The sequence below is a fragment of the Leifsonia sp. Root4 genome (assembly GCF_001425085.1).
In the GTDB taxonomy this organism is placed as follows: domain Bacteria; phylum Actinomycetota; class Actinomycetes; order Actinomycetales; family Microbacteriaceae; genus Microterricola.
The window spans coordinates 570,403-800,169 of the sequence record NZ_LMDN01000002.1; the positions used below are offsets into that span (position 1 = coordinate 570,403).

At 66.1% G+C, this 229,767-nt stretch carries 204 protein-coding genes, 1 rRNA gene and 1 pseudogene (2 of these 206 cut by a window edge); 74 read left to right on the forward strand and 132 right to left on the reverse strand.

Going from position 1 to position 229,767, the window contains the following annotated elements:
* On the forward strand, positions 1–518 hold the 3' portion of the coding sequence (locus tag ASC66_RS08690; protein WP_235496805.1) for a MarR family winged helix-turn-helix transcriptional regulator. Its footprint begins 16 nt before the window's first position; the window shows 518 of its 534 coding nt (coding positions 17–534); its start codon lies off the left edge, out of view; the stop codon is at positions 516–518.
* On the opposite strand, the gene mnhG is transcribed toward ASC66_RS08690, so the two are convergent.
* Genes mnhG through ASC66_RS08720 form a run of 6 tightly spaced genes read right to left on the reverse strand, consistent with a single transcriptional unit; the run spans position 515 to position 6,955 of the window.
* Positions 515–916 (reverse strand): monovalent cation/H(+) antiporter subunit G, encoded by a 402-nt coding sequence (mnhG, locus tag ASC66_RS08695; protein WP_055837715.1) that lies wholly within the window; start codon positions 914–916, stop codon positions 515–517. The two genes, ASC66_RS08690 and mnhG, sit on opposite strands and share 4 nt — an antisense overlap.
* Positions 913–1,185, reverse strand: coding sequence for an MrpF/PhaF family protein (locus ASC66_RS08700; protein WP_055837718.1), 273 nt, complete (start codon positions 1,183–1,185; stop codon positions 913–915). The genes mnhG and ASC66_RS08700 overlap by 4 nt, the downstream gene beginning before the upstream one ends.
* A gap of 1 nt (position 1,186) precedes the next feature.
* Positions 1,187–1,879 (reverse strand): Na+/H+ antiporter subunit E, encoded by a 693-nt coding sequence (locus ASC66_RS08705; RefSeq protein WP_157509713.1) that lies wholly within the window; start codon positions 1,877–1,879, stop codon positions 1,187–1,189.
* Entirely contained in the window at positions 1,876–3,444 is a 1,569-nt protein-coding gene (locus ASC66_RS08710) for a Na+/H+ antiporter subunit D (RefSeq protein ID WP_055837721.1), read from the reverse strand. The genes ASC66_RS08705 and ASC66_RS08710 overlap by 4 nt, the downstream gene beginning before the upstream one ends.
* The gene (locus ASC66_RS08715; RefSeq protein ID WP_502691589.1) at positions 3,444–4,025 is read right to left on the reverse strand and encodes a sodium:proton antiporter; all 582 of its coding nucleotides are present in this window, start codon (positions 4,023–4,025) and stop codon (positions 3,444–3,446) included. Before ASC66_RS08715 ends, ASC66_RS08710 begins: the two co-directional genes overlap by 1 nt.
* Positions 4,026–4,033: 8 nt before the next feature.
* A complete protein-coding gene (locus ASC66_RS08720; RefSeq protein WP_082492175.1) occupies positions 4,034–6,955 on the reverse strand; it encodes a Na+/H+ antiporter subunit A in 2,922 nt (973 codons plus the stop codon).
* A gap of 215 nt (positions 6,956–7,170) precedes the next feature.
* Here ASC66_RS08720 and ASC66_RS08725 point away from each other — a divergent pair, with 215 nt between their 5' ends.
* Positions 7,171–7,362 carry a hypothetical protein gene (locus ASC66_RS08725; RefSeq protein WP_055837727.1) on the forward strand — a complete coding sequence of 64 codons (192 nt, stop codon included), beginning with the start codon at positions 7,171–7,173 and terminating at the stop codon, positions 7,360–7,362.
* Between the two features lie 30 nt (positions 7,363–7,392).
* On the opposite strand, the gene ASC66_RS08730 is transcribed toward ASC66_RS08725, so the two are convergent.
* From ASC66_RS08730 to ASC66_RS08740, 3 genes are all read right to left on the reverse strand, one after another.
* The gene (locus ASC66_RS08730) at positions 7,393–7,908 is read right to left on the reverse strand and encodes a Dps family protein (RefSeq protein ID WP_055838468.1); all 516 of its coding nucleotides are present in this window, start codon (positions 7,906–7,908) and stop codon (positions 7,393–7,395) included.
* Between the two features lie 230 nt (positions 7,909–8,138).
* Complete coding sequence (gene argG / locus ASC66_RS08735; RefSeq protein ID WP_055837730.1) at positions 8,139–9,578, reverse strand: argininosuccinate synthase; 1,440 nt, start codon at positions 9,576–9,578, stop codon at positions 8,139–8,141.
* A gap of 48 nt (positions 9,579–9,626) precedes the next feature.
* Positions 9,627–10,142 carry a MarR family winged helix-turn-helix transcriptional regulator gene (locus tag ASC66_RS08740; RefSeq protein WP_055837732.1) on the reverse strand — a complete coding sequence of 172 codons (516 nt, stop codon included), beginning with the start codon at positions 10,140–10,142 and terminating at the stop codon, positions 9,627–9,629.
* Positions 10,143–10,181: 39 nt separating this feature from the next.
* Between ASC66_RS08740 and ASC66_RS08745 the strand changes: the two genes are divergently transcribed.
* The 3 genes from ASC66_RS08745 (at position 10,182) to ASC66_RS08755 (ending at position 15,518) form a co-directional block, all read left to right on the forward strand.
* Positions 10,182–11,099 (forward strand): DMT family transporter, encoded by a 918-nt coding sequence (locus tag ASC66_RS08745; protein ID WP_055837735.1) that lies wholly within the window; start codon positions 10,182–10,184, stop codon positions 11,097–11,099.
* Between the two features lie 90 nt (positions 11,100–11,189).
* A complete protein-coding gene (locus ASC66_RS08750; protein WP_082492176.1) occupies positions 11,190–13,583 on the forward strand; it encodes an arylsulfatase in 2,394 nt (797 codons plus the stop codon).
* 63 nt (positions 13,584–13,646) lie between these two features.
* The gene (locus tag ASC66_RS08755; protein WP_055837739.1) at positions 13,647–15,518 is read left to right on the forward strand and encodes an alkyl/aryl-sulfatase; all 1,872 of its coding nucleotides are present in this window, start codon (positions 13,647–13,649) and stop codon (positions 15,516–15,518) included.
* On the opposite strand, the gene ASC66_RS08760 is transcribed toward ASC66_RS08755, so the two are convergent.
* From ASC66_RS08760 to ASC66_RS08770, 3 genes are read right to left on the reverse strand one after another with little or no spacing between them, the layout of a single operon-like run.
* Positions 15,508–16,566: a DUF998 domain-containing protein gene (locus ASC66_RS08760; RefSeq protein ID WP_055837742.1), complete on the reverse strand. Its 1,059-nt coding sequence runs from the start codon at positions 16,564–16,566 to the stop codon at positions 15,508–15,510. The two genes, ASC66_RS08755 and ASC66_RS08760, sit on opposite strands and share 11 nt — an antisense overlap.
* Positions 16,567–16,602: 36 nt before the next feature.
* The gene (locus ASC66_RS08765) at positions 16,603–17,133 is read right to left on the reverse strand and encodes a hypothetical protein (RefSeq protein WP_055837744.1); all 531 of its coding nucleotides are present in this window, start codon (positions 17,131–17,133) and stop codon (positions 16,603–16,605) included.
* Positions 17,130–18,740 (reverse strand): MFS transporter, encoded by a 1,611-nt coding sequence (locus ASC66_RS08770; RefSeq protein ID WP_055837746.1) that lies wholly within the window; start codon positions 18,738–18,740, stop codon positions 17,130–17,132. The genes ASC66_RS08765 and ASC66_RS08770 overlap by 4 nt, the downstream gene beginning before the upstream one ends.
* Positions 18,741–18,917: 177 nt before the next feature.
* On the opposite strand from ASC66_RS08770, the gene ASC66_RS08775 reads away from it, so the two are divergent.
* Together ASC66_RS08775 and ASC66_RS08780 are read left to right on the forward strand one after the other, a co-directional pair.
* Positions 18,918–19,289 (forward strand): SHOCT domain-containing protein, encoded by a 372-nt coding sequence (locus ASC66_RS08775; RefSeq protein ID WP_157509714.1) that lies wholly within the window; start codon positions 18,918–18,920, stop codon positions 19,287–19,289.
* A 17-nt stretch (positions 19,290–19,306) separates the two neighbouring features.
* Positions 19,307–20,740: a DUF2252 domain-containing protein gene (locus tag ASC66_RS08780; protein ID WP_055837752.1), complete on the forward strand. Its 1,434-nt coding sequence runs from the start codon at positions 19,307–19,309 to the stop codon at positions 20,738–20,740.
* Positions 20,741–20,790: 50 nt separating this feature from the next.
* Here the strand turns inward: ASC66_RS08780 and ASC66_RS08785 are convergent, their stop codons facing one another.
* Both ASC66_RS08785 and ASC66_RS08790 read right to left on the reverse strand, forming a co-directional pair.
* A complete protein-coding gene (locus tag ASC66_RS08785) occupies positions 20,791–21,825 on the reverse strand; it encodes a sensor domain-containing diguanylate cyclase (protein WP_055837755.1) in 1,035 nt (344 codons plus the stop codon).
* Between the two features lie 46 nt (positions 21,826–21,871).
* A complete protein-coding gene (locus ASC66_RS08790) occupies positions 21,872–22,279 on the reverse strand; it encodes a pyridoxamine 5'-phosphate oxidase family protein (RefSeq protein ID WP_055837758.1) in 408 nt (135 codons plus the stop codon).
* Between the two features lie 135 nt (positions 22,280–22,414).
* Here ASC66_RS08790 and ASC66_RS08795 point away from each other — a divergent pair, with 135 nt between their 5' ends.
* Positions 22,415–22,996, forward strand: coding sequence for a M15 family metallopeptidase (locus ASC66_RS08795; RefSeq protein ID WP_055837759.1), 582 nt, complete (start codon positions 22,415–22,417; stop codon positions 22,994–22,996).
* Positions 22,997–23,056: 60 nt separating this feature from the next.
* On the opposite strand, the gene ASC66_RS08800 is transcribed toward ASC66_RS08795, so the two are convergent.
* Entirely contained in the window at positions 23,057–23,632 is a 576-nt protein-coding gene (locus tag ASC66_RS08800) for a TetR/AcrR family transcriptional regulator (protein ID WP_055837763.1), read from the reverse strand.
* Between the two features lie 130 nt (positions 23,633–23,762).
* On the opposite strand from ASC66_RS08800, the gene ASC66_RS08805 reads away from it, so the two are divergent.
* The 4 genes from ASC66_RS08805 (at position 23,763) to ASC66_RS08820 (ending at position 30,202) form a co-directional block, all read left to right on the forward strand.
* Entirely contained in the window at positions 23,763–24,593 is an 831-nt protein-coding gene (locus ASC66_RS08805; RefSeq protein WP_055837766.1) for an alpha/beta hydrolase, read from the forward strand.
* A 106-nt stretch (positions 24,594–24,699) separates the two neighbouring features.
* Positions 24,700–27,534: an MMPL family transporter gene (locus ASC66_RS08810; RefSeq protein ID WP_055837768.1), complete on the forward strand. Its 2,835-nt coding sequence runs from the start codon at positions 24,700–24,702 to the stop codon at positions 27,532–27,534.
* Between the two features lie 13 nt (positions 27,535–27,547).
* Positions 27,548–29,368 carry a YhgE/Pip family protein gene (locus ASC66_RS08815; RefSeq protein ID WP_055837771.1) on the forward strand — a complete coding sequence of 607 codons (1,821 nt, stop codon included), beginning with the start codon at positions 27,548–27,550 and terminating at the stop codon, positions 29,366–29,368.
* A gap of 87 nt (positions 29,369–29,455) precedes the next feature.
* The gene (locus tag ASC66_RS08820; protein WP_235496808.1) at positions 29,456–30,202 is read left to right on the forward strand and encodes an EI24 domain-containing protein; all 747 of its coding nucleotides are present in this window, start codon (positions 29,456–29,458) and stop codon (positions 30,200–30,202) included.
* Between the two features lies 1 nt (position 30,203).
* Here the strand turns inward: ASC66_RS08820 and ASC66_RS08825 are convergent, their stop codons facing one another.
* Positions 30,204–30,647 carry a VOC family protein gene (locus ASC66_RS08825; RefSeq protein WP_055837777.1) on the reverse strand — a complete coding sequence of 148 codons (444 nt, stop codon included), beginning with the start codon at positions 30,645–30,647 and terminating at the stop codon, positions 30,204–30,206.
* A gap of 120 nt (positions 30,648–30,767) precedes the next feature.
* Between ASC66_RS08825 and ASC66_RS08830 the strand changes: the two genes are divergently transcribed.
* A complete protein-coding gene (locus ASC66_RS08830; RefSeq protein ID WP_055837780.1) occupies positions 30,768–31,856 on the forward strand; it encodes a DNA glycosylase AlkZ-like family protein in 1,089 nt (362 codons plus the stop codon).
* Positions 31,857–31,948: 92 nt separating this feature from the next.
* Here ASC66_RS08830 and ASC66_RS08835 read toward each other — a convergent pair whose 3' ends face one another.
* Positions 31,949–34,537 (reverse strand): ATP-dependent Clp protease ATP-binding subunit, encoded by a 2,589-nt coding sequence (locus ASC66_RS08835; protein ID WP_055838474.1) that lies wholly within the window; start codon positions 34,535–34,537, stop codon positions 31,949–31,951.
* 222 nt (positions 34,538–34,759) lie between these two features.
* On the opposite strand from ASC66_RS08835, the gene ASC66_RS08840 reads away from it, so the two are divergent.
* Positions 34,760–35,359, forward strand: a complete 600-nt coding sequence (locus tag ASC66_RS08840; RefSeq protein ID WP_055837783.1) for a class I SAM-dependent methyltransferase — start codon at positions 34,760–34,762, stop codon at positions 35,357–35,359.
* Between the two features lie 20 nt (positions 35,360–35,379).
* Complete coding sequence (locus tag ASC66_RS08845; protein WP_055837787.1) at positions 35,380–35,952, forward strand: GNAT family N-acetyltransferase; 573 nt, start codon at positions 35,380–35,382, stop codon at positions 35,950–35,952.
* On the opposite strand, the gene ASC66_RS08850 is transcribed toward ASC66_RS08845, so the two are convergent.
* Positions 35,909–36,874: an oxygenase MpaB family protein gene (locus ASC66_RS08850; RefSeq protein ID WP_082492178.1), complete on the reverse strand. Its 966-nt coding sequence runs from the start codon at positions 36,872–36,874 to the stop codon at positions 35,909–35,911. The genes ASC66_RS08845 and ASC66_RS08850 overlap by 44 nt on opposite strands.
* A 104-nt stretch (positions 36,875–36,978) precedes the next feature.
* Positions 36,979–37,992, reverse strand: a complete 1,014-nt coding sequence (locus ASC66_RS08855; RefSeq protein WP_055837789.1) for an SDR family NAD(P)-dependent oxidoreductase — start codon at positions 37,990–37,992, stop codon at positions 36,979–36,981.
* 141 nt (positions 37,993–38,133) lie between these two features.
* On the opposite strand from ASC66_RS08855, the gene ASC66_RS08860 reads away from it, so the two are divergent.
* A complete protein-coding gene (locus ASC66_RS08860) occupies positions 38,134–38,691 on the forward strand; it encodes a TetR/AcrR family transcriptional regulator (RefSeq protein ID WP_055837793.1) in 558 nt (185 codons plus the stop codon).
* Positions 38,692–38,706: 15 nt separating this feature from the next.
* Here the strand turns inward: ASC66_RS08860 and ASC66_RS08865 are convergent, their stop codons facing one another.
* Entirely contained in the window at positions 38,707–38,985 is a 279-nt protein-coding gene (locus ASC66_RS08865; RefSeq protein ID WP_055837797.1) for a hypothetical protein, read from the reverse strand.
* 187 nt (positions 38,986–39,172) lie between these two features.
* On the opposite strand from ASC66_RS08865, the gene ectB reads away from it, so the two are divergent.
* On the forward strand, positions 39,173–40,438 hold the full coding sequence (gene ectB / locus ASC66_RS08870) for a diaminobutyrate--2-oxoglutarate transaminase (protein ID WP_055837800.1): 1,266 nt from the start codon (positions 39,173–39,175) through the stop codon (positions 40,436–40,438).
* Here ectB and ASC66_RS08875 read toward each other — a convergent pair.
* Positions 40,435–41,082 carry a TetR/AcrR family transcriptional regulator gene (locus ASC66_RS08875; protein WP_082492179.1) on the reverse strand — a complete coding sequence of 216 codons (648 nt, stop codon included), beginning with the start codon at positions 41,080–41,082 and terminating at the stop codon, positions 40,435–40,437. The genes ectB and ASC66_RS08875 overlap by 4 nt on opposite strands.
* Before the next feature lie 189 nt (positions 41,083–41,271).
* On the opposite strand from ASC66_RS08875, the gene ASC66_RS08880 reads away from it, so the two are divergent.
* Positions 41,272–41,448 carry a CsbD family protein gene (locus ASC66_RS08880; RefSeq protein ID WP_055837807.1) on the forward strand — a complete coding sequence of 59 codons (177 nt, stop codon included), beginning with the start codon at positions 41,272–41,274 and terminating at the stop codon, positions 41,446–41,448.
* 105 nt (positions 41,449–41,553) lie between these two features.
* Here ASC66_RS08880 and ASC66_RS08885 read toward each other — a convergent pair whose 3' ends face one another.
* The 5 genes from ASC66_RS08885 to ASC66_RS08900 form a co-directional block, all read right to left on the reverse strand.
* Positions 41,554–41,751, reverse strand: a complete 198-nt coding sequence (locus ASC66_RS08885) for a hypothetical protein (protein ID WP_055837810.1) — start codon at positions 41,749–41,751, stop codon at positions 41,554–41,556.
* A gap of 25 nt (positions 41,752–41,776) precedes the next feature.
* Complete coding sequence (locus ASC66_RS08890) at positions 41,777–42,673, reverse strand: SDR family oxidoreductase (protein ID WP_055837814.1); 897 nt, start codon at positions 42,671–42,673, stop codon at positions 41,777–41,779.
* Between the two features lie 83 nt (positions 42,674–42,756).
* Positions 42,757–43,278, reverse strand: a complete 522-nt coding sequence (locus ASC66_RS08895) for a DUF6328 family protein (RefSeq protein ID WP_055837817.1) — start codon at positions 43,276–43,278, stop codon at positions 42,757–42,759.
* Between the two features lie 47 nt (positions 43,279–43,325).
* Positions 43,326–43,490 carry a hypothetical protein gene (locus tag ASC66_RS18105; protein ID WP_157509715.1) on the reverse strand — a complete coding sequence of 55 codons (165 nt, stop codon included), beginning with the start codon at positions 43,488–43,490 and terminating at the stop codon, positions 43,326–43,328.
* Positions 43,487–44,032, reverse strand: a complete 546-nt coding sequence (locus tag ASC66_RS08900) for a DUF892 family protein (RefSeq protein ID WP_055837820.1) — start codon at positions 44,030–44,032, stop codon at positions 43,487–43,489. The genes ASC66_RS18105 and ASC66_RS08900 overlap by 4 nt, the downstream gene beginning before the upstream one ends.
* A gap of 318 nt (positions 44,033–44,350) precedes the next feature.
* On the opposite strand from ASC66_RS08900, the gene ASC66_RS08905 reads away from it, so the two are divergent.
* The 3 genes from ASC66_RS08905 (at position 44,351) to ASC66_RS08915 (ending at position 45,842) form a co-directional block, all read left to right on the forward strand.
* Complete coding sequence (locus ASC66_RS08905; protein WP_055837823.1) at positions 44,351–45,028, forward strand: DUF6766 family protein; 678 nt, start codon at positions 44,351–44,353, stop codon at positions 45,026–45,028.
* Between the two features lie 109 nt (positions 45,029–45,137).
* Positions 45,138–45,377 carry a hypothetical protein gene (locus ASC66_RS08910; RefSeq protein WP_157509716.1) on the forward strand — a complete coding sequence of 80 codons (240 nt, stop codon included), beginning with the start codon at positions 45,138–45,140 and terminating at the stop codon, positions 45,375–45,377.
* A 33-nt stretch (positions 45,378–45,410) separates the two neighbouring features.
* Positions 45,411–45,842 (forward strand): SRPBCC family protein, encoded by a 432-nt coding sequence (locus tag ASC66_RS08915; protein WP_055837829.1) that lies wholly within the window; start codon positions 45,411–45,413, stop codon positions 45,840–45,842.
* On the opposite strand, the gene ASC66_RS08920 is transcribed toward ASC66_RS08915, so the two are convergent.
* Entirely contained in the window at positions 45,839–46,174 is a 336-nt protein-coding gene (locus ASC66_RS08920) for a DUF7882 family protein (RefSeq protein ID WP_157509717.1), read from the reverse strand. The genes ASC66_RS08915 and ASC66_RS08920 overlap by 4 nt on opposite strands.
* A 4-nt stretch (positions 46,175–46,178) precedes the next feature.
* Entirely contained in the window at positions 46,179–46,796 is a 618-nt protein-coding gene (locus ASC66_RS08925) for a flavodoxin family protein (protein ID WP_055837835.1), read from the reverse strand.
* 125 nt (positions 46,797–46,921) lie between these two features.
* Between ASC66_RS08925 and ASC66_RS08930 the strand changes: the two genes are divergently transcribed.
* The gene (locus ASC66_RS08930) at positions 46,922–47,257 is read left to right on the forward strand and encodes a DUF7882 family protein (RefSeq protein ID WP_055837838.1); all 336 of its coding nucleotides are present in this window, start codon (positions 46,922–46,924) and stop codon (positions 47,255–47,257) included.
* 23 nt (positions 47,258–47,280) lie between these two features.
* Here ASC66_RS08930 and ASC66_RS08935 read toward each other — a convergent pair whose 3' ends face one another.
* The 4 genes from ASC66_RS08935 to ku form a co-directional block, all read right to left on the reverse strand.
* Positions 47,281–48,000 (reverse strand): GAF and ANTAR domain-containing protein, encoded by a 720-nt coding sequence (locus ASC66_RS08935; RefSeq protein ID WP_055837840.1) that lies wholly within the window; start codon positions 47,998–48,000, stop codon positions 47,281–47,283.
* Positions 47,997–48,698: a GAF and ANTAR domain-containing protein gene (locus ASC66_RS08940; protein ID WP_055837843.1), complete on the reverse strand. Its 702-nt coding sequence runs from the start codon at positions 48,696–48,698 to the stop codon at positions 47,997–47,999. The genes ASC66_RS08935 and ASC66_RS08940 overlap by 4 nt, the downstream gene beginning before the upstream one ends.
* An 89-nt stretch (positions 48,699–48,787) precedes the next feature.
* Positions 48,788–49,096: a DUF7882 family protein gene (locus tag ASC66_RS08945; RefSeq protein WP_055837853.1), complete on the reverse strand. Its 309-nt coding sequence runs from the start codon at positions 49,094–49,096 to the stop codon at positions 48,788–48,790.
* Between the two features lie 188 nt (positions 49,097–49,284).
* Positions 49,285–50,142, reverse strand: coding sequence for a non-homologous end joining protein Ku (ku, locus tag ASC66_RS08950; protein WP_055837856.1), 858 nt, complete (start codon positions 50,140–50,142; stop codon positions 49,285–49,287).
* A 99-nt stretch (positions 50,143–50,241) separates the two neighbouring features.
* Here ku and ASC66_RS08955 point away from each other — a divergent pair, with 99 nt between their 5' ends.
* The 3 genes from ASC66_RS08955 (at position 50,242) to ASC66_RS08965 (ending at position 54,016) form a co-directional block, all read left to right on the forward strand.
* Positions 50,242–52,680 (forward strand): ATP-dependent DNA ligase, encoded by a 2,439-nt coding sequence (locus ASC66_RS08955; protein ID WP_055837859.1) that lies wholly within the window; start codon positions 50,242–50,244, stop codon positions 52,678–52,680.
* Between the two features lie 103 nt (positions 52,681–52,783).
* The gene (locus ASC66_RS08960; protein WP_157509718.1) at positions 52,784–53,035 is read left to right on the forward strand and encodes a hypothetical protein; all 252 of its coding nucleotides are present in this window, start codon (positions 52,784–52,786) and stop codon (positions 53,033–53,035) included.
* 6 nt (positions 53,036–53,041) lie between these two features.
* Positions 53,042–54,016 (forward strand): DNA topoisomerase IB, encoded by a 975-nt coding sequence (locus tag ASC66_RS08965; RefSeq protein ID WP_055837864.1) that lies wholly within the window; start codon positions 53,042–53,044, stop codon positions 54,014–54,016.
* A 12-nt stretch (positions 54,017–54,028) separates the two neighbouring features.
* Here the strand turns inward: ASC66_RS08965 and ASC66_RS08970 are convergent, their stop codons facing one another.
* Genes ASC66_RS08970 through ASC66_RS08980 form a run of 3 tightly spaced genes read right to left on the reverse strand, consistent with a single transcriptional unit; the run spans position 54,029 to position 57,453 of the window.
* Entirely contained in the window at positions 54,029–55,360 is a 1,332-nt protein-coding gene (locus tag ASC66_RS08970; protein ID WP_082492180.1) for a class I SAM-dependent methyltransferase, read from the reverse strand.
* Entirely contained in the window at positions 55,357–56,751 is a 1,395-nt protein-coding gene (locus ASC66_RS08975) for an FAD-binding oxidoreductase (protein WP_055837867.1), read from the reverse strand. Before ASC66_RS08975 ends, ASC66_RS08970 begins: the two co-directional genes overlap by 4 nt.
* A gap of 60 nt (positions 56,752–56,811) precedes the next feature.
* Positions 56,812–57,453 carry a ScbR family autoregulator-binding transcription factor gene (locus ASC66_RS08980; RefSeq protein ID WP_055837871.1) on the reverse strand — a complete coding sequence of 214 codons (642 nt, stop codon included), beginning with the start codon at positions 57,451–57,453 and terminating at the stop codon, positions 56,812–56,814.
* A gap of 218 nt (positions 57,454–57,671) precedes the next feature.
* On the opposite strand from ASC66_RS08980, the gene ASC66_RS08985 reads away from it, so the two are divergent.
* A complete protein-coding gene (locus ASC66_RS08985; RefSeq protein ID WP_055837874.1) occupies positions 57,672–58,370 on the forward strand; it encodes a YdeI/OmpD-associated family protein in 699 nt (232 codons plus the stop codon).
* Here the strand turns inward: ASC66_RS08985 and ASC66_RS08990 are convergent.
* Positions 58,361–58,858, reverse strand: a complete 498-nt coding sequence (locus ASC66_RS08990) for a bifunctional nuclease family protein (protein ID WP_055837877.1) — start codon at positions 58,856–58,858, stop codon at positions 58,361–58,363. The two genes, ASC66_RS08985 and ASC66_RS08990, sit on opposite strands and share 10 nt — an antisense overlap.
* A gap of 99 nt (positions 58,859–58,957) precedes the next feature.
* Complete coding sequence (locus tag ASC66_RS08995; RefSeq protein ID WP_055838479.1) at positions 58,958–59,770, reverse strand: alpha/beta fold hydrolase; 813 nt, start codon at positions 59,768–59,770, stop codon at positions 58,958–58,960.
* Between the two features lie 182 nt (positions 59,771–59,952).
* Here ASC66_RS08995 and ASC66_RS09000 point away from each other — a divergent pair, with 182 nt between their 5' ends.
* Both ASC66_RS09000 and ASC66_RS09005 read left to right on the forward strand, forming a co-directional pair.
* The gene (locus ASC66_RS09000; RefSeq protein WP_055837879.1) at positions 59,953–60,156 is read left to right on the forward strand and encodes a hypothetical protein; all 204 of its coding nucleotides are present in this window, start codon (positions 59,953–59,955) and stop codon (positions 60,154–60,156) included.
* Positions 60,157–60,277: 121 nt separating this feature from the next.
* Entirely contained in the window at positions 60,278–60,742 is a 465-nt protein-coding gene (locus tag ASC66_RS09005; protein WP_055837882.1) for a DUF3237 domain-containing protein, read from the forward strand.
* An 8-nt stretch (positions 60,743–60,750) separates the two neighbouring features.
* Here the strand turns inward: ASC66_RS09005 and ASC66_RS09010 are convergent, their stop codons facing one another.
* Positions 60,751–61,248 (reverse strand): CinA family protein, encoded by a 498-nt coding sequence (locus tag ASC66_RS09010; protein ID WP_055837885.1) that lies wholly within the window; start codon positions 61,246–61,248, stop codon positions 60,751–60,753.
* A gap of 54 nt (positions 61,249–61,302) precedes the next feature.
* Positions 61,303–62,253, reverse strand: coding sequence for a CorA family divalent cation transporter (locus ASC66_RS09015; protein WP_055837888.1), 951 nt, complete (start codon positions 62,251–62,253; stop codon positions 61,303–61,305).
* 233 nt (positions 62,254–62,486) lie between these two features.
* Between ASC66_RS09015 and ASC66_RS09020 the strand changes: the two genes are divergently transcribed.
* On the forward strand, positions 62,487–63,371 hold the full coding sequence (locus ASC66_RS09020) for a formate/nitrite transporter family protein (protein ID WP_055837891.1): 885 nt from the start codon (positions 62,487–62,489) through the stop codon (positions 63,369–63,371).
* Between the two features lie 46 nt (positions 63,372–63,417).
* Here ASC66_RS09020 and ASC66_RS09025 read toward each other — a convergent pair whose 3' ends face one another.
* Entirely contained in the window at positions 63,418–64,188 is a 771-nt protein-coding gene (locus tag ASC66_RS09025) for a DeoR/GlpR family DNA-binding transcription regulator (protein WP_055837894.1), read from the reverse strand.
* Between the two features lie 48 nt (positions 64,189–64,236).
* On the opposite strand from ASC66_RS09025, the gene ASC66_RS09030 reads away from it, so the two are divergent.
* The gene (locus tag ASC66_RS09030; RefSeq protein WP_055837899.1) at positions 64,237–64,617 is read left to right on the forward strand and encodes a hypothetical protein; all 381 of its coding nucleotides are present in this window, start codon (positions 64,237–64,239) and stop codon (positions 64,615–64,617) included.
* A 64-nt stretch (positions 64,618–64,681) separates the two neighbouring features.
* Positions 64,682–65,206 carry a GNAT family N-acetyltransferase gene (locus ASC66_RS09035; protein ID WP_055837900.1) on the forward strand — a complete coding sequence of 175 codons (525 nt, stop codon included), beginning with the start codon at positions 64,682–64,684 and terminating at the stop codon, positions 65,204–65,206.
* Positions 65,207–65,225: 19 nt separating this feature from the next.
* Here ASC66_RS09035 and ASC66_RS09040 read toward each other — a convergent pair whose 3' ends face one another.
* Positions 65,226–65,561 carry a winged helix-turn-helix transcriptional regulator gene (locus ASC66_RS09040; RefSeq protein WP_235496810.1) on the reverse strand — a complete coding sequence of 112 codons (336 nt, stop codon included), beginning with the start codon at positions 65,559–65,561 and terminating at the stop codon, positions 65,226–65,228.
* Between the two features lie 66 nt (positions 65,562–65,627).
* On the opposite strand from ASC66_RS09040, the gene ASC66_RS09045 reads away from it, so the two are divergent.
* Positions 65,628–66,494 carry an SDR family oxidoreductase gene (locus ASC66_RS09045; RefSeq protein ID WP_055837909.1) on the forward strand — a complete coding sequence of 289 codons (867 nt, stop codon included), beginning with the start codon at positions 65,628–65,630 and terminating at the stop codon, positions 66,492–66,494.
* A gap of 64 nt (positions 66,495–66,558) precedes the next feature.
* Here ASC66_RS09045 and ASC66_RS09050 read toward each other — a convergent pair whose 3' ends face one another.
* Positions 66,559–66,783 carry a hypothetical protein gene (locus tag ASC66_RS09050; RefSeq protein ID WP_157509719.1) on the reverse strand — a complete coding sequence of 75 codons (225 nt, stop codon included), beginning with the start codon at positions 66,781–66,783 and terminating at the stop codon, positions 66,559–66,561.
* A 122-nt stretch (positions 66,784–66,905) separates the two neighbouring features.
* Between ASC66_RS09050 and ASC66_RS09055 the strand changes: the two genes are divergently transcribed.
* Positions 66,906–67,211 carry an NIPSNAP family protein gene (locus tag ASC66_RS09055; protein ID WP_055837914.1) on the forward strand — a complete coding sequence of 102 codons (306 nt, stop codon included), beginning with the start codon at positions 66,906–66,908 and terminating at the stop codon, positions 67,209–67,211.
* A gap of 93 nt (positions 67,212–67,304) precedes the next feature.
* Here the strand turns inward: ASC66_RS09055 and ASC66_RS09060 are convergent, their stop codons facing one another.
* The 4 genes from ASC66_RS09060 to ASC66_RS09075 are packed head-to-tail and all read right to left on the reverse strand — an operon-like array spanning position 67,305 to position 72,789.
* The gene (locus tag ASC66_RS09060) at positions 67,305–68,669 is read right to left on the reverse strand and encodes an ABC transporter substrate-binding protein (protein ID WP_055837917.1); all 1,365 of its coding nucleotides are present in this window, start codon (positions 68,667–68,669) and stop codon (positions 67,305–67,307) included.
* 41 nt (positions 68,670–68,710) lie between these two features.
* Positions 68,711–69,652 carry a carbohydrate ABC transporter permease gene (locus ASC66_RS09065; protein WP_055837919.1) on the reverse strand — a complete coding sequence of 314 codons (942 nt, stop codon included), beginning with the start codon at positions 69,650–69,652 and terminating at the stop codon, positions 68,711–68,713.
* A gap of 8 nt (positions 69,653–69,660) precedes the next feature.
* Positions 69,661–70,614 carry a carbohydrate ABC transporter permease gene (locus ASC66_RS09070; RefSeq protein ID WP_082492182.1) on the reverse strand — a complete coding sequence of 318 codons (954 nt, stop codon included), beginning with the start codon at positions 70,612–70,614 and terminating at the stop codon, positions 69,661–69,663.
* A gap of 3 nt (positions 70,615–70,617) precedes the next feature.
* Entirely contained in the window at positions 70,618–72,789 is a 2,172-nt protein-coding gene (locus ASC66_RS09075; RefSeq protein ID WP_157509720.1) for an alpha-galactosidase, read from the reverse strand.
* A gap of 239 nt (positions 72,790–73,028) precedes the next feature.
* On the opposite strand from ASC66_RS09075, the gene ASC66_RS09080 reads away from it, so the two are divergent.
* Positions 73,029–74,225, forward strand: coding sequence for an ROK family transcriptional regulator (locus tag ASC66_RS09080; protein WP_055837926.1), 1,197 nt, complete (start codon positions 73,029–73,031; stop codon positions 74,223–74,225).
* On the opposite strand, the gene ASC66_RS09085 is transcribed toward ASC66_RS09080, so the two are convergent.
* Positions 74,135–75,601 carry a four-carbon acid sugar kinase family protein gene (locus ASC66_RS09085; protein ID WP_055837929.1) on the reverse strand — a complete coding sequence of 489 codons (1,467 nt, stop codon included), beginning with the start codon at positions 75,599–75,601 and terminating at the stop codon, positions 74,135–74,137. The genes ASC66_RS09080 and ASC66_RS09085 overlap by 91 nt on opposite strands.
* Positions 75,598–76,425 carry a 4-hydroxythreonine-4-phosphate dehydrogenase PdxA gene (locus tag ASC66_RS09090; protein WP_235496812.1) on the reverse strand — a complete coding sequence of 276 codons (828 nt, stop codon included), beginning with the start codon at positions 76,423–76,425 and terminating at the stop codon, positions 75,598–75,600. Before ASC66_RS09090 ends, ASC66_RS09085 begins: the two co-directional genes overlap by 4 nt.
* A gap of 382 nt (positions 76,426–76,807) precedes the next feature.
* Between ASC66_RS09090 and ASC66_RS09095 the strand changes: the two genes are divergently transcribed.
* From ASC66_RS09095 to ASC66_RS09110, 4 genes are all read left to right on the forward strand, one after another.
* Positions 76,808–77,410, forward strand: a complete 603-nt coding sequence (locus ASC66_RS09095) for a TetR/AcrR family transcriptional regulator (protein WP_055837934.1) — start codon at positions 76,808–76,810, stop codon at positions 77,408–77,410.
* On the forward strand, positions 77,407–78,486 hold the full coding sequence (locus tag ASC66_RS09100; protein ID WP_055837937.1) for an SDR family oxidoreductase: 1,080 nt from the start codon (positions 77,407–77,409) through the stop codon (positions 78,484–78,486). Before ASC66_RS09095 ends, ASC66_RS09100 begins: the two co-directional genes overlap by 4 nt.
* Complete coding sequence (locus tag ASC66_RS09105; RefSeq protein ID WP_235496813.1) at positions 78,483–79,091, forward strand: GNAT family N-acetyltransferase; 609 nt, start codon at positions 78,483–78,485, stop codon at positions 79,089–79,091. Before ASC66_RS09100 ends, ASC66_RS09105 begins: the two co-directional genes overlap by 4 nt.
* A gap of 296 nt (positions 79,092–79,387) precedes the next feature.
* On the forward strand, positions 79,388–80,446 hold the full coding sequence (locus ASC66_RS09110; RefSeq protein WP_055837940.1) for a magnesium and cobalt transport protein CorA: 1,059 nt from the start codon (positions 79,388–79,390) through the stop codon (positions 80,444–80,446).
* A gap of 32 nt (positions 80,447–80,478) precedes the next feature.
* Here the strand turns inward: ASC66_RS09110 and ASC66_RS09115 are convergent, their stop codons facing one another.
* The 37 genes from ASC66_RS09115 to ASC66_RS09295 all read right to left on the reverse strand — a co-directional run bounded on the left by ASC66_RS09115 (position 80,479) and on the right by ASC66_RS09295 (position 123,645).
* Entirely contained in the window at positions 80,479–80,682 is a 204-nt protein-coding gene (locus tag ASC66_RS09115) for a helix-turn-helix domain-containing protein (RefSeq protein WP_235496814.1), read from the reverse strand.
* A 137-nt stretch (positions 80,683–80,819) separates the two neighbouring features.
* Complete coding sequence (locus tag ASC66_RS09120; RefSeq protein WP_055837946.1) at positions 80,820–81,416, reverse strand: GNAT family N-acetyltransferase; 597 nt, start codon at positions 81,414–81,416, stop codon at positions 80,820–80,822.
* Between the two features lie 148 nt (positions 81,417–81,564).
* The gene (locus ASC66_RS09125) at positions 81,565–82,014 is read right to left on the reverse strand and encodes a carboxymuconolactone decarboxylase family protein (RefSeq protein ID WP_055837948.1); all 450 of its coding nucleotides are present in this window, start codon (positions 82,012–82,014) and stop codon (positions 81,565–81,567) included.
* A 217-nt stretch (positions 82,015–82,231) separates the two neighbouring features.
* Positions 82,232–83,332: a hypothetical protein gene (locus ASC66_RS18110; protein WP_157509721.1), complete on the reverse strand. Its 1,101-nt coding sequence runs from the start codon at positions 83,330–83,332 to the stop codon at positions 82,232–82,234.
* Between the two features lie 9 nt (positions 83,333–83,341).
* The gene (locus tag ASC66_RS17830; protein WP_082492184.1) at positions 83,342–85,459 is read right to left on the reverse strand and encodes a zinc-ribbon domain-containing protein; all 2,118 of its coding nucleotides are present in this window, start codon (positions 85,457–85,459) and stop codon (positions 83,342–83,344) included.
* Positions 85,460–85,467: 8 nt separating this feature from the next.
* A complete protein-coding gene (locus ASC66_RS09135; RefSeq protein WP_082492185.1) occupies positions 85,468–86,505 on the reverse strand; it encodes a TniB family NTP-binding protein in 1,038 nt (345 codons plus the stop codon).
* Positions 86,505–88,559: a TnsB C-terminal domain-containing protein gene (locus ASC66_RS09140; RefSeq protein ID WP_082492186.1), complete on the reverse strand. Its 2,055-nt coding sequence runs from the start codon at positions 88,557–88,559 to the stop codon at positions 86,505–86,507. Before ASC66_RS09140 ends, ASC66_RS09135 begins: the two co-directional genes overlap by 1 nt.
* Positions 88,552–89,340 carry a TnsA-like heteromeric transposase endonuclease subunit gene (locus ASC66_RS09145; protein ID WP_162243495.1) on the reverse strand — a complete coding sequence of 263 codons (789 nt, stop codon included), beginning with the start codon at positions 89,338–89,340 and terminating at the stop codon, positions 88,552–88,554. Before ASC66_RS09145 ends, ASC66_RS09140 begins: the two co-directional genes overlap by 8 nt.
* A gap of 196 nt (positions 89,341–89,536) precedes the next feature.
* Positions 89,537–90,205, reverse strand: a complete 669-nt coding sequence (locus ASC66_RS09150; protein ID WP_055837962.1) for a helix-turn-helix domain-containing protein — start codon at positions 90,203–90,205, stop codon at positions 89,537–89,539.
* On the reverse strand, positions 90,192–90,593 hold the full coding sequence (locus ASC66_RS09155; RefSeq protein ID WP_055837965.1) for a hypothetical protein: 402 nt from the start codon (positions 90,591–90,593) through the stop codon (positions 90,192–90,194). Before ASC66_RS09155 ends, ASC66_RS09150 begins: the two co-directional genes overlap by 14 nt.
* Positions 90,594–91,009: 416 nt before the next feature.
* Positions 91,010–91,324: a thioredoxin domain-containing protein gene (locus ASC66_RS09165; RefSeq protein WP_055837971.1), complete on the reverse strand. Its 315-nt coding sequence runs from the start codon at positions 91,322–91,324 to the stop codon at positions 91,010–91,012.
* Positions 91,325–91,328: 4 nt separating this feature from the next.
* Entirely contained in the window at positions 91,329–91,880 is a 552-nt protein-coding gene (locus ASC66_RS09170) for a DUF308 domain-containing protein (protein WP_055837974.1), read from the reverse strand.
* Positions 91,881–91,994: 114 nt separating this feature from the next.
* Positions 91,995–92,993, reverse strand: coding sequence for an arsenic resistance protein (locus ASC66_RS09175; protein ID WP_055837978.1), 999 nt, complete (start codon positions 92,991–92,993; stop codon positions 91,995–91,997).
* A 132-nt stretch (positions 92,994–93,125) separates the two neighbouring features.
* Positions 93,126–93,764: a hypothetical protein gene (locus ASC66_RS09180; RefSeq protein ID WP_157509722.1), complete on the reverse strand. Its 639-nt coding sequence runs from the start codon at positions 93,762–93,764 to the stop codon at positions 93,126–93,128.
* Between the two features lie 123 nt (positions 93,765–93,887).
* The gene (locus ASC66_RS18115; protein WP_157509723.1) at positions 93,888–95,654 is read right to left on the reverse strand and encodes an SIR2 family protein; all 1,767 of its coding nucleotides are present in this window, start codon (positions 95,652–95,654) and stop codon (positions 93,888–93,890) included.
* A 43-nt stretch (positions 95,655–95,697) separates the two neighbouring features.
* Positions 95,698–96,492 carry a hypothetical protein gene (locus ASC66_RS09190; protein ID WP_055837988.1) on the reverse strand — a complete coding sequence of 265 codons (795 nt, stop codon included), beginning with the start codon at positions 96,490–96,492 and terminating at the stop codon, positions 95,698–95,700.
* Positions 96,493–96,988: 496 nt separating this feature from the next.
* Complete coding sequence (nrdF, locus tag ASC66_RS09195) at positions 96,989–98,008, reverse strand: class 1b ribonucleoside-diphosphate reductase subunit beta (protein ID WP_055837991.1); 1,020 nt, start codon at positions 98,006–98,008, stop codon at positions 96,989–96,991.
* A gap of 43 nt (positions 98,009–98,051) precedes the next feature.
* Entirely contained in the window at positions 98,052–100,178 is a 2,127-nt protein-coding gene (nrdE, locus tag ASC66_RS09200; RefSeq protein WP_055837993.1) for a class 1b ribonucleoside-diphosphate reductase subunit alpha, read from the reverse strand.
* Positions 100,178–100,597 carry a class Ib ribonucleoside-diphosphate reductase assembly flavoprotein NrdI gene (gene nrdI, locus ASC66_RS09205; protein ID WP_055837996.1) on the reverse strand — a complete coding sequence of 140 codons (420 nt, stop codon included), beginning with the start codon at positions 100,595–100,597 and terminating at the stop codon, positions 100,178–100,180. The genes nrdE and nrdI overlap by 1 nt, the downstream gene beginning before the upstream one ends.
* A 130-nt stretch (positions 100,598–100,727) precedes the next feature.
* Positions 100,728–100,961, reverse strand: coding sequence for a glutaredoxin-like protein NrdH (gene nrdH, locus ASC66_RS09210; RefSeq protein WP_055837997.1), 234 nt, complete (start codon positions 100,959–100,961; stop codon positions 100,728–100,730).
* 360 nt (positions 100,962–101,321) lie between these two features.
* A complete protein-coding gene (locus tag ASC66_RS09215) occupies positions 101,322–102,353 on the reverse strand; it encodes a LacI family DNA-binding transcriptional regulator (protein WP_055837999.1) in 1,032 nt (343 codons plus the stop codon).
* A gap of 100 nt (positions 102,354–102,453) precedes the next feature.
* The gene (gene yjfF / locus ASC66_RS09220; RefSeq protein WP_235496815.1) at positions 102,454–103,572 is read right to left on the reverse strand and encodes a galactofuranose ABC transporter, permease protein YjfF; all 1,119 of its coding nucleotides are present in this window, start codon (positions 103,570–103,572) and stop codon (positions 102,454–102,456) included.
* Complete coding sequence (locus ASC66_RS09225) at positions 103,569–104,615, reverse strand: ABC transporter permease (RefSeq protein WP_055838004.1); 1,047 nt, start codon at positions 104,613–104,615, stop codon at positions 103,569–103,571. Before ASC66_RS09225 ends, yjfF begins: the two co-directional genes overlap by 4 nt.
* Positions 104,612–106,234, reverse strand: coding sequence for a sugar ABC transporter ATP-binding protein (locus ASC66_RS09230; RefSeq protein ID WP_082492188.1), 1,623 nt, complete (start codon positions 106,232–106,234; stop codon positions 104,612–104,614). Before ASC66_RS09230 ends, ASC66_RS09225 begins: the two co-directional genes overlap by 4 nt.
* 209 nt (positions 106,235–106,443) lie before the next feature.
* A complete protein-coding gene (locus ASC66_RS09235; protein WP_055838007.1) occupies positions 106,444–107,439 on the reverse strand; it encodes an ABC transporter substrate-binding protein in 996 nt (331 codons plus the stop codon).
* Between the two features lie 319 nt (positions 107,440–107,758).
* Complete coding sequence (gene mmsB, locus ASC66_RS09240; protein WP_055838010.1) at positions 107,759–109,000, reverse strand: multiple monosaccharide ABC transporter permease; 1,242 nt, start codon at positions 108,998–109,000, stop codon at positions 107,759–107,761.
* Positions 109,001–109,034: 34 nt separating this feature from the next.
* Positions 109,035–110,564: a multiple monosaccharide ABC transporter ATP-binding protein gene (gene mmsA, locus ASC66_RS09245; RefSeq protein WP_055838013.1), complete on the reverse strand. Its 1,530-nt coding sequence runs from the start codon at positions 110,562–110,564 to the stop codon at positions 109,035–109,037.
* Positions 110,565–110,703: 139 nt separating this feature from the next.
* Complete coding sequence (chvE, locus tag ASC66_RS09250; RefSeq protein WP_502691597.1) at positions 110,704–111,801, reverse strand: multiple monosaccharide ABC transporter substrate-binding protein; 1,098 nt, start codon at positions 111,799–111,801, stop codon at positions 110,704–110,706.
* 158 nt (positions 111,802–111,959) lie between these two features.
* A complete protein-coding gene (locus ASC66_RS09255; RefSeq protein WP_082492189.1) occupies positions 111,960–112,757 on the reverse strand; it encodes an L-ribulose-5-phosphate 4-epimerase in 798 nt (265 codons plus the stop codon).
* Between the two features lie 371 nt (positions 112,758–113,128).
* Entirely contained in the window at positions 113,129–114,280 is a 1,152-nt protein-coding gene (locus tag ASC66_RS09260; RefSeq protein ID WP_082492190.1) for a LacI family DNA-binding transcriptional regulator, read from the reverse strand.
* Between the two features lie 392 nt (positions 114,281–114,672).
* Positions 114,673–115,983: an MFS transporter gene (locus ASC66_RS09265; protein ID WP_082492191.1), complete on the reverse strand. Its 1,311-nt coding sequence runs from the start codon at positions 115,981–115,983 to the stop codon at positions 114,673–114,675.
* Between the two features lie 480 nt (positions 115,984–116,463).
* Positions 116,464–117,771, reverse strand: a complete 1,308-nt coding sequence (locus ASC66_RS09270) for a heparan-alpha-glucosaminide N-acetyltransferase domain-containing protein (protein ID WP_055838019.1) — start codon at positions 117,769–117,771, stop codon at positions 116,464–116,466.
* A 95-nt stretch (positions 117,772–117,866) separates the two neighbouring features.
* Positions 117,867–118,859, reverse strand: a complete 993-nt coding sequence (locus ASC66_RS09275; RefSeq protein WP_055838022.1) for a cyclase family protein — start codon at positions 118,857–118,859, stop codon at positions 117,867–117,869.
* A complete protein-coding gene (locus ASC66_RS09280) occupies positions 118,856–120,331 on the reverse strand; it encodes an APC family permease (RefSeq protein WP_055838025.1) in 1,476 nt (491 codons plus the stop codon). The genes ASC66_RS09275 and ASC66_RS09280 overlap by 4 nt, the downstream gene beginning before the upstream one ends.
* 121 nt (positions 120,332–120,452) lie before the next feature.
* Positions 120,453–120,833, reverse strand: a complete 381-nt coding sequence (locus tag ASC66_RS09285) for a nuclear transport factor 2 family protein (RefSeq protein ID WP_055838027.1) — start codon at positions 120,831–120,833, stop codon at positions 120,453–120,455.
* Positions 120,834–121,024: 191 nt separating this feature from the next.
* Positions 121,025–122,194 carry a cystathionine gamma-synthase gene (locus ASC66_RS09290; protein WP_055838030.1) on the reverse strand — a complete coding sequence of 390 codons (1,170 nt, stop codon included), beginning with the start codon at positions 122,192–122,194 and terminating at the stop codon, positions 121,025–121,027.
* A gap of 86 nt (positions 122,195–122,280) precedes the next feature.
* The gene (locus ASC66_RS09295; RefSeq protein ID WP_055838493.1) at positions 122,281–123,645 is read right to left on the reverse strand and encodes a cystathionine beta-synthase; all 1,365 of its coding nucleotides are present in this window, start codon (positions 123,643–123,645) and stop codon (positions 122,281–122,283) included.
* 435 nt (positions 123,646–124,080) lie between these two features.
* Here ASC66_RS09295 and ASC66_RS09300 point away from each other — a divergent pair, with 435 nt between their 5' ends.
* Both ASC66_RS09300 and ASC66_RS09305 read left to right on the forward strand, forming a co-directional pair.
* Positions 124,081–124,779: a DUF3105 domain-containing protein gene (locus tag ASC66_RS09300; protein ID WP_055838033.1), complete on the forward strand. Its 699-nt coding sequence runs from the start codon at positions 124,081–124,083 to the stop codon at positions 124,777–124,779.
* Between the two features lie 11 nt (positions 124,780–124,790).
* Positions 124,791–125,522, forward strand: coding sequence for a DUF305 domain-containing protein (locus ASC66_RS09305; protein ID WP_055838036.1), 732 nt, complete (start codon positions 124,791–124,793; stop codon positions 125,520–125,522).
* A 190-nt stretch (positions 125,523–125,712) separates the two neighbouring features.
* On the opposite strand, the gene ASC66_RS09310 is transcribed toward ASC66_RS09305, so the two are convergent.
* From ASC66_RS09310 to ASC66_RS09335, 6 genes are all read right to left on the reverse strand, one after another.
* On the reverse strand, positions 125,713–127,692 hold the full coding sequence (locus tag ASC66_RS09310; RefSeq protein WP_055838038.1) for an ABC transporter ATP-binding protein: 1,980 nt from the start codon (positions 127,690–127,692) through the stop codon (positions 125,713–125,715).
* 483 nt (positions 127,693–128,175) lie between these two features.
* Positions 128,176–129,168, reverse strand: coding sequence for a carbohydrate ABC transporter permease (locus ASC66_RS09315; protein ID WP_055838041.1), 993 nt, complete (start codon positions 129,166–129,168; stop codon positions 128,176–128,178).
* On the reverse strand, positions 129,165–130,136 hold the full coding sequence (locus ASC66_RS09320; protein ID WP_055838044.1) for a carbohydrate ABC transporter permease: 972 nt from the start codon (positions 130,134–130,136) through the stop codon (positions 129,165–129,167). The genes ASC66_RS09315 and ASC66_RS09320 overlap by 4 nt, the downstream gene beginning before the upstream one ends.
* 91 nt (positions 130,137–130,227) lie before the next feature.
* The gene (locus tag ASC66_RS09325; RefSeq protein ID WP_055838047.1) at positions 130,228–131,571 is read right to left on the reverse strand and encodes an ABC transporter substrate-binding protein; all 1,344 of its coding nucleotides are present in this window, start codon (positions 131,569–131,571) and stop codon (positions 130,228–130,230) included.
* A gap of 246 nt (positions 131,572–131,817) precedes the next feature.
* Positions 131,818–133,077 carry an MFS transporter gene (locus ASC66_RS09330; protein ID WP_055838051.1) on the reverse strand — a complete coding sequence of 420 codons (1,260 nt, stop codon included), beginning with the start codon at positions 133,075–133,077 and terminating at the stop codon, positions 131,818–131,820.
* On the reverse strand, positions 133,074–133,586 hold the full coding sequence (locus ASC66_RS09335; protein ID WP_055838055.1) for a MarR family winged helix-turn-helix transcriptional regulator: 513 nt from the start codon (positions 133,584–133,586) through the stop codon (positions 133,074–133,076). Before ASC66_RS09335 ends, ASC66_RS09330 begins: the two co-directional genes overlap by 4 nt.
* 205 nt (positions 133,587–133,791) lie before the next feature.
* Between ASC66_RS09335 and ASC66_RS09340 the strand changes: the two genes are divergently transcribed.
* Positions 133,792–134,733, forward strand: coding sequence for a patatin-like phospholipase family protein (locus tag ASC66_RS09340; RefSeq protein WP_055838057.1), 942 nt, complete (start codon positions 133,792–133,794; stop codon positions 134,731–134,733).
* A 614-nt stretch (positions 134,734–135,347) separates the two neighbouring features.
* Here the strand turns inward: ASC66_RS09340 and rplL are convergent.
* A complete protein-coding gene (gene rplL, locus ASC66_RS09345) occupies positions 135,348–135,725 on the reverse strand; it encodes a 50S ribosomal protein L7/L12 (RefSeq protein WP_055838060.1) in 378 nt (125 codons plus the stop codon).
* 49 nt (positions 135,726–135,774) lie between these two features.
* Positions 135,775–136,260 carry a 50S ribosomal protein L10 gene (rplJ, locus tag ASC66_RS09350; protein WP_055838064.1) on the reverse strand — a complete coding sequence of 162 codons (486 nt, stop codon included), beginning with the start codon at positions 136,258–136,260 and terminating at the stop codon, positions 135,775–135,777.
* Between the two features lie 418 nt (positions 136,261–136,678).
* On the opposite strand from rplJ, the gene ASC66_RS18275 reads away from it, so the two are divergent.
* From ASC66_RS18275 to ASC66_RS09365, 3 genes are all read left to right on the forward strand, one after another.
* Entirely contained in the window at positions 136,679–137,308 is a 630-nt protein-coding gene (locus ASC66_RS18275) for a TetR/AcrR family transcriptional regulator (protein WP_162243496.1), read from the forward strand.
* Between the two features lie 152 nt (positions 137,309–137,460).
* Positions 137,461–139,173, forward strand: a complete 1,713-nt coding sequence (locus ASC66_RS09360) for an MDR family MFS transporter (RefSeq protein WP_055838495.1) — start codon at positions 137,461–137,463, stop codon at positions 139,171–139,173.
* Positions 139,174–139,197: 24 nt separating this feature from the next.
* Complete coding sequence (locus ASC66_RS09365; protein ID WP_162243498.1) at positions 139,198–139,641, forward strand: MarR family winged helix-turn-helix transcriptional regulator; 444 nt, start codon at positions 139,198–139,200, stop codon at positions 139,639–139,641.
* 263 nt (positions 139,642–139,904) lie between these two features.
* On the opposite strand, the gene ASC66_RS09370 is transcribed toward ASC66_RS09365, so the two are convergent.
* The 3 genes from ASC66_RS09370 to ASC66_RS09380 form a co-directional block, all read right to left on the reverse strand.
* Positions 139,905–140,942 carry a hypothetical protein gene (locus ASC66_RS09370; protein WP_157509724.1) on the reverse strand — a complete coding sequence of 346 codons (1,038 nt, stop codon included), beginning with the start codon at positions 140,940–140,942 and terminating at the stop codon, positions 139,905–139,907.
* Positions 140,943–141,343: 401 nt separating this feature from the next.
* Positions 141,344–142,918, reverse strand: a complete 1,575-nt coding sequence (locus ASC66_RS09375) for a sensor histidine kinase (protein ID WP_082492193.1) — start codon at positions 142,916–142,918, stop codon at positions 141,344–141,346.
* Positions 142,915–143,673, reverse strand: coding sequence for a response regulator transcription factor (locus ASC66_RS09380; RefSeq protein ID WP_055838078.1), 759 nt, complete (start codon positions 143,671–143,673; stop codon positions 142,915–142,917). The genes ASC66_RS09375 and ASC66_RS09380 overlap by 4 nt, the downstream gene beginning before the upstream one ends.
* Positions 143,674–143,853: 180 nt before the next feature.
* Here ASC66_RS09380 and ASC66_RS09385 point away from each other — a divergent pair, with 180 nt between their 5' ends.
* Positions 143,854–145,365 carry an ABC transporter permease gene (locus tag ASC66_RS09385; RefSeq protein WP_055838081.1) on the forward strand — a complete coding sequence of 504 codons (1,512 nt, stop codon included), beginning with the start codon at positions 143,854–143,856 and terminating at the stop codon, positions 145,363–145,365.
* Positions 145,366–145,565: 200 nt separating this feature from the next.
* Positions 145,566–146,234, forward strand: coding sequence for an ABC transporter ATP-binding protein (locus ASC66_RS09390; protein ID WP_055838084.1), 669 nt, complete (start codon positions 145,566–145,568; stop codon positions 146,232–146,234).
* 29 nt (positions 146,235–146,263) lie between these two features.
* On the opposite strand, the gene ASC66_RS18120 is transcribed toward ASC66_RS09390, so the two are convergent.
* Positions 146,264–147,133, reverse strand: a complete 870-nt coding sequence (locus ASC66_RS18120) for an excalibur calcium-binding domain-containing protein (RefSeq protein WP_055838087.1) — start codon at positions 147,131–147,133, stop codon at positions 146,264–146,266.
* Positions 147,134–147,389: 256 nt separating this feature from the next.
* Here ASC66_RS18120 and ASC66_RS09400 point away from each other — a divergent pair, with 256 nt between their 5' ends.
* The 4 genes from ASC66_RS09400 (at position 147,390) to ASC66_RS09415 (ending at position 153,045) form a co-directional block, all read left to right on the forward strand.
* Positions 147,390–149,264: a DUF4012 domain-containing protein gene (locus tag ASC66_RS09400; RefSeq protein WP_162243499.1), complete on the forward strand. Its 1,875-nt coding sequence runs from the start codon at positions 147,390–147,392 to the stop codon at positions 149,262–149,264.
* A gap of 142 nt (positions 149,265–149,406) precedes the next feature.
* On the forward strand, positions 149,407–150,873 hold the full coding sequence (locus ASC66_RS09405) for a sugar transferase (protein WP_157509725.1): 1,467 nt from the start codon (positions 149,407–149,409) through the stop codon (positions 150,871–150,873).
* Positions 150,874–151,045: 172 nt separating this feature from the next.
* On the forward strand, positions 151,046–152,071 hold the full coding sequence (locus ASC66_RS09410; protein ID WP_082492195.1) for a stealth family protein: 1,026 nt from the start codon (positions 151,046–151,048) through the stop codon (positions 152,069–152,071).
* A gap of 101 nt (positions 152,072–152,172) precedes the next feature.
* On the forward strand, positions 152,173–153,045 hold the full coding sequence (locus tag ASC66_RS09415) for a glycosyltransferase family 2 protein (protein WP_055838097.1): 873 nt from the start codon (positions 152,173–152,175) through the stop codon (positions 153,043–153,045).
* A 46-nt stretch (positions 153,046–153,091) separates the two neighbouring features.
* Here ASC66_RS09415 and ASC66_RS09420 read toward each other — a convergent pair whose 3' ends face one another.
* A complete protein-coding gene (locus ASC66_RS09420) occupies positions 153,092–154,171 on the reverse strand; it encodes a glycosyltransferase family 2 protein (protein ID WP_082492197.1) in 1,080 nt (359 codons plus the stop codon).
* Positions 154,172–154,363: 192 nt separating this feature from the next.
* Here ASC66_RS09420 and ASC66_RS09425 point away from each other — a divergent pair, with 192 nt between their 5' ends.
* Genes ASC66_RS09425 through ASC66_RS09440 form a run of 4 tightly spaced genes read left to right on the forward strand, consistent with a single transcriptional unit; the run spans position 154,364 to position 159,506 of the window.
* A complete protein-coding gene (locus tag ASC66_RS09425; protein WP_055838101.1) occupies positions 154,364–155,410 on the forward strand; it encodes a hypothetical protein in 1,047 nt (348 codons plus the stop codon).
* Positions 155,411–155,456: 46 nt separating this feature from the next.
* The gene (locus ASC66_RS09430; protein WP_055838104.1) at positions 155,457–156,704 is read left to right on the forward strand and encodes a glycosyltransferase; all 1,248 of its coding nucleotides are present in this window, start codon (positions 155,457–155,459) and stop codon (positions 156,702–156,704) included.
* Positions 156,701–157,690: a lysylphosphatidylglycerol synthase domain-containing protein gene (locus ASC66_RS09435; RefSeq protein WP_055838107.1), complete on the forward strand. Its 990-nt coding sequence runs from the start codon at positions 156,701–156,703 to the stop codon at positions 157,688–157,690. The genes ASC66_RS09430 and ASC66_RS09435 overlap by 4 nt, the downstream gene beginning before the upstream one ends.
* Positions 157,683–159,506, forward strand: coding sequence for a hypothetical protein (locus tag ASC66_RS09440; RefSeq protein ID WP_157509726.1), 1,824 nt, complete (start codon positions 157,683–157,685; stop codon positions 159,504–159,506). The genes ASC66_RS09435 and ASC66_RS09440 overlap by 8 nt, the downstream gene beginning before the upstream one ends.
* A 43-nt stretch (positions 159,507–159,549) precedes the next feature.
* On the opposite strand, the gene ASC66_RS17845 is transcribed toward ASC66_RS09440, so the two are convergent.
* Genes ASC66_RS17845 through ASC66_RS09465 form a run of 5 tightly spaced genes read right to left on the reverse strand, consistent with a single transcriptional unit; the run spans position 159,550 to position 165,186 of the window.
* Positions 159,550–160,857, reverse strand: coding sequence for an oligosaccharide flippase family protein (locus tag ASC66_RS17845; protein ID WP_082492199.1), 1,308 nt, complete (start codon positions 160,855–160,857; stop codon positions 159,550–159,552).
* The gene (locus tag ASC66_RS09450) at positions 160,854–161,996 is read right to left on the reverse strand and encodes a glycosyltransferase (protein WP_055838115.1); all 1,143 of its coding nucleotides are present in this window, start codon (positions 161,994–161,996) and stop codon (positions 160,854–160,856) included. Before ASC66_RS09450 ends, ASC66_RS17845 begins: the two co-directional genes overlap by 4 nt.
* Complete coding sequence (locus ASC66_RS09455) at positions 161,989–163,302, reverse strand: O-antigen ligase family protein (RefSeq protein WP_055838118.1); 1,314 nt, start codon at positions 163,300–163,302, stop codon at positions 161,989–161,991. Before ASC66_RS09455 ends, ASC66_RS09450 begins: the two co-directional genes overlap by 8 nt.
* A 43-nt stretch (positions 163,303–163,345) precedes the next feature.
* Positions 163,346–164,338 carry a glycosyltransferase gene (locus ASC66_RS09460; RefSeq protein ID WP_055838121.1) on the reverse strand — a complete coding sequence of 331 codons (993 nt, stop codon included), beginning with the start codon at positions 164,336–164,338 and terminating at the stop codon, positions 163,346–163,348.
* On the reverse strand, positions 164,338–165,186 hold the full coding sequence (locus tag ASC66_RS09465; RefSeq protein ID WP_157509727.1) for a glycosyltransferase: 849 nt from the start codon (positions 165,184–165,186) through the stop codon (positions 164,338–164,340). Before ASC66_RS09465 ends, ASC66_RS09460 begins: the two co-directional genes overlap by 1 nt.
* Before the next feature lie 604 nt (positions 165,187–165,790).
* Here ASC66_RS09465 and ASC66_RS09470 point away from each other — a divergent pair.
* The 4 genes from ASC66_RS09470 to ASC66_RS09485 all read left to right on the forward strand — a co-directional run bounded on the left by ASC66_RS09470 (position 165,791) and on the right by ASC66_RS09485 (position 174,059).
* Entirely contained in the window at positions 165,791–168,001 is a 2,211-nt protein-coding gene (locus ASC66_RS09470; protein ID WP_235496834.1) for a GH39 family glycosyl hydrolase, read from the forward strand.
* Positions 168,002–168,053: 52 nt separating this feature from the next.
* Entirely contained in the window at positions 168,054–170,153 is a 2,100-nt protein-coding gene (locus ASC66_RS09475) for an acyltransferase family protein (RefSeq protein ID WP_082492201.1), read from the forward strand.
* Between the two features lie 345 nt (positions 170,154–170,498).
* Entirely contained in the window at positions 170,499–172,544 is a 2,046-nt protein-coding gene (locus tag ASC66_RS09480) for an acyltransferase family protein (RefSeq protein WP_055838135.1), read from the forward strand.
* 381 nt (positions 172,545–172,925) lie between these two features.
* Complete coding sequence (locus tag ASC66_RS09485; protein ID WP_157509728.1) at positions 172,926–174,059, forward strand: acyltransferase family protein; 1,134 nt, start codon at positions 172,926–172,928, stop codon at positions 174,057–174,059.
* Between the two features lie 141 nt (positions 174,060–174,200).
* Here the strand turns inward: ASC66_RS09485 and ASC66_RS09490 are convergent.
* From ASC66_RS09490 to ASC66_RS09540, 11 genes and pseudogenes are all read right to left on the reverse strand, one after another.
* Positions 174,201–175,354: pseudogene (locus ASC66_RS09490) on the reverse strand (IS3 family transposase).
* Between the two features lie 115 nt (positions 175,355–175,469).
* Positions 175,470–177,626, reverse strand: coding sequence for an acyltransferase family protein (locus ASC66_RS09495; RefSeq protein WP_055838142.1), 2,157 nt, complete (start codon positions 177,624–177,626; stop codon positions 175,470–175,472).
* Between the two features lie 102 nt (positions 177,627–177,728).
* Positions 177,729–179,030, reverse strand: coding sequence for a UDP-glucose dehydrogenase family protein (locus ASC66_RS09500; RefSeq protein WP_055838145.1), 1,302 nt, complete (start codon positions 179,028–179,030; stop codon positions 177,729–177,731).
* Positions 179,031–179,155: 125 nt separating this feature from the next.
* Positions 179,156–179,665 (reverse strand): VanZ family protein, encoded by a 510-nt coding sequence (locus tag ASC66_RS09505; protein WP_082492203.1) that lies wholly within the window; start codon positions 179,663–179,665, stop codon positions 179,156–179,158.
* A gap of 209 nt (positions 179,666–179,874) precedes the next feature.
* A complete protein-coding gene (locus ASC66_RS09510; RefSeq protein WP_082492204.1) occupies positions 179,875–180,960 on the reverse strand; it encodes a sugar phosphate isomerase/epimerase family protein in 1,086 nt (361 codons plus the stop codon).
* Positions 180,957–181,826: a sugar phosphate isomerase/epimerase family protein gene (locus tag ASC66_RS09515; protein WP_055838149.1), complete on the reverse strand. Its 870-nt coding sequence runs from the start codon at positions 181,824–181,826 to the stop codon at positions 180,957–180,959. Before ASC66_RS09515 ends, ASC66_RS09510 begins: the two co-directional genes overlap by 4 nt.
* Positions 181,827–181,997: 171 nt before the next feature.
* Complete coding sequence (locus ASC66_RS09520; protein WP_055838152.1) at positions 181,998–183,209, reverse strand: substrate-binding domain-containing protein; 1,212 nt, start codon at positions 183,207–183,209, stop codon at positions 181,998–182,000.
* Entirely contained in the window at positions 183,209–184,306 is a 1,098-nt protein-coding gene (locus ASC66_RS09525) for an ABC transporter permease (protein ID WP_082492205.1), read from the reverse strand. The genes ASC66_RS09520 and ASC66_RS09525 overlap by 1 nt, the downstream gene beginning before the upstream one ends.
* On the reverse strand, positions 184,303–185,397 hold the full coding sequence (locus ASC66_RS09530; RefSeq protein WP_055838155.1) for an ABC transporter permease: 1,095 nt from the start codon (positions 185,395–185,397) through the stop codon (positions 184,303–184,305). The genes ASC66_RS09525 and ASC66_RS09530 overlap by 4 nt, the downstream gene beginning before the upstream one ends.
* Positions 185,394–186,962 (reverse strand): sugar ABC transporter ATP-binding protein, encoded by a 1,569-nt coding sequence (locus tag ASC66_RS09535; RefSeq protein ID WP_055838156.1) that lies wholly within the window; start codon positions 186,960–186,962, stop codon positions 185,394–185,396. Before ASC66_RS09535 ends, ASC66_RS09530 begins: the two co-directional genes overlap by 4 nt.
* Positions 186,959–188,107 carry a Gfo/Idh/MocA family protein gene (locus tag ASC66_RS09540; protein WP_082492206.1) on the reverse strand — a complete coding sequence of 383 codons (1,149 nt, stop codon included), beginning with the start codon at positions 188,105–188,107 and terminating at the stop codon, positions 186,959–186,961. The genes ASC66_RS09535 and ASC66_RS09540 overlap by 4 nt, the downstream gene beginning before the upstream one ends.
* Before the next feature lie 115 nt (positions 188,108–188,222).
* Here ASC66_RS09540 and ASC66_RS09545 point away from each other — a divergent pair, with 115 nt between their 5' ends.
* The 4 genes from ASC66_RS09545 (at position 188,223) to ASC66_RS09560 (ending at position 193,668) form a co-directional block, all read left to right on the forward strand.
* Positions 188,223–189,413, forward strand: coding sequence for an ROK family transcriptional regulator (locus tag ASC66_RS09545; protein WP_055838159.1), 1,191 nt, complete (start codon positions 188,223–188,225; stop codon positions 189,411–189,413).
* A gap of 402 nt (positions 189,414–189,815) precedes the next feature.
* Positions 189,816–190,487, forward strand: coding sequence for a YqaJ viral recombinase family protein (locus ASC66_RS09550; protein WP_082492234.1), 672 nt, complete (start codon positions 189,816–189,818; stop codon positions 190,485–190,487).
* A 183-nt stretch (positions 190,488–190,670) separates the two neighbouring features.
* Positions 190,671–192,800, forward strand: a complete 2,130-nt coding sequence (locus ASC66_RS09555) for an acyltransferase family protein (protein WP_082492207.1) — start codon at positions 190,671–190,673, stop codon at positions 192,798–192,800.
* A 64-nt stretch (positions 192,801–192,864) separates the two neighbouring features.
* A complete protein-coding gene (locus ASC66_RS09560; RefSeq protein WP_055838166.1) occupies positions 192,865–193,668 on the forward strand; it encodes an alpha/beta fold hydrolase in 804 nt (267 codons plus the stop codon).
* A gap of 122 nt (positions 193,669–193,790) precedes the next feature.
* Here the strand turns inward: ASC66_RS09560 and ASC66_RS09565 are convergent, their stop codons facing one another.
* Positions 193,791–195,368, reverse strand: a complete 1,578-nt coding sequence (locus ASC66_RS09565) for a M28 family metallopeptidase (RefSeq protein WP_055838169.1) — start codon at positions 195,366–195,368, stop codon at positions 193,791–193,793.
* Between the two features lie 175 nt (positions 195,369–195,543).
* On the opposite strand from ASC66_RS09565, the gene ASC66_RS09570 reads away from it, so the two are divergent.
* Both ASC66_RS09570 and ASC66_RS09575 read left to right on the forward strand, forming a co-directional pair.
* Complete coding sequence (locus ASC66_RS09570; RefSeq protein ID WP_235496816.1) at positions 195,544–196,560, forward strand: NADP-dependent oxidoreductase; 1,017 nt, start codon at positions 195,544–195,546, stop codon at positions 196,558–196,560.
* A complete protein-coding gene (locus ASC66_RS09575; protein ID WP_055838172.1) occupies positions 196,557–197,978 on the forward strand; it encodes a cryptochrome/photolyase family protein in 1,422 nt (473 codons plus the stop codon). The genes ASC66_RS09570 and ASC66_RS09575 overlap by 4 nt, the downstream gene beginning before the upstream one ends.
* 89 nt (positions 197,979–198,067) lie before the next feature.
* Here ASC66_RS09575 and ASC66_RS09580 read toward each other — a convergent pair whose 3' ends face one another.
* A complete protein-coding gene (locus ASC66_RS09580; protein WP_055838174.1) occupies positions 198,068–199,024 on the reverse strand; it encodes an ArsR/SmtB family transcription factor in 957 nt (318 codons plus the stop codon).
* Between the two features lie 56 nt (positions 199,025–199,080).
* Here ASC66_RS09580 and ASC66_RS09585 point away from each other — a divergent pair, with 56 nt between their 5' ends.
* On the forward strand, positions 199,081–200,499 hold the full coding sequence (locus ASC66_RS09585) for an MFS transporter (protein WP_082492209.1): 1,419 nt from the start codon (positions 199,081–199,083) through the stop codon (positions 200,497–200,499).
* A 67-nt stretch (positions 200,500–200,566) separates the two neighbouring features.
* On the opposite strand, the gene ASC66_RS09590 is transcribed toward ASC66_RS09585, so the two are convergent.
* From ASC66_RS09590 to aceA, 3 genes are all read right to left on the reverse strand, one after another.
* A complete protein-coding gene (locus ASC66_RS09590) occupies positions 200,567–201,112 on the reverse strand; it encodes a GNAT family N-acetyltransferase (protein ID WP_055838177.1) in 546 nt (181 codons plus the stop codon).
* A 205-nt stretch (positions 201,113–201,317) separates the two neighbouring features.
* Positions 201,318–203,021: a malate synthase A gene (gene aceB / locus ASC66_RS09595; RefSeq protein WP_055838180.1), complete on the reverse strand. Its 1,704-nt coding sequence runs from the start codon at positions 203,019–203,021 to the stop codon at positions 201,318–201,320.
* Between the two features lie 165 nt (positions 203,022–203,186).
* Complete coding sequence (gene aceA, locus ASC66_RS09600) at positions 203,187–204,518, reverse strand: isocitrate lyase (RefSeq protein WP_055838183.1); 1,332 nt, start codon at positions 204,516–204,518, stop codon at positions 203,187–203,189.
* Positions 204,519–204,795: 277 nt separating this feature from the next.
* On the opposite strand from aceA, the gene ASC66_RS09605 reads away from it, so the two are divergent.
* From ASC66_RS09605 to ASC66_RS09625, 5 genes are read left to right on the forward strand one after another with little or no spacing between them, the layout of a single operon-like run.
* Positions 204,796–206,070, forward strand: a complete 1,275-nt coding sequence (locus tag ASC66_RS09605; protein WP_235496818.1) for an ABC transporter ATP-binding protein — start codon at positions 204,796–204,798, stop codon at positions 206,068–206,070.
* 2 nt (positions 206,071–206,072) lie between these two features.
* Entirely contained in the window at positions 206,073–207,260 is a 1,188-nt protein-coding gene (locus ASC66_RS09610; protein ID WP_055838186.1) for a polyamine ABC transporter substrate-binding protein, read from the forward strand.
* Positions 207,260–208,177 (forward strand): ABC transporter permease, encoded by a 918-nt coding sequence (locus ASC66_RS09615; RefSeq protein WP_055838189.1) that lies wholly within the window; start codon positions 207,260–207,262, stop codon positions 208,175–208,177. The genes ASC66_RS09610 and ASC66_RS09615 overlap by 1 nt, the downstream gene beginning before the upstream one ends.
* The gene (locus ASC66_RS09620; protein WP_082492211.1) at positions 208,174–209,082 is read left to right on the forward strand and encodes an ABC transporter permease; all 909 of its coding nucleotides are present in this window, start codon (positions 208,174–208,176) and stop codon (positions 209,080–209,082) included. The genes ASC66_RS09615 and ASC66_RS09620 overlap by 4 nt, the downstream gene beginning before the upstream one ends.
* A gap of 24 nt (positions 209,083–209,106) precedes the next feature.
* Positions 209,107–210,753 carry an amidohydrolase gene (locus ASC66_RS09625; protein ID WP_055838192.1) on the forward strand — a complete coding sequence of 549 codons (1,647 nt, stop codon included), beginning with the start codon at positions 209,107–209,109 and terminating at the stop codon, positions 210,751–210,753.
* A gap of 26 nt (positions 210,754–210,779) precedes the next feature.
* Here ASC66_RS09625 and ASC66_RS09630 read toward each other — a convergent pair whose 3' ends face one another.
* On the reverse strand, positions 210,780–211,703 hold the full coding sequence (locus tag ASC66_RS09630; protein WP_235496819.1) for a glycoside hydrolase family 16 protein: 924 nt from the start codon (positions 211,701–211,703) through the stop codon (positions 210,780–210,782).
* A gap of 249 nt (positions 211,704–211,952) precedes the next feature.
* Here ASC66_RS09630 and ASC66_RS09635 point away from each other — a divergent pair, with 249 nt between their 5' ends.
* Positions 211,953–213,458: a helix-turn-helix transcriptional regulator gene (locus tag ASC66_RS09635; protein WP_082492212.1), complete on the forward strand. Its 1,506-nt coding sequence runs from the start codon at positions 211,953–211,955 to the stop codon at positions 213,456–213,458.
* A gap of 51 nt (positions 213,459–213,509) precedes the next feature.
* Here ASC66_RS09635 and ASC66_RS09640 read toward each other — a convergent pair whose 3' ends face one another.
* Positions 213,510–216,131 carry a DEAD/DEAH box helicase gene (locus ASC66_RS09640; protein ID WP_082492213.1) on the reverse strand — a complete coding sequence of 874 codons (2,622 nt, stop codon included), beginning with the start codon at positions 216,129–216,131 and terminating at the stop codon, positions 213,510–213,512.
* Between the two features lie 167 nt (positions 216,132–216,298).
* On the opposite strand from ASC66_RS09640, the gene ASC66_RS09645 reads away from it, so the two are divergent.
* Positions 216,299–217,030 carry an RNase H family protein gene (locus tag ASC66_RS09645; protein ID WP_055838195.1) on the forward strand — a complete coding sequence of 244 codons (732 nt, stop codon included), beginning with the start codon at positions 216,299–216,301 and terminating at the stop codon, positions 217,028–217,030.
* A 248-nt stretch (positions 217,031–217,278) separates the two neighbouring features.
* Here ASC66_RS09645 and pnuC read toward each other — a convergent pair whose 3' ends face one another.
* The 3 genes from pnuC to ASC66_RS09660 are packed head-to-tail and all read right to left on the reverse strand — an operon-like array spanning position 217,279 to position 219,758.
* Positions 217,279–217,962: a nicotinamide riboside transporter PnuC gene (pnuC, locus tag ASC66_RS09650; protein WP_055838198.1), complete on the reverse strand. Its 684-nt coding sequence runs from the start codon at positions 217,960–217,962 to the stop codon at positions 217,279–217,281.
* Positions 217,963–217,968: 6 nt separating this feature from the next.
* The gene (locus ASC66_RS09655; RefSeq protein WP_082492214.1) at positions 217,969–218,466 is read right to left on the reverse strand and encodes a DUF3054 domain-containing protein; all 498 of its coding nucleotides are present in this window, start codon (positions 218,464–218,466) and stop codon (positions 217,969–217,971) included.
* 35 nt (positions 218,467–218,501) lie between these two features.
* Positions 218,502–219,758, reverse strand: coding sequence for a trans-sulfuration enzyme family protein (locus tag ASC66_RS09660; protein WP_055838201.1), 1,257 nt, complete (start codon positions 219,756–219,758; stop codon positions 218,502–218,504).
* 237 nt (positions 219,759–219,995) lie between these two features.
* Between ASC66_RS09660 and ASC66_RS09665 the strand changes: the two genes are divergently transcribed.
* Complete coding sequence (locus tag ASC66_RS09665) at positions 219,996–220,382, forward strand: hypothetical protein (protein WP_055838204.1); 387 nt, start codon at positions 219,996–219,998, stop codon at positions 220,380–220,382.
* On the opposite strand, the gene ASC66_RS09670 is transcribed toward ASC66_RS09665, so the two are convergent.
* Entirely contained in the window at positions 220,379–222,433 is a 2,055-nt protein-coding gene (locus ASC66_RS09670) for a thioredoxin domain-containing protein (protein WP_055838207.1), read from the reverse strand. The two genes, ASC66_RS09665 and ASC66_RS09670, sit on opposite strands and share 4 nt — an antisense overlap.
* 157 nt (positions 222,434–222,590) lie before the next feature.
* The gene (locus tag ASC66_RS09675) at positions 222,591–224,012 is read right to left on the reverse strand and encodes an NtaA/DmoA family FMN-dependent monooxygenase (RefSeq protein WP_055838210.1); all 1,422 of its coding nucleotides are present in this window, start codon (positions 224,010–224,012) and stop codon (positions 222,591–222,593) included.
* A 120-nt stretch (positions 224,013–224,132) separates the two neighbouring features.
* On the opposite strand from ASC66_RS09675, the gene ASC66_RS09680 reads away from it, so the two are divergent.
* The gene (locus ASC66_RS09680) at positions 224,133–225,026 is read left to right on the forward strand and encodes a hypothetical protein (RefSeq protein ID WP_055838213.1); all 894 of its coding nucleotides are present in this window, start codon (positions 224,133–224,135) and stop codon (positions 225,024–225,026) included.
* Between the two features lie 7 nt (positions 225,027–225,033).
* Here the strand turns inward: ASC66_RS09680 and ASC66_RS09685 are convergent, their stop codons facing one another.
* The 6 genes from ASC66_RS09685 to ASC66_RS09710 all read right to left on the reverse strand — a co-directional run.
* Positions 225,034–226,368: an aminotransferase class V-fold PLP-dependent enzyme gene (locus ASC66_RS09685; RefSeq protein WP_055838216.1), complete on the reverse strand. Its 1,335-nt coding sequence runs from the start codon at positions 226,366–226,368 to the stop codon at positions 225,034–225,036.
* Positions 226,369–226,371: 3 nt separating this feature from the next.
* The gene (gene msuE / locus ASC66_RS09690) at positions 226,372–226,965 is read right to left on the reverse strand and encodes an FMN reductase (protein ID WP_055838220.1); all 594 of its coding nucleotides are present in this window, start codon (positions 226,963–226,965) and stop codon (positions 226,372–226,374) included.
* Between the two features lie 137 nt (positions 226,966–227,102).
* Positions 227,103–227,219: ribosomal RNA gene (gene rrf / locus ASC66_RS09695) — 5S ribosomal RNA — on the reverse strand.
* 67 nt (positions 227,220–227,286) lie between these two features.
* Positions 227,287–228,048, reverse strand: a complete 762-nt coding sequence (gene cuyB / locus ASC66_RS09700) for a cysteate racemase (protein WP_235496820.1) — start codon at positions 228,046–228,048, stop codon at positions 227,287–227,289.
* 5 nt (positions 228,049–228,053) lie between these two features.
* Entirely contained in the window at positions 228,054–228,818 is a 765-nt protein-coding gene (locus ASC66_RS09705; RefSeq protein ID WP_055838225.1) for an amino acid ABC transporter ATP-binding protein, read from the reverse strand.
* On the reverse strand, positions 228,815–229,767 hold the 3' portion of the coding sequence (locus tag ASC66_RS09710; RefSeq protein WP_055838228.1) for an amino acid ABC transporter permease. The gene runs 22 nt beyond the window's last position; 953 of the gene's 975 nt are visible here — the last part of the coding sequence; its start codon lies off the right edge, out of view; its stop codon occupies positions 228,815–228,817. The genes ASC66_RS09705 and ASC66_RS09710 overlap by 4 nt, the downstream gene beginning before the upstream one ends.

Sequence of the window (229,767 nt, forward strand, 5' to 3'; positions counted from 1 at the left end):
CGACGACCCCCGCGCTCGACGCGCGCCCGATGAGCCCCGACGAGATGGCCGCCTGGCAGCGTCTCGCCGCCGTCGTCGAGCTGCTCCCGCCGGCGCTGGACGCGCAGCTGCTGCGCGATGCCAAGCTCACCCACTTCGAGTACACGGTTCTCATGGTGCTGGCGGATGCCGCCGCGCACACGGCCCGCATGACCGCGATCGCATCGAGCACCAACGCGACGCTCCCCCGGCTCTCCCACGTGGTGCGCCGGCTCGAGGAGCGCGGCCTGGTCGAGCGCTTCCCCTGCCCGGAGGACCGTCGGGCCACGAACGCGCGCATCACGGATGCCGGGCTCGCACTGCTCGATGCGGCAGCCCCCGGCCACCACGACACGGTGCGCTCCGTCGTGCTCGACGCGCTGAACGCCGAGCAGCTGGATCAGCTCTACCTGATCGCGGGTTCCCTGCTGGAACGGCTCGACCCTGACGGCAAGCTCACCGCCACGGCCTGCCACCCGGCCAAGGCCGCCTCGGCCTAGGCCGCGCCGGGGGCGGGTGGGTCCGTCGACTCGGCGGCTTCCGCGGCCTCGGCTGCTTCGGCTGCGGAGGCCGCGTCGACGGCATCCGCGATCTCGTCGGCAATGAGCAGATCGGCGCGCACATACTCGGTGCGGTACGCCGCGCGGCCGATCATGTGGGCCGTCATCGGCTGCGTCATCATCTGGAATCCGAGCACGAGGATCAGCGTCGACGCGACGCCCCAGCTCGGGTTGAGCAGCCAGATCGCCACGCAGATCGCCGCGACGCCGAGGATCTGCGGCTTCGTCGACGCGTGCAGTCGCGAGAGCACGTCGGGGAAGCGCACGATGCCGATGCCCGCCGCCATCGAGAGGAAGGCGCTGAGCAGGATGAGGATGCCGGCGACGATCTCGTTCATGCCGCGTCCTGCTTCGACATGAATCGTGCGATGCTGATCGAGCCCACGATGGCGAACATCGCGAGCACGAGCAGCACGGGGAGTGTGTCGGTGTGCTGGTTGATCGCCATCTCGGCGCCGAGCGCACAGATGGCGATGGCCAGCATCACGTCGGCGGCCAGCGCCCGGTCGAGGATCGACGGCCCGCGGATGATGCGGTACACCGCGCAGAGCGCGCCGACACCGAACATCACACCGGCCACGACGGCGACAACCATGAGAAACGACATGTCAGTCTCCCTTCCTTCTGGCGCCGACAGTGCCGACCCCGCCGTCGCGCTGACGGCGGTCGGCCCGGATCCCGTCGGCCTCGTCCTTCGCGCCGATCGCCAACACGATCCGCTCCTCCGTGCCGAGCACATCGCGCCGGATCCGGTCGATGTCCTCATTCGTGCGGGTGCCGAGCGCGTGGATGTAGAGGATCGCGTGCTCCCGGTCTGCGTCGATCACGACGGTGCCGGGCACCAACGAGATCGAGACGGCGGTGAGGGTGATCACGAGGTCGCTGCGCGTGTGCAGCTTGATGGCCAGGATCGAGTTGATCGGCTGGTAGCGCGGGTTGATGGCGAGCCACGCCACGTACACGGAGGCGACCATGATGTCGTAGATCATCCGCCCGACGTAGATCAGCAGGCGCCACGGGTTGAGCCGCCCGCTCAGCGCGATCGGCGGCAGGTAGAACACGCGGGTCACGAGCAGCGCCAGCGCCGTTCCGGTGACGGCCGTCATCACGGTGATGTCGTCCCAGAGCAGCATCCAGAGCACGACCAGGATGACGAGCAGCGGGAACTGTCGCCAGAGATTCTGCCGGTGCGTCTGCTCGGTCTCTGGGAACGCGGGCCCGCTCGGCACCCGGTTGGTCGGGATGACGCCACCGCGCATCGTGGCCTGTGTCGGAGGCACATACCTCTTGCGCGCGGTCACTGCACACCCCCGGGGAACACGGTCTCGATGTACGTCGTCGGCGTCTCCAGGTTCTCGGCCGCCCGCTCGGCAAAGCCGAACAGTGGGCCGGCGAACACGGTCAGAGCCACGGTGAGCGCCACCATGCCGGTGGTCACGGCGAGCATCGACGCCGGAACGGTGCGCGTCTTGACCGCGACCGATGCGTGCGGTGCCTCTGGCGCCTCCTGCAGGGACTCGATCAGCACCGACTCGTACCCCTTGAGCTCGCTCTGGCCGCGCCAGAAGGCCATGTTCCAGAAGCGGGCAAGGGCGTACAGCGTGAGCAGCGACGTGACCGCACCGGCCGCGATTCCGACCCAGACCAGCGGGCTCGGCTCGTCGACGCCGGCGGCGAACAGCCCGACCTTTCCGATGAAGCCGGAGAATGGCGGGATACCGCCGAGGTTCAGCGCGGGGATGAAGAACAGGATCGCGACGAGCGGCGATGCCTTGAGCAGCCCGGCGAGGCGGTTGATCGAGGTGGCCCCGCCGATGCGCTCGATCAGACCGGTCGTGAGGAACAGGGTCGTCTGCACCGTGATGTGGTGCACGACGTAGTAGATCGTCGCGGCCAGGCCGAGCGTCGACGCCAGCCCGATTCCGAACAGCATGTAGCCGATGTGGCTCACCAGGGTGAACGAGAGCAGTCGCTTGATGTCGGCTTGGGCGAGGGCACCGAGGATGCCGACGACCATCGTCAGGCTGCCGACCACCAGGAACAGCGCGCTGAGGTCCTGCCCGGCGAACAGCACGGTCTCGGTGCGGATGAGCGCGTACACGCCCACCTTCGTGAGCAGGCCGGCGAACACCGCGGTCACCGGCGCCGGCGCCGTCGGGTACGAGTCAGGCAACCAGAACGAGAGCGGGAACACGGCCGCCTTGATGCCGAATCCGATCAGCAGCAGCAGGTGCAGCACGAGCTGCACGTCGGCGGGGAGCTCGGCGAGGCGCACGGAGAGCTGAGCCATGTTGACGGTGCCCGTCGCTCCGTAGATCAGCGCGATCGAGGCGAGGAAGAACAGCGAGCTGACGAGGCTCACGATGATGTATGTGACGCCGGCGCGGATACGTTCACCGGTGCCGCCGAGGGTGAGCAGCACGTAGCTCGATGCCAACAGCACCTCGAAGCCGACGTAGAGGTTGAACAGGTCACCGGCGATGAAGGTGGTGAACACACCGGCGGAGAGGATCAGGTAGCTGGGGTGGAAGATCGACACGGGTGTCTCGCGGTGCCGGTCGGCGACGCCCTGTCCGATGGAGTAGATGAGGACGCCGAGCAGCATGATCGAGGAGATCAGCAGCATGATCGCCGAGAGCCGGTCCACGACGAGGGCGATCCCCCACGGTGCGGCCCAGCCACCGACCGCGACGACCGCCGGGCCGTTGAGATCGATCAGCCAGAGCTGAACAGCGCTGATCACGACGGTCAGCGTCAGCGCGGTACTGCTGATGGCCACCTGCAGGCGCGGCTGGCGGCCGAGGATCACCGTGAGGGCGGCCGCGATCAGGGGGATCAGAACCATGAGCGGGATGAGCTGAGGCATCAGCGGTTGCCCTCCCGGTTCGTGTCGTCAGGGTCATGGCCACCGTGCGTCGGTTCGCTCGGTGCGTCGAGCGCGGTGAGCTCTGCGAGCAGCTCTGCTGCATCCGCATCGGCATCGTCGGCCGTGTCGTCCACATCGCCCGCCGCGTCAAGGTGCTCATCACTGGCGTCGAGGATCGCCTGGATGGCGGTGTCATCGGCCTCGGAGCGGCGCAGCTCAGCGACCGAGGCGAGCGCGTCTTCGAGATCCTGCTCCTCATCGTCGATGAGGTCGCCCTTGGCGCCGAGCTGGGCCAGCCACCAGGAGCGGTAGATCAAGGCGAGCATGAAGGCGGTGATGCCGAGGTTGATGACGATGGCGGTGAGGATCAGGGCCTGCGGCAGCGGGTCGGAGATCTCGGAGGGGTCGACGCCCTCCTCCATGATCGGGCCGAGTCCCGGCCGGCCACTCATCAGGAACAGCAGGATGTTGGTGGCATTGCCGACGAGCAGGAAGCCGATGAGCACGCGGGTGAGGCTGCGCTCGAGCAGCACGTAGACGCCGGAGGCGTACATGACGGCCATGAGGAGGATGAGTGTCATCGAGGCGTTCATGCGGATGCCCCCTCGACCGGATTCGGCTTGGCTGTGTCGGCCTCTGAACTGCTCGGCCGCTCGTACTCGGCCTCTTCGTCGCCGTCCTGGTCTTCCTGCTGGCGGTCGACCTCGCTGCCGAGGCTGCGCAGGATGTCGAGCACGAGACCGAACACGACGAGGTAGACGCCGATGTCGAAGATCGTCGATGTGCCGATGGAGATCTCGCCGAGCACGGGGATGCTCGCCTCGAACCAGGAGGATTCCAGCACCTCGAGCCCGAAGAACATTGAGCTGAGCGCGGTGCCGACGGCCAGCAGCAGTCCCGTTCCGAGCAGCTTGCCCGCATCGATCGGCACGGCCTCCGCCAACTCGTAGCGACCGCCGGCCAGGTACCTGGCGACGAGCGCGAGGCCCGCAAGCAGACCACCGGCGAAGCCGCCACCCGGCTGGTTGTGGCCGACGAAGAGCAGGTAGATCGAGACGATGATGGCGGGGTGGAACAACAGCCGGACGAGCACCTCGATGATGATCGAGCGGTTCTGCGGGGAGAGCGTTCGGCCGGCGAGCAGCCAGGTCTGGCGTGTGACGGCGCTCGCGTTCAGCACCGGCCGGTTGCGACGCTCTCCACCGCCCTCCATACGCTCAACGGGCGCTGCGCGGCCAGAGATGAACACGAGGCTGGCGACGCCCGTGGCGACGGCGACGAGCACTGCGACCTCACCCATGGTGTCCCAGGCGCGGATGTCGACGAGCATCACGTTGACGATGTTCTTGCCGTGCGCCTCGGCGGCGAGGGCCGGCAACTCGGCCGAGATGGACGCCGCCTCGCGGGCGCCGAGCGCGATCATCGCGATCACGGCCATCACGGTTCCGGCGAGGATGCCGAGCACGGCACGCAGCCCCTTGTGCACGGACTTGTTGCGCACGGCCATCTGCTGCGGCAGCCGGCGCAGCACGAGCACGAAGACGACGACGGTGAGCGTCTCGACGAGCGCCTGGGTGAGTGCCAGGTCGGGCGCGCCGCCCATGGCGAACAGCAGCACGAGGCCGTAGCCGGTCACGCCGACGAGCAGCACGGCCGTCATCCGGTGCCCGGCGATGGCCGCGCCGATCGCCGCCATGGCCATCACGAGCGCGATGAACGGCTGCACGGCGTAGTCCCAGGGCACGACGCCATCCGGCCAGCTGCGGTTGACCGCGGCGGAGAGGCCGAGTCCGAGAACGAAGACGCCGATGATCACGGCGAGGTATGCGGGCAGACCGCCGCGTTGGATGCGCGTGGTGAGCACGGCGGCGAAGCGGTCGAGCGCCCGCATGAACTGCACGTAGTCGCGCGCCGCGTCGAGGGTTTGCGGAACCTTCGCCTGCAGGCGGGCAACCTGGCGGCGGCGCAGCAGCAGCAGGAATCCGAGCAGCAGGACGACCGCCGAGATCGCCAGCGCCGGCTCGAAGCCGTGCCAGAGGGCGAGGTGTTGATCGTGCGGGCCGGGCAGCGTGTCGGCGTATGGCGCGACGAGCGTCTCGACGACGGATGCCGCCAGCCCCCCGCCGATCGTCGCGAGTGAGAGCACGATCGGCCCGAGCAGAATGCTGAAGCCGGTCTCGTGCAGCTCCATAGCCTTGACGTCCGGCTTGCGGGAGAAGGCGCCCCAGAAGAAGCGCAGGCTGTACGCGACGGTCAGCACCGAGCCGACGATGACACCGGAGAGGGCGACCCAGGCCCAGAGCGCGTCCGGCCCGGAGGTGGATTCCAGCAGCGAGCCGAAGACGCTCTCCTTCGCGACGAAGCCGAGCAGTGGGGGTAGCCCGGCCATCGAGGCGACGGCGATGCCCGCCGTTGTCGCGAGCAGGGGCATCCGTCGGCCGAGGCCCGAGAGCTTGCGCCAGTCCCTGGTACCCGTCGCGTGGTCGATGATGCCGACGACGAGGAAGAGCGTTGCCTTGTAGAGCGCGTGCGCGAGCAGCAGGGCGGCGCCGGCCAGTGCCGCATCTCGCGTGCCGAAGCCGAGCATGATGGTGAGGAAACCGAGCTGGCTGACCGTGCCGTAGGCGAGCAGCAGCTTGAGGTCGTACTGGCGCATGGCGCGCCAGCCGCCGACGAGCATGGTGAGCACGCCGACGGTCACGAGGATCGGCTGCCAGACTGGCAGCTCGGCGTAGCCGGGCGCGAAGCGGGCGATCACGTAGATGCCGGCCTTGACCATGGCTGCTGCGTGCAGATACGCGCTGACCGGGGTGGGCGCGGCCATCGCGGCCGGCAGCCAGAAGTGGAACGGCACGAGCGCGCTCTTGCTGAGCGCGCCGAGAAGCACGAGCACGATCGCGACCTGCCCGAACACCCCGCCGACCGGGTTCGCCACGATCTCGGTGAGCGAGGTCGAGCCGCTCGCGACGGAGAGCATGATGATGCCGACCAGCATCGCGAGCCCACCGAAGGTGGTCACGGTCAGGGCCTGCAGCGCGGCACCGCGGCTGGATCGGCGGCCGGTGTGGTGCCCGATCAGCAGGTAGGAGAGCACGCTCGTGGCCTCCCAGAACACGAACATGACGATCACGTCGTCGCTCGTGACGAGGCCGTACATCACGCCGGCGAAGGCGAGCAGCAGGGCGGCGAAGCGGCCGAGGCCCGGCTCGTCGTCGCTGAAGTAGCGGGCGCAATAGGCCAGCACGAGCGCGCCGACGCCGGTGACGATGAGCGCGAGCAGCAGCGACAGCGCATCGATGCGGAAGCTGAGCGAGATGCCGAGCTGCGGGATCCACGGGACGGATTCGGTGACCGGGGTGCCCGCGAGAATGCCGGGGGCCTGCGCGAGCGTCATCGCGAAGAGCGCTGCCGGTGCCAGGGCGATCACCCAGAAGACGCGGACCTTGAGCCACTTCGTCAGGAACGGGGTGAGAATCGCGAGAAGTCCGACCGCCACAAGGGAGAAGATCATCAATCTCCCCCGCCAGTCGTCGTGTGGCTACAGAATACCAATGCACAGCGCTGCGCGTCTTCGACTAAACTCAAATGTTGCCGCCGATCACGGTGAGCGCGCTTGAGCGTTCTCCCGCTCGCGCCGACCACTCAGGGTCATCTCAGGGTTATCCCCCATTCGCGGGGCAGCCCGCCAGCACGTAAGCTCTGCCTACGAGCTTGAGGGGGCACGCTATGAGTGATCTGACACTGATCGGCACGACGATCGATCCGGCCGGATGCAATTGCGACGATTGCCTGCGCGGATCGAGTATCCCCCTGCACCGCGCGACCGCCGCTCATCTGCACGGGCTGATGAACGGCGATCTCGCGAATGCGACAGGCCTCGACCTCAGCGACATCGAGGCCGTGCTCGACGGTCTCTGAGCGCGCCCCTGAGGCGGCGGCTCGGCTCTGCTACGGCGTGCGGTTCTCCGCACCGACCATCCAGGCGTACTGCTCGATCTTCTCGATGATCGCGTGCAGGATGTCGGCACTCGTCGGGTCCGCGTCGTCGACGGTGTCGTGCACCGAACGGGCGGTGTGGGCCACGGCCTGCAGACGGGCGGTGATCAGGTCGACGGTCTCCGCGGTGTCCGTCTCCCCTGCCGGGTAGGCGGGCAACGTCGTGGTGGCCGCGATCGTGTCGCTGCGGCCGTCCGGCACCGAGTGCAACGCACGCATGCGCTCGGCTATGACATCGGCGAACTCCCGTGCCGAGTCGATGATCTCGTCGAGCTGCAGGTGCAGGTCGCGGAAATTCTTGCCGACGACGTTCCAGTGCGCCTGCTTGCCCTGCAGCTGAAGCTCGAGCAGCTCGACGAGCACCTTCTGCAGTGCGTCGCTGAGCTTCTTGGGGGCCGTGAATGCGCTCGCCGTCGACTTCTTGCGCGAGGACTTCGCCGTGGTCGGGCGTTCCAGAGTGTCGGTCATGGTGCCTTCCTTCTGTCGTGCCACCCGGTCGTTGTCGACACCGCTCATGGGGGCGGTGTCCGACCGGGGATGCTCCTTCGAGGCTAACTCGCGACTCTGCTTCTGCACAGGGCTTGACGAGGAAACACAGGGTTTGACGAGGATGCACAGGCTTTGACGAGGAAGCACGGAGCTTAACGAGAAAGGGAGGCCAGATCCGACGAATCTGGCCTCCCTTCGCGGTGCCGGGGCTAGTCGGTGCCGGAGTCGAAGGCAGCGCCCTCTGACGCCACATCGGTTGCGCGCTCCAGGGCGTCGGTCGCGGCGTCCGGGTGACCGACCTCGAGGATCTCGCTGGCGGCACCGGGCTCGAGCTCACCGACGAGCTCGGCGGTCGCTCCGCCGATGATGCCTGCCGACGCGTACTGCTCGAGACGCGAACGCGAGTCGGCGATGTCGAGGTTGCGCATGGTGAGCTGGCCGATGCGGTCGTCCGGTCCGAAGGCCGAGTCGCCGACGCGCTCCATCGAGAGCTTGTCCGGGTGGTAGCTGAGGTGCGGGCCCGTGGTGTTGAGGATCGTGTAGTCGTCGCCGCGGCGGAGCTTGACGGTGACCTCCCCGGTGACGGCGGATCCGACCCACTTCTGGATGGACTCGCGCAGCATGAGTGACTGCGGGTCGAGCCAGCGGCCCTCGTACATGAGGCGGCCGAGGCGGCGACCCTGCTCGTGGTAGTTGGCGACGGTGTCTTCGTTGTGGATCGCGTTGAGCAGGCGCTCGTAGGTGATGTGCAGCAGCGCCATGCCGGGAGCCTCGTAGATGCCGCGGCTCTTGGCCTCGATGATGCGGTTCTCGATCTGGTCAGACATGCCGAGGCCGTGACGGCCACCGATCTTGTTCGCCTCGAGCACGAGCGCGACGGGGTCGGTGAACTCGACACCGTTGATGGCGACCGGGCGGCCGGCCTCGAAGCGCACGGACACGACCTCGGTGGCGATCTCGACGTCGTCTCGCCAACTGGCGACGCCCATGATCGGGGTGACGAGCTCGATGCCGCTGGAGAGCTCCTCGAGCAGCTTCGCCTCGTGCGTCGCGCCCCAGATGTTGGCGTCGGTCGAGTAGGCCTTCTCGGCCGAGTCGCGGTACGGGTAGCCGCGGGCGACGAGCCACTCGCTCATCTCGGTGCGGCCGCCGAGCTCCTGCACGAAGGTGCTGTCGAGCCAGGGCTTGTAGATGCGCAGGCGCGGGTTGGCGAGCAGGCCATAGCGGTAGAAGCGCTCGATGTCGTTGCCCTTGTAGGTGGAACCGTCGCCCCAGATGTCGACGCCGTCCTCCTTCATGGCGCGCACGAGCATGGTCCCGGTGACGGCACGGCCGAGCGGCGTGGTGTTGAAGTAGGTCTTGCCGCCGGAGCGGATGTGGAACGCACCACAGGCCAGGGCGACGAGGCCCTCCTCGACCAGGGCCGCCTTGGCGTCCACGAGGCGGGCGATCTCTGCGCCGTACTCGAGCGCGCGCCCGGGGACGGCGTCGATGTCCGGCTCGTCGGGCTGGCCGATGTCTGCGGTGTAGGTGCAGGGCACCGCACCCTTCTCTCGCATCCAGGCGACGGCGACGGAGGTATCGAGACCACCGGAGAAGGCGATGCCGACGCGTTCGCCGACAGGAAGAGAGCTGAGCACCTTAGACATAGCTAAAACCTTATTCCACGCGGGCGTTTCCACTGACATCGGCCGCCATCAGCCCTCATCGACGACCGCGAGCCAACGCGTCAGCACGCCCTCGATGCTCGCGACATCGGCGGCGTCCAGCACGCCGAGCAGCCGGTGCTCGTTCTCCATGTGCTCCGTGAACACCCGGTCGACGAGTTCGCGCCCGGCCGGGGTGAGTGCGACAACGCGGGCGCGGGCGTCCATTTCGCTCACCCGACGCGTGACGAGTCCGCGCTTCTCGAGCCGATCGACACGCTTCGTGAGGCCGCCAGAGGTGACCATGGTGTGATCGGCCAGCTCCCCCGCAGCACGCTCGAACGGTTCCCCCGCGCGGCGCAGCGTTGCGAGCACATCGAACTCCCCCTCGCCGAGTCCATGCCGCCGGTACACCTCGACGATGGATTCGCGCAGGTAGTCGCTGATGCGGTGCATCCGCCCGATGACGCCCTGCGGCGACGGGTCGACGTCCGGGCGCTCGCGCCGCCACTCCGCCTGGATGCGCGCGACGCGGTCGAGCGGGAGGTCATGGGAGTTTTGCGACATCCCGCCATGTTATCTTCCGCGGCAACTATAGTAGTTTCCATGGAAGATAAATGGCGATATGTGCTCCTCACGACGATCGCGCCGATCAGCTGGGGCACGACGTACTTCGTGACCCAGCAGTTCCTGCCCGCCGATACCCCGCTCTGGGGCGCGGCGATCCGGGCGCTGCCGGCCGGTTTGCTGCTGTTCGCGCTCCGCCCACGACTCCCACGGGGCTCGTGGTGGCTCAAGTCGCTCGTGCTCGGATCACTCAACATGGGCGCATTCCTCGCACTCGTCTACGTTGCAGCCCAGCTGCTGCCGACAAGTGTCGCCGCAACGATCATGGCGACCGGCCCGCTCGTGATGATGCTGCTGGCCTGGCCGCTCATCGGCGAGCGCCCGCGGTGGCTGTCGCTGCTGGGCGCCGGGCTCGGCATCGTCGGCGTCGCCGCGATGCTGTTCTCCGGCGCCGGCGCGGTCAACATCCTCGGCGTCCTGGCGTCGCTCGCGGCGATGGTGATGTCATCGATCGGCTATGTGCTCACCAAACGCTGGGGGCGCGGCGTCGATGTGCTCTCGATGGCCTCCTGGCAGCTGATCGCCGGGGCGCTCAGCCTCATTCCGCTCGCGGTGATCGTCGAGGGCGCCCCGCCGGCACTGGACACGACACAACTGCTTGCATTCGCCTACGTGTCGATCATCGCGACGGCGCTCGCCTACGTCGCGTGGTTCACCGGACTCAAGCATCTGGATGCCGGAACGGTCGGCCTGATCGGGCTTCTGAACCCGATCACCGGGGTGCTCCTCGGCCTCGCCATCGCGGGCGAGAGCTTCACGCCGCAGCAAGCCATCGGCGTCCTGCTCACCCTCGCCGGGATCATGCTCGGCCAGCGCGCGGGTCGGACGCCCTCGCGCCGACCGGCGACGAAACCGAACCTGTTGCTCCCGAGGGCGGCCCCCATAGACTGCGAGTGACGGTGGTTGAGGGGCACGTCCGCTCGCCACCGGCGTCTCCACCCGAAGGGGCCGCGCTGTGATCAGTTGACGAGCGAAGCGGGGAAATTGATGGTCGGAGTATCGGGAAACGGTCAGCGGGAGCCTGTTCAGGGCCCTGAACGGCAGCGGGGGGCGCTGCCGATCCCCGATCTGGCGTACACGGGAACCGTCACATACGACGCGACCGATCCGGATACGCACTACCCGCCGATCACCCGGCTCCTCCCCCCGGATGGCGCACCGAATGTGCTCGTGATCCTGATCGATGACACCGGCTTCGGCGCATCGAGCGCCTTCGGCGGACCGGTGCAGACGCCCAACTTCGAGCGCGTCGCCGCACGCGGCCTCAAGTACACCCGGTTCCACACGACCGCGCTCTGCTCCCCGACGCGGGCGGCCCTGCTCTCCGGGCGCAACCACCACACGGTGGGCATGGGCGGCATCACCGAGATCGCCACCAGTGCCCCCGGCTACAGCTCCGTGCGCCCGAACAACTGCGCGCCGCTGGCGGAGACGCTCAAACTGAACGGCTACAACACGAGCCAGTTCGGCAAGTGCCACGAGGTGCCCGTCTGGGAGGCAAGCCCGGTCGGCCCGTTCGACCACTGGCCGCACCCCGGCAACGGCTTCGAGTACTTCTACGGCTTCCTCGGCGGCGAGACGAACCAGTGGTACCCCGCGATCTACGAGAACACCTCCCCCGTGGAGCCGTGGGGCACGCCGGAACAGGGCTACCACTTCATGGCCGACATGACCGACAAGGCCATCGACTGGACCCGCCAGCAGAAGGCGCTGGCGCCGGACAAGCCCTTCTTCACCTACTTCGCCCCCGGGGCGACCCACGCACCGCACCACGTTCCGACGGAGTGGGCAGACAAGTACACGGGCCAGTTCGACCAGGGCTGGGACGAGGTGCGCAAAGAGACGTTCGCCCGCCAGCTCGAGCAGGGCGTCATCGCCGCCGATTCGGTGCTCACCGAGCGCAGCCCCGGCATCCCGTCGTGGGACGAGATGAGCGACATCATCAAGCCGGCCCTCGCGCGGCAGATGGAGGTGTACGCCGGCTTCCTCGCCTATACCGACCACTACGTCGGTGAGCTGCTCGACGCGTACGAGGAGCTCGGGATCCTCGACGACACCCTCGTCTACGTGATCATCGGTGACAACGGCGCGTCGGCTGAAGGCTCTATGCACGGCACGACCAACGAGGGCTTCACGATCAACCACATGAACGAGATCGAGAGCGAGGAATACGTCGCGGCGCACATCGACGACCTCGGCACCCCGAGCTCGTACAACCACTACGCGGTGGGCTGGGCGCACGCCATGGACACCCCGTACCAGTGGACGAAGCAGGTCGCCAGCCACTGGGGCGGCACCCGCAACGGCACGATCGTCAGCTGGCCGAACGGCGGCGTTGAGCAGGGCGGCATCCGCAACCAGTTCAGCCACGTCATCGACGTCGCGCCGACCGTGCTCGAAGCGGCAGGCATCCCGGAACCGAGCACCGTCCACGGTGTGACGCAGCGGCCATATGAGGGCACCGCGATGAACTACACCTTCGGTGATGCGGATGCCGAAGAGCGCCACACCACGCAGTACTTCGAGATGCTGGGCAACCGGGCGATCTTCCACAAGGGCTGGACCGCCGTCGCCAAGCACAAGGACCCGTGGCTCGGATCCAGCCACGGCCTTGACGAGGACGTGTGGGAGCTCTACAACGTCGACGAGGACTGGACGCAGTCGAACAACCTCGCCGAGCAGGAGCCGGAGCGACTCGCGCACCTGCAGCGCCTGTTCCTGATCCAGGCGGCCCGGTTCAACGTTCTGCCACTCGACATCCGCTCGGCCGAGCGCATGAACCCCGACATCGCCGGACGACCAGCGCTCATCACCGCCAGCAGTCAGAAGTTCTACCGCGGAATGCGGCGGCTCAGCGAGAATTCGGCAATCAACATCAAGAACAAGTCGTTCACGGTGTCGGCGAAGGTCCTCGTGCCCGAGGACGGTGCGAATGGGGTGGTCATCGCCCAGGGCGGAGCCTACGGCGGCTGGTCGTTCTACGGCGTCGACGGCAAACTCGCGTTCGCGTACAACCTACTGGGCATCACCATCGACCGGATCCACTCGGATTCGACCGTGCCGGCCGGCACCACCGAGTTGAAGGCCCACTTCGCCTACGACGGCGGCGGTGTCGCCAAGGGCGGGACCGTCACCCTCTTCGCCGACGGCGCGCAGATCGGCGAGGGCCGCATCGAGAAGACGATCCCGTACCAGTTCACCTTCGATGAGACGACGGATGTCGGCGTCGACTTGGCGTCACCGGTATCGACCGACTACAGCGCAACCGGCAACGAATTCAGCGGCGAGCTCGACTGGGTACTGATCGAGCTCGGTGACGACGACCACTCGCACCTCATCGACGACGAGCACAAGATGCGCGTCGCAATGCTCAAGCAATAACCTCACCGGCCGCCGCCCGCTCCGGGTGGCGGCCGTTTTTCAGCTCTGAACAAGGGACAGGACATGCAGAACAAGAACGTCATTCCCAGCATCGAAGCGGCACACCGCTCCGTGCTCGACTCGATGCCGTTCGACGACACGGCCGATTTCGACGACGCCGAGCGCGGTTTCATCGCCAAGCTCGAGCCCGGCATCGTGCTCGCATCCGACGGGCACACTGTGTGGGACAACGACCGCTACGACTTCCTCGACGGCGAGGCTCCGACCTCCGTCAACCCCAGCCTGTGGCGGCAATCCCAGCTCGTCGCCAAACAGGGCCTGTTCGAGGTCGTCGAGGGCATCTACCAGGTGCGCGGCCTCGACCTCTCCAACATCACCTTCGTCGAGGGCGAGACAGGGGTGATCGTGATCGACCCGCTGATCTCGAGCGAGACGGCCGCGGCCGCCCTCGGGCTCTACCGCGCGCACCGCGGCGAGCGCCCCGTCGTCGCCGTCATCTTCTCGCACAGCCACGTAGACCACTTCGGCGGCATCTTCGGCGTCACATCACAGGCAGATGTGGATGCCGGACGCGTGCAGGTGATCGCCCCGGTCGGCTTCGTGCACCACGCCGTGGAGGAGAACGTCTACGCCGGAACCGCGATGGCGCGTCGGGCAGGCTACATGTACGGCGCCGTGCTCGCCCGCGGCCCGAAGGGGGCCGTCGGCGCCGGACTCGGCCAGACGACGTCCTCCGGCGAGGTCGGCCTCATCGTGCCCACACTGGAGATCAGCACGACGGGGGAAACCCACACCATCGACGGGGTGGAGATCGAGTTCCAGATGGCGCCCGGAACCGAGGCGCCGTCCGAGATGCACTTCTACTTCCCCGCTCGCCGCGCGCTCTGCATGGCGGAGAACGCCACGCACACGCTGCACAACCTGCTCACCCTGCGCGGTGCACTGGTGCGCGACCCGCACGTGTGGTCGAGCTACCTGACCGAGGCGATCGACCGTTATGGCGACAAGACGGATGCCGTATTCGCCTCGCACCACTGGCCGACCTGGGGCAAGGAAAGGATCATTGGATTCCTCTCCACCCAGCGCGACCTCTACGCCTATCTGCACGATCAGACGCTGCGTCTGCTCAATCAGGGATACACGGGGGCCGAGATCGCCGAGATGATCGAGCTGCCGCCGGCCCTCACCTCCGCGTGGAACACCCACGGCTACTACGGATCGATCAGCCACAACGTCAAGGCGATCTACCAGCGCTACATGGGCTGGTTCGACGGCAACCCGGCCAGGCTCTGGCCGCACCCGCCGGCCGCACAGGCCGAACGCTACGTGAAGGCACTCGGCGGGATTGACCGCGTCGTCGAACTCGCCCAGACGGCGTTCGACGAGGGTGATCTGCGCTGGGCCGCGACGCTGCTCGACCACGCGGTGTTCGCCGATGCCGAGCACTCCGGCGCCCGCGCGCTGTACGCCGATACCCTCGAACAGCTCGGCTACGGCGCCGAGAACGGTACGTGGCGCAACTTCTTCCTCTCCGGCGCCACCGAGCTGCGCGAGGGCAACTTCGGCACGCCGACTGCCACGAGCGCACCGGCGATCGTCGCCCAGCTCACCGCCGAGCAGCTCTTCGACTCGTTGGCCATCTCGGTTGACGGCCCGAAGGCGTGGGACCTCGACCTCCGCATTAACGTCACCTTCACCGACCTCGATGCCAACTACCGCGTTGCGCTTCGGAACGGCGTGCTCATCAGCAGGAAGAAGGCGCTGGACCCGGATGCCGCGGTGACCGTGTCGCTCAGCAAGGCACGCCTGTTGGCTCTGCTCGCCGGTGATGCCGACTCCCCCGGGGTCGAGACCAGCGGCGACGCGGCCGTGCTGCCGCAGCTGCTCGGCGTGCTGCAGAGCGGGGACCCCGCCTTCAACATCGTCACTCCGTAGTCGGACTGGCCGTGCTCGTTCCCTGGTTGCGCATGAACACGATGAGCCAACTGAACACGAGCACGGCCAGAATCAGCTCGACCGCGGTGAGGTTGTAGTACCCGGTCACAAAGAACACCACGAGTATCCCGATCACGGCGACGAAGACGTACCCCAGCCAGATGAACACCGTCGGCGTGGTCGGGATCAGTGTGCGCAGCCGCACAACCAGGATCGTGTAGACGATGGCCATGCCCGTCGCCGAGAGATTGTGCAGCGCCAGCGACACGTCCAGCGAGAACAGCCCGACGCAGCCGAGCATGATCCCGATCAGGATCAGCGAGACGCGCACGAAACGGCGGTGACGCCGCTCCGTTTCTGTGCCGGCGGGCAACGAGACCGTCGCGTAGTTCGCAATCGTCGTCACGAGCACACCGGCGATGATCAGGGTGAGGTTGAATGCGTTCCCGGAGAGGTCATCCGTCATGCCGAGGGTGCTGAGATTCTTCTGCCACCAGTATGGATCGGACGCGCTGAGCATGCTCGTCACGGCTCCGACGAGCAGGAACACCGCGAGCACCAGCGACAGCAGGATCGGAGTGAGATTCATCGCCGAGAGGAACACGACGTAGGCGGTGACAGCCGTCGCCACCCCGGCGAGCAGCGCGGCCGAGAATGGGAAGACGAGCGCGTCGACGAAGCTCCGCGCCAAGACGTCGGCGATCGCGATCCAGGCGAGCAAAGCGATGACGGCGTGTGCGAGCGCGATCGCCGCGACATCGAACCAGTGCAGCCGCGGACCGGCGCCCTCCCCCACGCCGCGCGCGCGTCGGAGGCTTCTGGCCCAGACCACCACGATCGCCGCGGCGATGGCGGAGCTGATCGCCACGAACTGGCCGAGCGAGCCCGGGCCGGAGATCGGCGCCGAGCTGCCCCAGAATACGAGAAGCCCGGTGATCGTGCTCACCACGAAGACGGCGGCACCGAGTATCAACGCAACCGACTCCACCGATTCCCTGCTCTCGGCAGGATGCCGGAGCACACTCACGATCGAACTGGACTGACTCATTGCGGCCACCTCTCTGCTCCGACGGTTTGGGGTTGGCTAGTGGATGAGCGCCTTCAGTGCGATCATGGCGAAACCGAACGCCGCGGTGCCGAGCGCCCCGGCGATGCGGACCGGCCAGGAGCTGCCTCGCACCGCGAAGGCGCTGTAGCCGAGCACGGCGAGGATCACGACGCCCAGCCAGAGCGCCGTCCACATCGCCACCGAATCCGGAATCGCCTCGAGCGCGCCGAGCAGCAGGACGAAGCACGGCAGCAATGCGGAGAGCAGGAAGCCGATCGAGCGGCGCACGGAGCGGTGGAATGCGACCGCCAGGGTGGTGTCATCCCCCTCGATGACGCCGTGGCCCGCGACGGTCCCTGCGTAGACATGAGCGGCCCAGAACACCGCGACGGTGCCGACGACGCTCAGAAAGGTCTGCATCGAACTGGCGCCGTAGCTGCCGGCGACGACGATCATGCCGCTGACCAAGACGATGCCGTAGACCGACTCCTCGGTGACGAAGCCCGTGCGCACGCGCGTCACCAGGTCGGCGTCACTCTCCGGTGGCTCGGGCGTGTGCTCGTTCATGGTGCGTGTTCCTCCTTGGTGCGCCCGGCGATCTCGGCCGGGATGCCGCGGGAGAACACTAGCGCGAATGCCGCGATCGCGATGAGCGCGAAGAAGGCGGTGCGCAGCGAGCTGATCTGCGACTCGGCGTAGACCGTTGTGAGCGTCGCGGCATCCGCGGCGCTCAGCCCGGCGTCCTCGGCGATGCCGGCGACACTGCTGGCCGGAACGATGTCAACGCCGCCGGCGGTGAGCTCGGCGACCGAGCCCTTCACATCCTCAGGCAGTGTGCTGGCCGCAACGCCTCCGGCGAAGGAGGTGGCCAGCGCCCCGATCAGCACCGACCCGATCAGCGCGGTGCCGAGCGAGGAGCCGAGGTTCTGGAACACGCCCTGCAGGCCGCCGACCTCGCTTGACTCCTTGCCGCTGACGGAAGACATGTTCACGTTGCCGAGCTGTGATGCGAGGAGGCCGAGCGCGGCGCCTGCACAGAACATGCCGATGGCGAAGATCCAGCTCTTCAACTCGATGTCGACGGATGCCAGGAGCACCACCGCACTCGCGACGAGCACGAATTGCCCCCACTGCACGATGCGGCGCGGCGACCAGATGGCCGAGAGTCGAGTGCCGATGATCGAGAACAGGATGAGCGAGACCGAGAGCGGGAAGATCTTGATGCCCGTCTGGAGCGCGTCGAGCCCCAGCGTCATCTGCAGATAGACCGGCACCATGAAGAAGAGGCCGGCCGTGATGGCGTACTGCGCTCCGAGCACACTGAGCCCGCTCCGGAGCTGCGTGATCCGGAACATCTCCACGTGCACGAGCGGGGGGCGGCCGGCCGCCACGAGCGCCTTCTGCCTGCGCACGAAAACGTAGAGCAGCACGGCGCCGACGAGGATCAGCCACGCCGTGAGCGAGATGCCGAGCGGTGCGATCTCGACCCCGCCGATCTCCGGGGAGTGCAGGGGCGTGATCCAGCCCCAGGTCTTGCTCTGCAGCATCCCGAACACGACGAAGACGAGTCCGAACGCGGACAGCAGCACGCTCGGCACGTCGATGCGCACCTTCTGCGGTGGCGTGGAGTCGGTGACCATCCGCGCGCAGAGCACGACGACGGCCATGATCACGACCTCACCCACGAAGACGTAGCGCCAGTTCAAATAGGTGGTGATGAAGCCGCCGATCAGCGGCCCGGCGGCCACAGCGGCACCGGAGACGGCACCGATCACCGCATAGGCGGTTATCCGGTCGCGGCCGGTGTAGTTGTCGGCGATGAGCGCGGCGATGGCCGGGATCACCAGCACGGCGCCGAGCCCCTCGATGATCGACCAGCCGAGGAAGAGGGTCTGCACATTCGGGCTGAGCGCCGTGGTGAGCGAGCCGATCGCGTAGACGATCGATCCGATCACGAAGGCCCTGCGCCTGCCCCAGACGTCACCGAGCTTCGCCCCGAGCAGCATCATCGAGGCCATGGTCAGTGTGTAGAAGGTGATGGCTGCCTGCATGGCGGCCACGGTCGTGTCCAGATCGGCCACGACCGTCGAGATCGACACGTTCATGACCGTGCCGTCGAGCACCATGACGAACTGGGCAGAGCCGAGGATGATGACGACAAGCCATTTCTTCATGCAGCGGCCGACTCTCTCTGACGGCTCGGGCGGTTCCTGATGCCGCAGGCTCAGTATTGACCCGAATTCGCGTGCGGCGCAACGGACACGCGGGGTAGCGCTCGGCAAAAGCACAGGGGTACAGTCTGAGCCACTGGCGCAACCGTGGGGGTGTGCCCCGAAAGAATGGTCACAACTATGAATTTCTGGGACGTTGTCGGTTTCTTCTTCTGGACATGGGTGCTGGTGTCCTACCTGATGATCCTGTTCTGGATCCTCAGCGATCTGTTCCGAGACCACACTCTCAGCGGATGGTTCAAGGCCATCTGGATCATCTTCCTGATCTTCGTGCCATTCCTCACCGCGCTCGTCTACCTGATCGCGCGCGGTCGGTCGATGAACGAGCGGGCCGGCCGCGGCGCCGGCATCGTGCCGGAGGACTACTCCAAGCCGGCTCCATCGACGACACCGGCTGCCGATATCGCACAGGCCAAGACGCTATTGGATGCCGGCACCATCAACCAACGCGAGTACGACGCTCTCAAGGCGAAAGCCCTGGGCGAGTTCTAAGAGACGGGGCCGGGACGATGGCCGAGTCGGGCGCCGCAGCAAGCGGCATCAGCGAAGCATTTCGGTTGCGCGCGGCGGCCGGGCGTGACGCCCGCCGCCGCTCGCCGCGCTCCGGCGCGTCTGAGTGGGCTGCGGCATCCGACCGGCCGGACCCCGTCTCCCTCCTTGAGGAACAGGCGCTCAGCCGGGCGCCCGAGCTCGTGCCCATCCGCTATGGGCGGATGCTGGTGTCGCCGTTCACCTTCTACCGCGGCGCGGCGCTGCTCATGGCATCCGACCTTGCGGGAACACCGGACTCCGGGCTCACCGTGCAGCTCTGCGGCGATGCGCACCTGTCGAACTTCGGGGTGTTCGGCACTCCGGAGCGTTCTCTGCTGTTCGACATCAACGACTTCGATGAGACCCTGCCCGGACCGTGGGAGTGGGACCTCAAACGCCTGGCCGCGAGCTTCGAGGTGGCGGGGCAACACCGCGGCTTCACCGAAGCCGAGAGGCGCGAGAGTGTGCTGGCTCTGACCCGTTCCTATCGCGAACGGATGCGGCAGGCCGCAGACTCCCCCGTGCTCCGTTCCTGGTACGACCGGTTGAACGCCGACGATGCTCTGGCCTGGTTGCAGAACGAGCAGGCAGAAGGTCGGGCGGAGAAGAAGCAGGTCAAGCGCACGACGGAGGTCTTCGCGAAGGCGCGCACCCGCGACAGCGCGCGTGCCACCAAGAAGCTGGTCGGCGTCGTCGACGGCGAGCTGCGGATCCTCTCTTTTCCCCCGCTCATCGTGCCCGTCGGCGAGCTCGCGCCGGAGGGGCGCACTCGCGATCAGGAGGTGGAGCAGATGCGCGAGCTGATCTCCGCCTACATGGAGACGCTGAACAACCCGCACCACCCCGCCCACGAGTACGAGTACGTGCACATGGCGCGCAAGGTCGTCGGTGTCGGCAGCGTCGGCACGCGAGCGTGGATCCTGCTGCTGCGCGGCCGCAACGACGAGGACCTCCTGCTGCTTCAGGCAAAGGAGGCGCAACGATCTGTGCTTGAGCGCTTCCTGCCGGCCAGCGAGTACGACCATCAGGGCGAACGGGTCGTGCGCGGTCAGCGCATGATGCAGGCGGCGAGCGACATCTTCCTCGGCTGGCAGCGGGTGGAGGGCCTTGACGGCGAGAACCGGGACTTCTACGTGCGCCAGATGCACGACTGGAAGGGTTCGGCCGACATCGAGAGCATGAACCCGACCGGGCTCCTGCTCTACGCCCACCTCTGCGGCGAGACGTTGGCCAGGGCGCACGCCCGCGCGGGCGACCGCGTCGCGATCGCCGCCTACCTCGGCGGCACGGACGTGTTCGACCGGGCCATCGCCGACTTCGCGAGCGCCTACGCCGAACAGAACAACCGCGACTACGCGGCGTTCCAGGCGGCCGTCGAGTCCGGCAGGCTGAGCGCGATCTCCGGACTCTGACGACGCCAGACTGCTCAGAGAGTCCAGACGGCTCAGAGAATCCAGACTGCTCAGAGCATGGGGACCGCGGGGCGCAGAGCCCTGCGTGCGCGCTTGACCACGTACATCGCCTCATCGGCCTGCCGGAGAGCAGACTCTGCCGTCGTGCTCTGCGCGTCGACGACCACGACGCCGACGCTGGCACCCGCATAGTCGATGGCTCCGGCGCTGAGCTCGAAACGCCCCATCGTGCACTCGGCCAGCCGCGAGCGCAGCGCCTCGGCGGCATCCGCCGTGCCCCGTGCGCCGTCGCTCTCCGGCCCGTCACCGATCACGACGAACTCGTCACCGCCGAGTCTGGCCAGCACGTCGCCCTGCCGCACCGCTGATCCGAGGCGGCGAGCGATGGCGAAGAGGAATTCATCGCCGACATCGTGGCCGTAGGCGTCGTTGACGGCTTTGAAGCCGTCGAGGTCGATGAAGGCGACGATGACGCCGCGCTCGTCGCGGGCACCGCGGGCCAACGCACGGCGCAGTTCGCCCAGGAGCATCCGCCGATTCGGCAAACCGGTGAGTGCATCCGTCGAGGCGTGAGAGGCCAGCTCGCTGTTCGCTTGTTGCAGGCTCTGGAACAACAGCTCGCGCTCGACCTGCTGCGCGATCAGCTTCGCGAAGAGTTCGAGCACGGTCTGCGATTGCGGCTTCAGGGGCAGCGACGCCGAACTGGCCGCACAGAGCGTTCCGTACAGACCACCCGTCTCGGTCTCGATCGGCATGCTGACGTACGTGTGGATGTTCAATGCGGCAGCCGCCTCGGAGTCGGCCCATCGCACAGGCACGTCCGAGGTGTAGAAGTGGCTCTCATCGAGCGCTCGCTTGCACAGCGTGTCCGCCCACGGCACCGTGAGTCCCTCGGAGATCTGCAGCTCGCTGACGTTGCGCGAGAACAGGATGTTCTGCACTCCCCGGTCGAGGTCGACCGTCGTCAGATAGGTCGACTCGAGACCGGTGACCGCCTCAAGCATCTCGAGCATCGGGCGGGCCAGGTCCTCGAGCGTCTTCGCAGCGGTAACGGTGCGGGTGAGTTGGTCAAGCACGGCGTCCATCACCCCATTCTGGCGACGATTGCCCGGCATGGGCGACAGCGCGCCGTCACGCGGCGGAGCGGTCGGCAGCCACGACGAGGTCGGCGGAGCTCATGACCTTGTCGATGGCGATCTCGATGACGACACGGATCGGGTTCACTCGCGGCTGTCGGTAGCGGACCGCGTAGAGCGCGACCGCGTGCGCGACGGCATCCGCGTCTCGGTTGATCGTCGCCGGTCCGGCGAACGAGATCCATCGCCCCTCGTGCACCTGGGCGACCGTCGCCGTGCCGCCGCGCTCGACGTTGCGCACCTTCTGCGTCCCGTCAGAGGTGATGATGCGCAGGATGCCGTCTTCCACGGTGAACCCGACGGGGACGGAGTGGATGCCGCCGCGATGTCCGAGGGTCGACAGTATGCCCATGTGGCGTTCGCTCACGAACAGTGCGGCGGTGTCACTCAGCTGAATCGTCATGTCCCCATTGTTTCGCAGGCGAGGCTCACACGCGCACCGGCCGACCGGGTGATCACCATACGCTCACGCAACACGGCGGCTGCTGGGCTGGGTGCCTGCCATCGTTCATGGCGCCTCGCAACAGGAAGAGAAACAATGCCTCAGCCCCTCCCGCGCACACTGCGTGCTGCCGCATCCGCGCTCGCCGTCTCACTCATCGCGCTCACGCTCGGCGGCTGCGGCTTCGTACCCGATGGATCGACACCGGCCCCCGCTGCGGCGAGCGAAGCGGATCTCGGCGATGACGACGGCTACATCCCGGACGGGGAGAGCGTCTCACCGAACGCCGACGATCTGCCGACCATCGCCAATCTCGACCTCGATCTGAGGACTGCGCTGCAGCGGGCCGCCGCCGACGCTGCCGCCGACGGGGTCGAGATGTTCGTGACAGACGGCTGGCGCAGTGAGCGCTACCAGCAGTTGCTCCTCGACAACGCGATTCGCAACTATCTCAGCGAGGAGGAGGCGCGCAAGTGGGTGAAGACGCCGGAGGAGTCGACCCACGTGAAGGGGCTCGCCGTCGACATCGGGCCGACGGATGCCGACAGCTGGCTGAGTCAGCACGGCAACGACTATGGGCTGTGCCAGACATACGGCAACGAGATGTGGCACTTCGAGCTGGCCGTGCGCCCGGGCGAGACGTGCCCGGCGCCGCTCAGTGACGCCTCGGCCGGCTGAGTTGGTGAGGGCTGCGCGGTGAGGGCCGTGCGGTGAGGGCCGTGCGGTGAGGCTGTGCGGTTAGGGCTGTGCGGCGCGTGCGGCCGCCTCGAGGAAGGCGGGGCGCACGCGGTCCCAGCCGTCGAGGTAGCCACCGACCATGGCCGCGTCGCGCAGGAGCACGAGCTGTGCGGCGGCGCCCGCGGCATCCGCAAGGCCCGCGGCGTCCAGCACAGCCTCGAGCTCGGCGCGGAACCACGCCCGGTGCGCGCCGACCGCTTGCCGCACCGGGCTGTCGGCATCCGGGTATTCGGCCGCGGCGTTGATGAACGGGCAGCCACGGGTGTGATGGCGGGCCACATCCTCGGCCAGGCCGGCGATCACGAGGTCCACGAGCTGTCGCGGTTCCGCTCCGGATGCCTCGGCCGCGGCGAAGGTGGCTCGAATCTGGGCATCCTCGACGCCGAGATACGCCTCGACGAGGTCTTCCTTGCTCGGAAAGTGGCGATAGAAGGTTGCCCGGGTCACGCCGGCCTCCGCCAGGATCCGGTCGACTCCGACCGAGTGGATCCCCTCGCGGTAGAAGAGTTCTGACGCGGCGCGAAGCAGGCGCTCGCGGGCCTCGGAGGCGCCGCTGGGAGTAGTTCGAGTGGCCATACACAAAATGATAGAACGATCTTTCTCTTTTTGCTTGACATCTCGCTCGGCGGGGCGTAACTTTCACTTCAGAAGCAGAAAGAACGATCGTTCCACTTAACGGAGCGGCACCCAACAAGGAGAAGGAATCATGACCGCCACTGACAAAACCCCCATCGTCCTCATCCACGGCCTGTGGATGACGCCGCGCAGCTGGAACACCTGGGCCGAGTACTTCCGGGCCCGCGGCCACGAGGTGATCATCCCCGGCTGGCCCGGCATCGATGACCGCTCCGTCGCCGAGGTGCGCAACAACCCGGAGGCACTGAAGGGCATCGGCCTCAAGCAGATCGCGGACCACTACGAGCGCATCATTCGCGCACTCCCCCAGAAGCCGATCATCATGGGGCACTCCTTCGGCGGCCTGCTGACGCAGATGCTCGCAGATCGTGACCTCGGAGTCGCCTACGTCGGCGTCACCCCCGGCCAGCCTGCCGGCATCACGACCCTGCCGGCGTCAACGCTGTGGACGGGAACCCCCATCCTCGCCAACCCCTTCGGCAAGAACGGCGCGAAGCCGCTCTCCAAGTCACACTTCCACTTCACCTTCGGCAACGACCTCGGCCGCGCAGAGTCCGACGCGCTCTGGGAGGAGTTCGCCGTCAACTCGTACAACCGGGTGTTCTTCGAGGGGGTCGCTGCGGCGTTCAACGAGAAGGGCGGCGTCAGCCGCGTCAACTTCGCGAAGGCCGACCGCGCTCCGCTGCTCGTGATCACCGGTGAGATCGACCACGTCGTTCCGCCCGCCATCGGCCAGGCCATCGTGAAGAAGTACACCGCGAGCGGCAGTCCCGCCCTCGTCGAGTACAAGGAATACGCCGGCCGCACGCACCGGATCGTCAGCCAGGACGGCTGGGAAGAGGTGGCCGAGTACGCACTGAACTGGGCCGTCGCCCACTCCGCCGCCACCAGCGCCGCCTAGGCGTCGGGCGTGGTCACGGCGCTTGCCAGCCCCGTGACCCGGTTGTAGCCTGTGGGGCACCAGCCCGTCGGAACCTCCCCGAGACTGCAACCCGAAACGGTTCGGCATGTCTTCCGCCCTCTACGCACTCGGCAGATGGGCATTCCGCGCGCACCGGCGGATGCTCCTGCTCTGGGTCATCGTGCTCGCGGTGCTCTTCAGCGGGGCCGGGCTGCTCTCCGAGGGGACAGACAACACCTTCAGCATCCCCGGCACGGAATCGCAGGAGGCGCTGGATGCCCTCGCCCGCACCTTCCCCCAGGTGAGCGGGACGTCGGCGCAGCTGATCGCCGTCGCCCCGGACGGCACCGATGTGAGCGATGCCGAGTTCGAGGCGGCGGTCACGGATGCCGCGACGGCCATTGCGGCGATTCCGCAGGTGTCATCGGCCACCGTGCCGTACCCCTCGGATTCCGGCTCCGGCTCGAGCGCGAACATCAGCGCGGACGGCTCCGCCGTGATCGTGCCGATCCAGCTCTCGGTCGCCACCACCGCGGTGCTGCCCTCGACGGCCGATGCGTTGCAGGCCGCGGGCGTCGCGCTGGAGGCCGAGCTTCCGGTGGGCTCGCAGGTGTCCGTCGGCGGCCAGCTGTTCGCGCAGAGTGCCACCGGCATCAGCATCACGGAGCTGCTCGGAATCGCGGTCGCCTACGTGGTGTTGTTCATCACCTTCGGCTCGCTCGTGGCCGCAGGGCTGCCGCTCATCACCGCCCTGCTCGGCGTCGGCGCATCGCTCGCGATTGTCTTCATGGCGACGAGCGTGCTGACCATCACATCGACGACGCCATTGCTCGCGCTCATGCTCGGCCTCGCCGTCGGCATCGACTACGCGCTGTTCATCATCTCCCGACATCAGGATCAGCTGAAGCACGGCCTCGAACCGGAGGAGTCGGCGGCCCGTGCGGTCGCGACCTCGGGATCCGCCGTCGTCTTCGCGGCGCTCACCGTGATCATCGCGCTGCTCGGTCTGTCCGTCGCCGGCATCCCGTTCCTGACGATCATGGGCGTGGCCGCCGCTCTGGCCGTGGCGATCGCCGTGCTGATGTCGGTCACCCTCACCCCGGCGCTGCTCGGATTCGCCGGCTGGCACATCGTGGCGAAACGCTTCCGCCCCGGCGCGCCCCAACCTGCCGCGGTCCCCGAGCCCGACGACCCCGAGACGGCAGAGGCGGCAGAGGCGGCAGAAGTGGCCGAGCCTGTCGAGACCCCGACGGACGCTCCCCAGCGCGGCTTCTTCCCCGGCTGGGTGCACGCCGTCACCCGATGGCCACTCGTCACCGTCGTCGCCGTCGTCGTTGTGCTCGGCATCGCCGCCATCCCGGCGGCTGGGCTGCGTCTGGCGCTGCCGGATGCCGGCTCCCTCGACGAGGACACACCGGGCCGCGTCACCTACGACCTCGTGGCCGAACATTTCGGGCCGGGCTTCAACGGCCCTCTGATCGTCACCGGCTCCGTCATCCAGAGCACAGACCCGGTCACCCTGATGGACGATCTCGGCGCCGAGATCGCGGCCGTCTCCGGGGTGGCCTCCGTGCCGCTGGCGACCCCGAACGAGACCGGCGACACCGGCATCGTGCAGGTGATCCCGGAGGGGGCGCCGGACTCGGAACAGACGGAGGAGCTCGTCGCGACGCTGCGCTCCATGCAGCCCCACTTCGAGGAGGAGTACGGCGTGCGGCTCTCGGTCACCGGCTACACGGCGGCCGGCATCGACATCTCCGAGCGTCTCGCCGGCGCGCTGCTGCCGTTCGGTCTGCTCGTCGTCGGCCTCTCGCTCGTGCTGTTGGCCATGGTGTTCCGGTCGATCGTCGTGCCGGTCACGGCCGCACTCGGCTACGCGCTCTCGATCGGCGCGGCATTCGGGCTCACCAGCCTCGTCTTCATCGACGGCTTCCTCGCCGAACCGCTCAACGTGGCCGGCCTGGGCTCTGTGATCAGCTTCATGCCGATCATCCTGATGGGTGTGCTGTTCGGCCTCGCCATGGACTACGAGGTGTTCCTGGTGAGTCGGATGCGTGAGGAGTACCTGCACTCCGGCGATCCGACCGGCTCGGTGCACCGCGGCTTCACGGCATCGGCTCGCGTCGTCACCGCAGCGGCGCTCATCATGTTCGCGGTCTTCGCCGCGTTCGTGCCGGAGGGCGAGGCAAACATCCAGCCCATCGCATTCGGACTCGCGGTCGGGGTGTTGATCGACGCCTTCCTCGTGCGGATGACGCTCATTCCCGCCGTGCTGGTTGGCTTCGGCCGAGGCGCATGGTGGATCCCCGGATGGCTTGACCGCGTCCTCCCCCACTTCGACGTCGAGGGAGAGGGCCTGGCCGCCGAGTTCGCCCTCGCCGACTGGCCGGAACCCGGCGCGGAACTCGCGATCGCGGCGGCGGGCATGCGGGTTGCCGGGCAGCCCGCCGGCGAGCCCGCCTTCGACGCGTTGCTCGCCCCGGGCGAGGCACTCGTCCTGCTCGGAGGCTCCCTCGACGAACGGAGCGCGATTCTGCTCGCCCTCGGCGGCCGGATGGCGGTGAGCGCCGGCCGGGTGAAGGTTCAGGGCCTCGTGCTGCCGACACGGGCGGCCGCGGTGCGCGCCCGCACCGCTTCTCTGCTGCTGGACGCTTCGCTCCGCGGTGTGAGCGCTGTGCACGACGCCCTGCGCCGACGCCCCGACATCGTGCTCATTGATGCGGCGGACAGCTTCGTCGACCCCGAGCTGCGCGCCGGCATCCGCAGGGCGCTGGGCGAGAGCCTGAAGGGCAGCGGCCGGAGGGCGACCGCCCCGCTCACGATCGTGCTCGCGTGCCAGAGTGGCGACGTCGCCGACGCGCTGCTGCCGCTCGGCGTGGAGCTCCGCACCGTGCACCTGGCTGACGCGTCGAGCGCTCCGAGCGCACTGGCGGTGCGCTGATGGCGGGGCTCTGATGGCGCGAACCTTCTCGGCAACGGGCGGCTCTGAGCACCTCGGCCGCCTCGCCGTGCTCGGAGTGCTGGCCGTGCCGGTGCTGATCGGCGGCATCCTCGCCTGGGCGCTCGCCGCACCGACGCAGAACCTCGACAGAGTGACGGCCGCGATCGTCAACAACGACGACCCCGTCACCGTGAACGGCGACACGGTGCCGCTCGGGCGGCAGTTCGCAGCGGGGCTGATCGAGGGGCCGAGTGACCCGGCCGAGTCGACAAGCAACTTCACGTGGGTGCTCACCAACAGCGACGAGGCCTCCCTGGGACTCGGCGCCGGGCGATATGCGGCCGTCGTGACGATTCCGGAGTCGTTCTCGGCGGCGGCGACGTCGATGGGGGGCCAGGCAAGCGATGCCAGAGAGGCCGTATTCGAGGTCACGACGAGCCCCGCCTCTGCGGCCCTCGATCCGACGATCACCCAGCTCATCACCGAGGCGGCGGCCGCGGCCGTCAACCAGCAGCTGATCGAGCAGTATCTCGACAACGTCTACGCGGGATTCAACACGATCAACGAGCAGATCGGGCAGGCATCCGATGGCGCAGCCAGCCTCGTCACCGGCGCGGACTCGGTCTCCAGCGGCGCACAGTCCCTCGCCGACGCAGCCGCTCAGCTGGCCGCGGGGCTCGACTCGGTGGATGCCGGTGTCGATTCGCTCGCGAGCGGCCTCGCCCAGCTCGACGCCGGGTCGCAGGCGCTGCCGACGCAGACGGCGCAACTCGCGGCGGGTGCGGCCGGCGTCGCTGCGGCCGTCGGCAGCCTCGACGCGGCCGTCTCCGACGCCACCGCGCAGTTCTCTGCCGTGACGGCACAGCTCTGCGTGACGCCGGGCGCCGTCTGCGACCGGGCGACGGCGGCGCTCGCGCGCCTGCAGGCCGCCGATCAGCAGACCGCGGCGCTGGCGGCCGGAGCCGGACAGGTGGCATCCGGCAACGCCGCGTTGGCGGAGGCCATGCCGGCACTGGTCGCCGGCATCGACGCGTCGGCCGACGGCGCGACTCAGCTGGCGGCCGGCATCGGGCAAGCGGCATCCGGAGCGGAATCGCTGAGCGCCGGCGCGCAGAGCCTCGCCGCCGGAGCCGCGCAACTCGACGACGGCACCGCCCAGCTCGCCGACGGGCTTGCCGAGGCCGTCACTCAGATCCCGATGTACAGCGACAGCGACATCAGCACGCTCACGTCCGTGGTCTCACGCCCGGTGCTCGCCGAGCAGGACACGGTGCCACCCGGCATCCAGACGGTGCCGCTGTTCGCCGTCGTCGCCCTCTGGCTCGGCGGCCTCGTGATCGCGATCGCGCGCCGCGCCGTGCCGACGCGGCTGCTGTTGACCTCCGTGCCATCACGCACGATCACGCTGCGCTCGCTCGGCCCCACCGCCGCGCTCGGGGGCGGCCAAGGCGCCGTCGTCGCGGTCGTTGTGCTCACCGCCGTGAACACGACCCCCTTGGCATGGATGAGCTTCGCCGGTGCGAGCGTGCTGATCGGCGCCGTCTTCGCGATCGCGAACCAGGGACTCGCCGCGGCGCTCGGCTCGGTGGGACGCCTCGTCGCGGTGCTCGTCGCGGTGCTCGCCCTGGCGGCCGGGCTCAGTGGCGCCGTACCTCCGGCGGTCGCATCGACCGCCGGAGCGATCCCCACCGCACCGGCGCTGAGCTGGCTGTTGGCCTGCCTGACCGGCGACGGTCCCGCCGCTCTGTCCGCCGTGGTGCTGCTCGCGCTCGCCACCGCGCTCGGCATCGCGCTGCTCTACGCCGGCGTCGCCCGCCACCGCACCGTCCATTGAGAGCGGTCAAATGGCCGCTTGGAGGGCCCAAAAACGGCCATTTGACCGCTCTCAACGGAATCGATGGGCGGCGCATAGGCTGAACGCGTGGTCAGAGAGTTTTTCAGAGGCGTCGGGTTGCTGCTGCGCGGCTTCGCGTTCTGGACTCGCCGGCCCGGGGCCATGATGCTGGGGCTGGTGCCGGCAGCGATCGTCTTCGCCCTGCTGCTGGCGGGCCTCGTCGCGCTCGGCTTCAACGTCGCGCCGATCGTCGACTGGTTGACCCCCTTCGACGAGACGTGGCCGGAGCCGTGGCCGAGCATCGTGAACGCGGCAATGGGAACGGTGCTCTTCGCGAGCGCAATCGTGATCAGCGCCGTGACATTCACGGCGCTGACCCTCGCCGTCGGAGACCCGTTCTACGAACGGATCTGGTTGGCCGCGGAGCGAAACCTCGGCGGCGAGAGCCCGACAGAGGGTGCCGGATTCTGGCGCGGCGTGCGCAGCGCGCTCTGGCTGCTCGGAGCCGGCCTGCTCACCGCCGTGTGCGTCGCGATCAGCGGCTTCATCCCCCTGATCGGCGGCGTTCTCGCACCCGTGCTCGGCGTCGTCCTCTCCGGTCGGCTGTTGGCGGTCGAGCTGAGCTCGAGGGCGTTCGAGGCGCGTGCCATCCCCGGAGCGGAACAGCGCACCCTTCGCCGCGGCATCCGCTGGCAACTGCTCGGCTTCGGCGTGGCGACGCAGCTACTCTTCATGATCCCGTTCGGGGCGGTGTTCACGATGCCGGCTGCCGTGGCCGGGTCGACGTTCCTCGCCCGTTCAGCGCTCGACGCGCAGCGGGTGGCACGCGCCTGAGCTACGCGCTCTCGCCCATCCGCTCCATCACATTGGTGCCGTCGGAGAGCACCGGCGAGATGAGCCCGAAGACGTTGTTGTCTGGGTCGAGCAGGTAACCGACGCGGCCGATGCCCTCCATGTCGTCGAGCGGGAGCGCCTCGATGGCACCGAGCGCGAGGCCCTTCGCGAAGAGGCTGTCGATGTCCGCGACGCCGATCACGATGTTGACCCCGTTGACGGGCGCGCCCACCTCGGGTTTCGGCCCCATGCGTTGGGTGAGGCCGCCGTTGATGCCGCGGCCGAGTTCTGTGGTCATGTTGATCGCACCCTCACCCGTGTCGATCGACCAGTACGACATCTCGCCGTAGCGGGTGAACGTCCAACCGAACAACTCTGTATAGAAATCGATGAGCCGCTGCGGTTCGGATGCGTGGATCTCAAAGTGGACGACGAGGTTCGCCATGGTGCCTCCTTGCACTGGTGGCAGTCATGCTACGCCGCCCGTTCGGCGACGACCAGCCTCTCCGACTGTCGATGCCATGCGCCCTTGCCTCGGCTGGCCGGCAAGGCATAGCGTGCCCCTGTGGAGCCCCATCGACTTGATCGCACCGAAGCCCGACGCATCGCCGTGCGCGCGCAGGTGCTCGACGCGGAGCGCCCGAGCGACGTCGTCGAGCTCGTTCGCCGTCTGACCTTGCTGCAGATCGATCCGACCGCGGCGATCGCCCCGAATGCCGACCTCGTCGCCTGGAGTCGGATCGGCTCCGCCTATCGACCCTCCGAACTCGTCAACGCACTCGAACGGCGCAGACAACTCTTTGAGCTCGACGCGCTGATCAGACCCATGGATGACCTCGGCCTGTTCCGTGCAGGCATGGACGCGTGGCCGTCTGAATCGAAGGCAGGCGAGTGGCTCGCCCGCAATGATTCCTTCCGACGGGACATCCTGAGCCGGCTGCGGAGTTCACCAGAGCCGCTGCTCTCCAGAGAAATTCCCGACACGAGCGTCGTGCCGTGGCAGTCATCGGGCTGGACGCACAATAAGAATGTCGGCCGGATGCTCGAATTCCTGACACTGCGCGGCGAGATCGCCATCGCTGCCCGACGCGGCCGCGAGCGGCTGTGGACGCTGGCCGAGCGGGTCTATCCCGAACAGCTCTCTCCACCGACCACGGAGGTGGCCGCGGTTGTGCGGGCCGAGCGCAGGCTCGCTTCCCTCGGCATCGCGCGCGAGAAGAGCACGGTCATGCCGCTCGAACCGGTCGACGTCGGCCTCGCCGGCGAGCCGGCGGTCATCGACGGGATCCCGGGTGCCTGGCGCGTGGATCCGGCCGCGCTCGGCCGACCGTTCGTTGGGCGCACCGCCCTCCTCTCACCCTTCGATCGACTGATCTACGACCGGGTGCGCGCCAAAGCTCTCTTCGACTTCGACTACGTGCTTGAGATGTACAAGCCGAAAGCCAAGCGTCGCTGGGGCTATTTTGCACTGCCGATCCTGCACGGCGATCGCCTGGTCGGCAAGCTCGACGCGCTCGCCGACCGCAAGGAAGGTGCACTTGTGGTCAATGCGATCCACGAAGATGCGCCATTCACCTCGGCGGTGCGCGATGCCGTCGGAGCGGAGATCAGTGAGCTCGCCGCGTGGCTTGGACTCGACGTCCGCTATCAGTAGCGGATCGCCGACGCCGTGCCACGAGACAGCGAACAGGGCGGGTCCCCGGCCTCTGCCGGCCAGGAACCCGCCCTGTTCTTTCGCTACGGCGCTCAGGCCGCCAACGGCGCCTGCACCGCGGATGCGGCGTTCGCGACGAGCAGCGCACCGTCGACCGCGTCGACGAGGATCGCTCCGCCGTCGCCGACCCCGCCGTGCACCAGCAGCTCGGCGATGCGGTCATCGACCTCGCGCTGGATCAGCCTGCGCAGCGGCCGCGCACCGTACTCCGGCTGGTAGCCGTGCTCGGCGAGCCAGTCGACGGCGGCATCCGTCACCTCGATGCTCATCGAGCGGGCGGCGAGCCGGTCGGCGGTCGCCCCGAGCAGCAGCTCGACGATCTGCCGCAGCTGCGGCTTGTCCAGCTTGCCGAACAGCACGATCTCGTCGATGCGGTTGAGGAACTCCGGCCGCATCGCCTCGCGCAGCTTGCCCATCACGCGCTCGCGCAGCGCCTCGGCCGAGCCGAAGCCGCTCGGGTCATCGCCGCCGACGAAGCCCATCGCACCGGAGCGCGAGGTGAGGAACTCGCTGCCGATGTTGGACGTCATGATGACGACGGTGTTGCGGAAGTCGACCGTTCGGCCCTGGCCGTCGGTGAGGCGGCCGTCGTCGAGCACCTGCAGCAGCAGGTTGAAGACATCGGGGTGGGCCTTCTCGATCTCGTCGAACAGCACGATCGAGTACGGGTTGCGCCGCACCCGCTCGGTCAGCTGGCCGGCTTCGTCGTAGCCGACGTAGCCGGGAGGGGCACCGACCAGGCGCGACACCGTGTGGCGTTCGCCGAACTCGCTCATGTCGAAACGGATGACGGCAGACTCGGAGGCGAACAGCGAGCCGGCGAGCGCCTTGGCCAGCTCGGTCTTGCCCACGCCGGTCGGCCCGAGGAAGAGGAAGCTGCCGACGGGGCGGTTCGCATCCCCCATGCCGGTGCGGCTGCGGCGGACGGCCTTGGCGACGGCGGTCACGGCGTCGTCCTGCCCGATTACGCGCTCGTGCAGCTCACCCTCGAGCGCCGCGAGACGGTCGCGCTCGCCCTCGGTGAGACGGCTGAGCGGGATTCCCGTCGCACGGGCGATCACCGCGGCGATCTCCTTCTCGTCGACGATCGCAGACGCGATGGCGTCGGCCGCGTCGATCCCCGGCCCGCCGGGAGCGGTCGCGTCATCCAGCTGCCCCTGCACGGTCGCGATCTCGTCGCGCAAGCGGGAGGCCTGCTCGTAGTGTTCGGCCGAAACGGCCGCGTTCTTGTCGGCCTCGAGCACGGCGAGGCGCTCAATCAGGGCCGAGACGTCAGGCTGAACGCCCAGCCGCAGCCGAAGCCGGGCGCCGGCCTGGTCGATCAGGTCGATCGCTTTGTCTGGCAAGACGCGGTCGCTGAGGTAGCGGGCAGAGAGCTCGACGGAGGCGCGCAACGCGGCATCCGTGAAGCGCACACCGTGGTGTTCCTCATACGCGGGGCGGAGTCCGTGCATGATGAGCACGGCGTCCTCGATCGACGGCTCGCCGACGCGCACCGGCTGGAAGCGGCGCTCCAGCGCTGGATCCCTCTCGATCGTGCGGTACTCGGCGAGCGTCGTGGCGCCCACGAGGTGGAGCTCGCCCCGGGCCAGCCGTGGCTTCAGGATGTTTCCGGCATCCATGCCGCCCTCTCCGGCTCCCCCTGCACCGACGACCGTGTGCACCTCGTCGATGAACACGATGATCTCGGAGCTGTGGCCGGCGATCTCGTCGATGGTCTTGGTGAGGCGTTCCTCGAAGTCGCCGCGGTAGCGGGTGCCGGCGAGCATGCCGGGCAGGTCGAGCGCGATGACGCGCTTGCCCCGCAGCTGTGCGGGCACGGAGCCGTCGACGATCGCTCGGGCCAGGCCCTCGACGATCGCGGTCTTGCCGACACCGGCTTCGCCCACGAGCACCGGGTTGTTCTTGGTGCGGCGGCTGAGGATCTCGATGGTCTGCTCGATCTCGTCCGCACGACCGATCACGGGGTCGAGCCGCCCGCTGCGGGCCAGCTCGGTGAGGTCGGTGCCGAACTTGTCGAGCATCGGGGTGTCGGATGCCGGCTGCTCCTGCTCCGGCGCGTCCCCAGTCGTCGCTCCGGCCTCGACGGTCTCCCGCATGCCCTGGGTCAACGCCTCCGCGGTGACGCCGGCGTGCGCCAGCACCTGGCCGGCCGGGGAATCCTGATTCAGCACGAGCGCGAAGAAGAGGTGCTCCGGTTCGATGTACGTCGAACCGGATGCACGCGCCACCTGGTAGGCGTGGAAGAGCGCACGCTGCGCGGACGGCGTGATGGCCGGCGGGCGGGTCGCGGCGTGCTCGGAGGCCTGCGGCAGGCGCCGCTCTGCTGCCTCGGCGATGGCGCCGGGGTCGACGCCGAGGCGCGAGACGGCCGCACGCGCGGCGTCCTCGTCAATGATGACGCGCAGAATGTGTAGCGCGTCGAGTTCGTTCTGGCCTCGTTCGAGCGCGAAGCGACCGGCCGCGGCCAGAATCTGCTGGGTGCTCGCGGTCAGGAATTTGCTGAGGTCGATCGACCGCGCGGAGCGCGCCCTCTCGCCATCGAGGTACCGGGCGAGAAACTCGTCGAACGAGTTGCCGCCATCGGCGTTGCTACCCTCTGGGGTGAAGTTCTCGGGCACGAAACCTCCCTGGTCCAAACTTGAGTGCCTTACGCTCAACCTCAACGCTGGCGGCCTCGAAGTATTCCGCTCCGGAGCCCCGCAGGGCTGTGAATGGGCTGTGTGCCACGACCCACTGTTGGGGGCGTGGGATGCATTGCCTCGACCGTGCGACGGTGGCAGAGTGGTCACCGGGGTTCGGGAAGAGGAGACCATGTCCATTCTCGCGATGCGAACGAACACATGACCGCCGACTCTGCGTCACCCCTCGTCGGCGATGACGAACTCGAGGAGCTCGAACGCGAGTTCGTCTCACGGCTGCGCGGCCGCGTCCTCGAGATCGGTGCCGGTGAGGGAGTGAACTTCGGCGCCCTGCACCCGGATGTGCTCTGGATCGGCCTCGAACCCGATGCGGCGCGCCGCCGCGAACTCGCCACCCGCGCCAAGGAGTGGGGCCACTCCGCGGTGCCGCTCGACGCGCGCTGCGAATCGATCCCCCTGCCGGACGATTCGGTGGATGCCGTCGTCGGCACCTTCGTGCTCTGTTCGGTCGGCGATCCGGCTGTCGCCCTCGCCGAGGTGCGCCGCGTGCTCGTCCCGGGCGGCCGTGTCATCTTCATCGACCACGTCGCCGCCCCATCCGGAACACTCAAGCGCGCGGTGCAACGAGTCGCGACGCCGTTCTCGGCCCGCTTCTGCCACGGTTGCCACTGGGATCGTGACACGGCGACCCTCCTCGCCGCCGCAGGTTTCGAGGCGGATGACCGGCGTCAGCTGCGCGTGCGCTCTGCCCCGTTCGGCCCGGTTCCGACCCACCTCTTCGACGGCCACGCGCCCGACTGACGACACGGAGGCAGTGCCCAATGACGATCGAGGTGCGTGCGGCGAGCGTGTTCGATGACGTGCGGTCGATGGTGGGTCCGAAGCGACCGGATGCGAACGTGTGCTGGTGCCTCAGCTATCGGATTCCGTCGAAAGAGAACCTCGCGCTTCACGGCACCGCCCGCGGCGAGCGCGTGCGGGAGCTGTGCCGGGAGGATCCGCCGCCTGGCGTGCTCGCCTACGACGGCGACGAGGTCGTCGGCTGGGCCGGGGTGCACCCCCGGGCCGACACCGGATTCGCCCGGAACCGCAAGATTCCGCACGTCGACGAGCTCGACGTCTGGTCGATCTGGTGCATCCGTGTGCGGCCGGGGCACCGCGGAACGGGGATCTCACACGAGCTCGTCGCGGGTGCCGTCGCATTCGCCAGGGAGCACGGTGCGCCGGCGATCGAGGCCTACCCCGTCGACAACCGGGGCGACAAGGTCGATCTGACGATGGCGTACGTCGGCACGCGGGCGCTCTTCGAACGGGCCGGTTTCACGAAGGCCGCCGACACCGACTCTGTGCTCAATGGGTTTCCCCGTGTGCTGATGCGGTTGGATCTGCGCTGACTGGATCTGTGCCGACTGGATCGGTGCTGACTGGATCTGCGCCGAGCCGGGCAATCCGCGCACGTGCGTTCTGCTCACTCGGCGAGACCGGGCCGAGCACACGCCTCCCCGCGGCGAGGAACGCCCTCGTCATCGTGATCGCCGGCCACCATGGCCGGCGCAGGCCGAGCAGCGATCGAGTGTCGGCATCGAGTGAGGCGACCGCGCCGCCGAAGAGAATCGGATAGAGCCGCCCGGTGAGGCCGGGCAGCCCGGGCTTGCGGAGGAATCGCACGGCGTCAGCCACCCGCGCGTCTGGCTTCGCATCCACCAGGAACCCCGCCATCTCGGCACGCAACTCCGCGACGCTCTGCGGCGGGCGACGCACGCCCATGGAGCTGCCCGCCTGGGCCCACTCACGCACATACGCGTCGCCGCCGCCCGGGATCGGCCCGCCCCAGATCAGATGGGCGCCGAGAAACGCCTCCGTGAAGGCGTCATGCACCCAGCGCAGCAGCTCCTCATCATTCGCCGCGTACGGCCGCTCGATGCCGCGCGCATCCACATAGCTGCCGGTGACGTGCTCGTGCAGACGGGAGACGAACGCGGATGCCGCGGTGGCACTCCGCGTGTCACCGAACGTCACCGTCGCGACCCAGCGCACCGTGCCGTCGAGCCGTGCGAGGGGGTCGTCGCGGTAGTGCGACCAATCGTGCACGCCGGCCATCGCGCCGGGGTGCAGCGTCTGCAGGAGCAGGGCGCGGATGCCGGCGACCAAGGTCGTCAGCGAGCCGTTGACCGCCCACACCGCGCTGCCCGGTCCGAAGAAGCCGGCATCCTCGCCCTCGGCGAGCGCATGAGTCCACGCGGGCGGCTGCCGCCGACCGCTCCGCCCCGGCCGCCAGCGCACGGCGGCGCCGTCGGCTCGCTTCTCGCCGTCCATGGCTCGACGCTACGCCTGTGAAATCCGCCACGCCAGACACGGCGAACCGGCGCCAGCTGGGCTGGCGCCGGTTCGGTCGAGCGCGCGAGTCGCGCTGGCGCGGTCTACTGCACCGACCAACCGCCATCGGACGGCAGCGTCGCACCGTTGATGTTCACACCGTCGTCGCTGAGCAGGAAGGTGATCGATGCGGCGAGCTGCTCGGCCGTCGCCAGCGACGGGATCGCCGACTGGAACGGCTGCAGGCGTGCCTGACCAGCCTCAGAGACGTGCGGGGGGAACGGGATGCCGGTGGCGACACCGCCGGGCGCGACCGCGTTGACGCGGATGCCGTGCGGGCCATACATGAAGGCGGCGCTGCGGGTGAGGCCGATGACGGCGTGCTTGGAGGCCGTGTACGCGTTGCCGGAGGCGTTGCCACGCAGGCCGGCCTCGCTGGAGACGTTCACGACGGAGCCGGCTCCGGCGGCCATCATCGCGGGGAGCACGCCGCGCGTGAGCTTGAAGGTTCCGGTGACGTTGACGCCGATCACGCGGTCCCACATCGCGTCGCTCGTCTCGTGCAGCGGCGAGAAGTCGTCGTTGATGCCGGCCACGTTCGCGAGGCCGTCGATGCGCTCGCCGGCGGCGGCGATGATCGCGTCCACCGACTCCTGCTTCGTGATGTCGCCTGCGACGGTCACGATCTCGGCCCCCGGGATCGAGGTGGCGAACTCGGCGAGCTTCTCGGCAGAGATGTCCACGGCCACCACGCGGCCGCCTTCCCGTGCGATCCGGCTTGCGGTGGCCCGGCCGATGCCGGAGGCCGCGCCGGTGACGATGACGGTCTTGCCGGAGAAGCGTCCGGAGGTGACCGTCTCCTGCCATCCGGTGGCCTCGGCCTCGGGAATCACGCCGCCGTTCACCGACTTCACCAGATCGTCGATGACCGACTGCGGCATCTGGCCCTGGCTGAGCGCCACGAGCTGCTGCAACGGCAGGCCGAGCACCGGTGCGAGCGATTCCTCATTGGCGCCGGATGCCGCGAGCAGACCCTTCACCGCCGGGCCACCCGCTGGGTGGGCGAGCCATTCGCCGATGGTGCTGTTGCCGGTGAGCGGCTTCGGATCCGTTGCCATCTGAGAGTCCTTTCGTACCGCTCCGCCCATCGTGGGCGAAGCTCTGGGTCTGTGCCGCCAGAGTATCCGACTTCCGTCGGAAATCCGACAAATGTCGGCAAACTGGCAGCAGGGCGGCCGCATCGCTGCCAGAATGAGGGAATGGACACCCGGGTCGAGCGCACACGCAGCAGCCTGCAGCAGGCGCTGCTTGAACTCGCCCGTGAGAATTCCCTCGACGACATCACGATCGGCGACATCGCGATCCGGGCCGGGGTGAACCGCAGCAGCTTCTACCAGCACTACTCCGACAAGGAGACGCTGCTGGCCGACGCGCTCGACGCCGCCGAGCTGGAAGCGGGCGCGCGCGTCCCCACCTTCAACGGCGCCCTGCCCGTTCACGCGCCAGCCGACTTCGTGGCCTACCTGGCGCATTTCGAGACGAATGCCGAGCTCTACCGGATCGTGCTCGGCGAGCGCGGCTCCTCCGTGGCGTCCGCCAGACTCCGCGCCCGCTTCGCGAGCGCCGCGAGCGCCGGCGTGCTCGAGTCGAGATCCACGGCATTCGAGGGCGTTCCCCTCGACGTCGTGGGTGCGGGAATCGCCGGGTCCGTGCTCGCCGTGATCGAGACGTGGCTGTCCAGGGAACCCCGGCCGTCGGTCGAGACCGCGGCCGAATGGGTGTGGCGCGTGCTCGTCGGACCTGGCCAGCTGGACTGAGTCAGCGCCTGCACATCACTGCGCGAATCGATGCTCTCCATCGAAATCGTTCACGAGCGACCCCGTGATTCCGCGCCAATCCGAGCCGAAGTGGGAGAAGGTCGCGTGCCCGGCGAGATAGCCGTTGTAGACGGGGTCGTGGTCGGCGCCGTGCCGCGTGATCACCTCGATCCAGCCGTAGTGGGTGCCGGCGGCATCCGTGATCTGCCAGTGCCCCGACTCATCCTTGTCGAGCGTGAACTCGCGCCCCCTGTGCTCGAGTTTCTCGTGCTTGCCCGGCTTCGCGTACGACATGGCCTGCCCCTTTCTCGGCAATCCAACGTGGTTCCCCCAGCCTGCGCCAGCTTTGAGGCGCGCGCAATCACTTCTGTGACCACGCCTCGCGCCACACCGGAAGCACAGCCACGACTCGTTAGGCTTATCGGGCAGACCAGCAAGCACGATACGACCGGCGACGAACCGATCAACAGGAAGTGAAGCCATGAGCGACCTCGACATTTTCGACCGCATCGAATCAGAGGTGCGCGGCTACATCCGCTCCTTCCCCGTGGTCTTCGACTCCGCGCGCGGCTCGGTGCTCACCACGGCCGATGGGCGCGACTACCTCGACTTCTTCGCCGGCGCCGGCGTGCTCAACTACGGTCACAACAACCCGATCTTCACGCAGGCCCTCATCGAGTACCTGCAGCGCGACGGCATCATTCACGGCCTCGACATGGCCACCAGCGCCAAGAAGGCGTTCCTGGAGGCCTTCGAGGCCCGCATACTCGCGCCCCGCGGGCTCGACTACAAGATCCAGTTCACCGGCCCGACCGGCGCCAACGCCGTCGAGGCCGCCCTCAAGGTGGCCCGTCAGGCAACCGGCCGCAGCAACGTCGTCGCCTTCACCAACGGCTTCCACGGCCTCAGCATGGGCGCCCTCGCGGCGACCGGCAACAAGAAGTACCGGGATGCGGCAGGCACCTCGCTCGACAACGTCACCCGCCTCCCCTACGACGGCTACCTGGGCGCCGACATCGACACCCTCGACCTGTTCGAGAAGATGCTGGATGACACCGGCAGCGGTCTCGACCTGCCCGCAGCCGTCATCGTCGAGGCCGTGCAGGGCGAGGGCGGCATCAACGTGGCGAGCACCGCCTGGCTGCAGCGCCTCCGCGCGATCACCGCCGATCGCGGCATCCTGCTCATCATCGACGACATCCAGGCCGGCACCGGTCGCACCGGCGCATTCTTCAGCTTCGAGGAAGCCGGCATCGTTCCCGATCTCGTCACGGTGTCGAAGTCGATCTCGGCATCCGGCCTGCCGATGTCGCTCGTGCTCATGCGCCGCGAGGTCGACGTCTGGCAGCCGGGTGCCCACACCGGCACCTTCCGTGGCAACAACCTCGCCTTCATCACCGCGCGCGCCGCGCTCGACGCCTACTGGGCGGACTCGGTGTTCACCGACGAGGTCAGCCGCAAGTCGGAGCTGCTGCGGAACGAACTGCTGGCCATCGCAGACGAGAACCCCGAGATCGACTTCGAGGTGCGCGGTCGCGGCCTGATGTACGGCATCGCCGCGCCGGAACACCCCGAGCTCGCCGGCGCGGTCTCCGCAGCGGCCTTCGAGCGCGGACTCGTGATCGAGACCTCCGGCGCCCGCGACGAGGTGCTGAAGTTCCTGCCGGCCCTCACCATCAGCGATGACGAGCTGCTGCGCGGTCTGGCCATCGTGCGCGAGAGCCTCGCGGCGGTGCTCGCCCGCTAAGCGCGGTGCAGCACCGCGCCGAGTTCGGCGATTGCGGTGTGGAAGCTCTGCTCCGAGATCTGCAGCTCGCCGTCGGCGTCGGCCCACTCCTCGATCAGGACCTCGGCAGCAGTGCCGGCGATGCCGACGAGCAGCCGCGCCTCCCGTTGCACCGCGATGTTCGGCAGCGCACGGCGATCCGGTCGAGCGCCCAGCCACTCGAGGGTCAGCGCCAGCAGCGCGGTGCGCAGGTCGCCGAGCGTCGTGTGCTGCAGCCTGGCGGCATCCGGCTGCTCCATCGCGAGGCGTCGACGGCCGGCAGCGACAGGCGCGTTGACCCCGTTGTGCCCGATCGACGCCACGGTGATGCGCAGCAGGCCGAGCGGAACGTCGTTCTCCGCCCCGTCCAGAAGGGCGAACGCAATGTCGCGTGGCACGAGTGCGATCGGCCGACCCATGATCGCGGCGTCACGATTGGGCATGTAGTTGAAGAAGGTGCTGCGTGAGACCTTGGCCCGCTCGCAGATCTCGGCGACGGTGACCAACGCGAAGCCCTTCTCGAGGGCGAGTTCGACCGCCGCGAGTTCGATCGCGTTTTCGGTCGCTCGACGCTTGCGCTCCCTGAGACCCTCCGGGCGTGCAGCGGGAGGACGTTGCATTGACATAGCTTCATCTTCTCAGCATCCGGGGCACTCGTCACGACGGCGGGCCGCAGAAATGACGCAAAATCACTTAACCGGCACCGTGCTGTCAAGCCCCTTGAGGCGGCGGTGCGACCTTGTGAAGCTCGAAGGAGAGCAACGATCGCCGATGCGCAATTCGGGCGCACTCGACGTGAACGGGAGGAGCAGGCAATGGCCGAGGACAACAAGATCAAGAACGCTGCCGAAGAAACCGTCGGCAAGATGAAGGAGGGGGTCGGCGAAGCGACCGGCAACGAGTCGCTGGCAAACAAGGGCCGGATGGATCAGGCCAAGGCCAACGTCAAACAGGCCGGCGAGAAAATCAAGGATGCCGTGACCGACGACTGAGTCGTGCCGCTGCATCCACAGGCGCCCTGCCTCCCGGCAGGGCGCCTGTGCGTGTCTTCAGGGCTTCCTCGGCTCAGTGCTTCCTCGGCTCAGGGCTTCCTCAGCTCAGTGCTCCGCCGCGTCTTCGGAATGTTCACCCGATCCCTCCAACGGATCCAGACGGATCGATTCCTTCTTCTCCTCGTCAGGCTTCGGAGGCGCCGGCTGGTCGACGCTCGGCGTGGTCATCGGGTCCTCCGGTTCACCTGGCACGTCCTCGTCCGGATCGTTCACACTCGTGTCCGGTGCTGTCGGGTCGCTCATCAGTCATTCTCCTTCGTGGTCGCTACTACGGGGTCGGGATTCCACCATTGGCGTTCAATGTCTCGCCGAGCACGTAGCTCGACTCCGCCGATGCCAGAAAGACATATGCCGGCGCCATCTCCGCTGGCTGCGCGGCGCGCCCGAGCGGGGTGTTCTTCCCGAAACTCGCGATCTTCTCCGGCGGCTGGCCATCGGTCACCTGCAGCACGGTCCAGACCGGCCCCGGCGCCACCGCATTCACACGGATTCCGCGTTCCGCCAGCTGGCCGGCGAGCGCCTTGGTGAATGCGTTGATCGCGGCCTTGGTCGTCGCGTAGTCGATAAGGATCGGGGACGGCTTATAGGCCTGGACCGAGGTGGAGTTGATGATCGCAGCCCCGGCGGGCAGGTGCTTCAGCGCCGCCTTGGAGATCCAGAACGTCGCGTAGACGTTCGTGCGCATCGTCTCGTCGAATGCCTGATCCGAGAGGTCTTCCAGCCGCTCGCAGTAGATCTGCTTGCCGGCGTTGTTCACCACGATGTCGAGTCCACCGAGCCCCGTCGCCGCTTCATCGACGAGCCGGGTGCATTCTTCCGCGATCGAGACATCGACCGGAAGGAGCAGCGCCGTGCGCCCGGCGGCGCGCACGAGTTCAGCGATGCGTTCGGCGTCACTCTGCTCGCTCGGCAGGTACGCGAGGGCGACATCGGCGCCCTCGCGCGCGAACGCGATCGCGACGGCTGCCCCGATGCCCGAGTCGGCCCCCGTGATGAGGGCACGTCGACCCGCGAGGCGGTCGGTGCCCCGATAGCTCAGCTCCCCGAGATCCGGAGTCGGCACGAGTTCGCTGTCCAGCCCCGGCTCGTCCTGATGCTGCACAGGCGGCGAGATGCTCTCATAGCGGGTTCTCGGATTGTCGAAGGTGTACTGGTCGTTCGGCATCAGTGATCCTCTCGAGGTGAGTCGGCGTCGTGGCGCCGAGCCTAGGAGCGGCGGGGCGGGAAGCGTATGGGGTTGACAAGCCCTCACGGGCTCGCGTACCTCCTCTGTTCGGCACGGTCGGCAGCGCGCACGCGCACCGGCACGACGACCCAGACGGCGATGAGCAGCATGGCGATCACCGTGGCAGCGGCGATCCCCCAGAACCGGCCGAGCACGAAGTCGAAGATGAGCATTCCGATTCCGACGACGGTGACGGCGACACCGATGAGCGTCAGCTGGGCGAAACGGTCGGCGTGAGCGAGGACCTTGTCCTTCGCTTGCTTCCTGAAGAGGTAACGATGCAGGCTCACGGGAGCGAGGCCGGCGATCGTCGTCATGATCGATGTCGCAACAAGCAACAGGTATGTCACGAGCTGAAATGTGTCCAGCTCCTCGAACCGCGACTGGAATACGGCAGTCAGCAGGAAACCGGTGATGATCTGCGTGCCGGTCTGGACAACTCGCAGCTCCTGGAGCAACTCGTTCCAGTTGCGGTCGATCCGCTCCTTCTCCGTCTCGCCCATTCCGGCGGCATCCGCCGCCCTGGCCTCGGCCGACTCGCTCATCTGACCTCCCCTGGAGCTGAGTGCGACAGAACGATCCGCACGCCCGACTATGCCGGGGGGTTGTCGGGGTCGACCGTTTCGATTGTGTCCTGCTCGACCTCGTTGTCGGCGTCGAGCTCATTGATCTCGGCGCCCTCGCGCTCCTCGGCCTCGCGCCTGCGCGACTCGGCCGGCTCGCCCGCCTGCTGCGAGCGTTCTCGTTCGTCGGTCACGATGCTGTCCCCTCGTGTGCTTCGCGGGTCGAGCCGAGCGACGCGTCAGACACGGCTCTGCTTCCCAGCGTTCGTAGCGCGGTCTCCAGTTCGCCGTGTGCGCGCCGAGCGTCCGCGAGCAGGCTTCCGACCTTGACTCTGGCCATCGGGTGCACGCCGTCCGGCAGGGTTTCGAACAGAATCACGTAGTGTGCCAGCCGGACGCCGTCGAGCATCATCGCGGCGGCCACCGCGCCACTCTCGCGCAGCGCTGGCGCGCATTTGCCGATGAAGGCGGTCTCGGTGCGCACCAGCGCGCTCGAGGCGGGTGATGGATACTGCGCCGGCGCGTAGCCGAGCATGTCGAACAGCGCATTGAGTTCCGTGATCTGGTGCCGGGTCTGTGCCGCCCGGAATTCAAAGAGGTCTTCGACCTCGTCGGATCGGGCGGAGTCGATCAGCAGCGGCAGTATCGCGAGCCAATCATGTTCCATCGTGAGGGCGGCGCCGAGCCGGTACCCGTAGACGTCGCGGTGACTCTCGAAACGCTCGAACATCGCCATTCACCCCGATTCCTCGATTCACGGTCCCGCCGTGCACGACGGCCCCCTCGATGGGACGCATGATATCGAGGCGGCCGCCGCACGGGAGCTGACACCGAAGTGCCACCGGCAACCCGGTACGCTTCCGCGCCTCGGAAAATTGGCGGCACCGAGGCGTGTTAGCACGCTACCGGGCTCGCTTGGCGGGAGCGAGGGGGTTGACAGCACGCCGTCACGGCGTACCGTGCGGCTATGAGAATCGTGTTCACCGGATGGCTTGCGGTGATGATCATCGGGCTCGCCTACATGCTGAGCATCGGCTTGAGTGGGCGGTGACTGATGTTCGCGCGGATCCGCCCCCATGCCCTCAGTCTCTTCTTCGGGGTCATATTCGTTCTCGCGCTGATCGGGCAGTCGATCGCGGGCTTCTACGCCTTCACTGACGACCAGCGTTCCCACGGAGGGGCGACAGCGTCATTCAGCGAGTTTGTGACGTCTTCCGACTTCGTGGTGGATGTCGCCGAGAACTGGCAGTCGGAATACCTCCAGTTCTTCCTGTTCATTCTTGTGACGGTGTGGTTGGTGCAAAAGGGCTCGCCCGAGTCCAAGAAGCCCGGCGACGAGGGCCTCGGCAGCGACGAGGAGCAACTCGTCGGTGCCCACGCGACCGCGCGTTCCCCCCGCTGGGCGCGGGTGCGCGGCTGGCGGCGGCACATCTACTCGAACTCATTGCTGCTGGTGATGGGCGCCGCCTTTCTGCTGTCCTGGTGGGCGCAGTCCATCGCGGGAACGACGGTGTACAACACGGAACAGCTCGAACACGGCGAAGCGACCGTCACCTGGCTCCAGTACGTTGCGGGTGCGGATTTCTGGAATCGAACACTGCAGAATTGGCAGTCCGAGTTTCTCGCCGTCGGCAGCATGGTGGCGCTGTCGATCTTCCTGCGCCAGCGTGGGTCCGCCGAATCCAAGCCGGTCGGCACCCCGCATCATGAGACCTCCACGGCGTCTGAATAGTGATCGCAACCGAAGTGTGGCGAGTAGCACAAGCACGGGGTGGCCTCAAGCCGCTATTGCCCTCTCAGCGCCGTGAATACGGTGGAGGTGTCAGGCCAAGGGAGTGGACATGTTCGAAGCACGGGCCTTCAGAAGCGCGCAGAATCACGAGGGGGACGCGCCGGCCGCAAGTGACATCATCAGCGCGCTACGCGCAGAGCTGGACGGGCGCACGAGCGATGCGATCGCAGGGATCCTTCGATCGCAATTCGCGCGCTCACATGTTGAGATTTCCGAGGATGAGCTTCGGCGCGTGGCCGACGACATCTCGCACAGTCCAGCTCTCCAACGCTCGTCGGTGTTCCTCTAGCGCTGTGTGTTCGGGAGAATGATGAAGAGCCGAGTGTCGACGACCATCGATGTGAACGCGAGCGTGGACAGAACGTACGCGTTCTGGAACCGTGTCGGCTCTTCCGAGGGAACGGAACCGTCAAGCGGCGAGACGACGCAGTGGACGGTGTTGGTCAACGGTGTGCCGAATCCCCAGACGTCTCCCGTCTCCGCGAAACTCTCACGGGTGATCCCCTTGGAACGGGTGCAGGGCGACGAAGCTCGAGGCGAGGTGACGTTCGACGCGCTCGGGGATCAGCGTACGAGAGTCGCCATTTCGCTGGAGTGGCAGCGCGACGATTCGGCGCAGTCCTACGTGCCGCTGATTCTGATCGATGGTGTGCAGGTCCACACCAATCTGAGGGACTTCAAACGAGAGGTGGAGCGCGAGGCGGGCGAATCGCGCGATTGGCACGGCACCGTGAACAGGTTTGAAGCGCTCTAGCTGTGCCGTCGCAGGTATTCCTCGACGTCGGACTCGTCGAGGACGGTCATGACGCCACCGCTCAGAGCCGTCTGTTCCATTGCGTGGACCCATGCCCTGTTGATGTCGCCGGGGGCGTTGCTTCGAAAGCGGAATTGGAGCGGGATCGATGGGGAGAGCCAGATCGCCATCCGACCCGAACCTTTCTCGCTCGGGATCGTCCATCCGAGGTAGAACGACTCCTTGCGCCGCAACTTGGACCCGACCGCGATCTTGACGTGCGAGAGCACCCGGTCATCGAAGTCGAACGGCGCCGAGGCTGCGTAGACGAGTTGACCCATGGTTGAATACACGCCTTCACGATTGGTGCGGATACGGATGCGAGCGGAGGATGCGGGCCAAATGTGAGGCGTTCCTCGCCACCGTCGAGTTGGCGGCGCGCACCGCGTCCGGCACCTCAAGCAGGTCTTTGTAGTCGATGGTTTCCATCGCTCGCCCGTTCCAATAGGTGCCTCCCTGCGCGGGAACGGTGAACCCGATGTCGTTGAGCGCCTGGTGCAGATCGGCCGTGATCTTGTGCGCGCCGTCCTCGTTGCCGACGACGCCGGTGACCGCGACTTTTCCGAATAGCACCGGCAGGCCGGCGTTGTCGGTGGTCGAGAGTTCGGCATCGAGGCGTTCGAGAACGCGCTGCATCACGCTCGACATGTGCCCGAGCCATGTCGGCGTGCAGAAACCGATGATGTCGGCGTCCATGATCCGAGCGCGAATTCCGGGCCATTCGTCCGATCCACCCATGTCTGCTTCCACGCCGGGCGCAATGTCGAAATCGACCGCCCGCACGATGTCTCCGCGCACGTCGTGCGCGGAAAACCGCTGCAGCAGCTGTCTGCCGATGACCTCGGTGCTCGACGGCTCAGGCGAGGGTTTGAGCGTGCCGTTGAGGATCAACACGGACAGCGTCGAGTTCGTCATGTCTACTTCTTACCCCGCTGCCGTGGCGTGCGTCAGGGGCTTGACAGCCCAGCGCGAGAATCGGGGTGCAGGCAGCCTTCAGCGCACAACTTGCAAACTCCATCCGGCTATCGCATGCTGTGTCCATGGGCGAACTGATCTACGGCGCCGAGACGTCGTATCCGATGGAGGACCGCACGCTTTCCCATGTGAAGGCGGCGGTCGGCACAAAGCTCAGGCGACAGGAATCCTTCTACCTCAGCTGGGTCGTGCCGGCCTCGAATGGGTCCGGGCGGGTGAGCCTGTGGCTCTCCCCTGCAATCCCCCTGCAGTTCCATTTCCTCGGCAACACATCGCCGACACTGAACCCGATCTGGGTGCGCGCCCTCGAGCTCACGTCGGTGAGCGACCGCGGGATGATCGTGCTGCCGGAGGCCGAAGCCGAGGCCTATGTGCGTGAGCATCCCGCCACGCTCGCCTAGCCTGAGGCCCTGGGCAGCACCACTCAGATGATGAGTTCGCGGGCGACGAGCTGGGCCGCGACCACGGCCAACGGCATGCGATTGGCCCGAGCGTAGTCCCGCAATCGTGCGAAGGCCTCGTCCATCGACACCGTGTGGGTGAAGGCGATCACGCCCTTGGCCTGCTCGATGGTGACGCGTGAATTCAGGGCGTGCTGCAGCTGATCGCGCGTCTCATTGCCTGCGCGAACGGTGCGCTCGTGCAGAATGCCGATCGTCGCGACGTCCGCCATCGCTTGTGCTGCCCGGATGTCTCGCGCGTTGAGATCCCCCAGACCGGCGCGGAAGAGGTTGAGCGTGCCGATCGTCGTCGAACGGAGGCGCATGGGCAGCGCGGTGACCGAGCCGAACCCCTGCTCCGCCGCCGCCGCCGCCCGGAAGCGCGCCCACTCAGCGGGGCTCTCGCGGATGTCGGCGATCGAGACCGTCGCGCTGGTGCGGAAACACTCGATGCACGGTCCATCTTCTGCGCTGAGCTGCATCAGCTCGACCAGCCGACTCTCTTCGCTCGTGGACGCGACCAAATCGAGGGCATCGGTGTCGTCGACCAGGAGCAATCCGGCCGCCGCGACATCGAACAGCGAAACGCAGGAGTCGACGAGGGTCTGCAGCAGCTCAACGACGTCGTACTCGTCGACGAGCGTGTCGGCGAGCGCGACGAAGATCTCAAAGAGCTCTTGATCGCGTGTGATGCTCGGCGTCATGACAGTCCCTCGATCCCGTTCTGGTCGACCACGAAGCGGAAGCGATGGGCGATGACGTCCGCGGCGAGTTCGCTCATAGCGCGGCCCTCCGAGAACGCCTGCCCCTGCAGCAGCAGATACGCGTCTTCGGCAGAGACCCCGAGTTGTGCGATCACAAATCCGGTTGCCTGATGGATGGTGCGCCTCGCATGGCCTTCACCCTCCACCTCCGCGGAGCCGGCCTGACGCAGGGCCCGACGCAGAACGTAGCGGCTCAGCGCCGCGGTCAGTTCCGTCGCCTGGGCGACGAAGAGCGGGCTGAGCGCGCCGGGATCGGTGTTGTACAGATCGACTGCGCCGACCCGCAACGTTCCGACCGTCATCGGGAACGCGAAAATCGCGCCGACGTTCTCGTTCTGCAGTGCGGCGGAAAAGGCGGGCCAGCGACCATCGTGCACACGCACGTCCGGTTGGAGCATCGGCCGCATCTGGGCCAACGCGTCCCAGCACGGCCCCTCGCTCAGGTCGAACTGCAGTTCATCGAGGCGCGCGACCTGCAGGTCGCTGGCCGCTACCGTCTCCGATCCGAGCAGTTCACCCAGTGTGGCGATCGAGGCACCGGTAACGGGAATAGTTTCGAGGATCGACCCCGTCAGCTCGGCCTCGTGGCCGTCGAAATTCGAGAACCCGGCGACGATGTCGTCAACATTCCCGCGCATCGCACCGCCTCCTTCATTGTTCCCGAGTCAATCCGGTCCATTCACCAAACTACTCCGGCCACACTACGTCGGCGTTCAGGCTCGATACCTCAGGCCACCGCCGCGATCGGTTCGTCTTCAATACGGAGGTCGCCAGACGCATTAGCGCTGACCATCAGGATCGTCAGCCACTCGCGATTGAGCTCATGGCGATCGGCCGTATCGAACTCGAACTGGAGCGGTATCGAAGGATGGATCCAGAGGGAGATCCTGCTCCCCGGTTCGCCCTGAACTTGCAGACACGAGAGTGTGAATGATTCCTGCCGCCGTAGCTTGGTCACGACCACCGATTTGATGTGTGCCAAGGTGCGATCATCAACGTGAATCCGTCGTTCTGCGCCGTAAACAATGGTTCCCATCGTGCACTTCCATTCATCTCAACACCATGCCGCCTGGCATCGGAGAAGTCGAACAGCAGCCTCGCGCGTCGTGATTGGCCGGCGGGGTCTGGGCTGGACAACCTGAGCTAAGTGTACGCTCGTTCAGTTCTCTGAGCACTGCTCATTTGCGCACGAGGGCCTTTCCCCAGCGGAAGGATCGCTCGTGCTCACGCGCCCTTTTGTGCCTTCTTGCGACTGCTGCGGGCCGGCACTTTCGCTGCGGTGCCCTTGCCCCGCCCCTTCGTCGTCTTGTTCTTCTCGATACTGCGACGCAACGCGTCCATCAGATCAATGACGTCACCGCCCTGCTGCTCCTCCTCGCCGAAGGTGGCCGCGGTGTCCACCGTTGTGCCCGTCTTCAACCTCTCGTCGATGAGCTTCCGGAGCTGCAGCTGATACTCATCCGTGTATTGCGACGGTTCGAAATCGGAGGCGAACGAGGAGACGAGCGCCGATGACATCTCAAGCTCCTTGCTCGAGAGATTCACCCGGGTCGAGAGCGCGGGGAACTCCGGGGTGCGGATCTCGTCGTCCCAGAGCAGCGACTGCAGCATGAGCGCTTTGTCGCGCACGCGCAGAGCGCCCAGCCGTGTCTTCTGGCGCAGCGCGAAACGCACGATCGCCGTCAGCTCCGTCGACTCCAGTGTGCGCCGCAGCAGCACGTAGGCCTTCGGCGATGTCGAATCCGGTTCGAGGTAGTAGCTGCGATCGAGCATGATTGGATCGAGCTGGGCGCTCGGAACGAACTCGACGATCTCGATTTCGCGGCTGCGCTCGGCTGGCAGGCCGGCCAGTTCCTTGCTGCTGAGCACGACCGTGGCGTCATCCTCGACATAGGCCTTGTCGATGTGCTCGTAGTCGATGATGCGACCGCAGGCCTCGCACTTGCGTTGGTAGCGGATCCGGCCGCCGTCCTTGTCGTGCACCTGGTGGAGCGGGATGTCGTGGTCTTCAGTCGCGCTGTAGAGCTTGACCGGCACGTTCACCAATCCGAATGCAACCGAGCCTTTCCAGATCGCTCTCATGGCTCCAGTACACACCCGATGGGGTCACGGGTCTAGGGCACGGGGAGAAGGCCCGTCAAGGGTATGGCGTAGTGCGGGCGAGAGGAGGATGCTCGGAGGATGGCATCGAAGCAGCAGTCGGTGGTCTCGATCGGTGGCCACACGCTCAAGCTCAGCAACCTCGACAAGGTCCTCTACCCCGAGACGGGAACGACCAAAGCAGAGGTGATCGACTACTACATGTCCATCGCCGATGTGATGCTCCCCCACATCGCAGACCGCCCGGCGACCCGCAAACGATGGGTGCACGGCGTTGGCACCGCCGACGAGCCCGGTGAGGTCTTCTTCCAGAAGAACCTCGGTGATTCGGCGCCAGACTGGGTTCTGCGACGCGAGATCCAGCATTCCGACCACGAAAACTCGTACCCGCTGGTCAACGATGCCGCGACCCTCGCCTGGCTCGGGCAGATCGCGGCGCTGGAGATCCACGTTCCGCAGTGGCGATTCGATGCCCAGGGCAAGCGACAGAACCCGGACCGCCTCGTGCTCGACCTCGACCCCGGCGACGGGGTCTCGCTCGCGGAGTGCGCCGAAATCGCCGTGCTCGCGCGCGGAATACTGCGCGACATGGGGCTGGATCCCATGCCTGTGACAAGCGGCAGCAAGGGTATCCACCTCTACGCGGCCCTCGATGGCAAGCAGTCCGGCGACGACGTCACAGAGGTCGCGCACGAACTGGCGCGCGCCCTGGAGGCCGAACACCCAGATGACATCGTGAGTTCCATGTCGCGGGCGCTCCGACCAGGCAAGGTGTTCATCGATTGGAGCCAGAATCGCGAGGCCAAGACGACCGTCGCGCCGTACTCTCTGCGCGGGAAGCTGCAGCCGATGGTCGCAGCGCCACGCACCTGGCGGGAGCTGATGTCGAAGAATCTCCGCCAGCTCGATTTCCGGGAGACCCTCCGCCGGGTCCAGGAGCGTGGCGACCCGCTGGCGGGCATCTCGAGTGGGAAGCGGCCGGGGCAGGGAGACCGGCTCGCCCACTACCGCGAGCGCCGCGACGCCTCCAAGACCCCAGAGCCGATACCGGATGCGATCGCCGCAAGCCCCGGCCGTCGCTTCGTCATCCAGGAGCACCATGCCCGCGGCCACCACTTCGACTTCCGGCTCGAACACGACGGGGTGCTCGTCTCCTGGGCTCTCCCGAGGGGCATGCCCGGCGATGCGCAAAACAATCGGCTCGCGGTGCAGACCGAGGATCACCCGGTCGAGTACGCGGACTTCGAGGGCGTGATTCCCCGCGGGGAGTACGGCGCGGGAACGGTGGAGATCTGGGATACCGGCGACTACGAGCTCGAGAAGTGGCGGGAGGACGAGGTGATCGTCTCGCTGCACGGGCGAGCGGGCGGTGGCCTGGGCGCGCCGACCCGGGTCGCACTCATCCGCACGACTCCGGCCACCGACGGCAAAGGAGCCTCCTGGCTCCTGCACCGCATGAAGGCGCAGACGCCAGACCACGAATGGAGCAGGCACAGCGCCGAGACCTCCGGCGCGGTTGCGGACGAGATGAGGCAGCGCGGCGAGCTGGCGCCGATGCTGGCGACGCTCGCTGAGCGCGCCGGGCTCGACGACGAAGACGAGTGGGCCATCGAAATGAAGTGGGACGGCATCCGTGCCATCGCCGTCGTCGACGCCAATGCCGGAACCGCTGAACTCTCGAGTCGAAACGGGATCGATCTCAGCCGGAGCTACCCCGAGCTGATCGAGGCGTTGCTGCGGGCAGCGGCACACACGGGGCACGCCGTTCTTGACGGTGAGATCGTCGCACCCGACAGTGCGGGGCGGCCGGACTTCGGGCGACTCCAGACCCGGATGGGGCTCACCGGGGAGCGCGAGGTTGAACGCGCTGCGCAGAGCGTGCCCGTGCAGTTCATCGTTTTCGACGTGCTCGAGCTCGACGGCGTCCCGCTCATCGAGAGCAGTTACGACGAACGCCGCAGCCGACTCGAGCACGCACTCGCGCCAACGCAGAAGGTGGTGCTGCCCGCCGCCATCACGGTGGGGCTGGATGCCGCCCTGGACGTCAGCGAAGATCTCGGCCTGGAGGGCGTCGTGGCGAAACGACGCGACGGCCCCTACAAGCCGGGGCGACGCTCAACCGACTGGCTCAAGTTCAAACACCTCCGCACGCAGGAGGTCGTCATCGGCGGCTGGCGGCCGGGCAACGGGGCCAGGCGCGACAGCATCGGCTCTCTGCTGCTTGGAGTTCCGACGGATGATGGCCTCCGCTACGTCGGCCGCGTCGGCACCGGATTCAGCTCGAAGGCCCTGGACGACGCCCGCACTAGCATGGCCGGCCGTGCCAGCACGAGGAGCCCGTTCATCGACGTGCCGGAGTCGGTCGCCAGAGACGCCCACTGGGTGAGACCCGATCTCGTCGCGGAGGTCGAGTTCTTCGAGTGGACATCGACAGGGCAGCTGCGGCAGCCGTCGTGGCGCGGATGGCGCATGGACAAGAGCCCGAGCGACGTGGCGCGAGAGCATCCGGGGTCTCCTTAGCTCTCGCATCCCTGCGGAAGTCAAGCCGTTTCCCCGCACGGGGCCTGGCCGTATCGTGGGGGTTCCTCGAGCAGATGGAGTGCGAGCAATGGACACAGCCGGGATGAACGCAAAAGAGATGCCAGACGAAGAATCCGTCGGCACCCAGGATGAACCGATCATGGACGTCGACGACGTCTCGGACAGGGACAAGCTCACTGGCATCATCGCCCAGACGGTCTCCGATCTCGGAGCCTCGCATCCGCGCGCCGACATCGAGGCCGTGGTGGTCGAACGCAGCAGGGAATCGGGGCTGAACGTCTCGCGCACCGACATCTCCACAGCGGTCGGATCCGCCCTCGAGGGCGGGCACTGACACCCGATGGTGCGGCTTCGAACGGCCGACCCGTCGGCCCCGGGTTGGACCCTGCGCAGAAACGGCACCGGAATGCGGGTGCTCGACGAACGCGGCCGCGTCATCACCGACGAGGAGCGCTGCGCGCGTGTCACGGCGCTGAGCATCCCGCCGGCCTGGACCATGGTCTGGATCGCACCCCAGCCGAACGCACACATCCAAGTGGTCGGCACCGACTCCCAGGGGCGCAGGCAATACATCTACCACGAGCAGTGGAGCCGGGCCCGCGCGCGCCAGAAATACGACAGGGCGCTGGAGCTGGCGGTGAGCCTGCCGAGCGCCAGAGCAGTGGTGACGCGCGACCTCCGTGGGGCGCCCGGCACCCGCGAACGCGCGCTGGCCGTGGCATTCCGGCTCCTGGACAGCGCATTGCTCCGCGTCGGGAGTGAGCGCTATGAGCGAGCACACGGCAGCCGGGGGCTCACGACGCTGCTCGGATCCGATGCCCATGTTCGCGGTGACACCGTGCTGCTGGAGTTCGTCGGCAAGGGGGCCGTCGACTGGTCGTCGGAAACCACCGACCACGACCTCGCGGCTGCCGTGCGCTCGCTGAAGCGCCGCGGTCCCGACGCCCGTCTTCTGGCGTGGAAAGACGGCGCCGTGTGGCGAACGCTGCACGCGAGCGAGGTGAACGAGTACGTGCGTGCCCGCACCCACGGGGACTTCACCGCCAAGGACTTCCGCACCCTGCACGGCACCGTTCTGGCGGCTCAGGCGCTGGCGGCCGAGGGGACGCAGGATGACGCCCGTGCCAGGAAGCAGGCGATCGTGCGGGCAACGGCGGTCACCGCACTCGCCCTCGGCAACACCCCCGCGATTGCACGCGCGAACTACATCGACCCCCGGCTGTTTGATCGATACCGCGATGGACGCGTGCTCGCGACCGGCTCCTTCGCACCGGAAAGGGCGGTCCGCGCGCTCATCCTCGGTGATCCGAGCTGAACCCCGTGGCCGCTAGGGCGTCCACCATGGCCGCAGCGGTAGCTCGTCGCTCGGCCCGCCCGGCTTCGCCATGAGCACCTGGTGCAGCTGGATCCCATTGTTCTCGAAGCCGAGCCGCGAGCCGGCCATGTAGAGGCCCCAGACCTTCGCGGTGGGGAGTCCCACCTCGGCAACGGCCTCGTCCCAGTGCTCGACCAGATTGGCGCACCAGTCACGCAGCGTGAGTGCGTAATGCTGGCGCAGATTCTCTTCGTGCAGCACCTCGAGGCCGGCATCCTGCGCGTCGGTGATGATGCGCCCGGAGCCGGTCAATTCGCCGTCGGGGAACACGTAGCGGTCGATGAAACCGCGGGCAGCCGGTGCGGTGCGATTCTCCGGTCGGGTGATGCAGTGGTTGAGCAGCAGCCCGCCCGGTCGCAGTCTGGACTGCAGGAACTCGAAGTAGGCGGGGTAGTTGCGCACGCCGATGTGCTCGAGCAGGCCGATCGACGAGACCGCGTCGAAGCGACCCTCGACGATGTCGCGGTAGTCGCCGTAACGCACCTCGGCCAGCTCGTCGAGCCCTTCCTCAGCGATGGCCCGCTTCGCCCAGGCGGTCTGTTCGCGCGAGAGCGTCACGCCGGTGGCCCGGACGCCGCGCCGCGCGGCGTACCGCACCATGCCGCCCCAGCCACAGCCGACGTCAAGCAGACGGTCGCCGGGCCGCAGGCGCAGCTTCTCGAACACGAGCCGATACTTGTTCTCCTGGGCCGCATCGAGCCCGGCGGCGTCGTCCGGGTAGCAGGCGCAGGTGTAGGTCATTGACGGCCCGAGCACGAACTCATAGAAGGTGTTCGACACGTCGTAGTGGTGGTGGATCGCCTCGGCGTCACGGGCCTTGCTGTGCCGCATGCCCTCGGCGACACGGCGCCAACGGGGCGGCGCCTCGCCGGGCGGCGGGGCGATCGGGCGCAGGTGCTCGATGCCGATGGAGCGCACGATCTCCAGCATCGTCCGCGCCGGCGGGCGGGTGAAGACGAGACTGTCGGCGAGCGTCTTGAGCAGCTCATAGGGGTCGCCGGGGTGCACGCCGCGAATCTCGAGGTCGCCGGCGATGTATGCCCGGGCCAATCCGAGGTCGCCGCCGCCCGTTGCGAGGTAGCTCGTTCCGCGCGGCGTCTTCAGATCCAGTGCGAATGGCGCGTCCGGCGGTCCGGCCGTGCTGCCGTCGTAGGCGGTGAAGCGCAGCGGGAGGCGGCCGCCGGCGAGGATCTCGAGCACGGCGGCGAGGCTGAGCTTGCCTCCAGGCTCTGCGGTGTCCGGCATCCGTTGGCCCGTGGATGCCCTGCCCTTGGTGGTCGTCATCGTCGTTGCACCGCCTTCGCGTAGAGGTCGAGGAGGCGGGAATCGGGGTCAAACCGCCGCTTCACCGCCCGGTAGGCGTCCCCGCCGTAGAGCTCGTCGAACTCCTGCGGGGAGTAGTAGGAGTCGGAGTACAGCGATTTGTGCCCCTCGAGCGCGCCGACCTCGCGCTCGATCAGTCGGTTGGTCGCCCCGTAGTCCACGGCGCCGGGGCTGGAGCTGATCGGCACCGTCGACCAGAAGCCGACATTGACGTAGTTCCGCCCCGGCTGGAGCGGGTAGAGCGGCCACGCCTCGTCGCCGCGCAGCCGGAGCGGGCAGAGCCAGATCGGCGTGATCGCGACCGTGGCGAGGAACCAACCCAGGAACTCCGCGCAGCGCTCGATCGGCACCTCGATGTCTTGCACCACGCGCTCGCGCGGCGGCAGGCCCTTGAGTTTCTCGATGCGGTCGCCGATGTGGAAGCGCTGTTCATAGGCCATCAGCTTCGAGTAGAAGCTGCTGCGCCGGTAGCGACGCGGCCAGAGCCGGCGGATGCCTGGGTTCTGCGCACCGAACGCCTCTGAGCACCAGAACCAGTCCGTGTCCCACCGCCACAGGTAGTCGGCGATGCTCAGGCGATCCGCCGTCACGCCCCGCGCGTGTTGGATCGAGCGGTAGTAGATGCCCTGATCCGTGTAGTCGCTGACGGGGCCGGATTCCGCGCTCTGCGTGCCCAGGCAGAGGTAGCTCTCGTCGGCGCCGAACACCACCCCATCGAGGTAGTCGACGGCAATGCCGTCGAATGCACCCGACTCGATGATCCCGGCCATCGCCTGCAGCAGTTCGGCGACGGAGCGGAAGCGCACGTGTCGGAGCGCGACGAACGGTGCTACCGGCTCGAGCTCGATGCGCAGGCGCACCGCGTAGCCGAGCGTTCCGTAGGAGTTGGGGAAGGCCCGGAAGAGCTCGGGGTTCTCTGTGGGCGAGGCGGTGACCACCTCGCCGGCACCGGTGATGATGTCCATCTCCAGCACCGATTCGTGCGGCAGACCGTTACGGAAGGACGTCGACTCGATGCCGAGCCCGGTGACCGCGCCGCCGAGGGTGATCGTCTTCAGTTGTGGAACGACCAGCGGCGCCAGGCCGTGCTGGAGCGTCGCGGCCACGAGGTCTTCGTACGTGCACATGCCGGCGACATCCGCCGTTCGTGCCTCGACGTCGACCGCGATCACGCCGGTGAGGCCGGAGGTGTCGAGCCCGGGTGCGCCGGCCTTTCGGCGGGTTCGGAAGAGGTTCGAGGTGGGCTTGGCCAGGCGCACCGGCGCCGCAGCCGGCAGCGCGCGATAGCTCGCCAGAAGGCGCTCCACGCCGGCGGCGTAAGCGCTCCGCTCGTCGACCACAGCTGCGGGCACGCGTCCACGCTATCCCTCGTGCGCGCTCAGCGCGAGGGTCAGCTCAGCGTGTGAGCGAGCTCAGCTGGCCGGTCCGAAGATCCGAAATCTGAGCGCAAGCATCCCGTCAAGCCGGTCGGGCTCGGCGAAGGCGGCGAGGAGTACGTCCCACAGCTCGCCGACGCGCGTCGTGAGGTCGGCCATGTTGGTCAGCACATCCGACAGCAGCTGCACGCCGGTGAACGACGGGATGATGAAGTGGGCGAGCCGTGCCGGGTCGGTGCCCTGGCGGAACTCCCCCGCGTCGACGGCGCGGCCGACGAGGTCCTCGAAGGTCGCCAACCAGTCGTCGTATGGCGCCCGCGTCGGCGGGTCGAAGATGGCCCCACCCGTTGTCAATCGGATCCCGGCGCGCACGACCACGTCCCTCACGAGCCACCCGGCCAGGTCGGCACACATGAGCATCATCGTCTCGGCCGGGCTGGCGGTCGCCTCGAATATCTCGGCCGCCGCAACCGTGACGCGGCGGTGCTGCTCGTCGATGACGGCGCGCGCGATCTCTTCCTTGGAGCTGAAGTGAAAGTACAGAGCGCCCTTGGTGACCCCGGCGGTCTCGGCGATGGTCGCGATCGACGCGTCCGCGTAGCCGACGCGGTAGAAGGCGGCCGCGGCGCCGGTGACGATGCGCTCCCGCGTCTGAATCGCCCGGTCCTGCTGTGCCATTGCTCCCCCACCTCCGCCGCGAGAGCAATCCTATCCAGCGAGCCGGAGCCTCGATGGTGACGGGCAGCCCCCAATTCTGCCCGTCACTGCAGGCGTCGCACGCGACTCCTACAGATGTAAACATACCAACCGGACGGTTCTTTGCATAGTGGACAGTGGACTCAATTCAGAAACTGGATCGGCTGCGGGGTGTCGGCAGCGTCTGGCAGACTCGTGCCATGAGCACACCGGGTGGTACGCCGGGCGGCACGCCGGAGCGGCCGGCCGTCTTCTTCGATGGTCCGGAGGAGTTCCGCGCCTGGCTGGAGGCCAACCACGCCACCGCGACGGAACTCTGGATGGGCCTGTACAAGAAACATGTGCCAGGGCGTGGGCTGACGTGGGAACAGGCGGTGCCCGAGGCTCTCTGCTTCGGCTGGATCGACTCCGTCGCGCAGCGGATCGACGACGACGCCAGGCGGCAGCGCTGGACACCGCGGAAGAGCACGAGCACCTGGTCGAGCGTCAACATCGCCCTGGTTGAGAAGCTCACCGCCGAGGGGAGGATGCACCCGGCCGGCATCGCGGCGTTCGAGCGCCGGCGCGCAGACCGCTCGGGCATCTACTCCCACGAGAACCCCGACCAAGAGCTGCCGCCCGAGGCTGCGGCCCGGCTGTCCGCGAGCCCGGCGGCATCCGCATTCTGGGAGAGCGCCACGGCGACCTATCGGCGCGTGGTCACCCACTGGTTGCTCTCCGCGAAGCAGGAGGCCACCCGCGACCGCCGCCTGACGCAACTCATCGACGACAGCGCGGCCGGGCTGCTCGTGCCGTTCCAGCGCTACGGCGAGGTGCCGAAGTGGGTGGAGCGGGCCGCGGAGGCCGCCCGTGCAGCGGGTGGCAGTCACCCCGGCCCCGATGGTCCAGCTCAGCCCTGAAAATCCTCCGGGTCGACGTCGTCCAAAAACTTCTTGAACTCGTCAAGCGCGTCCTCCTCGACGCTGACCGTCTCCACCAGCTCGGCGGGGATCCCGGCCTCCTCCAACACCTCGTCCGCGACGAAGAGCGGTGCCTCCGTGCGTACCGCGAGGGCCACCGAATCCGACGGCCTGGCATCGAGAATGAGGGGGCCGCGAGGGGTGACGAGAGTGATCTCCGCGTAGAAGGTGCCATCGGCGATCCGGGTCACGTCCACCCGTTCGATGTGGGCGCCGAGGGATTCGACGAGGGTCTTCATCAGGTCGTGTGTCAGCGGCCGCGGCGGCTTGTCCCCGCCCAGGGCGAAGAGCGTCGACGTCGCCTCCTGCTCCCCGATCCAGATCGGCAGCACACGACCGGCGCCCGGCGCATCGCGCACCGGCTTCAGCAGGATGATGTGCTGACCCTCGGCGTCGAGCGCGACTCCGAGCACGTGAACCTTGACCATGGCGACTCCCGTCGAGACGTCGGGCGAGACAGGGCCATCGTACGTCCGCTGAGCGTTTGACGGCTCAACTATTCACACGACCCTGCGGATGCCGCCGGCTCAGGCCGCTGTGCCGGCCCCGCCTCCGAAGAAGTCCAGCGCCGCCTCGCGGAACACCCGGGAGCCCGGGGCGTTGAAGTGGTGCCGCCGCGGCAACTCGATGAAGGAGCCGTTCGGGGTCGCGGCAGCCAGTGCCCGCGATTGCTCGAGGATCGCGTCGTCGCTTCCGGTGGCGAAGAGGATCGGCTGCATCGGCGGGTGCGTGACATCCGGGTCGGCATCGCCGAGACGCATGCCCTCGGCGAGCGCCACGAGGGCGCGCAGGTCGTTGCCTTCGACGCGCTCGGAGAGCCTCACGTAGTTCTGCGTCACCGGGTCCTCGATCGGTGTGCCCTGCTCGACGAAGGCGCGCGCCTGATCGATCTGCAGCCGGGCGAGGGGTCGGCCGTCCGGGATGCCGCCGAGCACCGCCCGCTCCACCAACTCCGGGTGAGCGACGGCGAGCTGCCAGCCGACGCGCGCGCCGAGGGAGTAGCCGGCATAGAGCACGCTCTCGAGCATGTAGGTGTCGAGCACCGTCACGAGGTCATCGACGAAGGCATCCATGCTGAAACCCTCGGCCTCGTGCGGCTTGTCGCTGGCACCGTGGCCGCGCTGGTCGACGCTGAGCACGCGGAATCCGGCCCGCGTCAGATCGCGCACCCAGCCGGTGTTCACCCAGTTGTCGCGGCAGCTCGATGCGAAACCGTGCACACACAGCACAGTCGGCGCATCGTCATCGCCCCAGAGATAGGTGGCGATGCGGCGTCCGTCGGCCGCCATCACGAACTGCGGGCTCGGCATCTCGGTGAGGGCGGGGAAGGCAGGGCTCATGCCTGCCATTCTCCCGCGAATCTGCGCGAGCGGCGCATTTCGACGGTGCGCCGTGGCACGACTGGCGAGCGGCGGTTAGTCAATCCCTTTCAGGGCGGCGGCCGCCCGATCTAGCCTGTCGGCATGAACCGGATTCGAGCGACGGAAACGGCACGAGCCGAACACTACAAGGAGGCAGTGACATGAGTGACATGAGTGACAACCGGCTCAACGATCCGCAGCAGATGGAGGATGACCTCAACATGGCTGGCGAACGCGTTGAGCCGGAGCGCGGCGACGAGTCGACGAACGTCGACGCAGCCGAGGATGCCGAGGGCGAACGGACCGGCGTACTCGGGGACCCGCTCGATGAGAACATCGGCGAGGACACCGGCATGCTGGAGTAGCCGACCAGCCGATATCCGCAGCGCCGGGGTGCCGCCCACTACTGTTGGCTCAGCACATAACGCGAAGGAGCGGGATGATCGACACCGGGCACTGCGATGACCGCGCAGACGGGGAGCTCCGATGACTGGCTTTCTTGAGCCACGTCTCGAGTTCGCCTTCGAGTTGCGGGTCGAGGTCGGTGCAGAGCGGCACGTCGGCCGCGGGGACGACGAAGTCCTCGGATTCACGCCGATCACGGGCGGCACCGTCACCGGCCCGCGCCTGACTGGTCGTGTCCTAGCGGGCGGCGGCGACTGGTGGGTCGCCCGCGGGGACGTCGCGCAGCTCGATGCGCGCTATCTGATCGAAGCCGAGGACGGGGCGATCATCGACGTGGTGAATCGCGGCTACTACGTTGCCTCAGACGGTCTCGAGCGCCGGCTCGCGGCCGGGGAGCCGGTGGGCGAGGACGAGCTCTACTACCGGAGCGCGCCGGTGTTCCAAACGGACGCCCCCGCGCACCGCTGGCTCGCCGAACGGCAGTTCATCGGCATGGCGAGGCCAGAGCCGGGATTGGTCTGCATTCGAGTCTTCGAGCTGCGCTGACTCACCCCTCACACGGGCGATGGCTCTCGCTGTAGGGCTTCCAGCAGAGCGCGCAACGCATGAAAGACGGTCGCGGCGAGAACCGATTCCGGGTCACCCGGAAAGTCATGCGTGAACTGCAACGATGATTCACTGTCACCGCTGCAGATGTAGACCCGGCCTGCCGGCTTGCTTTCCTCCTCCCCCGGCCCGCCAACCCCCGTGACCGCAACCGCGTACTCGGCGCCGAGGAGGGCGATGATCCCGTCCTTCATCTCGCGCGCGCATTTCGCGGTGATCACCGGCCCTGGCGGCACGCCGAGGGTCACCGTCTTGACGTGATTGCTGTACGCCACGACTCCGCCCGCGAACCACTCCGAGGCATCGGGCGCCGCGCCCAACGTCGTCGCGATGAGCCCGCAGGTCAGTGACTCCGCAACCGCGATGCGGATGCCGCGCTGGAGAGCGAGCTCGGCCAGCTCCTCGGCGAGCGCCCGCGACAAGCGTTCATGGTCGGTACGGTTCACGGCGCCGACGGCCCTCTCTCCAACGTCTCGGGACGAGACACACGCTTGCGAATCTCAGGAATCACGGCCGGCGCCGCGTTCGTTCGGGGCTTTGCCGAGCCAACCGCGGCGCCGGAACATGAAGTAGGCGACGAGGTCGAGAGCGACGATAGCGACGCTGATGACGATCCAGCCATATTCCCATTGCGTGGGGGGCAGGTTCTTGAAGTTCATGCCGAAGACCCCGGCGATGACGGTGGGGATTGCGAGCAGCGCAGCGAACGCTGAGATGGTGCGCATGTCTTTGTTCTGCCGGGCGGACACGTTGCTCTCGTGGCTGGAGACGGCGGCGTCCAGTGCTGCATGCTCGGCGGTGGCGAGCCGATTCACTCCGTCGGCATCATGCGCAAGGTGGATGAAGTACGGGCGCAGTTCAGGCTCGGCGGCGATGGCGTCTTCGAACTCGCGCCGACCCGTCTCGAGGGCTTCCACAAGACCGGTGATCGCACGGTCGATTCGGCCGATCCGCTGGCGCAGCCGATAGATGCGCCGGTAGTCCTCGTGCACCTCGCTGTCGAAGACCTCGGCCTCGACGTCGTCGAGTTCGCGCTCGACCTGAGCTGCAAGGTCGGCAAAGTCCCGCACGACGGCGTCGAGAACACGGTAGACCGCGGAGATCGGCGACGTCACCGGCACGGGGCCGTGTGCGCTCAGCAGGGCGTCGAGGTCTCGGAGTTGCGCGGCCGGCCCCCACTGGATGATGAGAAGCTCTCGATCGGTGAAGAGGAGCGCGAGCTCGGTGTCCGTCTTCGCGTGCCCGTCGCTCTCGCTGTCAACATCCCAGACGGTGAGGTACAGGCAGTCGCCGAAGCGTTCCAATTTTGGATGCCGGCGCCGCTCTTCGAGATCGGCCATCACAATCGGATGCAGGTCGAAGCGTTCCTGCACCGCCGCGAGCTCGCTCGGCTCGGGGTTGACCAGTCGGCTCCAGGACCAGCCATCGGTCGTCTCGGATTGCTCAGTCATGTCCGGCTCCGTCCAGATCGGAGATCACCCTTCCATCCACCACTGTAAGCACAAACACGGTTCGGCGATTGAGGCTTGCGCATTCATCGGTGGCCTCACACGAGCTCGCCGGGGCCGAGAGGTGACGGAAACGAACGGAGACCGTCAGGGACACGGGGCTGAAACGGTGCGCGAATAGTGTCGGCCACAGCCCGCCACGCGGGGCCCCAAGCACCGACCTTGAAAGGAATCCCATGTCCTATGTGAAGCCGGCCGATCTCGTCTCGACGTTGATCGATGCGGGAGAGTCGAAGATTTTCATGTCCACGCGCGACACGCTCGTGCGCGCAACCATGGGCGGTGCGATGCTGACCATCGCCGCCGCGTTCGCCATCACGGTCAGTGTGACGACCGGCATCCCGCTGCTCGGCGCGGTGCTCTTCCCCGTCGGCTTCATCATGCTCTACCTGCTCGGCTACGACCTGCTGACCGGGGTGTTCGTGCTCGGCCCGCTCGCGTGGATGGACAAGCGCCCAGGCGTCACGCTCGGCGGCGTCCTCCGCAACTGGGGTCTGGTCTTCGTCGGCAACTTCATTGGCGCCTTCACCGTCGCCGTGCTTATGGCGATCGTGGTCACCTATGGCTTCTCCGTTCCGCCCAACGAGGTCGGCGAGGCGATCGGCCACATCGGCGAGGGCCGCACCGTCGGCTACGCCGAACACGGCTTCGGCGGCATGCTCACCCTGTTCATCCGCGGCGTGCTCTGCAACTGGATGGTCTCCACCGGCGTGGTCTTGGCGCTGATCGCCAAGGACGTTCCCGGCAAGATCATGGCCATGTGGATGCCCATCATGCTCTTCTTCTTCATGGGCTTCGAGCACTCGATCGTCAACATGTTCCTCTTCCCCTCCGGCCTGCTGCTCGGCGGCGACTTCACGATCATGGACTACCTGGTCTGGAACGAGATCCCCACCGTGATCGGCAACCTCGTCGGCGGCATCGTCTTCACGGCCATCCCCCTGTACCTGACGCACTCTCGCACGAAGGCGCCCCGGGTGATCACTCCGCGTCGAACGCTCTCGCGCAGCAGCGAGGCGACGAACGCCGAGCGCGAACTCCAGGACGTGACCTCGGCGTGACGCTCAACCGGTGCTGTGTCGGGCGGATGCCGGATGCAGCACCGGCTCAGTCCTGGCGGGTGCTCGCGTAGGTGATCGACAGCCCGCCCTCAGCGAGCAGGCCCAGCGTCGGCGAGCTGCGCGGCGCATCGGTGATCAGCCCCGCGATCTCGGGGGCCCGGAGCACGACGAAGCGGGATGCCGTGCCGATCTTGTCGGCGTCGGCGAGCACGTAGGTGTCGGCGGAGTGACGCGCGAGCGTGCGCTTCATCGCCGCTTCGTCGGCGTCATCCGTCGTGAAGCCGGTCTCGGGGTGCACCCCGGTCACACCGACGAAGAACAGATCGGCGTTGACCTGCGCGGCGGCCTCGACGGCTGCGGCGCCGCAGGTGACGGCGGAGTGTTTGAAGAGTCTGCCGCCCAGCATGAACACCTCGATGTTCGGGTGCCCAAGCAGGGCGACGGCGATGGTCGGGCTGTGCGTGACGACCGTCAGCGCGAGCTCGCGATCCAGTTCGCGCACGAGCTCCAGCGTGGTGGTTCCCCCATCGAGGATGACGGTCTGGCCGGGCTCGATCAGCGCGGCCGCGGCCCGGGCCACGGACTGTTTGCCGACGACATTCAGCTCCGTACGGGTCTCGTAGTCGGCGATCGCGGCGGAGATCGGCAGTGCTCCGCCGTAGACGCGCTGGCACTTGCCGGCCGCGGCGAGTTCCCGCAGGTCACGCCGGATGCTGTCCTCCGAGAGACGGAGTTCGGCCGCGACCTCCTTGGCGACGACCTTGCGCTCCGTACGAAGTTTCTCCAGCAGGTACTCGTGTCGTTGCGCCGCAAGCATTCGTGTTTCTCCTTGTTTTTTAACGTTTATGCACGTTACCATGCCAACATGACGACACCGCTTCTCATTCTCATCGCAGGCCCCTACCGCTCGGGAACCGGAGACGACCCCGCTCGGCTGGCCGCCAACCTCGCGCAGCTCGAACAGGCGGCCTGGCCGATCTTCCGGGCCGGCCACATCCCGATGATCGGCGAGTGGGTGGCGCTTCCCGTGCTCCGCGGCGCCGGCGGGACGAGCGTGGCCGATCCCATCGCGACAGAGATCATGTACCCGACGGCCGAACGGCTGCTGCAGCACTGCGACGCCGTGTTGCGGCTGCCCGGCGCCTCGGCCGGCGCGGATCAGGACGTCGCGATCGCGAGGGAGCGCGGCATCCCTGTGTACTTCGCGCTCGAGGAGGTGCCGGGCCACCAGCTGAAGCAGGCGTAGCTCTGCACGCCGATGGCCGACGATGCGGGGGAATGCTCGCCTGAGTCGCCAATAGGATGACGGGATGACTGCCGCCATCTTGCGCCGATCCGTACCGGCTGATGCTCCCGCCGTACTGCGGCTGTTCGATGAGGCGATCGCGTGGTTCGTGCGGATCGGCAATACCGGCCAGTGGGGCACAGAGCCGTTCACGGGCCAGACGTTGTGGGAGGAGCGAGTCGCGGAGTGGTGCACCGGGTCGGAGAGCTGGGTGGCGACGCAGCCCGAGCTGGGCGTCTGCGGCCTGCTCGTGCTCGGCGACGCCGGAGGGTACGTGCCAGCCGCCACCGAGCCAGAGCTCTACGTGCGCTCGCTCATCGGCTCGCGCGACCCTCGCGCGAAGGGCACCGGCCGTCGCTTGCTCGCGCTTGCAGACGAACGAGCCGCGGACGCCGGCGTGGGTCTGTTGCGGGTCGATTGCTACGCGGGAGGCTCGGGCGAGCTCATCGGCTTCTATGAGTCGTGCGGGTACACCCGCACCGACACGTTCACGGTCGAGAAAGACCCTCAGGATTGGCCAGGGCAGGTGCTCGCTCGCCGGATCGGCTGAGCAGCGACATCAGCTCAGCTCACGCGACCGAGACGAAGGTGGAATCTGGGGCGGCGGTGCCCCAGGCGTTCATTGCGTCCAGCACCTGGCGCAGCTCATGGCCGAGCGGCGTCAACTCGTAGACCACTCTGGGCGGGATCTCCGCGTAGACCGTGCGCGTGACGATCCCGTGCTCCTCGAAGCGCCGCAGCCTGTTGGTCAGGGTGTGCGCGCTGATGCCGGGGAGCGCGGTGCGCAGTTCGGTGAAGCGATGCGGGCCGTGCAGGAGCTCACGCACAATGAGCGTCGCCCACGGTCCGTCGAAGAGCGTCAGGAAGCGGGCGACGCCGCATTCCGGCACCATATCTGTTGCCACGACTTTCCTCCGAGTTCCCATTAGTGCATTTGACGTAACCAGTGCATCATATGCACTAATGGACGAATGGTTTACATCGTGCATGGCGCCACCGGCGCCCAAGGTTCCCCCGTTCTCTCCTCACTGCTCTCCGCTGGCAAGGATGCGACCGCAGCGGTCCGCACCCCCGCGGGCCTATCGGCCGGCGCCGGAGCGGTGACGGTGGACTTCGCGGACGCCGCATCCCTCGCCGACGCCTACCGCGGCGCGGAGGGCGTGTTCGTCCACCTTCCGCTCGGTGCCCCCGAACAGTTGGCCGGCTTCGCCGCGTCGGTCGTCGAGGCGGTTGACCAGGCGCGTCCCGCCCGCGTCGTCGTCTCCACCAGCGGTCAGATCGTCGACGACCCCGAGTCGCCGCTGCAGGCGGCCGCCGACAGCGCCATCATGACGCTGATCCGAGGCATCGAAGCAACCGGAGTCCCGTTCGCGGTCGTCGCCCCGCGCCTGTACCTCGAGAACCTGCTGTTGCCCATGGTCGCCGGCCCGGCGGCAGAGGACGGCGTGCTGCGCTACCCGCTGCGCGCGGACTACCCCGTGTCGTGGAGCTCGCACCTGGATGTCGCGGCCACCGTCGTGCGCCTCCTCACCGATCCCTCAATCGATGGCACCATCGCCGTCGGCCACAACCCGGCGCTCACCGGCGCCGACCTCGCCGCCGGCTTCGCCGCCCACCTGGGCCGCGACGTCCGCTTCGAGGCGGTCTCCCCCGCCGAGTTCGGCGTGCTCATCACGCCGCTGTTCGGAGCGGATGCCTCAGCACCGGTCGTCGGGCTCTACGAGGCGCTCGGCGCTCAGGACGGCAACACGATCGCCCTGGCCAACAGCGCCCAGCAGCTCCTGGAGCTCGAGCCGCGCTCGGTCTCCGCATGGCTGGCCGAGGTCAACGCCGCGTAGCGCGCGAATGCCGCGAGCGCCCTGGGCATCAATCCCCCGGGGCGCTCGGGCCGGTCTCCGACGGCTAGCGCTTAAGTCGCCGAGCGATGACGACGCTCGCAATCGACCCGCCGATTGCAATCGTGAGCGCAAGACCGGCGATGACGAGATAGCGGATCTCGGACGCCGGGCTGTAGGGGAAGGTGTCGGCCCAGTCGAGCCCCAGCCGCACGACGAGCGCACCGAGCAGCCACGCCGCGAGTATGCCGAAGACCACGACCATCCAGCGGCGTGGGGCACGAGAAGTCATGCCTCCATTCTGCCCGTGCTCCTCGACGCCGCAGGGACGGGCGAGGCCATCGCCGTGCGCGACAATGAACACACAGAGCGACCACACGCAGCCACAGCTCAACTCAGAGAGACGGAAGCCCCATGATCACGATCCACCTCCGCTACGAGATCGACGCCGACAAGCTCGAGGACTTCCGCGCCTACGGTCAGGAATGGATCCGGCTCGTCAATAGGCTCGGCGGCACGCATCACGGCTACTTCCTTCCGAGCGAGGGAGACAGCGACGAGGCGTTCGCGCTCTTCAGCTTCGATTCCTTTGCGAGCTATGAGCAGTACCGGATTGCGGCGGCCTCCGACCCGGAGTGCATCGCAGCGTTCGATTTCGCGAGGAAGACGCAGTGCATCCGCCGCTACGAACGCCGCTTCCTCACCCCCGTCTTCGAGTAGGGCATCGCATACGAGGCCTTGCGCCATTCGCCAGCCGACGACGAACGCCCTGGAGCCGATTGGCCCAGGGCGTTCGTTGTATCCAGACGAGCTTTAGTCGTTGGCGAACAGCAGGTTGACGTCCTCCGCCGCGTCCTTCAACGACTCCGGCTCCGATTCGAAGATCAGGACCGACTCGACCGCGGGCTCCATGATCGCCATGATGTCGACCCAGTGATTGGCGATCGGGGCGAGCTCGGTCTCTCCGGCGGCAACCGCGTCGTAGTAGACAGCAGGGTCAATGCCGGCAGCCTCGAATGCGGCTCGCGCCTTCTCGCTGGAGCTCGTGAGTGCAGGGAACACGACTGCGGCTTCGGCCACGACATCCTGGCAGGCGGTTGAGGCGAGGTAACCGACCCACTTCTTTGACAGCTCGGGGTTGTCGGTTGAGGCGAGCACCGAGTCGGCGAGACCATTCAGGATTCCTGCTCGTTCGCCGTCCGGGCCCTTGGGCAGTGGAGCGATTCCGCTGGTGATGCCGTCGAAGCTGAAGTAGCTGCGCGCGTTCCAGCTTCCGTCGGTGACGAGGGCATAGCGGCCCGCACCGTAGGCGTCCTTGATGCCGACACCGGATGACGCGGCCTCGTAGCTGGGCATGAAGCCCTTGGTGATGAGCGAACGCCACCACGCGATCGAGTCGATGTAGCCCGATTCGGCGTAGTTGAACTCGGTGCCGAACGGGTTCTTGTCCGCGTAGGTCCAGTCGTTGCTCAGGGCGTAGGGGCTCCACTGGGTCTGGCCGAAGGCCCCGATGCCGGACTTGGCCTTCAACCCGAGGCCGTAGACCTCGACGTTCTTCGGGTCGAAGCCTGCCTCGTCTCCGCGCACGCCATTCTTGTCGACAGAGAGGTGCGCGATCGTGGCCTCCCACGTGCCGCCGTTCTCCGGGTTCCAGCTCAGATCCTGGAGGTCTTCGGGGGCGAGCCCGGCGGCCGCAAGGTAGTCGGCGTTGTAGATGGTGGCGACCGTGTCCCAATCCTTGGGGAGACCGTAGCGCTTGCCGTCCTCACCGATCCAGAGCTCGGGCATCCCCGCCTGGTAGTCGTCAAGGTTGATCTTCTCGGACTCGACGACATCGTCAAGAGCGAGCAGCTGCCCGGTGCTCGCCAGCTGCGGGAAGAACGCGGCGTGGTTGGTGATGACGTCCGGGGCGTTGCCGCCGACCAGGCTCGTCGTGAGCGTCTGGAAGTAGTCATCCCAGCCGTACTGTTCGATCTTGACCGTTGAGCCCGGGTTCGCCGCAGCGAAATCCGTCGCGCACTGCTCGTAGGCGGGCTGCTGATTGGAGTCCCACAGCCAGTAGGTGATCGATCCGCTCGCGGCTGCGTCGCCACCGGTCGTTCCGCCTCCAGAACATGCGGTGAGCAATACCAGCGGCATTGCTGCGAGGGCCGCGAGGATGGCCTTCTTCTTGTTCATTGCGTTCCTTTCTTGGTGCTGTGATGTGGTCGTGCTGAGCGTCATTTGACGCCGGAGTAGCCGATCGAATTGATTACCCGTCTGCCGAGGAAGACGAAGAGGATCAGGATCGGAAGCGCTGCGATGAGGGTTGCCGCCATCAGGCCGGCCCAGTCGGGTCCGCCCTGCGGCGTTTGCGAGCGGAAGACGCCGAGACCGACGGTGAGCACTCGAACACTCTCATCGCGGCCAACGAGTAGCGGCCAGAAGTACTCGTTCCAGGAGGTGATGTACGTGAGGATTGCGAGGGTCGCAATGGCCGAGGAGCCGAGTGGAAGGATCACCTGGAAGAACCGTCTGACCGCTCCGGCGCCATCGATGATGGCCGCCTCTTCCACTTCGCGGCTGATGCCGAGGAAGAACTGCCGGAGGAAGAAGACCGCGAACGGCGTCATGAGCAGTGTCGGGAGGATGATGCCGGCATAGGTGTTGAGAAGGCCGAGCTCCCGGATCGTGACGAAGTTGGGGATCGTCGTGAAGATGGGCGGGACCATCAACGCGGTGATGAAGGCGGCGAAGACGAGGTCACGCCCGCGCCACTGCAAGCGCGCGAAGGCGTAAGCCGCCATGGAGCAGAAGAGCACCTGCCCGACCGTGGTCACGGTTGCGACCAAGAGCGAGTTACGCAGATATGCCCAGAAGTTGATCGATGCACCGGAGCCGCCTTCGGCGAGCGCCTCGGCCGGCGTCGACAACCCGAGAACGCGTTCATAGGCGCCGAGCGTGAAGTCGACCGGCAGGAATGACCCCGGTGCGCTGCCCAGCGAGGTCGTCGTTGAAAACGAGGTGCGCAGCATCCAATAGAAGGGGAACAGTGTGATGAGCATCACGGCCCCGAGCACGATCCAGCCAAGGATTCTGCCCAGTCGCGCTCGAGTCGGAAGTTGCCGACTCTGTGCGCTGGGGTTGGGGTTCACTGCACGGTTCAAAGAAGTGGAGGTCATGATGCGGCTCATCCCAAGTCGGACTGGTTGGCGCGGGTGAGGCGCAACTGAAGGAACGTGAATACTGCGAGCAGCAGGAAGAGTGCGAGGGCCATTGCCGAGCCGTATCCGAAATCGAAGCGGTTGAACGCGACGTCGTAGATGTAGTAATTGATGACTCGAGTCGCGTTGACCGGCCCGCCCTGCGTGGTGACGGCGATCGTGTCGAAGATCTGGAAGGAGCCGGTCACGGTGATGACGAGCACCATCGCGAGCACGGGTCGCAAGAGCGGGAGCGTGATGCTGCGGAACATCCGCCATTCGGAGCCGCCGTCGATCGCGCCCGCTTCGTAGACCTCCTTGGGAATCGTCTGGAGCCCGGCGAAAATGAGAAGTGCCGTGTAACCCATGTGGCGCCACACGTTGATGAATGCCACCGTCGGGATCGCCCACTCGCTCTGGCCGAAGAACGCCACGCGATCGAGCCCGATGGCGTTGATGATCTCGTTGACGATGCCGAACTGGTAGTCGAACATGTAGAACCAAACGAGCGCCGCGATCACATTTGCGATGAGGTACGGCAGGATCACGATGCCCCTGATAACCATCGATTGCGTCAGTCGGTGCATCAGAACGGCGATCCCGAGGGCCAGGATCGTCTGCAGCCCGATATTGAGCAGCACGTAGTAGCTCGTCGTGCCGAGTGCGTTCCAGAAGAGGGGGTCCTGCCCCATGCGCACGTAGTTGTCGAAACCGACGAATTCGGGCGCGGTGAGCAGGTCGAAATCGGTGAAGCTGTAGTAGAAACCTCTGACGGCGGGCCAGACGAAGAACGCGAGGAAGCCGATCAATGCCGGTGCCACGAAGAGCCAGGCGGTGATCGCTTCGCGGCGCTTGAGGCCGAGGGTGAACCCACGACGTGGTTCAGCGGTGCGCGGTGGCGTAACGCGCATCGGCGGTGATGTCACTGTTCGTGTGGTCATGGTTCAGTTCTTTTCCGATGGGATCGCAACGACGTGTATCAGTGCAAGGTGCTCGGGGGCGAGCGCGGGGCCCTGAAGGCCGGCGGATGCCAAAACACCGCCATCTAGTTCAACACCTGCCGTCCACCACCCGGGACCAGCGTGGTGGTTGAACGTCAAGATCTCGTCGCCGGGCGCGAGGGGACTGACGCGGTACGTGGTACCCGGCTTGAGGCCGGGCAACCGCACCGCGCCGGGCGGATTCTGCACGCCCGTGGCCATCGCGACGAACGAATAGATGGCCTGGTCCTGCTGCGCATCAACAATGCCGCGAACCCAGTAGGACGGGTCCGGGTGGTCACCGCGAACGACGGTGCCACGGTGCATCCAGCTGCGGTGCTCCTTATAGAGGAGAATCCACTGCCGAAGCGCTTCGAGCTCGCTGTCGCTCGCCTGCGAGAGGTCCTGTTCGATGCCGAAGCTGCCGAAGAGGGCGGTTCCCGCCCGGAAGGAGATGTCGTGCGAGCGTTTGGTCGAGTGGGCGACGGCGGAGCCGACATGTGAGCCGATGAGCTCGGGCGGCACGGTCAGACCCGTCCAGCGTTCAATCCGCTGACGCTCGAGCGCATCGATGCAGTCACTCGCCCAGATGCGATCACTCCGTTCGAGGACCTCGAGGTCGGCGCGTGCCCCGCCGGAGGAACAGGCCTCGATCTCCAGCGCGGGGAAGCGCTCGCGAAGCGTGTCGACCAGCCGGTAGAAGGCAACGGTCTGGTTGTGAACGCCGGCGATGCCTGCATCCGGATGCCCTGCATCCACAAGGTCGCGATTGTGATCCCACTTGATGAAATCGATGCTGTAGCGCTCGATGAGCGCGCTCATGCTCGTCAGCACGTGCGCGAACGCCTCCGCATTGGCGAGGTCAAGCACCTGCTGGAAGCGGGCCGTTGGCGGGAGTCGGTGCCCGGGCGACATGATCCATTCCGGGTGCGTGCGAGCGGCCTCGGAGTCGGGGTTGATCATCTCCGGCTCAAACCAGAGGCCGAATTGCATGCCGTGTTCACGAACACGATCTACGAGTGGGTCCAGGCCATCCGGCCAGACGTCCTGGTCGATGTGCCAGTCCCCCAATCCGGCGGTCTTGTCGCGACGCCCGTGGAACCAGCCGTCGTCGAGAACGAAACGCTCGACGCCGACACCGGCCGCCTTGTCTGCCAGCGCGAGGAGCGTGTCGAGGTCCTGGTCGAAGTACACCGCTTCCCAGGTGTTGAGCACGACCGGGCGCGGGCTGGTCGGGTACCCGACACGTGCACGAAGGAATCCGTGGAAGCGCGCGCTGAGCTCGTCGAGCCCGTCACCGTAGGACGCGTACAGCCAGGGGCTTTGGTAGGACTCGTTCTCGCCAAGGCGTGTCTCACCGGGCAGGAGGAGTTCGCCGCCGCCGATCACGCTGCGGCCGCTCGGAAGGCGCTCCGCGTAGCTGCGGTGGTTTCCGCTCCACGCGAGCTGAACCCCCCACACCTCTCCGCTGCGGAAGCCGAACCCAGTCTCGCCCACCGCGTAGAGCAGCGAGGCGTCGTGTCCGGTGCGGCCGTGTCGGCCTTCCTTCGAGTGCGTGCCCATCGTGAAGGCGTGGCGCTGGGCGCTGCTCTCGCGAACGTGTCGCCCGGTGAAGTCAAGGATCTCCTGAGCCTCAAGCGGAACAGGGAGCGCGAGCACCAGTGCGTCGAGCGTGTAGTGATCCGGACGGGTGTTCGTCACGCGCGCCCTGGTCCGAAGCACGCCGGTCGCCGAGAGTTCCAGTTCGAGGAGCACAGCCAAGCCGGAGTGCCGATCCTCAAGTTCTGCGACGAATCGGTTGCCGCCAAAACGCTGGTCCTGCGATTCGGCACGCGCGGCGGCCGCCAGGGAGAGGTCGAGGGTGAAGTTCCCGCCATCCCGATGGCCCGCGATGCCCGGGGTGCCCATCCATCCGGTGGACTGCTCCGGGAGGATGGCCAGCGGGATCGGAACGTCGATGCTGTTCGACACGATCTGGGGGCTCGCGGCGGAGACGAGCTGCGCCAGCGCCGACTCGCTCTGGTCGCCCAGTGCCTTGCCCCAGTAGATGACTGCTGGCACACCAGCTCCCCGTGCATCGACAACCACACTGACACCGCCTGCCATCAAATGGAACAGGTCGCTGGCGTCTGTCATGGTGGCTCCTTCGCCGATATCCCTCGCGGGCTGAATGTGCTTTATTATTATTGTGACAGAAAGCATCCACGTCAAATTGAGCTCGATGCGCCGCGAGAATCGCGCATTCCTTGGCCTCTGAACTCAAGGTGGACGGGGTATTATTATCTTCATTGAAGTAATCCGTTGTCTGTTGCGGCGCCGCCATCGGGCGCCAGTAGGGTGTTGCTGTGAGTCTCCGTGAGTTAGCGCCAACGAATATGGCCGTCGAATCTGCACGGTCGGTTGCACGAGAAGTCGTGAAGAACGGCCCGTTGTCTCGGAGCGAGGTGGCTCGTCGCCTCGACCTCTCGCCTGCGAGCCTGACCCGGCTGACCAAGCCGCTGGTGGACTCCGGACTCCTCATCGAGGGCGAGCCGCAGGCCGACCCCGTGCACGGCCGGATCGCCCGGCCGCTCGACGTCTCTGACGAGCTGCGCTTCGTCGGCGTCAAGGTCGTGCTCGACGCGATCTACCTGGTCATCACGAATGCGCGGGCGGAGATCCTGATCGAGCGGACGGCAGCGCTGCCGGCCAGCGATCCAGACACCGTGACGTCGACCATCTCCGAGCTCATCGTCGCCGCCACGGCGGGCTTCCCCGAGATCTCCGGAGTCGGGATCGCGCTGGGCGGGCATTCACTGGACGGCCAGGTCGTGAACATGTCGCGATCGCTGGACTGGACGGAAGTGCCACTGGCCGAGCGCGTTGCCGCTCTGACCGATCTTCCGGTCACGGTGGAGAACGATGTTCTCGCCCTCACCCAGGCACAGCACTGGTTCGGGATGGGTCGCGGCACCAGCGACTTCGCGCTGATCACGGTGGGCGTCGGCGTGGGCTGCTCGCTGGTCATGCATGACCGCGTGGTGCGCCGCGAAGACCCAGACACCCCAACCGCCGGTCACTTCGTGATCGACCGGAGCGGCCCGATGTGTTCGGCCGGCCACCGCGGGTGCGCAATCGCCTATCTCTCCTCGGGCAGCATCGCGCAGGCGGCATCATTCGGTCTCGGCCGCCCCGTCAGCTACGAGGACGTGCTGGGACTTGCCTCGGCGGGAGATGTCGTCGCCCGCCGCGTCGTCGATGAGTCGGCCGACGCCCTGGGCCGGCTCATCGCCTCCGTGTCGATGCTGACGGGAATCCAAGAGATCCTGTTGTCCGGCGAAGGCATCGCACTGGCGGAGATCGGCTCGGATGCCATGCAATCCGGGATCGCTCGCGACCGGCCCGAGTGGGCACGGCCGCTCGCGACGCGCATCGAGCGCATGGACTTCTCGGAGTGGGCCCGCGGTGGCGCCGTCGTGGCGATCCAGCGCTTCCTCGACAACTACCCGGTCGAGTTCGCGGCCGCACGGAACGCCGCGACGGCATCGCTGAGAGACGAATCAGTGCCAACGTTGCCGGGGAAAATCGCATAGGGCGTGCTGAAGCTGGTCATGCCGTCTGCGCCCTGCCAGATGGAGATGAGCCCGGGCAGCAATGACCCGCGGATCGTCGCCCGGGTCAGCCCGACACCGCGTGTGGCGAGATCACTGGACGTGATTCCGCCCTTGCCGATCAGGTAGCTCGGGCGAGAACGGGCAAGGAGGGCGCTGGTGACCTCGACGAGGGCCGAAGACACCTCGCGGGCAATGCGCAGGCTTTCACTCGGATCGGCGCCGTCCACTCGAGCGCGGGACGTCGAGATGACCACGTCGCGTCCGCGCAACAGCTGTGCTGCACGCTCGACCAGCGCCGACGTCACCTCTTTCGAGTCGCTCTGCGCGAGCAACGACGGAACGTCGAGCACCAGGTGCTCGACACCCGCGTCGGTGCTGACCAGGTGTGCGAGCTGACGGCTGCTCAGCGGGACGTGCGAGCCGACGACCACGAGGCCGTGCGGGGTTGCGGGGCAGCTTGCGGCGATCGCCGCGGCAACAACCTCGCGAGGCAAGGCCTCGGGCGACGGCTGAGCGAGCCGTGCGCGGAGGAGGCCGGGACTGGTTCGGTACACGATCTTGTGCCCGAGCTCTTCGGCGGCGATCGCCGCGAGGGCGATGCAGCGCAGGTCGTTGTCGTCGACGGCATCGATCACGACGTGCGCCCCGGCGCCGTGAGCCATGATCGCAGCCACGAGTTCCGCGTGACCGCTTCGCACGAGGTCGAGCGGGATCACGGCCACGTCGGCTGCCCGGATCACCCCGTTGGACTGTTCTTCGATCCAGTCGCGGAGGTCAGAGGCCTCGTAGCCGAAGGTGGCGTCACGCGCAAAGCTCGAGGCTCCAGCGGGCGTGAACACTCCGCCCTCCTGAACCCAGTGAATGGCGTCGACCGTGATGCGGCCGGCATCGGGGAATGCCGGCACCAGGAGCACGGCATCCACCGCGCCCCAGCCGTTGTCGCGCAACGAGCTCTCAACGACATCGATCTCGTGTGCGTAGTGACCGCGCAGTGTCGAGTCGCCTCGGCTGATGATCGCGTACGGCTCGCCCTGTGCAGCGGCATGCACGGAGGCCAACGCCTCGGCGTTCCGGATCCGGGCCTCAGCGGGCTCGAGACTGCGGGTGTTCGTCAGCACGCAGATGCCCCGCCCCTCCTGCTCAAATGCCCATGCCAGATCCGAGGGTCGCCATTCCGTCACGACGGGCAGTCCGCTGACGCTCTGAGTTCCGGTTGGGTCGTCGTCGAGGATGATGACGCGTGCCCCTCGATCGACGGCGTCGCGGAGAGCGTCGTCGGCAACGACCCGAGACGGTCGCGCCCCGCGCAGGCGCCGCGTCAGCTCCTCCGGGTCATGCCCCGTGCTGGCCGTCATCGAACCGTGAGCGATTCGGATGCCGCGGCGAGCGAGCGAGCGATCTCGTAGGCGTTGCGCATGGAATTGAGCGCTGCGGTGCCCTTCCCGACCCGGTCGAAGGCTGTTCCATGTGCCGGGGTGCAGACGGCGACCCCGATCCCGCCTTCGATCGTCACGCCGCCATCGAATCCGATCATCTTCATCGCGATCTGTCCCTGGTCGTGGTACATCGTGACGACACCGTCAAAATCACCGTCGCGCGCGCGGAGGAACACCGTGTCGGCCGGGAACGGGCCGGTGACGTCGAGCCCGTCGGCGACAGCGGCCGCGATACCGGGCACGATCTCGTCGATCTCTTCTGTGCCGAACTTCCCGCCCTCGCCGCCATGGGGGTTCAGCGCGCAGACGGCGAGGCGCGGCGCGGGCACGCCGGAGGCCACGAGGTAGGTGTGAAGCAATCGGGCCACTGACGCGACCTTTTCTGCGGTGATAAGCATTGGCGCATTCCGATGTGAGACGTGCGACGTCACCCGAGACGTCCACAGTCCCGCGATCGCATTCAGCTCGGACACCGTCCCCCTTGTGCCGAGCCGGTTCTCCAGCCAGCGAAGCTCGTCATTCTCGTGCATTCCCGCCAGGTGCAGGCTGGACTTGTTGAGTGGCGCAAAGACCACCGCGTCAATCTCACCAGCCTCGTGAGCTCGCAGCGCGAGGTCGAGATGATCGATTGCCCACTTTCCGCCGGCCTCCGATGCGGCGGCCACCGGCATGCCGCTGAAATCAAAGCCAGTGTCCACGATGCGAACGTTCGCGGACTGCTCGACCCGGCGGCGCTCACTCACGAGACCGGCATGCTGGAACGCCCGATCAAGCTCGTCGGCCGTGCTGAAGACCGTGACGTCGTGCGCACTGTCGCCGGCGATCTCGACGAGAAGTTTCGCGAGCAGCTCCGGCCCGATGCCGGCCGGATCACCGGTGGTCAGTGCTACGCGGGCGGGTGTCGAGGAGGCGCTGGGCGGCGTGTTCTGCATGAGGTGTGTCAGGTCCTTTGGAGAGCGGATGGGGCCGGGAGCCGACCTGTCGTCACAATATCATTTCCATCGCGGAAATAATAACGCCGCCCCCCGGCCACCTTGAGTCACGGCATCCACACCGCAGGGCCCAGCGCCGCGCGATCCCGGTCGACCGCTTGCAAAAATATACAGACCGGTCTATTTTTGCCATATGACATCTCTATCGAAGGGCGATGCGACCCGCCAGCGGCTGGCCGAATCGATGCTCGAGCTGATCCAGACCACGGGCTATCACGGCGCTGGCCTCAACGCGGTGCTCGAACACTCGGCGGCGCCCAAGGGTTCTCTGTACTTCCATTTCCCCGGTGGCAAGTCGGAGCTCGGGAGCGCAGCGATCGCACTGACCGCTGAACAGTTCACCTCCTCGATCACGACTGCCGTAGCGGCGACGAGCTCCACCGACGAGCTGATCGACGTCGTGGTGCACGAGCTCACGAGGCAGCTCCTCAGCAGCGACTATCGTGCGGGCTGCCCGGTCGCGGCCGTCACCCTCGATGCGGGCGCGGACGACGAGCAGCTGCGCACGGCATGCAGCGAGGCGTACGCCTCGTGGATCGCAACATTCTGGAACTACCTGGTGACCTTCGCCGACGACACGGCGGACACCGAAGGCTTGGCCACATCGGCCGTGTGCCTGATCGAGGGCGCGCTCGTCGTGTGCCGCGCGCAACGCAGCACGGAGCCGCTCGAATCGGCATCTCGCACCCTGAAGACCCTTCTCGGGGCCCTCGGCGGCCCGGGGGCGACGCGATGACCACGCCGCGCTCCGCGCTGGTCTTCGGCGCAAGCGGCTTCATCGGCCGCTGGCTCGTCCGCGAGCTGCTGCTGAAGGGGGTCAGCGTTGTCGCCGCCGTGCGGAGCGCCAGCTCTCACGCCCACCTTGCCTCCTGGCTCGCCGCGCACGGCACCGGCGAGGAGGCAGGCTCCCTGCTCGTCGACTTCGACGACGAGGACTTGGGGCTGGACCCGTCCGAGCATCCGCTCAATGGGGTGACCGAGGTTTACAACGTGGCCGGCGCCTTCCTCTTCGGCATGACCGCTGAGCAGGCCCGGGTCGCCAACGTCGTCTCCTCGGAGCGCATCGTGACCCTCGCCTCGAAGCTGCCCTCGCTGACACGACTGGTGCACCTCTCCGGCTACCGCGTCGGCGGTCAGGATCCGGCCGAGGTCCCGTGGTCGGCCGAACGGGTGCGTTCGGAGTATTCACGTCTGGGCGCGTACGAGGCGTCCAAGGCCGAGTCGGATGCCGTCGTCCAGGCGACCGCGTCCACGCTCGGGGTCCCGTGGAGCATCGTGAACCCGGCGACCGTGATCGGCGACTCCGCCACGGGTGAGTCCGAGCAGCTGCTCGGCCTCGCCACTACCGTCCGGGACCTCTGGAATGGAACGCTGCCCGCCCTGCCGGGCGGGCAGGACACGTTCGTCCCGGTCGTGACCGTGGATTACCTGGCGAGCTTCATGGCCTTGGTCCCGACGGCCCCGGAGACGGAGGGGAAATCCTATTGGCCGCTCGACGACTCGACGCCGGCCCTGCCGGAGCTGCTCACGCGGCTCGCCGAGCACCTGGGCGTCCGGACGCCACGCTTTCGGATTCCGGTCCGCCTTCTGCGCGCACTCCCCCAGCGGATCACGAAGGCACACCCGGAAACGCTGAGCTTCCTATCCTCCGAGCGCTACCCGACAGCGTCGGCGACCCTCTTCGCGGAGGGCAATGGGCTGCGGCATCCGGATGTCAGGGTCTCGATCACGCGCTGGGCCGACTACCTCGTTGCGCACCATTTCGACAGGGCCCGCCCGCTGTCGGTGGCACCTGCCAGTATCGGATCATGACGTTCGAGATGCCTCAACCCTCCAACGGGCCTTCCGAAGCCTCGTCATCCGCCGGCACCGTCACGACGCCGGGGCTGCTCCTGTCCCCAGTGGGCGCGGCTGATATTGATGACCTCTACGCGATGCATTCCGATCCGCGAGTGTGGACGCACCTCCCGGCTGCACGGCACGACCGGATTGAACAGACCCAACGACTCGTTGACGTCGCGTTGGAAGGCTGGGCTGCGAACGGGTTGGATTACTGGTCCGTTCGACTCGGGACCGACGGCGAGGGCTCCACGGTTCTGGGGATGGGCGGCTGCAGCCTCCGTGCGGGCCGCGCCTGGAATCTGTACTACCGCCTGCACCCCGACATCCAGGGCCACGGCTATGCGCAGCAGCTCATCGGCGCGGCACGAGCTAGCGCCGCAGCGCACCGACCTGAGTTGCCCGTTGTCGCATACCTCCTGGAACACAACGTCGGTAGCCGCAGGGCAGCGGAGCGGGCTGGCCTCCAACTCGTGTGGAACGGCCCGGATGCCGGCAACCCCAACCCTGCGGCCGTGCGCCTCATCTACGCCGACCGCCCCGTCGATGACGAGACACTCCACGCGTTCTCCGGCTGATGCTTGTGGCATCGCCGAGCCGGAAAATCCGCGCGTGCTAGCCTTGCCAAGGCTCAGGTGAGCCGAGACACACTCTGATTGAAGGCGGGTGAGCGGCCATGGCTGGTGATAGTCCGCGCTCCTCCCCGCCCGCGAAACTCTTCGTCCTGAGCTTCTAAGCCAGACGACGCGCCGGGGCGGCGCGCTTCTGAACCCTTCATTGACGGGGTGGCGTCTGCAGTGCCTTCGTTCTGACGCACTGCCGCAGCCCCGGGCTGTTTTCTCGCTCTCGTCGCTTGAACGACGGAGATAGAACAATGACACTCATCGACAACGGCATCTACGTGACCGGGCAGCGCACTGCCAGCCCGACGAGCCTTGACGAGACCTACCAGCTGCTGAACGACTGCGCCGGGATGGCCTGGATCGGCCTGTACCGGCCGGACGCCGAACAGATTCTCAGCATCGCCACCGAATTCTCATTGCACCCGCTCGCTGTGGAGGACGCGCTGAAGGGCCACCAGCGCGCCAAGCTCGAACGCTACGGCGACACCCTCTTCGTTGTGTTGCGGCCGGCCCGGTATCTCGACGTTGAGGAAACTCTTGAGTTCGGCGAGATCAATGTGTTCATCGGGCCGGGTTTTGTGGTGACCGTGCGGCACGCGGAGAACCCGGACATCGCCGGTGTGCGCCGACGCATGGAGCAGAACCCGGAGCTGCTCGCCCTCGGCCCAGAGGCGGTCTTGTACGCCGTGCTGGACGAGGTCGTCGACGGGTATGCGCCGGTCATCGCCGGCTTGGAAAATGACATCGACGAAATCGAGGACCAGCTGTTCGGCGGCGACCCAGCGGTGTCGCGCCGCATCTATCAACTGCTTGGGGAGGTCATCGACTTCCAGCGTGCAACCGGGCCGCTGAGGGGCATGCTCGAGGGGCTGCTTCGCGGCGCAGACAAGTACTCGGTTGACGTGGAGCTGCAGCGCTCCTTCCGAGATGTGCTCGACCACGTGCTGCGCGTCACCGACCGCGCCGACTCGTTTCGGGTGCTGTTGGAAAATGCGTTGACCGTGCACGCCACGCTTGTGACGCAGCAACAGAACGATGAAATGCGGCAGCTCTCCGAAGCCAACCTGGCACAGGCCATGGAGACCCGGAGGCTGTCGGAAGTGGGCCTGGAGCAGAGCGAGGACGTGAAAAAGATCTCGGCGTGGGCGGCCATCTTGTTCGCACCCACCGTGGTGGGCACCATCTACGGGATGAACTTCGACACCATGCCGGAACTGCACTGGCAGTTCGGATACCCGCTCGCGATCGCAGCGATGGGCGTGTGCGGTCTGATCCTGCACACCATTTTCAGGCGACGCAAGTGGCTGTGACCGCAAGAACCCGCGGAGGGTTCCGGAGCCGACTACTCGGGCACGTCCGGTAGCCCGGGCCAGAGGTTGACGCCGAAGCCGCGTTCCAGCTTCGCGATGGTGGTGAGGTCCGGCCAGGACTTACCTGCGATGAGTGCCCCAATCGTCGCGTGGTCGACGCCGACGTCGCGGGCGGCCGCGCGAACGCTGCTCTCGCCGATCGCGGCTTCGACGTTCAGCGCGAATTGTCTCGCCACTTCGCCGATGGGGTCTGCGGATGGCACGTGAGGCCACCCGTCGGAGAGGGCCTCAGGCAGCTCTCGCGCGGGCCTTGGCATACCTCGAGCGTAGACGACGGTGCGCACGCCCGTGCCGCGGTTGCCACATCGGATGCTCAGCGAACGCGGTGACGGAAATCCGCTCCATCCGCTCGAGGCGTTCGAGTCATGGAGACGACGGTGGGACCCCCGGGGATCGCGGTCGTGGCAGCCACGGCGAAGCCGAGACGACGGTACAGGCGAACATTCCGTTCGTCCGAGGTCTCGAGTGCAACGGTTGCTGCGCGCCCGTCCATCATCCCGAGACCCGCCGTCGTCACGGCTGTACCCAGCCCGGTTCCTTGCCGAGCCGGATCAACACCGACGGTTTCGAGAGTCCACGCTCCGGCTGGCGCAGGAGGCAGCGACAGCTCCGCGAGCATGGAGAGGCGATCTCCGTGCAGCTCGGCGACCCGCTGTTGCATCTGGTCTGAAGGCTGCGGGGTGTCCGCCGGGAGGAACGCAGCAACCGCGCTCAGCTGCGCGTCCACAAGCACGATTCCGTGGTCAAGAGCGTGGGACAAATACAGGAGTTGGATCTTCACTAGGCGATCCGCGTACCCATCCTCGGGAAGCGCCCAGCGGGTCCAGGGGTAGCTGTCGAAGGCGGCGGCCAGCAGTCGCGCCGCCGCGTCGAGGTCGGACGCGCGCGCCCGACGGATCTGGTGACTCATGACGGTGCTCCCTCGGCAAATGTGGCGCCGGCGGGTGGCCAGCCTTCCAAGCTATCTCGCCGGATCTCGTCGACGCAAAAGAGCCGATCCCCGTCCTGCGACCTGTCAGCGCCACGGTCGGCCAGCTCGAGGACGCTCGTCCGAACCGCTAGGGGGCCACGGCGTAGTGGCTCGAGATCGCGACGCGATTCCACGCGTTGATCACAATGACCAGCCACGAGATCGCCGCGACCTCCGCTGCGGTCAGTATGGCGTCGACGTCAACCGTCTTGTGCGCTCCCACAGGCCCCAGGGAGATGTTCGTGAGCCTCTCCGCGAGGACGAGCGCGGCCTGCTCTTTGTCACTGAAGTACTGCGTCTCCCACCAGGCCGCGACCACTGCGAGCCTGTCAGCGGACTCGCCTTTCGAGATCGCGTCGCGCGAGTGCATTCGCAGGCAGAACGCACAACCGTTGATCTGCGACGCCCGGATCTTCACCAGCTCGACGAGAAGAGGTTCGAGTCCAGCCGCATCGGCGTTCGCGTGTGCGGTTGCGTCCAGCGCCGAGAGGCTCTGGTAGACAGCAGGGCTGGCCTTGCCGAGGTTGACGTGTGCCATGTGTGAGTCTCGCTTGCTTTCGATTGACCGTGAGCGCCGGGTGCACGCTCAGGTTCCGCGCAAAAGGGCGGATGCCGCAGCATCCGCCCTTTCTGTCGTTTCGCGAACTAGTTGTCAGCTTTCGCAAGTATTTGTCAGTGATTTCAAGCTCTTCTGAGCTCTTCTCTTCGCGAATTAGTTGTCACAAGCTTGCAGCCGACAGACACGAGTTCGTTTTCTACTCTCCGCTCCCCCGCCGCTCGAGAGCGTCAAGCAGCTCCACTGCTGAGAGGAAGTTCCAGAATATCCAGTCGGCGAACTCGTGACCATAGTCGTCTTTCTGGTCGACGTTCCTGTGACGAAGGCCAAATTTGTTCGCGATGTGGAAGAGGTCCTGTTCATCCTTCTTGAGGTGAACCTTCAACTCTTGCCGGCGGGTCTCGAGGTTGTTGGCAATCAAGGTGATGGCTGCGCGTTTGACCACAAGGCTTGCACCGCGACTCCGAAAGTCCCGGACCGCATGAGCTATTTCGTCACCCTCCTGATTCCGTGCCGCTACCTGGGACTCCACTAGGTCTTGAAGTGGCTCGCTGAACTCTCGAACGAGCCTTCCTAGTTCCTCGCCTCGTGCCGCTAGTTGCAAAGGAATGTTGTGGTCTTGGAGGAGCTGATTGACGCGCCAGCGATAAATGGTGCGTCCCGCGGTCGCGTCATAGTCCGAGTAATCACGTCCGCATCCGCCATAGTCGTGGGTTGTGAACGTCCGAGGGCGCTGGGCCTGGTCATGAAAGTACTCCACGAGGGAGTAGAGGACGTCTTCAGAGACTTCTTCAGGGTTCTGGGTCAGCTCGTCCCACACAACTGGGATTCGAATTGCGCTACTTATCTGCCTCGAGGTCCACTCGACCGACGGGTTGTCTGCATCCGGGCACCACTTAGGCATGACTTTTGGTGTGTAACCTGCGCTGGAGAGACTATTGATTAGGTCGAAGAACTGCCCAGCGAAGCCACTCAGCGGCTCAGCGCCGCCATCTCGCTGATGCACGTTGTTCCGCTGCGCCCAGTACTGCGGTGGTTGGTACGGGCGAAGTCGCCTCTTGTCATTTAGTAGTGCAGTGAACCACTCTTCTGCAGATGCGTCGTTCGGCTCTGATGTCCAGCTGAAGGGTGTCTGCCCCATCTTGCGAAACTGGTCAGCGGCGTCTGCGTCCTGAAAGGCTTCCTCGAGCAGTAGCGCAATCTTTGCGACTGGGAAATCGTCGTCGGCAGCAAGTATTCGCTTCGCTTCCCACTCGAAAAGCTCGTGGGGCCAAGAGAGCGCGTAGGTAGGTTCAGCCACACCCTGACTCTAGAGCGAAGCGCCGACACTTTCGCGCGCGGCATCCGAATGCCACCGGAGGTAGTCGGTGTACTCCCGGCAATACCTATCTGCGCGCATCATTCGAATCTCGGTTTGGTAGGGCTTCCCGCATGGGCAGGTGAACCAGGCTAGTTGGGCTGAACCTGGGTGGACGTCTGCCGCGGTGAGCTTGCCGTTCATGGTTGGGTGCCATCTAGCCGCGACTTCTGGCTTCACACTGGCGAAGTCGGTCTCGCCTTCGACGATGCGCCGGCCGGTGCATTTTGTGCAGCCAATCCCGAGCTTGGTTCGTACTGCGACGACACACTTGTAATCGTGGCCGTTCGGACAGAGCCACCAGAGATTCTTCTGCGATTGGGGCAGGAGGTTCTCCGCGCGAAGCTCACCGTTTCTTGTCGGATGGAGCTCAGCTGCAATCGCGGGGTAAACCGTTCCTAGGTCAGTAGCCCCCGGCAACACCCGCCTTGACGTGCACGCCGGACAGTTGCCGTCCCGTCGTTGCCTGTCGTGAACCGTCGAGGTGAAGGGGTGTCCGTTCAGGCATATCCACCAGGCAAGGTCGTAGTACTCGAGCAACTCCGCGGGCGGCGCAGGCGTCGAGTTTCGTTCCGGGTCCCATTGTTCAGCGAACTGCGGGTACTTCGCACGGACGTCGATGGCTACACGAAAGCGATGTGGGTCTCTGCACTCGGGGCACCCCGGATACTTCTTGAAGTCGGTTATTGTTTTCTTGAACTCGTGGCCTTCGTCGAGGCAGCGCCACCAAGCTCCGAATGCCGACCCGACGGACACTGTCCGAAGTTCTCGCGGTGCGTTCTTGGTGGGATGCCAGAACGCCGCGATGCCAGGGTCGGTTGTGGCCAAATCGTTCAGTCCTATGACCGGTATGTTTCCGTTGCAGTACGCGCATACTGCGCGCCCGAAGCCGGCCTTTGTCGCGCAGTGTGAGTTCGTCACGTGACCGTCAGGACATATCCAGGTGCATGGCTCGTTGTCCCCGCTTCTGAGAGTTTCGAAGGGTTTGCCTTTGCTGTGCCACCAGAATTCCATGCGCAGGTCTCTTCGTAGGTCACGGAGGAACTTGGAACGACCTGCGTCTGGCGAACGCTTGTAGTGGGGTTCGATGTACATGGGCGAGTCTGGGCTGTTGAATCCTGGGAAGCCTGGCGCTACCCCGGAACGACGCTGGGGCCAGCTCGGGTAGTCGACAGCATCCAGGCTGAGGTCATGCTGCCAGGCTTTTCTTACGGGGAACGCTGTCTTGCGTTTGCCCTCTGGGTCTCTCCTCGTTGCAACAGCCACCCGAAAGTAGGCGGGACGCAACCAGATGAGCAGTTCCTCGGCGAGTGAGTCAGCGGGGCCGTCAATCTCCGGAGCTAGTACACCGTTGAGGATTTCGACGGCGCCAGCTCTTGTGATGGTCGGATGCAGGAGACGAGTCTGGAACGGCCCAGAGAGCAATCGCTTCATCATTGCCACGGTGGCAGGATATGCCGCAGCGTCTCCGTGGGTGTCCTGGTCGAACCCGGGGTGGGCGAACAGTGGAAAGCGCTCGGTATGTTCGTCGGCTTTCGCCCAGTTGCCGATGACTCGCCACAGCGTCATGAATTGGTAAAGGTCGAAGCCGGGGAGCCGCTTGAGGTGCGCCAAGGTTTGGTCAGCTCGGCGGATGCTCGGAAAGTCCTTGACGTTCAGCTGGGATTGAAGGTCGATGCCCGGCCCGACCCATCGGCTGTGCTTTGGGCACACATAGCCGGCAACATGCGGCAACTGGATGATTCGCTCCCCGGCGGCGCAAAGCGAACAGAGCAAGTAGGTGTCACCAAGAAGTTGGGTGCAAACACACCTCTCTGCTTGGCAGCGTGGGACGGCGCCGAGACGTTGATTCTTGAACCAGCCTTCCGGTAATTGGCCGAGGGCCTCGGTCCCTGTCGCGAAGCGCTCGTCTTTACGGATGTCGTTGCGTACTCGGAGTACGCTCGCGCTGAGGCGAGTCTGTGTGAGGAACTCGATGGAGTGAGCGTTCTTTAGCCTGGCAAAGTAGCTCTCCGGTGTCTCCAAGTGGCGCACCTTGACTCGGAACGGGAGCACGAGGAGTTCCTGCATTGTCCGCCCTAACCGTCAAGGTCTGCACCGCGTTCGGCCGCGAGGTCGAGCGGGATTGAGTCGAGCAGTTCGCGCGTGATTCTCTCTTCACCGTGCTCATGAACGGCGTCCGAGAGAATCAACTCGATTGCGGCAGAACGGATTAGGTATCCGAGGGAGCCGATGGAGCCGCTGGTTCGGCTGAAAAGATACTCTTCGTGTGCATCAAGGCATCGCTCGCCGGCGTTGATAAGTCCTACACCGGTCTCGAATGCTTGAACTGTCAACCCCCACTCATCGCGGTCGTGCAAACTTCCATATGAGTGAGGCAGCATCCGCCGCAGTGTGAACCTCCCCGCTATCTGGAGCCCTTCGTCTCCTGAAAGCAGCCCGTTCTTCTCAAGATTGACCCCGCAGTAGATGAAGGTCGCAGGCAATGCGTTCGAGAGTCCTTTTAGCGCCCGAATGGCATCTCGCGTGTTTGCGGAGCTGTTGTTCAGGTTGTGGACTTCATCGACGACGATGAGCGCGGTGCGGCCGCGGAGCATCGTCTGTGTGGCCATGTACGTGAGCTCCTCGAGCGTGAATCGTGGCCCTCTGGTCATGCCTAGGAAATCGCAGAACTGGTGCATCATCGATTTCGCTGTCGCGGCGGGAGGCACGTCAATGAACACCACGGGCACGATGCCCTCGGCCCGGGGGTCGGGGTAGTCCGCAAGATATCGATTCATTGTCGCCCGAAGTATCGCAAGTGCGGTGTGTGTCTTGCCAGCGCGAGGCGGGCCACTGAGGAGAAGTCCGTGGCGGCCTGAGGCTTTTCCATAGTTGGAGCGCAACAACCTGCGCACATCGCTGAGCGCCGCTGTCACTGCAGGAGTGTCTACGGTGAGCTCGCGATTGAGGTAGAGGATACGGGCATCGTCGTAGGCTTCCTTGTCTTCTTCGCTGAGCGCTAGGTACCCCTCGGCCGTCAATGTTTTGGGTTTGCTCGACGTCCGGAGCAAATGGCGCTGAAGCCCTGCAAGATTTGTGAGTGATTCAGCTGGTGTGACATCCAGCAGTTTCATCAGAGTGCCTCATTCCGGTCCCAAAGGCCGCGGGTCTTCGTCCCCGTCGCCTTGATAGTGCGGTCAAGGTATGGAAGCAATCTGAGTTCGTCTTCGTTTGGAACGACTGCTTTGGCCTCCGGACGAGGCAGGTAGTCTCGTGCCACGAGTTTGTCTGCCGTCGCCTTCCGTCCCTTCTTCGTCGTGGCTTTCACGAGTTCAGGTTCCCGCCGTTCGAGAATTTCTTGGAGCGCCGCGACGTGGTCGATACTTCCTTCCAGCCCTTGTACCCTCGCGAGTTCGCGGGCCGCCTGCCAAGTCTCGGTGAAGAAGGGCGAGTCAAAGTCGCTGACGTTCTTCCAACCGCACTCCATCCACTTTGACTCTTCGTAGTTTCGGACCCAGATGACAGCGGGGTTGTATGGGTCGAACCGTATTTCCCACTTTCCGTTCACGGACTTCCGAGGTGACTGTGTCTCTCTGAACGGGTGCAGCTGCGGTGAGTCGTAGACACGGTTGCCGAGATGCACCCCGTCGCGCTGGATGGTGCGTGTTTCCGAGGGCAACAGCTCGATGTAGTCGCTTTCGGATAGGGGGAGGGTGAGGCTCGGTGATACACCCATCGATGCGGCGTACATCTGGTTCGGCGTTAGGTACACCGATGGCGAGAGTGGGTCGCGAAGCCCGCTATGCGCGCGGTTCTGCCAGACATGAACGACCCACTCTTCAAAGATTTCGTGAAAGGTCAAGATGGGATAGAGAGGCTGCTCTTCGACTTTGTTGCCTCTGTTGCCTGGTGAGTTTCCGACATATCCGCTGAGGTACTGGGTGAAGAGTCTGTTGATGCTGCCGAACGTCCGTTCAACTTTGGCTTTGTCTGACGGCGTGAATGGCGCCGATTCCATGAGTGTGATGCCGTATTTTGCGCACGCTGACCTGAAGGTGTGTGAGAGGTAGTCTTTGCCGTTGTCTGTCGTGATGGTCTCCGGGACGATGTACGGCATCGCGAGCGCACCTTCAAACCGCTCGTCAAGGGATAGAAGCTGTCCATACGGGAGCCCCGACTGCGCAATTCGCATCCGCTCGCTGTGGTGAGGCCGAAATGGCGCTGGTACGAACGCGCGTGCTAGCAGCAGTGCCTGGTCCACCCCCTTCAACGCTTCAGGTCTCATCACGAACGAGATGATGCTGCAGGTGAAAACGTCAATGAGTATTGACAGCGTGACGCGGCAGGCTTTCCCGTTCTCGTCAAGTACAAGTAAGTCCATCTTCGTTGAATCAATCTGCGCGTATTCCCCCGGCCGCGTGGCGGAAATGCTGCCGTAGGGGTGCTGGGGGCTCCTTGCACGAGAACGACGGGACGTCGCCAACCCGAATGTCTCTTTCCCTGCAGTCAGTACATTTAGGTAGCGGTAGATGGTCGAGATGTGAGGGACCTTGACCTCGTCGCCGTATTTGCGCCGAAGCTCTTTCATCGCATCGGCCACAACTTTTCCCCGGGTAACGGTGGAACGCTCGGTCTGGTCGTTGACTGCAGTTTGGAGAACTTCGATGATGCGCTCGTCCACACGGTTGAGCGGCCCCTCTCGACGAAACGCTCTGCGGTCAACCAAACCCGCGAAACCGAGGTCATTGTAGGCGCGTATTTTTCTCCAGAGCGTCCGTGCGGTCACTCCTTGTCGAATCGGAGGGGCCGCGAGTTCGGCCCTTTTGCGCTCGATGCGCTGGGTCAATGAGCTTGTGTCCGGGTCGTATTCGGGCCTCGGCACGGCATCGGCGCCAGCCGAACGAGGAGCGCCGTAGAGGACTTCTTCGATGTGCTCGCGCCAGAATGCGGCTTCAGCGTCCGCTTGTTTGTTCAGAGTTGCGATGTCGGAAAGGTCTGCTTCCGTTGGAATCGGTACCGATTCGACTGTTCCAAGTTGGTCACGCATGAAGAGCTCCGTGACGTGAATGTGTCGATAGTCGTTTGATTCGAGATTGCGAAGTGTCAGCGTAGAGTTCGCGATTTCGACGACGCGGTATGTACCCCCATCGAGTAAGACTTCACTGCCTAGCCATACCTGTCTAGCCATGTTCCGCTCCTTGGATGAGATGGTGCTCCGATAGTGGCGTCCGCATGTTGGTTGTGAGCGCACGTTTCCAGAGAAGGTGGTAGCTCCACGCAGTAACTCGAGCGGGGTGGCACTGTGGAAGCCCTGCCACTACCTCGCTGATTGGTTTTGGCCGTGCATAGCAGTCAAGCAGCGTTCGTTCCAGCTCGGCCGGCGGCGCATTTCGCGGATGGCGGTACCCAGCAAGCCATTGAATGTTGTTCAGGTAGGTGGGGTCTATCCAGGCGAACACGTCGTAACGCCAGCCGATGCTGGCGCAGACGTCATGCGTTGCGAGAAAGGAGTTCATCCCCTTCTCGTCAATCCGAGTGACGGGCCGAACGTCGAGGACACTTTGCGTCCCGTCACGGCGAACGAAGAAGAAGTCCGGCACGTGAGTGGAGGGCGACCGTTTGCGTCCAAAATCGATGAGGAAGGGCTGTGCGGAGATTGCGGCCACGTCTCCGTCGAAATCGAGGACCAGGAGCGCCGTCTGCTCGAACCCTGATTCGAACCGGACATGCCGCGCCGTGCCGGAGAACCAATAGCTACCGTGAAAGTTCCGGCGCCCCTGGTACTTCACCCCCACGCGATTCATGGTGTTCGTCTGAAATCGTTCGTGTAGGAGCGCTGGCGTGGGCCGAGCGCTATGTTCCTTTTTGCGGGAATCGAACCAATGGATGGTCGATGTGAGAGTGATGTCCCCGGCGCCGGCTACCGGCGCCTCAGCGAGTAGAGCGTTGGCTACCAGCGTGCCCGACATTGGGATACCTGAAGACATGCAACGAGGTGCGCTCGGGTTTGAGTTTCACTCACATTCTCAGTGATACACCCGCGTTGATGCGGGCTGGCCGGTGGGCGTCGGCGTGTCGACTTCTCAACGCCCGCGACGCGCGCGGCTTGGGCGCGTTCCGCTTCAGGATTGCCGTTGCCCGGTTCTTCGAAGGAGACTCCGCGCGTCACCATTCGACACCCGCATGCGCCCTAAACGCCCCAATGAGCCGCTCTGGTTCATCGACGTAGCTCACCGGCCGCGCACCACCAAAATAGGTTGTTGGTGAGTGGAGCCAAAACGTCAAGCCTCTGAGCGAGTAGGCGAACTCGGCAGCGGCGGCGATGAGCGGCTGAACGAACGCCGCGACCTCATCGCGGTCGGGCCCGAACTGGCAGCCCGGGAAAACAAGTTCGTCCTTCCAGGTCAGACCGATGAGATGGCCGGAGGCGAGCATTTCCCGCACCACCTCCTCGCTCACGTGAAGCATCTCGGCAACTTCGGTCACCGTTACGAGCCCATCGCTGGCGGCGATGTTTTGAAGTGCAATCTCGGTGTTTGCCTTCACAAGTTCCAGACCGGTGAGGAGCTCAATGCGCTGAATTGTCGAGGTTCTGTGCCAGTAGTAGTCGGTGAGGTAGTCGTCTGACATCATCGTCCACCGGCCGACTTCGCCGACCCTGCACGCATCAAGGGTGCGCAGCGGGCGTTCAACATCGTTGATGCTGGCACTACGCCCAACACCGGGGAGACGGGTGACTGTGCCTTGAATCAAATTGACGATATGAGAGCTTCCAAGCGTGGTGACACGCCAGACGCCGCCTTCGTCACCAGTGAGTTCGTCAACGGTCTCCATCGAGCTGCACCTCCTCGGGGAGCTGCTCCAGCGGGCCGAGGAGCGCCTGGCGCTCTTGGCCGAGCGGGCGGATGAGGGAGTCAAGTTCCTGGTCAACGACATCGTCGGGGACGTAGACGATAGCAACCACTGGTGAGGTCCTCCGGTCCGTGAAGAGGACTCCCGGAACCCCGAGACTGATTCTCAACCACATGCTTCCGCCAACTACGCATTCCATCAGGCGAAGCAGCTGCACCTGGTAGAAGTCACCACGCATTGTCACGTAAAGCTCGTCGTCCGCATTCGGAAGGCGAACGATGACTCGGCGGCCAAAGTCAATGAGGTACCGACTGCCCGACTCCGTCGCCACCACGTAGTGACCGGTTGCCGCGTGCTCCAACGAATTCATGGCTGCTCCTTACATGCAAACCACCCCAATGTGGAAAGAGTAATTAACAGCACTAGCGACGTCAAGCCCTCGACTAGAGCGGTTGGCCAGGGAGCCTTACCGGCGCAAAGGCTCAATCCCGCGGCCACCGAGGAGTTCTTCGACTCGGTGTTGAATGTCATCGCGAATGGTGCGGACCGCAGCCGGCGTTCTCCCGTATGCGTCGTCGACTGCCCAGTCCAGGTAGCGCTGCCCGGGGTAGATGGGGCAGGCGTCGCCGCAGCCCATGATGATGACGATGTCGGCGGCCTGCACGACTTCGTCGGTCAGTGGTTTAGCGTCGGCGAAGGCGCGTCATGCGCGACGCCAGCCACCGGTGCGTCATCGGGGAGCTGCGGCAGCTAAGACTGGATTGCGGAGCCCAGGCCTGATTGGTTCTAGGCCTGGGCCTTCGCGCTGAGCACCTCAACGAGTTGGGCTTCGCTTGGCAGGCCCGCGAGACCCGATTCGGTCGGGTAAACGCGGCAGGCCAGGTCTTCGGTGCGGCCGTCCGACGGGAACGCGTCAACCCCGTCAACCAGAATGGTCGGGGAGCCAGCGAATGCCCAACGGGCGGCGTCCTCGCTCGTTCGAAGCGTTTCGGCGCGAAGCTCCACGTCGATGAGTCCGAGCGCCTCGATGGTGTTCCGCACACGGTCCAGTGTTTTGTCCCCGTTGGGGCAATCGGCGATGCTGAGAACTTCAACCTTCATGTCTCTATTCTCTCCCGCGGTTCTCCGCTGAGGCGTTGATGCGCTCCTTCATTCGGCGACCGGCCCATCTCGCTGTTGAAATGGCGATGCGAGGCGCACCCACTGCCGCCGGAATCACCCAGAACGCCCAGCTCGGTAGCAGTTCCCAGAGTGGAAGGTTCGGCCCGTTGTCGACGTAGAAACCTGTGAGCAGCGCGATGTACGAGACGCCCATCCCGAGAATGTGCGGGGCATCACCTGGTCGGTGTCGCTTCCGATGCAGCACCCCGATGAGCGAGGAGGTGAACGCCACCGCACCGATGACGAACAGGTAGTAGGTCTCGGACCAGCGAAGCGCCGCAAGCCCTGTTGCTGTGGCGAACACCGCGCAGATTGCGTAGAAGTACCAGCGCCCGCCCCGCGTGTGACGGGGAGACCCTTTACGGGAGAGCATCGCGATGAGCCCGGTCACGACGGCCATGAGTGCGACCACGACGTGGATGGCCAGAATCGTCAAGAAGAGCGGCTCGGTTGAACCGACAGGAACGCCGAGTATCTCGTCCTCTGTGAGCAGCATGGTCACCGCCTCGGCCCTCTCCGGGCGGCCGTCATTGAAGGTGCTTGCACTCTACGCCTGGCCAGCGTGTTCAGCGCGGTCGCTAAGCGTCGATACAGGTCGCCAAACGATGAGTCAGACCCGGTCGGGGGCGGACCCAACTGCCGCGGCCCGGGCCGCTCCAGTAAAAGCGGGCACTACCCGTATGAGCACCACCATCCCGAGAAGCTCAACGAGTGTCTGAGTGACGACCGCGAGTGGGGCAAGCGCAAACTCGACCGGTAGCGCCAAGGCCAGGGGCAGCACGACGAGTGAATTCCTTGTCGCGCCGCTGAAGATGAGCGCACGTGTTCCTGGCACGTCGAGCCGGGAGGCACGTCCCGCGAGAAGCCCGAGGAGCACCATGATGACAAGAAACGCCACGTAGAGCGGAATCAGGCTGAGCAGCGACGCTATCTCGCTTCCCACCGCTGCGACTTGAGAGCCGATGACGACCGCCAGGGTCGCCATCATCAGCGGAACCATGAGTGATTGCATGGTCGCCTCGATAATTCGGCCCGCTCGGGCGCGGCGGCTGAGCCATTGCACGCCGGCTGCGGCGAGCATCGGCAGCACAATGAGGAACAGGAACGCTTCGAGGAATGGCGCCACCTCGAACAGGGCGACTGTTTCAGGGCCGGCGAAGAGGAGCAGGTAGAGCGGCAGCAGCAATATCTGCAACAGCATGAGCAGTGGGGTCGCGGCGAGGAGCCCGTCCTTCGACCCGCCAGCGAGGCCGGTGAACACAATCACGTAATCCACGCACGGTGTCAGAAGGACAAGGAGCACGCCGACGAGAAGCGCCTTGTCACCCGCGACGAAACGCGACAGGCCAAACACGACGACAGGCACCACGAGGAAGTTCACGAAGAGCACTGTCGTCAAGAACCGGACATCGCTGAACGCGCGGCGAACCCGGGTCAGCGGGACTCCGAGGAACGTCGCGAACAAGAGCAACCCAAGTATCGGGTTGATGCTCGCTGAAAGCACCGGCGCACTGCCGGGAATCAACCAACCGACCACGCCGCCGGCAACGATTGCCGCCAGGTAGAGCGCGACTTGGTGACGCTCCATGGCTTCAACGATTCGCGGCATGGTTCCAGCCTATTGGGGCGGGCGGAAGGTTCGAAGGGAAGGAAGCGGGCGTCACGACAACGCGACGGAACCGATGGGCGGCGGCACTGAATCGAGGCGTCACGGGTGCCAAGGTGGCTTCAAAACCCGCGACTACGCAGCGCGGCGCAACTCGATACGCACGGACTTCCGCTTACGTCGGGCATTTCTGAGCCGGCGCAGCGCGGCGCGAATCAGCACGATGCTCTCTTTGATTTCGGCTCCATATGGAGGCACCTTGATTCCGGCAGCGCGCTGCCGCTCGCGCGCTGTCCACTTCCTCCACAAGGCCACCGACGAAGCAGCCGCCAGCCCGAGGCCGATGACGACTAGTGCAATCACCGCTAGCCAGGCGGCCCACTGTTCTGCGCTCACAACCTCCGAAGTGGACAGGGCACCTCGCGACCCCACATAGATGAAAAGGGCGCCAACAAACACGCCGTAGCCGAGAAGAAGTGCAGGGATGCCAGGGCGTCGGGCTTTGTCGGTGAATCCGCGGGCGTTCACTCGGATGACTTGTCGGAGTTCCCGCAGTTGGGTCTCGTGAAGCGCGCGCGCTGCTGGCTCGTCTAGACCCACGTCCATCCCACTGAGCTCGAGCGCCGCCATTGTCTCCAACAGCTGAGCGGCATCCGCAGCACGTTCCGCGTGACGACGCGTCGAAGCGCCGCGCAGGTACACCACGATTGCGAGAAACAATGTGCAAACTGACGTCAACGCGAGGACTATGTTCGTGACAGATTCAACGGTCATGTGCATAGCTAAGCAGGTGACTTGGCGTGGCTGCAGCCGCGACCAACGCGGTGTAGGCGTCCATGGGGTTCGGTGGCCCTTCAAACCTAGATAGCTTGGTCCATCTACGCCAGTCCTCAGTGCTTAGCGGCGGCCGCTGAACTCATCCCGGAACGCGGAAAGCGTTGATTCCACGTCTTCGCCAAGGAGCGGCATCCAAGGCGACTCGGGGTTCCGACTCAGAGCTTCAAGGAACCGCTCTTCGCCACGAAGCTTGGCGCCACGGCCCCATCCGAAGTCCGGGACGAACTCGCCACCGGCAGGTCTCCACGACCCGTTCCCACCAATGAGGTGTTGCGCGAGCGCCATCCGATACTCAAATCCGTCACTAAGTTCGTCGTACTCGGACTCGTTTACGACGCCGGACAGGGGAGCTCGGAGCTCCGCGCGCAACAAGTGGCTTTGAGGCTCCTTCCATCGCGCTCCTTCCCATCGCTCCAATCTTTGAACGATGTCGGCGTCTAGAACTGACCACGGGTTCAGGGCGTTCACGGCGAGCACATCGCCCTCAACTCCGTATCGCACCCGCCACCGCGGTTCCTGAAGAAGTCGAAGGAGCAACGCCTCGTCAGAGCGCTTGATAGCAACGATTCCCATCGCACGCAGCGCGAGCAATGCGGGATAGTGCCGCAAATCGCGTAGCGCCGGGTTGTATGAGCCCGGTCCCACTCGGTTCGCATCAATCAACGTCTGCAGTGCATCGACCCAGAGGTCATGATGCGCTGGTTCGCCATGCATCGCCCCGGTGGCAAGTATCTGAATCGAAGGGACGGCGCTCCGAAAATGTGCGGAGAAGAGCTCATCAACGGTCTCGATTTCATCGAACACTACGGGAGAGTTCTCGGCGGATGTAGCGGTCTTTTCGACGGCGCTCATAACGAGGTCCCGCAAATCGACCCGACGAATCGGATTTGCGATGTAGCGTTTCACTCTGGCCAAGGCCATGGCGGTCGATACAGGTGGCTCTGAAAGCGATTCAAGTGCGACTACGCGCTCATGAAGTGCCGTGAAGAGTTCGTCCGCGGTACTTGCTGCCACGCGCTGGCCACCGCGTGCTGCCAGGAGACGGCTTGGAACCTCTCCATTACTGCTCCGGGCATCCCAGTAAACGGGATAGCGGCGACTGCGCGCAGCTTGAGCATGGCGCGTAAGTGCAACATCCCATTCTGCGGACCAGCCAGAAACGATGAGTCCGTACTCCTCGAACACTCGCTTGACAACCTTGCGAAGCCCAGTGGGATACTCGCCAAGCTCCTCGTGGGTGTTTCGCATCCCCAGTTCCGCGTAGTCGCCATTCACTTTGATGACGGTAGCCACGGCGTGCTGAAGGGGAATCATCCCTGTGGCACCTTCTGCGGTCGAAATGACCTGGGGCGAGATTCCCACATCTTCCAATGCGCGCTCCGCGAGTCGGTCGAAGTTCGTCGTCACGATGACTCGGACATATCCGGCCTTGACGAGTTCGGCGATTGCGCGATGCGCCGCTGTCGGTACCTTTAGGCCCTGCTCGAGCTCCGCTTCGTCAGGTTCAAAGTATCGGGCAAGCAAGCCACGGCGAGCCCCAGCAGTTTGGCCTGTCTCTGCAAGTAGCGCCGAGTAACCGAGGTGTACTTCTGGGCGGTTTGCAGCCCACCACTCCTCGACCTCGTCATCAGTATCCAGGGCGGCACCAGTCGGAGTAGTCGCAGTCGCGATACGGCGCACCAGGTCTTTTACTACGCCCCAACCCGTGGGAATCCCAGCCCCGGTTGACACACCTGACCCCAGGAGGACCGCAAACACACCCGGCTGGGCTTGAACGTTGACCGCCATAGAAACTGACGGGTCGAAAACAGTGGTCAGCGAGGTCAAGACTCGACCCTCAGCTCAGTATCCCTGTGCCCCGGTGCCGCGGTCATGCCCGCTGCGTTTCCTCGGCCGGCGCCGCCAGCTCGACTGGCAACTGGCCGAGCGCAAGGATGTCGGCAAGGTCAGAACCGATAGCCTGAGTTCCCTGCCGGACTTGCACCAGGGCATTGATGACCTGACCCAATCTGACGATTGCGTCGAAGAACCTCGGGCGCTGCACGAGGGCTTCTCGAAGGCCCAAATCGCGGACAACTCGACCCGTCATGCGGTCATGCTCGAGCAGTACTGCGCCAACCCCAGTCACCCGCAAGAGGCCAATAGCCCTGAGAATTGCAGTTGCGTACTCGAAAATGATGCGACGAACGCCCGAGTCAAGACCATCCGCATCCTCCACCGTTCGAAGGAGCTCCTCCGCCAAGCTTCGCATCTCTGCAAGGCTGTCGAGCGGAATCTCAGCGTCGGAAAGTCCGCTGTTGTTGAGCATGTGGCTGCAAGTCTCCAACATCACCAGAGCGGTCGCTGGCACCATACCGGCGAACTCTCCGCTGCCGGATGTGAGGTTGGCAGAACGCGCCATGGCGGGCTCCGCATCAGTAAGTCCGCTGAGGAGCAGCTCGTGAGGCACTAAGGGGTTTTGCAGACCGTTCACGGCTTCGCGGACTTGGCCAGGAAGTGCAAGCAGCTCGGCCACCCCACTGAAGAACTCAGCATTGGGTTCCGGCGCAACGTCAAGATACTGCGCCCATAGCTCCAGCATTGACCGGCCGTGAGCCGCGTGTTGGTGCGCGTAGGACAGGAACAGCCAAAGCCGCCCCGCCGGATTTCGCAGGTGCTCGTCCATCTATTCCCCCTCGTCGATTCCTACGACCTAGCGCGCGGCCAGAGCTCAGTGTTCAGCCCGCGCTCAAGATGTGAGATGGTCCAGGCGTCTGGCCAGCTCTTCCCGTTGAGCGCATTCAGAACCGTCACGTGGCTGAGTCCACATTCTGCGGCAACGGACCTCACGCTGTTGCCACCGATGGCACTTCGCACGTTCAGAGCAAACTGACGAACGACCTCTGCGCTCGGGTTGTCCGAAGGATTCTCCGGCCAACCCGTGCACAGCTCGAACGGTAGAGGTCGCTTCACATTCGCCATTCGCGCCTCCCCTCTCCGCGAACGACATGCTCAATTGCAATATGCACCTTGAGCATCCCTTCGTTCGAACGAGCGAGTTGGGTGATGAGCGTGGTCGTTCTACGCCGACGGGCTACTGACAAGTACCGCGCGAAAACTGACATCTAATTCGCGAAACTGACAACTAAATCGCGAAACGACACTTTCGTGTAATTCGGTGATTAGAAGTCCCAGTCCTCGTCTTCCGTGACAACGGCCTTGCCGATGACGTAGCTCGAGCCGGAACCCGAGAAGAAGTCGTGGTTCTCGTCGGCGTTCGGGGAGAGCGCCGAGAGGATGGCCGGGTTCACGTCGGTGACCGTCTTCGGGAACATCGGCTCGTAGCCGAGGTTCATCAGCGCCTTGTTGGCGTTGTAGTGCAGGAACTTCTTGACGTCCTCGGTCAGACCGACGCCGTCGTAGAGGTCCTGCGTGTACTGCACCTCGTTCTCGTAGAGCTCGTACATGAGGTTGAAGGTGTAGTCCTTCAGCTCCTGACGACGCTCCTCGGTCTCGTTCTCGAGACCCTTCTGGAACTTGTAGCCGATGTAGTAGCCGTGCACGGCCTCGTCGCGGATGATGAGGCGGATGAGGTCGGCCGTGTTGGTGAGCTTGGCGCGGCTGGACCAGTACATCGGCAGGTAGAAGCCGGAGTAGAACAGGAACGACTCGAGCAGGGTGGAGGCCACCTTGCGCTTCAGGGGGTCATCGCCCTGGTAGTAGTCCATGATGATCGCGGCCTTCTTCTGAAGGTTCTGATTCTCGGTGGACCAGCGGAACGCCTCGTCGATCTCCTTGGTGGAGCAGAGCGTGGAGAAGATCGAGGAGTAGCTCTTGGCGTGCACCGACTCCATGAACGCGATGTTCGTGTAGACGGCCTCCTCGTGGGGAGTGATGGCATCCGGGATCAACGACACAGCACCGACGGTGCCCTGGATCGTGTCGAGCAGGGTCAGACCCGTGAACACACGCATCGTCATCAGCTGCTCTTCGGGGGTGAGCGTCGCCCACGACTGGATGTCGTTGGAGAGCGGCACCTTCTCCGGCAGCCAGAAGTTGTTGACGAGACGGTTCCAGACCTCGACGTCCTTCTCGTCCTGGATCTTGTTCCAGTTGATGGCGTTGACGTGGCTGACCAGCTTGATCTTGCCCTGGTGGGCCGGATCGTTCTGGGCCGAGTTGACCTTGTCGGTGAGAGTCATTGTGTGTGTCCTTGCTTGAGTGGAGAGGCCGGGCAGTGTGCGCTTAGAGCGCGCAGCTGACGCAGCCCTCGACCTCGGTGCCCTCGAGCGCCATCTGGCGCAGACGGATGTAGTAGATCGTCTTGATGCCCTTGCGCCACGCGTAGATCTGCGTCTTGTTGATGTCGCGCGTGGTGGCGGTGTCCTTGAAGAACAGCGTCAGCGAGAGGCCCTGGTCCACGTGCTGCGTCGCCGCGGCGTAGGTGTCGATGACCTTCTCCGCACCGATCTCGTAGGCGTCCTGGTAGTAGTCCAGGTTGTCGTTCGTCATGAACGGCGCCGGGAAGTACACGCGGCCGAGCTTGCCTTCCTTGCGGATCTCGATCTTCGAGGCGATCGGGTGAATGGATGCCGTCGAGTTGTTGATGTAGCTGATCGAACCGGTCGGCGGCACAGCCTGCAGGTTCTGGTTGTAGATACCGTGCTTCTGGATGGACGCCTTCAGCTCCCGCCAGTCGTCCTGCGTCGGGATCTCGACGGCCGAGGTGGCGAACAGCTCGGCGACACGCTCCGTGGCGGGCAGCCATTCGGCATCCGTGTACTTGTCGAAGAACTCGCCGCTCGCGTACTTGGAGTCCTCGAAGCCGTCGAAGGTCTCGCCGCGCTCGATCGCGATGGCGTTGGAGGCCTTGAGGGCGTGGAAGACGACCGTGTAGAAGTAGATGTTCGTGAAGTCGATGCCTTCTTCACTGCCGTAGTAGATGCGCTCACGGGCGAGGTAGCCGTGCAGGTTCATCTGGCCGAGGCCGATGGCGTGCGACTTGTCGTTGCCGTCTTCGATCGAGCGCACCGAGCTGATGTGGCTCTGGTTGGAGACCGAGGTGAGGCCGCGGATGGCGGTGTCGATCGTCTTGGCAAAGTCGGGCGAGTCCATGGCCAGGGCGATGTTCAGCGAACCGAGGTTGCAGCTGATGTCCTTGCCGATCTTGTCGTACGAGAGGTCCTCGTTGTACGTGGTCGGCGTGTTGACCTGGAGGATCTCGGAGCAGAGGTTCGACATGTTGATGCGGCCCTTGATGGGGTTCGCAGCGTTGACGGTGTCCTCGTACATGATGTACGGGTAGCCGGACTCGAACTGGATCTCGGCGAGGGTCTGGAAGAACTCGCGGGCCTTGATCTTGGACTTCTTGATGGCGGGGTTGTCGACCATCTCGCGGTACTTCTCGCTGACGGAGATGTCGGCGAATGGCACACCGTAGACGCGCTCGACGTCGTACGGCGAGAAGAGGTACATGTCCTCGTCGTTCTTGGCCAGCTCGAAGGTGATGTCGGGAACGACGACGCCCAGCGAGAGGGTCTTGATGCGCACCTTCTCGTCGGCGTTCTCACGCTTGGTGTCGAGGAAGCGCATGATGTCGGGGTGGTGCGCCTGGAGGTAGACGGCACCGGCACCCTGGCGGGCACCGAGCTGGTTGGCGTAGCTGAAGCTGTCTTCGAGGAGCTTCATGACGGGGATGATGCCGGAGGACTGGTTCTCGATCTGCTTGATCGGGGCGCCGGCCTCACGGATGTTGGAGAGCAGCAGGGCAACGCCGCCGCCGCGCTTGGAGAGCTGCAGCGAGGAGTTGATGCCGCGCGAGATCGACTCCATGTTGTCTTCGATGCGCAGCAGGAAGCAGGAGACGAGCTCGCCGCGCTGGGCCTTGCCCGAGTTGAGGAAGGTGGGGGTGGCCGGCTGGAAGCGGCCGGCGAGGATTTCCTCGACGAGGTTGACGGCGAGCTTCTCGTCGCCGGCGGCCAGGCCGAGCGCGGTCATCACGACGCGGTCTTCGAAGCGCTCGAGGTAACGCTTTCCGTCGAAGGTCTTCAGCGTGTAGCTGGTGTAGTACTTGAAGGCACCGAGGAAGGTGTCGAAACGGAACTTCTTCGAGTACGCGAGGTCGTTCAGGCTGGAGATGAACTCGAAGGAGTATGCGTCGAGCACGGCCTTCTCGTAGTACTCCTTCTCGACCAGGTAGTCGAGGCGCTCTTTGAGCGAGTGGAAGAAGACCGTGTTCTGGTTGACGTGCTGCAGGAAGTACTCGCGCGCCGCCTCACGATCCTTGTCGAACTGGATCTCACCGTTCGGGCCGTAGAGGTTCAGCATCGCATTGAGCGAGTGATAATCCATGCCCGTGCGTGGTGCTTCCATCAATGAGACGCTGTCGCCAGTTGTTCCGACCAAAACGAGTCCAATCCTTCGTGGACGATATTCACATCGTCCGGTGTTCCGAATACTTCAAATCTGTACAGCTGCGGCACGTTGCACTTTGCCGCAATGATGTCTCCGGCCAGGCCATAGCCTGTTCCGAAGTTGGTGTTTCCTGCCGCGATGACACCGCGCAGCAGCATCCGGTTGTTCTCGTCGTTGAGAAAACGGATGACCTGCTTGGGCACGGCACCCTTGCCATCGCCGCCCCCGTAAGTGGGAAGGACGAGAACGTAGGGCTCCGTGGCCTGCAACGGTGCATCGCTGGGGTACAGCGGGATCCGATCGGCCGGGAGGCCGAGCTTCTGCATGAATCGGTGCGTGTTGCCCGAAACGCTGGAGAAGTAGACCAGATTGGCCATGGGATCATCCCCTCTCGGTAGGCCGAATGGGTTGTGTTCGCTGTGATTGTGGGCGTGACCCAAGCGCCGAGACTCTACTCGGTGCCGGCGTGCCCGGATGCCGCAATGCGGCGGTTCTCGGAATCGAGACCTACGCGAGACGCGAGGCGAGCTCCGAAATCTTGTCGGGGCGGAAGCCCGACCAGTGGTCTTCGTCGGTGATCACGACGGGCGCCTGCAGGTAGCCCAACTCCTTGACGGCTGCGAGCGCATTCTCGTCGACCGACAGGTCCAGAACCTCGTACTCGATACCCTGCTTGTCGAGGGCGCGATACGTCGCCGTGCACTGCACGCACGAAGGCTTGGTGTAGACCGTTACAGTCATCGATTTCCCCTTAGTTTTGTACGAAGTCCGCGCTGTTTTGCCGACACCTCAATACTACATCTAGTGCTCCCCGATGGGAACAGCCACTAGATGATGTAGTTACATTTATGTAGTTATCCACCGGTTACTCACCGGTTCTCAACAGGCTCGGCGAGCAAGTTCGGCCTGTTTCCGCGCCTCGGCCGAGGCTTATCCACAGCCCCCCATTTGGGAAACTGTTTGCCTGTGGAAAGCTTCCCGGCGTGTCGCGTTCGACGGTCGTTGACCACAGGATCGTGTGCTGCTATGGCCACTCTGACAGCACCCTCCGACACCCGTTTTCGCGCTGATTCCCGGCGCCCGGGAGCGCGCCACCAGCGACTACGGGCGCGGCGAGCGGGGCGGGGCGGTGCTCTCGCGCTCGATGAGCTCCGGCACACGGGGCGCGACGGCCGGAGGCGACTCGTCGTCGCGCAGTGCCGCCAGCACCGTGGCCATGGTGTCGCGGCCGAGGGACTCGAAGTCCTGTCGCATTGTCGTCAGAGGCGGCGCGAAGTGCTCGGCCTCTGGGATGTCATCGAATCCGATGACGCTGACGTCGCCGGGAACGCCGCGCCCGGCCGCGGAGAGCGCGTGATAGACGCCGAGGCTCATCTGGTCGTTCGCCACGAACACCGCGGTCATGTCGGCATCGCGCGCCAGCTCTGTGCCGAAGCGGTACCCACTGGCCGGGGTCCAGTCCCCCTCGAACGCCTCCTGAGCGACCAGCCCCTGCTCTGCCATGACGTCGCGCCATCCACGATGGCGTTCCATGGCATCCATCGACGCCATCGGGCCCGAGATGTGGCGAATCTCGCGGTGCCCGAGCTCGATCAGGCGCTCGACGGCGATGCGGGCGCCCTGGTACTGATCGAGCGACACCCGGTGGAAGCCGACGTTGCCCTGCGAGGCGATCGCGATCAGCGGCACGCCGAGCTCGAGCCCATTGACCGACTCCACGGCATCCCGGTCGGTCGCGATCAACACGATCGCCTCGACGTTCTGCCGCAGCAGCATCTCGACGGCTCCACGCATTGTTGCGGCATCCGTCTTGAGCATGCTCGCCATGCTCACGGCGTAGCGGGCCTCTCGCGCGGCCTCGTTGAAGTAGAGCGCCATGCTCGCCGGGCCGTAGTCCGGGCGGCCGGCCGAGATGAGCCCGAGGGTGCGCGAGCGCCGGGTGACGAGTGCCCGCGCGGCCGGGGACGGCACGTAGCGCAACTGCTTGATGGCCTGCTCAACGCGCAGGCGCGTGGCCGGGCGCACATTCGGCAGCTCGTTGAGCACCCGGGAGACCGTCTGGTGCGAGACCCCGGCCAGGCGTGCGACGTCGAAGATGTTGGCGACGCGCGCCTTCTCATCGTCAGTGCTCACCGGCCCGCGGCTCCTGCCTTGTGAGTCTCACCCACATCGTTGTCGCTCTCATTATGTCGTTTCGCGGCGGGCCGCCCGTGCATCCGCGTCGCGTGCCCGGCTAGCGGCGCCTGGCGGTGAGCACCTTCTGCAGGATGATGAAGACGAGCAGCAGCGCTCCGATGAAGATCTTGGTCCACCACGAGCTGAGGGTGCCCTCGAAGGTGATGATCGTCTGGATGACGCCGAGCACCAGCACGCCCAGAACCGAACCGAGCACGAATCCGTAGCCACCCGTGAGCAGGGTGCCGCCGATCACGACCGCGGCGATCGCGTCGAGCTCGGTGCCGACCGCAGTCAGGCTGTACCCAGAGAGCGTATAGAAGGTGAACAGCACGCCGGCGACGCCGGAGCAGAACCCGCTGATGATGTAGACGAGCACCTTGGTGCGCGCAACGGGCAGGCCCATGAGCATGCCGGAGTGCTCGCTGCCGCCGAGCGCGTACACCGTGCGGCCGAAGCGGGTGTACCCCAGCACGAAGACGGCCACCACGACGACGACGAGCGCGATGATCACGCTGGGCGTCACGCTGAGCCCGCCGCCCAGCGGGATCCGGGTCTGTGCGAATGCCACGAAGAAGGGGTCGACGATCGAGATCGAGTCCTTGCTGATCACGTAGCAGAGCCCGCGCGCCAGGAACATCGCCGCCAGTGTCGCTATGAAGGGTTGCACCTTGAACACGTGGATCATCAGCCCGACGAGCAGCCCGAGCAGCGAGGTGAGCACGAGGATCAGCGGGATCACGACCCCGGGTGACCAGCCGCTCTGGAGCAGGCTGGCGGCGATCATCGTCGAGAGGGCCACGACGGCGCCGACCGAGAGGTCGATGCCGCCCGTGATGATCACGAACGTCATGCCGACGGCGAGAACGATCAGGTAGGCGTTGTCGACCAGGAGGTTGAGGAAGACCTGACCGGAGAGGAAGCCGCGGTAGCGCAGGCCACCGGCCAGGAACACGGCGACGAAGAGAATCAGCGTGACGAGCACCGGGCCGTACTTCGGGCTGCCGAAGGTGTCCCGGATGCCGCTGAGCACGTGGATCATGTCGAAACGCGTCCGCCGGCCGCCTGCCCCTCCGCCTGCCCTTCCGCCGGAGCGGCGTCCTCCGCCGGGTGTGGAGCCGCCGCCGGACGTGCCGCCCGTGCGGGGCTCTGTCGTAGTGGGAGCGAGACTCGTCATGCGGTGAGCTCCTTTCCAGCGGCGCGGAGCGCCGCTGCTCGTCGCCACGAGGCGAAGGCATTGGTTGTTGCCGGTGATTGCAGCAGGCAGACCACGGTCACGACGGCAGCCTTGAACACCATGGTCACGACCGGCGGGATTCCGACCGTGTAGACGGTCGTCACGAGGGTCTGGATCACGAGGGCGCCGACCAGGGTTCCGGTCAGCGAGTAGCGGCCACCCATCAGCGACGTGCCGCCGATCACGACGGCGAGGATCGCGTCGAGTTCGATGAAGAGGCCGGTGTTGTTGGCATCCGCCGCCGTCTGATTGGCGGTGAGGATGAGCCCGGCGATCGCCGCGGCGAGTGCGGAGAAGGTGTAGACGCCGAACAGCAGGCCGCGCGCACGGACGCCGGCCTGGCGGCTCGCCTCCGGGTTGATGCCGACCGACTCGATCATCAGGCCGAGCGCGGTGCGGCGGGTGATCAGGGCTGCGAGGGCGAAGATCACGGCGGCGATGACGACCGCGATCGGCAGGCCGAACCAGAAGCCGGAGCCGATTGCCTTGAACGGCGGGCTGTTCACCGTGAGGATCTGCCCCTCGGTGATGAGCATCGCCACGCCACGGCCGGCCGTCATCAGGATGAGCGTCGCGATGATCGGCTGGATGCCGAGCACGGCGACGAGGAAGCCGTTCCAGACACCCATCACCAGGGCGACGCCGATCGCCACGGCGATCGCAACCGCCACGGTCGCCGGGCTGCCGGGGTTCTCGGAGCCGAGCAGGATCGAACACGCCACCGCGCCGGAGATGGCGCAGACGGCCCCGACCGAGAGGTCGATTCCGCGGGTCGCGATGACGAGCGTCATACCGATGGCGATGATGAGCATCGGGGCGCCGTTGCGCAGGATGTCGATCAGGCTGCCGAAGAGGTGCCCGTCTTTGACGGTGATGCTGAAGAACTCGGGGAACGCGATCAGGTTGATCGCGAACAGCACGAGCAGCATCACGACCGGCCAGAACAGCCGGTTCGAGGCGAGTTTGCCGAGCACGGCGGTCATGCGTTTTCTCCTGTCGTGCCGGGGGTGGTGGGTGTGGGGGCGGATGCCGCGGGCACTGCGCCATCCGCGGCGTCGTCCGCCGGGAGTTCATCCACTCCGGAGCCATCGGCGATCAGCGCCAACAGCGCCTCCACCGTGAGGTCGTCGTTCTCGATGTCGGCCACGAGCCGGCGGTCGCGCATCACGGCGACGCGGTGGCTGAGGCGCAGCACCTCGTCGAGCTCGGCCGAGATGAACACGACACTCATGCCGTTCTCGGCGAGCGTGTAGACGAGCTTCTGAATTTCGGCCTTGGCGCCGATGTCGATGCCACGGGTGGGCTCGTCGAGGATCAGCAGCCGGGGGGCGATGGCCAGCCATCGGGCGAGCAGAACCTTCTGCTGATTGCCGCCGGAAAGATTGCGCACGAGCGCGTCAGGGTTGGCCGGGCGGATGTTGAGCGCCTTGATGTAGCTCTCGGCCAGCTCGTCCTGCCGCTTCTTGGGGATGGGGCGGAACCAGCCGCGGTCGGCCTGGAGCGCGAGCACGATGTTGTCGCGCACGGTGAGCTCGTCGAGGATGCCCTCCTCGCGCCGGTTCTCGGAGGCGTAGGCGATGCGGTGGCTGAGCGCCTGGCGCGGTGTGCGCAGCTTCACCGGCTTGCCGGCGATGGTGAGCTCGCCGGCATCCGCCCTGTCGATGCCGCCGAGCAGGCGGGCGATCTCGGTGCGGCCGGAGCCGAGCAGCCCGGCGAGGCCGACGACCTCGCCCTCGCCGATCGGGAGGCTGAGCGGTTCGACGGCGCCCTTGCGGCCGAGGCTGCTCGCCAGCACGAAGGCGGTCTCGTCGTGGCTCGAGTCGAGCGCGGTCGCGGTGCGTGCGCGCTTCTCGAGATCGTCGAGCACGGTGAGTTCTTTGCCGATCATCTTCTGCACGAGGTCGATGCGCAGGATCTCGTCGGTGAGGTATTCGCCGACGAGCGCACCGTTACGGAGCACAGTGAGGCGGTCGGAGATTCCGTAGACCTGGTCGAGGAAGTGGGAGACAAAGAGGATGGCGACGCCGCTGTCTTTGAGCGAACGGATGACGCGGAACAGCTCGGCGACCTCCTCGGCGTCGAGGCTCGAGGTCGGCTCATCGAGGATGAGCACCTTGGCCTGAACGTCGATCGCACGGGCGATGGCGACCAGTTGCTGGATGGCGAGCGAGTGCGAGTTGAGCAGCGAGTTCGGGTCGATGTCGAGGTTGAGACCGGCGAGGAGTTCGGAGGCGCGGGCCCGCATCCTCTTCCAGTCGATGCCGCGCCAATTGCGCGGCTCGCGTCCGAGCATGATGTTCTCGGCGACGGTGAGGTTGCCCAGCAGGTTCACCTCTTGGTAGACGGTGCTGATCCCCGCGGCCTGGGCGGCGGCCGGCCCCGCGAATGAGACCTGCTCGCCGTCGAGCGTGATCACGCCGGAGTCGATGCCGTAGACGCCGGTGAGCGCCTTGATCAGCGTGGACTTCCCTGCGCCGTTCTCCCCCATCAGCGAGTGCACCTCGCCGGGGAACATGCGAAAGCTCACGGCATCGAGGGCCTTGACTCCGGGGAACGAGATCGAGATGTCGGTCATGTCGACCACGGGCGCTGCGCCAGTCATACTCGGTCCTCTCTTCTTTGAGGTGCGTGCGGGTGTGGCGATGCCGCTGGTTCCGGATGCCGCGTGTTGCGGCATCCGGAACCAGGGGGCACCGCTCTGGTGCCAGTGCGACCGGTCGTGCGGGTGTTTCCGGTCGCTACTGGTGTAACGGATCGTGCTGGTGTTACGGATCGTGCTGGTGTTGCTGGAGTGGCTGCTGCCGGGCGTGCCTAGTAGGCGCGGGTCGGCAGCGCCTCGATGGCCTGCTCCTGCGTGAAGGTCGTCTCCTCGGTGACGATGCGCTTCTCGGTTGCCTCACCGTTGTTGATCTGCTTGACGACCTCGATGAGCTGCTTGCCGAGCAGCGGCGAGCACTCGACGATGAAGTTGATCTTGCCGTCGGCGAGCGCCGTCATGCCGTCCTTGACTGCGTCGACGGTGACGATCTTGATGTCCTTGCCCGGAACGAGACCGGCGGCCTCGATGGCCTCGATCGCGCCGAGACCCATGTCGTCGTTGTGTGCGTAGATCAAGTCGACGCCGGGGTTGGACTTGAGCAGAGCCTCGGTGACCTGCTTGCCTCCGGCACGCGTGAAGTCACCGGTCTGGGAGGCGACGACCTCGAACTTGGGGTCGGAGGCGATCACCTCGGCGAAGCCCTCTGCGCGGTCGATCGCCGGGGCGGCACCGGTCGTGCCCTCAAGCTGGATGATCTCGACGGGTTCGGTCTGGTCCTTGTACTCCTCGACCACCCAGTCGCCGGCCTTCTCACCCTCGAGCACGAAGTCGCTGCCGAGGAAGGTGACGTAGAGCGAGTCGTCGGCCGAGTCCACCGCGCGGTCGGTGAGCACGACGGGGATGCCGGCATCCTTCGCCTCGTTGAGCACGGCGTCCCAGCCGGTCTCGACGACCGGCGAGAATGCGATCACGTCGACCTGCTGCTGAATGTAGGAGCGGATCGCCTTGATCTGGTTCTCCTGCTTCTGCTGGGCGTCGGAGAACTTCAGCTCGATGCCGGCCTCTTCGAACGCCGACTGGATGTCCTTGGTGTTGGCGGTGCGCCACCCGCTCTCGGCGCCGACCTGGGCGAAACCGACGACGAGATCGCTTTCTGCCTTGGGGCCGGCTGCTGCAGCGTCACCGCTGCCGGTGTCGGCGGCCGGGGCACACCCGGCGAGTGCGAGAAGCATGGCTCCTGCTGCGAATGTTCCGATGATTTTCTTCATCTGACTAAACCTCCTTGTTCAGTGCCGGCGGTGAATGTGCTGCGTTCCCGGTGCCGGATCGCCAGTTCATTCTGGCGGTGTCCCGATGTTAGCGCTCACATGTGAGCCTTCACAATAGGCGGTGTGCAATTTCTTTCCCTGATTTTATGGGGATCCATCGAAAGCTCCGCCACAAGACGGCTTGCGTATGTGAGCGCTCACACCGGCCTCCGCATTTTCGGGCATGCGGTCATCCCGCGCGCGACCATGGCCCTCAACGGAACAGGGCCCCGGCATCCGAGTAACGGATGCCGGGGCCCTCTCGCGTGAGATGCGTCGGCTAGTTGCCGCCAGCGCGGCGCTTGTTGTAGACGTCGAAGGCGACGGCCAGGAGCAGCACGAGGCCCTTGACGGCCTGCTGCCACTCGATGCCGATGCCCATGATCGACATACCGTTGTTCAGCACACCGATGATCAGACCACCGATGATCGCGCCGGCAATCGTACCGACACCACCCTGCACCGCTGCGCCACCGATGAAGGCGGCGGAGATGGCCTCGAGCTCGAAGCCATCACCGGCCTTCGGGCCGGCCAGGTTGAGGCGGGCCGTGAAGATGAGGCCGGCGAGCGCGGCGAGCACACCCATGTTGACGAAGAGAAGGAAGTCGACGCGGCGGGCCTTGACACCGGAGAGCTCTGCGGCGTGACGGTTGCCACCGATCGCGTAGATGTGGCGGCCGAAGACGCTGCGGTTCATGATCACGCCATAGATCAGCACGAGGACGGCGAGCACGATGAGCGTGATCGGGATGCCCTTGTAGCTGGCAAGGGCCCAGGCGAACGCGCCGATGACGGCCGCGATCAGCACGAGCTTGATGACGAACCAGCTGAGCGGCTCCACCTCCTGGCCGTACTTCTGGCGGCCGACGCGGGTGCGCACCTGCTGCAGGATCAGCGCGGCGATCGCGATGACGCCGACACCGATGGTCAGCGGGTCGAGTGCGAACTCCCCGAACACATTCGTGAGGAAGCCGTTGCCGAGCGCGCGGTACTCGGCCGGGAACGAACCGATGTTGGCGTTGCCGAGCACGACGAGGGCGAGACCGCGGAAGATCAGCATGCCGGCCAGCGTCACGATGAACGCTGGGATGCCGACGTAGGCGATCCAGAAGCCCTGCCAGACACCGACCAGGGCACCGATCAGCAGCGACAGAATGATCGAGAGCCACCACGGCAGCCCCCACGTCACCGCGAACACACCGGAGCAGGCTCCGACGAAGGCGGCGACGGATCCGACCGAGAGGTCGATGTGGCCGGCGATGATGACCATCACCATGCCGATCGCGAGAACGAGGATGTAGCCGTTCTGCACGATCAGGTTGGAGATGTTCTGCGGGCGCAGCAGGATGCCGTCGGTCAGCACCGTGAACAGCACGACCACGGCGATGAGCGCGAGGAAGATGCCGTTCTTGCCGAGGTCGGCCAGCACGTGGCTGAGCCAGCGCGTGAACTTGTTGTCCGACGGATTGATCTGTGAGCCGACCGCGGTGTTGTCGGTCGGCTGGTTTTCAAGTTTTGTCATGTGAGTGTCTCCTTGAGATTCCCGAGCGCCGACGCTAGCGGGGCTTTTCCATGGTCATGAGTTTGAGGACGGATTCCGGCGTGGCATCCGCGATGGGAACCTCGCCGGTGATGCGGCCTTCAGAGATCGCGTAGACGCGATCTGAGATACCGAGCAGCTCTGGCAGTTCGGAGGAGATCACGATGATGCCCTTGCCCTCCGCCGCGAGCTTGTTGATGATCGCGTAGATCTCGTACTTGGCGCCGACGTCGATGCCGCGGGTCGGCTCATCGAGGATGAGCACGTCGGGGTCGGAGTAGATCCACTTCGACAGCACGACCTTCTGCTGGTTGCCGCCGGAGAGCTTGCCGGTCTTCGCCAGCACCGACGGCGCCTTGATGTTCATGCTCTTGCGGAACTCGTTGGCGACGCGGTACTCCTCGTTGTCGTGAACGAGGCCCCACTTCTCGAGCTTGCCGAGCGAGGCCATCGAGATGTTGCGCTTGATGTCTTCGATCAGGTTCAGGCCGTAGGTCTTGCGGTCCTCCGTGGCGTAGGCGATTCCGTTCTCGATCGCCTCTGCGACGGTGCGGGTCTTGATCTCCTTCCCGCGCTTGAACACGCGGCCGGTGATCTTGGTGCCGTAGCTGCGCCCGAACAGGCTCATCGCGAACTCGGTGCGCCCGGCGCCCATGAGCCCGGCGATTCCGACGATCTCGCCGGCGTGCACGTTGAGGCTCACCTTGTCGACGACGACGCGGTTCGGGTCCTGCGGGTGGTGCGCGGTCCAGTCCTCGACGCGCAGCAGCTCCTCGCCGATGTTCGGCGTGTGGTCGGGGTAGCGGCTCTCGAGGTCGCGGCCGACCATGTCCTTGATGATGCGCTCTTCTGTCACATCCGTCTTGGCAATCGTCTCGATCGTCTTGCCGTCACGGATGACGGTGACCGAATCGGCGATCTTCTTGATCTCGTTCAGCTTGTGGCTGATGATGATCGACGTGATGCCCTGGCCCTTGAGGTGCAGGATCAGGTTGAGCAGGTGGTTGGAGTCCTCGTCGTTGAGGGCCGCCGTCGGCTCATCGAGGATGAGCAGCTTGACACGCTTGGAGAGCGCCTTCGCGATCTCGACCAACTGCTGCTTGCCGACGCCGATGTCCATGATGCGGGTGGTCGGGTTGTCGCTGAGCCCAACGCGGGCGAGCAGCTTCTGCGCCTCGTGGTTGGTGCGGTTCCAGTCGATCAGGCCGGCCTTGTTCGTCAACTCGTTGTTGAGGAAGATGTTCTCCGCGATGGAGAGGTAGGGGCTGAGGGCCAGCTCCTGGTGGATGATGACGATGCCCTTGGCTTCGCTGTCCGTGATGTCTTTGAACTCGACGATCTCGTCTTCGAAGACGATGTCACCGGTGTAGGTGCCGTGCGGGTAGACGCCACTCAGCACCTTCATGAGCGTGGACTTGCCCGCGCCGTTCTCGCCGCAGATGGCCAGCACCTCGCCGCGCTCGGCAGAGAGCGTCACGTTGGAGAGCGCTTTGACACCGGGGAACGTCTTGGTGATGCCGCGCATCTCCAGAATGTTGGTGGTCACGAGTGTGCCTTCCTCATTCGACTTCCTACTTCTTTGTTGGTTTCGTCATCCGCCCAGTGAACGGATGCCGCAGCGATGAGTGCCGGTGGGGATACCGTAATACCCCCACCGGCCGCACGCTGCGATGGATCGCGGCTTATTAGCCCTTGATCTCGTCTTCGGTCCAGTAACCGCTGTCGACCAGGACCTCGTTGATGTTGTCCTTGACAACGATCTGCGAGGGGAGCAGGTACGACGGGACGGTGATCTTGCCGTTGTCGTAGTCGGTCGTGTTGTTGACCTCGACCTCTTCACCGTTCAGGATGGCGGACGCCATCGTGACGGCGACCTCCGCCAGCTGGCGGGTGTCCTTGAAGATGGTGGCGAACTGCTCGCCCGAGTTGATGGCCTTGACCGAGTCGAGCTCGGCGTCCTGGCCGGAGATGACGGGCCACTCGTCGCCGACGGTGTAGCCGGCATCCGTCAGAGCGGAGATGATGCCGCGCGACAGTCCGTCGTACGGGGAGAGAACGCCGTTGACCTTGGAGCCGTCGGAGTACGTCGACGTCAGCAGGTTCTCCATGCGCTTCTGGGCGACTTCGCCGTCCCAGCGGAGGATGGCGGCCTGCTCGAACTCGGTCTGGCCGCTCTTGACGACGAGGGTGCCGGCGTCAATGAAGGGCTGGAGCTCGTCGATGGCACCCTGCCAGAAGAACGTGGCGTTGTTGTCATCGGGCGAGCCGGCGAAGAGCTCGATGTTGAACGGGCCGGCGGGGGCGCCGTCGATCGGGGTGCCGTCGAGCTCGACGAGGCCGAGTCCGTTGAGGACCGACCATGCCTGCTGCTGGCCGACGATGTAGTTGTCGAACGACGCGTAGTAGTCGACGTTCTCCGAGTCGCGGATCAGGCGGTCGTAGGCGATGACGGGGATGTCGTTCGCTGCGGCCTCTTCGAGAACGCTGGTCAGCGTGGTGCCGTCGATCGAAGCGATGATCAGGGCCTCTGCGCCCTTGGTGATCATGTTCTCGATCTGCGAGACCTGCGTGGGGATGTCGTCTTCTGCGTACTGCAGGTCGACCTTGAAGCCCTGGGCCTCGAGCTGCTCCTTGACGGCGTCGCCGTCCTGGATCCAGCGCTCGGAGCTCTTCGTCGGCATCGCAACGCCGATGAGGCCGCCGTCGCCGCCACCCTCGCCGGCCGAATCGCCGGAGGTGCCGGAGCAGGCAGCGAGTGCCAGCATGGCGCCGGCCGTGAACATCGTGAGAAGGACCTTCTTCGTCTTCACTGTGTTTCCTTTCGTTGTGACATGGACATCATTGTCGGGTGGTGCAAACCGGATTCGGCTTCGTCCATGAGAGCCGGGATCCGGATCGGCAGCGCGGCTGTCGCGCCTTCGATGTCTGGGTGGTGCGCCGGCTAGCTGCTGCTCGCCTTCGCACCCGTGGCGCCGGAGCGCCGCGTGGGTGGTGGAGTCGTGGGTGCTTTCCGCGCGCCGCGCGGAGTCTTCGGCGGGCGGGCGTTGCCGGCCTGACCGTAGACATTCTGGTAGCGATCGAAGAGAGCGTCGATCGCGGGCTGGGGGATCTCGATCACGGCGCCGCCCTGGCGGGCCAGGTGCACCGTGCGGGCGGCGTCCTCGACCATGACGGCGGCCTTGACCGCGTCGCGGGCGTCCGTGCCGATCGTGAACGGGCCGTGGTTCTGCATCAGCACGGCGCGGGAGCGGTGACCGCTCAGCGTCTGCACGATGCCGCGACCGATCGAGTCGTCGCCGATGACAGCGAATGGGCCGACCGGAACCGGGCCGCCGAACTCATCGGCCATGGCGGTGAGCACGCATGGGATCGCCTCGCCGCGGGCGGCCCAGGCCGTCGCGTAGGGCGAGTGCGTGTGCACGACGCCGCCGACCTCTGGCATATTCCGGTAGACGTATGCATGCGCGGCGGTGTCACTCGACGGTGCCCGGTCGCTGCCGGGGGTGTCCGTGATAACGGTGCCGTCGAGGTCGCAGAGGATCATATTCTCTGGGCCGAGCTCGTCGTACGAGACGCCGGACGGCTTGATGACGAAGAGGTCGGCACCTGACACACGGGCCGAGACGTTGCCGCCGGTCCAGGCGACGAGTCCGTTGCGGGTGAGCTCGGCGTGCAGCTGCGCGACCTCGGTGCGCAGACGGGCGATGGCCACCTCGAGGGTGGGACCGTAGCCGCTCACGAGCGGACTCCCGTGCTGCTGGTGGTGCTGCGTCGAGACGCGGATGCGGCGGCGCCGGCGGGTGCCGCCAGGCCTGTCTGCATCGACTGCTGCTTCACGTTCTCGACTCCTTTGTCGACACACCGGGTGTGTCTGGGCATTTCCATCCGGGCGGTTGACCGCCGGATGTGACACTCAATGTGAACGGTCACATCGAGTGTCCTCATGTTAGCCGCATCGAGGATCGGATTGTCAAATCTCGCATGTCTCAGATTTGTAACGGTCCTGCGATCCCCGTGATCCCGGGGCTGATCGCGCTCTCAGCGCGCTCCCGGGGTGCACGGATGGCGCGCTAAGCGCGCACGAAGCTCGCGCCCAGCGTGCGAGCGGGCTTAGAACGCCGGCAGGCCCGTCGAGGCGCGCACGATGAGCTCAGGCACGAGCAGACGGCCGCCGGCCGCCTCTTGCACGTCGCCCGTCTCGGCGCCTGTCGCGGTGCCCGGCGCGGTGCCCGGCTCGGTGCCGTTCTCGGTGCCGGGCCCGGCGTCTTCGGCGGCGGCATCCGGCGCGGCGGCGCCAGGCACGCTCGAACGGCGGCCGATGTCGGTGATCAGCCGCTCGACACAGCGCCGGCCGAGTTCGGCGAAGTCCTGGCGCACGGTCGTGAGCGGCGGCGCGAAGTGCGCGGCCTCGGGGATGTCGTCGAATCCGACGATGCTGACGTCCCGCGGTACATCGAGCCCCGCATCGCGCACCGCGTGCATGAGGCCGAGCGCCATCTGGTCGTTCGAGGAGAAGATCGCGGTGAAGTCGCGCACACTGAGCAGCTCGCGCCCGGCGTAGTAGCCGAAGTCGGCCGTCCAATCCCCCAGGATCGGCGCGGTGGTCGCCACCTCGCTGTCCGACATCTCCCGCAGGAATCCGGTCATCCGCGCCTCGGCCTCGATCCAGTCCTGGGGGCCGGCGAGATGGTAGATGTGGCGGTGGCCGAGCTCGATCAGGTGGCGGGTCGCCAACCGGGCGCCGCTGATCTGGTCGACGGCCAGCGTGTTCCCGTCGAACCGCCCGCTGGACTGCAGCGTGACAAGCGGCACGTCGATGGCGAACTCGGCCAGGATGTCGAAGACGCGCACCTGCGGGGCGATGACGACGATGCCCTCGACCGCCTGCGCCATCAGGTGTTCGACCGCGCCGGTGATGGCCTCACGGTCGGCACCGACGATGTTCGCCGTGTTGATGTAATAACCCTGCGCGCGGGCGGCGACCTCGATCGCGGCGATGCTGCTGGCAGGGCCGTATTGCGCGCTGGAGGCCGAGAGCACCCCGATCGTGCGCGAGCGGCTCGTCACGAGGGCCCTGGCGGCGCGGTTCGGCCGGTACTGCAGCTGGTCCATGACCGAGAGCACGCGGGCCTTCGTCTCCGGCCGGATGCTCGGGTGGTGGTTCAGCACGCGCGAAACTGTCTGGTGGGAGACCCCCGCCAGACGCGCGACATCGCGAATACTCGGAGCCCGCCCCCGGCTGCCTTCGTCTGTCACGGTCATCCCGTCTCTGCGATGTTGAATCTGCGCTGGTGAAACGTGCGCGGGTGAGAACCTGCGATGCCTCGCGATGTGTACGTTCACATGCGTGCGCGCAGGTCAATTATGCACCCCGCGTCGTCGTGTGACTGTCACATGTGTTCCTGTCACATCCGCAACTGTGCCTGTCACATCGGCTCGTGTGACAGGCACATCCGCGGCAGAGGTCGCCGCGAGCGGCTGCCAGCACTGTCGAGGATGCCGGCATCCGCCCCCGTGGAAGCCCGCGGAGCGGCGGGAGGTGATCGGCGCGAGCGGAGGCCGGAACCGCCGGAACGGGCCTCCGTCGGCGCCGATGGCCTCCCGAGGTGCCGCCGTCGGGTGCGCTCTGGGCGGGCTCGGCGCGCAGGCGCGCTCTAGGAGAGCGGAACCGTGACCGATGCCCGCCTGCTCACGAGCACGGCAACCAGCCAGAATCCGCCCGCCAGCGCGAAGCAGCCGACGAACGGCACCACGCCGCCGAATGGGGAGAGCAGCACGAACACGATTCCGGCCAGCGCGATGGCGATGGCGGCTCCGATTCCGTCGGAGATCGCGATCGCCGAGCTGTTGAAGCCCTGGTCGGCCTCGCTCGACGACTGGAGCGTCATCACCGAGGTGCGCGGGTACATGATTCCCATGCCTGCACCGGCGAAACCCCAGGCGACGATCAGCACGAGCGCGGGCAGCGCCAACGCGACGGCGGTGAGCGTGATCGCGAGGGAGGCGCCGAGCAGTGTCAGGCCGATGCTGAGGCAACGGGCGTGCGAGAGTCGCTCGGCGTAGCGGCCTTGGATCTGCGCGGTCACGGCCCAGGCGAGGCCGCCGAGGGTGAGAGCGAGGCCCGCCAGAGATGCGGTGAGCTCGTAGCGTTCGGTGAGGATGAGAGGAACGTACACCTGGGCCCCGAAGAAGGCGCCGGCGATGAGCCCGCGCACGAGCACCGTGGCCGGCAGCCCGGCGGCGGCGCGGAGCGCGCCAATCGGGAGTAGCGGGCGCAGCGCGATTGCGAGCACGACGACGGCGAGCACGGGCAGCGTCCAGAGCACCCAGCCGGCGGCCTCCGCGCTGAGATTCAGCACGAGCACGGCGGCGGCGGCCAGCACGGCCCAGAGAATGCGGGGGATGTTCCACGGGGCGACGGGCGCGTCGGCATCCGCCTCGTGGATCATGCCGCGCAGCGCAGGCACCACCATCGCCAGCGCCGGGATGACGAGCGCGACGACGCCGAGGAACACCCAGTGCCAGCTGGCCACATCGGCGACGACGCCTGCCACGAACGGGCCGACGAGGGATGGCACGACCCAGGCGGCCGAGAAGCCGGCGAAGATGCGCGGCTGCAGGGCGTGCGGGTAGACCCGGGCGACGATCACGTAGAGCGCGACCGTGAGTCCGCCGCCGCCGAGGCCGTGGATCAGGCGCCCGGCAACGAGCACCTCCATGCTCGTCGCGGTGCCGGCGAGGATCAGGCCGATCGCGAACAACGCGACGGAGGCGTAGAGCGGCGCCTTCGGGCCGCGACGATCCGCCCAGTTGCCGGCGAGGACCATTCCGACAACGCTCACCGCGAGCGGCCCGGCGAAGGCGAGCGCGTAGAGCGAGAGCCCGTCGAGCTCGGTGGCGATCAGTGGCATGACCGTCGTGACCGCGAGCGACTCAAATGCCGCAAGGAGAATGAGCACGCACATGCCTATGCTGATCCAGCGATATTCGGGGCTGAGCACGCTCGTGGGGCGCTGGGGGCGGTCGTCGGCCCGCACGGATGCCTGCGCGGAGTCCGCCCTCGGAGTGGAGGCAGCTCCCCCGACGCCCGGGTTCGGTGTTGACGGGTCGTGGGGATCGGTGGGGCTTGTCTCGCGGAATGGCACGTCTCCGAGCCTAAGACCTCAACAGCGCTTGAGATCAAGCTCGCGGGATTTCGACAGGCTCAATCAACGGCGGGGTGCTCAATCAACGGCCGGGTGCTCAATCGGCGCGACGCGCAGCGTCGCGAAAGGCGGCAGCCCTGCCCAAGGAAACCTCGGAACCGTCACCGCTGCTGGGGGGATTTCGACAGGCTCAATCGGCGGAAAGGTGCTCAATCGGCGGAAGGGTGCTCAATCGGCGGATGGGTGCTCAATCGGCGGAGGGTGCTCAATCAGCGGAGGGGCTCAATCAGCGGAGGGGGCTCAGTCGGCCCGACCGCGCGACCCGATGCGCGCCGCCCAGGTGGCGAAGTCGCTGACGAACGCCTCGAGCGGGCCGCGCCTGCCGAGCAGCGCCAGCACGGCACCGATTGCGAGCACGACCACGACGTGCACGGCGAGGATCCGCCACCCGAGGTACCACCACGGCAGCTCAGCGAACGACGCCGGCTCCATCAGGATCACGATGCTCGTTGTGAGCGCGACACCGAGCACGTGCACCGTATATATGGTGAGCGGTGCCGCGCCGGCCGCCGACATCGGGCGCAGCACGCCGAGCAGCCAGCGCGGGGCCCATCGTGCGAAGGCCAGCATGAGCGCGATCACGAGCAGCGCGACACCGATGCCACGGAGCACGTCGAAGATGGTTCCGGTGTGCGGGGCCGCGCCGAGCAGCCACCACCATTCTGCAGACACGGGGGCGCCGTGACCCGATTGCCCGACCAGCTCCTCAAGCCGTGCCGGATCGGCTGCCGGCGTCGTCGCCGTGATGGCCGCACGCCCCCACAACTCGAAGATCAGCCGGGATGCACCGAGACTGACGGCGGTGAGCACGAGTCCGGTCACGCCGCTTCGGACGATGAATCGGCGCTCGGCCGGCCCGTCGCGCCGAGCAGCCAGCAGCAACCGGGCGAGCGCCATGCCGACCAGCAGGTAGACCAACCAGGTGATGACGGGATAGGTTCCGGTCACGAAGACGGCACGCACGGCGAGGGCAGGGTCGCCGAGATCGGTCCAGGGCAGGCCGCCGGCCTCCGCTGAGACGTCGAGTGCGCCGCGTGTCGCGGTGGTGACGAACGGGCCGACCAGCGCGATGAGCGCAGCGCTGACGAGGAGCCAGCGCACCGGCATCCGCAGAAAAGGGATCGTGCAGAGCATCGCGACCCCGAAGTACACGAGCACGACCACCACGCTCACCGGCAGCATCGCGAGCGTCGCACCGAGTGCGATCACGAGCACTCCGCGCGCGGCCATGGCGCAGGCCGCCGCGGCGTAGGAGTCGGCCTCGAGGTAACGGCGGGTGGCGAGGATGACGCTGATTCCGCCGATCACGGCGAAGAGTGTTGAGGCATTGCCGTCGACGAGGGAGCTGACCCAGGCCTGGTGCCCCGGCATCCCCGGTTGCAGCAGCAGGTGCGCACACATCATGCCGAGGATCGCGAGGAAGCGGGCGAAGTCGATGCCGACGAGGCGTGCGATCTGGCCCGTCCCTGCGCCCCGTTCGGCCTGAGCCGGCACGGGAACCGGGGCGCCGTTCACCCATCCGGCGGCTGCGGGAGTGGGAACGGTCATGGTTCTCCGGGTGCTCAACGGGCGCGTCGAATGCGGCGCAGCCCCATTCTGGCGGCTGAAGCTTTGCGTGCGCTCAGCGACCCGGCGATTCCGTTTTACTCGGGCAGCGTCGCGAAGGCGCGCACCGGGAAGGTGCCGAAGCCTTCGACCTTCGGCGGCACCGCGGTGAAGCGCGCGCCCCGCGCCGGCAGCTCGCCCAGGCTGGTGAGGTGCTCGACGACGTGGATGCCGGCCTCGAGCAGCAACGTGTGCGCCGGGCGTGCACCGCCCGATTCCGGCTCGGTGTCGTCGATGTTGAGCGAGTCGATGCCGACGAGCGCGACGCCCTGGTCGATCAGGTGTCTGGCACCCGCCTCGGTGAGGAACGGCGCCCCGTGCGCGTACTCGAGGGTGCCGAAGTGGCGGTCCCAGCCGGTGTGCAGCATCACGGCCGAGCCCGCGAGTGCACGGTCGAAGAACACCTCGGCCGGGATGCCGCGGCTGCCGGCATCCGTGAGGTGGAAGACCTCGGTCGGCAGGTCAACGAGGGTGTCGAGCGCGAGCCCCGCCAGGTCGACGCCGCCCTCGTAGCGGTGAAACGGGCTGTCGAGGTAGGTGCCGGTGTTGCCGATCATCGTGATGAGGTCGAGGGCGAACTCGGTGCCGGGCGCGTACTTGCTGCGGGAGTCCTCGCGAGTGAGGTGCGGGGTGATCACGGGTGCGGGCAGGCCGGGATAGGTGACGAGGCCGGCGCGGATGCTGTGGCTGAGGTCGACGATGCGGCCGACCCGCGCGGGGCCGGCGGACTCGGCATCCGCTGCACCCTGCTCGGCCAGGCTGTCGGCGAGCGCGCTGCCCTCGAGCGCCTCGCTGAGCATGTCGGCGAAGGGGATGCCGCGGCTGCCCTTGTGCTGTTCCCGCACCGTCTCGATGTTGGTGAGGGTGACGTTCTCGACGAGCGTGAGCCCGAGGTGGCGCACGAAGAGCTCGGCCAGGCGCTGCTTCGACACCTCGCCGGATGGCAGGTCGAGTCGGAAGCCGTGTGCGACGAGGTCTCCCCCGTTGACGAACGTGACGACGGCGTCGAAGTGCGCACGGTACTCGGTCATGGTGCCTCCAGAGGTGTTGCGGTGGGCGAGATTTCGACAGGCTCAATCATCGGAGCCCCGCTGGTTGAGCTTGCGCCGTCCTGAGCTTGTCGAAGGGTCGAAACCGGGTTGGTTGAGCTTGCGCCGTCCTGAGCTTGTCGAAGGGTCGAAACCCGGGCGGTCCTGCGGGCGACGCGGCGTTTGACGAGGGCGACGACGATGGCCGCGAGGGCCAGCACCGCCGGGATCACGAGGTTCGGTCCGGCCAGCACCAGCAGCCCGACGGTGAGCACGCTCGACACGATCGCCATCCACCAGCCGATGCTCCAGCGGTCGAGGATCTTGACGGCCGCGATCATGCCGAAGGCGTAGATCGCCGCCATGCAGCTGGTGTGCACGAGGATGAACGCGGTCAGGTCGAAGCCGTTGGCGGCCATCAGCGCGTAGTAGATGGCGATGAGCACGGCGGTCACGCTGAGCGCCCGCCGCGGAACCGCCCCGTCTTCGACGCCCTTGGCCAGCCAGCGCGGAAGGTCGCCGTCACGGCCGAGGGAGGCGCCGAGTTTGCCGAAGGCGCCGAGGTAGACGTTGATGACACCGAGCACGACGACACCGGCGACGATCGCGACCGCGACCGGCCCGACGCCGGGCGCGACGGCCGACACGAGGTTGATCAGCGGCACAGGGCCGTTGCCGGCATCCGGCCCGAGGACGGCAACGGTGACGATCTGCAGCAACAGGTAGGCGACGCCGACGACGACAACGGCGATGCCCGTCGCCCACGGGATCACCTTGCGTGGGTTCGCGAACTCGCCGGCGATGTGGGTGCCGACCTCCCAGCCGGCGAAGGCCCAGAGGAAGAGGCTGATCGCCGCGCCGACCCCGGCGAGTCCATGCGGCAGGAACGGCTGGAAGTTGGCGGGATCGGCGGCCGGGAACGCGACGGCAACGACCCCGATGACGACGGCGAGCAGGAGCACGGTGAGGCCGAGCTGCACGGTTCCCGAGACGCGCAGGCCGAACAGGTTGGCGACGAAGGGCGGCACCAGGATCGCAAGGCCGACGATGCCGACGGCGGAGTGGTCGACGCCGAGCACGGCCACGATGTACTCGGCGCCGAGCACGCCGACGACGGGGCCGCCGACGCAGACGCCGAAGTAGAACCAGTAGCCGGCGATGCGGGCGGGGGTGTTGCCGAGCGCCCGGCGCACATAGCTGGCGACTCCGCCCGGGTCGGGGTAGCGTGCGGCGAGCGCCGCGAAGGTGCCGGCCAGTGGGATCGAGAGCAGGAAGACGGCGGCGACGGCGAGGATCGAGCCCGGTCCGGCGACGGACGCCGTGAGCCCGGGCAGCACGAGGATTCCGGTTCCGAGCACAGCCGCGATGTAGAGCGCCGTGCCACGCACGAGGCCGAGCGAGCCGCGGTGCTCGACGGCTGGCGCACCCTTCTCCACGTGGGAGGCGGATGCTGCTGGCACGGTCGTCGAGGTCACCTCCCCATCATGCCGCTCCCGCGCACCGCGGCGCGCTGGCAGAAATGACACTGTTCATGCAAAAACTGCCAAGCGTCGTTTCTGTCACACGTGAGGCCGCTGCCGAGCGCGCCGACGCGCCTCACTCGGAGCCCGGCTCCCCGCCCTTCGGCTCCTCCATCCACCACTCGGTGAAGGAGCTCGCCCGGCCGTCCGGCGCCAACTGCACCACCCAGAGGTTGTGGTAGATGCTGTCGTCGGCGTAGTCCGTCTTGCCCCGCACCACCGCGGTCTCGGCGCTGACCAGCACCGGCTCCCACTCGAAGGTGACCTCATCCGGACCGTCGCCGTTCTCGATCCACTTCGCCACGATCTCGTCCTGCCCGCGCCATGGCGCGCGGTGCGGGCGGGTGCGGTACTCGGCATCCTCGGTGAAGATCGCACGGATGTCGGCAGGCTCATTGCTCTTCCAGGCGCGCTCGTATCCCTCGACCCAGCGCGTGATTGCGTCTCTGTCAGTCATGGCACAGTTCTACTCCGCACCGCCGACCGTGGCCACCCCCTCGGCCACTTGCCCGAGGGCCGGTACGCTCCGCCGGTGATTCGGTCGACGCGCCGCCCGCGGGGCCCGTCCCACCCGCGTGTCGGCCGAAACACCGGCCGAACGCACGGCCGCAGGTGCGGCGGCTCCAGCGGGTGCGGCGGCTACAGCGGCTATAGCCGCGCCAGCGCCTGCTCGACGTCGGCGAGCAGATCGGCGACATCCTCGATGCCGACCGAGAGCCGCACGATGTTCGGCGCCACCTCGAGCTCCGTGCCGCGCACCGAGGCGTGCGTCATCTCGCTCGGGTAGTTCACGAGCGACTCGACCCCGCCGAGCGATTCCGCCAGCTGGAACAGTCGCATCGACTCGGCGAAGCGCCTGGCCGCCGGCTCTCCCCCACTCAATGCGAGCGAAATCATGCCGCCGAAGCCCGACATCTGCCTGGCCGCGAGCTCGTGCCCCGGATGCGTCTCCAGCCCCGGGTAGTAGACGCGCTCGACCGCGGTGTGCCCCTGGAGGTAGGAGGCGATGGCGTACGCGTTGGCGCTGTGCCGCTGCATCCGCACGTCGAGTGTCTTGATGCCGCGGGCGGTGAGGAAGGCATCCATCGGCGCAGAGACGGCGCCGGCCGCGAACTGAATGAAGCGGATCTTGTCGTGCAGATCGTCGTCGTTCAGCACGACAGCACCGCCGATCACGTCGGAGTGCCCGCCCAGGTACTTCGTCGTCGAGTGCACGACGACGTCTGCGCCGAGCGCGAGCGGTTGCTGCAGCGCGGGCGAGGCGAAGGTGTTGTCGACGACCACGAGGATGCCGTAGCGGTGGCCGAGCGCGGCGAGCGCGGCGATGTCGCTGACCGCCATCAGCGGATTGCTCGGTGTCTCGACCCACAGGATCTTGGTGCCGGACTCGATGGCCGCCTCGACCGCGGCCAGATCCGTGAGGTCGACGGGGGTGTTCCGGATGCCCCACGCGCCGTGGATCCGATTGATCAGCCGGTACGTTCCGCCGTAGGCGTCGTTGCCGAGCACGACGTGGTCGCCGGGGGCGAGCGCGGCACGCAGCAGGGCGTCCTCGGCCGCGAGGCCGGAGGCGAAGGAGAGGCCGTGGGCCGCGCCCTCGAGGGCGGCGAGCTGGGTCTCGAGTGCCGTGCGGGTCGGGTTGCCGCCGCGGGAGTACTCGTAGCCGCCGCGGAGGCCGCCGATGCCGTCCTGCACGAAGGTCGAGCTCTGGTAGATCGGCGGGATCACGGCGCCCGTCGTCGGGTCGAAGTGCTGGCCCGCGTGGATCGCGCGGGTGGCGAAGGCGTCGGAGTCTGTGGGAGAGGCGGAGCTGGTCATGATGTCGGTTCTTTCGTGTGGCGTGGCAAGCAGGGAGGGTTTCGACAAGCTCAACCGGCGGCATCCCGTTGATTGAGCCGGCGACATCACTGGCTGAGGTAGCGGAGCAGGTCGTGGCGGGTGATGACGCCGAGCGGCTTGCCGCCGTCGGTCACGAGCAGCGCGGTCGCGGCACCGAACGCGGCCCTGGCGTTCGCGACCGGCTCGTTCACGCCGATCAGTGGCAGCGCCGCCCCGGTGAACTGGCCGACCAGCGCGCTCAGCGGAGCCTCGCCAGAGAACACCTGATCGAGCAGCTGCCCCTCCTCGATCGCGCCGACCACCTCGCCCATCACGACCGGCGGCTTCGCGCTCAACACGAGCAGCTGCGAGACTCCGGCGGCGGTCATCGCGTCGATCGCCTCGCGCACCGTGTCGGTCGGGTGCACGTAGAGCAGCGCCGGCGTGCGGTCCGCCTTGGATGCCAGCAGTTCCGCGACCGTGTGCCCGCTCGGGGCGTTGCTGAAGCCGTAGCTGCGCAGCCACTTGTCGTTGAAGATCTTGCCGAGGTAGCCGCGACCGCCGTCTGGCAGAAGCACGACGACGACGGCATCCGGGCCCAAGTCGGCCGCGGCTCGGAGTGCGGCCACGACGGCCATGCCGCTGGAACCGCCGACGAGGATCCCCTCCTCGCGGGCGAGCCGCCTGGTCATGGCGAAGGCGTCGGCGTCGCTGACGGCGAGCACCTCGTGCGGAATGGCCGGGTCGTAGGCGCTCGGCCAGAAGTCCTCGCCGACGCCCTCGACGAGGTAGGGCCGACCGGTGCCTCCGGAGTAGACCGAGCCCTCCGGGTCGGCGCCGATGATGCGCACCGTGTCGCCGGAGACCTCACGCAGGTAGCGCCCGGTTCCGGTGATGGTGCCGCCGGTGCCGACACCGGCGACGAAGTGGGTGACCGTGCCGTCGGTATCGCGCCAGATCTCGGGACCGGTGCTCTCGTAGTGGCTGAGCGGTCCGTTCTGGTTCGAGAACTGATCGGGCTTGAACGCCCCGGGGATCTCGCGCACCAGCCGGTCGGAGACGCCGTAGTACGACTCCGGGCTGTCGGGCGCGACGGCCGTCGGCGTCACGACGACCTCGGCACCATAGGCACTCAGCACGTTGATCTTGTCTTCGCCGACCTTGTCCGGCAGCACGAAGATGCAGCGGTAGCCGCGCTGCTGGGCCACGAGGGCGAGCCCAACGCCCGTGTTGCCGCTGGTCGGCTCCACGATGGTGCCGCCCGGTTTCAGCTTGCCCTCGCGCTCGGCCGCATCGATGATGCGGGTGGCGATGCGATCCTTCGCCGAGCCACCGGGGTTCAGGTACTCGAGCTTCACGAGCACGGTGGCCGCGATGCCGTCGGTCACGCGGTTGAGCTTGACCAGCGGCGTGTTACCGATGAGGTCGACGATCGATTCTGCAAAGTGCATGGTGGTGTCCTTCACGAGCTGTCTTGTCAGGGAGGAATCCTCTGACGGATGCCGCGGCGCCCCTCCCGAAACCGCCCGGAAACGGCCTCGAGTGTCGAGGTCTCAGGCTGTGGGAGTGCTGCCGCGCAGGGTGGTGAGTCTGTTTGAGGGCGCGTCGATCAGCGACAACAACAACAGGACTTCACAGTGGACACGCTCTCACTGTAGCCACGAGCACCGGCCGTGTCACGTTCACGACCTCAATCGGCAGAAGCGATGGCGCGCGGACGGCGCCAAAAACGGGTGGGAACAGGTGGCGGGTGGCCCGCGGCACCCGGCGCATGTTCAGCGCCTCCCCAGCGAATGCCGATACATTCGTATTCATTCGGTGTCTGCACTGCGCACCGGACGAACCGCTTTTGCACCCACCCACGCTCAGCATTCGAGAGGCCGAGAATGTCTTCTTCCCCGACCCCGCCCGTTCCCCCTGCCGCCAAGGCGCAGGCGAAGGCGCTCACCGTCAAGGAACAGCGCGCCGAGGCTCGCGCGAAGAAGCTCGAGGAGTACAAGAAGCGCGAGGCCAGGGCCCGCCGCAACCGCCTGATCGGCATCTGGTCGGCCGTGGCCGGCACCGTCGTGATCGTTGCCCTGGTCGTCTCAGCGATCGTGCTCACCCCACAGCGTGCGAGCTACACCGCCGGCAGCGATGGCGCGAAGATCTCCGGTGTCGAGACGTTCAAGAATGGCGCAGGCCACGTCGAGGGCACCGTCGACTACCCGCAGAACCCGCCGGCCGGTGGCGAGCACAACCAGATGTGGCTCAACTGCGGCGTCTACGACCAGCCGGTTCCGAACGAGAACGCCGTGCACTCGATGGAGCACGGCGCCGTCTGGGTCACCTACGACCCGAAGCTCTCCGATGACGACCTCGCTGCGCTCAAGCTGAAGCTGCCCAGCAGCTACATCGTGCTCTCCCCCAAGGAAGACCTGCCCTCGACCATCGTGCTCAGCGCGTGGAACGCGCAGCTCCAGGTCGACTCCGTCGACGACGAGCGCGTCGGCGAGTTCCTCGAGGAGTTCTGGAAGAGCCAGTTCGTTCCCGAGCCCGGCGCCCTGTGCTCCGGCGCGCTGGACGCACCCGGCAAGGTCTCCTAGAGGCGACATCCGTGACAGACACGATCGAGCACACGAGCGGCGCCGTCGAGGCCGTTGACGGCACCGAGGGTACGGGGCCAGGGCGCCGCATGGGCGGGCGCGTGTTCGTGGCGATCATCGCCGTGCTCGCACTCGTCGTCGTCGCGCTCGTCTCCTTCTCGATCGGTCGTCTCAGCACGATCGGCGCGACGCCGGGCGACACCAGCGCGGAGGCAGGCTTCGCCCGCGACATGCAGGCGCACCACGTGCAGGGCGTCGAGATGGCGATGATCATCCGCGACCTCACCGATGACCCTGAGACGCGTCTGCTCGCCTACGACATCGCGACAACGCAGGGCCAGCAGTCCGGCCAGCTCTACGGGTGGCTCAGCGAGTGGGGCCTCGGCCAGTTCGGCCCCGAGCCGTCGATGACGTGGATGACGCGTCCGGCGCTGAACGGCGAGGGCGGTCACGCCCACGCCGCCTCGACGGATGCCGCGAGCACCGACCACGTGCCCGGCGGCCCCATGCCCGGCATGGCCACGGCCGAGCAGCTCGCCGAGCTGAAGGCCGCAAGCGGCGTCGAGGCCGAGCGCATCTTCCTCACCTTGATGATCGCCCACCACAAGGGCGCGCTCGAGATGGCGGATTCGGTGCTGGAGCGCAGCACCAACTCGGTGATCGTGCCGTTCGCGAACTCGGTGCTCGCCAGCCAGGCCTCCGAGATCGAGCTGATGGAGAGCATGCTGGCCGAGCGCCAGTAGCTCCAGCGCCGCCCGGTCCGGCGGCCCGCACTGGCGGCCCGCTGTGGCGGCTGCCCCTGCCGTCATCCGCCAGCACGGCAACCGCCCGCGTACCGTGCGCCGGAGATTCGGTCGACATGCCGGCAGGGGCGACCGCCCCGTCGGTGTGTCGACCGGATCTCCTCCGGAACGCACGCCGACTCCACCCCGGCTACTCCGGGAGTTCGCCCACCGGCAGCTCCAGCCCGACCGCGGCCAGCGCGCTCTGCTCGGCGAACAGCCGCGCGTAGCTGCCGCCCGCCGCCAACAGCTCGACGTGGGTGCCGCGCTCGACCAGGCGACCGGCCTCGACCACGAAGATGACGTCGGCATTCACCACGGTCGAGAGCCGGTGCGCGATGGCGATCGTCGTGCGCCCGCGGGCGGCGTCGTCGAGCGCCGACTGCACGATGCGCTCCGAGATCACGTCGAGCGCGCTCGTCGCCTCGTCGAGCACGAGCACAGCAGGGTCCTTCAGCAGCACTCGCGCGATGGCGATGCGCTGCTTCTCGCCGCCGGACAGTCGGTAGCCGCGCTCCCCCACGACGGTCGCATACCCGTCGGGGAATGAATCGATCGTGGCGTGGATGTTCGCGGCGCGGGCCGCCCGTTCCAGCTCGGCGTCCGTGGCATCCGGCTTCGCGTAGCGCAGGTTCTCGGCGATGGTCGCGTGGAAGAGGTAGGTCTCCTGGCTGACGATGCCGATGTTGGAGACGAGCGAGCGTTGGGTGAGCCCACGCACGTCGACGCCGGCGAACTTCACAGCACCGCTCGTGGCCTCATAGAGTCGCGGTACGAGGTAGGAGACAGTGGTCTTGCCTGCGCCGCTCGGGCCGACGAATGCCGCGTACTGGCCCGGTTCGACAACGAAGGAAACGTCGTTCAGCGTCGGGCGGGCGTCGGCGGCCTGGTCGGGGTAGAGGAAGCTGACGTGCTCGAACTCGACGCGGCCGAGCTCGGCCGCGTCGGGGCCGGTGACGCCGTTGTCGGCTGCGGATGCCGGCAGCTCGACGGCATCCGGAGCATCGACGATCGCCGGCTTCAGGTCGAGGTACTCGAAGATGCGGGCGAACAGCGCCGAGGAGGTCTGCAGGTCGAGTGCGACGCGCATGAGCCCCATCAGCGGGAACATCAGGCGGGCCTGCACGGTGGTGAACGCGACGATGGTTCCGGCCGTGACGTCGGGTGCGCCACCGGCCACGAGGTAGCCGGCCGCCAAATATACGATCGCGGGAATACTCGAGAGGAAGATGTTGACCAGGGCGAAGAACCACTGCCCGCTCATCTGCTGGCGCACCTGCAACGACACCTGGTTCGCGTTCTCGTCGGCGTAGCGGGCGATCTCGGTGCCCTGCCGGGTGAAGCTCTTGGAGAGCAGGATGCCGCTGACCGAGAGCGTCTCCTGGGTGATCGCCGTCATCTCCGAGAGCGACTCCTGCGTCTTCGCGGCGATGCGTGCCCGCACCTGACCGACCCGGCGCTGGGCGATCACCATGATCGGCATGAGCACAACAGCGATCAGCGTGAGTTGCCAGTTGAGGATCAGCATCGCCACGAAGGCGGCGATCACCGTGACCGTGTTGCCGAGCACGCTGGAGATCGTGTTGGTGAGCACGCTGGCCACGCCGCCGACATCGTTCTGCAGGCGCGACTGGATGACGCCGGTCTTCGTGCGGGTGAAGAAGCTCAGCTCCATCGCCTGCAGGTGGGTGAACAGCCGCACCCGCAGCGAGCCCATCACGGAGTTGCCGACGGTCGCGGTGAGCCAGGTCTGCCACACGCCGAGAAGGGCGCCGACGACGAAGATGAGGACCATCGCCGCGACGAGCCAGCCGAGCAGCGGGAGGTCTGGTTCGCCGCTGGGCGGGAACAGCGCGTGGTCGAAGACACGCTGCGTGATGAGCGGAGGAATCACGCTCAGCCCCGCACCGATCAGCACGAGCACCACGGTGATGATGAGTTCCGTCTTGTACGGAGCGAACAGCGCCGCGATGCGCGAGAGCAGGTGTGGGATGCGCGGGGCCTCCGCGTTGATCGCGCGCTGCGCCTGCTCGTCGGCCGCGCTCACCCGACCACCGCGGCCACCGCCGCCGCCCCCGCCGCCGTTGCGAACGCCTCCGCCGCCCGCGCCACCGCCGTGTGCTCCGCTCATGTGCGCTCCTTCCGGTCCCTCCTCACCCTACGGCCACCGGATGCCGGGTCGGCGGTTTCGCGCAGACGCTCAGGGCTTCGCGTGCATCGCTGCTCCTTCGTCGCTGCGCCGCTCGCTCAAGCCAGCGTGCATCTGCAGCCCGGCGAGAGAATGCACGATGACTCGATGGAGGCACATCCCCACGCTGGCTCGAGGGAGCAGCCGAGGAACGAGGCCGCCCCCGAAGCCCTGACACACGCCATGACTTCGCGCAGAAGCTCAGGACCTCGCGCCGACGACTGCGACGCTACCCCTTCGTCGCTGCGCCGCTCGCTCGAGCCAGCGTGCATCTGCAGCCCGGCGCGAGAACGCACGATGACTCGACGGAGGCACATCCCCACGCTGGCTCGAGGGAGCAGCCGAGGAACGAGGCCGCTCCCGAAGCCCTGACACACGCCATGACTTCGGGCACACGCTCAGGACTTCGCGCCGACGACTGCGACGCTAGCCCTTCGACGAACCCGCGAGCAGACCCCGCACGAAGTAGCGTTGCAGCCCGAGGAAGACGAGCAGCGGAATCACCATCGACACGAAGGCGGCCGCTGTCAGGCGTTGCCATTCCTGACCGCGCGAACCCGTCATCTCGGCGAGGCGTTGCGTGAGCGGCGCGACATCCGGAGTGCCGCCGGAGAAGATCAGGGCGACGAGAAGGTCGTTCCACACCCAGATGAACTGGAAGATCGCGACCGAGGCGATGGCCGGAAGGGCCAACGGGATGGCGATCCGGAAGAAGATCTGCCCGTGGCTGGCACCATCGACACGGGCGGCCTCGATCAGCTCACCCGGGATCTCGCTCATGAAGTTGTGTAGCAGGAAGATCGCCAACGGCAGGGCGAAGATCGTGTGCGCTATCCACACCGGCGCGTACGTCTCGGCCGGGATGATCGGCACGAGATCGTGCAACTGTTCCTGTGCCGGCAGCAGGAACGCGGAGAACATCTGCAGCAGCGGGATGAGCGCCATCTGCAGCGGGACAACCTGCAGCGCGAAGATCAGCACGAACAGCGCGCCACTCCACTTGAACCTCATCCAGGCGAACGCATAGGCGGCCATGGTCGCGAGCACGAGCGGGAAGATCGTCGCCGGGATGGTGATCGCCAGCGAGTTCACGAAGTACTGGCCGAGCTGCGGTGCCGATGCGGAGGAAGAGAACAGCACCTCCTTGTAGTTGTCGAGCGTGAACCCGGGATTCTGCAGGATCGTCCACCAACCGGTGGTCTTGATCTCCTCCTCGGGCCGGAACGAGGAGATGAACAGGCCGAACGTCGGGATCGTCCAGACCACGGCAATGATCAGCGCGATCACCGTCGCCGTGCGCGAGGTGAGCCGGCGCTTGACCCGCTTCGTCTTCGAGTCGGATGCCGCCAACTCGTAGCCGGTGTTGCGCGAGCGCTTCTCCGCACCGGGAACCGGCAGGTCAACAATGTTGTCGCTCATCGGATCTCCCTCTGCTGGCGCAGCACGCGCACGTTGTAGATGACGATCGGCAGCACCATGACGAACAGCACGACGGCCAGCGCAGCGCCGCGCCCGGCCTCGCCGGCGCGGAACGCCTGCGTGTACATCTCGTTGGCCACAACGCTCGTCTCGAAGTTGCCGGCGGTCATCGTGCGGACGATGTCGAACACTTTGAGCGTCGCGATCGAGATGGTCGTCACGACCACGACGAGGGCTCCGCGGATGCCAGGCAGGACGACGTTCCGGAAGCGCTGCCAGCCATTGGTGCCGTCGAGTTCAGCGGCCTCCAGTTGCTCGGTCGGCACGCCCTTGATCGAGGCGGAGAGCACGACCATGGCGAAGCCGGTCTGGATCCAGACCATCACGATGATCAGGAAGAAGGTGTTCCATGGCGACTCCTGCAGCCAGCGCACCGGCTCGCCGCCGAGCCAGACGACGATCTGGTTGAGCAGTCCGATCTGCTCGATGCCGGGCCCCCGGTACTCGTAGACGAAGCGCCAGATGATGCCGGCGCCGACGAAGGAGATCGCGATCGGCATGAAGACGAGGGCCTTGTAGACCCTCTCGCCGCGGGACCTGTCGATGAAGACGGCGTACGCCAAGCCGACGACCGTGGCGATGAGCGGAACGAGGATCACCCAGATGATCGTGTTGCGCAGTGAGATGAGACCAGCCGGTTGAGTGAAGGCCCAGACGAAGTTGTCGAGACCGACGATGTCGCCGGCACCGTTGGCGAAGGAGAGCAACGTCGTGCGCACGGCGGGGTAGATCAGACCGGCCGCAAGCAGCAGCACGGCCGGTGCGAGGAACAGCGTCAGTTGCCAGAGATCGCGCCCGCGCTTGGGCGCCTTGTCGATGAGGAAGAGAATCAACCCGACCGCGGCCGCGAAGAATGCGAGCGCGAGCACCACCTGGGTGATCTTGCCGATGAGGTCAGCCGTCGTCATGTGCGACTACCTTTCTGCCCGCGGTGCCGGGCTGCGGAGTTGGAACAGGGCCGCCGGACGTTCCCGCCGGCGGCCCCGCAACTGGCTGCTGTTAACTGGCGGGCCAGCTGGACTCAATCGTGTCGACGGTGGTCTGCGTGTCCTGCCCACCGATCCACGCGACGATCCCCTTCCAGAAGGAGTCCGACCCGACCGCGCCCGGCATCAGGTCGCTGGCGTCGAAGCGGAACGTGGTGTTCTCATCCTGCAGGATCTCGATCGCCGAGGCGAGCAGCGCGCTCGACGCGTTCGCCGGGTCGACACCGTTGTTCGCACTCAGGGTTCCACCGATCTTCACGCGGATGTTCGCCCATTCGGCGCTGGAGAGGAAGTCCTGCACCGCCTGAACCTCCGGAGCGTCGCGGAACGCACCGACGATCTCACCGGCGCCGGTCACGGCGTTCGCGTCGGCCTCGGTGCCCGGGAGGATGAAGCCCCAGACGTCTCCGTCTTCTGCAACGGTCGTGCCCTCAGGCCAGAGACCCTCGTAGAACGTCGCCTGGTGGTGCATGGCACAGGTGCCATCGGTCACCGGCCAGCCGGCCTCCTGGAAGATCACGTCGTTGATCGAGCGCACATCTCCGAGTCCGCCGTTGACGTACTCCGGGTTCTTCAAGATGTCGCCGACGGCATCCCATGCCTCAACAATCTGAGGGTCATTGAACGGAATCTCGTGCTTGACCCACTGGTCGTAGACCTCTGGGCCGCTCTGGCGCAGCACGTAATCCTCAATCCAGTCGGTGCCGGGCCATCCTGTGGCTTCACCGGAGCTGAATCCAGCGCACCATGGCATCATCACGCCGCTCGCTGCGATGTCCGCCGTGAGCGTGTCGAGCTCGTCGAGGGTCGTCGGAACTTCCCATCCGTTCTCTTCCCACACGCTCGGGGAGTACCAGACGAAGCCCTTGACGCTGGCCATCAGCGGTGCGCCGAGCAGCTCACCGTCGACGGTACCGAAGGCCTGCCAGTCCTCAGACCAGTACTCCTGGGCGTTGGACACCGTCTGCTCCGACGGTGGAATGAATGAGTCGGCGAAGGTTGCAAAGAGGCCGGGCTGCGGGAACATCGCCAGGTCGGGGGCGTTGTTGCCGTCGACGAGCACGCGCATCTGCGCCTCGAACTCCTGGGTGCCGGTGTAGGTCACCTCAATGCCGGTGCAGGAGGTGAAGTCGTTGAACGTCTCTTGCAGGCGCTCCGCCTCCACGTCGACGGGCGTGCCGAGGAAGCTGACCTCTGCCCCATCCTCGAATGTGCCGTAGGCCTCGTAGTCGCCGCAATCGGCGGCTTCGCCGCTGCTTTCCGGGGCTGCGTCGCCGGTACATGCGGTGAGCGCGAGGGCAATGGTTGCTGCCGCGGCGAGCGGAATCGCCAATCGGCGGCGCCGTGTAAATCTCATCTCTGACTCCTCGTTGAGTGTGTGACGCGGAACGTGTGATGGTGTCGCGGACGGCCAGTGACGAACCGTCTGCACTCGCCACGCTAGACATCGCCCGAGTGTTTCACAAGGGTTGAAAAGTCACGATCTGGTAGTCAGAGAGCGCGATCATCCGCGCATTCAGTGGGCTTCTGCTGATGAGCGGATGCCGCTCATGCAGCCATGCGGCCGCTCCCGCACGGCTCCAACTCGGCTCCTGCACGGCTGCTACGACGCGTCGCCGACGCCGATCGCCTCCGCTTCGAGCAGGGTCTCCGCCGTGGCCGACCCGTGCTCGCCGTCGGCCGCGCGCAGCTGCTTCCGCCCAAGGACGACGATCGCGAGCGAGACCAGCACGGCGACGGCTCCGGCCACGAATGGGGCGGAGGGCGAGACCGCCTCGGCGAGCAGTGTGGCCACCGGCGGAGCGACGGCTCCGCCGAGGAAGCGCACACCCGAGTAGGCACTGGAGGCGACGGATCGGGGCAGGTCGGTCGCCTCCATCACACATTCCGTGAGCACCGTATTGAGCACGCCGAGCAGCAGTCCACCCACGATCACCCCGGCGATCACGGCGGGAAGCGAGTCGATGAAGAGCGCCAGTGCCAGCATGTCGAGCGCGAGCAACGGCATGACCAGCCAGAGCACGCGGGTGCGCGGCATCCGTCTGGTGAGGAGCGGCGCGACCCACACCGAGGTCACGGCAACGGCGACGCCCCAGCCGAAGAAGACCAGGCCGAGGCCGATCGCGTCGCCCACGCCGAGCGGCACGAGGGCGAAGGGTGTGTAGGCGAGCAGCACGAAGAAGCCGAAGTTGTAGAAGACGGCAGCCGCGGCGAGGAGGCCGAGGGCGGGGCGGGCCAGCGCGCGGAACGGGGCGGAGAGCCGCGTCGGGGTCGGCTTCGCCCCGTCGGAGCTCGGGCGCAACAGGGTCAGGATCGCGATGAAGCCGACCGCCATGAGCGCGGCGGTGCCGAAGAACGGGCCCCGCCAGCTGAGGCTGCCGAGCAGCCCACCGAGCAGCGGACCGATCGCGAGGCCGAGCCCGAGGGCGGCCTCGTACAGGATGATCGCGGATGACGTGCCGCCGCTGGCCGCGCCGACGATCGTGGCAAGGGCCGTCGAGATGAAGAGCGCGTTGCCGAGGCCCCAGCCGGCGCGGAAACCGATGACTGACTCGATGTCCCCGGCGAGGCCGGCCGCCAGCGCGAACACGACGATCAGCGCAAGCCCGGCGAGCAGGGTGCGCTTGGCGCCGATGCGGCTGGAGATCCAGCTCGTGAAGAACATCGCGATGCCGGTGATCACCAGATAACTGGTGAACAGCATGACCGTCTCGGTCGGCGTCGCGTGGAGCTCGCCGGCGATGGCCGGCAGGATCGGATCGACGAGACCAATGCCCATGAATGCGACGACGCAGGCGAAGGCGACCGCCCACACCGCCTTGGGCTGGCGCAGGATGCTGCCGGTTTCGGTTGTGGTGCTCATCGCTGTGTTCCTTCGTCCGTCATATTTGCGTCCTTCGTCCCGGTGCCGTCCAGCCGGTCTTGCACGAGTGCGACCGCCCGGGCGATCGTGGCGATCTCCTCGGCGCTCAGCCCGGCGAAGTTCGGCAGGATCGCCGTGACGAGCTCTGTGCGCCAGGCCTCCATGGCGGCCGTGCCGCTGGCCGTCGCGGCCAGCAGGGTCGCCCTGGCATCCGCGGGGTCGGCAATGCGCTGCACCCAGCCGCGCTCGACGAGGCTGTGCACGAGCTTGGTCATGGTCGGCTGGGCGACCCGGCTCTGCGCGGCGAGTTCGCCGAGGCGCATCGATCCGCCCGCGCGCAGCGCGCTGAGCGTGCGCCAGATCGCGGGCGACTCCGCGCCCTCGGTGAGCTGGGCGGCCATGCGGGTGAGCTTGTTGCTGGCGGCGACAAGCTCTCCGAGCACAGTGGCCAGCTCGGGCGTGGTGGCCAGTTCGGCTGCGCCGGGGGCCTGGGCGGGATTTTGTGGCATGTTCCGATTATACATAGCTGGGCTATGTAAGTTGTGCGCGCCCGGTTCCGCCGTGCTAGCGTCTCGGTGATCGTGAACCGTTGTCAGGAGGTGACACCCATGTACGCAGTATCCGCATTGGGCGCTCCCTGCAACCACCGATCGCGCGACTGAGTCAGTCGCCACCGGGAGCGCCAGTCAGGCACATTCGCGAAAGGCGACTCCCATGAACACAACACTTTCCTCACCCCTGCAGCCCACGGCTACGGCCCACGCCGGCGAGCGGGCGCTCGTCCTCGGCGGCGGCGGATCAACCGGCAACGCGTGGCTGATCGGCGTCATCGCCGGCCTCTTCGATGCCGGGCTCGACGTGACCACAGCAGACGTGACCATCGGCACCTCCGCCGGGTCGACGGCCGCGGCCCAGTTCGCCGGCGCAACTCCACCCGAGCTCTACGCCGCCATCCTTGCCGCTGCCCAGCCGCCGAGCAGAGCGGCCGCGCCCGAGCGGGAGCGGGAGCGGGAGCGCAATTCGAGCAAGCCGGTAACCGAGCATCTGGACAGGATGCGCAGCCTCATCGACTCCTCCGCGGGCGCGGCCGACATGCGCCGCCGAATGGGCGCGGCGGCCCTCGAACGGGATGCGGTGGCCGGCGACTCCTGGAACACGCAGTGGCGGGCGACCGTCGCCTCGAGACTGCCCAGCCAGCACTGGCCGGAGCGAACGGTGCTCATCACGGCGGTCGATGCCGAGAACGGCGAGCCGGTCGTGTTCGACCGCGACAGCGGAGTCGAGTTGACGGATGCCGTCGCCGCCAGCTGCTCCAGCGGTTTCGCCTACGGCATCGGCGGGCACCGGTACATCGACGGCGGCTACCGGTCCAATGCCGAGAACGCCGATCTGGCGGCCGGCTATCGACGGGTGCTGGTGCTGGCACCGTTCGGTGGCCGATCGCTCACCCCCATGGGCTGGGGCACGCACCTCTCGACTCAGATCGCGGAACTCCGCGCTCACGGCAGCGCGGTTGAGACGGTCTTCCCCGGCAGCGATGCCGAGCACCTGTTCGGCGCCAACGCGATGGATCTGGCGCTGCGCCCGCCCGCCGCCAGATCCGGCTACGAACTGGGCAGGGCACGGGCCGGGCACCTCGCCGAGTTCTGGCGCTGACCTTCAGAGCTCGGTCCCTCAGGGCTCTGTGACTCCCCGTTAACGGGCGAATGCCCCGACTGGCGTGTCGGGGCATTCATAGAAGGTGGGCTACCGGATCCAGGTGATGCCGTGCATCGCTGGGCTCCGGTACATATCCGGCGGGTGTGCGGCGGGCGAGTGCCCATCGCTGCGGAGATAAGCGTCGGCCAACAGCTGGCCGAGCGCGTGTGCGAATCGTCGCATTGTTTCTTCATTTCTGTGTGCGCGTCCACCCCATTGTGGGAGCACGAATCACGCCGGCTCGCGGAGCGAGCAGGCGCGACAGCACGGACGCGGGGGTTGCCGCTCTGCCGAGTGGCAGAACGGATGCCGCAGGCATCCGTCGGCTGAACCCTCTCGCGTCGCGTCACAGTGAGAATCTGAATCAGAAACTCGGTGAAGAAATGCAAAAGGGCGTCGCCCCGTTTCGGGGGCGACGCCCTCGGAACACGGAATACCTGGGTAATAGAGGTCAGAGACCTCGTACTCGGGGAAACCGCGTCCGAAATTGCAGAGCGTTACTCGATGGAGTTCGAAAACTCCACGAAGCGGCGCGTCACGCAGCAGTTTGTGCCCAGCAAGCTGGGCGCAAATTACTTGAGGGTGACGGTTGCGCCGGCCTCTTCGAGAGCAGCCTTTGCCTTCTCGGCGGCTTCCTTGGTTGCGCCTTCGAGGACAGCCTTGGGGGCTCCATCGACGACAGCCTTGGCCTCGCCAAGACCCAGCGAGGTGAGCTCGCGGACGGTCTTGATGACCTGGATCTTCTTGTCGCCAGCAGCCTCGAGGATGACGTCGAAGGAGTCCTTCTCCTCAACCTCTTCAGCAGCAGCGCCAGCGCCACCAGCAGCAGCGACGGGAGCGGCCGCGGTGACCTCGAACTTCTCTTCGAACGCCTTCACGAACTCGCTGAGCTCGACAAGCGTCAGGTCGGAAAACTGCTCGAGCAACTCTTCAGTGGTGAGCTTCGCCATGATGTATCTCCTAAATTTCTTGGTGTTGTGGAACGAGAACGTCGGGCGCTTACGCGGCCGCGGTCTCCAGCTTTTCGCGAAGCGCGTCGATGGTGGCGGCAGCCTTGCCCATCGTCGCCTTCATCATTCCCGCTGCCTTCGCAAGCAGAACCTCGCGGCTCTCGAGGGAGGCGTACTTGTTGACCTCGTCGGCGTTGAGGGCTTTACCCTCGAAGACGCCGCCCTTGATCACAAGATTCGGGTTTGCCTTGGCGAAGTCACGAACGGCCTTAGCGGCGGCGACGAAGTCGCCGTGCACGAAGGCGACGGCGGACGGGCCGACGAGGTCGGCATCCAGCGTCGTGATCCCCGCGTTGTTCGCGGCGATCTTGGTCAGCGTGTTCTTCACCACGGCGTAGTTCGCGTCCTGACGGATGTTGCCGCGCAGCTGCTTGAGCTGGGCAACCGTCAGGCCGCGGTATTCGGTCAGCAGAACGGCGGTCGAGGTCTCGAACAGGTTCGTGAGCTCGGCAACCGTGGCTTCCTTGTTCGCCATGGCCTACTCCTATATGTCTACGTCACGCATCGCGGAGGCGATGCGCACCAAGACCGCCCGGCTGTTCCAGCTCGTGGCAACAAAAAAGCTCCGGCGCAAGCGCACGGAGCTGGAGACAATCTTTCGATTGAAAACTTCTTCACACACCTGCGCGGGCCCCTCGTTTTCACAAGGCTTCGGTCACCGTGTATTTCTACTCAGCAACAACCAGCGGTCTTTGGCTTCGTACAGGCTAACGGATGCCACGGGGCGGCGCAAATCGGCCGCCATCCGCCGCGGCACCACACGCCGCACCCTCCCCCTGGCAGCCCTCGTTCAGCACCGAAGTTGTGATTTACTCAGATACGAGTTCCCGGCAGCGCACCAGCCGGAAGCCCTGAGTGAAAGTGTGACCATGGCGACGACCAACCCTCAGGACATGCCCCGGGCTGCCACGGACCAGACCGCCGACACCCCAGCACCGGAGACCCCCCGTCGCGGGCGCCCCGTCGACATCGCCCTCGGCCAGCGAATTCTCGATCACACGCTGCAGCAGCTCGCCGCCGCCGGATACAGCAATCTCGAGATCGAATCCATCGCCGCCGCGGCATCCTGCTCGAAGACGACCATTTATCGCCGCTGGGGCTCGAAAGGCAAGCTCGTCGCCGCAGCGATCGCCTCCGAGTACCCGGGCTCGGCGATCGTCGACAACGGCAACCTGCTCGACGACATCCTCCAGCACGTCACCGAGGGCCCGTCGCTGCTCACCTTCGGACGGCTGCCGGCAGTGGCCTGGACGGCCATGCTCGACCCGGAGGTGTCCGCCGCGCTGCGCGAGGCCGTCCTGAACGAGCGCGACGGCGTCGCCGACGGGTTCATCGCCAAGGCCATCGAGCGCGGCGAGCTGCCGGCCGACGCCGATGGCCGCACCATCGTGCACACCGCGCTCGGCCTCGGCCTCTACCGTCGCTACGTGTCCGACAACGAGCCGCTGCCGGCCGCCACGCTGCGCCAGGTGCTCACCGCGCTGATCGCCTCACCGCCGAGGGTGGCACAGCCCGGAAAGTAGTTGACAATGGTCAACTAGAGTCATATAGTTGACCATAGTCAATTAGATTCTGGAGCCAGATGTCACAGAGCACCGCCGGCGCAACGAAGAACGCGCCGAAGAAAACCGCACACCAGCGACCACCGAAGAACGACGAGCTCACTGAGAGCGGCATGACGCACCGTCAGGTGTTGCAGGCCCTCAGTGGCCTCCTCCTCGGCATGTTCGTCTCGATGCTCGCCTCGACCGTCGTCAGCACCTCCCTGCCGCTGATCATCGGCGACCTCAAGGGTGACCAGTCCGCATTCACATGGGTCATCACCGCCACCCTCCTGGCCACCACCGTCAGCACCCCGCTCTGGGGAAAGCTCGCCGACCTGTTCAACCGCAAGCTGCTGCTGCAGCTCGCCCTAGTGATCTTCGTGCTCTCCTCGGCCATCGCCGGCTTCTCGCAGGACGCCTCGATGCTCATCACGATGCGCGTCTTCCAGGGCCTCGGCGCCGGTGGACTTGCCGCACTCAGCCAGATCGTCATGGCCGACATCATCAGCCCGCGTGAGCGCGGCAAGTATGCCGGACTCTTCGGCGCCGTGATGGCGATCGGCACCATCGGCGGCCCGCTGCTCGGCGGCGTGATCACCGACACGCTCGGCTGGCGCTGGAACTTCTTCGTCGCCCTGCCGATCGCGATCGTTGCGATCATCCTGCTGCAGCGCACGCTGCACCTGCCGAAGTTGCCCAAGCGCAAGGTCTCCATCGACTACCTCGGCATCGTCCTGATCTCGAGCGGTGTCTCGCTGTTGCTCATCTGGGTGAGCATGGGCGGAAGCCAGTTCGAGTGGGCATCCAGCACCAGCTTCGTCATGGTCGGCGGCGCGGTTCTGCTGCTCGTTCTGGCCGTCGTCGCCGAGCTCAAGGCGAAGGAGCCGATCATCCCGATGGGCCTCTTCAAGAGCCGCACCTTCACGCTCTCGGTCGTCGCCAGCATCTCGGTCGGCGTTGCCATGTTCGGCACCTCGGTGTTCCTCAGCCAGTACATGCAGCTCGCCCGTGGCGCCACTCCCACCGAGTCCGGCCTGCTCACCATCCCGATGATGGGCGGTCTGCTGATCTCCTCGACGATCGTCGGAGCCCTGATCAGCCGGCACGGCAAGTGGAAGGCCTTCATGGTCAGCGGCAGCGTGCTGATGATCATCGGCACCACGCTGCTCAGCTTCTTGCACTACGACACCAACTTCTGGTTCGTCGGAGCCTCGATGTTCCTCCTGGGTGCCGGTGTCGGCATGGTGATGCAGAACCTCGTGCTCGTCGTGCAGAACGAGACCGCGGTCAAGAACATGGGCGTCGCCACCAGCGCCGTCACCTTCTTCCGCAGCCTCGGCGGCACGATCGGCGTCTCGGTGATGGGCTCTATCCTCGGCAGTGTCGTGGCCAGCAACATCAAGGAGGGCGTGCTCACCCTCGCCCCCGAGCAGCAGGCGATCGCCATGGAGACCCTCGGCGCCGGAACGATCCCGAAGATCAGCACCCTGCCCGACTTCCTCAAGGTGATCGTCGAGAGCGCATACGGCAGCGGCGTCGGCAACGTGTTCCTGGTTGCCGTGCCTCTCGCGGTCATCACGCTCATCGCCGTGGCGTTCCTGCCGAACGCGAAGCTCGGGACACTGACAGCGATCCAGCGGGCCAAGACCGAGGGGCCGTCGGATGACGCTCCGGGAACGCTCCAGCGCGAGCTCGAGGACGCCGAGGACGCACTGATCGACGCAAGCTCCGCCACCGCGGGCCTTGCCGCTGTCGGACTGGCCCATCCCACCGACAACGAGGCCGAGCTCGTCGACGCCGCCTCGGCCGGTGCCGGTTCGGGCCAGAGCGACTCCGCCAAGTAGGACCGGCCACATAAGATGCTGAGCATGAGCCCCGACCAGACGCCATCGACCGACGAATCCATCGCCGAGGTGGAAGCGCAGCTCGGCGTGCTCTTCGGCCGCGTGCGGACGCTCTGGAAGGAGGGTGCGCATCGCGTGCACCCCGATCTCCAGCCCGTCGGCTACAAGCTGTTGGCGACGTTGGTGCGGTCGGGCTCATGCAGCGCCGGTGCCCTCGCCGAGCTCCTCGCGACCGACAAGAGCGTCATCAGCCGTCAGGTGAGGCTGATGGAGGAGCTCGGCCTCGTCGTGAGCGCGCCGGATCCGAGCGACGGGCGGGCGCGCATCCTCACGGCGACGCCGGAGGCCGTGGTGAAGATCGACGCCATCCGCGACACGAACCAAGCCGAGCTGCGCGCCCGGCTGAGCGACTGGTCGGATGACGACCTCACCCGTTTCGCCACACTGCTGGCTCGCCTGGCCCAGTAAGCCGCCGCCGCGCTGGCCCGCCGCGCTGGTTGAGCCTGTCGAAACCAAACCCTCGCTGGTTGAGCCTGTCGAAACCAACCCTCGCTGGTTGAGCTTGTCGAAACCAACCCTCGATGGTTGAGCTTGTCGAAACCAACCCTCGCTGGTTGAGCTTGTCGAAACCAACCCTCGCTGGTTGAGCTTGTCGAAACCTCGTAGATACCGCCCCCTTCCACTCAGGAAGGGGGCGGTTTTCTTGGAGCTGGGCGCTCAGTGCGCCGCGATCAGCTCTCGTTGCGACCGAACACGGCTGCGCCGACGATGAGCGCGATGGCAGCCAAGCCGCCGATCAGCAGCACGTCGCTGGAGATGTTGACACTCACCACGGGTTCGGATGCCGCGGCCGGCGCCTCGGCGACGGGGTCTGCGATCGCGCCGGTGTCGCCGGTGCCGGAGCCGGCGTCGTCTCGCGACCAGCCGGCCGCCGAGGCGATGTCGGGTGGGAGCGCTGCGGGATCCGGGTCCGCGGGCGGGGCGGGAACCAGTGGCGGGGTCTCCGGCCGCACCGCGGCGAGTACGACGTCGCTCGGCGCACTCAGGCAGTGCGACGGCTGCTCTCCGGCGCGCGTCACGATCGCGCGCGCCCGCACGACGAGGCCGAGGTCGGCGGCGGGCACCAGGTACTCCGCGCCCTGCGGAGTCGGCGGCTCGGCGTCTGGCGTCGGGGCGGTCGTGGGCGTCGGCGTGGGGAGAGGTGTCGGGGTCGGACGCTGCGTCGGGGCCACGCTCGGGGCCGGGTTCGGGCCCGCGGTCGCCGTCGGGACCGGACTCGGGACGGGAGCCGGCGTGGGCGTAGCAGTCGGGACCGCGGTCGGCGTCGGCGTCGGCACGGGCGTTGCCGTTGCGGTCGGCACCGGGCTCGGGGTCGGGCGAACGAGCGGCGCCGGCTCGCTGAACCACTCAAACACCACCGAGTCGATCGCAGAAGACTCGAACTCCGCAGGCTCGATCTCCGCGGGCTCGATCGCTGTGGCGGCGCCCTCCGAGGCCGGCGGCTCGTCGCCCGATACATCGGGCAGGGCCGCTGTCACCGCGCCATCCGCCGTCGCCGTGAGCGTGGCCGTCAGGGTTGAGCCCACGCGCGCTTCGCCGCGCACCGAGACCTCGACGCCGGGGCATCCGCCGGCTGGCTCGTCGTGGCTTGCGGCGGTGTCGGATGCCGCAGCCGCAGTCAACGGCAGAGCGAGCGCGGCGGCCGATGCGGCGCAGAATGCGGCCGCGGCGAGCGCCCGGAGCACCCGGCTTCGGCGCGTCTGCTGCACGACAATCCCCCCGCTGGCGTGGGACGGCGCGATGGCCGACCAGCCGCGTTCGCAGCAGTACGTTCCCGCGTCAAGGCTAGTGGACAGGTGACGGCCAGTTGCCGCGCGACACCCTCCCCCGCTCCAGGCACACCCGCGCCCCGGCCCCGGCATCGACTACTCAAAGAACGCGCCAAAACCCGGACCGTTGGCGCATTCTTTGAGTAGTCGATGGGGCTGCGCGGACCCCCGCTGGTCGAGTAGGCCCCCTAGGGCCGTATCGAGACCGAGGTCCGTGCGAATACCGGAGCCCGTGAGGCCTCGATACGCTCCTTCGTCGCTATTCGCCCATCAAACCGGGTGGCGGTTTCTGAGTCTGCCGAGGTTCTGGCTGCCGTCTTTCGCGACGCTGCGCGTCGCGCTCAGCCGATCGGGATCGTCACCGTGAAGACCGTGTCGCCGGGCTCACTCCGCACCGTGACGGTTCCGCCGTGCGCCTCGACCACGGCGCGCACGGTCGCGAGACCGAGCCCCGTGCTCGGCACGGCTGCACCACCGTCGCCGCCGTCGGCGCGGAAGCGCGAGCTGTCGCCGCGCACGAAGCGCTCGAACAGCGTGCCCTGCACGAGCGGATCGACGCCTGGGCCGTCGTCGCGCACGGTGAGCACGGCATCCGTGCCCGCCCTGTGCAGGCCCATCTCGACGTTCGTTCCGGGCGGCGTGTGCACGCGGGCGTTGGCGAGCAGGTTGACGACGACCATCTGCAGGCGGCTCGCATCGCCGTGCACCACGATCGGCTCCTCTTCGAGTGCGGCGCTCCACTCGTGATCCGGCCCGGTGACCTGGGCGTCGCCGAGAGCATCTACGGCGAGCGCCGTCAGGTCGACGGGCAGGGATTCCAGTGCGCGCCCCTCGTCGAGGCGCGCCAGCAGCAGCAGGTCTTCGACGAGCGCGCTCATCCGCTTCGACTCGGCCTCGATCCGTGCGAGGGCGTGTGCGGCATCCGGGGGCAGTGCCTCCCCGCTCCGACGCGTCAGCTCGGCGTAGCCGCGGATCGCGGCGAGCGGGGTGCGCAGCTCGTGGCTGGCGTCGGCGACGAAGTGCCGCACCTTGCGCTCGCTCGCCTCGCGGGCGGTGAGGGCGGATGCGACGTGCCCCAGCATCCGGTTGAATGCGGCGCCGAGCTGCCCCACCTCTGTGCGCTCGTCGGTGTCGGCATCCGGCACGCGTTCGGCTAGTGCGACCTCGCCGCGATCCAGCGGCAGCTCGGAGACCCGCCTGGCCAGGTGCGTGACCCGCTCGAGCGGCGCCAGCGAGGCGTCGATGAGACGGGTGCCGGCGATCACGGCGATCGCGATGCCGAAGAGCGCCACGATCGCGATGATCAGCCCGAGCTGCGCCGAGGTGCCCTCGACGCTCGAGAGCGGAAGCGCCACGATGAAGCTGAGCCCAGGGCCCTGCTCGCTGACGATGGCGCGATAGTTGCCGAGTCCCGGCATGTCGACGCTGTACGGGTTGCCGTCGGTGGGAACGGTCAGCAGCGCCTCGCGCTGTTCCGCCGTCACGCCCAGCACGCCGCCGGCCTCCGAGATGCGCCCGGCCGACTCGATCGTGTCGCCGAGGATGACGGCCCCGATGGTTCCGACCGGTTGGCCGGGCACCTGCAAGGCGAGGCCGGCCTCGCCGCTCCCGTCGGGCGGAGTGCTGCCCGGTGGCAGGCCGGAGCCGATGCCGATGCGGCCGCGGTCGGCCGCGGAGTGCAGCTGCACATCGAGGCGTTCGACGAGCGAACCGTGCAGGGCGGCGACGCTCACGAGCCCGATGATGGTCGTGACGAGCACGAACAGGGCGATGATGCCGAGGAGCAGCCGGCGCCGCAGCGTGAGCGGGGCACGCAGCGCCCCGCTCACGGAGCCGGCGTCGGGCGGGGAGTCGGCGTCGGGCGGGGAGTCGGCGTCGGACGCGGCGCCCGATGCCGTCACGGGTTCCTGCGTCATCCGGCGGCCTTGATCATGTAGCCGGCACCGCGCACGGTGTGGATCATCGGCTCGCGGCCGGCGTCGATCTTCTTGCGCAGATAGGAGATGTAGATCTCGACGACGCTGGCCTTGCCCTCGTACTCGTAGCTCCACACCCGGTCGAGGATCTGGGCCTTGCTCAGCACCCGGCGCGGGTTGCGCATGAGGAAGCGCAGCAGTTCGAATTCGGTGGCGGTCAGCTCGATCGGCTCGCCGGCGCGGCTCACCTCGTAGCTGTCCTCGTTGAGCACGAGGTCGCCGACGCGGATCACCGGGTCATTGGCCTGGCCGATGGCCAGCGAGGAGCGGCGGATGAGCGCGCGCAGCCGGGCGATCACCTCTTCGAGGCTGAACGGCTTGGTCACGTAGTCGTCGCCGCCGGCGGTGAGGCCGGCGATGCGGTCATCGAGGGAGTCCTTGGCGGTGAGGAAGAGCACGGGCACCTCGCTGCCGTCTGCGCGCACGCGCTTGAGTACTTCGAGCCCGTCGATGTCGGGCAGCATGATGTCGAGCACGATCGCATCGGGGCGGAACTCGCGCGCGGCGACGACGGCGCCGTGCCCGTCACCGGCGGTGCGCACCTCCCAGCCCTCGTAGCGCAACGACATCTTGAGCAGATCGGTGAGCGAACGCTCATCGTCGACGACGAGCACACGCACGGGGTTTCCGTCGATGCGCACGAGCGGCGCGGTGGCTGCGCTGGTGGCGGGGGCGTCGAAGTTTGAGCTGTTCACCGTTCGAGTATGCGATGTCTGGCTATGAGCCGTCTATGAATCAGATCGATGGATGCCGCACGCCCCGTCATAGTGCTCTCCCAGCCTGGTCATAGCCCGGCGATAGTCGCCGCTCCTAGCGTCGAGCCAGCCCACCGAGCGACAGCGTCGATGGCAGACATCCCGACTCAAGGAGCCTCCATGTTCTTCACCCTTCTCCGGCGCGAACTCGCCGGCCGACGCAAGCAGACGGTGATCATCGCCGTCGGGATGGGCCTCGCGATCGCGCTGGTGATCGTCGTCAACGCGTTCTCGGCCGGCGTGAAAGACGCCCAGGCCTCCGTTCTCTCCTCGGCCTACGGGGTCGGCACCGACATCACCGTGACCCAGACGCCCACCGCACCCGACTCAGCGGAAGGCGGCGGCGGGGCCGGCCGCTTCGACTTCGGGGCGGATGCCGGGGCGACGAGCGACGGCACGACGGCGATCAGCACCTCGCGGCTGGAGGCCTCCCGCGGCACGAGTACCTTCGACGCGGCCGCCCTCGACACGGTGGCCGGCGTTGACAACGTCGCGGCGGCATCCGGCACCCTCGCCCTGAACAACACGACCTTCAGCGGCGAACTCCCCGACATGACGCAGATGCGGCAGGGGGCACCCGGCGACGGTGAAGCCCCGCCGCAGGGCGGACCGGACGGCGCTGGCGGCAGCTCATTCGACGTCGACGCTTTCAGTGTGCTCGGCCTCGACCCGGCCGAAGCGGCCGTCGGACCGCTCTCCTCCGTGAGCCTGAGCGATGGCCGCAGCCTCACCGCCGCCGGCTCCGAGGCCGCAGTCGCCGTGGTGGACTCCGCGTACGCCACGACGGCCGAACTCGCCGTCGGCGACAGCATCACCGTGGCCGACAGCGAGCTCAAGGTGGTTGGCATCGTCACGTCCAACGCCGCTGATGCCGCGAGCGCCGCCGACGTCTACATCCCGCTCGCACTCGCGCAGCAGCTCTCCGGCCTCGACGGCCAGCTCAGCACCGTCTACGTGCAAGCCGCCTCCTCGACCGACATCGACCAGGTGCAGACCGACGTCGAGGAGGCCCTGCCCGACACCACGGTGAGCACGCAGGCCGATCTCGCCTCGAGCGTCTCCGGCTCGCTCGCCACCGCGTCTGGCCTCGTGACCAGCCTCGGCCTCTGGCTCTCGGTCGCCGTGCTGCTGGCCGCGTTCCTCATCGCCATCCTCTTCACCATCTCCGGCGTCACCCGTCGCACCCGCGAGTTCGGCACGCTCAAGGCGATCGGCTGGTCCAACCGCCGCATCGTCGGGCAGGTCACCGGCGAGTCGCTCGTGCAAGGCCTCATCGGCGGAGCGGTCGGCGTGACGGTCGGCCTCCTCGGCGTGCTCGTGGTCAACCTCGTCGCTCCGACCCTCAGCGGCGCCGTCGACGGAAGCGGCGCCGGCGGCATGCAGGCCGGCCCGGGTGGCATGACCGGCGGGGCGGATGCCGCGGCGGCAGGGCCCGGCGCCATGCCCGGTGGCTTCGGGCAGGCGGCATCCGCGGCGGCCTCGAGCGACATCACGTTGCAGGCGCCCGTCACTCTCAGCGTCGTGCTGATCGCGGTCGGCCTCTCCGTGCTCGGCGGGTTGCTCGCCGGTGCGTTCGGCGGCTGGCGTGCCGCCCGGCTGCGCCCGGCCGAGGCGCTCCGCAGCATCGGTTAGCCACCACCCCACTCCCCCGCTGGTTGAGCCACCTCCCGCTGGTTGAGCCTGTCGAAACCGCACCAGCACCGGTTGCAGTTCCCGAGATTGCCTGATCTGGACTGCCGCCTTTCGGGACGCTGCGCGCCCCGCTGGTTGAGCCCACCCTCCGCTGGTTGAGCCTGTCGAAACCACCACCACACACCCGCAAAGGACCACCCATGTACACCCTCGAGAACGTCTCCAAGAGCTACAAGCAGGGCAAGCGCACGGTAACCGCACTGTCCGGTGTCACCCTCTCCATCCCCGAGGGCGCGCTCGTCGCCATCCAGGGCCCGACCGGCGGCGGCAAGTCGACGCTGCTGCAGATGCTCGGCGCGCTGGATCGGCCCAGTGCGGGCAGCGTGCGCCTCGGCGACAAGGAACTCTCCTCGCTCGGCGACCATCGGCTCGCCCAGATCCGGGCGCAGGAGATCGGCTTCATCTTTCAGAGCTTCAATCTCATTCCGACGCTGACCGCGGCCGAGAACGTCGAGACGGCCTTGGCCCCGCTCGGCCTGGCGGCGGAGGATCGGCGCAGCCGCGCGGCTGCGGCCCTGGCATCCGTCGGTCTCGCGGACCGTGCCGACCACCGCCCCACAGAACTCTCCGGCGGCCAGCAGCAACGTGTGGCGATCGCCCGGGCGCTCGTGAAGGAACCAACGGTGTTGCTCGCCGACGAGCCGACGGGCAATCTCGACGAACAGACCCGTGACGAGATCATGGATCTGCTCGAGGGCCTCTGGCGTGACCGCGGACTCACGCTCGTGCTTGTGACCCACGACTCGGCCGTGGCCGCCCGGGCCGAGCGCCGCCTGCACATCAAGCACGGCACCGTGCGCGAGCTCTAACCGTGGCCGCCTAGCCGACGCCGCAGACACTACTTCTTTTCGCAGGCGATGCCGTCTTTGTCTCGGTCGGATGCGGTGTTCGCGGTGTACACCTCTGTGCTCACCGTGAAGGTCGTCACGGGCTTGGCCGTGCCGGAGACGCTGTCCTTGGCTCCGGCACGGCCGACGCCGTGCGGGAAGACCAGGTTGAGCGCGGTGCAGTTCGTGTACTTCTTGGCCGCGAGCACGGCCGCGCTCGCCGGGCTCGTCTTCGCAACGGTCGTGTAGCCGCTCTTGGAGCCCGTCACGACAACGGTGATGCGCTTGCCGACATCCAATGAGGTCAGCTTGTAGGCGGCGCCCGAGACGCCCGCGATGGTCACACCGTTGCGCTTCCAGGCGTACTTCAGGGTCACCGGCGCCGGCGACCAGGTGCCGGCCCTCGCCGTGAGCGTTCCGCCGATCACCGCTGTGCCCGCAATGGCCGGAACCGGGGCGGCCGTCAACGTGCGAACGAGCGGAGCGACGGCGACCGTCTGCGCGCTCGCCTTCGTCAGCTTCGTGTAGCCGCTCCGCGTTCCGGTGACCGTCACTGAGATGCGCTTGCCGGCATCGGCGGTCACGAGGGTGTACTTGGATGCCGTCGCACCCGTGATGGCGACTCCTGCGCGCAGCCACTGGTACTTGAGCGTGATGGGCGCCGGCTTCCAGGTGCCCGCCGTCGCCGTCAGCGCCGACCCCACCTTCGCCGTGCCTGTGATGGTCGGCGTCACGCCGGTGACCGCCGGGAGTGCTTTCACGGCGGTGTCCGCAGCGTTGGCGGGGCCGACTGCTCCGAACACGGCGATGGCAGACAACACGATTGCGGCCAGCAGGCTACGCGTTCGCAGAGATGTGGTGCGCGCGCCAAGTGCCGTCATTGAGTTCTCCCCCGTTGTGGTGCATGAATCATCACGACGCACCGGGCATTCGGAAGCCACGGTATCCGCACCAATCGCGTCGTCGAGCTCCGACGCTAGCGAAAGCGAGAGGCGAGTGCCACGGCGCCACGCGCCCCACTCCGAGGGGGTCCAGCGCGTCGGCGGCCGCGATCTTTCAGCTCACGCATTGCGCAAAAGTGCTGCGGCCAGGCGGGGCACAGGATTATCGGAGCTACGGTGCACTAGCGTTTTACGAGTGACTGACTTCAATGGCGCGCCCTCCGCGCAACCGCGCTCCCGCGCAGAGCGTCGAGAGATGTCGCGTATCGCCGAGCAGGACGCGTCTATGCGCCACGCGCAGGGCAAGCGCAAGACCGGCCGCAAGGCGACGTTTTGGATCATCGGAGGCGTGGCCGTCGTCGCCATCGCCGCCACCGCATGGGTCGGCTACCGCGCGCTCAATGCCAAGGCTTCTCTTGAGGCCGCGCAGTCCCTCGTCGGCACGGTCAAGGATCAGGCCGGCGCCATGGACTTCGCGGGCATCGCCCAGACTTCGGAGCTGCTGAGCGAGCACACCGGAACCGCCGTCGAGCAGACCCACGATCCGGTGTGGCGGATCGCCGAGTTCGTGCCGGTTCTCGGCCGCAACCTCACCGCCGTGCGCGAGATGTCCGAGGTGGTCGACTCCATCGCCACCGAGACCGTGGCTCCGCTCGCCGCCGTCGCCGGCGGCCTCTCCCCCGAATCGTTGAAGCCGGTCGACGGCCGCGTCAACATCGACCCCATCGTGCAGCTGAGCGCGGCGATGGGCCCGGCCGCCGATGCGTTCCACGCCGCCACCGCCAAGGGCACCGCGATCAACGTCGACGGCACGATCTCGCAGGTATCGGATGCCAGCGGACTACTCTCCGGGATGCTCACCGACGCCGACACGCTCGTGAGCGATGGCGCTCAGATCCTCGCCCTCGCCCCCGATCTACTGGGTGCGAACGGACCGCGCACCTACCTCCTCGAGTTCCAGAACCTGGCCGAGGGCACGGCCCTCGGCGGCTCGGCCGCCGCGCTCACCGAGCTCAAGGTCGACAACGGCGCGATCTCGATCAGCCGCCAGGCTGCCACTGGCGACTTCCCCACCCCGGCTCCGCCGATCATTGAGCCGGACCCCAAACTTGCCGAGCTCTACGACATCGGCATGTACTCCTACCTCAACCTCTCGACGAGCCGCCCCGATTACCCGACGGCCGCCCAGCTCGCGCGCGCCTACTGGCAGACCTACATCGGTGGCGACGTCGATGCCATCATCTCGGTCGACCCGCGTGCCCTTGAGTACCTCATCAATGCGACTGGCCCGATCCCGATGAGCACCGGCGATCAGCTCACCAGCGAGAACACGGTCGACCTCCTGCTGCACGACGTCTACGTGCGCTGGGCCGAGGACAACATTGAGCTCACGGACGCCTTCTTCGCCGAGGCGGCACGCAACGTCTTCGATACGCTCATGTCGCCGACCACCGATGTCAAGAAGCTCATCGCCGGCGTCACGCGAGGCATCAGCGAGCACCGCATCATGGCGTGGAGTGCACACCCCGAGCAGCAGGTCGCCCTTGCCGAGAGCCCAATGGGCGGGATCCTCCCCACGGACAACGCCGAGACGACGATGGCCGGTGTCTTCTTCCGCGACCGTTCGACGTCAAAGATGGACTACTACCTCCAGACGGCGATCAACTACAAGACCGATGTCTGCACCACCGAGACGCCCACCTTTGACCTGTCGGCGACGATGACCTCGACCGCAACAGCTGAGGAGCTGGCGGGCCTTTCTGAGTACATCACCGGCGGAGTCTTCGGGGCTGAGCTGTTCCGCACCGAGGCGTTCATCTACGGCCCTCCCGGAACCACCCTCTCTGGGGTGTCGATCGATTCGCAGGGCTACGGCACGACCCACGACCTCAACACCGATGACCTCGGCCGCCCGGTCGTGAAATTCACGGCCATGTTGCGCCCCGGTGAGAGCAGCCAGGTCTCGGCTTCCTTCACGGGCGCGGCGGGCGATTATGGCAAGCCGGATCTCTGGATTCCCGCCATGCTCAACAAACCGAATGTGACGATCGACGCACCCGGCTGTGACTAGCGTCCGCGATTCAGATTGACGAATCCTGCTTGCAGGCCGCCCCTGATACCGATGCTTGCTCAGAATTGTGGGATCATAGCCGGATAGAGTTCGGCCGATTAATGGTTGTCGAATCGGCTGGTTCGGAAGGCACGGGGGATCAATGGGCTTGGACAGCATGCGCGCGACGGGGGCAATCAAGCGCAAGTCTTGGCAGCGCGCGTACGCGATTCGGCTGTTCGTGAGCGATGTTCTCGTCGTGCTCACCGCGGTCTTCGGAGCCCAACTCTTGTGGTTTGGCGATGCGTCCGTTGACCTCGCATCGCAGAATTCGATGGGCGTGCGACTCGGCTATTCCGCTGTGTCACTGTTTCTCGTCATCGCGTGGATGGTGGTGCTCGACGTCTTCGCCACTCGCGATCACAAGATGATCGGCAGCGGGACGCTGGAGTACAAGCGCGTCGCCGACGCCACGATCTGGCTGTTCGGCCTTTTCGCGATCATTGCGTTTCTCTTCCGAATCGAGCTCGCCCGGGGCTACTTCTTGACAGCGCTACCCATCGGTCTCCTCCTCCTCTTGGCTTCGCGATGGATGTGGCGGCAGTGGCTGCGCAAGCGTCAGAAGTCCGGCGGGTACGTGTCCCGTGCACTGCTCTTGGGCGAACGGCTCAAGTCCGCACACGTCGCCAAGACAATCCAGCGCACACCTGGAACGGGTCTGATGCTTGTCGGTGCCCTCACCCAGGCAGGTACCACGGCCAAGGGGCCCATCGAGAGCGTGCCCGTGATCGGGGACTACGCCGATCTCTTGGCCTCTGCCGATTCCTCGCAAGTCGACACGGTGATCCTCACCGGTGCCGACGAGATCGGGCCCGACGACATGCGCCGCATTGGCTGGGAGCTCGAGGCGCGCAACATCGAGCTCATCGTTGCGCCAGCGCTCACCGACATCGCCGGCCCGCGAATCCATGCACGACCCGTCGCCGGCCTTCCACTGATTCATGTCAGCTACCCGACACTCGAAGGCGCAAAGCGCGTGTACAAGCGCACCTTCGACATCATCGGATCCGGCCTCCTGATCCTCCTCGGCTCACCCGTGCTCATCGCGGTTGCGATCGCAGTGAAGCGATCCGGCCCGGGTGACATCCTCTACCGCCAGGTGCGCATCGGTCGTCGGGGCAACGCGTTCGGGATGCTGAAGTTCCGTTCAATGGTTCAAGACGCCGACGACCAGCTCGAGAGCCTCCTCGACGCTCAGGGCACCTCAGACAAACCACTCTTCAAGGTCACGAACGACCCGCGCATCACACCCGTGGGCAAGTTCCTTCGTAAGTACTCGCTCGATGAAGTCCCGCAGCTGTTCAACGTATTCCTCGGCGAGATGAGCCTCGTCGGCCCTCGCCCGCAGCGTGCAGCGGAAGTTGCACTCTACGACGACGCTGCACATCGACGATTGATCATGAAGCCCGGCATGAGCGGGCTCTGGCAGGTGAGCGGTCGTTCAAACCTCAGCTGGGAAGACAGCATCCGCCTCGACCTCTACTACGTCGAAAACTGGTCCCTGACCACAGACATCATGATCCTCCTTCGAACCGTGCGGGCCGTCGTCACCCCTGAGGGTGCGCACTAGCGTCGCGTGTCAATGCTTCGCTTGCGGTTGATCATGTCGATTGAATGCGAGCCCGGCATCCGCCGAGTAGGGCTTGCACTTCTGATCGGCACTCAGGGGTTGGTTTAGGCGTCGAGGCCCTCACCCGGCTCGGGAATCGCGAGCATTACAAGACCGATATCAGGAGCAGGCAATGGATAAGAACTCGAGCCCGATCGACTTCGTGATTACGTGGGCCGACACGACCGACCCCAACTGGCTTCGCAAGCGCTCGGACGCCCTAAACGGCACTTTAGGCGATGATCCTCACGCCGCTACTGCCGACGCTTTTGTGCTGAAGAATCAACCGTGGGGCACGCTGCGCTATCTCCTTCGCGGGATCGAACTCTATTGCCCGTGGGTTCGCTACGTACATTTGGTGACACCAGGCCAGTCGCCTGAATGGCTCAACCTCGAACACCCCAAGCTGAGACTGGTCAACCAGGACGACATTGTCGATCGTGAGTACCTTCCAACATTCAACTCCAATGCCATCGAGATGAGCCTTCATCGGATTCCGGAGCTTGCGGAGAACTTTGTCTACTTCAACGATGACATGATGATCTTCGCTCCGACCGAAGCCTCACACTTTTTCCCCAACGGCTCCCCTGCGGGTTTTGCGGTGATGAATGCGCTCTCAGGCGGCGACCCTTTGTCGCACTACTTGCTCAACAACGTCGGCGTGCTCAACCGTCACTTCGATAAGAAGACCACCATCCGCCGGGCGTGGAAGCAATGGTTTTCCCCGAAGTACGGCGCCAAGAACATTCGGAATCTGCTTCTCCTCCCCTGGCCAGCATTCACCGGATTCTTCGAGCCGCACCTCCCCATGGCACTGCGCAAGAAGACGTTCGATGAGCTCTGGGAGAAGGAGAGCGAACTTCTTCGTCAGACCTCAGCCTCGAAGTTTCGTGCGCTCGACAATCTGAGCCCTTTTATCTTTCGATACTGGCAGCTGTGTTCAGGCGACTTCACTCCGGTGTCGCCCTCGCAGTACGGCCGCTTCTATGAGTTCGGACGAGACGACATCGGTGAGATTACAGCCGCAATTCTGAGCGGCCGACACCGACTCATCTGCGTGAACGATGGAGAGGGCCAAGACTTCGCCTCTCACACGGTGCCCTTTCGCAATGCACTTGAACAGGCGCTACCCACGCAGAGCCAATTCGAGGTGCGCTAGCATCTGGGCTACTGCGTAGAATGCGTGAACTCAGGAACCGAAAACCCAACGGGTAGAATCTTAGACTTTAGATCATTAGCTGTATTGGAAATACATACACCGTGTCCCACGAAGAGTTGTCAGTCTCCGTTGTCATCCCGACACACAATAGGACAGACCTCCTTGAACGGGCTGTCCGGTCCGTTCTCTCGCAGTCGATGACTGCCTCTGAGCTCGTCGTCGTTGACGACGTTGGCGCTGAGTCCGTGAGAGCTCTCGTCGAGGGCCTTGCCCGAGACGCGCCGTTCGCTGTGCGGTACATCGATGCCAGTGGCGCACCGGTAAAGGCCGCGGGCACCTCGCGAAATATTGGGGCACTGGCCACCTCCGGCGAGATCTTGGCCTTTCTCGATGACGATGATTTCTGGCACGAGTCCTACCTTCAACGATCAACTCAGGTGATGACCTCGGGCAGCTTTGATCTCGTGATCACATGCGGCTACTTCCAAACTGACGACCGGCTCGAGCTCGCCAAGACACCCAGCGTTGAGGATCTGAGTGGCACGGACGCGGGGATGACGGGGAGCAACATGATTGTGCGTCGAACCGCGTTCGAGGCGGTCGACGGCTTCGATCCAAATATGTGGGTTCTGAACGACCGAGACCTGTTCATGCGTTTGCAGCAGTCGGGGATTGCGATCGGAATTTGCGAGGACCGACTGGTGACTCAGGACGGGCGGGGCGCAGGACATCTCTCGTCGCGGGGCGAGCGCCGCGCTATTGGGCTCGAGCGATTCCTGACCAAGCACTCGGCGCGTTTGGGCCGACCCGAAAAGCGCCACATGAAGCGAAGCATTCATCGCGCACGGACCGGCCCCGAGCATTCCATCGGGGTGCGCGTACTCCACATCATCGCACTCTGCTTCTATACCAAGCCGTCCGGCTACGCGACGACAATCAAGCGACGGGTTCTGCTGCGCAGAGCCTCCTACTGAGGCTGCCGCGTTCCGCGCCTCATCCTGGAGCTATGCGGCAAGCCGATCAGGCGAACGTCGCGTCATGCGCGGGTACGTCGCTGCTCGTTTCGGGCGATTCAGCGAGCGAGACGCTCGGCGCGGTCAGAACCACCGTTTCGGCCGGAAGGTGGGCTTCGGTGAGCACATCGTGTCGTGGGACTGCGCCGTAGAGAAGCAGCTTCGAGCGCTCGAGATTATCTTCAATCAAGATTCGGTTCATCTTGAGCAGCTCCGCAATGACGCCGAGCGCGTACGACAACAATGCGCCGATGAGCAACGCCACGCCAAGCAGCAACGATTGCAAATGCTGGCCCGCGCTGCCGTCCGCCAGCATGAGCAATACCAAGTAGCGCACGAATGGGATGAGTGCACCGATAAGCATGACCGTTCCAATGCCAGCAAAAAGCACAAACGGCTTGAACATCAAGTAGCTGCGAGTGATTGCCTGTGCCGACCTGAGAACGTGCTGACCGGTCGACTTAAAGAGACGTGATTCACGCGTCTTCGCGTTGGTCTCGATCGGAACGCTGACGATCTTGAGACGCTTGTGCCCAGCCTGAATGATCGTTTCCATGCAATAGCTGAACTGTGTCAGAACGTTCAAGCGCATGAGTGATGAACGCGAGTAGGCCCGAAAGCCACTAGCCGCATCCGGCAAGTTCGTGCTCGCCGCAAAATTGACCACGCTGCTGCCGACACGCTGAAGAAGTTTCTTGAACGGAGAGAAGTGCGCGATCGTGCTCGTCTGGCGGTCGCCAATGACGATTTCGGCTTCACCACGCAAAATCGGGAGCACCAGATCAGCGATCCGACTCTGCGGATACTGATTGTCGCCGTCCGTGTTGACCACGATGTCAGCACCGTGGGTGAGCGCGTAGTGCACACCGTCGGCGAATGATCGCGCCAAGCCCATGTTGCGCACATGCGTCACAAAATGCGTCACACCGTGGGCGCGAGCGACCTCAATCGTTCGATCAGACGACCCATCGTCGATGATAAGAATCTCGATTTCATCGACGCCGGGAATGTGCTCCGGAATTGATTCAAGGACTGCCGCGATCGTTCCTTCCTCGTTCAAACAAGGAATCTGGACGAACACCTTCATACTGCCCCCATGATCACGTATCAACCAGCTCGGCCGATGCCATGGCCCTATGAAGGATATACTGGAAAAGGAATGAAGCGTGATCTGCTGTTCACCTCCACGCCATCTCACGGCCACTCGCCGTGCATCGACGTATACGACACCGTCGGCTTTCGCCGCCGGTTGCCGAGTGTGATCAAGAGGTAAAGCAGAATGATGACGAGTTACAACCTGTACGGGCATCTTCTGGTGCGACTCGATACCGACCACAAGGGCTACCGCAAGTATTTCGACAACGAGTACGCACGCATTTCTCGCTCTGAGGCCGCCGGCGAAGATGCCTCGCGAATCACCGTGGCGATCGTTTCCGAGTTGCCGGCGGCTGAGCCCGGTGACATCCGCCGTGTCGTCCGGTTCAAGAAGCTCTTCACATTCCAATATGTCGTGCGTGGACTCGAATCCCGCGATGTCACCATCTACTTCAAGAGGCACTGGGTCGACCGTGTCTACATGAATGCGATCGGCGTATACCTTCAGGCGCAGGTCCTCGAGCCGTTGATGTACTTCAAGCTTCTACAGGAGAACATCCTCTTCATGCACGCTGGCGGGGTGACCAAAGATGACATGGGCATCCTTCTTCCTGCATATGGAGGAACAGGCAAGACGACCCTCAGCATGGCGTTGCTGAACCAGGGCCACAAATTGTTGGGAGACGACCTGCTCCTGGTCGACGTGGCAAGCGGGATTGTGCACCCGTACCCGCGCCCCCTGCACATTTTCACCTACAACGTTCGTAATCTGCGCGGCGCGAAGATCCCATTCAAGTACACCTTTGCGGTCTATTTCAAGAATGTGCTGCGCTACCCGCTTGAGCGAATACTCCGCACCGAGTTCCTCATCTCCACGCGCATCCATGCCGACGAGTTGTTCGAGGGCGACATCTTTGGCACGTCCTCCCCATATGGTGCGATTGCATTCCTTCGCAAGCAGGGCCCGGCAGCTGAAATCGTCGAAATCACTCAGAGCAACGTCGATGAGATCGCCGATGGAATTGCGGAGTCCGCGGACCTCAACGACAGCCTGAACGAGTTGCTGCAGGGCGAACCGGCCCTCTGGTCAGAAGCACAGCGACTTGAGCACGAGACGATCGTGGCATTGTTGAGGTCCCGAGGCGTCATCGCCTACGTGAACACGCGGGCAATGGATCTCGACAATCTTGAGAACTTCAGCGAAACCATCCTTCCCGTCGCTCAGGCGTAACGGGCATCGCTCTCTCATGCCGAAGGCTGAACGCGAACGAGTGCTTGTGCTCGCATCGACGTTTCCCGCGAGCGCTGACGACCCCGTTCCTGCGTTCGTTCGTGATCAAGTCGTAGCACTCGCTCTGCAGCATCCCGAACTTGACTTCGATGTGCTTGCGCCTCACGACCAACGATCACAAACGGCCAGCCTTTCGATCAAGCCTCACTACAGCGAGCACCGGTTCCACTATTTCTGGCCCCGGCGCGCAGAGCGCTTGACCGGTCGAGGCATCATGCCCGCCCTCCGGAAGAACCCGTTTCTGTACGGGGTCATTCCGTTTCTCTTTTTTGGCGAGTTCATCGCGACGCTTCGCCTGGTTCGTCGCATCCGTCCCACAATGATCTATGCCCACTGGTTCACGCCGCAGGCGATTGTGGCGTCGTGGGTGTCTCGGCTGACCGGCGTTCCTTTCGTATTCACGACCCATGCATCTGATGTGGATGTGTGGCGCCGCATTCCGTTGTTCGGCCCGCGGATCGTACGCGGCGTGAGTGCACAGGCCCGCGCGATCACAGCGGTCAGCAGTCGGTCGCGGTCGAAATTGACGAGCTTTCTGGCAGCGGATGACGCCCAGGCCACGGTGGACGTGATCCCGATGGGTGTGGACATTCCTGCTGTCTCACCTGACCACACCGTGCGCACCCAGATTCGCACCCGTCTCGGCTTGGACGGCAAAGTCGTCTATCTTTTCATCGGCCGTCTGGTTGAGAAGAAGGGGATTCATTTCTTACTCGAAGCCCTCAAGCTCGCTGACACCGCCCTCACCGACTGGACGCTCGTTGTCGCCGGCGACGGCCCTCTCCGCAGCGAAGTACAGGCTGCCGTTGCTGCGCTCGGGCTGAGCGACCGCGTGATGTTCCCGGGCTATGTGACCGGCGAGACCAAGGACGAGTACTTGCGTTCCGCCGATGTCCTGGTCGTCCCTTCCATCATCGCCACCGATGGCGACGCCGAAGGATTGCCGGTCGCGCTTCTCGAAGGCCTTGCCTACGGACTGCTCTGCGTCGCTACCGACGAGAGTGGTGCCGACGACATCCTGACCGACGGAGTCGACGGCTACCTCTGCCCGCAGAAAGACGCCGTGGCGCTTGCCGCCAAACTACGCACAGTCGATGCACTCGGCCCGGATGCACGTGCTGAGGTCTCTGCCCGGGCCTCGCGCCTTGCCCATAACTACAGCTGGGACGTGATTGTCGAACGTCACTACGACACTCTGATCGCGCCACTTCTTTCGGGAGGCACCAGAGCATGAAGAAGCGCCCCACGCTCGCACAGCTGATACAGCTGCTGTTCGGCCTCGCCGTCGTCTTGTTCATCTCGATCTATCTTGCGAAGATCGAGTGGTCACAGCTCGAGAGTCTGCAGCTCGCCTGGCTGCCGTTCACCGCGGCAGTGCTGATTGCGCTCGGTTATCGCTACTGGGGTGCCCTAATATGGTTGTTCATTCTTGAGCGACTGGGGGCGGACTCCATCCGTCGCAACTTCGTCGAGCTGAGTCAGATCTATGCGAAAGCCTGGCTGGGTCGCTATCTCCTGGGCGCCGGAACCTGGATCCTCGGCAAGATGTACTTCGCGTCGAAACACGGAATCGGCAAGGGAAAGCTTGCGGTCAGTGGCGTGCTCGAGGCCGTCTTGCAGCTCATTGCCACCCTCATCGTGGGTCTCGGGCTCCTGCTGCTCGACCCACGTCTCAGCGCTGGCGGCAGCGCGATCGGCACCATTTCTGCCATCGCTCTCGCGGTGTGTGTGGTGGCCCTAGTGCCGCCGGTGTTCCGATTCGGAATCAGACTTCTTTACCGCATCCTTCGTCGAAAAATCGATCCCCGAGACCTGCCCGGGTGGGAGGCAATCGTCTTCGGCGGCCTTCTCTACATCGCCGGGACATTGATCACCGGAGTGTCGTACTTTCTCGTCGCCCAGGCGGTCTACGCCCCCCTGGGCTGGGGCGATCTGCTCTTCGTGGTCGGCGCCTGCAGCATCGCGTCGGCAGTCAGCTTGCTCGCCGTTTTCGCGCCCGGTGGCATCGGTGTGCGCGAGGGCGTGCAAGTTCTTTTCTTCTCAGCCATCATGCCCGTCGAGATTGCAGTCATCCTGTCGGTTCTCACTCGGTTGTGGAGCCTTCTCGTCGACGGGCTCTTTTACCTGATCGCCTCCGCGATTCGTCAGCGTCAGATCTCCACGCGCAAGCGTTCGCTCTCCCTCCCACGCACAAGAATGGACCCGCAAAGTAATGAGTGACTTGGGTGAGCGAGCAAAGGCGCTACTACTCTCACCTCGGCTTCAGGCTGGGATTCTGTGGGCGACGTATGTCGTCGGGGTCGTGTTTCTCTTTGTGTGCGCCTACGCGTTCCGCTTCTCCCTCAACAACATCGACGGGATCTCGTACATCTCGATTGCCGAACAATACGCGGCAGGCCAATTCGACATTGCGGTGAACGCTTACTGGTCGCCGATGATCAGCTGGCTCCTCGCTCCGCTTCTCGCGAGTGGCCTGAACGGCCCTCAATCATTCATGCTCATCAACGCGCTGTCCGCATCGATCGGAGTCGGCGTCGGAAGTTGGTACCTCTGGAAACGAACCAACCGACACTTCTGGGCGACATTTCTGTTTCTCGCGACCTCAGTGGTCTTCTTCAGCGGTAGCTCGTTCATACTCACTCCCGACTCCCTGGTGGCGGTCTGGGTGATCGTGTTCCTTGTCACACTCAGCTGGCTCGATGACATCCTCGATTCACCAGAAGTTTCAACCCGACGCCTCTGGGCCTGTGGCGCGGTTCTGGGAATCGTCGGCGCCCTCGGATATTTCATCAAGCTGTTTATCGTGCCGCTCCTTGTTGCCACGCTGATCGTTTGGTTCGTGATCAGGCTGGTCACTGCACGAAAGGGAACCTTCTGGGACCGTGCCCGCTCAACAACGCTGGTTCTCGTCTCATCTGTCGTGATCGCCGCGGTCGTCTGCGCCCCGTGGGTACTTGCGTTGAGCCTGAAATACGATGAACCCACGATCGGCACTTCGTTCTCAGTGAACATCAATAAGAAGTTTGATCCGAATGCCAATTCAGACCAGGTCACGCCTTTGGAACTTGAAGCGCCACCCAACGAGCATGCTGTTTCCTCGGGGGAAGACCGGTTGCCGCCGGCAGGCAAATCGAGTGGGGCTACGATTTCAACTGAGTCCGCCGACCCAGGGAGTGCCGACAAGGCCGATTCCGAAATCAGTGTGCTGTCCCGGGCGAAGTACTACGTCAAAGAACGACTTGCTGCATTCCCTCATTACGTGACGAAGATCGGCACAATCGCACCGTTCGCATTTGCCACGCTCATCGTCTTTGCGCTTCTCCTGCTTTTCGGATTCATCAACTACCGCAAGAACCGCTACGCGAGCTTGGCTGCGCTGATCGGCGGGGTCTACTTCGTCGGCTACGCGGCGATCACGAGCGCCTCCAGCGGCGGAGGCAATACTCGCTATTATTGGCCTGTCTTCCTCCTCACGGTGATGATGGTCTCGCTCTCAGTCCCTCGGATGTGGGCATCGCTTGTGTCGCGCCGCGCCGGGGCCGCAAAACTCACCGCTTTTGTTCTAATCATCGCGTTGCTCCCAGCAGCCGCATTCTGGCAACACGGACTGGGTCGGTCTGCACCGTTTGCAGTCTCGGCGGGCTCAGTCGGGGTCAAATCTCTGCTCCGAGATGGCGGCGTGCCACCCATTGAGCAGACGTTTGCCGAGGCGAAACTCTCCACGCACATACCCCCGGGAAGCAAGATTGTCGGCAGCAACTACCGAACCTCACTGAAGTTTGCCTATTTTCTGGATGCTCAGATCTACGGCAATGCGGGGGACAATTTTGACATTTCCGATCGGGCCGTGCACGAACTCTTGAGCGCGAACAACATTGACTTCTATCTAGATTTCACCCCGTTGGCATCAAACTCACCGGACTTCGGCCAGTTGGGTTCCGTCATCGCAAGGTATGTCGCAAAACTTCCTTGTGCCGATGTCAAGGGCGCGCCACCCCGCCAGTGCGTCATCACCGTTGTCGAGGTCGGCAACTGATTCGTAGCCGTTCAAGCGAGGCTACGGCGGTAGAACGCAGCGCCTAACGCTTTCGAAGTCGTGCGGGCACCAATCGGAGCGCGGCATCTCTCGCATGCGCGAAGTCGCTCTTGCGAAAACGAACGAACTCACGGGCCGGCACGTCGAAGTATAAGTGAAGCATGAGAATGTTCGTGTACCCGGCCACGATGTTGCCGATGATCGTGGCTACCGCGGCACCGTAGGCACCCCAGAGTGGAACAAGTACGAACAACAATGCAATGTTGATGGCTGCAGCGATGAGCATCGAGATGCTTCGCAGGATCGGCTTGCCGCGCGCATTCAGGCCAGCGCCGGCGATAGAACCCGGGTTTCCCACCACGATCGCAAACAGCAGGAGCAACGTGATCGGCACTGCTTCGGCAAAGTCGGTGCCGAAGAGCCACGGCAAAGCAACCGTGCTGACGGCGCCAACGCCAAGCGCGCACCCCGCCGTCACAATCGTCGAGATCCGCGAGGCCCTGGTCAGTCGCTCGGGCTGACTGTCGACGGATTCTGCCGCGAATACGACCTCTCGGACTGACCTGTTGAAGACTAAAATGATCTCCGCGACTGTCACAGCAACCGCATAGATTCCGAGCGTGCGGGCATCGGAGAGCGGCAGGATCAACAACTGATCCACGCGAGAGAGCAGAACGCCGGCGACGCTGCCGATCCAGAGACCGAGGCCGAACCGTAAGAGGCGCGGCTGGCCCGTCAGTGCGTTGCCCGGATGCCTCGTACCAAGAAGTTTAACGTAGACGATTCCGCCCACAACCGAGCTGCCAGCGATCACGATGGTTCCGCTTAATGGGGTTATAGCCCCAAAAGCCCAGAGCGCGAGAATCGTCGCCAGCCGAAGCGCCGCAGTCACCAGTCGCTCGGACGCGATGAGGCGCCATTCTTGGAGCCCAGCAGCGTACCCACGGATGCCGCCAACTAGCAACGCTGGAACGATAGCAAGTGCAGCCAAGGAAATCAGCTGGCGAAGCTCGTTGTTTCCTGCGCTCAGCAGATTGGCTGCGGCAATGACCGCGACCGTGGCTGTCAGTCCAGAGACCAAGAGAATCGCCAACCCGCGAAGGAGAATCGTGCGACCTCTTCCGATGCCCCGGGCGATGTGGTAAGTGATTGCTTCGGGCGCCCCCATGGTCACGGCACCGATAGCAAGCAGGAATGGTGCTGTGGCCGCAGCCAGTTCACCGCGCCCAGCAACACCCAAACTCTGAGCGAAAATCGGGGCGGTAACGAGTCCGACTACGACTGGCGCCAGATTTCCTAGGGTAGAGGTGGCGACGAATCGGCCGAGACCACTGGGCTCTTTCGTTGTCATCGCGCAATCGTCGCCAGGTCATAAATCTCTTCGAGACTGGCAGTCTGCTTGAGCACATCAAAGTCGGTGCGAACGCGGGCCTCGCCGCGGCGCCCCAGCTCCGATGCGAGACTCGGGTTGGAAAGAAGCCTTACGAGATTGTTGGCCAAACCGCGCGCATCGCCCTCTGCACTCAACAGACCGGTGACACCATCTAGAACCGCTTCTGGCACGCCACCATGTTGGCTCGACACCACCGGGAGACCGGCCGCAGCTGCCTCCAGGAAGACCATGCCGAAGCCCTCGGCATCGCCCGAGGGAGCAGTCCGCGATGGCCCGGCGAAGACACGCGAGTTCCGCAGTGTCTCAAGAACTTTCTCGGGGGGCTGACTGCCGAAGAAGGTCGCATCGATCTGTAGCAGCGAAGCGCGCTGCTCAAGAAACGAACGCAGCGCTCCGTTGCCGATGATGGCGATTCTCGGCGTCTTTGGCAGCTCTGCCTGGGCAAGCGCTACGGCATCCAGCAGCACTCCAACGCCCTTCTTCTCAACGAGACGACCCACGAAGACAACATCCCATTCCGGCTCGGCACGTGGGCGAGCATCGGGAGCACTCACCGGGATACCGATGTGATGCACGACGACCTTTGCTGGGTCCGCGCCCAGATTGTGGATGACAGCATCACGAATGAACTCCGACACCGCAATGATCGTACTTGCGTATCGAAAAGCTTGGGCAAGACGGCGGCGATAGCGCCAACCGTTGAATCCCGTGAGCAGCCCCGACGTTGTGACGTCATAGCCGTGAACCGTCACAATCAGCGGAAGCCGAAGTCGGCGCGCAGTCGGCGTGATCGTCACCGCATCCGGTCCGAAATGTGCATGGATCAGTGACGCATCCACCTCTCGAATGGCGCGGTTCAGCCGCGCGCTTCGGCGAGTAAGCCTAAACATCTTTCGCCACGCACGTTCCGCGCGACCTGCCCCGTAAATCACGGTATCCTCAGCGCGGAGCAATGGTGATTGGACGCGTTTGGCCCCGACGAGCTGCGGCGTCCATTGCCTCATCGAGTCGATCTGGTTGCGGATGAACGTCTCCGAACCCGGAAGCACCGAATTCCGCCAGACGATGACACGTCGCGAACGAATGCGTTCAGCCAATTGAATTCTCCTGGACCGTTCCAGCGCTGCGACTTGATTCAGGCCGCAGCGACGAGCGTTGCTCCTGCCCCGGCAGCGCCTCCAAACTCGCAGCAAGCACCGCAAGGCAGAACCACACAAGCAGGGACGCGGCCGACTGGTTCGCGGTCGAACTGAAAGTCTGGGTGAACGCGAAAGCGCCGATCGCGGCGATGAACGCTGGCGCAACGGCCCACCGCCGACGGACCCACTGTGGGAACGAGGCGCGGGGTTGTGGCAGAAGGCGATTCCACTTCAGCGAGAACCCAAGCGCCAACATCAGCTGCATGCCAAACCACAAAACAGCCCATGCGAGCCCGATGTCCACCGTCATCATCAGGAAGGGGTTCTCTAGGCTGGACTTCAGCGCAGCCTCCTCGGTGAGATCCGTGCTTGATCCGAATCCTGCCCCAGTGAAGAGGTACTCCTGCCACACGCTTGCAAAGTGCGCGAGCGCGTCCACACGCCGATCGGTGGAACCGAGGTCCTCCTGAAACCGGCCGATCAATGACTGCCCGGGCGGGCTCACTGCGAACAAGACTGCGGTAACTACCGCGACTGCTGCGGCCCAGCGGCGATACCGAGCAAGGTGCTCATCCCTGAACAAGAAGATAACGATTGCAAGGACCGCAATGAGCAGGATCATCCGCGACTGTGTTAGTAACACTCCACCCATGAGGACGGCCGTTGCTGCCCAGCGAAACCAAACTGAGGTGAGGTACTGCGCGAAACAGATCGAAATGAACAGGAAGAGGGCCAGCACCAGTGAGTGGTCAAGCGTGCCGACAGCCCGGTTCTCAGCAATCATTGTGTCGAACCAGGCGTATTCTGCGAAGCTGCTCGCGAAGAAGATCGAGCCTTGGGTCGCGATCTGGGCGGCGCCGAGAGCTACCTGTGCGCATCCCAGCGCCACGACCACCGCGGCAATCGGCCTGATCGCCACAGCGTTTCCTCGAAGCATCACCTGCACAATCGCAAATACCAGGACAGGCACGACGAGCTGGTTCACGACGTAGGCCTTGCCATGGTCGCCTTGTGCCGACATCGTCGTGGCCAGCCCCACCCCGGCCACCAGCGCGCCGCCCACATACAACGGCCAGCGCTGAAGCAACTCTGTCTTCACGGACTCGAATCGGAAAACCCCCAGCATCACCGCAACCGCGCCGACTGCGAAGGCGACCGGGTGAATCGAGGAGTCCTCATTTAGCACTCTCGCGATGTACGGCAGGCACACTGCCAAGCAAATGAGCAGCGCCAGCACGAACTCGGGCCGGGCGAGAACGCCCAAGCGAGGAATCAGTCGATCGCGTTTCTGAGCTTCCCGACTAGCATTACTCGGCCCCACTCGCGATCCCCCCCGCCAAATCAGAATTCACTCGACGCCAGCGCAATCCGACCGGGTAGCCGAGCATCTTCGCGAGATCTCCCGCTACGACAATCACGGGCACCAACGCAAGCTCAGCAACCATGCTTGCCATCGACCCGCTCCTGCTTCGCACGACGCGGCGCCAGAATTTCTGCATGTAGGCGACTGCTCCAGCAACCAGCGCGAAGCCGAGCCACGGCTGCGAAAGCATTCCAATCGCGAGCAGCACCCCGATGACATAAGCGGTGTACCTGATTACATGGCGCTTCCGCCACAGCCCTGCTTTGCCGTCACCTCGCGCATACCGGTAATACTGCTTTATGTAACTCATCAGGTTCGGACGTGCGGACCAGGTCACCAGCGCATCGCCGGCAAAGCTGAACACGAGCCCGAGGTCCTTCATCTTCATGTCGAAGACGAGATCCTCGCAATAGTCGAGCCATTCGGGGTAACCGCCGGCGAGCTCCCAAGCAGCCTTCGTGATTCCCAGGGATCTACTGGACGGTAAGAATGTCGCCGGATCAATCTCGGATACCGTCGGTGTGATCGTGTGGGCAATCGCTCGTTCGATGAAACTCTCACCGGTTGCGGTGAAGAAGCCGCAGACGACATCGGGAGATTCCGGCCGATCGAACGCTTCGAGCATCAGCGCGACCCAGTCGGGGCTGAGAGTTGTGCCGGCGTCCGTCACCAGAACCCGCTCGGATGTGGCGTGGCGGATCGCCTCGTTCCGTCCCTCGGAGATGTTCGCGCCTGGCCTCACTAGCGTGCGGATTTGACAGCCTGCCGGCGCATTCCACGCCGCGAGCTGTTCGACCGTATTGTCAGTGGAGCCGCCATCGACGACGACGATCTCCCGAGGGACAACAGTCTGAGCGCCCAAAGTCTCGAGGAACCCACCGATCGAGCTGCCCTCGTTCAAAACGGTGAGGATGAGTGTTGCCTCCGCGGGCACCATCAAACCGTCACTCCGAAAACTGCAGAATCGATTACTTTGTGCGCCCGGGCAGCGATGGCTCGGTTGAACAAGAATTCCGGGTACCGGACATAAAACTTGGACAGCGATGCAAGCTCGCGCTTCCAAGGCGTCGCGTTTGCCGTCGTCGTCTCACGGGCCCAGCCGTGTGTCCACTGAATCTTCGGAATGACCATTACAGGCACGCCCTTCTTCCATGCGCGAAGACAGAAGTCCTTGTCTTCGTAATACAGAAAGAAGTGGTCATCCCAGGCGCCAAAGCTCTCAATGACGTCGCGTTCCCCGAAGATCGAGGCCCCCATCAGCCAACAGACGTTTGTTGGGGCAGTTTCACCGAAGAGCAGGTATCGCCCGGTCAGCTTCTCGGCCTTCCCGAGGCGATTGCGGATCTTGTCGAACAGGAGCGGGTAGCCGCGACCATTCGGCTGCAGCGTCCGGTCTGCGTTCAGAAGCTGCGGAGAGACGATCGCTTGCTCGTCGGCGGCGATCATGCTGAGCGTGAGCAGGTCGTCATAGTCGACGAGTACATCGGGATTGACGAATCCAACGAAACGCCCTCGCGAAGCCGCCAGCCCGGCGTTGTTCGACGCAGAGAATCCAACGTTGCTCGATTGCTCGATGACGACGGTGGCCCCCAATGAACGCGCCACATCGGCGCTGCCATCGGAAGACGCATTGTCTACGACGATCCACTCAACACCCGCAGGAGGCCGACCGGCGCTCCCCCAGAATTCAATCAGCGTGGCGCTGCTGTTGTAGGTCACGGTGATCAGCGAGCACCAAACCTCGCTGGCCTGCATTAGTGGAATCGCCCCCGGAATTTCACTCAAGTATCTTTACCATCTCAGTCATTGCGCACGCATTTGACGTTGCGGCATCGAAGTTGGGCCATAGACCGACCAAGATTACTATACGCGCGAACCAAGAATGCGACTTTGCCTCCGCTGCACGGTTCGACGCTCGTCAATGCGCTCCCCCGACAAGGGGGCAGGCCGTTGATAGGGTCAATCTAGGGCCGAACTACCAGAAAAAGCCCGCAATCCCCTCGACCTCCCTGAATGAAGGTTCCGCAATGCAGCAGTCGTCAGCCACCGTCCCGACGAACGAGGCTCGACGCTAATGGGTCGACTCCGCCGATCTGCCGCACTGATCGCAATTGCGGCCGCGACGGCCATTACTGCCGGGTGCACAACCGCTCCAACTCCGCCCCCAGCCCCAGCGCGTTACGACCCCGTACCTGCCTTCGCACCGTCACAACAGGCAACCTCGCCGCTCAGCCCGCCAACAGGCATCGCCCAGTCCAGCTTGAGCGCGAGCATTGGCGCCAAGTCGACACCAATCGACGAGTCCCGGTTCCTCAATGCATCCCAGGGCGGCTACGCCACGATGAAGAATCTGCACTGGCTCCCCGCTCGGGCAGCGCAGATGTCAAGCATGGGCCTGCAAGAGATTCGTATCGATCACGTTTTTGACGATTCCACATTCAATACCGTCCGCAGAGGCCCGGACGGGAACGTCAGCTACGACTTCTCGGCCTTGGACGCGTTGCTTATCCCGCTGGCGGACAACGGGCTGACGCCATTCATCAGCCTCTCGTACATGCCGTCCGCCCTGGGAGGCGAACTCTATGGGCCGCCTGACTCGATGGCTGCTTGGGGTGATGCGGTCAGCGCGCTTGTTCACCACTATGCCGAGCTCGGCTACACGGGCTGGGGCTATGAAGTGTGGAACGAACTCGACACCGACCACTGGACCGGGACGATCGGCCAGTACAACGAGCTCTATGCAGCGAGCGCAGCGGCCGTGCGGAGTGCGGACCCCACTGCACTGATCGGCGGCGGCGCGGCATCCGGAATCGACTCCGCAGGCAACTGGTCGGGACAGTTCATTGATTTCCTCGCAGCCAACCCGGAGGTGCCCGCAGACTTCTTCAGCGTGCACAGCTACCGTTCTGACGAGTGGCGGGAAGGACCCATCTCACGTGCCCTCCTCGACGCTGCCGGTCGCCCCGAACTGCCGATCTACCTCACCGAATGGAACAACGCTTCCATCATGAAGCAGGGCGTCGGCAACGGCTCGGACAGCAACAACAGCCCATCGGGCCCCGCGTACCTCGCAAAGAGGCTGTTTCGCTCGTTCGAGTCCCCGGTCGAGAAGTTCTACTACTTCACGCCCGTCGAGGGCCTCAGGTATAACCTGCCGTACAACGGAGATCTGGGTCTCATCACGGCCGACGGGCACCGCAAGGCCGGTGGCAATGTTTTTGAAATGTACTCCAGTCTCGAGTCGGCGCTTGTGCCCAGCACCGTCGAAGGCGCCAACGCTGAGTCTCACGACACATTCGGATTTGTGACAAAGGACGCCGCTGGCACCGCAGTAACCGCGATGCTGTGGAATAACACGGATCAGGATTCCGTGATGACGGTGGACCTCACCGGGCTGCCCTTCGGCGAGAGCAAGATCCGCGTCACGCAGAAAAGCGTGAACGCGACCCAGGGCAATGGGTTCGCAGACGGATCCACGAATGTAATGCCCAATTACCCGAGCGCCAACGAGAACGCCCCCGTCGTGAGTGACCGCTCGGTGAAGGCGTCGAAGAGTTTCACGGAAGACATCTACCTGCCTGCGAAGAGCGTCGTGAGCCTCGATCTCACCGCCACAAAGAAGAAGCTTGGCCAGATCGCTCGGTCGGCAGAGCCCTCGAAGCAGAACCTCGCTGCCGCAGCCGCAGGCGCCGTCGCCACGCCGAGCAGTTCGGTAGAAGACGAAACTCTCGGTTGGGGCCAATCGCGGCTGAACGACGGGCGACGGCACAGCCATGAGCTTGGCTTTGGCCCGCTCCGCGGCTGGAGCTCCGTCGCACACGGCGAAGCCATGGCCACCGAGTCGGTGCAGCTTGACCTCGGTGCCGCAAAGTCGCTCGATACCGTTGTGCTGTGGCCTCGAGACTCGCAGACGCACGACGGCGCAGGGTTCCCCGAGGACTTCACCATTCAGGGCTCAATCGATGGAGCCGTGTGGGAGCCGCTCTACTCGGCAGCTGGCTACGTGACGGCCAACAACCCCGTCGGCCCGCAGACGTTCGAGTTTGCCGCAGGCGAGTACCGCTTCATTAAGGTCGAAGCGACGGCTCTCAGCGACGGAGATCGCTCCGGAACGCCGAGCTATAGCTTCCAGCTTCAGGAGATCGAGGCATATCGCAATGGCATCGCCAATGGCGGCTTCGAGTCGGGCACCCTCGACGGCTGGAAGACCAAGGGAGCGGTTGAGGTACAGTCCGGCTCGACCCGTGATGGCACACTGGCCGCGCAGCTGAGCGGCAAGAAGGCGAAGATCTCCACCCTGGTCACCGGATTGCTGCCGAACACCACCTACACTTTCGGCGCGCACGCCCGTTTGGAGACGGGTGCGGACATCGCAACGCTCGCCGTCAGCGAGTACGGAGGCAAGACCGTCTCCGGTCGCCTCACCGCACCGCAATGGGGCACGAGCTGGGTCACCTTCACGACCGGGCCGGAGAACACCAGCGCTCTCCTCGAGCTGTCGAAGAAGGGCGATGGAAGCGTGTGGGCCGATGACTTCATCGTGAACCAAGGCGAGACAGTGGCGCCATCGACGGCCAGCCCCGCACCTGAGGGGAAATAGAGCCGCGAAGCGAGTGCATTTCGCGCGATTCGCACTGAGCTAAGATCCCAAAGTGGTGGAGAAACGTCTAGACATTCAAGGAATCCGTGCCCTCGCAGTCGGGTTAGTGGTTCTTTACCACCTCTGGCCCGAGCGGATCACTGGCGGGTATGTCGGGGTCGACGTCTTCTTCGTCATCTCTGGTTTCCTGATCACGTCGCACCTCCTGAAGGAGGTAGAGCGAACGGGGTCCATTTCCCTGACGACGTTTTGGGCCCGACGCGTTCGCAGACTCCTCCCTGCCGCGTTTGCAGTACTCGCGACGTCGCTGCTCGCCGCACTCATTTTCTTGCCAAAGTCGCTTCTTCAGCAGACGCTCGTTGAGATTGGTGCTAGCGCACTCTACGTTCAGAATTGGCTGCTGGCCAGCAACTCGATCGACTACCTCGGTGCCGACAACATCCCGTCGCTGGTCCAGCATTTCTGGTCGCTGTCGATTGAAGAGCAGTTCTATGTGGCATGGCCACTCGTTTTGTTGGGGGCGCTTTGGCTGGCGTTCAGGGCCAAGTCGAAGTTGTCTCGACGCCAAGTTGTTGGCGCAACGCTCTCGCTCGTCTTCCTCGCTTCGTTGGCATACTCGGTCTACGAGACATCCGTAAGCCAATCAAGCGCCTACTTCGTGACGCCCACAAGGGCTTGGGAATTCGCAGCCGGCGGCCTGATCGGCCTGCTCCCTCCAATTCTCAATCGAGTAAGCGGACGGGTCCAAGCTGCGCGACTCGCAATGAGCTGGCTCGGTTTGGCGATGATCGTCGGCTCTGCATTGCTGTTCACCGCGGCCTCACCATTTCCCGGATGGATCGCACTGATCCCCGTGATTGGAACGGCCGCGCTCATATACGCCGGCGACAGTAAGTCTGTCTGGTCACCACAGTTCGTATTTGCGTTCAAGCCCGCCCAATTGTTGGGGGACATTTCCTACGCTGTGTATCTGTGGCACTGGCCACTCATCGTGATCCTCCCGTTCGTCACCGGGCACCACCTCACGATGACGAACAAGCTCCTCATCCTCGTTGCCACCTTGTTGCTCGCGCTTGCCACGCGACGATTCATCGAGGAGCCTGTGCGGCTGAGTACGGGTCGTATTCGCCTCCGATTGCCTGCTTTCGCGTTCATGACCGCCGGGATCGTTCTTATCGTGGGTGGCGCCGGACTCAGCTCGGCCCAGCTTCAGCGACAAAACCAGGCCTTCGAAGAGCAGGTTGCCATGTCGATCGAATCTGGCGTTGGATGCTTCGGAGCGTCGGCAATGATTGCTTCAAACGATTGCGACGAGCCATTCGCTATTACGGATACGATCAACGCTGAGTTCGCAGCAGCCGACATCAATTGGAAGCGTGGCGTTATGGCGGACCCCGGTTGCGTGCCCCGTCAGGATTCACAGATCAAGGATTGTGAGTTCGGCGACCTCGATAACCCGAGTCACACGGTTGCGCTCATCGGAGACTCGCACGCGCACTCATTGATCGATCCGCTCTCCGCCTACGGGGAATCTCAAGGATGGAAAGTCTTAATGTTTGCGATACCCGGTTGCTCTGCACTGGAAAATGATGCGCCAGCAGCGGCACTGCCAGAACCGTTGACCCCGGAGATGGCAAAGATCTACGACGACTGCCTGTCTTGGGGAAGCGAGGTATTGGCGGAGGTTAAGTCCGACGCTGGCATTGACACCGTCATATTTGCCAACCGCACGAGTCTCTACCAAATCCCGCCCGCGCAAGCTGCGAGCATCTGGCAAGACATCGCGTCGACAGGGAAGAGTGTGCTCGCAGTGCGCGATGTACCTGGAATGAAAGACGACAGGAAGGCTCCGCAGTGTGTCGAAGCGAACATGTCGACGTACGACCCGTGTGTCTGGAAGCCCACACCTGCAGCTGACTTCATGGTTGAGGCCACATCGATGTCAACCGCATCGCTCATCGATCTCCACCCATACCTCTGCGATGAAACCGGCTGCCATTCGGTGATCGGCGGCACAATCGTTTACTCTGACAGCAATCACATGAGCTATACGTTTTCTCAGACGCTGGCGCCTTTTCTAGGGGCTGCAATTTCAGCGGCAATTGATCTGCCTCCCGTCAGTGCGACATCGACCGAAGCACTTACCGACTAAGTCCTGTTGACGCCAACTGAAAATAGGGCCAGGCACGCCAGCCACCAACCAGTATGGAAGGTGATCAAATTGGATGATTGGGCAAAAATTCGCCACCTGTGTTCGACGCAGCAGCACTCGAAGCGAGAGATCGCACAGCGCGTTGGAGCGTCACGGGGGACGGTCGATCGGCCTGTGGCCGCGGACCGCACGCCGGGAAGCCGAAGCGTCGCGTAGGGCCCCAGAATTAGTCACAACCTGAAGGATGGCCGAATCACTACGCTGCCGACCCTCTAGTCTCACCCGCGACGGACATGACCATCCTGACGTTTCGGCATTTCGGAACGATGCACATATGCTCTTACGGTGAATCTGAGGAGGGCAGACATCCAAGCGCTGCGAACCGTGGCCGTGCTGTCCGTCGTCATCTATCATCTTTGGCCCGAACGCCTCACTGGTGGGTACGTTGGCGTAGACATCTTCTTCGTGCTGTCGGGATTCCTGATCACGGCTCACATGCTTCGCGAGGTTGCTCGCACGGGAACCGTCGCATTGACGGCGTTTTGGGCGCGCCGCGCCCGGCGGCTCCTACCCGCCGCTTTTCTGGTTCTCGTAGTTTCGCTGGCACTGACCGCACTGGTCCTTCCGAAAGTGTTTTGGGCGCAGAACTTCGAGGAGATAGGAGCTGCCGCGCTCTACTTTCTGAACTGGAATTTGGCTTCGGACGAAGTCAACTATCTCGCCGCAGGCAACACCGCTTCCCTCGTTCAGCACTACTGGTCCCTGTCAGTCGAGGAGCAGTTCTATATTTTCTGGCCACTGGTAATCGTTGGCGCGGTCTGGATCGCGACAAGACTCCGCAGTTCCAACAAGACGAAGATCATCGGCCTGTCGATCGCGGCTGTCGTCGCCGCCAGTTTCGTCTACTCGGTCTTCCTGACTGCAACGTCACCCTCCGCCGCGTACTTCGTTACGCCAACACGCGCGTGGGAATTTGGTGCCGGTGCATTGTTCGCCATCGCAGTTGCAACGCCGCGCACTGACTGGGTTGTCATTCGCTCGTGGGTTTCCTGGATTGGCTTCGGAGCCATCGCAATTGCTGTGCTCACCTATGACTCCTCCACCCCATTCCCGGGATACGCAGCATTGCTCCCCGTTGCCGGAACACTTGCAGTTCTTTGGGCTGGCACGCCCGACCACGCCTGGTCGCCCAATGCACTCGTCAGGTTCGGCCCCGTCCAGTGGGTGGGAGACATTTCCTACTCGTTGTACCTCTGGCACTGGCCGCTCATCATCGCTGCACCATTTGTCATAACCGGCGATCTCGGGACGAAATGGAAGATTGTCATCCTCGCCACCAGCGTTCTCCTAGCCTGGGGCACCAAAGTTGTGGTTGAAGACCCCGCGCGTCAAGCTCGCGTGTTCACCTCGCGACTACCTCGATGGACTTTTGTAGCGACGGCAGTTGCAATGTCAGTCATGGTCGGCGGTGTAGCGATCGGCCTGCAAACCGTGAGCGTTGACAAGACCGAATCCCAGACTCTGAGCCAGGAACTACTGAACGACCCGAGCCTCGATTGTCTAGGGGCTTCTGCATACGCAGCTTCTGATGCGCCCTGCTCGGACGAACGCTTGAGCGAGATCCTCGTTCCCAGTCTTGTCGCACTGCGGGCGGACACCGGTGGAGCATATCGCTGCTTCGCCGAGAAGGGACTGGCGATAGAGGTCTGTAAGTACGGTTCAACACGACCTGACGCAAAGCGCGTGGCCCTCGTCGGAGATTCCCACGCCGCAATGTTGCTCCCTGGCGTCGTCGAACATCTTGAGGCACAGAATTGGGCTCTCGACACGTACCTCGGCGCCACTTGTGTGTGGGGAAATTTTGGAGACTCGGCCGACTGCGACTACCGGCGCACGTTGCAACACGACATTGAAACCGCGGGACCGTATGATCTGATCCTCACCACCGCTTCCCGCATTGCTAACGGCGAAAGATCTGCCTACGCGAGGACGGGTGACAAAGATGACCGCGTCGCGGGCTACCAGGCCGCTTGGCGCCCTGTAGTAGCCAACGGCACTCGCATTGTCGTTGTCAGCGATAACCCGTTTCTCGGCAAAGAAATCCAAGATTGTTGGATCAAAGCAGAAGACAAAACGGCGACACAGAAGTGCGGATTGACCACCGGCGGAGCATATTGGGGGAATGACGCGCTAAAGGAAGCCGCTCAGACCACCGAAGGCGTGGGCCTCGTCGACACGCAAGATCTCTTCTGCCGCAAGGGTTGGTGCCCCGTCGAGATGGGAGGTGTCCGGGTCTACTGGGACCAGCAGCACATAACCGCAACATTTAGCAGGACGCTGGCGCCGCATCTAGTCGAACGTATCAACTCGGCCATGAGCTGGGCCGGCTGACGACAATGCCGGAGGTTACTCAACTAACGGTTCGCTGAACCGTCTCAACAGTCTTGCGGCCCTCGGTTGGCGGCGACTCCGGTCAGGCGGAATCCTTGTTCATCGAGGCGGGGAAACCTGTCGGAGCGGTCGTATCGGTGAAGCGGACCGAAGAGCGCTGGTAGCCGGCACCGGAATCGTGGATCATCACCACACGCGTTGGTAGCTCGACCGGTCGCGGCACCCTTGCTCCAGGAGCGCAGGCAGCCAATCGGCGCGAATGCGCGCGGTTGAATGGCGAACGCAACGTTGATGAACTCGGCTCACACCAGAGCATCCGCTCGATGGGATGACGGCCGGCGACAGGCCACCCCAATACAAGTTATCGGCCATACTCGATAGGTGCGTTTTCATTTGCGGGGCGGCCTGGCCCCAGTCACTTCTGAATCTCAACCCAACCGTATGGGCTGGGTGGATGTGGCGCGCGCAGTAGCCGTGCTTGCGATTGTGCTCATGCATTTCCAGATTTGGGTGATCGCCCCATACGTTGGGCACAGTTTGGATGTGACGATCTGGACGAAATTCATAGAGCAGCTCAACGCGTTTCATCTCCCCCTACTCTTCGTACTTTCGGGTTTCCTGGTGGCAGATCGAGTGCGCTCCGGTTTCTCCGACCGTCGCACCCTTGTTTCTGCAGCGCGCTCGTACTACCTGTACGTGGTCTGGCTCGCTATCTACTGGCTCATGTCCATGAGCCTCGAGACGCGGACACCGATGGGAGTCCCCGACGTGGGGAGTTTCATCTCACAGCTTGTGCTGCCGCGCTCGATCCTCTGGTTCGTGCTTGCACTCGCGGTCTACGTGCTTGTTTTTTCAGCTCTCTCCCGATTCCCCGCTGCACTCATGCTGCCTGCATCGGCTCTTCTCACGTTGTCGACCGTTTGGATGCCCGGGGTCGAAGGTGCCGACCTCTACCGTCGTGTGGTCTACTACGCCTTCTTTTTTGGGATCGGTGTCTACCTGAAACCGGCGCTCCTCAAATTCACCTCGGGCCCAATGGCGCGAAAGCTGCTTCTTACGCTCAGCATCTACATCATCCTTTTTGTGGTCAGCGAAACACTGCCGCTCTCTGGGCAACTCGTTCGAGCTGGGCTTCGACTCGCGAGAGAAACGGGGGCAACTTTCGCAGTCATCGCCATCGTTGTGCTGCTTTGTCGAGTAAGTTTTGTGGCCCGACCTCTGGCATCGATCGGCCGGCAGACACTGCCGATCTACGTATTACACCTGCCGGCAATCTGGGTCTTCCTTGCCTATCCCAACTGGGAAGGCGTTTTCCAGAGTGCAGCCGTTCGTGCGCTCATGCCGTTCCTCGCAGTGGTCGTGATCGTCAGCGCCACGCTCCTAATCCATAAGGCAGTCATCCGAACCCCCGCTCGAGTACTTTTCGAGATGCCTTCTGCGTGGGCAGATCGGATTCTGCGCAAGGGCCCTCGTCGTATCGAAGCCGTACAGGCAGCGGCCCCAGATCGCCTTTGACGCATACCATCAGGGGTTTCGTGCTCCGAATGGACCAGTTTGGTTCTGCGCATTGGGCTCCCGGTGCCCAACTTGTAGGTGCCGCAGACCCGGCATCCGGGGACTGCTGTCGGTTTAGTTGACTCGTCTTGTGTGTAGTTTCTATGCCGCGTGTGCGGCTGGTTTGATCGTCTCAAACTCGATCGGGGTGAGCCGCGAGGCCGCGTTGACGGCGGCGCCGGTGGTAGGCGCGCTCAATCCAGGTGACGATCTCCAGGCGTAGCTCCTGTCGGCTGCGCCAACTCTTCGTGTTCAGCACGTTCTTCTGCAGTAGGGCGAAGAACGATTCCATCGCGGCGTTGTCGCCGCAGGCCCCGCCCCGGCCCATGGCCCCGGTGATGTCCTCCTGGCGCAGCAACTCCACGAACTTTCGCGATCGGAATTGCGACCCGCGGTCCGAGCGCAGCACGGTGTGGGCGGTGGCCCGCAGTGCGACCGCGTTCCGGAGCGAAGACACTGCGAGTTCCACGGTCATCCTGGAGTCGATCGAGTAGCCCACGATCCGGTTCGACCAGAGGTCCTTGGTCGCGCAGAGGTTAAGCTTGCCCCATCGGGCCAGTGCTCGGTGATGTCGGTCAGCCAGACCTGGTTCGGGCGTTCCGCTGTGAAGGCGCGTTGCACGAGGTCGTCATGCATCGGCGGCCCCGCTTTGCAGTTCTGGCCACGCTTCTTGTCAAACGAGGACCAGATCTTCTGCTCCGAGCACAACCGCCACACACGCCGCTCGAACACGGCGATGCGGGACTCGGCCTCGATCTTATCGGCGATGAACCGGTAGCCAATGCCGGCCTCGACCTCGTGGATATCGATCGCGGCGTTGATGAGGTGGGCGTTGTCCCAGTCGCGTTGGGAGACCGGGTCGGCTCGCCACTCATAGAAAGCCTTTTTAGAGATGCCCAACACCCGGCAAGCCACCGCGACCGGGATTCGGTCATCGGCCATCGGCCATGGGCCATGGGCCATGGGCCATGGGCCATGGGCCAAATCTTGAACCAGGGGGAACATCATTTGGGGAGCGACGCCTGCGCCAGGTATGCCGCCGCCCGGCGCAGGATCTCGTTCTCCTGCTCGAGGCGGCGGTTCCTCTTCTTCGCCTCGCCCAACTCGGCAGCGTCAGCCTGGGTGGCACCGGGACGGTTGCCGTCCTCAACATTGGCCAGCTTCAGCCAGCATTACAGACAGGACTCGGAAATCCCGAAGTCTTTTGCGACCTGGGCAATGCGGGCATCGTGAGAGCCGAAATCCCCACAAGTCAGGAGTCAGGTAATCCGACAGCACTCCGCCGCACGGCCGAATATGCGCGCCTCGTACCGTATAGACCCCAAGCGTTGCAGCGTCAACAATCGGAGCTACGACCAGTCCTACGGCGAGCTACTTTGAGGGCATGGTATCTATTAGAGCGGCTACTGCGTCGCCGAGATACGGGGACAGCGTCAGCGCAAATGTGTGCGTCAAATGGTTGTTATCAAAGTACGCAAGCACGCCGCCGATCACGCTGTGACAGGTGGTCGCGCCACAGAAATAATTCGACAAGTCGATCGTGTCTACTTCTTCGGGGCTGAGGTCAATCGCCCGGTCCATCGCTCCCTGCGCATCGACCTCACCTCGATCAAAATTGCAGGGGTCAGCATCTGTCTTTGAAGCGGCTACACAATCCGGTGCCTTCATTCCGTTCGGCAGGCTGGGCACATCGCGAACTATCGCGACATTGACTCCAGCTTGCTCGATTTCGGTCAAGTATGCGGAGACCTCATCGGCGCTTACTTCAACGAACGCGTCTTTCTGACTCGAACTGTACTGGCTCGTGCGATTACTCAGCAGTACCAGGTCCAGGGCTTTGTTTGTCTTCAGCGCAGCCTTTACGTTTTGAGACCATTCGATGCATCCCTTCACGTTGCCAAGGGTGTCTTCGCGTTGGTTCGGAGTCTCAGACACCCCTGGGCAAGCGCCTCGAACATACGTCACGATTTTCCACCCGTGCTCCGAGGCATAGGGTTCGAGAGACTCTGCAATTCGCACCGCGTGAGAGTCCCCAACGACTGCGATAGTACGGGACGGGTTAGCTACTTCTCCGAGCTCGCACGAAAAGGCTTCGCCTATTGCGGACAACGCCGGACCGTAGCAGGGTCGGCCACCCTGTCTTTTCTTCGTAAGCTGCCCCTGATCTGCAGCAAAGAACGCGGTATCAAAGCCTTCCGGAACTGAAAAAGGATCTGCACAGGTATCAGGGTTTGCCATCGCAGACGCACCGTAGCAAGGTCCGGCATCCTTGATCATGGCCAGCACCTCGGCCGCCGCCGCCTGATTGGACCGGTCCACCCCTACCCAGCCAATCGAGGCCAAAACGACTGTCATCGCCATTCCTGCGGCAGCGAAACTATAGGTGCGACGCCGCTGAACTGCCCAAAATGTCCCCGTTCGAATTGGATCTTCGACGAGGCGCTTGGTCGCCCAGGCCAGCGCGATAGACAGCCCGATAATCAACACTCCTCCGAGTAATCCTGGCGAAGCCCCGCGCAAGATCGGATAGATCACAATCAGCGGCCAGTGCCAGAGGTAGATCCCGTAAGAGAGCTCACCGACCAGCTGAATCGGCGCGAATCGTGCAACGAACGTCGGCGACCAGGAATGCTCAATGTTTCCCGCCCAAATCACAAGGACAGTACCCAAAACCGGAACCAGCGCAATGTACCCAGGGAATGCCATGTCGCCGCGGAAAATAAAGGCGGCAGACGCGATCGCGACAATCCCAACCCAGCTTGCGCTCATCCGCAAAAGGATCCCTGCACGCTCGCTGAGCCGACCCGGCAACAGCGCCGGGACAAACGCGAGCAATCCGCCAGCAGCAAACTCCCACGCACGCGTCGTCGTAATGAAGTACGCCGAGGACTGACTACGAGCAGTCTCGCTGATCGAAAAGGCGAGCGACGCTACGAACACCAACGTGAGCACGATCAGCATGGCCCGTGTGCGCACAGCGGGGATTTCGCCACCCCCGGATCCTCGCCGGCGATTGAGCAGAGCGGTGACACCGATGGTCGCGACAAGTAGGAGTGGCCAAACAATGTAGAACTGTTCTTCAACCGACAGCGACCAGTAGTGCTGAACAATTGAGGGCTGGTTGGCTGCCCCCAAATAGTCAGTGGCGTTGAAAGCCAAGAGCCAGTTCAAGCCATAGAGCGCACTCGCGCCAATCTCTTGAAACGTCTGCTGCCAGACGGAACGCGGAAGCCAGATCACTGTCGCTACGAGGCAGGCGGCGAGCACAGTTGTCGCCGCCGGGAGCAACCGCCGAAGACGGCGAGCCCAGAATTGAGAGAGGCTAATCCGACCTGTCCGGTCGACTTCCCGAAGGAGGTGCGCGGTGATCAAGAATCCAGAGATAACGAAGAAGACATCGACACCGACGAATCCCCCTGACAAATTCTTGGGCCAGAGGTGGTAGATCACAACGATGATGACCGCGACAGCACGCAACGCCTGAATTTCCGGGCGCAGATTGACTACCCGACGCGATCCCGTCAACATTTTCCCCCAATGAGCCCTATTTGAGGACCCGGTCTTCAGTTAGTGACGCTTTCACGTCCATCCATACGTCTTTGAAGTCTCCAGGCGCATGCTACAGGCGCATCAGGGGCGCCCCATGCCCCTGTAGGTCCAGCCTGCGGCGCGCCAGGCCGCGGCATCCAGCGCGTTCCGCCCGTCGATGATGGTTCGCCCAATCGCCAGCGAAGCGACGCGGGCTGGGTCGAGTTCACGGAACTGCTTCCACTCGGTGGCCAGCATGACCAACTCAGCGCCGTCGAGAGCCTCGTCGATTGACTCCGTGTAGTCGAGTTGGGGGTGGCGCATGCGCGCGTTCTCGATGCCCTGTGGGTCGGTGGAGATGACGTGGGCGCCCAGACCCTTCAGCTGTACCGCGATGTCGAGTGCTGGGGAGTCACGCACGTCGTCGGAGTTCGGCTTGAAGGTCACGCCGAGCACGGCAATGCGCTTGTTATAGACAGACCCGTCGAGCGCCTCGACAGCCAGGTCGACCGCGCGCTGACGGCGACGCAGGTTGATGGCGTCGACCTCCTTGAGGAAGGCCACCGATTCGCCGCGGCCGAGCTCCTCGGCGCGGGCGGTGAAAGCCCGGATGTCCTTGGGCAGGCAGCCGCCGCCGAAGCCGACACCGGCATTCAGGAAGCGACGACCGATGCGCGCATCGTGACCGATCGCATCCGCGAGCTGGCTCACGTCGGCACCGGTCACCTCGGCGATCTCAGCCATCGCGTTGATGAAGGAGATCTTCGTGGCGAGGAAGGCATTGGCCGACACCTTGACCAGTTCGGCTGTCGCGTAGTCGGTGATGATGCGCGGGGTTCCCGTGGCGAGGGTCGTGGCGTAGACCTCATCTAGAACGGCCGCCGCCCGCTCGTCGGCGACTCCATAAACGAGGCGGTCGGGCTCGATCGTATCTTTCACCGCGAAGCCTTCGCGCAAGAACTCGGGGTTCCAGGCGAGTGTCGCGCCGGTGCCGCTGTCGGCGATCAGCTGCGCCAGGCGGGCGGCGGTGCCCACCGGCACGGTGCTCTTGCCCACGACGAGGTCACCGGGCTTGAGGAATGGGAGGAGTCCCGCGATCGCCGCATCGACGTAGCTCATGTCAGCCGCGTGGCTGTCGCGCATCTGCGGCGTACCGACCGCGACGAAGTGCACCGTGGCTTCGGCGACGTCCGCCATGTCCGTGCTGAAGCGCAGACGGCCGCTCGCGCCCGCCGAGGCAAGAATTTCGGGCAGGCCGGGCTCGAAGAAAGAGGGCTTGCCAGCGGCCAGCTGGGTGATCTTGGCTGCGTCGACGTCGATGCCGACGACGTCATGGCCGAGTTCGGCCATCGCCGAGGCGTGCACGGCGCCGAGGTAACCGCATCCAATAACAGACAGCTTCACGAAGCCACTCTCCCCTAGTTTGCATCGGGGCAGTGTGACCACCCGTCGCGCCGGCTGCGCCGACGAAGTTCAGTATCAATCATCCCTGCCCGCGGCGGCTGGACGAAATCCACGCCGGTGCAGGCTCAGTAGCGCGGCATCACCACTGGGCGGGCTTGCTGCGCCTGCCAGAGCGCCCGGGCGATCACCTTCTCGTCACGGGCGTTGACGATGGCACGCAGAACCATCGCGAGGAGCGTGCCGAAGAGGCCACCGATCGTGTTCGCGAAGACGTCGCTCGCCGTGGCGAAACGCGACTCGAGCAGGCCGGCCTGGGTCATCTCGATCGCAATGGAGATCGCCGGGGAGGCGAGCAGGGCGAGCCACCAGATTCGGGCGGGCAGAGCCAGGCCGAGCAGGAAGCCGAGCGGAATGAACATCGCGATGTTCGCCGTGAATTCGAGCTTGTTGTAGCCGAACCACTCGGGAACGCCGTTGCGGTGCAGCACGCCGAGGAGCTTGTCGATGGAGGATTCGAAGCCCTGGTCGAGCGGGGTCGGTGACAGCGTCATGGCGGCGACGACGCCCGCGTATGCCAGAAGCAGCAACAGGGAGATGTTGCGGCGCACATGGCTGGGTGGTGGTTGCTGGCTCATCGGCTGCGCCCCTCGTTTGCCGGTCAGGTCAGAGTGCAACCGTAGGCGACCGGGCTGGGCGTTTGCAAAAGCCGCTGGGTTGAGGTGCCCGGCGGCACACTCGGCTTCGATCGCGGCCTCGTTCCTCGGCTGCTCCCTCGAGCCAGCGTGGGTTTCCGCGGCTGCGCGTGCGCGTGCGCGCGTGGTGCGCGTGCGCGTGACGGTGCGGGCTACTGCGTGGAGAATGCCGCGTCGAAGCTGGTCGTCGGTCGTGGCCAGAGGAGCGAACGGATGTAGGCGAGCGCCTGCGGGCCGCCGTGCAGGCGGTCCATGCCGGCATCCTCCCACTCAATCGAGATGGGGCCGGCGTAGCCGATGGCGTCGAGCGCACGGAACGCGTCCTCCCACGGAACATCGCCGTGCCCGGCGGAGACGAAGTCCCAGCCGCGGCGCGGATCGCCCCAGGGCAGGTGCGAGCCGAGCACTCCGGCCCTGCCGTTCTGTGGCCGCATCCGCGTGTCCTTGCAATCCACGTGATAGATGCGGTCCTTGAAGTCCCAGATGAAGCCGATGGGGTCGATGTTCTGCCACATCATGTGGCTGGGGTCCCAGTTGAAGCCGAAGGCCGGGCGGCGGCCGATCGCGTCGAGGGCGCGCACGCTCGACCAGTAGTCGTAGGCGATCTCGCTCGGGTGCACCTCGTGGGCGAATCGCACGCCCTCGTCGTCGAAGACGTCGAGGATGGGGTTCCAGCGCGTGGCGAAGTCCTCGAAGCCGGCGTCGATGACGCTCTCCGGCACCGGCGGGAACATCGCGACGTACGGCCAGATCTTGGAACCGGTGAAGCCGACGACGGTATCGACGCCGAGCTTGCGGGCGACGCGTGCTGCACGCTTCATGTCGTCCGCTGCGCGCCGCCGCACCCCCTCGGCCTCGCCGTCGCCCCAGGTGTAGTCACGCAGGATGGCTTGGTGCCGGAAGTCGATCGGGTCATCGCACACCGCCTGCCCGGTGAGGTGGTTGGAGATCGCGTAGACGCTGAGGCCATGGCGGTCGAGGATGTCGAGCCGGGAGCGCAGGTAGGCGTCGTCTTCGTCGGCGCGCTTGAGGTCGAGGTGGTCGCCGGATGCCGCGATCTCCAGCCCGTCGTAGCCCCACTCGCTGGCGAGCCGTGCCACCTCCTCGAACGGGAGGTCGGCCCACTGGCCGGTGAAGAGCGTCACGGGATGCGTCGGGGTTTCGACAGGCTCAACCAGCGGGGTGGGCTCAACCAGCGGGGTCCGCTCAACCGGCGGGGTGGTGGGCTGCTCAGTCATCGGGGGTACCTCTCGTTCTGCAGGGCGGTCAGGTAGGCGAAGGAGCGCGCGGCGAGCGCGTCTTGGCTGTCGGCGAGCGGGCGCCACACCGACGCGGCGACCGCGATAGTGGCGTTGTCGCCGGTGAAACTCTCCAGCCCGAGTGGCCCGCGGTACCCCACATCGTCGAGCGCGTCGAAGAACGCCGACCAGTCGATGTGGTCGTCGCCGACGGCGCCGCGGTCGTTGCCGCAGACCTGCACGTAGGCGAGGTGCTCCCCCGCACGGCGGATGGCGTCGCCGATGCTCTTCTCCTCGATGTTGAGGTGGTAGCTGTCCAGTGCCAGCCCGAGCCCGCGCCCGAGCAGCGGTCCGAGGGCGGCGAGAGCCTGCTCGACCGTGTTGATGAGGCTCGTCTCGTAGCGGTTGAGCGGTTCGACGGCCAGGCGGATGCCGCCCCGCTCGGCGCGGTTGACGACGGGGGTGAGCGCGGCACGCAGCTCGTCGAGGTGCGCGGCGCGGTCGGCATCCGTCATGCGCCAGGTGCGTCCGGTGGCCGCATAGAACGGGCCGGCGACAACGCGGGATCCGATGCGCTCGGCCACATCGATGCAGTGTACGAGGTAGTTCTGGGTGGCGACGATCTCGCTCGCCGGGGCGGCGATCAGATTGCGGCCCGGCCCCATCGCGCCGACGACGATCGGCAGCAGACGGTGTTCGGCGAGCACCTCGCGGGCACGATCGGGCGACCAGTCCCCCGGGGTTTCGATCGGCAGCTCGATCGCGCCGAAGCCGAGCGCGGCGGCCTTGGCGGCGAGCGACTCGAGCGAGGAATCGGTGAGGGGGCTCGTCCACACCCAGGTGTTCACGCCGAGCGTGCGTCGCATGCTGCCTCCTTGCAGTTGTGGTGATTTCGACAAGCTCAATCAACGGGCTAGGCCCGCTCAATCAACGAACCGACGGGATCAGTCAACGGGACGCGGCTGAGCCTGTCGAATCCCCCGTAGGGGTTTCGACAGGCTCAACCAGCGGGATCCGCTCAATCGGCCGAATTCCGGTTACGGAATCTGGCGCTCCTGCCAGACGGTCGGGTAGCCGGGCAGGTCCTCTCCGCCGAACTTGGCGTAGTGGCCGTCGGGCATTCCATCGTTGGCCTCAAGGTACTGGTCGACCTCTTCAGCGGTGATCGGGCTCTGCGGCAGCACCCACTCCTTCGGAACTTCCTCACCGGCGAAGATCTTCTGCGCGGCGAGAAGCGGCGTGCGCCACTGGAAGTTGGAGTAGACGGGAGCGAGGCCGGTCAGCCCGGTCTCCTTCCACTTGCGCAGGAAGCTCATCTCGTCTTCACCGGTCATCACCGGGTAGTCGGCTCCGGCATCCTCGAAGGCCTCGATGGCCGCGACGGCGCCGTCACCGGCATCCATCCAGATGCCCTGCACGTCACCCTTGGCGAGCTCGTCCGAGATGATCTTCTTGATCTCGGCCGGGTCTGCACCGGTGAAGTAGTCGACAGCCTCAATGCCGGCCTCGTCGAGGAGCTTCTCGGCTGCCGCCCAGCGCTGCTCGAGCACATCGACGCCGGGAAGGATGCGCAAGGCCACAACCTTGTCGCCTTCCTCGAGGTTCTCGATGAGGAACTCGGCGGTGTCAATGCCCCACGCGAATCCACCGATCGGGTGGATGAACGTGACGGGGCAGTCCGTCTGAACGCCGCGGTCGAAGACGATCACGGGAAGCCCGGTGTCGCAGGCACGCTCGACGGCCGGTGTCATGGCCGCCGTGCTGTTCGGCGAGATGACGAAGAAGTCGCAGTTGCCTTCGTTGATGAAGTAGTCGATGTCGGCGATCTGCGTGTCATCGCTGTCCTGCGCGTCGCGGGTCTCCAGCTCGCTGATGGCACCAGACTCCTGCAGCGCCTTCAGCTGCTCGTTCATGGTGATCCAGCCGGTCTGGCGCCAGGGGTTCGAGATCGAGGCGTTGGCGAAGCAGCCCTTCTTGGCGCCCTCGGCCTTGTACTGGCTGGTGTCGGTCATCTCGGCGTTGATGTATTGCAGGTAGGGCTGACCTTCCGGCCCCTCCGGAACGACGTCGCGCTCCGCGTCCTGCTTGTCGAACAGCGCCTGGTCGAACCACTCCACCGACGGCTCGGCGGATTCCTCGCTGCCCGTTGTCTCGGTTGGGGCGGTCACGCTGGGGTCGGTCGTGCAGCCGGCCAGTGTCAACAGCGCGAGCGCTCCGACCATGGCGGACGCTACGTGCATTCGTCGCATCACAAACCTCCTTGGTTGTGTGTCTTGTCGCCCTCGCCGTGCGCTGGGTCAGCGCCATGAGGGGTGTGAGTTGCAGTGCGAGTCGCGCCCACCATTGGGCGCTCCTCCTTCTCCGGTGTGGGGGAAGCTTGTGCCGGCCGCGCCTTGCGCGAGCGGAAGGTCGTGGCCGAGTAGGCGACGGCCGCGATGATGATGACGCCCTGGATGGCATCGCGCCAGGTGGACGGGACGCCGGCGAAGTTCAGCAGCGTGAACAGCGCCTCGAGCGCGAATGCTCCGGCGACAGCGGCGACGACCCAGCCGCGCCCGCCACCGAGCACGGCACCGCCGAGGACGACCGCCGTGATCGCGATGAACTCGTAGCCGCGACCGACCGACGGGTGCACCCCGGCGTAGCCGACGAGCAGGATGCCGGCGAGGGTCGCCGAGAGCGAGGAGATGATGAAGGTGCTCGTCTTGACCCACCAGCTGCGCACGCCGGCGTAGCTCGCCGCCGTCGGGTTGTCTCCGAGGGCGATGATCGTGCGGCCGAAGGGCAGCTTCGTGAACCAGATGGCGAGCGCCAGCACGACGGCGAGGATCAGCACGGACCACGGGATGATGTCGAGGATCGGCACATCGCGGATGCCGCCACGCCCGATCTCGCGGAAGCCGTCGGCGGGGTTGCCCGTCGCGGCGCCGCCCGTCCAATACAGCACGCCACCGAGCAGCGCGAGCATCATGCCCAGCGTCACGATGAACGACGGCACCTTGAGGAAGGAGACGATCAGTCCGTTGATGAGGCCGATGACAGCGCCGAAGATGAACATGAAGATCAGCACGGGCACCGTGCGGGACTCATCCTGACCGACCAGGTTCCCGGCGATCACAACCTGGGCCGTGACGAGCGATCCCATGGAGAGGTCGAACTCACCGCCGACGATCACGAAGTACTGGCCGATCGCCACGATCGCGATCGGGGCGACTCGCTGAATGAAGCGCATCAGCTGGCCGGGCTCGGCGAAGTTCGGGTTCAGGATGGTGATGGCCACGAGCAGCAGCGCCAGCAGCAGGAAGACGGCGCCGCGGGGGCTGACCAGGGTCTTCACGGCGTTCATGCCTGGTCTCCCTTGTGGGAGGCGAGCGCGGGGGCGGCTGCCCCGGCATCCGGTGCATCGTGCGTGGCGGCGGACGTCGGATCCTCCGATGACCCGCCCGGCCCGAATCGGGCCCGACGCTGTTCGACCTGACGGCCGGTGTAGACGGCGACCGCCGCGACGATCACGATGCCACGCACGACGTCTTTCATGAAGGGGTTGACCTGCATGACGCTCATCACGTTGTCGAGGACGGCGAAGATCGCGACGCCGCCGATGGTGCCCCAGATCGATCCGCGGCCGCCGGCGAGCAGCGTGCCGCCGAGCACGACCGCCGCGATCGAGAGCAGGTCGTAGCCGCCCTGGGTACCGACGGTCGGGCTGCCGACGCCGAGCCGGCTGGCCAGCAGCAGGCCGGCCATGGCGGCGGTGACCGAACAGAGCACGTGGGCGAGGATCACGGGGTTGGCGGTACGGATACCACTGAGCCTGGCCACCTGCTCGTTGCCGCCGACGGCGAAGATGTGGTTGCCGACGCGGGTGCGGCTGAGGAAGAACGCGCCAAGCAGCGCGACGAAGAGCATGATGATCGTCGAGATCGGGACCGGCCCGACACCGGTGGCGCCGATCAGCTGGAACTCCCACGGCACGCTGCCGCTCGTTCCCTTGTAGTTGGTGTCGAGGTAGCCCTTGATGATGAGCCCCGTGCCGAGGGTGGCGATGAAGCCGTGCACCCGGAGCTTCGTCACGACCAGGCCGTTCACGAGGCCGAGCAGCGCGGCGACGCCGAGGGTGAGCACGACCGCGGTGCCGATGTTTGCCGGGTTGCCCGCCATCGTGTCGGCCGCGATCAGGCTGGAGAGGCTGATGACGTAGGGCACGGAGAGGTCGAGCGAGCCGCAGAGGATCACGAGCGTCTGCCCGATCGCCACGAAGCCGAGCACGCTCATGCCGGTGAGGATGTCGCGGATGTTGCCGGCGCTGAAGAAGCTGCGCCCGACGGTGGCGACGAGGATCGCGCTGATAAGGATCACCCCGAGCAGCGCCACGTAGACGAGGACGGTGGAGTCGAGGCGTCGCCCCGATCGGCGGCGGGCCGTGACCGCGTTCATGCTTGTTCTCCTTCGAGAGCGTCGTCGACGAGCGCCGCAGCGCCCGGGTGCGCGGCGCCGGTTGCGGCCGAGAGCACCAGTTCCTCGCTGGCACCGGCTGGCAGCTCGGCCACGATGCGGCCGTCGTGCATCACGAGGATCCTGTCGGACATGCCGATCACCTCCGGCAGCTCCGAGGAGATCATGAGGATCGCGACCCCGTCCTTGGCGAGCTGGCGCATGAGTTGGTAGACGGCGATCTTGGCGCCGACGTCGATGCCACGGGTGGGCTCGTCGAGCAGCACGACTCGCGGCTTCGTGGCCAGCCACTTGGCCAGCACCACCTTCTGCTGGTTGCCGCCGGAGAGGAACTGCACCTCTTGGTCGAGCCCCTGCGAGCTGATCTCGAGCGAGCTGAGCACGCCCGGGATCTCCTTGCGCACGGCCGAGGTGCGGCGGGCGAACACTCCGCGGATCACGAGCAGCGCGTTGTCGAGCACGGACTGGCCGAGCGCGAGCCCCTGCGCCTTGCGGTCCTCGGTGATGAGCGCGACGCCGTGTTTGACGGCCGAGCGGGCGCTCGTGACGCGCACGGGAGCACCGTCGAGGGCGAGCGAGCCGCGGGAGAAGGGCGCGGCGCCGAAGATCGCCTCGACGAGTTCGGTGCGCCCGCTGCCCTGGAGCCCGGAGACGCCGACGATCTCGCCGGCCCGCAGCTCGAGGTCGATGCCATCGACGAAGGCGTTGCCGCCACCGGCGACCGCCAGGCGGAGTTCCCCGACCGTGGTTCCCTCTTCAGGGCCGGGGAAGAATGTCTCGATCGAGCGGCCGACCATGCGGCGCACCAGCTCGTTCGTGGTGAGTTCTGTGGTCGGCCCGCTGCTGACGAGGGCGCCGTCCTTCAGCACCGTGATGCTGTCGCAGAGGTCGAAGATCTCTTTGAGACGGTGGCTGACGTAGAGGATGGCCACGCCGCGTGCCTGCAGCCTGCGGATGATCCCGTAGAGCAGCGTGACCTCGTGGTCGGCCAGCGCCGCCGTGGGCTCGTCCATCGAGATCACCTTGGCGTCATAGCTGAGTGCCTTGGCGATCTCGACGATCTGCTGCTCGGCGACGGTGAGGCTGCCCACCCGCGCCGACGGGTCGATGAAGTCGATGCCGAGCTGGTCGAGCAAAGCCTTCGTTTCGCGCACCATGCCGCGCTGGTCGACGAAGCCGGCCTTGCGTGGTTCCCTGCCGAGGTAGATGTTCTGGGCGACGCTGCGTTCCGGCAGCAGGTTGAACTCCTGGAAGACCGTCGCGAGACCGGCCTTCATCGCCTGGACCGGGTGGCCGAAGGTCACCGGCTCCCCCGCGAACGTCACGGTGCCGGCATCCCGTTCGTACACGCCGGCGAGGATCTTCATGAAGGTCGATTTGCCGGCGCCGTTCTCGCCGACGAGGCCGTGCACCTGCCCCGGCCACAGCTCGATGCCGACGTCGTGCAGCACGGTGACGCCGAAGAAGCTCTTGCTGAGCCCGGATGCCGTGAGGATCGGCTCCGTGGCCTGCGCCGCTGCCGGTGCTGTCGTGTTGTTCTCGCTCATGCGCTGACCTCCACCCAGGCTCCGGAGACGTGCGATTCCAGCACGGCCGCGGTCACGTGCACCGCGCGCAGCCCGTCGGCGAACGTCGGCAGTCCGTCCGGCGCCGCTCCCGCGGTCGCGGCGTAGCTGTCGGCGATGAAGGAGTTGAACGCGTCCTGGTATCCCATCGGGTGACCGGACGGCACCGTGCTGAGACGTGCGGCATCCGGCGCCAGGGTCTCCGGATCGCGCAGCAGCAGCTGCGAGCCCGAACGCCGGCCGAGCCAGAGCTCCTCCGGCCGTTCCTGGTCGAAGCGGATGCTCTGCTCTGTTCCGGCGATCTCCAGCACGAGGCTGTTCTTCCGGCCGGGCGCGACCTGCGAGACCAAGAGGGTGCCGACCGCGCCGCCACTCATCTCGACGACGAGTGCGACGAGGTCTTCCGTCGCGATGTCGCGATTGTCGCCGCGGTCCCCGTAGACGGTGCGGGTGGTGGCGTTGAGGCGCGCGATGCGGTCGCCTGTCACGAACTCGAGCAGGTCGACCAGGTGGGATCCGATATCGGCGAATGCCCTCGACGGGCCGCCGAGTTCTGCGCTGACCCGCCAGTCGTCGGCGAGCGGCTCTGCCAGCCAGTCCTGCAGGTAGCCGCCGGTGATGCTGAGCAGGCGCCCGGTCTCGCCGGCCTGCACACGGGCCCTCGCCTCGCGCACCATCGGGTGGAAACGGTAGACGAACGGCACGGTCGCGCTGAGGCCGGATGTCTCTGCCCGCCGTGCCAGGGCTGCGGCATCCCCGACCGTCGTCGCCAACGGCTTCTCGCAGACCACGTGCTTGCCCGCGTCGAGCGCGGCCAGAGCGAAGCGGGCGTGAGTCGTGTTGGGGGTGCAGACGTGAATGATGTCGATGTCGTCGTCGGCCAGGAGCTCGTCGACCGAGTCGTATGCCCGCCCGAGGCCGAGGCGGGCCGCGGCGCTTTCCGCGCTCCGGCCGCTCGATGAGGCGACGGCGGAGAGCTCTGCTCCGGCTGCGCGGGCGGCCCTGCTGTGCACGGTGGCCATGAAGCCCGCGCCGATGAAGCCCGCTCGCGGAGCGACGGCACGGCCTGTCGCTGCGGCGGCTGCTTCTCGCGCCGGTACGGCGGAGTCAATGACGGTCTTTGTCATGGAGAGAGTGTGACACACATCGCTCGACTTTTGCTAGTGCAAAATCAAAAGTCGTTTGTTTCGAATCAGCTTCAATTCGTCACCCCCGAATAAGCCGATGTGATTTACTGTGCAAATGGTCGACATCAGCCGAGTCTCCGCGCTCGGAACCTCAGGCGCCAGTGAGCTGTTCCAGCTGCTGCGCGACGGGCAGCCGCGCACCCGCGCCGAGCTCGCGACGCTCACGGGGCTCGCCCGCTCGACGATCGCGGCCCGGGTCGAGACACTGATGTCACTCGAGCTCATCTCCCCCGTCGGCGACGCTGCTTCGACCGGCGGCCGGCCGTCATCCCAGTTCGCACTCAATCCCTCAGCCCGCGTCGTGCTGGCCGCCGACCTCGGCGCATCGCACGCGACGCTCGCCGCAACCGACCTGGCTGGCACCGTTCTCGGCGAGGTGCACCAGGCCATCGACATCGCGAGCGGCCCGGAGGCCGTGCTCGGCTGGATGGTGTCTGCGGCCAGAGAGCTGCTCGACCAGTTGGAGCGCCCGCACCACGACCTCATCGCCATCGGTGTCGGCGTTCCCGGCCCGGTGCAGCACTCGACCGGGCGCCCCGTGAACCCGCCGATCATGCCCGGCTGGGATCGCTTCGACGTGCCCGGCTGGGTGCAGCAGCACCTCGAGGTGCCGGTTCTCGTCGACAACGACGTCAACATCATGGCCCTCGGCGAGCGCGCGTTTGCGTGGCCGAACAGCGAACACCTCATGTTCGTCAAGGTGGCGACCGGCATCGGTGCCGGCGTCATCTCCGGCGGACTGCTGCAGCGCGGCGCCCAGGGCATCGCCGGCGACATCGGCCACGTTCAGGTGGCGCGCGGCGCCGGTGTGCCCTGCCACTGCGGCAATCGCGGATGTCTGGAGGCCCTGGCATCCGGCCCGGCCATCGCCAGGTCGCTGCGCGAGTCCGGCCTCGACGTGAGCACGGGGCGCGACGTCGTCGAACTCGTCAAGCGCGGCAACCTCGACGCCATCCAGGCCGTGCGCCAGGCCGGGCGCGACATCGGCGAGGTGCTGACCGCGGCCGTGAGCCTGATCAACCCGTCGGTCATCGCCATCGGCGGTTCCATGGCTCGAGCCGGAGAGCACCTCATCGCCGGCGTGCGCGAGGTCGTCTACACCCGGTCGATGCCGCTGGCCACGGAGCACCTGTCGATCGTGCAGAGCTCGGCGGCCGAGAACGCCGCGGTGCTCGGCGCCAGCATGCTGGCGATTCACCACGCGCTCTCCCCTGAGGGTGTCGACGCCCTCGCCCCGCGCGCCTGAGCACCCGTACGTTCCAGCGCGTCGGCGTGTGTCAGGGCTTCGGGGCTGCCTCGTTCCTCGGCTGCTCCCTCGAGCCATCGTGAAAATGCACGCTGGCACGTGAGAAGGCACGCATCGTTCCTCGGCTGCTCCCTCGAGCCATCGTGAGAACGCACGTTGGCACGTGAGAATGCATGCTGGCTTGAGCAAGCGGGTCGACGAGGAACGAGGAGTCCCGCCTGCGAAGCCCCGAGCCCTCCCGCGAGACTGCCGCCCGGTCGAATTCGCACGGGGACGGCCACGGACTTTGCCGGGGCGGCGGTACGCAGTTCGCCACTCCCGGGAGAGAATGGACGGGTGAGTGATGCTGTGCTGGGCCTGTTCGACACCGATTCCGTCGGTGACTCCGAACCGGCGGCATCCATCGCCCCCTGCCTGACCCGCATCGTCGCCGACTCCGGTGACCGCGCCGCCTGGCTCTATGCCAGGGCCCGCGGCATCACCGCGACGGATGTCGCCAAGCTCTCGACCCCGCGGTCGATCCAGTCGGCTGCGCACGAGAAGCTCAATGGCTCGAACTTCGGCGGGAACTCCTGGACGGACCACGGCCGCACCCGCGAACCGGTCATTGCCGAGTGGGTGCGCCGCGAGCACGGCATCGAGCCGAGCTCGAGCCTGTTCCACGCCGCGGAGGAGCGGCTGCACCTGGCCACCCCGGACGGTATCGTCGTGCGCGACGGCGGCCGGGTCGAGCTCGCCGAGATCAAGACGACGAGCAAGGCGTGGCGCAGCATCCCGCGCGCCTACCTGCGCCAGGTCTGGTGGCAGCAGTACGTTCTCGGCGCCGAGCGCACGCTGGTCGTGTGGGAGCAGCACGAGAACTTTGTGCCGATCGGCGACGAGCCGCTCTCGCGCTGGGTCGACCGTGACGACGAGCAGATCGCCGCTCTCATCGGGCTCGCCGGACAGCTGGTCGACGAGTTGCGCGGCCGAACGGCCCGCAAGATGGAGGCCGCCGCCGCGGCATCCGCCCGGGCCGCCCGCGCCGCCGAGGCCCGCGAGCTCTACGGGCCCGGCGCTCTCTACGTTCCCTAGTTGAGCAACAAACCCGATTCGACACGCGACGGCGCCGCACGTTGAAGGCGTGGCGCTTGCGCGACATGCATTCTCAGGCTCGCTAGCGAAGCCCGGGCGGCCCTGTACGATCTGCAGAGCAGACAAGCCCAGGAGGAACGGGGCAGATCGTCGAGCTGCAAGATCTACAGCAAGGCGAGTCTCATGAATCCACTGGGCGCTACAGCGAGCGCATCAGCAGTTCCGACCCCGAGCACAGCAACCCGCGGCATAGTGCGCCCTGCCGGGCCCACCCGCACTGACATTCAGGCTTTGCGGGCGATCGCAGTGCTCTCGGTGCTGCTATATCACCTTTGGCCGACTCGCCTCACGGGTGGATACGTTGGTGTCGATGTCTTCTTCGTAATCAGCGGCTTCCTCATCACAGGGCATCTTCTTCGAGAGTTCGAAGCAACTGGAACGGTGCGAGTTGGGCGATTCTGGGCAGCCCGCGCCCGCAGGCTGCTCCCCGCATCGCTTCTCGTTCTTCTGATGAGCGCGATCGGCACAATTCTGCTCGTGCCGGTGGGCCTATGGGAGCGCTTTCTGGCGGAAATCGGGGCTTCGGCGCTGTACGTCCAGAACTGGTTCCTCGCCGCACTGTCAATCGACTACCTCGGGGCCACTGCGGCGGCCTCGCCGGTTCAGCATTTTTGGACGCTCTCCGTCGAGGAACAGTTCTACTTTGCACTTCCCTTGCTTGTAGTGCTCGCGGCCTGGGCCTCGCGTGGCTTGAACCAACCACGCCGGGGCGTTTTGCTCGCAGCGGTCAGCGTCGTGACCGTGGGCTCCTTCGCCTACAGCGTCGTGTTCACACCAATCTCAAGCGCGGCCTACTTCTCGACGGGCACCCGCGCCTGGGAGTTCGGGCTAGGGGCACTTGCGGCATTCCTCCCCGTGCTCGCCTGGCGCCGATCACTGATCGCAGCAATCGGCCTCGTAGCTATTCTCGCGAGTGCCGTGGTATTCACCAGCGCGACGCCCTTCCCGGGGACCGCTGCGCTTTTGCCTGCTGGCGGCGCCGCGCTCATTGTGTGGGCCGGCCGAGACACGTTCCTCGCAAAACTCGGCGCAGTCAAGTCTGTCGCCATGCTCGGCCGCACTTCCTACGCGATCTATCTTTGGCACTGGCCGCTCATCGTCCTTCTTCCGTTCGCAACGGGCACCCCTCTCACCGGGACACAGAAGGTTGCGATCATCCTTGTGACGCTCGGCCTAGCTTGGGTGTCGACAAAATACTGGGAAGATCCGATCCGATTCTCCCCGCGCCTTCTCGGTGGCCGCAGCCCGCGAACTGTCGCCCGCTGGAGCGTGATTGGCATGGTGGTCGTCCTTACAGTTTCCGGCGGGTCGCTGGTCATTCACAAGTACGTCGAGGCTTCAGAACGCGCTGCAGCGTCTGCTGAGATTGCGGCAGCGATGGCCTCGGAGTGCTTCGGGGCTGCCGCGATGGACCCGTCAATCCAACCCTGCGTCCCGCCTGAGCCGTCCGTATTCGTTCCGTCGCTGGTCGGCCTGGAGTCGAACGACGATAATCGGGGCGATTGTTGGTCAACACGCGGATTGTCGCAGTTCAATTTGTGCTCGTTGGGACCGGAGCTGGGCTATTCGAAACACCTCTTGGTTCTGGGCGACTCACACTCGAATACCTTGATCGGCGCCTACCAGCGCATTGCGGATGAGCGCGGCTGGCGCATCGATGTCGCCGGACACTCCGGCTGCTACTTGACCACGGCAACCCTCAACGCGCATGACAAATCGGGTCGAGATGCTTGCGATTTCTGGCGCGCTGCGGCGCTGGATCTGGTGAGTTCCACGGCCGACTTCGACGCGATCGTTGTGACGCGATCGTCGACCATGAGCATTGCATCACCCGAGGGGAAGGAGACGGCGGACGCGGCTCAAGTCAACGGCCTCGTCGAAGCATGGAACTCTCGCGCGAACCCCGATACGCCCATAATCGCGATCCTGGACAATCCCGAGTTACCCAGCGCCGCATACAGGTGTCTTGAACAGCACGGTCCTCAGAATGTCGAGGCCTGCGGTTCGCCCCGATCGAAGGTGCTGCAATACGACCTCCAGCGAGATGCGGCCGAAAGCGTTTCCAACGCGCATCTAATCGATCTCACCGATTTCTATTGCGATGCGGACCGTTGCGAAGCGGTCATCGGTGGCGCGGTCGTCTATCGCCCAGACGGCAACCACCTGACTGCGGCATTCGCGCGCACTCTGGCCCCGTACCTCGGAGGCAAAATTGACGAAATCCTGACAGCGGAGGGCGCGGCAAGCGAGTAATACCGGTCACAATGGGAAGTGGACCACGCTCGCCGGACCACCCAGATGAGGAGCCACTGGCAGCATGACCACGATTCTGTTGCACGGCCTCGGAGCCGACCGACACCAGCCGTTGGGGCTCTTCTCCCCCGTGCTGACCGCGACATCGTCGTCCACGGGCGCGCCAGCCGTGATCGCCCTGGACGTGCGGGCCCACGGCGACTCACCGCTCCTCGGAGCGTCTGCCGACTTCGCTCTCGATGCGCTCGCCCACGAGCTCGCGGCGTCTGTCACCGCGGTCACCGGCGGCACGGCGGCCGAATCGGAACCCGTCACCCTGATCGGGATCTCGATGGGCGCCGCACTCGCGCTGCGGATCGCACTCGGCGAGATGCTGCCGGTGCGGCGGGCCGTGTTCGTGCGGCCGGCGTTCACGAGCGAGTCGCTGCCGCCGAATCTGCGGGCCTTCCCGGTGATCGCCGAGTTGCTCGCGCGGTTCGGGCCGGCTGAGGGCGCCGCCGTCTTCCAGGAGACGTCGCTGTACCAGCACGTCGCTGCCGCATCGCCCGTCGGCGCCCGCGGCCTGCTCGCCCAGTTCACGGCGCCGGATGCCGCGGCCCGCGCCGTGCGTCTGAGCGAGATTCCGCGCAACAGGGCCTATCGCGACCCGGCCGAGCTCGCCGTCCTCGCGACGCGCGGGGTTCCCGCGCTCGTTGTGGCCGCACCGCGGGACCCCGTGCACCCGGTGACGGTGGCCGAGGAGTGGGCGGCCGGACTCGGCGCGCCGCTGCTGCACGTGCCGGCTCGCGACGACGGGCAGCCGGCGCAGACCGCCGCGCTGCGCGCCGGGGTGGCCCGCTGGCTGAACGGCGAGCGACTGAACGACTGAACGGCCGACCGGCCGAGTGGCATGAGTACAGGCCCGGCCCCGCCGTGGCGGGAACCGGGCCTGCTCGTTATTGCTGTGCGCTGTGCGCTGTGCGCTGTGCTCGGTGCTCAGCGCTCAGCGCGTTAGCGGATCAGCTTGCTGCCCCAGTAGTCGAGGCTGTTCACGTCGATCTGCGCCGACTTGGCCATGCGGCTTCCGTCTTCGAAGAAGCCGGTCTTGCTGACAGCCAGCGTCATGACCGAGTGGGCCGTCGCGTCGCCGAGCTCGTTGAGCGCGGCGGTGCTGAGGTTGTTGATCGTGTCACAGGCCTGGTGGTAGCAGGGGTCGTACGGGGCCCCGGCCGTGCCGCCGTAAACAGCGGCCTCCTCCTCGGTCTTCAGGCCCTCCGCACCGCTGAACAGCCCGCCGGCGGGAATGCCGACAGCGATGAACGGGCCGTAGTCGGAGCGCCCGTCGAACGCGGTCGGCTCACTGGCGAGACCCACGGACGCGAAGTAGTCGGTGAAGACCGCCTCGATCTGTGCGGATCCGGGAGGACCACCGATCCCCTCGGGGTCGGCCGAGCCGTCGCCGTCGTAGACGAAGCGGACGTAGTTGGTCGACCCGAGCATGTCGAAGTTCAGGTTCGCGTAGATCGTCGACAGCTGCTCATCGCTGAGGGTGTCGACGTAGTGCGTCGAACCCAGCAGGTTGTTCTCCTCCGCGCCCCAGAAGGCGAAGCGGAGCTGCTGCTGCGGCTTGATGTTGAGGTTCGCCATCTGGATGGCGGTCTCGAGGATCGTCGCCGTTCCGCTGCCGTTGTCGTTGATGCCAGGTCCGACCAGCACCGAGTCGAGGTGAGCCCCGACGACGATGACCTTGCCTGGATCGCCCTTCTTGGAGTCGGCCAGAACATTCGTGGTCGTGCGCGTCTCCGAGATCGTCGAGGTGCTCACCGCGACGATGGTCGGCCCGGCCAGGGAGGCCTCGTAGAGCGCGACACCGTCCGCGTAGCTCAGCCCGACGACGGGCACCGCTGCCGGAACGCCGAGAGTGACGCCGGCGAGCAGTTCGGTGCGCCCGGGGTTGCCCTCGTTGAACATCGCGACCGCGTCGTAGCCGGCCGCGACCGCATTGGCGACCTTCTCCTCGAAGGTGCACGTACCGCGCTGGATGAGTGCGACCTCAGGCTCCGTTGCGGATGCCGGAACGAAGTCCTCCGGCAGGCATCCGGATGCCGAGCTCGGGGTCGGCGTGGCCGGGATCACGACGTTGAGCGTCGGCACGATGGCGCCGGTCACATCACCGCTGCCCGAGTACTCGAGCGTTGAGACCTCGTAGTCGGCGGGGTTCGGGGAGACCTGGCTGAGCGATGCAGCCCCGGTCTCTTCGTAGTAGGGGAAGTCGAACGGCTGCGAGGTGACCGTGTAGCCGGCCTTGCGCAGCTGATCGCTGACGTATGCGGCAGATGCGTCGTAGCCGGGCGTGCCCGATGCGCGCGTTCCGCCGTTGTTGTTCGCGATGCGCTGCAGGGCGCGTTCGTGTTGCAGGATTCCGCTGACGGTGACCGCCTTGAGCAGCTTCGCGGTGCTGGGGCCGCCGTTGCCATTGCCGTTTCCGTTATTGCCGTTCCCGTTGCCGCCGGCCAGGGCCGGGGTCGCCGGAACCAGCACGACCGCGGCCAGCACGAGGCTGGCGAGCGCCATTGCTCTTTTTTGCACGATGTCTCCTTCGAGATGTGGCCCCTGTTTGGGGCACGTGTACGAGGTTCGCGCACCCCGACCGCCGACGGTGAGACTCGTTACCACATCGTTATAGTTGCGCTGCCTCCGTGCGCCGCTGCCGCAGCGGGATCGAAGAGATGGCACAGTGGTCAGAGACAGCGAGGAGCACAGGATGTCGCAGCAGAACACCGCACCAACCGCCGACGGCAGAGCGATTCCGAGCAGCATGCGGGCGGCCGTGATCGACAGGCTCGGGCCGGCCGAGCTGCTGCACATGGCCGAGGTCCCCGTCCCCGTGCGCGTCAGCGACGAGGTTCTCGTGCGAGTCATCGCTGCGGCGGTCAACCCCATCGATGCGAAGACGAGGGCCGGCCGCGGGGTCGCCGCCGCCATCACCGCGTATCCGCTGGTGCTCGGTCTCGACTTCGCCGGGATCATCGAACAGGTGCCGTACGCCGCGCACCCGCTCCAGCCGGGCGACCCCGTCTACGGCATGGGCCGGGTTCCCCGCGCGGGCGGCAGCTACGCCGAGTACATCACGGTGCCGTCGATGAGCGTCGCACCGAAGCCGGCCACCCTTGATTTCGCCGAGGCGGCCGCCGTTCCCGTCGCGGCGCTCACCGCGTGGGGCATGGTCGTTGAGGTGGCGAAGGCCCACCAGGGCCAGCGGATTCTCGTGCACGCCGGCGCGGGCGGGGTCGGCCATTTCGCCGTGCAGTTCGCCCGATTCTTCGGCGCCGACGTCGCCGCGACCTGCTCGGCCGAGAATGCCGACTTCGTGCGCGGACTCGGCGCCGACACCGTCATCGACTACCGCAGCGAGCGTTTTGAGGATGTCGTGAACGACGTCGACGTCGTGATCGACCTGATCGGCAATGTGCACGCAGACACGGGCACGCGTTCACTCGACGTGCTCCGCCCCGGCGGGCTGCTCGTCAACGCGCCGACCGGCAGCTGGCCGAGCATGGTCGCGGATGCCGCAGCGCGCGGCATCCGCGCCACCGGCTTCAACACCTCGCCGGACGCCCGCACACTGGCCGTGATCACGCGGCTGATCGAGCAGGGTCAGGTGCGCCCGCACGTCGACCGCGTGTTCCCGCTCGCGGAGGCCGCCGAGGCGCACCGCGTGCAGGAGGCCGGCCACGTGCGCGGCAAGCTCGTCCTGCAGGTCGACGACACCGTCCAGTGAGGGCCGCACCCGCCCTGCTCTGCTTTCGGGACGACCTCCGGCTGAGCGACAACCCGGCGCTGACGGCCGCCATCGAGCGCGGCGCGCCGGTCATCGCCGTCTACGTGCTCGACGACGAGTCTGCCGGCGTTCGCCCGCTCGGTGCCGCCGCCCGCTGGTGGCTGCACCAGAGCCTCGATTCGCTCCGCAGCGGCCTCGGCGAGCTCGGGATCCCGCTGCTGCTGCGACGCGGCGCGACCCACACGGTGATCTCCGAGCTCGCGACCGAGAGCGGCGCCGGTGCCGTGTTCTGGAATCGGCGCTACGGCCTGGCCGAGCGCACCACCGACGCCGCGCTGAAGAGCGAGCTGCGGGCGGCCGGCCGCGGCGCGGAGAGCTTCGCCGCATCTCTGCTGTTCGAACCGTGGACGGTCACAACGGGGGCGGGCGCGCCGTACTCGGTGTTCACCCCGTTCTGGCGGCGGCTCGGCTCGCTGCCGGAACCCCGCCTGCCGCTGCCGGCACCGGCCGCCTTGGCGGCCGCGACGGCCCGAGCCTCCGCAGAGCTCGCTCCGTCTCTGGGCGGCGATGAGCTGAGCGACTGGGGCCTGCAGCCGAGTCAGCCGGACTGGGCGGGCGGGCTGCGCGCAAGCTGGCAACCGGGTGAGGCGTCTGCGTTGCACCTGTTGCGAGAGTTCCTCGCCGACACGCTGCCCCGCTATGAGGCGGAGCGCGACGTTCCGGCCGAGCAGGCGACGTCCCGCCTCTCCCCCGCGCTGCGCTGGGGTGAGATCAGCCCGCACACCGTGTGGCACGAGACGGTGCGCGTGCGCAACGCCGCGGCCGCGGCATCCGGTGGCAGCGGCCAGATCGCGTCCGCCGCCACCGCGTTCCTGCGCCAGCTGGCCTGGCGCGAGTTCGCCGCCCACGTGAGCTTCCACGCACCGGACCTCAGCCGTGTGAACTGGCGCCGCGAGTTCGATGCCTTCGAGTGGCCACCGCACGACCCCGCCCTCCTCGCGGCCTGGCAGCGCGGTCGGACGGGTGTTCCGCTGGTCGACGCGGGCATGCGCGAACTGTGGACGACGGGCACCATGCACAACCGCGTGCGCATGGTCGTCGCCTCGTATCTGTGCAAGAACCTGCTGATCGACTGGCGTCACGGCGAGGAGTGGTTCTGGCAGACCCTCGTCGACGCCGACGCGGCCAGCAACGCGTTCAACTGGCAGTGGGTCGCCGGGTCCGGGGCGGATGCCGCGCCCTACTTCCGCGTCTTCAACCCGCTGCTGCAGCAGCAGAAGTTCGATCCGCACGGCGCGTACGTGCGCAGCCACCTGCCCGAGTGGGGAACGCCGGACTACCCGGAACCGCTCGTCGACCTCGCCGAGAGCCGCAGGGCAGCCCTCGCCGCGTACGAGCGGCTCCGCCGCTCCCGTTAGTTCCATTGAGAGCGGTCAAATGGCCGCTTCGGACGCCGGAAAGCGGCCATTTGGCCGCTCTCAGTGGACCGTCGACTGACGGGTGAAGCTCAGCCGGCCAGGAGCGCCGAGCCCAGCTCGCTGCGCAGGTAGAGCATGCTGTGCCCGTAGCGCGTGGCGGTGAGCAGGCCGGCATCCCGCAGCACCCGCAGGTGCTGGTTGATCGCAGACGTCGAGACGCCGAAGCGCACCCCGAGCTCGGTGGATGACGCCGGCTCAGCCAGCGCGATCAGCAGCCGGGCCCGCACCTCGCCGACGATCGCGGCGAGCGCCGCGGGATTCTGCACGCGTTCCGCCTCCCACATCGCACCCTGCCCGCGGGCCGGATAGAACATCGAGGGCGGCTCGTCGGGGTCGACCGGCGCAGAGGCCCGCGTCGTGAACATCGTCGGCACCAGCGTCAAGCCGGCACCGCCGATGTGCTCGACGCGCTCGCGGGGGTCGCGCAGCCGGAGCGAGAGCACACGACCGTCGAATTCCGCGGTCGGGGCCAAGCCGTTGAGCATCACCGCGAGGCCGTGCTGCGCGACCTGGCGCCCGCGGTAGACGATGTCGGCCTCGAGGATTGCGCGCATCCGCACCCAGTACGGCGCGAAGCAGGCGGCCCACAGCCCCTCGAGCGCATCGACGACCCGCCCGATCGCGATGCGCGGCGGCCCGTCGAGCACGGCGGGCATCTCGCCCTGGTGCACGCCGAGAATCTGGCTCACGAAGCGCTCGCTCGGCATGCGGCGCAGGGCGGCGAGCTCGTCGTCGAGCCGGGTCAGCGGGGAGAGCGGGCGGGGATTGAGGAAGTCGGGCGTCCACAACCGCTCGTCGACGAGCGCGGTCAGCACCTCGAGGTCGAGCCCGGCCCTGGCCGCCTCGGTGCGGCGCAGCCACGGCAGCTGCAGCGGGTAGCGGGAGGGTTCGCGCAGGGTGCGCAGTGAGAGCCCCAGCTCGCACAACGGGGAGATTCCGAAGCGCACATCGCCGAGGTCCGCATCGTGCAGCACGTATCGCAACATGAAGCCCCAAGCTACATCAATATTCGCTGTGGTGCCCCCGGTGGGAGAAAGGGACCATGAGCACGAACGCAAGCCCCGAGACCGACGGCATCGAGACGATCCCCGCACTGGATGCCGGGTCACCCGCCACCGGGCAGGCCCAACGCTCCGGCGGAATCCGCGGCGCCCTCGCCGACCCGGTGCTGCGCGTCTTGGCCGGCGCCACGATCGTCTCCACGGTCGGTCGCGGCATCTTCTACACGCTCACCGTGCTCTACTTCACACACTTCGTCGGGCTGAGCGCGACCGAGATCGCCGTGATCCTCGGCGTCTCGGCGGGCGTCGGGGTGCTCACCTCCTACGCGGGCGGGCACTACGCCGACCGCTTCTCCGCTCGCCGCATGCTCGTGGTCTTCGTCGCGCTCGAGGGCGTGGCGATGGCGGCCTACCCCTTCGCCGGCGACTTCACCGCCGCGCTCGTGCTCGCCACCCTGGCGACCGGCCTCAACCGGGCGGCGAATTCCACGCGCTCGGCCATCATCGCCCGCGCCTTCGATGCCGAGCACCGGGTGCACACCCGGGCCGTGCTGCGCACGATCACCAACGTCGGCATCGCAGCGGGAGGGGCGATCGGCGGCATCGCGCTCCTCGCCGGCACGATGGAGGCGTACCGCGGGCTGATGATCGCCGCCGGGCTGGTCTACCTGCTCAGCACGGTGCAGTTGTTGCGGCTGCCCGCCCGGGTGGATGCCCCGCGGCGGGCCGTGCGCATCACGCTGGAGCCCGACGCCGACACCGCTGCCCACGCGGCGGCCGACATCGCGGAGGCGCGCGTCGCCGCGGAGGAGGCCGCCGCGGCATCCGCCCGCTCCCCGTTCCGTGACCGGCGCTACATCGCGCTCACGGTGCTCTCCGGTGTCTTCGGCATGCAGTTCGCGCTCGGCGAGATCGGGGTGCCGCTGTGGATCGCGCACAACACCGCCGCACCCGACGTGATGGTGTCGGTCAGCCTCATCATCAACACCCTGGTGGTCATCGCCCTGCAGATCCCGCTCTCACGCGGCACCGACGACATCCGCAGAGCCGGCCGCTCCGTGCTCCTCGCCGGTGCACTCATGGTGCTCGCCTGTGCCCTGTACGCCGCGTCGGCCGGGTCGCCGGATGCCGCCGGCGACGCCCTCGGCGCCGGTGTCGCCGTGGCGATCGCGCTGCTCGTGGCCGGCGCCCTCACCCACGCGCTGGCCGAGATCCTCTCGCAGGCCGGAACGTGGGGGCTCAGCTTCGAGCTCGCCGATCCGCAGCGTGCCGGCGCCTATCAGGGCATGTTCGGCATGGGCTTCTCGCTCGGCGCGATGTGCGCCCCGCTCGTGATCACGGCGACGGCGCTGCAGCTCGGCGCGCTCGGCTGGGCGATCCTCGCGGCGCTCTTCGCCACGTCATCCGCGGGCATCTGGCTGATCGCCCGCCACGCCGCGTCCGCCGCCAGCGTCCACTGAGAGCGGTCAAATGGCCGCTTCTGCAGCCGAAAAGCGGCCATTTGGCCGCTCTCAATGGAACCGTCGCCTAGAGCGCGCGCTCGAGGGTGAAGTCGTTCTCGTAGACGCCGCCGAGCAGGAAGCGCTTGCGGCCGACCGTGGCGAAGCCGTGCTTCTCGTAGAAGCGGATCGCCCGCGCGTTCTGCTCGTTGACGCCGAGCCACGCGCCGGCCGCGCCACGCTCGCGGGCCGCAGCAAGCGTCGTCGCCATCAGCGTGGAGGCTGTACCCGCCCCGTGCGCCTCTGCCCGCACGTAGCACTTGCTGAGCTCGACGGTCGGGCGGATGCCGAGCGCGCCGGCCACGTCGGAGTCGATCGGCTCGCCGAACACCAGCAGGGTGTAGCCGACGAAGAGGCCGTCCTGCTCGGCGACGAGCAGCAGCTTCGCGGGGTCGGCGAGGTACTCATCGAAGCGCGCCTCCGAGAGCACGTCGCGCAGGAACTCGGCGATCGCCGCCTCGGTGGTCTGCGGCGGGCAGGCGAGGCGGAACGTCGCAGCGGCCAGAGCGGCGAGCGCCGCGGCATCCGATGGTCCGGCCGTGCGCACGGTCACCGCGTCGCGATCTGCTGTCATCGTTCCAGCATAGGGTTCGCGCTCGGCTGGACATCAGCAGGCTGAGCCCCCATCCGCTGCTTGCCTGCCGAGTCGCCCCCAGCATCGGTGTCGCCCCCGAGGGTTTCCTTGGTTCTGGCTGCCGCCTTTCGTGACGCTGCGCGTCACGCCGATTGAGCCTGTCGAAATCCCTAGGGTTTCGACAAGCTCAACCGGCGAACAGCCGCTAGAAGTAGCGGGCGTACGCCCCCACCGTCAGGAAGGTCGGGAACTCCGGCTCGAGCGCGACGGAGGTGAAGACCTCGATGGCGTCGTCGAAGCGGTCGCCGGCGAAACGGTCGAGTCCGGCCGTCACCTGCTCGAGCACCGAGCGCGCCCAGGCCTCGTCGATGCGGCGCCCCTCTGCCGTCTCGGTGTTCTCGTTCACCCACTGCCAGATCTGCGAGCGCGAGATCTCGGCGGTGGCCGCGTCCTCCATCAGATTGTCGATGGCAGCCGCCCCGACACCGCGCAGCCATGACTCGATGTAGCGCAGGGCGATCGCGACGTTGTCGTAGACGCCGGCCTCGGTCACCTGTCCCCCCGCGGAGCCGATGTCGAGCAGCTGGGCCGCCGTGACATGAACCTCGGAGCGGGTGCGGTGCAGCTGGTTGGTGGCGTTGTCCATGCCGACGCCGAAGGCCCGGTCGAACTCGGCCCGCGCCGTCGGGATCAGGTCGGGGTGGGCTACCCAGGTGCCGTCGAAGCCGTCTGCGGCCTCGCGGCGCTTGTCGGCCGCGACCTGCTCGAGGGCGCGTTCGGTGATCTCCGGGTCGCGACGGTTCGGGATGAACGCACTCATGCCTCCGATGGCATATGCCCCGCGGCGGTGGCAGGTCGAGACGAGCAGCTCGGTGTACGCCCGCATGAATGGCACCGTCATCGTGATCTGCTTGCGGTCGGGCAGAACGAATCGGCGCCCGCGCGAGCGGAAGGTCTTGATGATCGAGAAGATGTAGTCCCAGCGTCCGGCGTTCAGACCCGCGCAGTGATCGCGCAGCTCGTAGAGGATCTCGTCCATCTCGAATGCGGCCTGGATCGTCTCGATCAGCACCGTCGCCCGGATGGTGCCGCGCTGGATGCCGATGTAGTCCTGTGCGAAGACGAAGATGTCGTTCCACAGCCGGGCCTCCAGGTGCCCCTCGAGCTTCGGCAGGTAGAAGTACGGACCGCTGCCGAGCTCGATCAGCCGGGTCGCGTTGTGGAAGAAGTAGAGCCCGAAGTCGACGAGGCTGCCGGAGGCGCTCATCGAGCGGCCGGCGCGGTCGTGGAAGCGCAGGTGCTTCTCGACCAGGTGCCAGCCGCGCGGGCGCATGACGATGGTGGGAGTGTCCGGCCCGGCGATGTCGTGGGTGACCGAGTACTCCTTGCCCTCCGGGCTGGTGAAGCTGAGCTCACCGTGCAGGGCGTCGAGCAGGGTCAGCTGCCCCTCGATCACGTTCTGCCAGGTGGGGCTCGTCGCGTCCTCTTGGTCGGCGAGCCAGACCTTCGCGCCGGAGTTCAGCGCGTTGATCGCCATCTTGCGATCGGTCGGCCCGGTGATCTCCACGCGCCGGTCGGTGAGGCCTGGCCCGGCGCCGGCGACCCGCCAGCTCGAGTCCTCGCGGATGTGCGCGGTCTCGGCGAGGAAGCGCGGATCGCGCCCGTTCGCCGCGTCGACGCGGTTCTGCAGTCGAGCAGCGAGACGGTCGTGGCGGATGCCGGCGAAGCGGTCGTGCAGCGCGGCGAGGAAGTCGAGCGCCTCCGGCGTGAGGATCTCCTCGTAGCGCGGTCCGAGCGCCGCCGAGACCTCGATGCGCGGTTCGTGCGCAGGGAACGCCCCGCCGCGGATGGCCGGCGTTGCGGCCGTCGTCGGTCGCGGTTCAGCGAATGTGGTCGGTGTCGTGTTCATGGTCGTGTCTCCTTCATTTCCGTTGATCGAGTAGGCCGCCTGCGGCGCGTGTCGAGTTGCCGGCCAACTGGGCCAGCATCGGTGGCAATTCCCGAGGCTGCCTTGGTATTGGCTGCCGCCCTTCGCGACGCTGCGCGTCGCGCTACTCGACCAGCGAGTTGTCGATCAGAACTGTTCGGCCTCTGTCGATCCGACGAGGGCAAGGGTGGCGCTGTCGGGGTTGAGCGCTGTGGCGATCCGGTCGAAATAGCCGGTGCCGACTTCCCGCTGGTGGCGGGTGGCCGTGTAGCCGGAGGTCTCCGAGGCGAACTCGGCCTCCTGCAGTTCGACGTATGCGCTCATGTGCCGGGTGTTGTAGTCCTGCGCGAGCGTGAACATCGAGTGGTTGAGCGAGTGGAATCCGGCCAGCGTGATGAACTGGAATGCGTAGCCGAGGGCGGCCAGGTCCCGCTGGAAGGTGGCGATCTGCTCGTCGTTCAGGTGGCGCTTCCAGTTGAACGAGGGCGAGCAGTTGTAGGCGAGGCGCTTGCCCGGGTGCTCGGCGTGGATCGCCTCGGCGAAGCGGCGTGCGAGCTCAAGGTCGGGCTCCGCGCTCTCGACCCAGATCAGATCGGCGTACGGCGCGTAGGCGAGGCCGCGGGCGATGACCGGCTCGATGCCGTTCTGCACCGTGTAGAAACCCTCGGCAGTGCGCTCCCCCGTGATGAACGGCCGGTCGCGCTCGTCGTGGTCGCTCGTGATGAGCGTGGCAGCGAGCGAGTCGGTGCGGGCGATCACGATCGTGGGCACGCCGGCGACGTCGGCAGCCAGACGCGCCGCGTTGAGGGTGCGGATGTGCTGCCCGGTCGGCACGAGCACCTTGCCGCCCATGTGGCCGCACTTCTTCTCGCTGGCGAGCTGGTCCTCCCAGTGCACACCGGCCGCGCCGGCCTCGATCATCGACGACATCAGCTCGTAGGCGTTCAGCGGCCCACCGAATCCGGCCTCGGCGTCGGCGACGATCGGCGCCATCCAATCGATGGTTTCGACAGGCTCAACCAGCGGAGAGCCCTCCGCGAATTCGATCTGCCCTGCACGCAGCAGCGCATTGTTGATGCGGCGCACGACGGCCGGCACCGAGTTCGCCGGGTACAGCGACTGGTCGGGGTAGGTCTGCCCGCTGAGGTTGGCGTCGGCCGCGACCTGCCAGCCGGAGAGGTAGATGGCCTGCAGCCCGGCCCGCACCTGCTGCACCGCCTGGTTGCCGGTGAGCGCACCGAGCGCGGCCACCCAGCGCGGGTCCTCCGGCGTGCCGTTGTTCTGCACGAGGTCCCACAGCTTCTCCGCTCCGCGCCTGGCGAGGGTGCGCTCCTCGCGCACGGCGCCGCGCAGGGCGATCACATCGGCGGCGGTGTAGTCGCGGCGGATGTCGCTCCAGCGCGGGTCGGCCGCCCACTCGAGCTCCAGCTCCTCCGCGGTCTGGGTCTGGTCGCCTGCCCGGCTGCTCTGCTGCGTCATGGTGTTCTCCCTCGAACTGCTGATCCGGCTGCCCCTGATGTGGCGAACCGTTGTGGTCTGCATCCACTCTGCGGCCGCGGCATCCGGCGCAGTCCACGATCAGGGGGGTGAAGTTTCCGCAAAGTTCTGCGCGGCGGAACTCCTCCGCTTTCGACGGCCGAAGGTCACGATTTCGACGGTCTTCGCAACGAAATGGCTTCTTCGCAACGAAAAACATTGTGCAAATCAGTTTTCAAGGATTGAATGACCCACAACGTTTGCAGCTATGGAGGTGCCGGTGACCGTTCTCGACCAATCCGATCCGAGTGCCCAGCGAGAGCGTGAGCGCACGGGAACGATCGAGCTTCAGGGCATCAGCAAGTTCTACGGCGACACCCCTGCGGTGAACGACCTCAGCCTCGACATCGCGGCGGGCGAGTTCATCTCCCTGCTCGGCCCGTCCGGCTGCGGCAAGACGACGACGCTGCGCATGATCGCCGGATTCGAACACCCGGATGCCGGCGACATCCGCATCTCGGGCCAGAGCGTGCTCGGCCAGCCGCCGTACCGCCGCAACGTCAATACGGTGTTCCAGGCCTACGCACTGTTCCCGCACATGAGCATCGCCGAGAACGTGGCGTACGGCCTGCAGCAGAAGCGCACGCCCAAGGCCGAGATCCGCGAGCGCGTCGCCGAGGCACTCGAGATGGTGCAGATGCGCCGCTTCGCCGACCGCAAACCCACCCAGCTCTCCGGCGGCCAGCAGCAGCGCATCGCCCTGGCGCGGGCCCTCGTCAACCGGCCGGCCGTGCTGCTGCTCGACGAGCCGCTCGGCGCGCTCGACCGTCAGCTGCGCGAAGAGATGCAGCTCGAACTCAAGCTGCTGCAGTCCCGCCTCGGCATCACCTTCGTCTTCGTCACGCACGACCAGGGCGAGGCGCTCTCGATGAGCGACCGGATCGCGATCATGCGCGACGGCCACATCGAACAGCTCGCCGACGCCGACACCATCTACGGCGCCCCGGCCACGGCCTACGTGGCTGGCTTCGTCGGCCAGCAGAATTTCCTCTCCGGCACCGTCGCGGGCACGGCCCCGGATGCCGCAACCGTGCAGACCGCCTATGGCCTGCTGCGGGCGGCGAGCATGGCCTCCGGCAGCGCCAGACTCCGCGCCGGCGACGCCGCCCAGGCCGCCGTCCGACCGGAGTTCGTGCAGATCGCGGCCCGTTCCGACGGCGAGGCGTCCGACGGCGGGGTCAACCGCGTGGCCGGCAGCCTGATCGGCGTCTCCCATCTGGGCGAGACGATGCAGTACCTCGTGCAGCTGAGCGCCGGCGACGCCGAACAGAGCATGCTCGTCCGCAGGCCCACCCCCGAGGCGCCCCGCCTTGCGATCGGCGACGCTGTCTGGTGCTCATGGAGCGCAGAGTCCGTCATCCTCTTCCCCGCCGCCGAGGAACTCCCCGTCGCGGCCCATGTCGAGCCGCCCACCGTCAGCACCGTCGCCGCCGCACGCCCGTCGTCGGCATCCGCACCCACCGCACCCACAGCACCCACAGCCAATCGGGAGTAATCATGAGCGCCGAACGATCCCCCCTGCGTATTCTGGCCAGCACATCGGCAGCGCCGATCATCGCCAAAGAGCTCAGCCGACGACGCTTCCTGAGCTTCGCCGCGGCTGCCGGCGGCACCATCTTCCTGGCCGCGTGCAGCAGCCCGGGCGGGAACACCGGCTCCAGCCCACAGGCGTCGGGCGGCCCGCTGGAAGACAAGCTCTCCATCTATTCGTGGGGCGACTACGACGCCCCGTCGGTGCTCGAGGACTTCACCGCGACCCTCGGCCCGGCGATCACACTGGATTCCTTCGCCTCCAACGAGGAGATGATCTCGAAGCTCGTCGCGGCCAAGGGCACCAGCGGTTACGACATCATCGTTCCAACCGGCCCGTTCATCCCGCAGATGATCGAGAACGGCCTGCTCACCAAGCTCAACCTCGATCTCATCCCGAACATCGAGTACATGGACCCGGCCTTCCTGAAGCAGGCTTGGGATCCGGAGAACGCCTACAGCATCTGCAAGGCGTGGGGCACGACGGGCTTCGTCTACGACAAGACCGTGATCACCCGCGAGCTCACCACCTGGAACGACTTCATCGACGCCGCCCAGAACGAGGCGAGCGGCAAGACCTCGTTGCTGGACGACCCGGCCCCGATGTCCGGCATCTACTACTGGGCCAACGGCATCGACTGGAACACCACGGAGACGTCCGATCTCGACGCCTGCGAGGAGTTCATGGTCAACGAGCTCGCCCCGCACGTCACCGCATTCGACTCCTACCCGGGCGGTGCCGCGATCCCGCAGGCGACGCACGCGCTGATGCAGGCGTGGAACGGTGACGCCCGCATCGGGATCCAGGAGAGCCCGGACCCTGAGCGCTGGCAGTGGGTGCTCGGCGCACCGGACACCGAGCTGTGGATGGACAACTGGGCGATTGCGACCGGCGCGCCCCACCCGGAGGCGGCGCATGCCTTCATCAACTTCGTGCTGACGCCGGAGAACTCGTTGGCCGAGCTCGACTACATCGGTTACCACACCGGTGCGACCGACATCCAGCCCGCAGCCGAGGCCGCCGGAATCGAGATGCTCGACCTCGTCTTCTTCACACCGGAGCAGATCGCCACAATGCACACGGGCGAGGTCACGGAGGCGCAGCAGCGGATCGTCGACATCTGGAACAACACCAAGGCCGCTGCGGGCGCTTGATGGCAGCGAACCCCGCCCCGCGCCGCCTGCCGGCGCCCCTGCTGGCGTTCCCGGCCTGGGCCTGGCTGCTGTTCTTCTTCGTCGCGCCGGTCGGCATGGTGCTGTGGTTCAGCTTCGGTTACAAACCGGGCATCTTCGGCACCCACGCCAATGACTCGCTCTCCTTCGACCGTTACATCGAGGCGCTCTCGCCCACCTTCTTCGCAACCTTCATGAACACGCTCGGAGTCGGCGTCGCCGGAACGGCGCTCTGTCTCGTGATCGGTGCTCCTGTGGCGTACTGGATGGCCGTCAAAGCGCCCGTGAATCGGCGCGGGCTGCTGCTCGCGCTCGTCATGGTGCCGTTCTGGACCAATTTCCTCGTGCGCACGATCGGCTGGCAGGTGATCCTCGCGCCCGAGGGCTGGCTGTCGACGCTGCTGCAGGCGGTCGGTCTGCAGGAGGGGCCGCTCGAAATCCTCTACACCCGCACCGCGGTGCTCATCGGCGTCGTCTACAACTATCTGCCGCTGATGATCCTGCCGTTGTTCGTCGCCTTCGACCGGGTGGGCGGACCGCTCCGGGAGGCCAGCAAAGACCTCGGCGCCGACCGCATCCGCACCTTCTTCCGGGTCACCGTTCCGCTGGCGCAGCCGGGCATCGTCGCCGGCGTGTTGCTCGTGTTCATCCCCTTGATGGGCGACTACATCACGGCGACGGTGCTCGGCGGAGCCAAGGGCAACATGGTCGGCCAGCTCGTGGCCAGCCAGTTCCAGACGGCGCAGAACTGGGCGCTCGGTTCGGCGATGGCTGTGTTGCTCATCCTCGTGATCGCACTGAGTGTCGCCGTCGGAGCCCTGGTGTTGTGGCTCCTGACCTGGCCGTCCCGTTCGAGCCGCCGCCTCGTGTTGGGCCCGGAGTCAGGAGTGACGTCATGACCGAGCTGCACGCCACCCGCGCCATGGCCGTCGCCTCCGGCGCCAAGCCGCCCCGCACCCGCCGCACCCGCCACTCGGCCACGGACGTCGGCCTCGCGGTGTGGAGTGTTCTCGTCTTCCTGTTCCTGTTCGCGCCGATCATCGTGATCATCGCCTACTCCTTCAACGTCGGCCGCCTCCTCGTCTCTTGGGATCACTTCGGCTTCGACTCCTTCGCGGCGATCGTCACCAAGCCGGCGATTCGGGATGCCGTCTGGCTCTCGATCCGCACCGGAGTCATCGCGGCCATCTTCGCCACGGCCCTCGGCACGCTCGCCGGCATCGCCATGGCGCGCCGGCCGGGCAAGTGGGTGTTCTGGTTCATCGGGCTGTTGTTGCTCGTCTCGGTCACGCCGGAGATCGTCGACGCCGTCGCCCTGCTTCCGTGGCTCGTCTTCCTCGGCCAGGACCTCGGCATGAGCATCTTCAGCGACGGCGTCGTGCGCCTCGTCATTGGCCACTCGCTGTTCGCGACTGCGATCGTCGCGTACATCGTGCGGGCGAGGCTCGTCGGTCTCGACGCGCAGTTGGAGGAGGCATCCGCCGACCTCTACGCGCCGCCGCTGCGCACCTTCTGGCGCGTCACGCTGCCGCTCGCCCTGCCGGCCGTGCTGGCCGGCGGTCTGCTCTCGTTCACGCTCAGTCTCGACAACACGATCGTCGCGGCCTTCGTGCAGGTCTCCGGCACGACGCCGTGGCCGGTGTACGTACTGAGCGCGCTGCGCAGCGGGCTGCGGCCGGAGATCGCGGCCGTGTCGACGATCATGCTGTTGCTCACACTCTTCGCCCTCGCGATGGTCGCGGTCGTGCTGCGCAGGGCCGGTGACTCCGCCACCCAGATCGCCCGCACCATGGCAGGCAACTAGGCCGCAACCCACTAGGAGGCACGCATGCCATACGCCGATCTCGTCTTCTCGGGCGGGCGGGTCTTCACCGCCGACACCGTGCGCTCGACGGCGAGCGCCGTCGCGGTGAAAGACGGCCGCATCGTCGCCGTCGGGCACGAGGACGTGCGCGAACTGATCGGCGCGCACACCGACATCGTGAACCTGGCGGGGCGACTGCTCGTCCCCGGATTCCAGGATGCCCACGTGCACCCGGTGTGGGGCGGGCTCGACCTGCTGCGCTGCAACCTCGCCGAGGGCAGCGGCCGCACCGAGTACCGCACGCTGATCGCCGAGCACATGCAGGCGAATCCCGATGCCGAATGGCTTCTCGGCGGCGGCTGGAACATGTCGGTGTTCCCCGGCGGCACGCCGCTGGCATCCGATCTCGACGACATCGTCGCCGACCGGCCCGCCTTCCTCACCAACCGCGATGGGCACGGCGCCTGGGTCAACTCCCTGGCGCTGCAGCTGGCCGGCATCGACAAGCACACACCGGACCCGGCCGACGGCCGCATCGAGCGGCTCGCCGACGGCACACCGAGCGGCACCCTGCACGAGGGCGCGATGACGCTGGTGAATCGGCTGCTGCCGCCGGTCGGCGAGGCCGGCATGCGCGACGCCCTGCTCACCGGGCAGCGCTACCTGCACGCCAATGGCATCACCGCCTGGCAGGATGCCATCGTCGGCAGTTACGGGGACGCCGATGACCCGGCGCCCGCCTACCTCGCCGCCGCCCGATCCGGCGAGCTGACCGCCCGCGTCGTCGGCGCGCTCTGGTGGGACCGCAGCCGTGGCCTCGAACAGATCGACGAACTCGTGGCCAAGCGGGCGGCCGCACACTTCGGGCGTTTCGCGGCCACCAGCGTGAAGGTGATGCAGGACGGCGTCGCCGAGAACTTCACCGCCTCCATGCTGGAACCGTACTCGGATGGCCACGGCCACCCGAGCGACAACTCCGGCATCAGCTTCGTGCCGCCGGAGATCCTGAACGAGGCCGTGCCGCTGCTGGACGAACTCGGCTTCCAGCTACACTTCCACGCCATCGGAGACCGGGCGGTGCGGGAATGCCTCGACGCCGTCTCCGAAGCCGTGGAACGCAACGGGCAGAGCGACAACCGGCACCACATCGCGCACCTGCAGGTGGTGCACCCCGACGATATCCCGCGTTTCCGTGCGCTCGGCGTCGTCGCGAACATGCAGGCGCTCTGGGCCACGCTCGAGCCGCAGATGGTCGAGCTCACGCTGCCGTTCCTCGGCCCGGTGCGCTCGGCCTGGCAGTATCCCTTCGGCGATCTGCTGCGGTCAGGGGCGGTGCTCGCCGCCGGCAGCGACTGGTCGGTGTCGACCCCGAACCCGCTCGCCGCCATCCACACGGCGGTGAACAGGCACGCGGCCCCCGGCTACGAGGAGGGCGACTACGAGGCCTTCCTGCCGGAGCAGGCCATCGACCTCGGCAGCGCGCTCACCGCGTACACGGCCGGCTCCGCCTGGGTGAACCACCTCGAGAAGGAGTCGGGCACGATCGAGGTCGGCAAATTCGCCGACCTCACCGTGCTCTCCCGCGACCCCTTCGCCGGCCCGCCTGAGGAGATCGGACTCGCCACCGTGGAGCAGACGTTCGTCGAGGGCGAGCGCGTGTTCCATCACTAGCGCTGGCACCACTAGCTCGGGCGGCACTATCGCGGGGCGTAGCCGCGCACCCAATCCACCTGGAACTCCTTGGGGTAGTCACCGGCGCCCGCGGCATCCCCGTCGGGCGGAAAGTGGAAGATGTCGAGCATGAGCTGCATCGGGTAGTCCGGCGACTGCGCCGTCTCGCGCACCAGCACATCGTCGATGTAGAAACGCACACCCCGCGGCGACCATTCAGCTGAGTACACGTGAAAATCCGTGGCGTCGCCGCCCATCGTCACCTTCTCGAAGTCGTCGAGGATCGCGGGGTCGTTGAACGGATGCACGCCCATGCCCACACGTGCGCCCTGATGCCCGAGCTCGCTGCCGAAGATCTCCATCACGCAGATCTCGGCGGACTGTTGCGGTGCCGATTCGACGCCGATCAACCACAGGGCGACCATGCTGTGCGGGTCAGAGCTCGCCCGCGCCCGCAGCTCGATGAGCCCGTAACGCGGCGTGTAGAGCAGCTGCGTCTCCTGTGCTTCCCGCACCACCAGATCGCCGCGGAAGGGATGCTGCCCGCTGCCGCTGCCCCGGGGACCGGAGCGCACGCCCGTCTGCAGATTGGAAACCCGCAGCGTGCCGTCGTATTCGGGTGACCACGGCGGCTGGTCGGCGTCGATGCGCAGCGTCAGCAGTCCGTCCGCGATCGAGTAACGCGCCCCGCTCGCCTCGCGGCTGCTCCACTGCGGCAGGTAGTGCGGAATCCACTGCGCCGTGTCGAGCCCGCCCGGCCCATCGCCCGCTCCGTCGAAATCGGAGTCGAAATCGAGCAGGTAACCGCGTCGATCCAGCATCTCGCGCCCGGTCATCTGCACTCCGTTCTCGGCGCCATCAGCGGCGACCGCATCAGTGTCGACCGGATCAGTGTCGACCGGATCAGTGTCGCAGACGGAACCGACATCCGGATCCTCGAGTCGGCCCACATACAAGTCGCTGGTCGAGTAGCTCGACGCGCAGCGTCGCGAAAGGCGGCAGCCAAAACCAAGGCGATCTCAGGAGCCGCAAGCGATGCTGGCTCCGCTCTCGCACGAACCTCGGTCTCGATACGGCCGCAGGCGGCATACTCGACCAGCGGAGCTTTCGCGAACCGCTTCCTCGATCAGCGGGTCGAGAACAGAAGAAACTGCTTCTTTCTGTTTGCGGGCGGCCGTGCCGCATGACAACATCGGTGCATGATCACCGCCGATCGCACCGCCGCCTCCGTGCACACCGCCGCCACGACAGGCGACGACGCCCCTGATGCCGCCACCGAGGTCGACGCGCTCACGCTCGGCCGTCGCATCCGCCAGCGCCGTACCACCCAAGGCATGACGCTTGAGCAGCTGGCCGCCGCCATCGACCGCGCACCGAGCCAGGTCTCCACGATCGAGAACGGCAAGCGGGAACCGCGGCTCTCGATGCTGCGCACCATCGCCATGGCACTCGACACGAGCGTTGACGAGCTGTTGCGCGCCGACGCGCCGAATCCCCGTGCGGCCCTCGAGATCGCCGTCGAGCGGGCCCAGCGCAGTCCCGTGTTCGGAGCGCTCGGCCTGCCGAGTTTCCGCGTGGGCAAAGGGCACAGCGACCAGATGCTGCAGACGATCCTCACGCTGCATAACGAGATCGACCGGCTGCACCGGGAGCGGGCGGCGACACCGGAGGAAGCCCGCAGGGCCAACGCAGAGCTGCGCGCGACGATGCGCGCGCGTGACAACTACTTCGCCGAGCTGGAGACGGCGGCATCCGCCCTGCTCAACGCGGTCGGGCACACGGGCGGGCCGGTGTCGCAGCAGCTGGTCGCCGACATGGCCAGCCACCTCGGCTACTCGCTGCACTACGTCGGCGACCTGCCGCACTCCACCCGCTCGGTCACCGACAAGCGGAACGGCCGGGTCTACCTGCCCACCCAGCAGTCGGCATCGCGTGACTCGCGCTCCCCCATTCTGCAGGCCCTCGCCAGCCACGTGCTCGGCCACGAGGAGCCGAGAAATTATGCGGAGTTTCTGCGGCAGCGCATCGAGACCAACTACCTGACCGCGGCGATCCTGCTACCGGAACAGGCGACGGTGCGATTCCTCAACGAGGCCAAGACGATGCGCCGTATCTCGATGGAGGAGCTGCGCGACGCCTTCTCCGTCTCCTACGAGACGGCGGCGCACCGCTTCACGAACCTCGCCACCGCCCGGCTCGACATCCCCGTGCACTTCATGAAGGTCCACGAGTCCGGCACCATCATCAAGGCCTACGAGAACGACGCCGTGCGCTTCCCGAGCGACGCACTCGGCGCCGTCGAGGGCACGATCGTCTGCCGCAACTGGACGGCGCGCACCGTGTTCGACGTCGAGGACCGGTTCAGCCCCTGGTATCAGTACACCGACACCCCGAGCGGAACCTTCTGGTGCACCTCCCGCATCGAGAAGGCCAAGGAGGGCGAGTACTCGGTGAGCGTCGGCGTGCCGTTCGCCCACGTCAAGTGGTTCCGCGGGCGCGAGACCACGCACCGCGCGGTGTCGCGTTGCCCGGATGAGTCCTGTTGCCGCCGGGCCCCGGCCGAGCTGGCCGAGCGCTGGGCCGAGCAGTCCTGGCCGGCCGCGCGCACGCCGACGAGCCTGCTGGCCGCGCTGCCGACCGGCACCTTCCCCGGCGTCGATCAGACCGAGGTGTTCCAGTTCCTCGAGGCGCACGCGCCCCGCTGACCGCCGACCGGCTGAGCGGACGTGTCCCCTTCCGACTGAACCGCCGGTCCGCTAGAGGCGCGAGACGCCGGTCACCTTGACGACGGCTTCGCCGGCCTCGTCGGATGCCGCCAGGTCGACCTCGGCGCTGATGCCCCAGTCGTGGTTGCCGGCCGGGTCGTCGAGGATCTGCCGCACCGTCCAGCTCGTGGCCGACTCCTCGATCATCAACAGGGCCGCGCCGCGGGCATCCGCCCCGGTGAGGATCTCGTCATGCTCGGCGTAGTAGTCGTCGAGCGCCTCGGCCCAGTCGGCCTCGCCGAAGCCGTGCTCCGCATCGAGCTCGCCGAGCGCGACGGCGTCGTCGCGTGCGGCCAGCTGCACCCGGCGGAACAGTTCGTTGCGCACGAGCACCCGGAATGCCCGCGTGTTGCTCGTGAGGCGCTTGGGCGCCGGCGGCACGATGTCGTGCGCGTGCTCGGCGTGCGCAACGGCATCCGGGTGCACCATCTCGTTCCACTCGTCGAGCAGGCTGGAGTCGACCTGGCGCACCAGCTCGCCGAGCCACTCGATCAGGTCGTGCAGGTCCTCGTTCTTGAACTCGTCGGGGATCGTCTGCCTGGCTGCGCGGAACGCGTCGCTCAGGTAGCGCAGCACGACGCCCTCCGAACGGGCCAGCTTGTAGAACGCGATGAACTCGCCGAACGACATCGCCCGCTCGTACATGTCGCGCACGACCGACTTGGGCGAGAGCTCGAAGTCGGCGATCCACGGCTGAGCCGCCTTGTACGTGTCGAATGCTGCTTCCAGCAGCTCGCCGAGCGGCTTGGGATGGGTCACCTGTTCGAGCAGCTCCATGCGCTCGTCGTACTCGATGCCCTCGGACTTCATGGCGGCGACGGCCTCGCCGCGGGCCACGAACTGCTGCTGGCTGATGACTGGGCGCGGATCGTCGAGCGTCGCCTCGAGGATCGAGAGGATGTCGAGCGCGTACGAGGCCGACTCCGGGTCGAGCAGCTCGAAGGCGGCGAGCGCGAACGGCGAGAGCGGCTGGTTCAGCGCGAAGTTCGGCTGCAGGTCGACGGTGAGACGGATCTGGATTTCGACAGGCTCAATCGACCGGGTACCGCTGCTTGAACTTGCCCCGCTGGTTGAACTGGCCCCGCTGGTTGAGCCTGTCGAAACCACCCACTGCTCGACGATGCCGGCCTGGCGCAAGGTGCGGTAGATGCCGAGGGCCCGCCGGGCGAGAACCAGCTGGTTGCGCCACGGCTCGTGGTTGTCGAAGACGAGGTCGTGCAGGTGCTGGTAGACGTCGCCGCCGCGGCCGATCACGTTGATCATCATGGCGCTGGTGATCTGCATCCGGGAGCTGAGCGCCTCCGGCTCGGCATCGATCAGCTTGCGGAAGGAGGGCTCGCCCCACGAGACGAAGCCGTCCGGCGCCTTCTTGCGGATGATCTTGCGGCGCTTCTTGACGTCGTCGCCGGCCTTCTCGACGGCCTTGATGTTCTCGCTCTCGTGCTCAGGAGCCTGGGCGACGACGGTGCCGGCGGTGTCGAAGCCCGCCCGGCCGGCGCGACCGGCGATCTGGTGGAACTCGCGGGCGCTGAGGTGCCGCATCCGCTGCCCGTCGTACTTGGTCAGCGCGGTGAGCAGCACGGTGCGGATCGGCACGTTGATGCCGACGCCGAGGGTGTCGGTGCCGCAGATGACGCGCAGCATCCCGCGCTGGGCGAGGGTCTCGACGAGGCGGCGGTACTTCGGCAGCATGCCGGCGTGGTGCACGCCGATGCCGGCCCGCAGCAGCCGGGAGAGCGTCTTGCCGAAACTCGTTGTGAAGCGGAACTCGGCGATGAGCTCGGCGATCTGCTCCCGCTGTTCGCGGGTGGCGATCTTGGCGCTGGAGAGCGCCTGCGCCCGCTCGAGCGCGGCGGCCTGGGAGAAGTGCACGACGTAGATCGGGGACTGGCCGGTGGAGAGCAGCTCCTCGACGGTCTCGTGGATCGGTGTGACCTCGTAGTAATAGTGCAGCGGAACGGGCCGTTCGACGCCGGTGACCTCCGCGGTCTCCCGCCCGGTGCGCTTCGTGAGGTCGCCCGCGATGAAGCGCGTGTCGCCGAGCGTCGCCGACATCAGCACGAACTGCACGCGCGGCAGCATGAGCAGCGGAACCTGCCATGCCCAGCCGCGGTCGGGGTCGGCGTAGAAGTGGAACTCGTCCATGACGACCTGGTCGACCTCGGTGTCCTCACCGTGGCGCAGCGCCTGATTGGCGAGGATCTCGGCGGTGCAGCAGATGATCGGGGCGTCCGGGTTCACCGCGGAGTCGCCCGTCATCATGCCGACGTTCTCCGCACCGAAGATCTCGACCAGCGAGAAGAACTTCTCACTGACGAGAGCCTTGATGGGCGCCGTGTAGAAGCTGCGCTTGCCGGCGGCGAGCGCGGCGAAGTGTGCACCGACGGCCACCAGCGACTTGCCCGTTCCGGTCGGGGTGCTGAGGATGAGGTTGGATCCGGAGACGATCTCGAGCAGTGCCTCTTCCTGCGCCGGGTAGAGGGTGAGCCCGCGATCCTTCACCCAGTCCTCGAACACGTCGAAAACGGCATCCGCGCCGAGTGCGTCGACCTCAAAGGTCCCGGATGCCGTGCGCGGCAGTCGATCGAGCAGTGGGATCGTCTCGATCGTCATGCAATCAATCCTAGGCGGCGGGTTCCGCTGGTTGAGCCTGTCGAAACCGCTGCCGGTTCGCGGATGCCACGGCCGACACTCCGCACATTCCACCCGAATTCAGCAGCTCCGGCACGCGCATCCGCGAACCGGCTACGGGAGTCGGGAGGCAATGGAAGACTGGTGTCATGACGATCATTGCCTCGGCCGACGGTTCAGCGCTCGGAAACCCCGGCCCGGCCGGCTGGGCCTGGTACGTCGACGACGATTGCTGGGCGGCCGGCGGTTGGCCGCACGCCACCAACAACCAGGGCGAACTCACCGCCGTGCTCGAGCTGTTCCGCGCGACGGCTCACCTCGACGACGATCTGCACGTGCTCTGCGACAGCCAGTACGTGATCAACTCGGTCACCAAGTGGATGCCGGGCTGGAAGAAGAAGGGTTGGCGCAAGGCCGACGGCAAGCCCGTGATGAATCTCGAGATCCTCCAGGAACTCGATGCGGCCCTCGCCGGTCGCCGCTACCGCTTCGAATGGGTCAAGGGCCACGCCAACCACCCCATGAACGAGGCGGCGGACGAGCGCGCCCGCGCTGTGTCCGAGGCCTTCCAGAACCGCACCCCGATCCCCACCGGCCCCGGTTGGACCCGGGGCGGTGCGGCCGCGGTCGCTCCCGTTCCCGGAATCCGCGGCGTCGCGGCATCCGCACCCGTTGCCGCGCCGGCCGCGCCGCTCGCTCCGGCCCAGCCCGACCTCTTCGACTTCGACGAGCTGAGCGGCGAGCTCGACGAGCTCACACCGGAGAGCGCCGGCTGGCACGAGATCACGCTCACGCTGAGCCCCGATGAGCACGCCCGGCTGCTGGGCCGCGCCCACGACCACGGTCTGAACGCCGAAGAGTTTCTCCGCAGCCTGATCTAGGCGGTCGGATGCCCCGGCGCCGGTGTCGCGCGAGGGCTCAGGGCTTCGCGTGCGTCGCTGCTCCTTCGTCGCTGCGCCGCTCGCTCAAGCCAGCGTGAGAATGCACGCTCGCTCACGCCAGCGTGAGAATGCGCCGCTCGCTCACGCCAGCGTGAGAATGCACGCTGGCTCGAGGGAGCAGCCGAGGAACGAGGCCGCACCCGAAGCCCTGACACACCCTGATAGGCCCCGCCCCGGCGACCGCGGCGTCAGGCGGAGGCCGGCAGCGCGGGTGCGCTTCGGCGTTGCACCTGCACCCACGTGAAGAAGCCCCAGATGGTGAACGCGCCGTAAAAGACGAAGAGGATCGCCGAGGCGTAGTAGCCGGCGCTGATCAGCAGCGGGACTCCGACGATGTCGACGGCCACCCAGATCAGCCAGAACTCGGTCCAGCCCTTCGCCATTCCCCAGGTCGCCAACAGCGAGCCGACGAAGATCCAGGCGTCGGCCCAGACCGGCTCGAACGACCCGAGCGCCGTGAAGATGGGCGTGATCACGGCCGTTCCGACGACGAGGATGCCGACGAGCATCAGCCGGGTGCGCCCGCTCGCCCAGTGCGGTTGCACGGCGACGTGGGTGCCGGTGGCGGCATCGACGCGTTTGCTGCTCTGCGACCAGCGCACCCAGCCGTAGATCGACACGGCGATGAACATCAGCTGGCGGCTCGCCTGACCGAGCAGATTGACGGGGTTCGGGGTGCCGAAGACGGCGCCGAGGAAGACCGTGAAGAGCAGCACATTGCCGACGATCCCGACGGGCCAGGCCCAGACCTTGCGGCGCATGCCGCCGATCGCGCTGGCGATACCGAAGCCGTTGCCGACGATCTCACGCCAGAGGATTGTCTGGTCGCCGATCACGAGCTGCGCGTCAAAGAGCCACTCGATCAGGTTCATGCCGGCCTAAATCCCGGGGGTGCGGCGGTTGGGGTCCGGTCGATTCAGCGCCGCCTTGGCCGCGGCTTGGGCTTCGGCGTTCACGATTGCGGCATCCGCCTCTGCCTGCTTCTTCGCCACGCGCCTGGCGGCGATGCGCTCGATCCAGACACCGAGCAGGCGCCAGCCGACGAGGAACGCGCCGAGCGTCACGGTGGCGACGATGATGAAGGCGATGTCGGTTCCCTGCCCCGATACGGCGCGCAGCACCATGCCGCCGACCACGGTCACCAGCCAGATGACGACGCCCGTCGGCCACACCCGGTCTGGCGAACGCCAGGCGCGGGTCACGATCCAGCCGAGAAGCAGCCCGGCGAAGAACGGCCACGCCGTCTCCCACACCCCGGCGAGGTCGAACTCCTCGTCGTGGCTGCGCCGGCCGATCAACACGAACGCGAAGACCAGCACGAGGTCGATCAGCAGATCGGGGAGCACCTTGGGCCGGGCGGCGCGTGTTTCAGACATGGTTCCAGTGTAGTTTCGCGGGCGGATGCCGACGGCTACAGCGCCCCGAAGGTGGCGTCCAGCGCCCCGCGCAGATCGGCGATGAGGTCATCGGCCTCTTCGAGCCCGACCGAGAAGCGCAGGTGCCCCCACTCCCGGAACTCCGCCGGGTACGCGGCGACCCGAGCTCCCTCCGTGCCGACGTGCACGATCAGCGACTCGTCATGGCCGAGCGAGACGGCCGAGGTGATCACCCGGAGATTCGCGACGAAGCGGTTCTGGGCATCGCTGTCGCCGCGCACGGCGAACGCCATCATGGCCCCGAAGCCACCGAACTGGCGGGCGGCCAGCTCGTGTTGCCGGTGCGCGGGCAGACCGGGATAGCTGACGTAGGCGACCCGCGGATCGGCGTCGAGGAAGGCCGCGACCCGCTCGGCGCTGGCCAGGTGCTGGCGGAGGCGCAGCGGCAGCGTGACGGAGCCGCGCATGATCAACCAGGCGTTGAACGGGCTGATCACCCCGCCGACATCGACCATCGCCTCCTTCTTGATCTGCTGGATCAGCCCGCGGCGGCCGACCACCGCGCCGCCCATCGCGTCGCCGTGCCCATTGATGTACTTGGTCAGCGAGTGCACCACGAGGTCGGCCCCGTGCTCGATCGGCCGGAACAGCGGCGGCGGCGTGAACGTCGAGTCGACCGAGAGCAGCGCACCGGCCTCGTGGGCGATGGCGGCGACCGCCGCGACATCCGTCACCTTCGTCGTCGGGTTGGCGATGGCCTCGATGTGGACAAGTTTCGTGTGGGGGCGGATGGCGGCGCGCACGGCATCCAGATCACTCATGTCGACGAAGCTCGCCTCGATGCCGTACTTCTCGGTGAGCAGCTCGGTGAAGAGCTTGAACGGCGCCTCGTAGCTGACGTCGGCGATGATCACGTGGTCGCCGCTCCGCAGGAAGGTGAAGTAGACGGCGTGCAGGGCCGCGACGCCGCTGCCGAGGACGACGGCATCCTCTGCCCGCTCGAGGGCGGCGAGCTTGGCCTGCAGCCCGAGCTGATTGACGCCGCTGTTGCGGGTGTAGAGCGGCACGTCGGTGCCGGACCAGCTGATCTCTGACGGGTCCTCCGGCAGAGCGTAGGAGTTGGCCATGACGATGGGTGTGCGCACGGCGCCGCTCCCGGCGTCGATCGCGTTGCCTGCGTGCACGGCCTGGGTCAGCAATCCGAGCGTGCCGGGGTCGTGCTTGTCGGGTCTCGTGCCTGGCGCTGGAGCTGCGGAATCGGCGGCAGAAGGGACGGCATCTGGCACGGTCATGGCGCCAGCGTACGCCCGCGGCTGGCAGCGTGCCCAGCGCGTGCCGGCTTCATTACGCCCCGTGGCGCGCCGTCGTTGCCCTGCCCATCGCCGGATTGGCGGGGCAACGCCCACACTCGCAAACTGTTCGTCATCTGCGCGTCATACGACGCCACTACGCTCGGCTCGTGGCCGATTCGGCACGGCAGCCGGGCGACACCGGCTGGCGGGATCGGCCCACGCGACGAGGGGACGCCGATGGACGACAAGAGGTTCGGAATTGAGTACGAGGTTGCGCTCGAGCCGGAGCCGCCCGCGCTGCAGACCCTCCGCCAGCACGCCCTCTCCGAGATCGCGACCGTCATCGAGCTGCGCACGGCACTCGGCGAGGAACCGTGGCGTTTCCTGCCGGAGCTGCCCACCCTCGACGAGCAGGTGATCCTCGATCTCTACCGGGAACGGTGCACGCTGCCGGGGCCCGCGGAGGCCAGGGCCCGCGCCTACCACCCGGCCGCCCGCCCCGGAGCGGCCGAACAGTTCGAGTTCGAGATGCTGCGCGCGATCGCGCTGGAGTACCCGGCGCTGAGCACCACGGTGTGGCGCCTGCTGGATCGGGCGCCGAGACTGCTCGGGCGCGCGGGCTAGCGCCCTCGCTCCTCGGATTCGGGGTCGGTGCCGGGATCGGTGCCGGGTGCGCGCTGTAGCAGCGCGGTGAGTGCCGCGGCATCCGTCACCGGGAGCCGGCAGACGAACTGCTCACAGAGGTAGCTTGCCGCGGCCCCGCCACGCGCGGTTCGGCCGGCGAACAGTTCGAATCCCGCGTCGGCGAATGCCGCCGCCTGCGACTCGGTGACCGCGAGGGAGAGGGCGACGGATGCCGCGCTCCCCCGCGCCGCATCCAGCAACGCCTCCGCCTGAGCAGCATCGGCAACCACAGCGTCGGTAGCCACTGGATCGGTAACCACACTGACCAGTTGCACGACGGGGCGCTGCAACCGCGCCGCCAGGGTGAGCAGCGCGCCATAGGCGAGCGGGCGCTCCGCGGCGGCCGGGCCGACGAGCGCGACGGCCTGCTCTGCGGCGTCGAGGTAGCCGCGTTCACCGCCGAGCAGGTAGAGCTCGAATGCGGCGGTGCCGATCGCGCTGAGCCCGGACGGATACGCGCCCTCCGCCGCGTCCAGCTCCAGGGCCAACCCCTGCGCGGCGAGGAGCGGCTCCGCCCCGCCCGGCACGGCGAACGGCAGGCGCGAGGAGGCTGCCGCCTCCAGACAGGCGTCAACGAGTTCTCGGGCGGTCACGGCGTACCCGGCCTCCCCCGTGGCAGTCGCGAGCGCCAGCAGCCCGCCGGCGAGCATGCCGTAGTCCTCCAACGTCGCGGGGGCCGAGGAGACCCGGGCCCCGAGTGAGGCCCGCGCCAGGGAGCGTCCGCCCAGGCTGTGCGCGTCGCCGGCCCGATCGTCACCGGCTCGCCAGTGCAGCGCGAGCAGCTGCTCGGCGGCGGCCCGTGCGCCCTCGACCCAGTCCGGGCGCCGCAGCGCCGTACCCGCCCTGGCCAGTGCCCCGATCGCGAGGCCGTTCCAGCCGCTGAGGACCTTCTCGTCGAGAGCGGGTGGTGCGACGAGTGCCCGCGCGAGCTCGTCGAGCGCGTAGTAGCCTCCCTCGCTCCGCTGCCCGCCGAGAGTGCTCTCGGAATCCTGCGCGCTGGCGAATGCGCCGTTCGGCAGCCGCAGCACGTCGAGCAGGAATCCGGCGAGCGCGTCGCTGAGCTTCGTGGCCCAGCCGGCGTTCTGGCCGTTCCCGCCGTCGTTCTGCCACACCCGCACTGCCGCGTCGAGCAGCATGGCGTTGTCGTAGAGCATGCGTTCGTAGTGCGGGTCGCCCCAGTCGCGGCGGGTCGAGTAGCGGAAGAAGCCGCCCTCGACGGGGTCGCGCAGCGGGGAGGCCCCCATCACCTTGAGCGTGCGGGCGCCAAGGGCGGCCCCAGCACCCGGCTGCTCCAGCAGGAATCCCAGCACGGGCGCGACGGGGAACTTGGGGTCGGTGAACTCCGGCGGTGTGCCGAACCCGCCGAACCGCGGGTCCTCGAGCGCCGCCATGCGTGCCACGGCGTCCGCGAGGGCGGGCGCGCCGATGCGCCGCTTGGCGCTGGGGCCCGTGCCCGGCCCGGCGTCGTCGCCCTGAGCGCTGCCGGCTGCAGCGGATGCCGCGAGCGCCGCCGCCACGGCATCCGCGGTCTCGGTCACCGCGCCGCGCCGCAGCGTCCAGGCGTTCGTCACCGCCGTCAGCACACCGGCGAACGCCGGCATGCCGCTGACCGGGCGGGGCGGGAAGTAGCTGCCGGCGTAGAAGGGGCGCCCGCCAGGGGTCACGAAGACGTTGAGCGGCCAGCCGAGGTTCCGGGTGAAGGCGGAGGCCGCGGCCATGTAGCTCGCGTCGACATCCGGATGCTCCTCGCGGTCGACCTTGATCGCGACGAACTGGGCGTTGAGGGTGGCGGCGAGCGCCGGATCGCTGAAGCTCTCCCGCGCCATGACGTGGCACCAGTGGCAGGTGGAGTACCCGATCGATACGAGCACGGGAACATCACGTCTGGCCGCCTCGGCGAACGCCTCCTCGCCCCACGGCCACCAGTCAACGGGGTTCTCGGCATGTGAGCGCAGATAGGGACTGATCGCATCGGCCAGTCGATTCGCCATACTCCCAGCGTAGCCCCGGGCCCCGGCCCGCTCCGTGTACCGTCCGGCGGAGTTCTGGTCGACACGCCGCCGGGTCTCCCCGTTTCGGCGGCGCGTCGACCGAATCCCCGGCGGAGCGCACGGCTCCCGGGCACGGATGCCGCAGCCCCGCTCGGGCTCAGGCCTCGAGCCGTTGCTCCCGTTCCACCTGCCGCTCGCGCTCTGCGGCGTAGACGTTCTGCGGGCGCTCCAGTCCGAGGTGCTCACGCAGCGTGCGCCCCGTGTACTCGGTGCGGAACAACCCGCGGCGCTGCAACTCCGGCACGACGAGGCTCGTGAACGCCTCGAACTGATCGCCCATGAAGGCGGTGAGCACGTTGAAACCGTCGACGGCTCCGGCCTCGAACCAGCGCTGGAGGTGGTCGGCGACCCTGTCCGCATCGCCCACGACGACCGCCGACGGCACGACGTGCGTCACCAGCAGGTGCCGGAGCGTCACAGGGCGGTCGGCGTCGCCGACGGTACGGCCGGTACGCTCCGTCACCGCGGCGAGCAGCTGCTGGCCGACGTCGCTGAACTTAGCCACCTGCCGCGCGGTGACGGCGGTGTCGAAGCCGACCGGCCCGAGCGCGACCCCGACGACACCGGAAAGCGCCCGCACGGTTCGCCCGGCCGGGAAGTCGGGCGAACCTTCCAACTCGCCGCCCTCGTCGAGGGGAACCAGCGCGATGAGCTCGTCGAAGATCGCCCAGGCCTCCTCCACCGTCGGCGCGACGATCGGCAGGATCGGGGTGACGACCTTGAGTTGATCGGAATTGCGACCGACCGTCACCGCCTGCGTCTTCAGCGAGGCGCGCAGCGCAACGCCCTCCTCGAGGGAGCGGACCGCCACGAGGGCGACATCCGCGAGCTCCCCGACGAGCTGCCGCGACCGCAGCGAGGTGCCCGCGTGCACGATCGGCAGGTGCCCCTGCACCGGGCGATCGACGTTCAGCGGTCCGGTGACCCGCACGTGCTCACCCACGAAGTCGGCCCGGTGCAGCTTGGCCGGGTCGAGCAGCTGCCCGCCGGCGGTGTCGCGCACGAACGCGCCGTCTTCGAAGGAGTCCCAGAGCAGGCGCAATGCCTGCACGAACTCGCTGGCCTGGTCGTATCGGTGCTCGTTCGGCGCATGGGCGTCACGCCCATGGTTGCCGGCCGCGCGCGGCTCCGCCCCGGTCACGACGTTGAGTCCGGCCCGGCCGTCGCTGAGCAGGTCGACGGATGCCGTGGCCCGCGCCAACGCATAGGGGTCGCTGTAGGTGGTGTTGGCCGTCGCGATCAGACCGATTCGCTTGGTGACACCCGCCAGATAGGTGATCGCCGAGAGCGGGTCGATCCTGGCCACGAGATACGGGTCGCGGAACTCCAGGTCGTGCCCTGTCGCCAGCCAATCGCCGAAGAAGAGGTAGTCGAGTTTGGCGGCCTCGGCCAGTTTCGCGGTACGCCGCAGCACGGCGGCATCCCCGCGTGGGTTGTTGTGCGCGCCCGGATAGCGCCACCCGGATGGGTAGCCGCCCAGCGCCCGGAACATTGCTCCGATGATGATCTGCTCGCTCATTCAGGGCACGTTACGCCGGGCGCCCGGCATGCGCCCGCGTGTTACGGGGCACTGTTCATACGGGGAAACGCGACGTAACGTGGAGGGATCAAGCAACCACCCGGAACGGGAGGTGTCACTGTGGCAGAACACGGAGACATCGCCGCTCTCAGCGACGATGCGCTTGCCCGCCAGCGTGCGCTCACCCGCGAGCAGGTCTACTCGCGCCAGGGCCAGCAGGAGGAGCCGCGCGCGTTCATCGACCCGAACACCGGGCGAACGGTGCTCCTGCGGGCAAGCGAATGGCGGCTGCTACAGATTGAGCGTGAACTGGCGGTCCGCGCTGCACGACGCGACGCCGGTAGCAGCGGTCCGGGCGGTCCTGGCGGCCACGGCCTGGGTCACGAACAGGATCCCCGTCCTGGAACCGGTGACGTTGCGGTTGCCGCGGCATCCGCACGCGGCCGGGCAGACGGCCTGCGCCTGCTCCGGCGAACTGCGGTGCCCTTCGGCGTCGGTCTGCTTGTGGGTGTCGCGGCAGCGCTCACCACGACGGGCGTCCTCCGAGTTCCGGAGCTCGCGGTGTTCGGGGCCGGCTCGGCGGAACAGACGCCGACGCCATCGCCGATGGCTGACGAATACCGAGCCCTGCTGAACGTGTTCAGTGGTGCAGAGCGGGGAAGCCACCCAGAGGCGCGCCTCCCCGCCGTGCTGGAGCAGAGTTTCGCTCCCGACGACGTCGCGATCGTGTTCCTTCCCGCGAATGGCAACACGGGCACACGCGTATACGCCGCACGCAGCGGCGCCTCGCAGCTCTGCCTCATCGCGGTGATCCCCACGCAACAACTGGCCATGAACTGCGGTGAGCTTGGTGATGTCGCGCGCGGCGGACTCACCCTGCACTTCTGGCTCACCGACGGGCTGCAGCAGGCGCGGTCGCTGCTCGGAGACAACGTCGACATCACGGCGTCGATGGCCTCCGTGAGCTGGAACCCCGACGGCACCTTCAGCATCACGCAGACGCCGATCGACTGAGCGGCCGCTAGCCCACCGCGCACCCGAACGACGAGGCTTCGCCGCTCGTCGCCGGCGCCCACTCCGGGTGCGGTCGGTCATCCTCGTCAAGCTGCCACTGGCCGTCGACCTCGCTGTAGCCGGCCGCGGGGCCGTTCTCGAGCAGTTCGGTCAGCGCGTGCAGCAGGGCGTCGACGTCGGCGTTGCTCGACCCGAGCCCGAAGCTGGCCCGCACCGCCGCCCGCCCCTGGCCGATGCGTTCTAGCAGCGGGTGGGCGCAGAAACGGCCGTCTCGCACGGCGATCCCCCACTCGGCCGAGAGCACGAGGGCGGCAAGCCGGGCGTCAAGCCCGTCGATGTGGAAAGAGACGACGCCGACCGGGTCGACGCTGTCGGAGAAGATGCGGTTCACGTGCACGCGCGGGAACTGCTCCAGCCCGGTCAGCAGTCGCTCGCGCAGGGCGCTCTCGTGGTCGTGCCATTCGGCGTCGTCGAGGGCATCGATGGCCTGGATGGCTCGGGCGAGTGCGACGACGCCGAGGACATTCGGCGAGCCGGCCTCGTGCCGGGCCGGGCCGAGTCTCCAGGCCGCGCCGTCGAGCGTCACGGATGTCACAGCGCCACCCCCGCGCAGATACGGCGGTGCGGCGTCCAGCCAGTCCCGGCGCCCGACCAGCACCCCGGCGCCGAAGGGGGCATAAGTCTTGTGGCCGGAGAAGGCCAGGTAGTCGACGCCATCGAATGCGAGGTCGACGCGGCGGTGCGGCACGAGCTGCGCGCCGTCCACGGCGAGCCGCGCGCCGTGGCGGTGCGCAATGGTCGCGAGGCGCCGCAGGGGCAGCGTCTCCCCCGTCACATTGCTGGCACCGGTCACGGTGAGGAGCGCAGCGGGGCGTGACTTCAACTCCGCCTCGACGAGCAGCAGTGTCTCTGCGATGGTCTGGCCGGCCCGCACGACTCGCGCACCCCGGCCGCCCTCCGCACTCCACGGCAGCAGATTCGCATGGTGCTCGATGTCGAGCAGCACCGTCTCGCCCGGCACGGCCGAGGCAAGGAGCCCGAGGGCGTCGGTGGTGTTGCGGGTGAAGACCACCGCGTCGCCAACGCGGGCGCCGACGAATCCACCGACGATGTCGCGTGCGTGCTCGTAGGCGGCCGTCGACACCTGCGAGGCGTAGCCGGCACCGCGGTGCACGCTCGAGTAATACGGCAGCACCTCGCTGAGATGTGCAGCGACGGATTCGAGTGCTGGGGCGCTGGCTGCGTAGTCGAGGTTCACGGCCCTCGCCTCACCGCCGCCCTGCAGTGGGACCGAGAGTTCGCCGCCGACGACCGGCAGCAACGCACAATCGGAGATCGACATCGCTCACCACGCCCCGACGTACGCCACCGGGTCGGCCGTCGGCGCGAGCGCGGCACGCACGAGCGGCAGCCCCTGCGCGATGGCCTGGTCGATCCGCGCGGTCAGTGCGGGGTTGCTGACCTCGTAGCCGGTGAAGTCGGAATCCTGCGCGTAGACCCCGAGCGGGAGCGTGAGAGCCTGGAAGAACGAGAACAACGGTCGCTCCTGGTGCTCGATGATGAGGGCGTGCTTGTCGCTTCCGCCGGTCGCCGCAAGCAGCACCGGGGTCCCGCGCAGCGAGTACTGTCCGACGAAGTCGAAGACGTGCTTGAACAGTCCGGTGAACGAGGCTCGGTAGACGGGGCTCGCCACGACGAGGAGGTCGGCCTCCTCGATGCGCACGATCTCGGCTTCGGCCTCGGCCGAGAGTTCGTCACGGCGCAGCGCACCGCTGAATGCCCGGCCGACCTCGCTCAGCTCAATCAGGTGCACGTCGATGTCGTACGAGCCGCCCAGTGCCCGCTCGAGCGCCACGAGGATGGCGCGAACGAGCGCGGTGGTCTTGGATGGCGCGTGCAGGCTGCCGGAGACGGCGACGACGCGGAGTGAACGGGACATGCAGTGAACGCTATTCCGGGCGGGCGGATGCCGCGAGCGCCGCCGACACGCGGCGTAAGAGTCGCGCAACACGGCGTAAAGAGGGCACACAAAAAAGAGGCCACCCGCCTAGGCGGGTGGCCTCTTTCAACAGTTGAGTCCGGCGGTGTCCTACTCTCCCACAGGGTCCCCCCTGCAGTACCATCGGCGCTGAGAGTCTTAGCTTCCGGGTTCGGAATGTAACCGGGCGTTTCCCTCTCGCTATGGCCACCGAAACAGCACATAGTTGATATGGCTCAAGTCTACACGCGGCCGTGGGAGCTGCCGACCACGCTGCTGCGCTCAGTGCTCGAACCGCACGACCCTCACCACGGCCTCAGCCAAGACCTGGGTGGGATCGATCAGCGGCACGGGCAGCGCGGCACCGGCGATGGCGATCGGCAGCTCCGTGCATCCGGCGATCACGAGCTCGGCGCCGGCATGCACGAGCTCGCATGCGGCCGTCACGATCAGCGCCGTGGTCGTGGCATCCACAATGCCGGCCTTCACCCGCTCAATTCCGGCCATCACGAGCGACAGCTGCGTCACAGCCGTCGGGGTCAGCGGTTCCAGGCCGTGCCGGCGCAGGGCCTCGTCGTAGAGCCGGCTCGCTTGCGTTCCCGTCGTCGAGAGCAGCCCGACGCGCCTCACCTCCGGGTAACGATCACGGATGCTGCGCGCGGTTTCCTCGATCATGTGCACAAAGGGGACACCGACCTCCTGCGCGATGCGCGGGATGAAGGCATGCGCGGTGTTGCACGGCACGGCGATCACCGTCGCACCTCCGGCCCGGAGGAGCAGTGCGCCGGCGAGCAGCAGCGGGGTCGGATCGACGCCGCCGTGCAGGAGTGCGCCTGTCCGGTCCGGGATCGTCGGATCGGACCAGATCAGCGTGCGCAGATGGTCCTGATCGCTCCGCGCCGGCGTTGCGCGCACGAGCTTCGCGTAGAAGTCCGCCGTCGCGGCCGGCCCCATGCCACCCAGTATCCCGACGATGTTCCGGGCGGCGTCGCCGGGGGCCGGGATGCCGGAGGGGGAACCGACATCCCGGGTTCTCGTCGTCACCGTTCTCAGAGCACCTTGTCGAGGAAGGCGCGTGTGCGGGAAGACTCGGTCTGCGACAACACCTGATCGGGAGACCCCGACTCGATGATCACGCCGCCGTCGAAGAAGCTGAGCGTGTCGGCGACCTCACGGGCGAAGCCGATCTCGTGCGTCACGACGACCATCGTCATCCCACCGAGAGCGAGCGCTTTCATGGACTCCAACACCTCGTCGACGAGTTCGGGGTCCAATGCAGATGTCGGCTCATCGAAGAGCATCAACGCCGGATCCATGGCGAGCGCCCTGGCAATGGCGACACGCTGCTGCTGACCACCGGAGAGCTGGTGCGGTCGTTTGTCGGCGTGCGCGGCGAGTCCGACCCGGTCGAGCTCCTCGCCGGCTCGTCGAATGGCGGCTGCCTTGTCCATCTTGGCGACATTGATGAGGCTCGTCGCCACGTTCTCGGTCGCGTTGAGGTGCCCGTACAGGTTGAACCGTTGGAACACCATGCCGATTCCCGATCGGAACTTCGCGAAGTCGCGGTCCCGCCACGGGCGGTAGCTCCCGCCCTCGAGGTTGTAGCCGACCTGTTGACCGGCGACTTCCAGGCTGCCGCCGTCCACGGTCTCAAGCGCGTTGATGCAGCGGAGGAACGTGGACTTGCCTGATCCGGATGGACCGATGATGCAGCTCACCTCGCCAGGCCTCACCTCGAAGTCGACGCCGTGCAGCACCTGGTTGTGGCCGAAGCTCTTGGTCACGCCGCTCGCGCGGACGAGTGGTGTGGTCATCGGGTCACCTTCTCTGTGATGGTCGCCATCGCCTCGGTCTTGGTCTGCGCCTGCTGGCCGCGACGGAGGAACGATTGAGCGAACCCCGGTCCGCGCACGAGCCGTACGGCATCCTCACCGAAACGGCGTTCCAGTCGGGACTGGAGAACGGTCGCAATGGCGGTGAGCACCATGTACCAGATGCTCGCAACGATGAGCAGCTCGATGATGAGGTTGTTCTGCTTGTAGATCTGACTGGCATTCGTCATCAGGTCGTTGCCTGCGACCACGACGACAAGCGAGGTGGTCTTCAGCATCGAGATGAACTCGTTGCCCGTCGGCGGGATGATGATCCGCAGTGCCTGTGGCAGCACGATGATGCGCATGGTCTGCATCTGCGTCATCCCACCGGCGAGTGCCGCCTCTGCCTGGCCCCGGTCGACGGCCTGGATGCCGGCGCGCACGGTCTCGGCAAAGTAGGCCGCGAGGTTGAGCCCCAGCCCGAGCAATGCGGCCGTGAAGCCGGTCATCACCTGGTTGGTGTCCCACTGCACGCCGATCTGGGTGAACGGCACCTGCAGGGTGAGGAACGGGAAGAGGAATGCGAGGTTGTACCAGAAGATGAGCTGCACCAGCACCGGCGTACCGCGGAAGAACCAGATGTACCCGGTCGCAATCCACTGCAACACGGGGTTCTTCGCCAGCTTCATCACCGCGAGCACCACTCCGAGGCTCAGCCCGATCACCGTCGCGAGGATGCTCATCCAGATCGTGACGACGACGCCGTCGAGGATCCGCGGCGAGAACAGATAGTCGAAGACCCGGTTCCACCGAATGTTCTCGTTGAAGATCACGGATGCCGCCAGCCAGCCGACGAACAGCACGGCGAGTATGCCGACGATCCAGCGACCAACGTGCAAGCGCGGCGTGATCGAGGTTGCGGAGCCATCCGCACCGATGATCGGTGCGG

Bases quoted from the DNA above. Each gene is read 5' to 3' on its own strand.
- ASC66_RS09235 (WP_055838007.1), bottom strand. From the start codon at position 107,439: ATGAAGAAAATCATCGGAACATTCGCAGCAGGAGCCATGCTTCTCGCA.
- nrdH (WP_055837997.1), bottom strand. From the start codon at position 100,961: ATGACTGTAACGGTCTACACCAAGCCTTCGTGCGTGCAGTGCACGGCG.
- ASC66_RS08900 (WP_055837820.1), bottom strand. From the start codon at position 44,032: ATGGCGATGTTCGAGCGTTTCGAGAGTCACCGCGACGTCTACGGGTAC.
- ASC66_RS09320 (WP_055838044.1), bottom strand. From the start codon at position 130,136: ATGACGACGGCTGACCTCATCGGCAAGATCACCCAGGTGGTGCTCGCG.
- ASC66_RS08795 (WP_055837759.1), top strand. From the start codon at position 22,415: ATGCCTCAGCCCCTCCCGCGCACACTGCGTGCTGCCGCATCCGCGCTC.
- ASC66_RS08700 (WP_055837718.1), bottom strand. From the start codon at position 1,185: ATGTCGTTTCTCATGGTTGTCGCCGTCGTGGCCGGTGTGATGTTCGGT.
- ASC66_RS09515 (WP_055838149.1), bottom strand. From the start codon at position 181,826: ATGCGACGCACGCTCGGCGTGAACACCTGGGTGTGGACGAGCCCCCTC.
- ASC66_RS09265 (WP_082492191.1), bottom strand. From the start codon at position 115,983: ATGTGCGTGCTCATTCTCCTTGCGGCATTTGAGTCGCTCGCGGTCACG.
- ASC66_RS09170 (WP_055837974.1), bottom strand. From the start codon at position 91,880: ATGCTGCTCACAGAGGACGAGATACTCGGCGTTCCTGTCGGTTCAACC.
- ASC66_RS09290 (WP_055838030.1), bottom strand. From the start codon at position 122,194: ATGACCAGCTCCGCCTCTCCCACAGACTCCGACGCCTTCGCCACCCGC.
- yjfF (WP_235496815.1), bottom strand. From the start codon at position 103,572: ATGACGAGTCTCGCTCCCACTACGACAGAGCCCCGCACGGGCGGCACG.
- ASC66_RS08745 (WP_055837735.1), top strand. From the start codon at position 10,182: ATGGAAGATAAATGGCGATATGTGCTCCTCACGACGATCGCGCCGATC.
- pnuC (WP_055838198.1), bottom strand. From the start codon at position 217,962: ATGAACCTGATCGAGTGGCTCTTTGACGCGCAGCTCGTGATCGGCGAC.
- ASC66_RS09645 (WP_055838195.1), top strand. From the start codon at position 216,299: ATGACGATCATTGCCTCGGCCGACGGTTCAGCGCTCGGAAACCCCGGC.
- ASC66_RS09135 (WP_082492185.1), bottom strand. From the start codon at position 86,505: ATGAAACTGCTGGATGTCACACCAGCTGAATCACTCACAAATCTTGCA.
- ASC66_RS08885 (WP_055837810.1), bottom strand. From the start codon at position 41,751: ATGAGCGACCCGACAGCACCGGACACGAGTGTGAACGATCCGGACGAG.
- ASC66_RS09325 (WP_055838047.1), bottom strand. From the start codon at position 131,571: ATGAGATTTACACGGCGCCGCCGATTGGCGATTCCGCTCGCCGCGGCA.
- ASC66_RS09375 (WP_082492193.1), bottom strand. From the start codon at position 142,918: ATGACGCAGGAACCCGTGACGGCATCGGGCGCCGCGTCCGACGCCGAC.
- ASC66_RS09165 (WP_055837971.1), bottom strand. From the start codon at position 91,324: ATGAAGGTTGAAGTTCTCAGCATCGCCGATTGCCCCAACGGGGACAAA.
- ASC66_RS08840 (WP_055837783.1), top strand. From the start codon at position 34,760: ATGACCGCCGACTCTGCGTCACCCCTCGTCGGCGATGACGAACTCGAG.
- ASC66_RS09495 (WP_055838142.1), bottom strand. From the start codon at position 177,626: ATGTTGACGGGATCGCGTCGGGTAGTCAATCTGCGCCCGGAAATTCAG.
- ASC66_RS09270 (WP_055838019.1), bottom strand. From the start codon at position 117,771: ATGACCGTTCCCACTCCCGCAGCCGCCGGATGGGTGAACGGCGCCCCG.
- ASC66_RS09685 (WP_055838216.1), bottom strand. From the start codon at position 226,368: ATGTCGATCTCCGATTGTGCGTTGCTGCCGGTCGTCGGCGGCGAACTC.
- ASC66_RS08760 (WP_055837742.1), bottom strand. From the start codon at position 16,566: ATGAGTCAGTCCAGTTCGATCGTGAGTGTGCTCCGGCATCCTGCCGAG.
- ASC66_RS09560 (WP_055838166.1), top strand. From the start codon at position 192,865: ATGACCACGATTCTGTTGCACGGCCTCGGAGCCGACCGACACCAGCCG.
- ASC66_RS09070 (WP_082492182.1), bottom strand. From the start codon at position 70,614: ATGACCACACGAACAGTGACATCACCGCCGATGCGCGTTACGCCACCG.
- ASC66_RS08880 (WP_055837807.1), top strand. From the start codon at position 41,272: ATGGCCGAGGACAACAAGATCAAGAACGCTGCCGAAGAAACCGTCGGC.
- ASC66_RS09000 (WP_055837879.1), top strand. From the start codon at position 59,953: ATGAGTGACATGAGTGACAACCGGCTCAACGATCCGCAGCAGATGGAG.
- ASC66_RS08810 (WP_055837768.1), top strand. From the start codon at position 24,700: ATGTCTTCCGCCCTCTACGCACTCGGCAGATGGGCATTCCGCGCGCAC.
- ASC66_RS09045 (WP_055837909.1), top strand. From the start codon at position 65,628: ATGGTTTACATCGTGCATGGCGCCACCGGCGCCCAAGGTTCCCCCGTT.
- ASC66_RS08720 (WP_082492175.1), bottom strand. From the start codon at position 6,955: ATGATCTTCTCCCTTGTGGCGGTCGGACTTCTCGCGATTCTCACCCCG.
- ASC66_RS08940 (WP_055837843.1), bottom strand. From the start codon at position 48,698: ATGCGCGGGAATGTTGACGACATCGTCGCCGGGTTCTCGAATTTCGAC.
- ASC66_RS09150 (WP_055837962.1), bottom strand. From the start codon at position 90,205: ATGGAGACCGTTGACGAACTCACTGGTGACGAAGGCGGCGTCTGGCGT.
- ASC66_RS09110 (WP_055837940.1), top strand. From the start codon at position 79,388: ATGACACTCATCGACAACGGCATCTACGTGACCGGGCAGCGCACTGCC.
- ASC66_RS09180 (WP_157509722.1), bottom strand. From the start codon at position 93,764: ATGACCGTTGAATCTGTCACGAACATAGTCCTCGCGTTGACGTCAGTT.
- ASC66_RS08925 (WP_055837835.1), bottom strand. From the start codon at position 46,796: ATGACGAACTCGACGCTGTCCGTGTTGATCCTCAACGGCACGCTCAAA.
- ASC66_RS09435 (WP_055838107.1), top strand. From the start codon at position 156,701: ATGAAGAAGCGCCCCACGCTCGCACAGCTGATACAGCTGCTGTTCGGC.
- ASC66_RS09155 (WP_055837965.1), bottom strand. From the start codon at position 90,593: ATGAATTCGTTGGAGCACGCGGCAACCGGTCACTACGTGGTGGCGACG.
- ASC66_RS09665 (WP_055838204.1), top strand. From the start codon at position 219,996: ATGGACGACAAGAGGTTCGGAATTGAGTACGAGGTTGCGCTCGAGCCG.
- ASC66_RS08955 (WP_055837859.1), top strand. From the start codon at position 50,242: ATGGCATCGAAGCAGCAGTCGGTGGTCTCGATCGGTGGCCACACGCTC.
- nrdI (WP_055837996.1), bottom strand. From the start codon at position 100,597: ATGGCCAATCTGGTCTACTTCTCCAGCGTTTCGGGCAACACGCACCGA.
- ASC66_RS09050 (WP_157509719.1), bottom strand. From the start codon at position 66,783: ATGACTTCTCGTGCCCCACGCCGCTGGATGGTCGTGGTCTTCGGCATA.
- ASC66_RS08980 (WP_055837871.1), bottom strand. From the start codon at position 57,453: ATGGCACAGCAGGACCGGGCGATTCAGACGCGGGAGCGCATCGTCACC.
- ASC66_RS09470 (WP_235496834.1), top strand. From the start codon at position 165,791: ATGGGCCTGCAAGAGATTCGTATCGATCACGTTTTTGACGATTCCACA.
- ASC66_RS08755 (WP_055837739.1), top strand. From the start codon at position 13,647: ATGCAGAACAAGAACGTCATTCCCAGCATCGAAGCGGCACACCGCTCC.
- ASC66_RS08935 (WP_055837840.1), bottom strand. From the start codon at position 48,000: ATGACGCCGAGCATCACACGCGATCAAGAGCTCTTTGAGATCTTCGTC.
- ASC66_RS08805 (WP_055837766.1), top strand. From the start codon at position 23,763: ATGACCGCCACTGACAAAACCCCCATCGTCCTCATCCACGGCCTGTGG.
- ASC66_RS09620 (WP_082492211.1), top strand. From the start codon at position 208,174: ATGACCGAGCTGCACGCCACCCGCGCCATGGCCGTCGCCTCCGGCGCC.
- ASC66_RS09540 (WP_082492206.1), bottom strand. From the start codon at position 188,107: ATGACAAAGACCGTCATTGACTCCGCCGTACCGGCGCGAGAAGCAGCC.
- ASC66_RS09675 (WP_055838210.1), bottom strand. From the start codon at position 224,012: ATGAGCGAGCAGATCATCATCGGAGCAATGTTCCGGGCGCTGGGCGGC.
- ASC66_RS09030 (WP_055837899.1), top strand. From the start codon at position 64,237: ATGACGACACCGCTTCTCATTCTCATCGCAGGCCCCTACCGCTCGGGA.
- ASC66_RS09100 (WP_055837937.1), top strand. From the start codon at position 77,407: ATGACCACGCCGCGCTCCGCGCTGGTCTTCGGCGCAAGCGGCTTCATC.
- ASC66_RS18120 (WP_055838087.1), bottom strand. From the start codon at position 147,133: ATGACGGCACTTGGCGCGCGCACCACATCTCTGCGAACGCGTAGCCTG.
- ASC66_RS09420 (WP_082492197.1), bottom strand. From the start codon at position 154,171: ATGAAGGTGTTCGTCCAGATTCCTTGTTTGAACGAGGAAGGAACGATC.
- ASC66_RS17830 (WP_082492184.1), bottom strand. From the start codon at position 85,459: ATGCAGGAACTCCTCGTGCTCCCGTTCCGAGTCAAGGTGCGCCACTTG.
- ASC66_RS08790 (WP_055837758.1), bottom strand. From the start codon at position 22,279: ATGACGATTCAGCTGAGTGACACCGCCGCACTGTTCGTGAGCGAACGC.
- ASC66_RS08740 (WP_055837732.1), bottom strand. From the start codon at position 10,142: ATGTCGCAAAACTCCCATGACCTCCCGCTCGACCGCGTCGCGCGCATC.
- ASC66_RS09390 (WP_055838084.1), top strand. From the start codon at position 145,566: ATGTACACCCTCGAGAACGTCTCCAAGAGCTACAAGCAGGGCAAGCGC.
- ASC66_RS09365 (WP_162243498.1), top strand. From the start codon at position 139,198: ATGAGCCCCGACCAGACGCCATCGACCGACGAATCCATCGCCGAGGTG.
- ASC66_RS09065 (WP_055837919.1), bottom strand. From the start codon at position 69,652: ATGACCTCCACTTCTTTGAACCGTGCAGTGAACCCCAACCCCAGCGCA.
- ASC66_RS09545 (WP_055838159.1), top strand. From the start codon at position 188,223: ATGGTCGACATCAGCCGAGTCTCCGCGCTCGGAACCTCAGGCGCCAGT.
- ASC66_RS09625 (WP_055838192.1), top strand. From the start codon at position 209,107: ATGCCATACGCCGATCTCGTCTTCTCGGGCGGGCGGGTCTTCACCGCC.
- ASC66_RS09140 (WP_082492186.1), bottom strand. From the start codon at position 88,559: ATGGCTAGACAGGTATGGCTAGGCAGTGAAGTCTTACTCGATGGGGGT.
- ASC66_RS08725 (WP_055837727.1), top strand. From the start codon at position 7,171: ATGAGTGATCTGACACTGATCGGCACGACGATCGATCCGGCCGGATGC.
- ASC66_RS09005 (WP_055837882.1), top strand. From the start codon at position 60,278: ATGACTGGCTTTCTTGAGCCACGTCTCGAGTTCGCCTTCGAGTTGCGG.
- ASC66_RS08985 (WP_055837874.1), top strand. From the start codon at position 57,672: ATGAGCACACCGGGTGGTACGCCGGGCGGCACGCCGGAGCGGCCGGCC.
- ASC66_RS09610 (WP_055838186.1), top strand. From the start codon at position 206,073: ATGAGCGCCGAACGATCCCCCCTGCGTATTCTGGCCAGCACATCGGCA.
- ASC66_RS08780 (WP_055837752.1), top strand. From the start codon at position 19,307: ATGGCCGAGTCGGGCGCCGCAGCAAGCGGCATCAGCGAAGCATTTCGG.
- ku (WP_055837856.1), bottom strand. From the start codon at position 50,142: ATGAGAGCGATCTGGAAAGGCTCGGTTGCATTCGGATTGGTGAACGTG.
- ASC66_RS09330 (WP_055838051.1), bottom strand. From the start codon at position 133,077: ATGAGCACCACAACCGAAACCGGCAGCATCCTGCGCCAGCCCAAGGCG.
- rplL (WP_055838060.1), bottom strand. From the start codon at position 135,725: ATGGCGAAGCTCACCACTGAAGAGTTGCTCGAGCAGTTTTCCGACCTG.
- ASC66_RS08815 (WP_055837771.1), top strand. From the start codon at position 27,548: ATGGCGCGAACCTTCTCGGCAACGGGCGGCTCTGAGCACCTCGGCCGC.
- ectB (WP_055837800.1), top strand. From the start codon at position 39,173: ATGAGCGACCTCGACATTTTCGACCGCATCGAATCAGAGGTGCGCGGC.
- ASC66_RS08865 (WP_055837797.1), bottom strand. From the start codon at position 38,985: ATGTCGTACGCGAAGCCGGGCAAGCACGAGAAACTCGAGCACAGGGGG.
- ASC66_RS09555 (WP_082492207.1), top strand. From the start codon at position 190,671: ATGAATCCACTGGGCGCTACAGCGAGCGCATCAGCAGTTCCGACCCCG.
- ASC66_RS08910 (WP_157509716.1), top strand. From the start codon at position 45,138: ATGTTCGAAGCACGGGCCTTCAGAAGCGCGCAGAATCACGAGGGGGAC.
- ASC66_RS08905 (WP_055837823.1), top strand. From the start codon at position 44,351: ATGTTCGCGCGGATCCGCCCCCATGCCCTCAGTCTCTTCTTCGGGGTC.
- ASC66_RS09585 (WP_082492209.1), top strand. From the start codon at position 199,081: ATGAGCACGAACGCAAGCCCCGAGACCGACGGCATCGAGACGATCCCC.
- ASC66_RS09510 (WP_082492204.1), bottom strand. From the start codon at position 180,960: ATGACTGAGCAGCCCACCACCCCGCCGGTTGAGCGGACCCCGCTGGTT.
- ASC66_RS09505 (WP_082492203.1), bottom strand. From the start codon at position 179,665: ATGAGCCAGCAACCACCACCCAGCCATGTGCGCCGCAACATCTCCCTG.
- ASC66_RS09405 (WP_157509725.1), top strand. From the start codon at position 149,407: ATGGGCTTGGACAGCATGCGCGCGACGGGGGCAATCAAGCGCAAGTCT.
- ASC66_RS09230 (WP_082492188.1), bottom strand. From the start codon at position 106,234: ATGACTGGCGCAGCGCCCGTGGTCGACATGACCGACATCTCGATCTCG.
- mnhG (WP_055837715.1), bottom strand. From the start codon at position 916: ATGAACGAGATCGTCGCCGGCATCCTCATCCTGCTCAGCGCCTTCCTC.
- ASC66_RS09440 (WP_157509726.1), top strand. From the start codon at position 157,683: ATGAGTGACTTGGGTGAGCGAGCAAAGGCGCTACTACTCTCACCTCGG.
- ASC66_RS09225 (WP_055838004.1), bottom strand. From the start codon at position 104,615: ATGACCGCCGTGCTCGGCAAACTCGCCTCGAACCGGCTGTTCTGGCCG.
- ASC66_RS09425 (WP_055838101.1), top strand. From the start codon at position 154,364: ATGATGACGAGTTACAACCTGTACGGGCATCTTCTGGTGCGACTCGAT.
- ASC66_RS09655 (WP_082492214.1), bottom strand. From the start codon at position 218,466: ATGTCTGAAACACGCGCCGCCCGGCCCAAGGTGCTCCCCGATCTGCTG.
- ASC66_RS09260 (WP_082492190.1), bottom strand. From the start codon at position 114,280: ATGACCGTGACAGACGAAGGCAGCCGGGGGCGGGCTCCGAGTATTCGC.
- ASC66_RS09520 (WP_055838152.1), bottom strand. From the start codon at position 183,209: ATGCGACGAATGCACGTAGCGTCCGCCATGGTCGGAGCGCTCGCGCTG.
- ASC66_RS09315 (WP_055838041.1), bottom strand. From the start codon at position 129,168: ATGAGCGACAACATTGTTGACCTGCCGGTTCCCGGTGCGGAGAAGCGC.
- chvE (WP_502691597.1), bottom strand. From the start codon at position 111,801: ATGTTCACGGCCGGCGCCATGCTGGCACTCGCTGCCTGCTCCGGCACC.
- ASC66_RS09020 (WP_055837891.1), top strand. From the start codon at position 62,487: ATGTCCTATGTGAAGCCGGCCGATCTCGTCTCGACGTTGATCGATGCG.
- ASC66_RS08770 (WP_055837746.1), bottom strand. From the start codon at position 18,740: ATGAAGAAATGGCTTGTCGTCATCATCCTCGGCTCTGCCCAGTTCGTC.
- aceB (WP_055838180.1), bottom strand. From the start codon at position 203,021: ATGAACACGACACCGACCACATTCGCTGAACCGCGACCGACGACGGCC.
- ASC66_RS08945 (WP_055837853.1), bottom strand. From the start codon at position 49,096: ATGGGAACCATTGTTTACGGCGCAGAACGACGGATTCACGTTGATGAT.
- ASC66_RS09105 (WP_235496813.1), top strand. From the start codon at position 78,483: ATGACGTTCGAGATGCCTCAACCCTCCAACGGGCCTTCCGAAGCCTCG.
- ASC66_RS08890 (WP_055837814.1), bottom strand. From the start codon at position 42,673: ATGCCGAACGACCAGTACACCTTCGACAATCCGAGAACCCGCTATGAG.
- ASC66_RS09360 (WP_055838495.1), top strand. From the start codon at position 137,461: ATGACGCACCGTCAGGTGTTGCAGGCCCTCAGTGGCCTCCTCCTCGGC.
- ASC66_RS09035 (WP_055837900.1), top strand. From the start codon at position 64,682: ATGACTGCCGCCATCTTGCGCCGATCCGTACCGGCTGATGCTCCCGCC.
- ASC66_RS08850 (WP_082492178.1), bottom strand. From the start codon at position 36,874: ATGGACGGCGAGAAGCGAGCCGACGGCGCCGCCGTGCGCTGGCGGCCG.
- ASC66_RS18275 (WP_162243496.1), top strand. From the start codon at position 136,679: ATGCCCCGGGCTGCCACGGACCAGACCGCCGACACCCCAGCACCGGAG.
- ASC66_RS09335 (WP_055838055.1), bottom strand. From the start codon at position 133,586: ATGCCACAAAATCCCGCCCAGGCCCCCGGCGCAGCCGAACTGGCCACC.
- ASC66_RS09660 (WP_055838201.1), bottom strand. From the start codon at position 219,758: ATGACCGTGCCAGATGCCGTCCCTTCTGCCGCCGATTCCGCAGCTCCA.
- ASC66_RS08800 (WP_055837763.1), bottom strand. From the start codon at position 23,632: ATGGCCACTCGAACTACTCCCAGCGGCGCCTCCGAGGCCCGCGAGCGC.
- mmsB (WP_055838010.1), bottom strand. From the start codon at position 109,000: ATGACAAAACTTGAAAACCAGCCGACCGACAACACCGCGGTCGGCTCA.
- ASC66_RS09705 (WP_055838225.1), bottom strand. From the start codon at position 228,818: ATGACCACACCACTCGTCCGCGCGAGCGGCGTGACCAAGAGCTTCGGC.
- ASC66_RS09570 (WP_235496816.1), top strand. From the start codon at position 195,544: ATGTCGCAGCAGAACACCGCACCAACCGCCGACGGCAGAGCGATTCCG.
- ASC66_RS09385 (WP_055838081.1), top strand. From the start codon at position 143,854: ATGTTCTTCACCCTTCTCCGGCGCGAACTCGCCGGCCGACGCAAGCAG.
- ASC66_RS09145 (WP_162243495.1), bottom strand. From the start codon at position 89,340: ATGTCGGGCACGCTGGTAGCCAACGCTCTACTCGCTGAGGCGCCGGTA.
- ASC66_RS09095 (WP_055837934.1), top strand. From the start codon at position 76,808: ATGACATCTCTATCGAAGGGCGATGCGACCCGCCAGCGGCTGGCCGAA.
- ASC66_RS08875 (WP_082492179.1), bottom strand. From the start codon at position 41,082: ATGTCAATGCAACGTCCTCCCGCTGCACGCCCGGAGGGTCTCAGGGAG.
- ASC66_RS09120 (WP_055837946.1), bottom strand. From the start codon at position 81,416: ATGAGTCACCAGATCCGTCGGGCGCGCGCGTCCGACCTCGACGCGGCG.
- ASC66_RS09275 (WP_055838022.1), bottom strand. From the start codon at position 118,859: ATGACCGAGTACCGTGCGCACTTCGACGCCGTCGTCACGTTCGTCAAC.
- ASC66_RS09080 (WP_055837926.1), top strand. From the start codon at position 73,029: ATGGCCGTCGAATCTGCACGGTCGGTTGCACGAGAAGTCGTGAAGAAC.
- ASC66_RS09525 (WP_082492205.1), bottom strand. From the start codon at position 184,306: ATGAACGCCGTGAAGACCCTGGTCAGCCCCCGCGGCGCCGTCTTCCTG.
- ASC66_RS09310 (WP_055838038.1), bottom strand. From the start codon at position 127,692: ATGAGCGGAGCACACGGCGGTGGCGCGGGCGGCGGAGGCGTTCGCAAC.
- ASC66_RS09590 (WP_055838177.1), bottom strand. From the start codon at position 201,112: ATGACAGCAGATCGCGACGCGGTGACCGTGCGCACGGCCGGACCATCG.
- ASC66_RS09530 (WP_055838155.1), bottom strand. From the start codon at position 185,397: ATGAACGCGGTCACGGCCCGCCGCCGATCGGGGCGACGCCTCGACTCC.
- aceA (WP_055838183.1), bottom strand. From the start codon at position 204,518: ATGACGCAGCAGAGCAGCCGGGCAGGCGACCAGACCCAGACCGCGGAG.
- ASC66_RS09615 (WP_055838189.1), top strand. From the start codon at position 207,260: ATGGCAGCGAACCCCGCCCCGCGCCGCCTGCCGGCGCCCCTGCTGGCG.
- ASC66_RS08990 (WP_055837877.1), bottom strand. From the start codon at position 58,858: ATGGTCAAGGTTCACGTGCTCGGAGTCGCGCTCGACGCCGAGGGTCAG.
- ASC66_RS08825 (WP_055837777.1), bottom strand. From the start codon at position 30,647: ATGGCGAACCTCGTCGTCCACTTTGAGATCCACGCATCCGAACCGCAG.
- ASC66_RS09640 (WP_082492213.1), bottom strand. From the start codon at position 216,131: ATGACGATCGAGACGATCCCACTGCTCGATCGACTGCCGCGCACGGCA.
- ASC66_RS08995 (WP_055838479.1), bottom strand. From the start codon at position 59,770: ATGAGCCCTGCCTTCCCCGCCCTCACCGAGATGCCGAGCCCGCAGTTC.
- ASC66_RS08965 (WP_055837864.1), top strand. From the start codon at position 53,042: ATGGTGCGGCTTCGAACGGCCGACCCGTCGGCCCCGGGTTGGACCCTG.
- ASC66_RS08715 (WP_502691589.1), bottom strand. From the start codon at position 4,025: ATGACACTCATCCTCCTCATGGCCGTCATGTACGCCTCCGGCGTCTAC.
- ASC66_RS09285 (WP_055838027.1), bottom strand. From the start codon at position 120,833: ATGACTGACAGAGACGCAATCACGCGCTGGGTCGAGGGATACGAGCGC.
- ASC66_RS09015 (WP_055837888.1), bottom strand. From the start codon at position 62,253: ATGACTGAGCAATCCGAGACGACCGATGGCTGGTCCTGGAGCCGACTG.
- ASC66_RS08930 (WP_055837838.1), top strand. From the start codon at position 46,922: ATGGGCGAACTGATCTACGGCGCCGAGACGTCGTATCCGATGGAGGAC.
- ASC66_RS08730 (WP_055838468.1), bottom strand. From the start codon at position 7,908: ATGACCGACACTCTGGAACGCCCGACCACGGCGAAGTCCTCGCGCAAG.
- ASC66_RS09190 (WP_055837988.1), bottom strand. From the start codon at position 96,492: ATGGACGAGCACCTGCGAAATCCGGCGGGGCGGCTTTGGCTGTTCCTG.
- ASC66_RS09300 (WP_055838033.1), top strand. From the start codon at position 124,081: ATGTCTTCTTCCCCGACCCCGCCCGTTCCCCCTGCCGCCAAGGCGCAG.
- rplJ (WP_055838064.1), bottom strand. From the start codon at position 136,260: ATGGCGAACAAGGAAGCCACGGTTGCCGAGCTCACGAACCTGTTCGAG.
- msuE (WP_055838220.1), bottom strand. From the start codon at position 226,965: ATGTCCCGTTCACTCCGCGTCGTCGCCGTCTCCGGCAGCCTGCACGCG.
- ASC66_RS09025 (WP_055837894.1), bottom strand. From the start codon at position 64,188: ATGCTTGCGGCGCAACGACACGAGTACCTGCTGGAGAAACTTCGTACG.
- ASC66_RS09125 (WP_055837948.1), bottom strand. From the start codon at position 82,014: ATGGCACACGTCAACCTCGGCAAGGCCAGCCCTGCTGTCTACCAGAGC.
- ASC66_RS09410 (WP_082492195.1), top strand. From the start codon at position 151,046: ATGGATAAGAACTCGAGCCCGATCGACTTCGTGATTACGTGGGCCGAC.
- ASC66_RS08960 (WP_157509718.1), top strand. From the start codon at position 52,784: ATGAACGCAAAAGAGATGCCAGACGAAGAATCCGTCGGCACCCAGGAT.
- ASC66_RS09055 (WP_055837914.1), top strand. From the start codon at position 66,906: ATGATCACGATCCACCTCCGCTACGAGATCGACGCCGACAAGCTCGAG.
- ASC66_RS08860 (WP_055837793.1), top strand. From the start codon at position 38,134: ATGGACACCCGGGTCGAGCGCACACGCAGCAGCCTGCAGCAGGCGCTG.
- ASC66_RS09060 (WP_055837917.1), bottom strand. From the start codon at position 68,669: ATGAACAAGAAGAAGGCCATCCTCGCGGCCCTCGCAGCAATGCCGCTG.
- ASC66_RS09535 (WP_055838156.1), bottom strand. From the start codon at position 186,962: ATGAGCGAGAACAACACGACAGCACCGGCAGCGGCGCAGGCCACGGAG.
- ASC66_RS09175 (WP_055837978.1), bottom strand. From the start codon at position 92,993: ATGCCGCGAATCGTTGAAGCCATGGAGCGTCACCAAGTCGCGCTCTAC.
- ASC66_RS09460 (WP_055838121.1), bottom strand. From the start codon at position 164,338: ATGGTGCCCGCGGAGGCAACACTCATCCTCACCGTTTTGAACGAGGGC.
- ASC66_RS08710 (WP_055837721.1), bottom strand. From the start codon at position 3,444: ATGCCTCAGCTCATCCCGCTCATGGTTCTGATCCCCCTGATCGCGGCC.
- ASC66_RS09075 (WP_157509720.1), bottom strand. From the start codon at position 72,789: ATGACAGACGCCAGCGACCTGTTCCATTTGATGGCAGGCGGTGTCAGT.
- ASC66_RS08785 (WP_055837755.1), bottom strand. From the start codon at position 21,825: ATGGACGCCGTGCTTGACCAACTCACCCGCACCGTTACCGCTGCGAAG.
- ASC66_RS09670 (WP_055838207.1), bottom strand. From the start codon at position 222,433: ATGGCGAATCGACTGGCCGATGCGATCAGTCCCTATCTGCGCTCACAT.
- ASC66_RS09635 (WP_082492212.1), top strand. From the start codon at position 211,953: ATGATCACCGCCGATCGCACCGCCGCCTCCGTGCACACCGCCGCCACG.
- ASC66_RS09085 (WP_055837929.1), bottom strand. From the start codon at position 75,601: ATGACGGCCAGCACGGGGCATGACCCGGAGGAGCTGACGCGGCGCCTG.
- ASC66_RS09340 (WP_055838057.1), top strand. From the start codon at position 133,792: ATGAACACAACACTTTCCTCACCCCTGCAGCCCACGGCTACGGCCCAC.
- ASC66_RS08775 (WP_157509714.1), top strand. From the start codon at position 18,918: ATGAATTTCTGGGACGTTGTCGGTTTCTTCTTCTGGACATGGGTGCTG.
- ASC66_RS17845 (WP_082492199.1), bottom strand. From the start codon at position 160,857: ATGACAACGAAAGAGCCCAGTGGTCTCGGCCGATTCGTCGCCACCTCT.
- ASC66_RS09580 (WP_055838174.1), bottom strand. From the start codon at position 199,024: ATGTTGCGATACGTGCTGCACGATGCGGACCTCGGCGATGTGCGCTTC.
- ASC66_RS09295 (WP_055838493.1), bottom strand. From the start codon at position 123,645: ATGCACTTTGCAGAATCGATCGTCGACCTCATCGGTAACACGCCGCTG.
- nrdE (WP_055837993.1), bottom strand. From the start codon at position 100,178: ATGGAAGCACCACGCACGGGCATGGATTATCACTCGCTCAATGCGATG.
- ASC66_RS08750 (WP_082492176.1), top strand. From the start codon at position 11,190: ATGGTCGGAGTATCGGGAAACGGTCAGCGGGAGCCTGTTCAGGGCCCT.
- ASC66_RS08845 (WP_055837787.1), top strand. From the start codon at position 35,380: ATGACGATCGAGGTGCGTGCGGCGAGCGTGTTCGATGACGTGCGGTCG.
- argG (WP_055837730.1), bottom strand. From the start codon at position 9,578: ATGTCTAAGGTGCTCAGCTCTCTTCCTGTCGGCGAACGCGTCGGCATC.
- ASC66_RS08765 (WP_055837744.1), bottom strand. From the start codon at position 17,133: ATGAACGAGCACACGCCCGAGCCACCGGAGAGTGACGCCGACCTGGTG.
- ASC66_RS08895 (WP_055837817.1), bottom strand. From the start codon at position 43,278: ATGAGCGAGTCGGCCGAGGCCAGGGCGGCGGATGCCGCCGGAATGGGC.
- ASC66_RS08855 (WP_055837789.1), bottom strand. From the start codon at position 37,992: ATGGCAACGGATCCGAAGCCGCTCACCGGCAACAGCACCATCGGCGAA.
- nrdF (WP_055837991.1), bottom strand. From the start codon at position 98,008: ATGACTCTCACCGACAAGGTCAACTCGGCCCAGAACGATCCGGCCCAC.
- ASC66_RS08970 (WP_082492180.1), bottom strand. From the start codon at position 55,360: ATGACGACCACCAAGGGCAGGGCATCCACGGGCCAACGGATGCCGGAC.